Source organism: Nocardiopsis flavescens, from assembly GCF_900141985.1.
Classification (GTDB): domain Bacteria; phylum Actinomycetota; class Actinomycetes; order Streptosporangiales; family Streptosporangiaceae; genus Nocardiopsis; species Nocardiopsis flavescens.
In genome coordinates, this window is record NZ_FQZK01000013.1 from 56,272 (window position 1) to 224,078 (window position 167,807).

139 protein-coding genes and 1 pseudogene (1 of these 140 running past the window's edge) are annotated in these 167,807 nt (G+C 74.3%); 82 read left to right on the top strand and 58 right to left on the bottom strand.

The features are described 5' to 3' along the window. From BUE45_RS20275 to BUE45_RS20285, 3 genes are all read left to right on the top strand, one after another. On the top strand, window positions 1-532 hold the 3' portion of the coding sequence (locus BUE45_RS20275) for a response regulator transcription factor (protein WP_073380954.1). The gene continues 122 nt to the left of window position 1, outside the view; only the last 532 of its 654 coding nucleotides appear in the window; the start codon falls outside the window, past its left edge; its stop codon occupies window positions 530-532. A 107-nt stretch (window positions 533-639) separates the two neighbouring features. Next, on the top strand, window positions 640-1,815 hold the full coding sequence (locus BUE45_RS20280) for a sensor histidine kinase (protein WP_245833388.1): 1,176 nt from the start codon (window positions 640-642) through the stop codon (window positions 1,813-1,815). Window positions 1,816-2,320: 505 nt separating this feature from the next. After that, the gene (locus tag BUE45_RS20285) at window positions 2,321-2,617 is read left to right on the top strand and encodes a DUF4193 domain-containing protein (protein WP_073380956.1); all 297 of its coding nucleotides are present in this window, start codon (window positions 2,321-2,323) and stop codon (window positions 2,615-2,617) included. 179 nt (window positions 2,618-2,796) lie between these two features. On the opposite strand, the gene BUE45_RS20290 is transcribed toward BUE45_RS20285, so the two are convergent. Beyond that, window positions 2,797-3,075, bottom strand: a complete 279-nt coding sequence (locus BUE45_RS20290) for a DUF4235 domain-containing protein (RefSeq protein WP_073380957.1) — start codon at window positions 3,073-3,075, stop codon at window positions 2,797-2,799. Window positions 3,076-3,302: 227 nt separating this feature from the next. On the opposite strand from BUE45_RS20290, the gene valS reads away from it, so the two are divergent. The 4 genes from valS to BUE45_RS20310 all read left to right on the top strand — a co-directional run bounded on the left by valS (window position 3,303) and on the right by BUE45_RS20310 (window position 8,654). Beyond that, on the top strand, window positions 3,303-5,891 hold the full coding sequence (gene valS / locus BUE45_RS20295) for a valine--tRNA ligase (protein ID WP_073380958.1): 2,589 nt from the start codon (window positions 3,303-3,305) through the stop codon (window positions 5,889-5,891). A 212-nt stretch (window positions 5,892-6,103) separates the two neighbouring features. Next, on the top strand, window positions 6,104-6,580 hold the full coding sequence (gene dut, locus BUE45_RS20300; RefSeq protein WP_073380959.1) for a dUTP diphosphatase: 477 nt from the start codon (window positions 6,104-6,106) through the stop codon (window positions 6,578-6,580). A gap of 56 nt (window positions 6,581-6,636) precedes the next feature. Then, window positions 6,637-7,494 (top strand): DUF3710 domain-containing protein, encoded by an 858-nt coding sequence (locus BUE45_RS20305; RefSeq protein ID WP_073380960.1) that lies wholly within the window; start codon window positions 6,637-6,639, stop codon window positions 7,492-7,494. Between the two features lie 428 nt (window positions 7,495-7,922). After that, window positions 7,923-8,654 carry a PIG-L deacetylase family protein gene (locus BUE45_RS20310; RefSeq protein ID WP_073380961.1) on the top strand — a complete coding sequence of 244 codons (732 nt, stop codon included), beginning with the start codon at window positions 7,923-7,925 and terminating at the stop codon, window positions 8,652-8,654. A gap of 40 nt (window positions 8,655-8,694) precedes the next feature. Here BUE45_RS20310 and BUE45_RS20315 read toward each other — a convergent pair whose 3' ends face one another. Both BUE45_RS20315 and BUE45_RS20320 read right to left on the bottom strand, forming a co-directional pair. After that, entirely contained in the window at window positions 8,695-9,849 is a 1,155-nt protein-coding gene (locus tag BUE45_RS20315) for a serpin family protein (RefSeq protein WP_073380962.1), read from the bottom strand. A gap of 42 nt (window positions 9,850-9,891) precedes the next feature. Further along, window positions 9,892-10,992: a serpin family protein gene (locus BUE45_RS20320; protein WP_073380963.1), complete on the bottom strand. Its 1,101-nt coding sequence runs from the start codon at window positions 10,990-10,992 to the stop codon at window positions 9,892-9,894. Between the two features lie 351 nt (window positions 10,993-11,343). Between BUE45_RS20320 and BUE45_RS20325 the strand changes: the two genes are divergently transcribed. After that, window positions 11,344-12,078 carry a DUF3159 domain-containing protein gene (locus BUE45_RS20325; protein WP_073380964.1) on the top strand — a complete coding sequence of 245 codons (735 nt, stop codon included), beginning with the start codon at window positions 11,344-11,346 and terminating at the stop codon, window positions 12,076-12,078. 51 nt (window positions 12,079-12,129) lie between these two features. Here BUE45_RS20325 and BUE45_RS20330 read toward each other — a convergent pair whose 3' ends face one another. After that, the gene (locus tag BUE45_RS20330; protein ID WP_073381075.1) at window positions 12,130-12,813 is read right to left on the bottom strand and encodes a potassium channel family protein; all 684 of its coding nucleotides are present in this window, start codon (window positions 12,811-12,813) and stop codon (window positions 12,130-12,132) included. Window positions 12,814-12,815: 2 nt separating this feature from the next. Further along, on the bottom strand, window positions 12,816-13,487 hold the full coding sequence (locus BUE45_RS20335) for a potassium channel family protein (protein ID WP_073380965.1): 672 nt from the start codon (window positions 13,485-13,487) through the stop codon (window positions 12,816-12,818). Between the two features lie 336 nt (window positions 13,488-13,823). On the opposite strand from BUE45_RS20335, the gene BUE45_RS20340 reads away from it, so the two are divergent. Both BUE45_RS20340 and BUE45_RS20345 read left to right on the top strand, forming a co-directional pair. Further along, on the top strand, window positions 13,824-15,116 hold the full coding sequence (locus tag BUE45_RS20340) for a class I SAM-dependent RNA methyltransferase (protein WP_073380966.1): 1,293 nt from the start codon (window positions 13,824-13,826) through the stop codon (window positions 15,114-15,116). A 517-nt stretch (window positions 15,117-15,633) separates the two neighbouring features. After that, the gene (locus tag BUE45_RS20345) at window positions 15,634-16,008 is read left to right on the top strand and encodes a DUF427 domain-containing protein (RefSeq protein ID WP_073380967.1); all 375 of its coding nucleotides are present in this window, start codon (window positions 15,634-15,636) and stop codon (window positions 16,006-16,008) included. A gap of 78 nt (window positions 16,009-16,086) precedes the next feature. Here BUE45_RS20345 and BUE45_RS20350 read toward each other — a convergent pair whose 3' ends face one another. Then, window positions 16,087-17,004, bottom strand: a complete 918-nt coding sequence (locus BUE45_RS20350) for a DMT family transporter (protein WP_073380968.1) — start codon at window positions 17,002-17,004, stop codon at window positions 16,087-16,089. A gap of 238 nt (window positions 17,005-17,242) precedes the next feature. On the opposite strand from BUE45_RS20350, the gene BUE45_RS20355 reads away from it, so the two are divergent. Then, window positions 17,243-17,674 carry a protein-tyrosine phosphatase family protein gene (locus tag BUE45_RS20355; protein WP_073380969.1) on the top strand — a complete coding sequence of 144 codons (432 nt, stop codon included), beginning with the start codon at window positions 17,243-17,245 and terminating at the stop codon, window positions 17,672-17,674. A gap of 43 nt (window positions 17,675-17,717) precedes the next feature. On the opposite strand, the gene BUE45_RS31390 is transcribed toward BUE45_RS20355, so the two are convergent. The 5 genes from BUE45_RS31390 to BUE45_RS20380 all read right to left on the bottom strand — a co-directional run bounded on the left by BUE45_RS31390 (window position 17,718) and on the right by BUE45_RS20380 (window position 22,724). Beyond that, the gene (locus BUE45_RS31390) at window positions 17,718-18,752 is read right to left on the bottom strand and encodes a hypothetical protein (RefSeq protein ID WP_084737551.1); all 1,035 of its coding nucleotides are present in this window, start codon (window positions 18,750-18,752) and stop codon (window positions 17,718-17,720) included. Between the two features lie 132 nt (window positions 18,753-18,884). Further along, window positions 18,885-20,450, bottom strand: coding sequence for a hypothetical protein (locus BUE45_RS20365; protein WP_073380970.1), 1,566 nt, complete (start codon window positions 20,448-20,450; stop codon window positions 18,885-18,887). Further along, a complete protein-coding gene (locus BUE45_RS20370; protein ID WP_073380971.1) occupies window positions 20,447-21,337 on the bottom strand; it encodes an ATP-binding cassette domain-containing protein in 891 nt (296 codons plus the stop codon). The genes BUE45_RS20365 and BUE45_RS20370 overlap by 4 nt, the downstream gene beginning before the upstream one ends. Beyond that, a complete protein-coding gene (locus BUE45_RS20375) occupies window positions 21,334-22,137 on the bottom strand; it encodes a zf-HC2 domain-containing protein (protein ID WP_073380972.1) in 804 nt (267 codons plus the stop codon). Before BUE45_RS20375 ends, BUE45_RS20370 begins: the two co-directional genes overlap by 4 nt. Further along, window positions 22,134-22,724: an RNA polymerase sigma factor gene (locus BUE45_RS20380; protein WP_073380973.1), complete on the bottom strand. Its 591-nt coding sequence runs from the start codon at window positions 22,722-22,724 to the stop codon at window positions 22,134-22,136. Before BUE45_RS20380 ends, BUE45_RS20375 begins: the two co-directional genes overlap by 4 nt. 109 nt (window positions 22,725-22,833) lie before the next feature. Here BUE45_RS20380 and BUE45_RS20385 point away from each other — a divergent pair, with 109 nt between their 5' ends. The 5 genes from BUE45_RS20385 (at window position 22,834) to BUE45_RS20405 (ending at window position 32,910) form a co-directional block, all read left to right on the top strand. Then, window positions 22,834-23,769 carry an LLM class F420-dependent oxidoreductase gene (locus BUE45_RS20385; protein ID WP_073380974.1) on the top strand — a complete coding sequence of 312 codons (936 nt, stop codon included), beginning with the start codon at window positions 22,834-22,836 and terminating at the stop codon, window positions 23,767-23,769. 429 nt (window positions 23,770-24,198) lie between these two features. Continuing rightward, window positions 24,199-26,922: an aconitate hydratase AcnA gene (gene acnA, locus BUE45_RS20390; protein WP_073380975.1), complete on the top strand. Its 2,724-nt coding sequence runs from the start codon at window positions 24,199-24,201 to the stop codon at window positions 26,920-26,922. Between the two features lie 172 nt (window positions 26,923-27,094). Further along, complete coding sequence (locus BUE45_RS20395; RefSeq protein ID WP_084737556.1) at window positions 27,095-29,044, top strand: hypothetical protein; 1,950 nt, start codon at window positions 27,095-27,097, stop codon at window positions 29,042-29,044. Beyond that, window positions 29,034-30,377, top strand: coding sequence for a hypothetical protein (locus tag BUE45_RS20400; RefSeq protein WP_084737559.1), 1,344 nt, complete (start codon window positions 29,034-29,036; stop codon window positions 30,375-30,377). The genes BUE45_RS20395 and BUE45_RS20400 overlap by 11 nt, the downstream gene beginning before the upstream one ends. Window positions 30,378-30,627: 250 nt before the next feature. After that, window positions 30,628-32,910 (top strand): serine/threonine protein kinase, encoded by a 2,283-nt coding sequence (locus BUE45_RS20405; RefSeq protein ID WP_245833375.1) that lies wholly within the window; start codon window positions 30,628-30,630, stop codon window positions 32,908-32,910. A 24-nt stretch (window positions 32,911-32,934) separates the two neighbouring features. Here BUE45_RS20405 and BUE45_RS20410 read toward each other — a convergent pair whose 3' ends face one another. Next, window positions 32,935-33,651 carry a TetR/AcrR family transcriptional regulator gene (locus tag BUE45_RS20410; protein WP_245833376.1) on the bottom strand — a complete coding sequence of 239 codons (717 nt, stop codon included), beginning with the start codon at window positions 33,649-33,651 and terminating at the stop codon, window positions 32,935-32,937. Between the two features lie 87 nt (window positions 33,652-33,738). Here BUE45_RS20410 and BUE45_RS20415 point away from each other — a divergent pair, with 87 nt between their 5' ends. Next, entirely contained in the window at window positions 33,739-34,635 is an 897-nt protein-coding gene (locus BUE45_RS20415; RefSeq protein ID WP_073380977.1) for an alpha/beta hydrolase, read from the top strand. Between the two features lie 58 nt (window positions 34,636-34,693). Continuing rightward, window positions 34,694-35,542, top strand: a complete 849-nt coding sequence (locus BUE45_RS20420) for an alpha/beta hydrolase (RefSeq protein ID WP_073380978.1) — start codon at window positions 34,694-34,696, stop codon at window positions 35,540-35,542. On the opposite strand, the gene BUE45_RS20425 is transcribed toward BUE45_RS20420, so the two are convergent. Then, the gene (locus BUE45_RS20425; protein WP_394328533.1) at window positions 35,508-36,134 is read right to left on the bottom strand and encodes a uridine kinase family protein; all 627 of its coding nucleotides are present in this window, start codon (window positions 36,132-36,134) and stop codon (window positions 35,508-35,510) included. The two genes, BUE45_RS20420 and BUE45_RS20425, sit on opposite strands and share 35 nt — an antisense overlap. Window positions 36,135-36,252: 118 nt before the next feature. On the opposite strand from BUE45_RS20425, the gene BUE45_RS20430 reads away from it, so the two are divergent. The 8 genes from BUE45_RS20430 to BUE45_RS20465 all read left to right on the top strand — a co-directional run bounded on the left by BUE45_RS20430 (window position 36,253) and on the right by BUE45_RS20465 (window position 47,407). Next, a complete protein-coding gene (locus tag BUE45_RS20430; RefSeq protein WP_073380979.1) occupies window positions 36,253-37,428 on the top strand; it encodes an ROK family transcriptional regulator in 1,176 nt (391 codons plus the stop codon). 307 nt (window positions 37,429-37,735) lie between these two features. Then, complete coding sequence (locus tag BUE45_RS20435) at window positions 37,736-38,851, top strand: ABC transporter substrate-binding protein (protein WP_073380980.1); 1,116 nt, start codon at window positions 37,736-37,738, stop codon at window positions 38,849-38,851. A gap of 84 nt (window positions 38,852-38,935) precedes the next feature. Next, window positions 38,936-39,733, top strand: a complete 798-nt coding sequence (locus BUE45_RS20440) for an ATP-binding cassette domain-containing protein (RefSeq protein ID WP_073380981.1) — start codon at window positions 38,936-38,938, stop codon at window positions 39,731-39,733. Continuing rightward, window positions 39,733-41,013: a sugar ABC transporter permease gene (locus tag BUE45_RS20445; RefSeq protein WP_073380982.1), complete on the top strand. Its 1,281-nt coding sequence runs from the start codon at window positions 39,733-39,735 to the stop codon at window positions 41,011-41,013. The genes BUE45_RS20440 and BUE45_RS20445 overlap by 1 nt, the downstream gene beginning before the upstream one ends. 631 nt (window positions 41,014-41,644) lie before the next feature. Further along, on the top strand, window positions 41,645-42,901 hold the full coding sequence (locus tag BUE45_RS20450) for a styrene monooxygenase/indole monooxygenase family protein (RefSeq protein ID WP_073380983.1): 1,257 nt from the start codon (window positions 41,645-41,647) through the stop codon (window positions 42,899-42,901). Between the two features lie 121 nt (window positions 42,902-43,022). Beyond that, window positions 43,023-43,793: a sulfite exporter TauE/SafE family protein gene (locus BUE45_RS20455; RefSeq protein ID WP_073380984.1), complete on the top strand. Its 771-nt coding sequence runs from the start codon at window positions 43,023-43,025 to the stop codon at window positions 43,791-43,793. 283 nt (window positions 43,794-44,076) lie between these two features. Next, the gene (gene dxs, locus BUE45_RS20460; protein ID WP_073380985.1) at window positions 44,077-46,002 is read left to right on the top strand and encodes a 1-deoxy-D-xylulose-5-phosphate synthase; all 1,926 of its coding nucleotides are present in this window, start codon (window positions 44,077-44,079) and stop codon (window positions 46,000-46,002) included. A 40-nt stretch (window positions 46,003-46,042) separates the two neighbouring features. Beyond that, window positions 46,043-47,407 (top strand): FAD-dependent oxidoreductase, encoded by a 1,365-nt coding sequence (locus tag BUE45_RS20465; RefSeq protein ID WP_073380986.1) that lies wholly within the window; start codon window positions 46,043-46,045, stop codon window positions 47,405-47,407. Here BUE45_RS20465 and BUE45_RS20470 read toward each other — a convergent pair. Then, window positions 47,400-48,245, bottom strand: a complete 846-nt coding sequence (locus BUE45_RS20470) for a neutral zinc metallopeptidase (RefSeq protein ID WP_073381080.1) — start codon at window positions 48,243-48,245, stop codon at window positions 47,400-47,402. The two genes, BUE45_RS20465 and BUE45_RS20470, sit on opposite strands and share 8 nt — an antisense overlap. Window positions 48,246-49,298: 1,053 nt before the next feature. Next, window positions 49,299-50,081: a TetR/AcrR family transcriptional regulator gene (locus tag BUE45_RS20475; RefSeq protein ID WP_073380987.1), complete on the bottom strand. Its 783-nt coding sequence runs from the start codon at window positions 50,079-50,081 to the stop codon at window positions 49,299-49,301. A 117-nt stretch (window positions 50,082-50,198) separates the two neighbouring features. On the opposite strand from BUE45_RS20475, the gene BUE45_RS20480 reads away from it, so the two are divergent. Beyond that, window positions 50,199-52,406, top strand: coding sequence for an MMPL family transporter (locus BUE45_RS20480; protein WP_073380988.1), 2,208 nt, complete (start codon window positions 50,199-50,201; stop codon window positions 52,404-52,406). A 54-nt stretch (window positions 52,407-52,460) separates the two neighbouring features. Here BUE45_RS20480 and BUE45_RS20485 read toward each other — a convergent pair whose 3' ends face one another. Together BUE45_RS20485 and BUE45_RS32635 are read right to left on the bottom strand one after the other, a co-directional pair. Next, window positions 52,461-53,246, bottom strand: a complete 786-nt coding sequence (locus BUE45_RS20485; RefSeq protein WP_073380989.1) for an AfsR/SARP family transcriptional regulator — start codon at window positions 53,244-53,246, stop codon at window positions 52,461-52,463. 185 nt (window positions 53,247-53,431) lie between these two features. Beyond that, the gene (locus BUE45_RS32635; protein WP_178378595.1) at window positions 53,432-53,596 is read right to left on the bottom strand and encodes a hypothetical protein; all 165 of its coding nucleotides are present in this window, start codon (window positions 53,594-53,596) and stop codon (window positions 53,432-53,434) included. A gap of 228 nt (window positions 53,597-53,824) precedes the next feature. Here BUE45_RS32635 and BUE45_RS33895 point away from each other — a divergent pair, with 228 nt between their 5' ends. The 7 genes from BUE45_RS33895 to BUE45_RS20520 all read left to right on the top strand — a co-directional run bounded on the left by BUE45_RS33895 (window position 53,825) and on the right by BUE45_RS20520 (window position 64,217). After that, complete coding sequence (locus BUE45_RS33895; RefSeq protein WP_073380990.1) at window positions 53,825-54,868, top strand: ScbA/BarX family gamma-butyrolactone biosynthesis protein; 1,044 nt, start codon at window positions 53,825-53,827, stop codon at window positions 54,866-54,868. Continuing rightward, entirely contained in the window at window positions 54,865-55,533 is a 669-nt protein-coding gene (locus BUE45_RS20495; RefSeq protein WP_073381081.1) for an HAD family hydrolase, read from the top strand. The genes BUE45_RS33895 and BUE45_RS20495 overlap by 4 nt, the downstream gene beginning before the upstream one ends. Then, window positions 55,530-57,164 carry an FAD-dependent monooxygenase gene (locus BUE45_RS20500; protein WP_073380991.1) on the top strand — a complete coding sequence of 545 codons (1,635 nt, stop codon included), beginning with the start codon at window positions 55,530-55,532 and terminating at the stop codon, window positions 57,162-57,164. The genes BUE45_RS20495 and BUE45_RS20500 overlap by 4 nt, the downstream gene beginning before the upstream one ends. A 144-nt stretch (window positions 57,165-57,308) precedes the next feature. Further along, entirely contained in the window at window positions 57,309-59,639 is a 2,331-nt protein-coding gene (locus BUE45_RS20505) for an MMPL family transporter (RefSeq protein ID WP_073380992.1), read from the top strand. Beyond that, window positions 59,626-60,795, top strand: coding sequence for an alpha/beta fold hydrolase (locus tag BUE45_RS20510; RefSeq protein ID WP_073380993.1), 1,170 nt, complete (start codon window positions 59,626-59,628; stop codon window positions 60,793-60,795). Before BUE45_RS20505 ends, BUE45_RS20510 begins: the two co-directional genes overlap by 14 nt. Then, entirely contained in the window at window positions 60,792-61,967 is a 1,176-nt protein-coding gene (locus BUE45_RS20515; RefSeq protein ID WP_143173425.1) for an alpha/beta fold hydrolase, read from the top strand. Before BUE45_RS20510 ends, BUE45_RS20515 begins: the two co-directional genes overlap by 4 nt. Before the next feature lie 21 nt (window positions 61,968-61,988). After that, window positions 61,989-64,217 (top strand): MMPL family transporter, encoded by a 2,229-nt coding sequence (locus BUE45_RS20520; RefSeq protein WP_073380995.1) that lies wholly within the window; start codon window positions 61,989-61,991, stop codon window positions 64,215-64,217. Between the two features lie 70 nt (window positions 64,218-64,287). Here BUE45_RS20520 and BUE45_RS20525 read toward each other — a convergent pair whose 3' ends face one another. Next, window positions 64,288-64,749 carry a MarR family winged helix-turn-helix transcriptional regulator gene (locus BUE45_RS20525; protein WP_073380996.1) on the bottom strand — a complete coding sequence of 154 codons (462 nt, stop codon included), beginning with the start codon at window positions 64,747-64,749 and terminating at the stop codon, window positions 64,288-64,290. A 69-nt stretch (window positions 64,750-64,818) separates the two neighbouring features. Here BUE45_RS20525 and BUE45_RS20530 point away from each other — a divergent pair, with 69 nt between their 5' ends. Further along, window positions 64,819-65,910 (top strand): NAD-dependent epimerase/dehydratase family protein, encoded by a 1,092-nt coding sequence (locus BUE45_RS20530; RefSeq protein ID WP_073380997.1) that lies wholly within the window; start codon window positions 64,819-64,821, stop codon window positions 65,908-65,910. A 76-nt stretch (window positions 65,911-65,986) separates the two neighbouring features. On the opposite strand, the gene BUE45_RS20535 is transcribed toward BUE45_RS20530, so the two are convergent. After that, on the bottom strand, window positions 65,987-68,080 hold the full coding sequence (locus tag BUE45_RS20535; protein ID WP_073380998.1) for a 3-hydroxyacyl-CoA dehydrogenase NAD-binding domain-containing protein: 2,094 nt from the start codon (window positions 68,078-68,080) through the stop codon (window positions 65,987-65,989). Next, a complete protein-coding gene (locus BUE45_RS20540) occupies window positions 68,077-69,276 on the bottom strand; it encodes a thiolase family protein (protein ID WP_073380999.1) in 1,200 nt (399 codons plus the stop codon). Before BUE45_RS20540 ends, BUE45_RS20535 begins: the two co-directional genes overlap by 4 nt. 287 nt (window positions 69,277-69,563) lie before the next feature. Between BUE45_RS20540 and BUE45_RS20545 the strand changes: the two genes are divergently transcribed. Beyond that, the gene (locus BUE45_RS20545; protein WP_073381082.1) at window positions 69,564-71,309 is read left to right on the top strand and encodes an ABC transporter ATP-binding protein; all 1,746 of its coding nucleotides are present in this window, start codon (window positions 69,564-69,566) and stop codon (window positions 71,307-71,309) included. A 28-nt stretch (window positions 71,310-71,337) separates the two neighbouring features. Here BUE45_RS20545 and BUE45_RS20550 read toward each other — a convergent pair whose 3' ends face one another. From BUE45_RS20550 to BUE45_RS20560, 3 genes are all read right to left on the bottom strand, one after another. Continuing rightward, on the bottom strand, window positions 71,338-72,354 hold the full coding sequence (locus BUE45_RS20550; RefSeq protein ID WP_073381083.1) for a tetratricopeptide repeat protein: 1,017 nt from the start codon (window positions 72,352-72,354) through the stop codon (window positions 71,338-71,340). Window positions 72,355-72,610: 256 nt separating this feature from the next. After that, window positions 72,611-73,873 (bottom strand): HRDC domain-containing protein, encoded by a 1,263-nt coding sequence (locus BUE45_RS20555; protein WP_245833377.1) that lies wholly within the window; start codon window positions 73,871-73,873, stop codon window positions 72,611-72,613. An 84-nt stretch (window positions 73,874-73,957) separates the two neighbouring features. Further along, on the bottom strand, window positions 73,958-74,533 hold the full coding sequence (locus tag BUE45_RS20560; protein ID WP_073381001.1) for a DUF3000 domain-containing protein: 576 nt from the start codon (window positions 74,531-74,533) through the stop codon (window positions 73,958-73,960). A 311-nt stretch (window positions 74,534-74,844) separates the two neighbouring features. Here BUE45_RS20560 and hemE point away from each other — a divergent pair, with 311 nt between their 5' ends. After that, a complete protein-coding gene (hemE, locus tag BUE45_RS20565) occupies window positions 74,845-75,870 on the top strand; it encodes a uroporphyrinogen decarboxylase (RefSeq protein WP_073381084.1) in 1,026 nt (341 codons plus the stop codon). 75 nt (window positions 75,871-75,945) lie between these two features. Here the strand turns inward: hemE and BUE45_RS20570 are convergent, their stop codons facing one another. Next, entirely contained in the window at window positions 75,946-77,046 is a 1,101-nt protein-coding gene (locus BUE45_RS20570) for a DUF4349 domain-containing protein (protein WP_073381002.1), read from the bottom strand. A 260-nt stretch (window positions 77,047-77,306) separates the two neighbouring features. On the opposite strand from BUE45_RS20570, the gene hemG reads away from it, so the two are divergent. Both hemG and hemQ read left to right on the top strand, forming a co-directional pair. Continuing rightward, window positions 77,307-78,764 (top strand): protoporphyrinogen oxidase, encoded by a 1,458-nt coding sequence (gene hemG / locus BUE45_RS20575; protein ID WP_073381003.1) that lies wholly within the window; start codon window positions 77,307-77,309, stop codon window positions 78,762-78,764. After that, window positions 78,761-79,474 (top strand): hydrogen peroxide-dependent heme synthase, encoded by a 714-nt coding sequence (hemQ, locus tag BUE45_RS20580; RefSeq protein ID WP_073381004.1) that lies wholly within the window; start codon window positions 78,761-78,763, stop codon window positions 79,472-79,474. Before hemG ends, hemQ begins: the two co-directional genes overlap by 4 nt. A 202-nt stretch (window positions 79,475-79,676) precedes the next feature. Here the strand turns inward: hemQ and pssA are convergent, their stop codons facing one another. The 3 genes from pssA to msrB all read right to left on the bottom strand — a co-directional run bounded on the left by pssA (window position 79,677) and on the right by msrB (window position 81,756). Continuing rightward, window positions 79,677-80,498: a CDP-diacylglycerol--serine O-phosphatidyltransferase gene (gene pssA / locus BUE45_RS20585; RefSeq protein WP_073381005.1), complete on the bottom strand. Its 822-nt coding sequence runs from the start codon at window positions 80,496-80,498 to the stop codon at window positions 79,677-79,679. Continuing rightward, window positions 80,485-81,153: a phosphatidylserine decarboxylase gene (locus BUE45_RS20590; RefSeq protein WP_073381006.1), complete on the bottom strand. Its 669-nt coding sequence runs from the start codon at window positions 81,151-81,153 to the stop codon at window positions 80,485-80,487. Before BUE45_RS20590 ends, pssA begins: the two co-directional genes overlap by 14 nt. A 165-nt stretch (window positions 81,154-81,318) precedes the next feature. Then, window positions 81,319-81,756 carry a peptide-methionine (R)-S-oxide reductase MsrB gene (gene msrB / locus BUE45_RS20595; protein WP_073381007.1) on the bottom strand — a complete coding sequence of 146 codons (438 nt, stop codon included), beginning with the start codon at window positions 81,754-81,756 and terminating at the stop codon, window positions 81,319-81,321. A 211-nt stretch (window positions 81,757-81,967) separates the two neighbouring features. Here msrB and BUE45_RS20600 point away from each other — a divergent pair, with 211 nt between their 5' ends. Beyond that, the gene (locus BUE45_RS20600; RefSeq protein WP_245833378.1) at window positions 81,968-82,381 is read left to right on the top strand and encodes a hypothetical protein; all 414 of its coding nucleotides are present in this window, start codon (window positions 81,968-81,970) and stop codon (window positions 82,379-82,381) included. 48 nt (window positions 82,382-82,429) lie between these two features. Here the strand turns inward: BUE45_RS20600 and BUE45_RS20605 are convergent, their stop codons facing one another. From BUE45_RS20605 to BUE45_RS20630, 6 genes are all read right to left on the bottom strand, one after another. Next, a complete protein-coding gene (locus BUE45_RS20605) occupies window positions 82,430-83,194 on the bottom strand; it encodes a GntR family transcriptional regulator (RefSeq protein ID WP_073381085.1) in 765 nt (254 codons plus the stop codon). A gap of 163 nt (window positions 83,195-83,357) precedes the next feature. Beyond that, complete coding sequence (locus BUE45_RS20610) at window positions 83,358-84,137, bottom strand: dihydrofolate reductase family protein (RefSeq protein WP_073381009.1); 780 nt, start codon at window positions 84,135-84,137, stop codon at window positions 83,358-83,360. Between the two features lie 127 nt (window positions 84,138-84,264). Further along, window positions 84,265-86,430: a glycogen debranching protein GlgX gene (gene glgX / locus BUE45_RS20615; RefSeq protein WP_073381010.1), complete on the bottom strand. Its 2,166-nt coding sequence runs from the start codon at window positions 86,428-86,430 to the stop codon at window positions 84,265-84,267. A gap of 355 nt (window positions 86,431-86,785) precedes the next feature. Continuing rightward, complete coding sequence (locus tag BUE45_RS20620) at window positions 86,786-88,417, bottom strand: acyl-CoA dehydrogenase family protein (RefSeq protein ID WP_073381011.1); 1,632 nt, start codon at window positions 88,415-88,417, stop codon at window positions 86,786-86,788. A gap of 96 nt (window positions 88,418-88,513) precedes the next feature. Continuing rightward, the gene (locus BUE45_RS20625) at window positions 88,514-89,404 is read right to left on the bottom strand and encodes an SDR family oxidoreductase (protein WP_073381012.1); all 891 of its coding nucleotides are present in this window, start codon (window positions 89,402-89,404) and stop codon (window positions 88,514-88,516) included. A gap of 42 nt (window positions 89,405-89,446) precedes the next feature. Then, window positions 89,447-90,598, bottom strand: a complete 1,152-nt coding sequence (locus BUE45_RS20630; protein ID WP_073381013.1) for an alpha/beta hydrolase — start codon at window positions 90,596-90,598, stop codon at window positions 89,447-89,449. 71 nt (window positions 90,599-90,669) lie between these two features. Here BUE45_RS20630 and BUE45_RS20635 point away from each other — a divergent pair, with 71 nt between their 5' ends. The 3 genes from BUE45_RS20635 to BUE45_RS20645 all read left to right on the top strand — a co-directional run bounded on the left by BUE45_RS20635 (window position 90,670) and on the right by BUE45_RS20645 (window position 93,413). Continuing rightward, window positions 90,670-91,293, top strand: a complete 624-nt coding sequence (locus BUE45_RS20635; RefSeq protein WP_073381014.1) for a TetR/AcrR family transcriptional regulator — start codon at window positions 90,670-90,672, stop codon at window positions 91,291-91,293. Between the two features lie 284 nt (window positions 91,294-91,577). Then, window positions 91,578-92,549, top strand: a complete 972-nt coding sequence (locus BUE45_RS20640) for a TIGR03557 family F420-dependent LLM class oxidoreductase (protein WP_073381015.1) — start codon at window positions 91,578-91,580, stop codon at window positions 92,547-92,549. Between the two features lie 12 nt (window positions 92,550-92,561). Next, window positions 92,562-93,413, top strand: a complete 852-nt coding sequence (locus BUE45_RS20645; RefSeq protein ID WP_218619573.1) for an alpha/beta hydrolase — start codon at window positions 92,562-92,564, stop codon at window positions 93,411-93,413. On the opposite strand, the gene BUE45_RS20650 is transcribed toward BUE45_RS20645, so the two are convergent. Further along, complete coding sequence (locus tag BUE45_RS20650; protein WP_073381016.1) at window positions 93,358-94,101, bottom strand: MerR family transcriptional regulator; 744 nt, start codon at window positions 94,099-94,101, stop codon at window positions 93,358-93,360. The two genes, BUE45_RS20645 and BUE45_RS20650, sit on opposite strands and share 56 nt — an antisense overlap. A gap of 149 nt (window positions 94,102-94,250) precedes the next feature. Between BUE45_RS20650 and BUE45_RS20655 the strand changes: the two genes are divergently transcribed. From BUE45_RS20655 to BUE45_RS20670, 4 genes are all read left to right on the top strand, one after another. Then, entirely contained in the window at window positions 94,251-94,850 is a 600-nt protein-coding gene (locus tag BUE45_RS20655) for a hypothetical protein (protein WP_073381017.1), read from the top strand. A gap of 10 nt (window positions 94,851-94,860) precedes the next feature. Continuing rightward, entirely contained in the window at window positions 94,861-95,340 is a 480-nt protein-coding gene (locus BUE45_RS20660; RefSeq protein WP_143173426.1) for a VOC family protein, read from the top strand. Between the two features lie 843 nt (window positions 95,341-96,183). Continuing rightward, on the top strand, window positions 96,184-97,317 hold the full coding sequence (locus BUE45_RS20665) for an MFS transporter (protein WP_245833379.1): 1,134 nt from the start codon (window positions 96,184-96,186) through the stop codon (window positions 97,315-97,317). Between the two features lie 55 nt (window positions 97,318-97,372). Further along, window positions 97,373-97,759 (top strand): DUF5713 family protein, encoded by a 387-nt coding sequence (locus tag BUE45_RS20670; protein WP_342746030.1) that lies wholly within the window; start codon window positions 97,373-97,375, stop codon window positions 97,757-97,759. Window positions 97,760-97,810: 51 nt separating this feature from the next. Here the strand turns inward: BUE45_RS20670 and BUE45_RS20675 are convergent, their stop codons facing one another. The 6 genes from BUE45_RS20675 to BUE45_RS20700 form a co-directional block, all read right to left on the bottom strand. Further along, complete coding sequence (locus BUE45_RS20675) at window positions 97,811-98,038, bottom strand: hypothetical protein (protein WP_143173427.1); 228 nt, start codon at window positions 98,036-98,038, stop codon at window positions 97,811-97,813. A 166-nt stretch (window positions 98,039-98,204) separates the two neighbouring features. Beyond that, the gene (locus BUE45_RS20680) at window positions 98,205-98,630 is read right to left on the bottom strand and encodes an Hsp20/alpha crystallin family protein (RefSeq protein WP_073381020.1); all 426 of its coding nucleotides are present in this window, start codon (window positions 98,628-98,630) and stop codon (window positions 98,205-98,207) included. Between the two features lie 172 nt (window positions 98,631-98,802). Further along, window positions 98,803-99,561: a sirohydrochlorin chelatase gene (locus BUE45_RS20685; RefSeq protein WP_073381088.1), complete on the bottom strand. Its 759-nt coding sequence runs from the start codon at window positions 99,559-99,561 to the stop codon at window positions 98,803-98,805. A 279-nt stretch (window positions 99,562-99,840) separates the two neighbouring features. Further along, window positions 99,841-100,542, bottom strand: a complete 702-nt coding sequence (locus BUE45_RS20690) for a phosphoadenylyl-sulfate reductase (RefSeq protein ID WP_073381021.1) — start codon at window positions 100,540-100,542, stop codon at window positions 99,841-99,843. Between the two features lie 2 nt (window positions 100,543-100,544). Continuing rightward, window positions 100,545-100,739: a hypothetical protein gene (locus BUE45_RS20695; RefSeq protein WP_073381022.1), complete on the bottom strand. Its 195-nt coding sequence runs from the start codon at window positions 100,737-100,739 to the stop codon at window positions 100,545-100,547. Between the two features lie 96 nt (window positions 100,740-100,835). Continuing rightward, window positions 100,836-102,536 (bottom strand): nitrite/sulfite reductase, encoded by a 1,701-nt coding sequence (locus BUE45_RS20700; protein ID WP_073381023.1) that lies wholly within the window; start codon window positions 102,534-102,536, stop codon window positions 100,836-100,838. 481 nt (window positions 102,537-103,017) lie between these two features. On the opposite strand from BUE45_RS20700, the gene BUE45_RS20705 reads away from it, so the two are divergent. From BUE45_RS20705 to BUE45_RS20715, 3 genes are all read left to right on the top strand, one after another. Beyond that, window positions 103,018-104,028 (top strand): YihY/virulence factor BrkB family protein, encoded by a 1,011-nt coding sequence (locus tag BUE45_RS20705; RefSeq protein ID WP_073381024.1) that lies wholly within the window; start codon window positions 103,018-103,020, stop codon window positions 104,026-104,028. Between the two features lie 806 nt (window positions 104,029-104,834). Then, window positions 104,835-106,277: a hypothetical protein gene (locus BUE45_RS20710; RefSeq protein ID WP_073381025.1), complete on the top strand. Its 1,443-nt coding sequence runs from the start codon at window positions 104,835-104,837 to the stop codon at window positions 106,275-106,277. A gap of 29 nt (window positions 106,278-106,306) precedes the next feature. Continuing rightward, entirely contained in the window at window positions 106,307-107,065 is a 759-nt protein-coding gene (locus BUE45_RS20715) for a hypothetical protein (RefSeq protein ID WP_073381026.1), read from the top strand. A 160-nt stretch (window positions 107,066-107,225) separates the two neighbouring features. Here the strand turns inward: BUE45_RS20715 and BUE45_RS20720 are convergent, their stop codons facing one another. Further along, a complete protein-coding gene (locus tag BUE45_RS20720; protein ID WP_073381027.1) occupies window positions 107,226-108,419 on the bottom strand; it encodes an MFS transporter in 1,194 nt (397 codons plus the stop codon). Between the two features lie 307 nt (window positions 108,420-108,726). On the opposite strand from BUE45_RS20720, the gene BUE45_RS20725 reads away from it, so the two are divergent. After that, window positions 108,727-109,287, top strand: coding sequence for a GNAT family N-acetyltransferase (locus BUE45_RS20725; RefSeq protein WP_073381028.1), 561 nt, complete (start codon window positions 108,727-108,729; stop codon window positions 109,285-109,287). Window positions 109,288-109,422: 135 nt separating this feature from the next. After that, window positions 109,423-110,730: a phosphoribosyltransferase family protein gene (locus tag BUE45_RS20730; RefSeq protein WP_073381029.1), complete on the top strand. Its 1,308-nt coding sequence runs from the start codon at window positions 109,423-109,425 to the stop codon at window positions 110,728-110,730. 133 nt (window positions 110,731-110,863) lie between these two features. On the opposite strand, the gene BUE45_RS20735 is transcribed toward BUE45_RS20730, so the two are convergent. Beyond that, window positions 110,864-111,163 (bottom strand): WhiB family transcriptional regulator, encoded by a 300-nt coding sequence (locus BUE45_RS20735; protein ID WP_017588640.1) that lies wholly within the window; start codon window positions 111,161-111,163, stop codon window positions 110,864-110,866. Between the two features lie 717 nt (window positions 111,164-111,880). Here BUE45_RS20735 and BUE45_RS20740 point away from each other — a divergent pair. The 11 genes from BUE45_RS20740 (at window position 111,881) to BUE45_RS20800 (ending at window position 126,557) form a co-directional block, all read left to right on the top strand. Continuing rightward, window positions 111,881-112,288, top strand: a complete 408-nt coding sequence (locus tag BUE45_RS20740; RefSeq protein WP_073381030.1) for a YccF domain-containing protein — start codon at window positions 111,881-111,883, stop codon at window positions 112,286-112,288. Window positions 112,289-112,411: 123 nt separating this feature from the next. Further along, window positions 112,412-113,779: an AI-2E family transporter gene (locus BUE45_RS20745; RefSeq protein WP_073381031.1), complete on the top strand. Its 1,368-nt coding sequence runs from the start codon at window positions 112,412-112,414 to the stop codon at window positions 113,777-113,779. A gap of 213 nt (window positions 113,780-113,992) precedes the next feature. Beyond that, window positions 113,993-115,591 carry an ABC-F family ATP-binding cassette domain-containing protein gene (locus BUE45_RS20750; protein ID WP_073381032.1) on the top strand — a complete coding sequence of 533 codons (1,599 nt, stop codon included), beginning with the start codon at window positions 113,993-113,995 and terminating at the stop codon, window positions 115,589-115,591. 212 nt (window positions 115,592-115,803) lie between these two features. After that, the gene (locus BUE45_RS20755) at window positions 115,804-116,010 is read left to right on the top strand and encodes a helix-turn-helix domain-containing protein (protein WP_073381033.1); all 207 of its coding nucleotides are present in this window, start codon (window positions 115,804-115,806) and stop codon (window positions 116,008-116,010) included. 67 nt (window positions 116,011-116,077) lie between these two features. Next, the gene (locus BUE45_RS20760) at window positions 116,078-116,914 is read left to right on the top strand and encodes an enoyl-CoA hydratase/isomerase family protein (RefSeq protein WP_073381034.1); all 837 of its coding nucleotides are present in this window, start codon (window positions 116,078-116,080) and stop codon (window positions 116,912-116,914) included. A 323-nt stretch (window positions 116,915-117,237) separates the two neighbouring features. Next, window positions 117,238-118,974 carry a DEAD/DEAH box helicase gene (locus BUE45_RS20765; RefSeq protein ID WP_073381035.1) on the top strand — a complete coding sequence of 579 codons (1,737 nt, stop codon included), beginning with the start codon at window positions 117,238-117,240 and terminating at the stop codon, window positions 118,972-118,974. 745 nt (window positions 118,975-119,719) lie between these two features. Beyond that, window positions 119,720-121,267 (top strand): alanine/glycine:cation symporter family protein, encoded by a 1,548-nt coding sequence (locus BUE45_RS20770; protein ID WP_073381036.1) that lies wholly within the window; start codon window positions 119,720-119,722, stop codon window positions 121,265-121,267. Window positions 121,268-121,394: 127 nt separating this feature from the next. Then, window positions 121,395-122,462 (top strand): permease, encoded by a 1,068-nt coding sequence (locus BUE45_RS20775; RefSeq protein ID WP_073381037.1) that lies wholly within the window; start codon window positions 121,395-121,397, stop codon window positions 122,460-122,462. Next, on the top strand, window positions 122,459-123,250 hold the full coding sequence (locus BUE45_RS20780) for a TIGR03943 family putative permease subunit (protein ID WP_073381038.1): 792 nt from the start codon (window positions 122,459-122,461) through the stop codon (window positions 123,248-123,250). Before BUE45_RS20775 ends, BUE45_RS20780 begins: the two co-directional genes overlap by 4 nt. Window positions 123,251-123,369: 119 nt before the next feature. After that, window positions 123,370-125,883, top strand: coding sequence for an AI-2E family transporter (locus BUE45_RS34140; RefSeq protein ID WP_449406660.1), 2,514 nt, complete (start codon window positions 123,370-123,372; stop codon window positions 125,881-125,883). Window positions 125,884-125,912: 29 nt separating this feature from the next. Beyond that, entirely contained in the window at window positions 125,913-126,557 is a 645-nt protein-coding gene (locus BUE45_RS20800; protein ID WP_245833383.1) for a TVP38/TMEM64 family protein, read from the top strand. A gap of 56 nt (window positions 126,558-126,613) precedes the next feature. Here BUE45_RS20800 and BUE45_RS20805 read toward each other — a convergent pair whose 3' ends face one another. Then, a complete protein-coding gene (locus BUE45_RS20805; protein ID WP_073381040.1) occupies window positions 126,614-127,939 on the bottom strand; it encodes an ABC transporter substrate-binding protein in 1,326 nt (441 codons plus the stop codon). A 423-nt stretch (window positions 127,940-128,362) separates the two neighbouring features. On the opposite strand from BUE45_RS20805, the gene BUE45_RS20810 reads away from it, so the two are divergent. The 3 genes and pseudogenes from BUE45_RS20810 to BUE45_RS20820 all read left to right on the top strand — a co-directional run. Further along, window positions 128,363-134,107, top strand: a complete 5,745-nt coding sequence (locus tag BUE45_RS20810) for a type I polyketide synthase (protein WP_073381041.1) — start codon at window positions 128,363-128,365, stop codon at window positions 134,105-134,107. Further along, window positions 134,104-134,547 (top strand): acyl-CoA thioesterase, encoded by a 444-nt coding sequence (locus BUE45_RS20815; protein ID WP_073381042.1) that lies wholly within the window; start codon window positions 134,104-134,106, stop codon window positions 134,545-134,547. The genes BUE45_RS20810 and BUE45_RS20815 overlap by 4 nt, the downstream gene beginning before the upstream one ends. A gap of 80 nt (window positions 134,548-134,627) precedes the next feature. Beyond that, window positions 134,628-134,945, top strand: a pseudogene (locus tag BUE45_RS20820) (flavin reductase family protein); the annotation flags it as partial. Here the strand turns inward: BUE45_RS20820 and BUE45_RS20825 are convergent. Genes BUE45_RS20825 through BUE45_RS20835 form a run of 3 tightly spaced genes read right to left on the bottom strand, consistent with a single transcriptional unit; the run spans window position 134,924 to window position 137,435 of the window. Continuing rightward, window positions 134,924-135,664, bottom strand: a complete 741-nt coding sequence (locus BUE45_RS20825) for a TetR/AcrR family transcriptional regulator (protein ID WP_084737587.1) — start codon at window positions 135,662-135,664, stop codon at window positions 134,924-134,926. The pseudogene BUE45_RS20820 and the gene BUE45_RS20825 sit on opposite strands and share 22 nt — an antisense overlap. Further along, entirely contained in the window at window positions 135,661-136,617 is a 957-nt protein-coding gene (locus BUE45_RS20830; protein ID WP_073381045.1) for a DUF1702 family protein, read from the bottom strand. The genes BUE45_RS20825 and BUE45_RS20830 overlap by 4 nt, the downstream gene beginning before the upstream one ends. A 20-nt stretch (window positions 136,618-136,637) precedes the next feature. Beyond that, window positions 136,638-137,435 (bottom strand): helix-turn-helix transcriptional regulator, encoded by a 798-nt coding sequence (locus tag BUE45_RS20835; RefSeq protein ID WP_073381046.1) that lies wholly within the window; start codon window positions 137,433-137,435, stop codon window positions 136,638-136,640. A gap of 523 nt (window positions 137,436-137,958) precedes the next feature. Between BUE45_RS20835 and BUE45_RS20840 the strand changes: the two genes are divergently transcribed. From BUE45_RS20840 to BUE45_RS20855, 4 genes are all read left to right on the top strand, one after another. Beyond that, on the top strand, window positions 137,959-139,266 hold the full coding sequence (locus tag BUE45_RS20840; RefSeq protein WP_073381047.1) for a HEAT repeat domain-containing protein: 1,308 nt from the start codon (window positions 137,959-137,961) through the stop codon (window positions 139,264-139,266). A gap of 64 nt (window positions 139,267-139,330) precedes the next feature. Then, window positions 139,331-139,966 carry a DUF6073 family protein gene (locus tag BUE45_RS20845; protein WP_073381048.1) on the top strand — a complete coding sequence of 212 codons (636 nt, stop codon included), beginning with the start codon at window positions 139,331-139,333 and terminating at the stop codon, window positions 139,964-139,966. An 84-nt stretch (window positions 139,967-140,050) separates the two neighbouring features. Beyond that, on the top strand, window positions 140,051-141,121 hold the full coding sequence (locus BUE45_RS20850) for an SRPBCC domain-containing protein (protein WP_073381049.1): 1,071 nt from the start codon (window positions 140,051-140,053) through the stop codon (window positions 141,119-141,121). Then, window positions 141,118-142,347, top strand: coding sequence for an AarF/UbiB family protein (locus BUE45_RS20855; protein WP_143173428.1), 1,230 nt, complete (start codon window positions 141,118-141,120; stop codon window positions 142,345-142,347). Before BUE45_RS20850 ends, BUE45_RS20855 begins: the two co-directional genes overlap by 4 nt. A gap of 13 nt (window positions 142,348-142,360) precedes the next feature. Here the strand turns inward: BUE45_RS20855 and BUE45_RS20860 are convergent, their stop codons facing one another. Genes BUE45_RS20860 through BUE45_RS20890 form a run of 7 tightly spaced genes read right to left on the bottom strand, consistent with a single transcriptional unit; the run spans window position 142,361 to window position 149,845 of the window. Then, entirely contained in the window at window positions 142,361-143,182 is an 822-nt protein-coding gene (locus BUE45_RS20860; RefSeq protein ID WP_084737574.1) for a helix-turn-helix transcriptional regulator, read from the bottom strand. Next, window positions 143,172-144,011 (bottom strand): SRPBCC family protein, encoded by an 840-nt coding sequence (locus BUE45_RS20865; protein ID WP_073381052.1) that lies wholly within the window; start codon window positions 144,009-144,011, stop codon window positions 143,172-143,174. Before BUE45_RS20865 ends, BUE45_RS20860 begins: the two co-directional genes overlap by 11 nt. Before the next feature lie 40 nt (window positions 144,012-144,051). After that, a complete protein-coding gene (locus tag BUE45_RS20870) occupies window positions 144,052-145,404 on the bottom strand; it encodes a KR domain-containing protein (protein WP_073381053.1) in 1,353 nt (450 codons plus the stop codon). A gap of 16 nt (window positions 145,405-145,420) precedes the next feature. After that, window positions 145,421-146,626 carry an AarF/UbiB family protein gene (locus tag BUE45_RS20875; RefSeq protein ID WP_073381054.1) on the bottom strand — a complete coding sequence of 402 codons (1,206 nt, stop codon included), beginning with the start codon at window positions 146,624-146,626 and terminating at the stop codon, window positions 145,421-145,423. Beyond that, a complete protein-coding gene (locus tag BUE45_RS20880; RefSeq protein WP_073381055.1) occupies window positions 146,623-147,069 on the bottom strand; it encodes an SRPBCC family protein in 447 nt (148 codons plus the stop codon). The genes BUE45_RS20875 and BUE45_RS20880 overlap by 4 nt, the downstream gene beginning before the upstream one ends. Further along, entirely contained in the window at window positions 147,066-148,583 is a 1,518-nt protein-coding gene (locus BUE45_RS20885; protein WP_084737575.1) for a Dyp-type peroxidase, read from the bottom strand. Before BUE45_RS20885 ends, BUE45_RS20880 begins: the two co-directional genes overlap by 4 nt. Beyond that, window positions 148,580-149,845: an ester cyclase gene (locus tag BUE45_RS20890; protein WP_084737576.1), complete on the bottom strand. Its 1,266-nt coding sequence runs from the start codon at window positions 149,843-149,845 to the stop codon at window positions 148,580-148,582. The genes BUE45_RS20885 and BUE45_RS20890 overlap by 4 nt, the downstream gene beginning before the upstream one ends. A gap of 269 nt (window positions 149,846-150,114) precedes the next feature. On the opposite strand from BUE45_RS20890, the gene BUE45_RS20895 reads away from it, so the two are divergent. Genes BUE45_RS20895 through BUE45_RS20905 form a run of 3 tightly spaced genes read left to right on the top strand, consistent with a single transcriptional unit; the run spans window position 150,115 to window position 152,322 of the window. Further along, window positions 150,115-150,492 carry a DUF3052 family protein gene (locus BUE45_RS20895; RefSeq protein WP_073381058.1) on the top strand — a complete coding sequence of 126 codons (378 nt, stop codon included), beginning with the start codon at window positions 150,115-150,117 and terminating at the stop codon, window positions 150,490-150,492. 52 nt (window positions 150,493-150,544) lie between these two features. Further along, window positions 150,545-151,531: an ATP-binding cassette domain-containing protein gene (locus BUE45_RS20900; protein WP_073381059.1), complete on the top strand. Its 987-nt coding sequence runs from the start codon at window positions 150,545-150,547 to the stop codon at window positions 151,529-151,531. Beyond that, window positions 151,528-152,322: an ABC transporter permease gene (locus BUE45_RS20905; RefSeq protein ID WP_084737577.1), complete on the top strand. Its 795-nt coding sequence runs from the start codon at window positions 151,528-151,530 to the stop codon at window positions 152,320-152,322. Before BUE45_RS20900 ends, BUE45_RS20905 begins: the two co-directional genes overlap by 4 nt. Before the next feature lie 46 nt (window positions 152,323-152,368). On the opposite strand, the gene BUE45_RS33900 is transcribed toward BUE45_RS20905, so the two are convergent. Beyond that, window positions 152,369-154,804, bottom strand: a complete 2,436-nt coding sequence (locus BUE45_RS33900) for an excinuclease ABC subunit UvrA (protein ID WP_073381060.1) — start codon at window positions 154,802-154,804, stop codon at window positions 152,369-152,371. A 179-nt stretch (window positions 154,805-154,983) separates the two neighbouring features. Between BUE45_RS33900 and BUE45_RS20915 the strand changes: the two genes are divergently transcribed. From BUE45_RS20915 to BUE45_RS20930, 4 genes are read left to right on the top strand one after another with little or no spacing between them, the layout of a single operon-like run. After that, window positions 154,984-156,891, top strand: coding sequence for an FG-GAP repeat domain-containing protein (locus tag BUE45_RS20915; RefSeq protein ID WP_073381061.1), 1,908 nt, complete (start codon window positions 154,984-154,986; stop codon window positions 156,889-156,891). Then, window positions 156,888-157,853, top strand: a complete 966-nt coding sequence (locus tag BUE45_RS20920; protein ID WP_245833385.1) for an enediyne biosynthesis protein UnbU — start codon at window positions 156,888-156,890, stop codon at window positions 157,851-157,853. The genes BUE45_RS20915 and BUE45_RS20920 overlap by 4 nt, the downstream gene beginning before the upstream one ends. Next, complete coding sequence (locus BUE45_RS20925) at window positions 157,850-158,413, top strand: hypothetical protein (RefSeq protein WP_073381062.1); 564 nt, start codon at window positions 157,850-157,852, stop codon at window positions 158,411-158,413. The genes BUE45_RS20920 and BUE45_RS20925 overlap by 4 nt, the downstream gene beginning before the upstream one ends. Next, entirely contained in the window at window positions 158,410-158,841 is a 432-nt protein-coding gene (locus tag BUE45_RS20930) for a hypothetical protein (protein WP_073381063.1), read from the top strand. Before BUE45_RS20925 ends, BUE45_RS20930 begins: the two co-directional genes overlap by 4 nt. A gap of 7 nt (window positions 158,842-158,848) precedes the next feature. Here BUE45_RS20930 and BUE45_RS20935 read toward each other — a convergent pair whose 3' ends face one another. Then, window positions 158,849-159,763, bottom strand: coding sequence for a LysR family transcriptional regulator (locus BUE45_RS20935; RefSeq protein ID WP_073381064.1), 915 nt, complete (start codon window positions 159,761-159,763; stop codon window positions 158,849-158,851). A 517-nt stretch (window positions 159,764-160,280) separates the two neighbouring features. Here BUE45_RS20935 and BUE45_RS20940 point away from each other — a divergent pair. Further along, window positions 160,281-161,435 (top strand): acyl-CoA dehydrogenase family protein, encoded by a 1,155-nt coding sequence (locus tag BUE45_RS20940; RefSeq protein ID WP_073381065.1) that lies wholly within the window; start codon window positions 160,281-160,283, stop codon window positions 161,433-161,435. Between the two features lie 37 nt (window positions 161,436-161,472). Here the strand turns inward: BUE45_RS20940 and BUE45_RS20945 are convergent, their stop codons facing one another. Continuing rightward, window positions 161,473-162,243 (bottom strand): 4'-phosphopantetheinyl transferase family protein, encoded by a 771-nt coding sequence (locus BUE45_RS20945; RefSeq protein WP_073381066.1) that lies wholly within the window; start codon window positions 162,241-162,243, stop codon window positions 161,473-161,475. A gap of 95 nt (window positions 162,244-162,338) precedes the next feature. Here BUE45_RS20945 and BUE45_RS32640 point away from each other — a divergent pair, with 95 nt between their 5' ends. The 4 genes from BUE45_RS32640 to BUE45_RS20960 all read left to right on the top strand — a co-directional run bounded on the left by BUE45_RS32640 (window position 162,339) and on the right by BUE45_RS20960 (window position 164,889). Beyond that, window positions 162,339-162,503: a hypothetical protein gene (locus BUE45_RS32640; RefSeq protein WP_178378597.1), complete on the top strand. Its 165-nt coding sequence runs from the start codon at window positions 162,339-162,341 to the stop codon at window positions 162,501-162,503. Between the two features lie 46 nt (window positions 162,504-162,549). Beyond that, on the top strand, window positions 162,550-163,356 hold the full coding sequence (locus BUE45_RS20950) for a DeoR/GlpR family DNA-binding transcription regulator (protein WP_073381067.1): 807 nt from the start codon (window positions 162,550-162,552) through the stop codon (window positions 163,354-163,356). A 115-nt stretch (window positions 163,357-163,471) separates the two neighbouring features. Continuing rightward, entirely contained in the window at window positions 163,472-164,290 is an 819-nt protein-coding gene (locus tag BUE45_RS20955; RefSeq protein ID WP_073381068.1) for a polyprenol monophosphomannose synthase, read from the top strand. A gap of 179 nt (window positions 164,291-164,469) precedes the next feature. Beyond that, window positions 164,470-164,889: a hypothetical protein gene (locus BUE45_RS20960; RefSeq protein WP_178378604.1), complete on the top strand. Its 420-nt coding sequence runs from the start codon at window positions 164,470-164,472 to the stop codon at window positions 164,887-164,889. 33 nt (window positions 164,890-164,922) lie between these two features. Here the strand turns inward: BUE45_RS20960 and BUE45_RS20965 are convergent, their stop codons facing one another. Continuing rightward, window positions 164,923-166,527 carry an MFS transporter gene (locus BUE45_RS20965; RefSeq protein ID WP_073381069.1) on the bottom strand — a complete coding sequence of 535 codons (1,605 nt, stop codon included), beginning with the start codon at window positions 166,525-166,527 and terminating at the stop codon, window positions 164,923-164,925. A 91-nt stretch (window positions 166,528-166,618) separates the two neighbouring features. Next, window positions 166,619-167,807: ABC transporter permease (locus tag BUE45_RS20970; protein WP_143173429.1), on the bottom strand; the 1,189-nt coding region annotated here is incomplete at its 5' end.

Sequence of the window (167,807 nt, forward strand, 5' to 3'; positions counted from 1 at the left end):
GGTCAACGACTACGACGTCGTCGTACTGGACCGCGACCTGCCCGGCACCCACGGCGACGACGTCGCCCGCACCCTGGTCGGCGCGAGCTACAACGGGCGCATCCTGATGCTCACGGCCTCCGACGCCGTGCAGGACAAGGTCGAGGGCCTGCGCCTGGGCGCCGACGACTACCTGGCCAAGCCCTTCGCCTTCCCCGAGCTGGTGGCCCGTGTGCAGGCGCTGGCGCGGCGCTCCACCCCGCCGCTGCCCCCGGTCCTGGAGCGGCACGGCATCTCCCTGGACCCGGCCAACCACCGCGTCCACCGGGACGGCCGGGAGATCACCGTGACGCCCAAGGAGTTCGCGGTGCTCCAGGTCCTCATGCGCGCCCAGGGCACCGTGGTCAGCGCCGAGGGCCTGCTGGAGAAGGCCTGGGACGAGAACGCCGACCCCTTCACCAACGTCGTCCGCGTCACCGTCATGACCCTGCGCAAGAAGCTCGGCGCGCCGCCGGTCATCCAGACCGTGCCCGGCGCGGGGTACCGGCTGTGAGAACCCCCGGTCCGGGCGGCCCCCCGTCTCCCGGGGGGTTCGAGGGCCAGGCCCGCGGCGGCGGGGCCGACCCCGCCCGCCCCGGCGACACGGGCACCTGGCGCACCCTGAGCACCGCCGACCCGGCACGCGCGGGGGCCGGGCGTTCGGCCGCCTCCGAGCGGGTCCACCGGTTCGCCGACAACCTCAGCCTGCGCGCCCGGCTCACGCTCATCTACGGGATGCTGTTCTTCGCCGCGGGGTCGGTCCTGGTCCTGGTCAACTACCTGATCGTCGCGGTGCTCCTCAACGCCCTGCTCAGCGAGGACAGCGCGGCGGAGCTCGCGGCGCACGGGTACCTCATCGAGGAGGTCCTCACCCACGTCACCCGGTTCTCGCTGCTGGCGCTGTTCCTGGTGGGGCTGCTCGCGGTGGCCCTGGGCTACGCGGTGGCGGGGCGGGCCCTGTCCCCGCTCCAGAAGATCACCCGCATCGCCCGCCGGCTGTCCGAACGCGACCTGCACGAGCGCATCGCCCTGTCCGGCCCCGACGACGAGATCCGCGAGCTGGCCGACACCTTCGACGGCATGCTCGAACGCCTGGACCGGGCCTTCGACGGCCAGCGCCGGTTCGTCGCCAACGCCTCCCACGAGCTGCGCACGCCGCTGGCGATCAACCGCACCCTGCTGGAGGTGGCGCTCACCGCCCCCGACGTCTCGTCCGACCTGAAGTCGGTCGGCCGGACCCTGCTGGAGACCAACGCCCGCCACGAGCGCCTCATCGACGGCCTGCTCTTCCTCGCCAAGAGCGACCGCGAGCTGGAGGTGCGCGCCCGCGTCGACCTGGGCGAGGTGGCCGGTACGGTACTGAGCCAGCTGGCCGCCGAGGTCGCCGAGTCCGGGCTCGCGCTGCGCAAGGACCTGCGCCCCGCCGCGGTCGTCGGCGACCCGGTCCTGCTGGAGCGGCTGGTGGCCAACCTCGTGGAGAACGCCCTCAAGTACAACGTCCCCGACGGCGAGATCACCGTCCGCAGCGGCCTGTACGAGGGGCGCCCGGCCGTGCAGGTGGAGAACTCCGGCAAGATGATCCCCGCGTACGAGATCGAGGGGCTCTTCGAGCCGTTCCGCCGCGGCTCGGGCGACCGGGTGGGGTCGGGCCGCAGCGCCGGTCTGGGCCTGTCCATCGTCCGTTCGGTGGTGCGCGCCCACGAGGGCGTGGTGACCGCGTGGCCCCGTGCGGGCGGCGGACTCGTCATCACCGTCTGCCTTCCGGTGCCCTCGGGGGAGTCGCCCGAACGGCGCTGAACCGGTGCCTTTCGCCCGGACGAACATATCCCCTGAGGCGAGGTAATAGGGCCCAAGCTGCGTCACGCCACACTTCGTGGTATCTATACGTGTCCGAAGACACGCCCATCCGGGTCACGTGCGCCGACCTCGGGTGGGTATGCTGCCTCCGGCGTGAACACGGAGGGAATCCCTCCTGACGTGGGCATGTCTTCGGTTTTCGCCCGCGGTGAGGGAGTGATCCGCGCTTTGTCCGGGGTGGGCGGAAACGGCTTTTCCAGGTCTACGGGGTACCCGATGCCGGGTAGTACTCCAGGGGAAACCGGCCCGAAAGCGGTGACTCTTCTGGCCGCCTTCGGACACGGTCCCGCAAAAAGTGCTGCTGACCTGTGAGCGGTGGCCCGGGAGGGGGCACGGTTCACCGGTATCGGGAAAACCCATCGGCCGAACCGGGCACAACCGAGGTCTCTCAAGCGTTACAACCCGCGCGACGAGGCACTGAACGAGGGGGATGGAGTTAGCAGAGATGGCCACCGACTACGACAGCCCGCGCAAGACTGACGAGGACATCAACGAGGACAGCCTTCAGGAGCTCCAGGCTCGGCGCGTGGACAAGGGCACCGGCACGATCGACATCGACCCCGACGAGGTCGCCGAGGGCATGGAACTGCCCGGTGCCGACCTGTCGGGCGAGGAGCTCGCCGTCCGGGTGCTGCCGCGTCAGGCCGACGAGTTCACCTGCTCGCGCTGCTTCCTGGTGCACCACCGCAGCCAGCTCGCCCAGCAGCGGGCCGGGCAGCTGGTCTGCAAGGAATGCGCCTGACCGGCCGGGACGGTCGAGGCACCGTCCCGTCCAGGGGCGCCCGGCGCGCCACCGCCTGACGGGACGCGCGCACAACGGGGGTTACGAACACCGACGACGGTGGACGGCCGACCGCACGGAACATCAGGTGCGGTGGACCGCCCACCGTCGTCGTTTCCGGCGGGTGGGACCCGGCGGGGTCAGGACTCCAGCACCTCGGGCGCGGTCCGGATGAGGCCCTGGCGCGCGGCGCGCACCGCCAGGACCCGGGCCACCTCGACGCCGACACCGGCGACGACGGCCCAGCCCAGGGCGCGGCCCAGGCTCACGTCGGGGGACTCCAGGTCCGTGGGCGGCTCCTCGCCGGTCGCACGGGTCCACGCGAAGGTCAGCGCCTTGCGCATGACGAACTCGGCCGCGAACCCGGCCACGAAGCCCATCAGGACCGGTCCGACCTCACCGCCGTCCTTCTTAGCCATGTGAATCGTTCACCGTTCTTGTCGAGTGCACGGGCACGGGCGGGGCCGCCCGTCCCCCCATGGTCTACCGGAACGATCCTTTCACGCGCACGCCCCCGTGTCCGGGCAGCGCCCCGGCCCCGCGGGCGCACCCCCCCCCGGGGGGGTGTCGCGGACGTGGCGGGCCAGGGCGTACCGTGCCGCGAAACCAGGAGCGATCACGCTCCGGAGCGCACTACCATTGCCCCATGACCAACGGCTCTCCTTCCTTCCGCATGCCCGACAAGCCCTCGCTGGACGGTATCGAGGCGAAGTGGGTCGATGTATGGGACGAGTCCGGCGTCTACCACTTCGACCGCACGGCCGAGCGCGCGGACGTCTACTCCATCGACACCCCGCCGCCCACCGTCTCGGGCTCGCTGCACATCGGCCACGTCTTCTCGTACACGCACACCGACACCGTCGCGCGGTTCCAGCGCATGAACGGCAAGTCCGTCTTCTACCCGATGGGCTGGGACGACAACGGCCTGCCCACCGAGCGCCGGGTCCAGAACTACTACGGTGTCCGCTGCGACCCGTCGGTCCCCTACGACGCGGACTTCGAGCCCCCGGCCAAGCCCGACCCCAAGCGGCAGGTCCCCGTCTCCCGCCGCAACTTCATCGAGCTGTGCGACAGGCTGACGGCCGAGGACGAGAAGGTCTTCGAGTCGATCTGGCGCCGCCTCGGGCTCAGCGTCGACTGGCGGCACACCTACGCCACCATCGACGCCGACTCCCGCGCCGCCGCCCAGCGCGCCTTCCTGCGCAACCTGGCCCGCGGCGAGGCCTACATGGCCGAGGCGCCCACCCTGTGGGACGTCACCTTCCGCACCGCGGTCGCCCAGGCCGAGCTGGAGGACCGGGAGCGGCCCAGCGCCTACCACAAGGTCGCGTTCCACCGGCCCGACGGCTCCCCGGTCCACATCGAGACCACGCGCCCCGAGCTGCTGCCCGCCTGCGTGGCCCTGGTCGCCCACCCCGACGACGAGCGGTACCGGGACCTGTTCGGGACCACCGTCACCACGCCGGTCTTCGGTGTCGAGGTCCCCGTCGAGGCGCACCGGCTCGCCGACCCCGAGAAGGGGTCCGGCATCGCCATGATCTGCACCTTCGGCGACACCACCGACGTCACCTGGTGGCGCGAGCTGCAGCTGCGGACCCGCCCCATCATCGGCTGGGACGGGCGCGTCATCGCCGACCCGCCCGCCGGCCTGGAGTCCGGCGCCGCCCGCGAGGCCTACGACCGCCTGGTCGGCGCCACCGTCCACACCGCCCGCGAGCGCGTCGTCGAGATGCTGCGCGAGAGCGGCGACCTGGTCGGCGACCCCAAGCCCATCACCCACCCGGTCAAGTTCTACGAGAAGGGCGACAAGCCCCTCGAAATCGTCACCACCCGCCAGTGGTACATCCGCAACGGCGGGCGCGACGAGGACCTGCGCCGCCGCCTCGTCGGGCGCGGACGCGAGCTCACCTGGCACCCCGAGCACATGCGGTCCCGCTACGAGAACTGGGTGGAGGGGCTCAACGGCGACTGGCTCATCAGCCGCCAGCGCTTCTTCGGCGTCCCCTTCCCCGTCTGGTATCCGCTCGACGCCGACGGCAACCCGCGCTACGACGAGCCGCTGCTGCCCGCCGAGGACCGGCTGCCCGTCGACCCCAGCTCCGAGGCGCCCGAGGGCTACACCGAGGACCGGCGCGGCGTCCCGGGCGGCTTCACCGGCGACCCCGACGTCATGGACACCTGGGCCACCTCCTCGCTGTCCCCGCAGATCGCCTCCGGCTGGGAGCGCGACGAGGACCTCTTCCGCCGCGTCTTCCCGATGGACTTCCGCCCCCAGGGCCAGGACATCATCCGCACCTGGCTGTTCTCCACGGTCGTGCGCGCCGACTTCGAGAACGGCACGCTGCCCTGGCACACCACCGGCATCTCCGGCTGGATCCTGGACCCGGACCGCAAGAAGATGTCCAAGTCCAAGGGCAACGTCGTCACCCCGCTGGCGCTGCTGGAGAAGTACAGCTCCGACGCGGTCCGGTACTGGGCGGCCAGCGGCCGCCTGGGCACCGACACCGCCATGGACGAGGGGCAGATGAAGGTCGGCCGCAGGCTGGCCATCAAGATCCTCAACGCCAGCAAGTTCGTGATGTCGGTCGCGGGCGAGGACGCATCCGCCGACCCGGCGCGCGTCACCGAGCCGCTGGACCGCGCGATGCTCGCCACCCTGGCCGAGGTCGTGGAGGACGCCACCGCGGCGTTCACCGCCTACGACCACACCCGGGCCCTGGAGCGCACCGAGCGGTTCTTCTGGGACTTCTGCGACGACTACCTGGAGCTGGTCAAGGCCCGCGCCTACGACACCGGGTCGGCCGAGGGCGCGTCCGCGCGCGCCGCGCTGCTCATCGCCCTGGGTGCCCTGCACAAGCTCTTCGCCCCCTTCGTCCCGTTCGTGGCCGAAGAGGTCTGGAGCTGGTGGCAGGAGGGCTCCCTGCACGCCCAGTCCTGGCCGGACGCCGCCGGCTACCGGGCCGCCGCGGCCGACGGCGACCCCGTCGTCCTGACCGCCACCGCCGAGGTGCTGCGGGCGGTCCGCAAGGCCAAGTCGGAGGCCAAGCTGTCCATGCGGGCCGAGGTCGAGCGGGTCCGGGTCACCGGCAAGCGGGTGGAGGCCGCCCGGGCCGCCGCCGCCGACATCGCCGCCGCCGGCCGGGCCGCGGGGATCGACTTCCAGGCCGCGGACGACGCCGAGCTCACCGTCGAGGTCGTCCTCCCGGAGACCGCCGGGGAGGCCGGCGACCGGTAGCCGGGTGCACGCCGCGGCCGGGTCGGAGCACCGACCCGGCCGCGGCGTGTCCGGGACCGCCGGGGCGGCCTGCTGCCCCCGCGCCGTGCGGGGCCCGCGGGCGTCCGGGCCGCAGGCCGGGGGCCCGCGGGGAGCCGGGCTCCGCGGCCCGGCGGCGCCGGGGGCCGGTCGGAAGCCGAGTCAGCGTGCCGGGGGCGATAGGCTCGGCGAATGTGAGTAGCGCATCCCCGGAAGGCGGCCGGATCCCGATCACGGTCCACCGCCTGGACCCCGGTCTCCCCCTGCCCGAGTACGCGCATCCCGGAGACGCGGGAGCGGACCTGTACACCGCCGTCGACGTCGTCCTCGCACCCGGAGAGCGGTCGACCGTTCCCACCGGGCTGTCGATCGCCCTGCCGGACGGGTACGCGGCCTTCGTGCACCCCCGGTCGGGGCTCGCGGCGCGCTGCGGGCTGACGGTCGTCAACGCCCCGGGCACGGTGGACGCCGGGTACCGGGGCGAGATCAAGGTGACGCTGCTCAACACCGACTCCGCGGACCCCGTGAAGCTCAGCCGGGGCGACCGGATCGCGCAACTGGTGATCCAGCGCGTGGAGCGGGCGGTGTTCGTCGAGGCGGACACCCTGCCCGGGTCGGTGCGCGGAGCGGGCGGTTTCGGTTCGACCGGGGGCCACGCCGCGCAGCGGTGACCACGTCCCCGACCCGGTGCGATCCCGGGACCAACGGAGAGCGAAGAGGTGAGGGCGTGTTTGGACGCCGCCGCAAGAAGCGTAAAGAAGACGGGGCCGGCAGAGCCGAGGCTCCCCGGGAGGGCGCGGCCGGTGCCGTCTCCTTCGGCAACGAGGTGCACCCCGGGGCCGACGCGGGCCCCGGTGCCGACCTCGACAAGGAGGCCGACCGGTACCGGACCGGCGGCCCCTGGGACGCCGCCGAGGACGCACCCGAGATGAAGCGCATGGACCTGGGCGGCATCCGGGTCCCCCAGGAGCAGGGCACCGAGATCCAGGTCAACGTGGCCCAGGACGCCCAGGGCAAGCAGAAGGCCCTCGGCGTGACCCTGGTCCGGGGCAAGAGCGCCGTCCAGGTGCAGCCCTTCGCCGCGCCCAAGACCTCGGGCCTGTGGGACGAGATGCGCCAGGAGCTGCGCGAGCAGGTCGAGAAGCAGGGCGGCAAGGTCGAGGACCACGACGGGACCTTCGGGCCCGAGCTCAAGGCCCTGGTACCGGTGCCCGGACGGACCACCGAGGACGGCCGCCAGCTCGCCCAGCGGGTCCGGTTCATCGGCGTGGACGGCCCCCGGTGGGTGCTGCGCGGGGTCATCCGCGGCGAGGGCGCCTCGAAGCCGGAGGTGATGGCCGAGGTGGAGAAGCTGTTCGCCGACGTCGTCGTGGTCCGCGGCGACCAGCCCGTCCCGCCCGGGGAGCTGCTGCCGATCGTCGTGCCCAAGCAGGTCCAGGAGCAGCTGGCCAAGGCCGCCCAGGCCCGCGCCGCCCAGGCCCGGATGGCCGCCCAGCAGGGCGTGCCCGGGGCCTCGCCCAACGGTGCCCCGCCCCGCCCCCCCGGCACCTCGCCCAACGGCTCCCCGGGCTCCCCGGAGTCCTGAGCCCCGTCGTGCGGGCGCCCTCCCGCGCCGTGGGGGCGGACCGGCGCCGACGGGGCCGGTCCGCCCCGGCGGCGCCGGGGCGCCGGGAGGGACCGCGGCCGCGGTGCGCCCGCTGCGGGCGGTGGCGGGCGGGGGTGCCCCCGCCCGGCCGCCGTGGCCCCGCCGACCCGGTTCCCGCCCCCGGGGCACGGGGAGGGCCGCCCGCCGGAGCGGTGCTTTCCTTCGCGTGGTCGGTGTGCCCTCGACCGGTCCGCCGCCGGGTGCGCCGGGAGGGCCGTCCACCGGAGGGCCGCGGGTCGGCGGGGTTTCGCGGGCCGCGTCCCGGGACGCCCGCGACCGCTCCTGCACCGGTCCCGCCCGGAGCCGTGTTCCCCGGTGTCCGCGCGCGGGAACACCGGGTTCCGCCGTCCTTCCCTAGGGTGGGTCCCATGACGAACGACAGCGCACCCGCGCCCCTGCCGGAGGACTGGACCCGGGCCCTGGCCGTGGTCGCCCATCCCGACGACCTGGAGTTCGGCGCCTCCTCGGCGATCGCACGCTGGACCGGCCAGGGCAAGGAGGTGACCGAGCTGCTCGTCACCCGGGGCGAGGCCGGTATCGACTCCCTCGGACCCGGGGAGTGCGCCCCGCTGCGCATGGCCGAGCAGCGGGCCTCCGCGGCGGCGGTGGGCGCCGCGGGGGTGGAGTTCCTCGACTTCCCCGACGGCACGCTGGAGTACGGTCTGCCGCTGCGCCGCGCCCTGGCCGAGGCGATCCGCAGGCACCGCCCCGAGGTGGTCGTCTCCATCAACTTCCGCGAGCACTTCGCCGGGGGGAGCGGGTTCAACCACGCCGACCACCGGGCGCTGGGCCCCGCGCTGCTGGACGCGGTCCGCGACGCGGCCAACCGGTGGGTCTTCACCGAGCAGCTCGCCGAGGGACGGGAGCCCTGGTCCGGGGTGCGCTTCGTCGCGTTCGGCGCCTCGCCGCTGGCCGGCCACTACGTGGAGCTGAGCGGGGACGACCTGGCGGCGGGGGTGGCGTCCCTGGAAGCCCACGAGGTCTACCTCGCCGGCCTGGACGGGTTCGACCAGAAGTCGTTCCTGCCGCGGGCCGCCGCCGCGGCGGGGGAGTGGGCGGGCGTCCCGCTGGCCACCGGGTTCGAGGTGTTCCAGGTCTGACGGGGGCGGCCCGCGCCGCACGGGCGCGGGCCGCCGGCGCTCACCGCGCGCTCCCGGCGGGCCCGGGGTCCTGCGGGTCGGTGACCCGGCCCAGGAACAGGGCCGCCGGGCCGCGGCGCAGGACGAACGCGAACGGCCGGTCCACGTGGAACTCCCGGGGCCGCTGCGGTACCGCCCCCGCCAGCAGCATCATCACGGCGGTCGCCGCCGCCCCCTCCGCACCGACCTCGTCGACGCTCAGCACCGCCCGGTGGATGATCGCGTCCACCCGCAGCGGCACGCCGGTGATCCCCGTCAATCCGTCGGTGGGGCCGCCCGCGGCGGCGGCGAACTCCGGCAGCAGCGGCAGCAGCTCGAACCCGCTCTCCACGCGAAAGCGTGGCAGTGCGACGTCCACCAGCTCCGTGCGCAGCGAGCCCAGCAGCGCCCGGTACCGCTCCTCGGTCGGCACCGGCGGCTCGGTCCCGCCCCCCGCGGACATGATGACGTCCAGGTGCAGGCCGTGGTGCCCGGCCAGGGTGAGCATGCGCAGCCCGTCCGCCTCGGCCACCGGGACCCGCCCGGTCCGGCGCATGGTGGGCACCGCGCGGTCGCCGCCGGGGGCGTGGAACACCCGGTCCCGGGTGAGCGCCGGGTCGAACGGCGAGGTCCACGCCAGCCGCACCCACAGGGCGTTGAGCAGGATCGACTCCGTGTCGGAGGTGACGGTGCCGGGTGAGAGCAGGTCGGGGATCATCCCCCGGGTGACCTCCGAGACGGAGGCGTTGACCTCCCGGCGCACCTTCTCCGGGTCGGCGGCGAAGTCAGCCGGGCGCACGGCGGAGGACGGGCGCCCGGCCAGCGCCTCGGCGAACCCGGGCAGGACCCCGCGGTCGGCGCGCACGTACAGGTCGTTGACCGACGCCAGCTCCAGCGGCGGGGCGTCCGCGCCGCCGGGCGGGCCGCCCCCGTCCGCGTCCGCGTCGGGCGCCACCGCCGCGTCCAGCGCGGACGTGTGCGGTTCCAGGGAGCCGCCGGTCGCCGCCAGCAGGCGGGTCAGCGCCGAGAGAACCTCTCCCGAGGCGCCGGGGGCGAGCAGGGACAGCGCCGTCGCCGCCGAGTGCGGCGACCACACGTGCGAGGTCTCCGGCTCGGCCAGGGACCCCTCCAGGGACAGGGCGAAGCGGGCGTGGTCGGGGTCGAGTGCCGGTGCCATGGCGGGCCTTCCGTAGGGAGGGGCGGGACGCGGGGGACGGTGTCAGGCGGCGGGGCCGGGGTCGACCGGGTCGGTCACCCGCCCCATGAAGAGGATCGAGGCGCCGCGGCGCAGGGCGAAGACGAAGGGCCGGTCCACGGTGAACTCCACCGCCCGGGAGGGCAGGCCCGCGCGCAGCATCAGCACGCCGGTGGCGGCGGCCCCCTCGGCGCCCTTCTCGTCCACGCGCAGCACCGCCTGGTGCAGGATCTCGCTCACCGCCAGCGGCTGCGGGCTGATGGCGTCGAACCGGGCCCCGGCGGTGACCATGTCCTTCAGGCCCAGCCGGGACAGCGGCCCCAGCAGGGACACGCTGGTGCGCACCGCGAACCGGGGCAGGGCCAGCCTCGTCATCGTCGCGGACCGCGCCCGGTACAGCGCGCCGACCAGTTCCGGGGACAGCGGCGGCGGGGTGGGGGCGGCGGTGTCCGGGAGCAGGACGTCCAGGTACAGGCCCTGCCCCCCGGCGAGGGTCACCAGGCCCCACCCGTGCGCGCGGGCCAGCGGCAGCCGCGCGGTGCGGTGCATGGTGGGCACCGGCCTGGGGCCGCCCGGCGCCCGGAACGGCAGCGGGCGGGTCTGGGAGGGCTTGAAGGGCTCCTGCCAGGCCATCCGGACCCACAGGGCGTTGACCAGCAGCAGGCGGACGTCGGGCGGCGGCAGCCCCGGGGGCAGCAGCTGGCCGATGAGCCCGCGGGTGGTCTCGGCGACCCGGCCGTTGATGTACCCGCGCACCCCCTCGGCGTCGCCGCGGAAGTCGACGTTGGCGATCTCCGAGCCGCCCCGGGAGCGCACGTGCTCCACGAACGTCCGGCGCAGCGGCAGGTCCGAGGGCACGTACAGGCCGTTGAGCACGGCCAGGTCCAGTCCGGGCTCGGGGGCGGCCGACAGGTCCAGGTCGAGTAACTGGCCGGCGAAGTCGCGGCCGATCAGGGAGACGATCTGGGCCAGCGTCCGGTGGGACGCCCCCGAGGCCAGCAGGGCCAGGACGGTGCCGACGGAGTGGGGGGACCACACGTGGGAGACCCCGGGGTGGATCAGCTCGCGGTCCAGCGCCGTGGTGAACTCCAGGTGGTCCCTCCGGGGGAGGGGGATGGTCGACATCGGGCTCCTCGGATCGGTGGTTCTCCGGGGCCAGAGTACGGAGTGGCGACGACGCGGGCCAGGGTCGCCCCGCCGGTCCCGGGGGTCCGCGGCACGCGATTCCCGCGGGGCGGGGCGTCGCGGTCCCGGACGCGCGGCGGGCGCCGCCCGGGTCCGCGGTGCCCCGGTGCCGCCGGTGAGAAGTCGGTGAGATCCCGCACGGACCATCCGCCGCGCACCCGGGCGAACCGCCCGATAGCGTCCCGGCCGCGGCCGGGAGGGCGGACCCCGGTCGCGTAGGGTGGGGCATCATGACCGTGCGCCCCCCGCCCGGGGGGCGGCACCGACGAACGCGGAGCGGACCGGGAGCAGATGACTGAGCAGCAGCGCGCCGAGGAGGGGCCCGGCCCGGAGCCCGGGGAGACCGGGCGCCCGGAGGTGACCGAGGAGACCGTCGAGGCGCTCGTCCGCTCCCAGCTCGCCAAGGCCCTGGGCGGGAAGCGGGGCATGGTCGAGGCGGCCGTCCCCACGCTGACCTTCACCGTCTCCTACATCATCGCCTCCGACCTGCGCCTGTCCATCGTCCTGGGCGTGGTCGCAGCCGTGCTGCTGGGCGTGCTCCGGCTGGTCCAGCGCTCCTCGGTGCAGTACGTCGTCACCAGCCTCTTCGGCATCGGCATCGCCGCGGTCTTCGCGATGCGCAGCGGCAACGCCGCCGACGCCTTCCTGCCCGGCATCATCTACAACGCCGTCTACGCGGTGGTGCTCGGCCTCTCGGTACTGGTGCGCTGGCCCGCGATCGGCCTGATGATCGGCCCGTTCATCGGGCACCGGGAGGACTTCACCTCCTGGCGGGAGAACCCCGCCGTGGTCTCGCTGGCCTCCAAGCTCACCTGGCTGCTGGTGCTGCCCTGCGTCATCCGCGTGGCCGTGCAGTACCCCCTGTGGGCCGCCGCCACCTACGGAGAGGCCGACACCTTCGCCGCGCTGGGCCTGTCCAAGGTCGCCATGGGCTGGCCGCTCCAGGTCGCCGCGTTCGCCGCGATGGTGTGGGTGCTGGCCCGCGGCCGCACCCCGCTCGCGGAGCGGCCGGCCGACCGGGACTGAGCCCGGTCCCCGGATCCGACGGGGGCGCGCCCGTCCGGGCGCGCCCCCCGCTCATGCCCCGGACCCCTCGCCGACCGGTCCCAGGACCTCCTCCAGCGGGCCCAGCGACTCCGGCTCCGCCAGGAACACCACGGTGTCGCCCACCGACAGCAGCCGGTCCGGCTCGGGCGGGCGCACCCCGCCCGGGCCCACCACCGCCACCAGGGCGGCCCCCTCCGGGAGCGCGGCGGACAGCTCGCTCTCGGGCCGCCCCGCGAACGCGCTGCCCGCGTGCAGGACCGACTCGGCGATCTCCGCGCCCGGCAGCGGCGGCAGGGCGTCCTCGTCGGGGGCCTCCTCCTCCGGGCCGTCCTCCACCAGGTCCGCGATCAGCCGCGGCGGGGAGACCGCCAGGTCCACCCCCCACGAGTCGTTGAACAGCCACTCGTTGGCGGGGTCGTTGATCCGGGCGATCACCCGGCCCACGGAGAACTCCGTCTTGGCCAGCAGGGACACGACCAGGTTCACCTTGTCGTCGCTGCTGGCCGCGACCACGACGTCGAAGTCGCCCAGCCGGGCGTCCTCCAGGGTGGACAGCTCGCAGGCGTCGGCCAGCAGCCACTCCACCTCCGGCAGGTCGTCCACCCCGATCGCCCGGGTGTCCCGGTCGATGAGCAGGACGTCGTGCCCGTTCCCGGCCAGCTCCGTGGCTATGGAGCGGCCCACGCTCCCGGCACCCGCGATGGCGACGCGCACCACTACACCCCCCCGTCCCCGTGCAGGCGACCGGACAGGCCGTCCAGGTCGCGGCTGTCGGCCACCGCGTGCAGCACGTCGCCCTCCTCCAGGACCACGTCCGCGCGGGCCAGGACGATCCGCCCGCCGCGGGTCAGGTACACCACCCGCAGGGGCGCGCCCTCCTCCACCCCGGCGACGGTCCGCCCCGACCACCCCGCGGGCAGCGGCAGCTCCGTCATCGCCAGCGTCCCCGAGGCGTCCTGCCACTCGGGGCCCGCGGTCGGGCGGTCGTCCCCCGGCACCAGCCGGCGCAGGATCGCGTCCGCGGTCCACCGCACCGTCGCCACCGTCGGGATGCCCAGCCGCTGGTACACCTCCGCGCGGCGCGGGTCGTAGATCCGCGCCACCACGTGCTCGACCCCGAACGTCTCCCGCGCCACCCGGGCCGCGATGATGTTGGAGTTGTCCCCGTTGCTCACCGCGGCGAACGCCCGCGCCCGGTCGATCCCGGCGGCCAGCAGCACCTCCCGGTCGTGGCCGATCCCGCGGACCGCGTGTTTGGCGGTGTCCCCCCGCAGCCTCCGGAACGCCTCGGGGTCCTGGTCGATCACCGCCACCGTGTGTCCCAGGTCCACCAGTGTGTGCGCCAGCGTGGACCCCACGCGGCCGCACCCCATGATCACGATGTGCACCTCGCCCGCACTCCCGTCGAAACAGCGCCTCCCGGGCGCGGGGCGTCACCCCGTGCCCTCTCAGTGACACCTTGGCACATCGCCCCCCGCTCCCGTGCGCGCGGGCCGACACCGGCAGGGCGGCCCGGGGCCGCACTCGCCGAGTGTGACCGGACCCGGGTCCGAAGGACGGTAGATTGGGACGGTCGGTGACCGTGCGTGCAGGTCACCCGCGGGACGTGCGCCGACGCGCACCCCGGGGCGCCCCGCAGCGCCCAGCCGAGGACCCCTCCCGCGACGGGCGACGCCCCGTGGACGCCGCCGCACCACATCCGCGATCCCCGGAGGAACTCCGCCATGACCCGTGCCGGTACCGAATTCGAGCTGACCGTCGACGACGTCGCCCACGGCGGGTGGTGCGTGGGGCGCCACAACGGGCAGGTGGTGTTCGTCCGCCACGCCCTGCCCGGCGAGCGGGTGCGGGTGCGGGTCACCGAGAGCACCAGCAACCTGCTGCGCGCCGACGCCGTCGAGGTCCTCACCGCCTCCCCCGACCGCGTCGAGGCCCCGTGCCGCTTCGCGGGGCCGGGCGCCTGCGGCGGCTGCGACTGGCAGCACGCGGCCCCCGAGGCCCAGCGGCGGCTCAAGGCGAAGGTGGTCGCCGACCAGCTGCGCCGGATCGCCGGGATCGAGCGCGAGGTCGTCGTCGAGGAGCTGCCCGGGACCCCCGGCGGCCTCGGCTGGCGCACCCGGGTGCGCTTCGCGGTGGACGCGGACGGCACGCCGGGCCTGCGCCGCCACCGCTCCCACGACATCGAGCCGGTGGACCGCTGCCTCATCGCCCACCCGGGCGTCACCGAGCTGGGCGTCACCGAGCTCCCCTGGCCGGGGGTGCGCGAGGTCGAGGCGGTGGCCGCCGCCGAGCGCGCCGACCGGGCCGTCGTGGTCACCCCCACCGGGGCCAAGCTGGGCACCCTGCCCGAGCTGAAGGCCTCCAGCGCCGTGCTGCGCCGCTTCAAGGGCGGCCGCGTCCAGCAGGTGCGGGGCCGGCGCGGGGTGCGCGAGATCGTCGGCGAGCGCGAGTTCCGGGTGGGCGCGGGCGGGTTCTGGCAGGTCCACCCGGCCGCCGCCCGGGTCTTCACCGAGGCGATCCTGGCGTCGCTGGCCCCCAAGCCGGGGGAGACCGCCCTGGACCTGTACTGCGGGTCGGGGCTGTTCACCGCGGCCCTGGCCGAGGCGGTCGGCCCCGAGGGGCGCGCGATGGGGGTGGAGAGCGGCAACGACGCCGTCCGGGACGCCCGCTACAACCTGCGCGACCTGGAGCACGTGCGGATCGAGCGGCACGACGTGGCCGCCCAGATGCGCGAGTGGGCCGACGTGCGCGCCGACGTGGTCGCCCTGGACCCGCCGCGCGCCGGTGCCGGCGCCGAGGTGGTCCGCTCGATCGCCGGAACCCGGCCGCGGGCCGTGGCCTACCTGTCGTGCGACCCGGCCACCCTGGCCCGCGACCTCGCAGAGTTCGACCGCGTCGGGTACCGGCTGGTGGACTTCCGGGCGTTCGACGCCTTCCCGATGACCCACCACGTGGAGATGCTGGCGACGCTGGAGCCGGTCAACCCGGCCCGCCGCCACCGCGAGGCGCGCGACTAGCCGTACTGACGATGGAGGTCGGTAACGCCCACCCCGCCTGACACAGGCGAAGAGGGCCTCCGGTTACCGGTGTGGATCGCGACATCCACCACCGGACCGGCAGGCCCTCGATGCTCCACAGCACCCACGCCGAGGCCCGCCTCTCACCCGCGGGCCGCCGAACGCTTCCGGGCCGGCCCCACCACCGCCCGACGCCGGGCCGACCGCTACCGCGCCCCGGACGAGGCCGGGACGCGTTCCGGGCGGGCCCGGGGACGGGGCGGGACCGGCGCGGTCCCGCCCCGCCGGTGTCACAGGCCGGCGCACCGCCCCGCGGCCGCCGGCAGGGAGAGGGCGGTCAGGACCGCCGTGGTACTGCGCAGGGGGAAGGGCCCTTCCGGGTCGGGGGACCGGGGTGCCCGGAAGCGTACCGACGTCCGTACCGGGCGAACCAGGGGTCGGACCATAGGTGCCCCCGATAACGCCCGGCGCGCGGGGCGGGCGGCGGGTAGTCTCGGCGGCGAGAGGGAGGACCACCATGACCGGACAGGGCAGGGTCCCCGGACCCGACCACCCCATCACCATCGAACCCACCGGCGCGCGCGTGGTCGCGCGGGTCGGCGGACGCGTCGTCGCCGACACCGGCGCCGCGCTCACCCTGCGGGAGGCGTCCTACCCGCCGGTGCAGTACGTCCCGCTGTCCGACGTGGACCCGGCTCTGCTGAGCCCCACGCCGACCACCACGTACTGCCCGTACAAGGGCACCGCCACCTACCGCACGCTCACCGTCGACGGCGCCGAGCTGGTCGACGCCCTGTGGGTCTACGAGGACCCCTACCCGGCGGTCGCGCGGATCGCGGGCCACGCGGCCTTCTATCCCGACAAGGTCGAGGTCGCCGTCGAGCCCTCCTGACCCGCCGGGGCGGCGGGGCGCTGCCGACGCGCCGCACGGCGGGGTGCCGGGCACCCCGCCGTACGTGCGCCCGCCGGGTCAGCGGCTGCGGGGGGAGGGGGCGCGCAGCACCGCCAGGCCCAGGACCAGCACCGCCAGGCCCGTCCAGGAGGCCGGGCCCAGGCGCTCGTGCAGGACCAGCACGCCCAGCAGGGCGGCGACCGCCGGCTCGGCCAGGGTGAGGGTTGTGGCCGCGACGGCCGGGGTGTGCCGCAGGCCCTGCCCGAACAGGCGGTAGGCGAGGAAGACGGTGAACACCGCCAGGTACAGGGCCACCGCGGCCCCGCCCGGGGTGGCCAGCCAGCCCGCGCCCAGCGCGGCGACCACCGGCAGCGCGAGCAGCCCGCCGCCCAGGAACAGGGCGCCCATCACCGCGGACGACGGGTGGCCGCGCCGGATGAGGCGCTCGGCGACCAGCGCGTAGGCGGAGTAGGAGAACCCCGCGGCGAGCGCGGCCAGCACCCCCAGCGGGCGCACCGGGTCGGTGCCCCCGTCCTCCGAGCCCAGGACCAGCACCGCGCAGCCGGTGACGGCGGCGGCGGTGGCGAGGGCCCAGCGCGGGTCGGGCCGCCTCCGGTCCGTCCACCAGGCCAGCAGCCCGGAGAACACCGGTGCGGAGCCCAGGGTGATCACGGTGGCCACGGCCACCCCGGCCTCGGCGACGGCCGGGTAGAAGGCCAGCGGGTACCCGGCCACCGCCACGGCGCCCAGGGCGAGGGTCCGGCGGGTGGCGCGGTCGCCGCGGGCGATGAGCGCGCGGGCCCCGCGGCCGGTCAGGAACAGCAGGAACCCGCCCAGGACGAGCCCGGCGGCGCCCACCGCGGCGGCGGGCGCGTGGGAGGCGCCCAGGGTGGCGGCGGTCCCGGTGGTGCCCCACAGGACGGCCGCGGCCAGGATCGGCAGCGGGCCTCGGAGCAGGGCGAGGGCGGGCGCGGCGGGGGAAAGGTCGTGCGACACGGTCGTGTTCTCTCCGTCATCGTGCGTCGGGGACGTCCGGTGCGGGCGCACGACGGCGGCCGACCGCCCGCTCGCGCGGCGGTCGGGGCTCGCCCGGCTCGGGAGTGCGGTGCGCCCGGTCAGGCGCGCGGAGGCGGCAGCACGACGTGCCAGTGCGTGTTCTTCACACGGCGCAGCCTAGTGCAGCAGGGCCGGAGGGCCTCTTCCGGGGCGGGGGCACGCGGGCTAGTCTCGCGGGATGACCACAGCCTGGAACCCCGACGCCGCGGGCGTCCTGCGCCTGCCCTCGGGCCGCCTGGTCCGGGGCCGCCCGCTCGCCCGGCCCGTCCCGGAGGGACCCGGGCCGGACCTGGGCGTGTACCTGCTGGGCAGGACCCCGCCACCGGTCCCCTGGGAGTCCCGCTGGGTGCGCTGGTCCGACTTCCGGCTGCCGGCCGACCCCGCGGCCATGGCCCGGGAACTGGCCGGGGCGCTGGAGCGCGCGGGGCAGGAGCGGGTGGAGTTCGCCTGCCTGGGCGGCCGGGGCCGCACCGGGACCGCGCTGTCCTGCCTCGCCGTCCTGGACGGGGTGCCCGCCGCCGAGGCCGTCGCCTACGTGCGCGAGCACTACTCCCCGCACGCCGTCGAGACCCGGCGCCAGGAGCGCTTCGTCGCGGACTTCGCCCCGTAGGGCGGGCGGTCCCCGGCCGGTGCCGGAGCGCCGGGCCGGCCGGTCAGGCCGGGCCGTCGGGGCCGTTTCCACCGCCGCCGCGGGAGCGGTGCCGGGCCAGGTGGAGGGCGACCGCGCCGCCGCCGACCGCCACCAGGCCCGCGGTGACCAGCCCGGCCAGCGCCGCGCCGGTCACGGGCAGCCCGCCCGTGCCCCCGTCCCCGCCGTCGTCGGCGGCCGGGGCGGCGGTCGGCGAGGGCTCCTCCGACCGCGCGGGCGGTTCGGTCCCCGGCCGCGGCGACTCCTCCCCGGGCGCCGGCGTCCCGGCTCCGGGGGATTCCTCCCGCGTCGGGCTCGGGCCGTCCGTCGGCCCGCCCCGCTCCCCGGGTTCCGCGGTGGCCGGGGCGTTCCCGCCGCCGTCGGAGGGGCACTCCACCGACACCGCCGCCACCGTCAGGTCGAACAGCTCGGCGCCGTCGGCGGTCGCGGTGACGGAGGTGTACATCCGCCCCTGCCCGGTGTCGTCCTCCCCGGGGGCGTGATCGGTCACCTCGACCTCGGCGGTGCGCCCGTCGGGCAGCCCGACCTCGGTCTCGGCCGTGCCGCCGGACGGGGTCAGCGGGGTCCCGAACACGGTGACGACCCGTTCCTCGTCCGGCCCGGCCTCCCAGTCGAGGTTCCCGGAGAAGTCGCAGGTGAGGGAGTTGCGCAGCGGTCCGATCTCCACGGCGGGAGTGTCGGTCCCGGGCAGTTCCAGGGTGAGGCCGCCCAGCTCGGCGACGGCCTCGGCCCGCCCGCCGTCCCGGGCGGTGGTGTTGACCGTCGCCTCGGTCGGGCCCACCGCGGAGACGGGTTCGAGCAGCCCGCCCGGGTCGCTGGCGGTGTCGGCCCGGAGCCGTTCGCCGCCCACCTCGGAGCTGACGTAGACGGTGCCCCACAGCCCCTCGGTCCCCCCTGCGTCGGGGGCCACGGCCAGGCCGACCAGGGTGGCGCCGGCGGTCGCCGGGAACACCGGCGCGGCGAGGGCGGGTACGGTCGGCGCGGGCCCGGCGGCCAGCCCCAGGGCGGCCGCGCAGGCGGCGGTACGGCGAAGACTCAACGGATGCCCACCTCGCGAGAGACCCGGCGCGCGGCCGGGGAAGCACGGATGACCGCGAGTCTAGATTTCGCCCGGCAAAGCCAGGGGAAAGCGCGCCCCGGCCCGGGGGGCGGCGTCCCCCGGGCGCGGGCGTCAGGGGGACACCGGGCACAGCGGCAGGGAGGGGTTCCAGGTCTCGTACATGCCCGCGTTCATGTCGGAGAACACCGAGTCCCACTCGGGGGCGCCGGCGATCCGCGTCTGGTCCGCGGGCACCCGCACGTCCAGCAGCGCGGCCAGCTCCAGGGTGTCCATCCGGCCGGACGAGATCTCCTCCCAGTGCTCCTCCAGGACCGCGCGCACCCGGTCCGGGGGCACGGCGACGATCTCCCGGCCCAGGGCCAGGTCGGCGGGGGAGGGAGCCATGTCCGTCATGGCGGTCGCCACGGCGTCGGTCCGCATGAAGCGGTCGTGGGGGATGTGGGAGGACACGACGCGGTCCACCACCCACACGACCGCGGCGGACCGCGCCTGGCCGGTGCCGCGGCAGTCGTCCATCCCGTGGGGCGAGGGCGCCCCGGCGGACATCCCCAGCGTCTTGCGGGCGAACGTCGCGTAGAGGTAGGACTGCCAGGGCTGCAGCGACGGGTCCATGTAGTCGCTGACGACGACGGCGGGTCCGGACACCTCGAAGGCGCGGGAGAACCAGGACGCGTCCTGCCACACCACCGGAGCGTTCGCCCGCGCCCGCCCGGGCAGCTCCTCCAGGACCGGGGACAGGGTGGCGTGCCAGGAGGGCACCCACGAGTCGTAGCCGGGCAGCGGACAGTAGTCCACCCCCTCGATCTCCCGGCAGGGCCAGGGGCCGTCCACCCCGTGGATCTCGTCGTCGCCGTACGTCCTGGGCCGGCCCGCCGCGTCGGGCCACACGGTCCTGTTGCCGTGGACGGCGACCCCCACCGCCCCCGAGGCCAGTACGGCCGCGGTGACCGCCGAGGCGATCAGGACACGTCGCACGCGGTGCCGCGCGCCCACGACGAGCGCCACGAGCGCGGCCAGCGCCAGCGAGGTGTACACCAGCGAGTACACGCCCACCCCGGCCAGCGACACCGAGAAGTCGGGGAAGGGGCTGACCGCCTGCTGGAGAGCCGTGCTCGCCCGCGACACGGCGCTGTTGAGCCGCTCCGACAACAGGATGCCGTTGTAGACCAGGTACAGGGGCAGGCAGAGCGCGAGCATGACCAGCGGCAGGTACGACCGGGTCCACAGGACCAGGAGCATCGCCCCGAACGGCCCGGCCGCCGCCACCAGGAAGGGCACCGGGAGCGCGTACGGGTTGACGATACCGGCGGGCGGCAGCGGTCCGGCGGTCAGCCACAGCCACGCCGCCAGCCCGCCCAGGACCGCCCAGAGCAGCGGCACCGCGGCCAGGGCCAGGGCCAGGACCCTGCCGGTCCGGCCCAGCGGGGTCGTGGAGACCACCGGGTGGCGGGCCTCGCGCACGGCGGAGGGGGTGACGGCCCCGAACCCGATCGCGGCGATGAGCAGGCCCGCCGAGGTCAGGTCGGCGTACCAGGTGTCCACCGACTGCCCGGGGAAGGGCCCCGCCCACCCGAAGTACGCCATGAACAGCGCCGTGCCGGGCAGCAGGAACGGCCCGCGCAGCAACCGGAGCATGTTGAACAGGGTCAGCCGGGCGAAGGTGGCGGTGCGTCTCACCGCGCCGCCTCCGACTCCCCGGACAGGCCGACGAGCAGCAGGTAGGCGTCCTCCAGGGTGGGCTCCACCGGGACGAACCCCGCTCCGGGGGCCGACGCCGCCTCCGGGGTCAGGACCCGGTGGCGCCCGTCGGGCAGCCGCCAGGAGGTCAGGCCGGTGCCCGGGTCGCCCGGGCCCTCCCACACCCGCCCGCGGGCGCGCGCCAGCAGGGCGCCGGGCGGGCCGTCGAACACGACCCGGCCCCGGTCCAGGCAGACGATCTGCCCGCACAGCGCGGCCACGTCCTCGATCTGGTGGGTGGACAGCACCACGGTGCTCTCCACGGCCAGCCGGGAGACCAGGTTGCGGAACCGGATGCGCTGCTCGGGGTCCAGCCCCACCGTCGGCTCGTCCAGCAGCAGCAGCGCCGGGTCGCCCATGAGCGCCGAGGCCAGCGCTAGGCGCTGGCGCATGCCGCCCGACAGGCGGCGCACCCGGCTGTGCCTGCGGTCGTAGAGCCCGACCTGGAGCAGCACGCGGCGCACCTCGTCGTGCCGGGCCCGGCGCCCGCCCAGCTCCTTGAGCACGGCCATGTAGTCGAGCAGGGCGAACGCCGTGAAGTACGGGTAGAAGTCGGGGTTCTGCGGCAGGTAGCCCAGCCGCCGCCGGATGTCGGTGCGCTCGGCCGCCCGGGAGGGGTCCAGCCCGAGCAGGCGCACCTCGCCGCCGGTGGCGTCCAGGTCGGTGGCCAGGCAGCGCATCAGGGTGGTCTTCCCGGCGCCGTTGCGGCCCAGCAGGCCGGTCACCCCCGGGCCCAGGTCCAGGTCCACCCCGTCCAGGGCGGTCCGGGTGCCGTACCTGCGGGTGACGCCGCGCAGGCGCACGCGGCCGGTGAGGACGGCGGTCATGCCGTCCTCGCCCGGAGCAGCAGCAGTCCGAGCAGGGCGGACAGGAGCACGCCCCACCACAGCTGGGCCGCGGGGGCGAACACCCCGACGGGGACGGTCTGCCCGGACAGGGACACCAGTCCCAGCACCGCGAGCCACAGGGCGCCCACGATCCCCGAGGCCGCGCTGAGGTGGATCCAGCGGCCCAGCAGGAGCGAGCCCGCGACCAGGGCCAGGGAGGGCAGCAGCCAGAACACGGCGTCCCAGGCGCTGGTGGTGTACGGCAGCAGCAGCGCCGCCCCGGTGCACAGCAGCAGCGCGGGGACCAGGACCGAGCACGTGCGCAGGAAGAGCAGCCGCTGCCCGGCCATGGGCGTCACCGAGGCCAGGGTGTGCGCGGGGTCGACCCCGCGCCCGTAGGCCAGGGCCACGCCGACGAGCGGCACCACCGGGGCCAGGAAGACGAACATCAGGGAGCCGCGCGGCATCACGTGCGCGGCGACCAGGGCGGCGGCCAGGACCACCACGGTGGAGCCGAGCCAGGCCTGGTAGAGGCGGGGGGTGGCGGCGAGGAGCTTGGCGGTCTCCGCGCGCAGGCCCGCGAGGGACAGCAGGGTCTCGACCGGGCCGCGCCGGGGGCGGTCGACGACGTCGCGCAGCGACGCCCACCCGTCGGCCAGCCACTGCTCGTCGGCGGGCATCAGGGTCCGGCAGGGCGCGCAGTGCATCAGGTGGGCCTCCACCGACATCGCGGTGATCTCGTCGCTTCTCCGGGCCGCGTAGTCGTGGGCCTGGGCCGGGGTCAGGTGCCAACCGCTCATGACGTCAATGCCTCCCTCAAACGTGCCTTGGCGCGCATCACCCGTGTCTTCACGGTGCCTTCGGGGATCTGGAGGATCCGTGCGGCCTCCCGCACGGTGAGGCCGTCCAGCACGGTGGCCTGTATGGCGGCCCGCAGCTCCGGGGACAGGGAGTGCAGGGCGGTGCCCAGGGGGCCGTGCTCGATGTTGAGCAGCACGGTTTCCTCGGCGGACGCGTCGCCGATGGTCTCGTAGGGCTCGGCCTCGATGTCGGATATCCACCGGTTGGCCCGCCTGCGCAGCTGGGAGATGAGCTGGCGGATGGCGATGGTCCACAGCCAGGCCCCGGCGTCGGTGTCGCCGGGGCGGGGGGTGAAGGAACCGGCGTTCTTCCACACGGCCAGGAAGGTCTCCTGGAGGGCGGCGTCGACCTGGTCGGGGTCGGAGCAGCGGTAGTTCAGGCGTGCCCGCAGCCAGGGGGCGTGCCTGCGGTGGAGGATCTCCAGCGCCTCGGCCTCGCCCGCCGCGATGGCGGTGAGCAGCGCCGGGTCGGCGCTGTCGGGGCCGTAGGAGGGTGCGCGCCGGTGCGCGCGTCGGAACAGCTTCACGGTCGTGTTATCGCTCGGGGTCCGGAGGTCGGTTCACGGGGGCGGGCTTTTCGACGCTACCCGCGCGCCGGGAGGGGATCGCCCCCGCGGGTGGGAGAAAATGGGGTTTATGCGCCTGAGGATCTTCCTTGAGCCCCAGCAGGGGGCCACCTACGAGGACCAGCTCGCCGTGGCCAAGGCCACGGAGGAGCTGGGGTTCGACGCACTTTTCCGCTCGGACCACTATTTGCACATGGGAGACGGTGTCAGCGGCCTGCCCGGGCCGACGGACGCCTGGATAACACTGGCCGGCCTGGCCCGGGAGACCTCGCGGATCCGGCTCGGCACGCTGATGACGGCCGCGACGTTCCGCTACCCGGGGCCGCTGGCGATCGCGGTCGCGCAGGTGGACCGCATGAGCGGCGGACGCGTGGAGTTCGGGTTCGGCGCGGGCTGGTTCGAGGAGGAGCACGCCGTCTACGGGATCCCCTTCCCGACGACGGCCCGCGAGCGGTTCGACCGCTACGAGGAGCAGCTCGACATCATCACCGGCCTGTGGTCCACCCCCGTCGGCGGCACGTTCCGCTACGAGGGCAAGTACTACCGGCTGGCGGAGGGCCCCGCGCTGCCCGAGCCGGAGCAGGGGCCGCGGCCCCCGGTGCTGATCGGCGGCACCGGACCGCGCCGCACGCCGCGTCTGGCCGCGACGTTCGCCGACGAGTACAACGTGCCGTTCTCCTCGGCGGCCGACACCGGCGCGGCCTTCGACCGGACGCGCGAGGCCGCGGCCTCGGTGGGGCGCACCGACCCCATCGTGTACTCGGCGGCGCAGGTGCTGTGCGTGGGCCGCGACGAGGCCGAGATCGCCCGGCGGGCCGCCCGTATCGGCCGCGAGGTGGACGAGCTGCGGCTGAACGGCCTGGCCGGGACGCCCGCCGAGGTGGTCGACAAGATCGGCCGGTTCGCGGAGCTGGGCGCCGAGCGCATGTACCTCCAGCTGCTCGACATGGCGGACCTGGAGCAGCTGGCGCTGGTGGCCTCCGAGGTCGTCCCGCAGCTGGACTAGGCTTCCGCGGCCCGTCCGCGTCCCGGCGGGGGCACGGCCGGGGACCGGGGAGGACGCGGCGGCGGGGGCGCCCGCGGGGCCCCGCCGGGGCCGCGATAACTTGATATCGAGATACAAGTGGGATAACTTGATATCAAGATAAAAGAGGGTTCCCCCCGACCCGGGCCGGGCCCGGGCGTGTGACGTCGACCTCTCGGCGTCTCCCGGCCCCGAGCATCACGGGCGTCCGCGCACAGCGGGCCGCCCGGCCTGTGGCGAGTGGTGTCGTCGCAGGCCATGGCCGCTTCCGGGAGGTCGGATACGGTCGGAGGACACCCCCGCGGCCCTCCGGCCACCCGGCGACCGGTTAGGGCGGCCTCAGTGGGTCCCGCATCCGCCCGATGGGGCAGGATGCCAGGGACAAAGTGGCGAGATCAGGAGGCAGACACCGTGTCCGCGAACAGCTTCGGCGCCCGTGACACGTTGCGCGTTGGCGACGAGTCGTACGAGATCTTCCGGTTGGACTCCGTGGAGGGCTCCAACCGGCTTCCCTACAGCCTGAAGGTCCTCCTGGAGAACCTTCTGCGCACCGAGGACGGTGCGAACGTCACCGCCGACCACATCCGCGCCCTGGCCGGCTGGGACGCCAAGGCCCAGCCCAGCCAGGAGATCCAGTTCACCCCGGCCCGGGTGATCATGCAGGACTTCACCGGCGTCCCCTGCGTCGTCGACCTCGCCACCATGCGCGAGGCCGTCCGCGACATGGGCGGCGACCCGGACAGGATCAACCCGCTCGCCCCCGCCGAGCTGGTGATCGACCACTCCGTCATCGTCGACCTCTTCGGCAGCCCCGACGCCTTCGAGCGCAACGTCGAGATCGAGTACGAGCGCAACCAGGAGCGCTACAAGTTCCTGCGCTGGGGCCAGACCGCGTTCGACGAGTTCAAGGTCGTCCCGCCCGGCACCGGCATCGTGCACCAGGCCAACATCGAGCACCTGGCCCGCGTCACCATGAGCCGCAACGGCCAGGCCTACCCCGACACCTGCGTCGGCACCGACTCGCACACCACCATGCAGAACGGCCTGGGCATCCTGGGCTGGGGCGTCGGCGGCATCGAGGCGGAGGCCGCCATGCTCGGCCAGCCGATCTCCATGCTCATCCCGCGCGTGGTCGGCTTCAAGCTCACCGGCCAGCTCAAGCCCGGCACCACCGCCACCGACCTGGTGCTCACCATCACCGAGCAGCTGCGCCGGCACGGCGTGGTCGGCAAGTTCGTCGAGTTCTACGGCGAGGGCGTCACCTCCGTGCCGCTGGCCAACCGCGCCACCATCGGCAACATGAGCCCGGAGTTCGGCTCCACCGCCGCGATCTTCCCGATCGACGACGAGACCATCCGCTACATGCGCCTGACCGGCCGCTCCGAGCAGCAGGTCGCCCTGACCGAGGCCTACGCCAAGGCCAACGGCTTCTGGCACGACCCGTCCGACGAGCCCGAGTTCTCCGAGTACCTGGAGCTCGACCTGGGCGACGTCGTCCCGTCGATCGCCGGCCCCAAGCGCCCGCAGGACCGCATCGTCCTGGCCGAGGCCAAGCAGACCTGGCGCCACGACGTGCGCGACTACGTCTCCGACGACGTCGACGAGGCCGGCGAGGAGTCCTTCCCGGCCTCCGACGCCCCGGCGCAGGCCGCCAACGGCGCGCGCCCGCACAAGCCCGTCAAGGTCACCATGGCCGACGGCACCGAGACCGAGATCGACCACGGCGCCGTGGTGATCGCCGCGATCACCTCCTGCACCAACACCTCCAACCCCTCGGTCATGCTGGGCGCCGCCCTGCTGGCCAAGAAGGCGGTGGAGAAGGGCCTGTCCCGCAAGCCGTGGGTCAAGACCTCGATGGCCCCGGGCTCCAAGGTCGTCACCGACTACTACGAGCGCTCCGGCCTGACCCCGTACCTGGACAAGCTGGGCTTCAACCTGGTCGGCTACGGCTGCACCACCTGCATCGGCAACTCCGGCCCGCTGCCGGAGGAGGTCTCCAAGGCCGTCCAGGACAACGACCTGGCCGTCACCGCGGTGCTGTCCGGCAACCGCAACTTCGAGGGCCGGATCAACCCGGACGTCAAGATGAACTACCTGGCCTCGCCGCCGCTGGTGGTCGCCTACGCCCTGGCCGGGTCCCTCGACGTGGACATCACCACCGAGCCCCTGGGCACCGGCGACGACGGACGGCCGGTCTACCTGGCCGACATCTGGCCGACCGCCGAGGAGATCCAGGAGGTCATGGACTCCGCGATCGCCGCCGACATGTACGAGTCGGCCTACGCGGACGTCTTCGCCGGCGACGAGCGCTGGCGCTCGCTGCCGACCCCGACCGGCAACACCTTCGAGTGGGAGGCCGAGTCGACCTACGTCCGCAAGCCCCCGTACTTCGAGGGCATGGCGGAGAACCCGGCCCCGGTCACCGACATCGTCGGCGCCCGCGTCCTGGCCAAGCTGGGCGACTCGGTCACCACCGACCACATCTCCCCGGCCGGCGCGATCAAGCCGGGCACCCCGGCCGCCGAGTACCTCAAGGCCCACGGCGTGGAGCGCCGCGACTTCAACTCCTACGGTTCCCGCCGCGGCAACCACGAGGTGATGATCCGCGGGACGTTCGCCAACATCCGCCTGCGCAACCAGATCGCGCCGGGCACCGAGGGCGGCTACACCCGCGACTTCACCCAGGCCGACGGCCCGGTGTCGTTCATCTACGACGCCGCGCAGAACTACGCGGCGCAGGGCACCCCGCTGGTGGTCCTGGGCGGCAAGGAGTACGGCTCCGGCTCGTCCCGCGACTGGGCGGCCAAGGGCACCAGCCTGCTGGGCGTGCGCGCGGTCATCACCGAGTCCTACGAGCGCATCCACCGCTCCAACCTCATCGGCATGGGCGTGCTGCCCCTGCAGTTCCCCGAGGGGCAGAGCGCGGACTCCCTCGGCCTGACCGGCGAGGAGGCCTTCTCCATCACCGGCGTGACCGGGCTGAACGAGGGCCGCGTCCCCGCCACGGTGAAGGTGACCACCGACTCCGGCGTCGAGTTCGACGCCGTGGTGCGCATCGACACCCCCGGTGAGGCCGACTACTACCGCAACGGCGGCATCCTGCAGTACGTGCTGCGCCAGCTGATCGCCGGCTAGCCGAACGGACCCCGCCGCCGCGCCCGACCGGCGCGGCGCGCGGTTCGCGGGCCGCCACCGTCCGACCGACGGCGGCGGCCCCCCTTTTTTCCCGCCCGCGAGGGCCGTCACCTGCGCATGCACAGGTGATACCGGATAAAAGCCGTCCGTAAAGGGCGGCTATGCTCTGCCCATGCCCTTCCCTCACCGTGCCCGCGGCCGGCTCCGCGCCCTGCTCCTCACGGTGGCGCCGGCCCTGCTCCTGCTCTCCGCGCCCGCCGCGGCCGACACCCCCGACGACGCCGCACCCGCCGTCGCCCCGCAGCCGACCTACGCCGAGCACTTCGCCGGCCTGCTCGCCCAGGAGCCCGAGGGCGCCGCGGTCGTGGTGGACGGCGCGATCGGCGGCCCCGTCCCGCCCGAGGAGGTCGAGCGCGGGATCCACGAGGCCTTCGCCCCCCTGGGGGCGCCGTACCACATCGTGGTCACCCCCTACCTCGGCGCGGGCACCGACGGGGGCATGGACGATATCCTGCCCGCCGTGCGCGACCGGCTCGGCACCGACGGCTTCTACGCCGTCCTGCCGCCGTCGGGCGGGTTCACCGAACTGGCCGTCTACGGCACCGACCTGTCGCTGGAGGGCGGTCGCGACGCCGTATACGACGCCGAGGTCTACGGCGAACCCGCACACGAGGTGGCCCGGGTCCTGGCCGCCGGGCTGTCCGGCTCCGAGGTCCCGGAGGGCTTCGAGGAGGAGGACGAGGGCGGGTTCCTCGCCGAGTTCCGCGCCGACACCGACCCCACGCGCCACAACGGCCCGGAGAACCTCGGCTTCCTCGTGGGCATCGTGGCCGGGGCCCTGCTGTCCGGCGCCGGCTGGATCACCTGGCGGTCCCTGCGGCGCGGCCGGATCGTCGTCCCCGTCGCCGCGGTCCTGGCGGCGCTGTCCGCGACCGGCGTGCTCGTGGCCACCACCTACGCGTACACGGTGGACGCCCCCGTCGGCGGCCACGAGATCGCCGACCCCGAGAAGCTGGTGCGGCTGGAGCCGCCGTACGTGGTCTCCACCGCCCGGGTCGAGCGGATCGCCGAGGCCCTGGCCGAGGACCCGCTGTACGTCGACCCGATCATGCCCCTGACCCGTGAGGGCCTGGAGGACGTCCCCGCCGCGCTCGCCGCGGCCCCGGTGCCCGTCTTCGCCGCCGCGGTGCCGCTGAACCACGAGGACGAGGCCGAGGGGGACCCCGAGGTCCTGGCGGCGGCGCTGGCCTCGGTGGCCGAGGAGGACGGCGTCTACCTGGTCGTCGGCCCCAGGCACGACGGCGTCGCCGTCGGCGCCGCCGCCCACGGGCTGGAGGCCGACGCCTACGCGCTCTGGTCGCCCATGGCGTTCAATGAGGAGAGGACCCCGGCCGCCGCGCTGGAGTCCGCCGCGGAGGCGCTGGCCGAGGTCGAGTTCACCGCCGGGGACGGGTACCGCCCGGGGTTCGCCGACCGCGAGGTCTCCCTGCCCGGACCCCGCGGCGAGCGCTACTGGGCGGGCGGGTTCTTCGGCGGCCTGCTGCTGGTGGGACCCCTGCTGGCCGTCGCCGTGATCGGCCTCTTCTACCTCGCCGTCCACCTGCCCCGGCTCGCGCGGAGCCGGCCCTCCCGCACCGCCCTGGGCGAGCGGGCCCTGCGGCGCCTCGCCGTCCGGGAGACCGGCCGGGTGCGCGCCCTGGTGGACCGGGAGCCGGACCGGATCCCCGCAGGGTCCATGGTCCAGGCCGAGGCGGCGCTCATGCTCATGGACCGCTCGCCGCGGGAGCTCGACCTGCTCGGCATCACGGTGCTGTCCCGCCGGGTCCTGGCCGCGGTGGAGGACCCCGACGCCGATACCGTCCCCTGCATCGTCGACCCGCTGCACCCCTTCGCCGCCGAGCGCGCGCAGTCGCGGACGATGGGCGGCCGGGTCCCCCTGTGCGAGGAGTGCGCGCGGCTCGACGACCGCACCCGGTCCCGGCGCGTCCTGCGGCTGCGCGGCGGCGCCACGTCGCACTCCTACCGGGTGAAACCGCAGGACCCGTGGATCCGTCATTCCTTCGGGGCGAAGGAGCCCCGGCGTATGGTCGACCTGCTGCTCAAGGAGAACCGTGTCCACTGACCCCCGCCCACTCGCGCGCACGTGGGCCCCGGCGGCGGTCGCGGCCCTGGCCCTGTCCGCCGCCCTGAGCGGCGCCCCGGCCCTGGCCGACGCCGCCGACCCGTCCCCGACCCCGGCCCCGGCCCCGGCGGGGACCGCCGGGGAGGCCGCCAGCCCGGCCCAGGTGATCGCCGACGCCCTCGCAGAGTCCCCCGTCCACGTCGACCCCGCCTACGACGGCGCCTACGCGCCCGAGGCCCGCGAGCGCGTCGAGACCGTGCTCGCGGCACAGGACGACCTGGACCTCTACATCATCGTCGTCCCGCTGGCCGAGGGCGACACGTGGGGCGGCGAGAGCGAGGCGCTGGCCTCGGCCGTGCACGACCGCATGGGCGGCGGCGAGCGCCACTTCCTGGTCTACGACCGCCGCGGCGACCTGGAGGGCCACGACCTGGGCCTGGCCTCCGGCGACTACTCCAACCCCGCCTTCTACGGGTCCATGGCCGCCACCTACAAGACCATGGACGGGCAGAAGACGCTGCCCGTCCTGGTGGAGGCGGCCGTCGAGGCGGCCCTGTCCGACGACCCGGAGGGCGCCTACGAGGACGCCCAGCAGGCCTACTACGACAGGGTGGGCGAGCCCCCGTCCGGGGTGCTCATGCCCGCGCGGTGGCTGAACCCGTGGATCGTGGGCGCGGTGGCGCTCGCCCTCCTGCTCGCCGCCGCCGTCCCGCTGTACCGCCTCGCCGCCCGGTCCCGCCCGGGGCTGCTCGGCCGGCGCCGGTCCGTGCCGATCGCCCAGCACGCGGCGTTCGACAACGCCGACCGCGCCCAGCTGGAGTCGCTGGTCGAGCGCGGCGAGCGCGACCTCATCGAGATGGGGGAGCGGCTCAGCGAGGACTCCCGCGTGGCGCCCCAGCACCTGTCCCGCGCCCTGGACGCGCGCGACGCCGCCGCCCGCGTCCACGACCGCATGGTCCGGGACGGCGCCACCCTGCCCGACGCGGTCGGCGTGCTCGTCCTGCTGGACCTGGCCGAGGACGCCCTGGCCGGGCTGCGCACCCCGCGCCGCCCCTGCTACGCCAACCCGCTGCACGGCAACGACACCCGGCAGACCCAGTGGCGCGAGTTCGGCGGGCTGCGCACCATCCGGGTGCCGCTGTGCCAGGACTGCGCCCGCGCCGTGCGCGACCGCCTCCGGCCCACGGTGCTGCCCGCCGACCACGAGGGACGCTCCGTCCCCTACTACGAGGTGCCCGCCGAGCGCAGCGTCTGGGCGGCCACCGGCTACGGGACCCTGGCCGACGACCTGGTCGAGCGGATCCTGCGCGGGGGGCTGCGGGCCGACCGCTGACCGGGCGCGCGGGGCGGGAGCCGGATCACGCGTCCGCCGTTGCGGCCGGGGCGGTGATCCGTCGTAAGGTGGGGCTGCAAGAGCGGCCCCCGGGGGACGGGTCCCACCCCGGCCCGGTCGGCCCCGGGTCGTCACCGCCCCGCGGTGACCGGCACCCGCGTGCGCCCACGCCCTGCCCCGCGCATCCCGGACGCGGCCCCCGGCCGCCGCCCCGGCGCACCTCCGCCGACCCGTGAGTTCCGTGAAAGGCATGATGTTGGACGACCCCGCAGAAGACTCCGCCCCGCGCACCGTGGGCGGCTACCGCCTGGTGCGCTCGCTCGGCCGCGGCGGTTTCGGCGAGGTGTTCCTCGGCGAGGCCGAGGACGGGACCCGGGCCGCGGTGAAGGTGCTGCACGCCTCCTGGGCGGGCGACGCGGACATGCGCCGCCGGTTCGCGGCGGAGGTGGAGCAGGCCCGCCGGGTGAGCGGGTTCTGCATCGCGGCGATCCTGGACGCCGACCCCGGGGCGGCACAGCCGTGGATCGCGACCGAGTACATCGACGGGCCCACCCTCCAGCGCGCGGTGGCCGAGGAGGGGCCGCGCCGCGGGGTGGAGCTGCACCGGCTGGCTGTCAACACCGCGACGGCGCTGGCGGCGATCCACGCGGCCGGGGTGGTGCACCGGGACCTGAAGCCGGACAACATCATGCTGGCCGCGGACGGGCCGCGGGTGATCGACTTCGGCATCGCCCGGGCGGTCGAGACCACCTCGGTGACCGCCAGCGGTGTCGTGGGCACCATCGGGTACATGGCGCCCGAGCAGCTGGAGGGCGCCCGGCTCACCTCCGCGGTGGACGTGTTCTCCTGGGGCGCGGTCATGGTCTACGCCGCCACCGGCCGGGAGGCGTTCCACGCCCCCACCCAGGCCTCGCGCATCGCCCGCATCCTGGGCGGCGGACCCGACCTGGGCGACCTCCCCGAGCCGCTGCGCGGGATCGTCCTGCTGTGCCTGGACAAGGACCAGGACCGGCGTCCGGACGCCCCGGCCCTGCTCAACCTGCTCATCGCCGGGCCCCAGGGCCCGGCCCCCTCCGCCGCGCACCCGGCGGCGCCCCAGGGCTCCGGCGTCGGCGCCACCCTGGTCGCCCCCGTCCCGGGGACGGATCCGACACGGGTGGCGCCGCCGTCCGGCGCGGACCCCACCCGGGTGGCGCCGGCCTCCGGTGTCGACCCGACGCGGGTGGCGCCGGCCCACGGTGCGGACCCCACCCGCGCCTACACTCGGTCGGTCCCGGCCGGACCCCCGTCCGCGGGGCACGCCTTCGCCGGCCCCGCGGCGGCCGGACCCCCGTCCGCGGGGCACGCCTTCGCCGGCCCCGCGGCGGCCGGGCCCGCGCTCCCCCCGCCCGTTCCGGGCGGCACCGGAGCCTCCGCCCGGTACACCGGTGCAGGCGGGGTCCCGCCGTACCACTTCGCGGGCGTGCGCTTCACCGACCCCGGGGCCCTGGCCGAGGCCATGCAGGGCAACTGGGCGGCGGCCGTCCGCGTGTTCGGCGACACGACCGAGCGCGCCGCCCTGGGCGCCTGGCTCATGGACGACCTGGGCGACACCGTGGTGGACCGCGCGCTGTTCCGCCGCCACACCGACGACGCCAACCTGGCCCTGGCCTCCTTCATCGGCCAGACCCGCCCCGACCTGCCCCCGGTCTTTCGCGGGCGGGGCGCCACCCTGGCGGAGCTGGGCGCGCTGTTCTCGGACCCGCGCCCCGTCATCACCGGGGCGCCGCTGTCCAACGAGATGGCCCTGCTCGCCCGCCCCGAGGTCCTGCGGACCATGGGGCTGCACCACGGGCCGGACCCGGCGGCGTACCAGCGGCTGGCCGACGACCTCGACGCCGCCGAGCACGCCGGGAACACCTTCCACCAGGAGCTGACCGGCCGCCTCGCCGGCTGGCGGTCTGCCGGTCCCAACGTCAGCCCGGCGCTCATCCTGACCTTCCTGCTGCACCCCGAGCGGACGGTCCCGCCCTCGGACGGCGGCGACGCCGGCGTGGGGGAGTGGGTCGACATCCTGTGGCGCCGGGTGGACGCGTTCCCCGGACCGGCCGGGGTGGGCCACGCCGCCGCCATCTACGGCGCCATGCCGACCCTGCAGGCGCTCTCCCGCCAGCGGCGGTACTGGGAGGAGCGCTACACCAAGGTCTCCACCGAGCACGGGGCGCTGCGCGACAAGGTCGAGCAGCAGCAGCGCTTCTTCCGGATCCGCCGGTACTGCAACTACGCGCTCTTCGCCTTCCCCGTGGGGATCGTCATCGGCATCTCCGGCGACGCCGAGTGGCTGGGCGACCTGCTGGTGACGCTGTCGGTCCTGGCCCTGGCCGCCTCGGTCGTGCTCTCGGTGGTCCTGCGGGTGGGCTACGGCGACCCGGTGCGCCGCGGGCAGCGGGTGATGGAGCTCAACAACGCCGCCGCCCAGCTGCCCGAGCTGACCTCGGGCGTGGAGCGCATCCGCGCCGACCTCGTCCACGCCCGCGGGATCACCGGCGCCTGAGCCCCGCCCCTGGCGCGGGTCCGCTCAGGCGTCCGGGGCCCGCGCCTCCCACGGGCGCGGGGCGTCCGCCGTGGCCAGGGCCGACAGGCGCGAGGCCACGGCGGCGCGCGCCAGGGCGTAGGGGCGCTCCAGGTCGTCCTCCAGCAGGGAGTCGGAGTTGGCGGCCTCCAGGAACGACGCCAGCTCGAACACCAGCAGGTCCACGTCGGTGTCCGCGGCCAGCTCGCCCAGCTGCACGGCGTCGGCGGCGCTGCGGGCGAGCAGGTCGCGCCACTCCCGGCGGGCCCGGACCAGGGAGTCGCGCACCCGGCCCGGGCGGGACTCGAACTCGGCGTTGACCGTGTAGAAGAAGCAGCCGCCCGGGAAGACCCGCCCCCGCGAGTACGCGGACCAGTCCTCGAACAGCCGCCAGAGGCGGCAGACCCCGGGCCGCGCCTCCAGGGCACCGCTCACCACGTGGTCGGCGAAGATGCGGCGCCCGGCGCGGACGGCGGCGAGCTGCAACTCCTCCTTGGAGCCGAAGTGGGCGAACACCCCGCTCTTGCTCACCGAGAGCTCCTTGGCCAGGCGGCCCAGGGAGAGCCCCTCCAGCCCCTCCACCGAGGCGATGTCCACCGCGCGGCGCAGCACGGCGCGCCGCGTCTGGTCGCCGCGCTGCACGCGGCCGTCGGTCCGGCTCGTCATGTGCGCGCCTCCCGAGCCGCCCCGCGGCGGCCGTTGTTCGGACGACAGGTCGGTCACCGGGCCACGATAGCCGCTACTTGACGTCCGACCCCTGCCGAACAAATAATACGATCGTTCGTATACTTTGTGAAGCAGAGGAGCCCCATGGGCGCGTTCACGTCCCTTCCCCTCGTCGGCGCCGCCGTCAACGCCGTCGCGCTCCCCGCCCCGCGCCTGGCCGGATCGCTGTCCCGCAGGATGTGGGCGCTCCCCGGCCCGCCCCGGGCCGTCCGCGACGCGGACCGGGAACTGCACGAGGCCGCGGACACCGCCACGGTCCGCCTGGACGGCTGGGAGGTGGCCACCTACGCCTGGGGCGACACCTCGCGCCCGGTGCTGCTCGTCCACGGGTGGCGCTCGCGCGCCCTGCGCTTCGCCCCGCTCGTCCGCCGCCTGGTCGACCTCGGATACGGCCCGGTCTCCTGGGACGCCCCGGGACACGGCGCGACGCCCGGGCCGGTGGGGACCATCCTCGACGCGCTCCGGATCCAGCGCCTCCTCCAGGAGCGCCACGGCCGCTTCCACGCCGTCGTCGCCCACTCCCTGGGCGCCCCCTTCGCCGTCCACGCCCTGCGCGAGGGCCTGGAGGCCGACCGGGCCGTCCTCCTCGCCGGGGTGTCGGACTTCGACTACCTCATCACCGCCTTCTCCGACGCCCTGCGCCTGGGCCCCCGCGCCCGGGCGGCGCTGCGCACCGCCGTGGAGCGCCACTACTTCGACGCGGACCCCGCGGTGTGGGAGCGCTTCTCCGCCACCCACCGCATCGACACCCTCGAACAGCCCTTCCTCCTGCTGCACGACGACACCGACGAGGTCGTGCCCTTCGCGCACTCCCTGCGCACCCTCGAACACCTCGGCGGCCGGGGGCGGATGATCGCCACCACCGGCCTGGGCCACAGCGGCGCCCTCTTCGAACGCGAGCACCTGGACGCCATCGCCGCCTTCGTCCGGGGCGCCGACCTGCCCGCGCCCGCCGCCCCGGACGGGCTCCGGACCGCGTGAACCCGGGCGGCGCGGGCACCGGGCCCGCCGCCGCCTCCCCGACCGAGGAGGAGACCCCATGACCACCGCCCCGCACCCGATCGACCTGGAGGCCCTGGCCGTCACCGCCCCGCGCGTGGCGGGCGAGCGTGCCATGCGCCTGTGGAGCGACCCGGGCGACACCCCGGCGACCGACCGCGACCGCGACGTGCACGAGAGCGCCCGCGTCGACCACCTCGGGCACCGGCACTGGCGGGTCGCCGCGTACACCTGGGGCACGGGCGGCCGCCCCGTCCTCCTGGTCCACGGCTGGGGCTCGCGCGCCTCCCGCCTGGCGCCGCTCGTGCGGGCGCTCACCGCGGCGGGCCACACCGTCGTCTCCTGGGACGCCCCGGGGCACGGCGCCACCGGCGGCCCCGCGGGGTCGGTCCTGGACGCGCTGGCCGTCGCCCGCGCGCTCCAGGAGCGGCACGGTGACTTCGCGGCCGTGGTCGGCCACTCCCTGGGGGCGCTGTTCGCCACCCACCTGGTGCGCGGGGGCGTCCGGGCCGACCGCCTGGTCCTGCTGTCGGCGATGGCCGACTTCGAGGGCACCGTCGACGGCTTCGTCGCCGCCCACGGCTGGGGGCCGCGGGTGAACCGGGCCCTGCGCCGGGCGGTCGAGGACGCCTGGTTCGACGGGGACCGGGAGGTGTGGCGGCGCTACGCCACCGTGCGCGACGCCGACGCCCTGGGGGTGCCCGCGCTGCTCTTCCACGACGTCGACGACACGCGGGTCCCCCACTCCGAGTCCGTGCGCGTCCTCGCCGCCATGGGCCCGGGGGCGAGCATGGTCGACACGGCGGGCCTCGGACACAACCGCATCCTCGCCGACCCCGGCGTCCTGGAGCGGATCACCGCGTTCCTCGGCCCGGCCGCCGCCCGGTGAGGCCCGGCCCCCCGTTGCCCACGACGGCGTCCGCGTGCTCCCGGGGGCGCTCGGCGGCGTAGAACCGCGCCTCCTGCTCGGCCCAGACCCGCCGGTAGGGGGCGTACACCGCGGCGTCCGCGCGGGAGTCCAGCCGCCGGTCCCGCACCGCCCGGGGTGCCTCCACCCACACCATCAGATCGAGGTAGGGGCGCACCGCGCGGGCGCCGGACCCGCACCCCTCCACCACCAGGACCCCTCCCGACGCCACCGGCCCCGGCGGCTCCGCCTCGCGCGCGCCGAACCCGCCGCGCTCCCAGTCGTAGCGCCGCCAGCGCGCCCGGCCCCCGGACCGCAGCGGTTCCAGCACCCACTCCACGAGCAGGCGCGGGGCCCGCTCCAGTCCGTGCCACCCCGGGTACAGGTCCTCCATCGGCAGGACGGCCGCGGCCTCGCCCCGTGCGACCAGCGCCGCGCGCAGCCGCTCCGCCACCGTGCTCTTGCCCGAACCCGAGCGTCCCTCCACGGCGACGACGCGCACGCGGGGGCCGCGGGGCACGGCCCCGGCCAGCCTGGTGTCCCAGTCGTCATGGTCGGTCGCCACGTGGAGCACGGTCACCTTCGGACCCTAACGTGTTCAGGTGGGCGGTTTCCGCTTGCGTTCAATCCTTGTAGCATTCGACACGGAAGGCACGGCGCCTCGTGCCGCGACCGATCGAAGGGGACTCCCGGTGACCGACACCGCAGTGACGCCGGGATCCCAGTCCGCCCTGCGGCAGGCCAACGAGCGCCGCGTGGTCGAGGTCCTGCGCCGCGACGGCACGCGCACCCAGGCGGAACTGGCCCGGGCCACCGGGCTGTCGGCGGCCAGCGTCTCCAACATCGTGCGGGGCCTGCGCGCCGCGGGCACCGTCGCCGTCCACGACACCTCCTCCAACGGCCGCCGGGCCCGCGCCGTCACCCTGGTGCGCCCGCCCGGGACCGTGGTGGCGATCGACTTCGCCCCCGAGCGGGTCACGGTCGCCCTCGGGGACAGCGAGGGCAACATGCTGGCCCGCGAGGAGATCGAGTACGACGTGGCGGCCGACGCCGACCGCGGGGTGCGCCGGGCCTCCTGGCTGGCCGAGACCGCCCTGCTGCGGGCGCGCATCGACCTGTCCACGGTGGCCTCGGTGGTGGCGTCGGTCCCCGGCCCCATCGACCCGCACAGCGGTGAGGTCGGCGGGATCTCCTGCCTGCCCAGGTGGGCGGGCTTCCGGCCGGCCGCGGCGCTGGGCGAGCGGCTGGGCGTGCCGGTCATCGCCGAGAACGACGCCAACCTCGCGGTCCTGGCCGAGCTGCACAAGGGGGCGGGGCAGGGCGCCGACCACCTCATCCACCTGGTCATCAGCGACGGGGTGGGCGCGGGCATCATCATCGCGGGGACGCTCTTTCGCGGGGCGGGCGGAACCGCGGGCGAGGTCGGGCACATCGCGCTGGACCAGCGCGGGCAGGTGTGCCGCTGCGGCAACCGCGGCTGCCTGGAGACCTTCGTGGGCGCGGGGTACCTGATGGACATGCTCCCGCAGAACTCCTACGTCTCCCACGGGCCCGGCCCGGCCGGGGTGGAGGACCTGGTGGGAGCGGCCCGCTCGGGCGACCCCGGGTGCCGCCGCATCATCGCGGAGGCGGGCACGGCCCTGGGGCAGGGCCTGGCGATCATGGCCAACCTGTTCAACCCCGACCGGGTGATCGTCGGCGGCGAGCTGTCCGAGGCCGGCGAGCTGCTGCTCGACCCGATGCGCCGGGCGATGGAGCTGGGGGCGCTGGGCAGCGCCCTGTCCCGGCTCGAACTCGTCCGCGGCGAACTGGGACGCGATGCCTCCCTGTACGGGGCCCTGCGCATGGCGGCGCAGAGCACCCGCTGAGCGACGCAGCGTCGCCGTTTCCCCCTTCTTGGTGTTCTCCTGGTGAAGCTTTGTGCTGACCATGTGTGGTCATTTGCGTTCTTTGCGTGCATGCTGGCTCGGGGGTCTCGTTCAAGGATGTGCTGTGACCTGCGCTTTCTTTGTTTTTAGTGCCTGAACGCAATATCCGTGATGTTTCGGTTATGTGTTCAGGAGTTGACGACAAGGCCGCAGAGAGGTCTACTTCACAACATCACTCGCGAGTTCACATCCGTCCCCCGCACGTAAGAAAGGTGCAGCGTTGAGTACACGCACCGCACACCGACGCATGGTCGCCGCGGGCTTCGCCGCCGCAGGCGCCGCCCTCACCCTTCTCGTCTCCGGTTGTGGTTCGCTCACCACCTCGGGCGAGGACGCCGAGAGGGAGACCCACAGCGTCGAAGAGGGCTTCCACGTCGGCCTCCTCCTGCCCGAGCTCCAGACCGCCCGCTACGAGGCGTTCGACAAGCCCTTCTTCGAGGAGGCGCTGAACGAGCTCTGCCCCGCCTGCGAGCTCTCCTACGCCAACGCCGACCAGGACGTCGACGAGCAGCAGACCCAGGCCCAGGCCATGCTCACCGACGGGGTGGACGTCCTGGTCCTGGACGCGGTCGACTCCGCCGCCGCCGCCGGAACCGTCAGCGAGGCCCAGTCCCAGGGCGTCCCCGTGGTCGCCTACGACCGCCTCGCGCAGGGCGGCGTCGACATGTACGTCTCCTTCGACAACCACCGCGTCGGCCAGGTCCAGGCCGAGGCCCTGATCGCGGCCCTGGAGGAGGAGGGCACCGCCGGAGACGGCCAGATCGTCATGATCAACGGCTCGCCCACCGACCCCAACGCCGCCGACTTCAAGGCCGGCGCCCACGAGATCTTCGACGGCCAGGTCGAGATCGGCCAGGAGTTCGACACCCCGGACTGGTCCCCGGACCAGGCCAACAGCCAGATGGAGGGCGCCATCACCGCCCTGGGCGTCGACGAGATCGTCGGCGTCTACTCCGCCAACGACGGCATGGCCTCGGGTATCATCTCGGCGCTGCGCAGCGCCGGCGTCGAGGTCGGCGACCTCCCGCCGGTCACCGGCCAGGACGCCGAACTCGCCGGCATCCAGCGCATCATCGCGGGCGAGCAGTACATGACCGTGTACAAGGCCATCCAGCCGGAGGCGCAGATCGCCGCCGCCATGGCCGTGGCGCTGGCCACCGACACCGACCCCGAGCTCGGCGAGTACAGCCTCACCGACGTCGAGGACGCCAACGGCGAGGCCGTCCCCTCCGTCCTGCTGGAGCCGGTCGCGGTCACCGAGGAGAACGTCGGCGACACCGTCGTGTCGGACGGGATCTACACGATCGAGGAGATCTGCACCGACGACTACGCCGACACCGAGTTCTGCCAGGAAGCCCTCTAGGCACGGTGCGACGCCCCGACGGGGCGGGCGGGCCCCCGCCGCCCGCCCGCCCCGCCCAGGGACGAGAGAAGAGATAACGAACGCATGAGTACACCAGTCCTGGAACTGTCCGGGATCTCCAAGACCTTCGGGGCCGTCCGCGCGCTCAGCGACGTCGACTTCCACGTCGCCGAAGGAGAGGTCGTCGCCCTCCTGGGGGACAACGGCGCAGGTAAGTCCACGCTGGTCAAGGTCATCTCCGGAGCCCACCCCGCCGACAGCGGCGGCGTGATCCGCTGGGCCGGACAGCCGGTCTCCATCGGTGCCCCCTCCGACGCCCAGCGCCTGGGCATCGCCACCATCTACCAGGACCTCGCCCTGTGCGACAACCTGGACATCGTCGCCAACCTCTTCCTGGGCAACGAGAAGCTGCACTTCCCCGGCACCCTCGACGAGGTCGAGATGGAGGGCCGCGCCGTGGAGCTCCTCGACTCCCTCTCGGTGCGCATCCCCAGCCTGCGCGTGCCGGTGGCCTCCCTCTCCGGCGGCCAGCGCCAGATCATCGCCATCGCCCGCTCCCTGCTGGGCCAGCCCCGCGTGGTGATGCTGGACGAGCCGACCGCCGCCCTGGGCGTCGCCCAGACCGCCCAGGTCCTCGACCTCATCGAGCGGCTGCGCGACCAGGGCCACGGCGTCGTCCTGATCAGCCACAACATGGCCGACGTCCGTGCGGTGGCCGACCGCGCGGTGGTGCTGCGGCTGGGCCGCAACGCCGGCGACTTCCCCATCGCGGAGACCAGCTACGAAGAGATCGTGGCCGCCATCACCGGCGCCGCCGACAACCCGGTGAGCCGCCGCACCCAGCGCACCGGTTCCTCGGCCCTGGCCACGGAGGACAAGTGATGACCCAGCAGACCCCGGTTTCCAAGGCGTCCGGAGAAGGCGGGGCCGCACCGGCCGAACCCGTGCGCGACCCCCGGCTCCTGACCACGGCCGCCTCTCCCAGGGGCTGGCTCCAGGCCCTGCGGCGCAACCTGCGCAGCGGGGAGCTGGGCCCCATCCCCGTCATCGTGGGACTGCTGCTGATCGCCGTCGTCTTCCAGTCGATGAACGATCGCTTCCTGTCGCCGCAGAACCTGTCCAACCTGACCGTGCAGATCGCCGCCATCGGCCTGATGACCACCGGCGTCATCATGGTGCTGCTGCTGGGCGAGATCGACCTGTCCATCGGGTCGGTCGCCGGCCTGTCCGCGGCCGTGCTGGCCGTCCTGGCGGTCAAGCAGGGCGTCCCCGAATGGGGCGCCATCGCCGCCGCCATCGGCGTCGGCCTGGTCATCGGCCTCCTGCACGGCACGGTCTTCGCCAAACTCGGGGTGCCCGCGTTCGTGGTCACCCTGGCGGGCCTGCTGGGCTGGCAGGGCGTGCACCTGTACCTGATGGGCGCCGACGGCACCATCAACACCAGCCCCAACGGCGCCATCGCCATGCTCACCCAGACCTACTTCGTGCCGTTCATGGGCTGGATCCTGGCGGCGGTCGCGGTGCTCCTGTACGTCCTGTCGGTGTTCCTGGTCGAGCGGCGCCGCCGCCTGGCCCGCCTGCCGTACAAGCCGCTGAGCGAGATCGCGTTCCGGGCCGCGCTGCTGGCCCTGCCGATCCTGGGCGGGGTGTGGGTGCTCAACCAGTACAAGGGCGTGCCGCTGGCCTTCCTGATCTTCGTGGGCTTCGTGGTCGTCCTGGACCTGGTCCTGCGCAAGACCCGCTACGGCCGCATGGTGTACGCGGTCGGCGGCAACGCCGAGGCGGCCCGCCGGGCCGGCGTCAACGTGGACCTCATCCGCATCTCGGTGTTCGGCATCGCCTCCACCCTGGCGGCCCTGGGCGGCATCATGCTCGTCTCGCGCAACTTCGCGGCGAGCGTGTCCACCGGCGGCGGCGCCGAACTCATGATGGCCATCGCGGCCGCGGTGATCGGCGGCACCAGCCTCTTCGGAGGCCGGGGCAACGCCTACTCCGCGCTGCTGGGCGGCCTGGTCCTGGGCGCCATCACCTCCGGCCTGCTGCTGCTCCAGATGGACACCTCGGTGCGCTTCATGATCACCGCGGCCGTCCTGCTCATCGCGGTCATCATCGACGCCGTCTCCCGGAACGGTCGCAAGACCAACGCCAGGGGAGGCGGCTGACACCGCACCACCCGACTCCTCCCGGAAGAGAAGGGGGCGGCGCTCACTCCCCGCCGCCCCCGCGCCCCGGTCCGACCCGGTTGTCGGACCGGGGCCTCGCCTTTCCCGCCCCCGGGCCCCCGGGCACCCGGGCCGCCCCGGGGCGGCGGCACGGCCTCCGTCCCGGGGCGGCGGCGCTCCGGACACGGCGCGGAAGGGGACGACGGGAGCGCCGCCGCGGTCCGGACGCCTGTGATGTGGGTCGCTTCCCGCGCGGGCGCGCCGGTGCCCGGCGGCGGCCGTCCGGCCGGGCCGGACGCGCGCGGCGCCGTCGGAGCGCGCCGTCCGCGCGGGGGAGCGCCCGCCCCCCGGTGAGCTGCGGGAACCCCGGCCGCGGACGGTCGCGGACCCGCGACGCCGCCGTCCCCGGACCCCGCGGACCCGCGGGGGCCGCAGGTCCCGGCGCCGGAGGGGCGAAGGTCCCGGTCGCCGGGGGTGCCCGGGGAGCCCGCGGGGGCGCTGCTAGGTTCGCCGCGAAACCACCGTCCGCGCAGGGGCCGGACACGGGCCCGCCCGTGGCCGTCCCCCTCCTCGCCGTGCCCCGGAACGCCCGGGACCCCGAGCGCGGGCACGAGCCACGGGAGAAACGGGCATGCGCACGATCCTCATCGTCGGAGCCGGGCAGTCCGGCCTGCAACTCGCCCTCGGGCTGCTGGCCGAGGACTACGACGTCACCCTGGTCAACCCGGACGGGCCGGAGGAGATCCGCGCGGGCCGCGTCACCTCCACCCAGTGCCTGTTCGGCCCGGCCCTGCGCCGCGAGCGGCGGCACGGCCTCTCCTTCTGGGAGGACCGCGCCCCCGAGATCCGCGGCGTCGGCCTGCGCGCCGCGCACCGCGACGGCGGCGCCGAACCGGTCCTGTCCTGGCTCGGGCGCCTGGACGAGCCCGCCGCCTCCGTGGACCAGCGGCTCAAGCTCTCGGCCTGGCTGGAGCTGTTCGTCCGGGGAGGCGGGCGCCTGGTCCGCCACCGGGTGCACCCGGGGGAGCTGGCGGGACTGGCCCGGGAGTACGACCTGGTCGTGGTGGCCGCCGGCCGCCGCGGCCTGGCCGAGGTCTTCCCCCGCGACACCGCGCGCTCCCCGCACGACGCACCCCAGCGGACCCTGGCGCTGGTCTACGCGTCGGGGGCCGCACCGCATCCCGACGGCCCCGCGCTCTCCCGCACCGCCGTCCCGGGTGCGGGCGAGGTGTTCAGCCTGCCCGTGCTGTCCCTCGACGGCCCCTGCGACGCGCTCATGGCCGAGGCGGTGCCGGGCGGACCCCTGGACCGCCCGCTGCCCGCCGACGCGGGTGCCGGGGACGTCCTGGAGCACCTGCTGCGGGTGGTGCGCCGCCACGCCCCGTGGGAGTACGAGCGGTTCGCCGGCGCCCGCCCGGCCGACCCCCTGGCGTCCCTCACCGGCGGGTACGCGCCCGTGGTCCGCGAACCCGTGGCCCGCCCCGGCGGCGGCGCCCCCGTCCTGGGCATGGCCGACGCCGTCGTCGCCAACGACCCCATCACCGCGCAGGGCGCCAACATGGCGTCGCTGGCCGCCGACGTCTACCGGCGCGCCATCGTCGACCAGGGGACCCGCCCCTTCGACGAGGCCTTCATGCGCGCGGCGTTCGCCGAGTACTGGCGGCGGGCCCGCCAGGTCACCGCTTGGAGCCGGGTCATGCTCTCCGGGCCGCCGCACGTGTGGGAGCTGTACCGCCTGGCGGCCCGCCACCAGGCGACCGCCGACCGGTTCGCCGACTCCTTCGCCGACCCCTCCGGGCTGATCCAGTGGTTCCTCCACCCGGAGCGCGCCCTGGAGTACGTCGACGGGGTGGTGCGGTCCGAGCCCGCCGGCGGCCGGATCCGCTGACCCGGACGGCCCCGCGGCCCCGACCTGCGCCGTCGCGCCGGCCCCGGGCCGGGGACGATCACATCCCATGGCCCTACCTCCCGATCCCGATCGGGTAGGTGAACATGTAGCGTCGCACTCCGTGCTCTCGGAATACTTCTCACCCACCGGCCACGGCGTGCTCGCCGCGGGCGACGTCTGGCCCTTCGTCGTCGCCGCCGCGCTGGCCGTCGTGGCCGGCGCCGCGGTGCAGAGCACCGTGGGCCTGGGCCTGGGGCTGGTCGGCGCCCCCGTCCTGTCCCTGCTCGACCCCACCCTGATGCCGGGCGCGCTCATGGTCGCCGTCATCGTCCTCCCGGTGCTCACGCTGGTCCAGGAGCGCCGCCACATCGACTGGCGGGCCGTCGCCTGGGGCCTGCCCGCCCGGCTGCCGGGGACGGTCCTGGGCGTGTGGGTGGTCGCGGTCCTGCCGCCCCGGGCGCTGGCCGGGGCGGTCGGCGCCATGGTGCTGGTCGCCGTCCTGCTGTCCCTGCGCTCGTTCCGGGTGCGCATCACGCCGGCCTCCCTGGTGGCCGCGGGCGCCCTGTCGGGGTTCGCGGGCACCGCCACGTCCATCGGCGGACCGCCCATGGCCCTGCTCTACCAGTACGAGGAGCCGGCCCGGGTGCGTGCCACCCTCGCCGCGTTCTTCCTGTTCGGAGGGCTGCTGTCCCTGACGGCGCTGGGCGTCGGGGGACAGCTCGACACCCGCACCCTGGTGGTCGGGGCGGCGGGCCTGCCGCTGGTCGCGCTGGGCTTCGCGGTGGGCGTCGTCCTGCGCGACCGGGTCAGGGCCGGGCCCCTGCGCCTGGGCATGCTCGCGGTGGTGGCCGCTTCCGCGATCGCCCTGCTGGTCCAGGCGGTTCTCGGATAACCTCGGGCGAGGTGACGGAACGGCGAAGTCGCTTTCGGGAACGGGTAATCTACCCCGAAAACCGTGCCGTGGGTCGGCGTTCCCGCGGTTCGGAGCCCATCCGGCGCGGGATGCGCAACGCGCGCTCCCCCGCGGCGCCGGCACGACCGGAGCCGGGCGGGACCCGTGGACGCAGCACCATAAACTCGGGTATGTATACCTGCCGGTAGCCGAACCAGGTCCACGTCAGGGGCCCGGTGGGGCGAACTCAACCGACACGCTGGACGAGGGGACTGACGAGACAGTGACACTGTTCGAGTCGATGCACAATCCGGAAGCGCTCAAGAGGCTTCCGGCCGATCAGCTCCCGGTCCTGGCCCAGGAGATCCGGGACTTCCTGGTCGAGTCCTGCTCGCAGACCGGCGGGCACCTCGGCCCGAGCCTGGGCGTCGTCGAACTCACGATCGCGCTGCACCGCGTCTTCGAGTCCCCCGGGGACCCCATCCTCTTCGACACGGGCCACCAGGCCTACGCGCACAAGGTCCTCACCGGCCGCCACGACTTCACCGACCTGAAGTCCGAGGGCGGCCTGTCCGGCTACCCCTCCCGCGCCGAGTCCGAGCACGACTTCATCGAGAACTCCCACGCCTCCACCGCGCTGTCCTACGCGGACGGCATGGCCAAGGCCAACGAGGTCCGCGGCGTGCGCGACCGCACCGTCGTCGCCGTCATCGGCGACGGGGCCCTCACCGGCGGCATGGCCTGGGAGGCGCTCAACAACATCGCGGAGAGGAAGGACCGCCGCCTCGTCATCGTCGTCAACGACAACGGGCGCTCCTACTCGCCGACCAAGGGCGGCCTCGCCGACCACCTCGCCTCGCTGCGCATGGCCCCCGGCTACGAGCAGGCCCTGGACCTGGCCAAGAGCACCCTCAACCGCACCCCCGTGGTCGGCCAGCCCCTCTACGAGGCCCTGCACGGCCTCAAGAAGGGCATCAAGGACGCCATCCAGCCCCAGATGATGTTCGAGGACCTGGGGCTGAAGTACCTGGGCCCCATCGACGGGCACGACGAGCCCGCGCTGGAGAAGGCGCTGCGCCGCGCCCGCGACTTCGGCGGACCGGCCATCGTCCACGTCATCACCCAGAAGGGCAAGGGGTACGCCCCGGCCGAGAACCACGACGAGGACCAGTTCCACGCCCCCGGCCCCTTCGACGTCGCCACCGGCGAGGCCAAGCCCGGCTCCAAGGCCCTCAAGTGGACGTCGGTGTTCGCCGACACCATGGTCGAGATCGGCGCCGAGCGCGAGGACGTGGTGGCCATCACCGCGGCCATGCTCCACCCCACCGGCCTCAACAAGTTCGCCGACGCCCACCCCGACCGCATCTTCGACGTCGGCATCGCCGAGCAGCACGCCGCCACCGCCGCCACCGGCATGGCCATGAACGGGCTGCACCCGGTCGTCGCCGTCTACGCGACCTTCCTCAACCGCTGCTTCGACCAGGTGCTCATGGACGCCGCCCTGCACCGCCAGGGCGTCACCTTCTGCCTGGACCGGGCCGGCGTCACCGGCAACGACGGCGCCAGCCACAACGGCATGTGGGACATGTCCATCCTCCAGGTGGTCCCGGGCCTGCGCCTGGCCGCGCCGCGCGACGCCGCCCGCCTGCGCTCGCTGCTGCGCGAGGCCGTCGCGGTCGAGGACGCCCCCACCGTCGTGCGCTACCCCAAGGGCGCCGTCGCCGAGGACCTGCCCGCCCTGGGCAAGGTCGGCTCCATGGACCTGCTGCGCCGCGCCGCCGACGGAGGCCACTCCGAGGACCTGCTCATCGTGGGCGCGGGCACCATGGCCCACGTGGCGTGCGAGGTGGCCGACCGGATGGCCGACCAGGGCATCGGCGTCACCGTCGTCGACCCGCTGTGGGTCAAGCCGCTGGACGAGGCGCTGGTCGCCGAGGCCGCCCGGCACAGCGTCGTCGCCGTGGTCGAGGACAACGGCCGCAACGGCGGCGTCGGCGACGCCGTGGCCCGCCTGCTGCGCGACCACGACGTGGACGTGCCGGTGCGCACCTTCGGCATCGCCCAGGAGTTCCTGGACCACGCCAAGCGCGACACCATCCTCCAGGCGCAGGGCCTGACCCCGCAGGAGCTCTCGCGCAAGCTCACCGAGACGGTCTCGCGCCGCACCGAGGGCGCGGCCGACCCGGCCCTGGCCGACGAGACGGCCTGACACGCCCGGACGGGAGGGGTCCTGCTGCCAGAATGGTGGCATGACCTCTCCCGACGAGCCCCGCGCCGAGGAAACCGCACCGCTCAGAGTGGCCGTCATCGGCTCCGGCCCGGCCGGGCTGTACACCGCCGACGCCCTGACCCGCCAGCGCCGGGTGCCGGTCCGGGTCGACGTCATCGACCGCCTGCACACCCCCTACGGGCTGGTGCGGTACGGCGTGGCCCCCGACCACACCAAGATCAAAGGGGTGGCCCGCGCGCTGCGGCACATCCTGGAGCACCCCGACGTGCGGTTCGTGGGCGGTGTGGAGTTCGGCGCGGACCTGACCCGGGACGACCTGGCCCGCACCCACCACGCCGTCGTGTACGCCACCGGGGCCGCCGCGGACCGCCGCATGGGCGTCCCGGGGGAGGACCTGCCCGGCAGCGTCGCCGCCACCGACTTCGTCAACTGGTACTGCGGGCACCCCGACAGCGAGATGCGCCGGTACGTCCTGGACAGCGAGGAGGTCGTGGTGGTGGGCGCGGGGAACGTCGCCCTGGACGTGGCCCGCATCCTCGCCAAGACCGCCGGCGAGCTGCGGCGCACCGACATCCCCGAGCCCGTGCTGGACGCCCTGGCGCGCAGCCGGGTGCGCACCGTCCACCTGCTGGCCCGGCGCGGCCCGCTCCAGGCCAAGTTCACCGCCCCCGAGCTGCGCGACCTGCTCGACCTGCCCGACGTCGACCTCGTGGTCGACCCCGCACAGGTCGACATCGACCCCGCCTCCGTGGGCCGGGACCGGGACGGCGTCGCCCGCGCGGCGCGCACCAACCTGCGCCTGCTGCGCGAGCACGCCGCCCGCCCGCCCCGGGGACGGCCGCGGTCCGTGCACCTGCACTTCTGGTGCCGGCCGCGCGAGGTGCTGGGCGGGGACCGCGTCACCGGTGTGCGGGTGGAGGGCACCCGCCTGGAGGACGGGCGCCTGGTGGGCACGGGCGAGACCGCCGACCTGCCCGCGGGCATGGTGCTGCGCTCCGTGGGCTACGCGGGCCGTCCGCTGCCGGGGGTCCCGTTCGACGAGGCGGCGCGCACGGTGCCCCAGCGGGAGGGCCGGGTGCTCGGCCCCCAGGGGAGCCCAGTGCCGGGGGACTACGTGGCGGGGTGGGCCAAGCGGGGCGCCACGGGGGTGATCGGCACCAACAAGTCCGACGCCGCGGCGACCGTGCGCTCCCTGCTCGACGACGCCCCCGCCCTCCTGGCGGCCCTCCCGGAGCCGGTGGACCTCGCCGAAGTGGTGAAGGGCAGCGACTACGGGGCCTGGCTGCGCATCGACGCCGCCGAGGCCCGCCGCGCGGCGGAGCTGGACCGCGGCGAGCGGGTCAAGCTCCACGGCTGGAAGGCCCACCGGGACGCCTTCAGGTGACCTCGCCGGGGGAGGCGCCGTAGGTGTTGCAGCCGCCGACGGTGGTCTCGCTCCAGCCCTCCTCCAGCCAGTGGGCCCGGTTGGTGGCGGTGCCGTGGGTGGGCAGGTCGCCGCCGCCGTTGAAGTTCTCGTTGACCCACTGCAGGGCGAGCTCGTCGTCGCCGGCGATGGCGCGCAGCCCGATCCCGGCCATGCACTCGGCCTGGAGCTCGGTGCGGCGCAGCGTGTCCAGCTCCTCCTCGTCGGTCTTGGACGTGCGGCGCAGCTCGTGGGAGATGTCGAGGATGCCGGTCACGTACTGCACGTGGTGGCCGTACTCGTGGCCCATGAGCGCGATCCACACGTCCTCCCGGGCCCGTGCGGGGATCTGGCCGCCGAGGGTGCGCACGTTGGGCAGGACCACGGTGATGCGCTCGAAGTCGCTCTCGTAGTAGGCGAGGGTGTACCCCTCCTCGTCGCCGGAGTCGGGGGACTCCCGGGTGACGGTGATCTCGGGGGTGGCCGCGCTCAGTCCGAGGTCCTCGAACACGGGGGCCCACAGCTCGTCCAGGCAGTCGCCGGTGGCGGTGGCGAACTCCTCCCACGAGTCGTCGGAGCCCATGTCCAGCTCCGGGACGTCGCAGGCGATGTCCCGGGGGGTGGCGGTGTCGTAGAGGGGGTGGTCGGCGATGTCGACGACGACCTCCGCCGGGGGCTCGGCGAGCCGGTCGTCGTAGTGGGAGGCCAGGTTCTCGCCGGTGGGCACCGGCTGGGGCGGCGGTGTGGTGGCCACGATGACCACGCTGGCGGCCAGCGCGGCCAGGGCGACGGTCGCCGCCACGGCGGACGCCGCCAGCACGCCGCGTCCCCGCCGGCGGGGCGGGGGCGGCGGGGCCCAGCGCTGCGGGGGCGGCCAGCCCCCGTACCCCGGGGCGCCGTACGGCGCGCCCGGGTACGGTGCCGCGGCGGCCCCGGGGATCCACTGCCCGGCCGCCACCGCGTACGGCGGCGCGTCCGGCGCGAAGGCCTGCGGCCACCCCGGCGCCGCCGGGGCCCCGCCGTACGGCCGTGTCCCCGCGGGGCCCGCCGTGTGCGGCCACCCGTGCGGGGCGTGCGCGCCGCCCGGAGCCGCGGTGTGGGGCCGTCCCTCCCAGGCGTGCGTGCCCTGCGCGTCCGGGGTGTGCTGACGCTCGTGGGGGTCCGGCGCCGTTCCCGGCAGGGGCGTGCCGGGCGCACCGGTGTACGGCGGCACGCCGGCACCCGCGCCGCCGCTCGGGGCGCGGTCGTGCGGGGCCCCCGCCGTGTGCGGGCCGTGCGCGTCCGCGGCCCCGGCCGTGCGCGGCCGCCCGTCGGGTACTGCTGCTTCCCCGTCGGGCGTGTGCGGCCGTTCGTGCGGGGCGTGTGCGCCCGGCGTGTCCGGAGCGTGCGTGTCCGCGAAGGTGTGTGCGTGCGGTGCCGGTGCTTCCGCTTGTGTCGGGGTCTGCGGACCCGCGGGGCCGGGCGTGTGCGGCCGTCCGTCCGGGGCGTGCGGCCCTCCGTGCGGTGCGGGTGCTTCTCCCGGCGCCGGGGCGTGCACCCGCCCGTGGGGGCCGGGCGTGCCCGTGGTAGGGCCGGGCGTGTGCGTGCCGCCCGCGGGAGCGCCGGGGGGCGGTGCCGGGTCCCCGTGCGGCGCGGTGTGCGGCTCCCGGGCGTCCGGTGCGCCGTCGGCGTCCGGGGCCGGGCCGTCGGACCGGGCGCAGGAGTGGACGGTGGTCCCGGGGACCCACGGGGTGCCGGAGGACGGCCGCGAACGCTCGTCGCCGGGTCTGTTCTCCACGGGGTGGGTCCTCGCTCTCATGCCATGGCGCGCCGGCCAGGGCCGGATCCGCCTGGGGCGAATCCGGCAAGTGCCACAGACCTCTAAGTATGGGGCTTATTCGGACTTACCCATAGTAACCGTGGAGCTGCTTTGTGGTGATTCGTACCGAACGCCCAGGCCTGTCAGTACGTTCTGAAGCTCGGACTCGAAAAGTGGTTCCATGTCCCGCATCACGAAATCCAGGTGCTGGAAGATCTCCATGCACACCACCCCGTACAGCCGCACCCAGCACGAGGTCAGGACCATCACCGCCTCGACCGGGGTGTCCTCGTCCCCGAACCCGCACATCCGGGCGAAGGCCCGCAGCTCCCGCTCCAGGTCGGCGCCGACCGCCCTGCCGTCCGGCAGCTCGAACCGCTCCTCCCGGATCAGCTGCTCGAACAGCGTGAAGAAGGTCGCCCCGAACCGCCGGGCCGCCTCCACCGCCGGCCCCGGGTCCGCCCCGGGCTCCAGCCGGGTCCGCGGCCCGAACATGGCGGCGAACTCCGCCGGGTGCTCCAGCGCCCACCGCCGGAAGGCCCGCAGCGAGGTGAGGATGCGCCGGTCGGTGTCCCGGGCGGGCACGCTCGCGTCCGCCGCGGCCACCGCGGCGCCCAGCTCGTCGAACATGTCCGCGGTGATGAGCACCAGCAGGGAGTCGATGCCCGAGACGTACCGGTACAGTCCCGGTGCGGTCATCCCCATCTCGCGGGCGATGGCCCGCAGGGACACCCCCGACGCCCCCTGGCCGACGAGGTGCCTGCGGGCGATGGACTTGATCTCGGCGAGTGTGGCCTCGCGCACACGCTCCCGCCGGCTCGGCGCCCGCCCGGCCTCTTCCAGCTGCGGTTTCGTCATCTGATGCGGTACACCCCGGTTCGCGGTCGATCGTCGGTGATATTGACATCGTAATGCCTGCACGCTTTAGTGAACGCCGTTAACAGACACGAAGGCCGTTCGCCGAAAGGGCTGCTCATGCCAACGCACACGGGGCTTTTCGGCCGCCTCGGGCTCGGTGCCCACCGCTTCCGGTGGGCGGTGCTCACCGCCACGGCGCTCTTCGCTGTGTTCGCAGCGGTCTGGGGCTCCGGAGTCTTCTCCGACGTCAGCGAGAGCGGTTTCGAGGACCCCGGCGCCGAGTCCTCCCGCGCGACGGACCTCCTCGAAAGCGAGCTGGGCCACGACGACGTCGACATCGTCGCCGTCTACCGCAGCGACGAGATCAAGGTCGACAACCCCACCTTCGCCGCGGCGGTCCAGCGCATCGCGGACGGCATGCCGCGGGACGCCGTCGCCGACTTCGACGTCTACCTCGACGAGGACCTGTCCGAGACCGAGCGCGGCATGCTCGTCTCCGAGGACATGCACGCCACCTACATCCCCCTCACCCTCACCGGGGAGGGCCACACCGACCGCCTGCACCAGTACGAGGCGGTCGCCGAGCACCTGGAGTCGGGTCCGCTGGAGACCCACCTGGGCGGCCCCATCGCGGTCGAGCACGAACTCTCGGCGACCGCCGAGTCCGACATCGTCCGCGCCGAGCTCATCACCATGCCCCTCCTGCTGTTCCTGCTGGTGCTGATCTTCGGCGGCCTCATCGCCGGCGTCGTCCCGCTCGCCGTGGGCGGCCTGGCCATCCTGGGCTCCCTGACCGTGCTGCGCGCCCTCACCTACGCCACCGACGTCTCGGTGTTCGCGGTCAACGTCGCCACCATCCTGGGCCTGGGCCTGGCCATCGACTACGGCCTGTTCATGGTCAGCCGGTTCCGCGAGGAGCTGGAGCGGGGCCGCGGGGTGGCCGCCGCGGTCGGCCGCACCGTCGACACGGCCGGGCGCACCGTCGCCTTCTCGGGGATCACCGTCGGCATCGCCTTCGCCGGCCTGCTGTTCTTCCCCCAGCCCATCCTCAAGTCCATCGGCTTCGGCGGCATCGCCGTGGTCCTGTTCGACCTGCTGGCCGCGCTGGTGTTCCTCCCCGCGCTGCTGTCGGTGGTGGGACGGCGCATCGACCGGCTGCGGCTGCCGCTGCCCCGGCGCACCGCCACCGCGGCGGGCGAGGGCGGCTGGTCCCGGCTGGCCCGCACCGTGATGCGCGGCCCGGCGGTGTCGCTGGTGGCCGTGCTCGGCGTCCTGCTGGTCTTCAGCTCCGGCCTGGCCTCCACCCGGCTGGGCACCACCGACCAGCGCTACCTGCCCGAGGACGCCGGCAGCCGGATCGCCACCGAGGCGGTCGCCGAGGACTTCCCGGCGGGCGGCCTGGGCCGCATGCACGTGGCGGTGTCCGGAGACCCCTCCGAGGACTCCCTCGACGCCTACGTCGAGCGCCTGGAGGAGCTGCCCGGCGTCGTCCGGGCCGGTGTGGAGCGCGGCGGCGGTGACGTCACCCACGTCCTGGTCGCCTACCGGGGGGCCAGCGACTCCGCGGAGGTCGAGGACCTGGTCGCGGCCGTGCGCGCCGAGCCCGCCCCGGAGGGGGCACGGGAGACCCTGGTGGGCGGCGTCGCGGCCATGCAGCAGGACAACGTGGACGCCATCGTGGCGGCGGCTCCGGTCACCGTCGCGTTCATCGCGGGCGCCACCCTGGTCCTGCTGTTCCTGGCCTTCGGCTCGGTCGTGCTGCCGGTCAAGGCGGTCCTCATGGGCACGCTGTCCCTGGGCGCCTCCCTGGGGGTGGTCGTCTGGGGCTTCCAGGAGGGCACCTTCGCCGGGCCGCTGGGCTTCGAGGCGGTCGGCACGATCGACCCCACGTACCTGGTGCTCATCACGATCGTGGCGTTCGGCCTGGCGATGGACTACGAGCTGTTCCTGCTCAGCCGGGTCCGCGAGGAGTTCCTGCGCACCGGGGACAACACCCGATCGGTGGCGGCGGGCCTACAGCACACGGGCCGGATCATCACGAGCGCGGCGGTCCTGCTCATGGTGGTGCTGCTGGCGATGGGCACCTCGGGCCTGCTCTTCCTGAAGATCATCGGCATCGGCCTGGCCATCGCGGTCTTCGTCGACGCCACCCTGGTCCGCGCGATCATGGTCCCGGCCACCATGCGGCTGCTGGGCGGCGCCAACTGGTGGCTGCCGCGGCCGCTGCGGTGGCTGCACGACCGCGTCGGCATCTCCGAGGGCGGCGGCGAGGAGCCCCCGGCCCGGGAGCCGTCCGGGGACGAGCGCGTGCCCGCGGGCGTGTAGGGGGCGCCGGCCCCGCCCGGGGATCCCTCCCCGGGCGGGGCCGGCGCGTCCGGCTCAGGGCGCGTTCTGCAACCGTCGCGCGCCGGGGATCGGGGCGTGGCGGCGGATGGCCTGGTACAGGTCGTGCAGCTCGGGGCGGGGCGGAACGTTGAGCTCGCCCAGCATCCGCGCGGCCAGCATCTGGTAGACGCGGACCGCCTCGGCCGTACGGCCCGCCTCGTACAGGGCGAGGATCAGGTGCCGGGCCAGGTTCTCCTCCAGCGGGTGCCGGCGCAGTGCTTCGCGCAGCGGCTCCAGCAGTTCGGTCCCGCGGCCGACCCGGAGGGCGACGGCGGCGTACTCTTCGAGCACCACCAGCCGCACGGTCTCCATGAACTCCCGTTCGTCGTCGAACGCGGGTCCCGAGAGCTCTCCCAGGAAGGGGCCCCGCCACAGGGTCAGGGCGCGGCCGAACAGGTCGGCCGCCTGTGCGCTCTCACCGCGGTCGCGCAGCTCGCGGGCGGTGTCGATCCAGGCGTGGAACAGGGTCAGGTCCATCTGGCCGGCCGGGGGGACGAGCCGGTAGCCCGAGGGGCCGCTCTCGATGTCGACCCTCCGGTCCGGGGGCAGGGGGGCGAGGGCGCGGCGCAGGCCGGAGACGTACTTGTGGACCAGGTTGACGGCGTGGGTCGGGTGGCTCGGACCCCAGACCATCGTGATGACGCGCTGCGTGGTCACGGCGCGCTCGGCGTTGAGCGCCAGTGCCGCGAGCACGGCGCGTTGTCGGGGGGCGCCCAGGGGCAGGGGACCGTTCTCACCGATGACCTCCAGCTCCCCGAGGACTGAAACGGTCGTCTTCATCGCCCGCTGTGTTCTGATCATTCCGGAGCCTTTCCGGCGATTTTTGCGTTATCCGTCTCCTGCTTCTCGTGCGCTCCGGACCGCGGTCGGCCTCCCCGGCGCCGGTGGAGCAGATCCTCGGCCGGGCCGGCCCGGAGCACCGCTCTGTCACGGCGTCTGCACGCCGCCGGTGCGCGGTGAGCCGATCATAAACACGCGACCAGTGCCTGTAAGTAATGGATAAATCTCTCTGGGCCATCAAGGTGCGGGCCTTCGCAGGCGGGGATGCGGACCACGGATTCCAGGCCGTCTTCTGTGTCGATGGTCACAAAACCGGGATGATCAAGGCCGATGATCAATTGCACGCGCATCGTCCCATGTGAACGCCCCGTGCACGGTCAGAAGTGAGTTTTTTTCACGACCGGCCTTCAGGCCGTGCTCCAGGCCGCCTTCAGGTCCCCTCCCGATACTCGGTGCCATGGCGGGGGCCGGACCCCTCCCCGTCCGGCCCCGCCACGGGGATCGCCCTCCTCACCGTTCCGAACCCCGTGTCCTCTCCGCGGAGCCCCGCCGAGGGGGACGTGAACGAAAGGGAAGACATGAACCGCACGACCACCGAGCCCCAGCCCGTCGCGACCGCCGCCGCCGGCCCCGGAGACGGGGAGCTGGTGCACCTGGACCCCGACTACGGGGAACCCCGGGAACTCGGCTACGACGCGACCGTCCCCCGGGGCCTGGTGCACCGCAACGCCGTCTCGGAGGTGTTCGCCACCGACTCGCGGCAGACCGCCGAGAACACCTTCGAGGTCGCGGCCCAGCTGCCCCGGGGCCACGTGATGCTGGAGACGCCCGCCTACGACCTCCCGCTGCTCCTGGAGGCCTGCCGGCAGACCGGGGTGCTCATCTCCCACCGGCACCTGGACGTCCCCATGGACCGGGCGTTCATCATGCGCGGCATGTCGCTGCACGTCGGCGACCTCGACGGCCTGCGCCAGGGCCCCGAGCCCGCACGGGCCATGGTCCGCACCGAGGCCGACCTGTACCGCAACCGGGCCGGCAGGCTGCGCGGCTACGACTTCCGCGGCGACGTGTTCATCAACGGGGCCGAGGTGGCCAAGGCCACCGGCGCGCTCATCTTCGTGAGCCGCCCCGCCTACCAGGCGCTGCGCACCAAGGGCCGCGACGCCCTGGACTGGAGCGCGGCGGCGGCGCCCCGCCCGGTCCCGGCCCCGCCCGCCGTGGTGGGCCGCCGCGACCCGCGCAACGTCGTCATCACCGACCCGGTCCAGCGCGGGGACCACGGCTGGCGGGCCACCGTGGTCCCCGACCACGGCCACCCGCACCTGTTCGACCACCCGCTGGACCACCTGCCCGGCAACCTGCTCATCGAGGCCGCCCGCCAGGTGGCGGTGGCCGCCGCGGCCCGCTCCGCGGGCCTGGACCCGGCCACCCTGGTCCCGGTGTCGGTGGAGGCGTCCTTCTCGTCCTTCTGCGAGAACGACCTGCCCTCCACCGTCGAGGCGGACCTGGCCCCCTTCCGCTCCGACGAGCGGTTCGGCCCGGTCGTCGGCGTGGACGTCCGGGTCAACCAGCAGGGCACGACCAACAGCACTTTCCGAATCGAGGTGGCCCAGTGGGCGTGAACCGCATCGAGGCCGTCGTCTGCGACTACGGCGGCGTCCTGACCAACCCGCTCCACGAGACCCTGGAGCACTTCGCCGGAAGCGTCGGCCTGAGCGCCGACGCGATCCTGACGGCGATCGGGGCCGCCGCGGCCAGGGGCGGCGCCGACCCCATGGCGCTGCTGGAGGTCGGGGCCGTCACGGAGGAGGACATGGTCGCCTCCATCGCCGCGGAGCTGCCCGGGGGCACGTGGACCCTGCCCGGGGGCCGCACGTTCGGCGAGCTGTGGTTCGCCGGGCGCACCGGCAACGACGCGTTCGCCGACTTCCTGCGCGGCCTGGGCGGGGACGGCTACCGGCTGGCCCTGCTCACCAACAACGTCCAGGAGTGGGAGTCCCTGTGGCGGGCCACGGTGCCCGCCGACGAGCTGTTCGAGGTCGTGGTGAACTCCGCGCACGAGGGCGTGCGCAAGCCCGACCCCGAGATCTACACGCGCCTCCTGAAGCGGCTGGACCTGGCCCCCGAACGCTGCCTGTTCGTGGACGACCTGGAGGCCAACCTCGCCCCCGCCGCCGCGCTGGGGATGGCCACCGTCCGGTTCCGCGACACCGCACAGGCGGTCGCGGACGTCACGGCGCTCCTGGAGGGGCCGGGCGCGCCCCTGCGGACGGAGGGGGTCCGGTGAGCTCCCCGTCGCAGCACCCCCCGGTGCTCGTCGTCGGCGCCGGCCCCACGGGGCTGGCCGCCGCCTGCACCCTGCTCCAGAACGGCGTGCCCTGCCGCGTGGTCGAGCGCCGCGCGGGGGTGGCCGAGGAGCCCAAGGCGCTCATCCTGTGGAGCGGGGCCCTGGAGGTCCTGCGCAGGCTGGGCGTGGACCGCGAGGTGGTCGGCCGCTCCCTGCCCCTGGAGTCGGCGTCCTACTTCTCGGCGGGCCGCCGCATCGGCGGCGTCCGCTTCGGCGGGCTCCGCGACACCGCCTTCCCCGGCCCGGTCTGCCTGCCCCAGCCGGGAACGGAGCAGGCCCTCTACGACCGCCTTCTCTCCCTGGGCGGGTCCGTCGAGTGGTCCACCCGCGTCCACTCGGCCGAGCCGGTGCCGGACGGGGTCCGCGTCACCCTGGGGCCCGAGGACGGGTCCGGTGCGCCGGAGGAGGCCGTCGTCCCCTGGGCGGTGGCCGCCGACGGCAGCCGCAGCACCGTCCGCGAGTCGCTGGGCGTGGCCTTCGAGGGCGACACCTACGACCGGGTGTTCCTGCTGGCGGACGGCGTCCTGAGCGGACCGGCTCCGGCCCGGGAGGCGCAGTACCACCTGACCCCCGACGGGGTGCTCGTGGTCGTGCCGCTGCCCGGCGGCGGGCACCGGGTGTTCTTCGACGTCGCCCCGGACGGGGAGACCGCGCCGCCCGACGACGCGCTCATCGCCCGGCTGCTCGCCGAGCGCGGCCCCGCGGGCCTGCGCGTGGACACCGTGTGGTGGCGCAGCCGGTTCCGGGTCCACGCCCGGGTCGCGCGCGAGTTCCGGCGCGGCCGGGTGCTCATCGCCGGGGACGCCGCCCACCTGCACAGCCCGGCCGGCGGCCAGGGCCTCAACACCGGTATCCAGGACGGGTACGACCTGGCCTGGAAGCTCGCCGCGGTGCTGCGGGGAGCCCCGGAGGGGCTGCTGGACAGCTACCCGCTGGAGCGCCGCCCGACCGCCCGGGCGGTGGTGCGCAGCGCGGACCAGCAGACCCGGACGTGGATGGCGCGGTCCCCGCTGGCCCGGCTGGCGCGCGACACCCTGATGCGCACCCTGTCGGCCTCGGGTTTGCTGGAGAAGCGCCTGGTCCCGCAGCTGGCGCAGATCTCCCCCGAGCTGCCCGCCGGCCCCGCCGTGACGGCGGCCCCCGCCGGGTGGCGGGCCCGCGACGCGGTGGGCGGCGCCCTGCCGGGGCGGCGGATCGGCGACACCCCCCTGACCCCGGTGCGGGGCACCGGGGCCCGGACGCTGCACGCCTACCTCGCCTCCGGGCGCCACGTGCTGCTCGTGGGAGGGGGCCCCGCGGAGCGCGTCCGGGAGGCGGCCGCCGCCCTGCGCGAGCGCGTCCCCGACGACGTGGACGTGCTCCTGCTGGCCGCGGCCGGGTCGGGCTCCGAGCCGGAGGGCGCCCACGACGTCGCCCGGACCACCGGGGGAGCCCGGGGCGGGACGGGGTGGGCGGTCCACGTCCGCCCGGACGCGGTGGTCTCCGCGGTCGCCCCGCTGGACGCGCACTGGCGGCCGGAGGCCTTCCTGGGCGGGCTTCCGCTGCCCGGGGCCGAGCGGTCCCTCAGGTAAATGATATGTGAATCCTATCGTTTAGGTTGATGATCGTCGCATGTTTATACAGTACTGTGGCGGCGACGGCTCCCGCGGTGGCGGCCGGAGGACTCCGGCCGCCACCGGCGGTCCCGTCCGCACACGACGAACGGGGGTGACACGATGCTCGACGCGCTGACCCGGCTCACCACGCGCAGGCCCCGGTGGGTCCTGGCGATCGCCCTCCTGGCGGTCATCGGCGCGGTGGTGCTGGGCTCCGGTGTCGCCGACCGCCTCCGGGCGGGCCAGGGCACCGAGGACCCCTCCTCGGAGTCGGCCCTGGCCGCCGAGGTCCTGGAGGACCACTTCCCCGACAGCAGGCCCAACCTGATCCTCCTGGTGACCGCCGAGGACGGGGTGGACGACCGCGCGGCGGCCGCCCGCGGCCTGGGCCTGGCCGAGGGGCTGGCCTACGAGGACGGCGTCGCCGGGGTCACCTCCTACTGGCAGACCGGCTCCGACGAGCTCAAGTCCGACGACGGCACCCGCGCGCTCATCGCCGCGCACGTCTCGGGCGACGAGGCCGAGGCGGGGGAGGCCGTGGCCCGCCTCGCCGACCGCTACGGCGGCGACCACGGGCCCCTGAGCGTCGGCGTCGGCGGACAGACCGCCGTCCTCAACGACATCGAGACCACCATCGCCGAGGACCTGGTCCGCTCGGAGGTGATCGCCCTGCCCCTCACCCTGCTCATCCTGGTATGGGTCTTCGGCAGTGTCGTCTCCGCGTCCCTGCCCCTGCTGGTCGGGGTGGTGTCCATCATCGGCACCAACGCGGTGCTGTGGGCGATCGCCGGGTTCACCGACGTGTCGGTCTTCGCCCAGAACCTCACCATCGCGCTCGGCCTGGGCCTGTCCATCGACTACGCCCTGCTCATGGTCCGCCGCTTCCGGGCCGAACTCGCCGCCGGGTCCGACCCGGCCGGGGCCGCGCTCACCACCGTCCGCACGGCGGGCCGCACCGTCGTCTTCTCCGCCCTCGCCATCTCGGCCGCCTTGGCCGCGATGCTCTTCTTCCCCCTGTACTTCCTGCGCTCCTTCGCCTACTCCGGCGTCGCGGTGGTCCTGCTGGCGGCCCTGACCTCCCTGGTCGTCCTGCCCGCGGTGCTCACCCTGCTGGGCCCGCGCGTCAACGCGCTGGACCCGCGCCGCCTGCTGCGCCGGGGCGCGGCGGACTCCCCGGAGGAGGCCGCCGACCGCCGCTGGGCCCGGCTGACCCGGACCGTGATGGGGCGGGCCCCCGTGTTCGCCCTCGCCGCCCTGGCCCTGCTGATCGCGGTCGGGCTGCCCTTCCTGCGGGTCGAGTTCGGCATGGCCGACGACCGCCAGCTGCCCGCCGGGGTCGAGTCCCGCGAGGTCATGGACACCATCCGGACCGACTTCGGCGCCACCGCCACCGGCGCCCTCGACGTGCTCGTCCACGAGGCCCCGCGGGACACCGACGCCGGCCTGCTGGACGACTACGCCGCGGCGCTTTCGCGCCTGGACCACGTCGGGGAGGTCCGCTCCCCGCTGGGCGTGCACGCCGATGGCGAGCACCTGCGCGAGCGCACCCCCGTGGACGCCCTGCGCGAATCCGAGGACCTCGCCTACATCCAGGTCCTGCCCGAGGACGGGGTCGAGGACATCTCCCTGGAGAGCCAGAACCTCGTCCGCGACATCCGCGCCGTCGACACCCCCCTGGAGGTCTCGGTCACCGGCCAGGCGGCCGCGGTCGTGGACGCCCAGGCGGCCATCGCCGAACGCGTCCCCGCCACCCTGGCGGCGGTCGTGGCCGGGATGCTCCTCCTCGTCTACCTGCTGACCGGCAGCGTCCTGCTGCCCCTGCTGTCGGTGCTGTTCAACGCGCTCAGCCTGACCGCCATGTTCGGGGCCGTCGTCTGGGTCTTCCAGGACGGCAACCTCTCCGGGGCGCTCGGGTTCACCCCCACCGGCTTCATCGACACCGCCCTGCCGGTGCTCATGTTCTGCATCGCCTTCGGGCTGTCCATGGACTACGGGGTCTTCCTGCTGTCACGGATGCGCGAGGAGTACGACCGCACCGGGGACCACCGCGCCGCCGTCGAACTCGGGCTCCGGCGCACCGGCGGCATCATCACCGCCGCGGCCGTGGCCCTGGCGGTCGTCCTCATCGTCATCGGGGCCTCGCGGGTGACCAACACGATGATGCTCGGCTGGGGCGTGGCGCTGGCCGTCATCGCCGACGCCACCGTCGTGCGCTGCCTCCTGGTGCCCTCGGTCCTGCGCCTGACCGGACGCGCCACCTGGTGGGCGCCCGGGCCGCTGCGCCGGTTCCACCGGGCCTTCGACGCGGTCCTGGGGGAGAACGCGGCCGAGCCCGGCCGCGCCCGCGCGGCCACCGCCCCGCAGGGGCCGCCCGCCCCCGCGCCGGCGCCGGCCCCCGCGGTGCCCGAACCCCTACGAGAGAACGCGGAGGCGACCCGTGCCCGGGACTAGGAACACCCTGATCGCCGGCGGCGCCGCCGCCGTGCTGGCCGCCGCCGCGCTGCTCCTGCTCCCCTCCGGCGGGGAGGGGCCCGCCGCCGCGCCCGCGCCCACCCCCCGGGAGCGGGCCGAGGCGACCGCCGCGCGCCTGGCCGCCGCGGACGTCGTCGACGTCCCGGTGAGCTTCACCGTCGTCAACCGCAACGACTCGCGGCTGCCCTGCAACAGCGACGGTGAGGAGTACACCCTGCGGGGCCACCTCACCGGCCCGGCCCGGGCACTGGAGGGCCCGGACCCAGCCGTCACCGTCTACCAGCACGGGCAGGCGGCGGGGGAGTGGTTCTGGCGCCTGGACGAACCCGGGCTCCACCACACCGAGGAGATGGCGCTGCTGGGCGAGGTCTCCCTGACCCTGGACCGCCTGGGCTACGGCGCCGAGCGGCCGGACGGCCTGGGCATGTGCCTGGGCTCGCAGGCGGACATGACCGCGCAGGTCATCGAGCGGGTCCGCGAGGGCGACTACACCGTCGAGGGCGCCGGGGACGGCCCCGCCGACCCTCCCGCCTTCGCGCACGTCACCCTGGCCGGGCACCACAGCGGCGCCCAGATCGCCCAGATCGCCGCCTACTCGTTCGACGGCCCCGCCGCCCCCGACGCCCTGGCCCTGCTGGGCTGGAGCGGCACCGGGGTCACCGACCGCGCCAACGCCCGGTTCTTCGGCGGGCTCGCCTCCTGTATGCAGGGCGGGGTCCCCGCCGACGCCGGCGCGGGACCGCCCGGACCCGGGGCGGCGGACCCGGCCGGCTACACCTACGTCGACGTCGGCCGCACCTCCTATACCCGGGCCAACTTCGCCGACCCCGGCTCCCCGGCCGCCGACCTGGCGGCCGGCCTCCAGGACCGCACGCCCTGCGGCGACCTGGGCACCCAGGTCGAGGCGCTGGCCACCGACACGCGCAACCTGCACCGCATCGGGGTGCCCGTGCTGTTCGCCTTCGCCGACGCCGACACCCGCGTGGCCGACGGCGCGGACCACGCCGCGCTCTTCACCGGGGCCCCCGACACCCGGACCGTCACCGTGCCCGACGCGGGACACTACCTCGTCCTCGAACCCGGGGCGGCCGACCTGCGCGCGGCCCTGGCCGACTGGCTGGAGGAACAGCGGTGAAACCCACCCGAGCACCCGTGCCCCGCGCCCCGCGCCGCCGCCTGCGCGCCGCGGCCCTGGCGGCCGCCCTGCTGCTCACCGCGGCGACCGCCACGGGAGCCGCCTCGGCCGCCCCGGCCCCCGCGGAGCCCCCGGCCCCCGCCGCCCCGGCGGACCGGGGAGCACCGGACCGGGGAGCGCCGGCCCGGCCCCCGTCCGGAGTCGTGGACCTGGCCGTCGAGTTCACCGTCGACAACGTCAACCGCACCCGGGGCCGCTGCTCGGCCGACGGCGAGGAGTACACGGTCCGCGGGCACCTGACCGCGCCCGAGGAGGTCCTGGCCGCCGACGCCCCCGCCGTCGCGCTGCTCGTCCACGGCACCAACACGGGCGAGTGGATCTGGCGCCTGGACGTCGAGGGCCGCAACTACGTCCACGAACTCGCCGCGCGCGGGCACGCCTCGGTCACCATCGACCGGCTCGGCTACGGCTCCAGCGACATCCCCGAGGGGTTCGCCAGCTGTAGCGGGGCCCACGCCGACATCGCCCACCAGGTGGTCGAGCGGCTGCGCGCGGGCGACTACACGGTGGAGGGCGGGGACCCGCCGTCCTTCGACACCGTCGTCCTGGGCGGCCACTCCAGCGGCGCCCTGGTCGCCGAGAGCGTGGCCGCCTCCTTCGGCGGCGTGGACGGCCTGCTCCTCACCGGCTGGGCGGCGGTCGGCATCACCGACGACACCAACCGCCGGTTCCTCACCGCCTACCGCACCTGCCTGGAGGGGGGAGAGGAGCACGAGGCCCCGGGCGACCCCCGCGGCTACGTGCACTTCGACCCCACCCTGGAGGACTTCACCGAGGGCGGGCTCGGGCCGCACGCCGACCCCGCCGTCGTCGCCGAGGTCGAGGGGCTGTGGGGCCGCAACCCCTGCGGGGTCATGGTCTCCGAGCCCATGGCGATCCTCTACGACCTCGACCTGGTCGGGGAGATCGACGTCCCCGTCCACCTGGTCTTCGGAGCCCACGACGTGCTGCGCCAGGGGGTCGAGGGCTACCCCGGCCTGTTCACCTCCAGCCCCGAGGTCACCGAGACCACGCTCACCGACGCCGGGCACTTCGTCACCGTCGACGCCGGCGCGGAACTCCTGTACGACACGGCGGCCGGGTGGATGGACCGGCACGCCCCCACGTCCTGACCCTGGAAGGCGAGAAGCACCATGGCAACCTCATCGACCACCGCGTCACCCCCGGGCGCCGGGAGCCCCGGCGGCCCGCCCGGGCGCCCGCCCCTGCTGGCCCGCCTGGGCGGGGCCCTGGCCCGTCGCCCGGGGCGGTTCCTCGTCCTGGCGATCGTCCTGGCGCTGCTCGGGGTGTTCCTGGCCGCGGGCACCATGGACCGGCTGCTGCTCAGCCGCTTCGAGAGCCCGGGCTCGGAGTCCGCGCTGGTGGAACAGCGGCTGGAGGAGGGCTTCGGCACCGGCAAGCACCACTTCCTGCTCCTGGTGACGGCGCAGGGCGGCGACGTGGACGACCCGGCGGTGGTCGAGGCCGCGACCGCCCTGGAGACGGAGCTGGCCTCCCGGGAGGGCGTCGCCGAGACGGCCTCCTACTGGGGCCGGGCCGACTCCCCGGCGATGCGCTCCGAGGACGGCTCCCAGGCGCTCATCACCGTGCGCATGGAGGGGACCGTCACCGAGGCGCGCACCGCCCTGGGCGAGATCTCGCCGGACTTCACCCGCGAGGACGACACCCTGCGGGTGGAGGTCGGCGGAGGCGACGAGATCTTCCGCCAGGCCGCCCAGCAGGCCCAGGCCGACTTCCTGCTGGCCGAGGCGATCATCTTCCCGCTGGTGTTCGTGCTGCTGTTCCTCCTGTACCGCCGGTTCTCGGTCGCGGCGCTCACCCTGGGCATGGGCCTGTTCTCGGTGATCACGACCCTGGCCCTGCTGCGCGGGGTCACCTACGTGACCGACGTGTCCACGTTCGCCGCCAACCTCACCCTGGTCATGGGCGTGGGCCTGGGCGTCGACTACAGCCTGTTCGTCATCAACCGGTTCCGGGAGGAGCTGGCCCGCGGCCGGGATGTCCCCGACGCGGTCGCGGCCGCGGTGGCCAGGGCCGGGCGCACCGTCGCGTTCAGCGGCCTGACCGTGGCCGTCGCGCTGTCCTGCCTGATGCTCTTTCCGTTCCCGTTCCTACAGTCCTTCGCCTACGCCGGCATGGGCACGGTGCTGACCTCGGTGTTCGCCTCCCTGGTCATCCTGCCCGCCGCGCTGGCCAAGGTGGGGCACCGGGTCCGCCCCAAGCGCGAGCCCGATCCCGACCGCGGCTGGTGGCACGACACCGCCCTGCGGATGATGCGCCGCCCCGTGCTGTGGGGGCTGCCCGCGCTGGCCGTCGTCCTGGTGCTGGCCGCCCCGGCGGCGGGGCTGGACTTCGGCCTGCCCGACGCCCGCGTGCTGCCCCAGGGCAACTCCAGCCGCGACGTGCAGGACCAGATCGAGACCGGGTTCGCCCAGGAGGAGATGGACGCCGTCCAGGTGGTCGTCGACGTGCCGGGCACCGGGGCCGGGTCCGGTGCCGTGAGCGACTACGCCGCCGAGCTGTCCCGGGTGGAGGGCGTCTACCAGGTGGACGCGCTCACCGGCCGCTTCGTCGACGGCGAGCCGGTGGCCGGGCCGGAGCCGGGGGCGCAGGACAGGTTCGGGTCGGCGGAGGCCACGTGGTTCTCCGCGGTGCCCGAGGCCGGGGCGCTGGACGACGTGGAGGAGCTGATCGAGCGGATCCGGGACGTGCCGGCCCCGGCCGAAGCGGAGATCGGCGGCTACCCGGCCGACCTCACCGACTTCCGCGAGGCCCTGCTGGGGCAGGTGCCCCTGGTGTTCGGGCTGATCCTGGCCATCACGTTCGTCCTGCTGTTCTTCATGACCGGGAGCCTGCTGCTGCCCGCCAAGGCGATCCTGCTCAACGTGCTGAGCCTCGCGGTGATGTTCGGCGTCCTGGTGTGGATCTTCCAGGAGGGCAACCTGTCCGGCCCGCTCGGCTTCACCGCCAACGGGACCCTGGAGACGACCTTCCCGATCCTGATGTTCTGCATCGCGTTCGGGCTCTCCATGGACTACGAGGTCTTCATGATGTCCCGGATCAAGGAGGAGTACGACCTGACCGGGGACAACACCCGGGCGGTCGCGGCCGGGCTCCAGCGGAGCGGGCCGCTGGTGACGGCGGCGGCGGTCATCCTGGCCGCCTCGTTCGCCACCTACGCGGTCTCCGACGTGCTCTACCTCAAGATGCTGGCGATCGGGATGGCCGTGGTGATCCTCGTGGACGCCACGCTCATCCGCGGGGTGCTGGTCCCGGTGTTCATGCGCCTGGCGGGCGACGCCAACTGGTGGGCGCCCGCCCCGCTCAAGCGCCTGCACGCCCGGTTCGGCATCGCGGACTAGGACCCGCCGCGGCCGGGGCGGACGGCCCGCCGCCGGGGGCCGTCCGTCCCGGCCCCCGGCGGGCCCCGGGTCACTCGTGCTTGGTGACCCGGGGGTGGGCGTCCAGCAGTCGCCCGGACAGCTCGTGCAGGACCTCGCGCTCGCCCCCCGACAGGGGCGCGAAGAACTGCTCCTCGGCCGAGGTCACCGCGTCACGCGCCTTCTGGAGCAGCAGCGCGGCATCGGGGGTGGGCGTCACGATGTAGCGCCTGCGGTCCCTCGGGTTGCGCTTGCGCTCGGCCAGCCCGCGGGACTCCAGCTCGTCGACCAGGCCGACCATCACGTTGGGGTCGACCCCCAGGGCGCGGCTCAGCTCCTTCTGGGAGGGGTCGGGCATGGCCTCCGCCGCGGCCAGCACGTGGAACTGGCGGGAGCTGATCTCCTGCGGGCCGAAGATCTCCGCCGTGACCGCCTGTACCAGTTCGCCCAGCTTGATCAGCCGGAACCCGGTGGTGTGCCACAGGGGCGTCTCCCAGCCCGACGCGTTCTCCATTCCGGACCGCCTTCGAAATTCATCAGCAGAAAATATTATCTACTCGAATGATAGTTGGGATGTGACACCATGGCGGACACGGAAACGCCACGACCGCCCGCGCGCGACCGCTCCCTGGTGACCGGGGCGACCGGCCTGCTCGGCGGCAACCTCGTCCGGCTCCTCCTCTCCCTGGACCAGGAGGTCGTCGCCCTGGTCAGGGACCTCGAACGGGCCCGGCGCCTGCTGCCCGAGGACCCCCGCCTGCACCTGGTCCCCGGGGACGTCACCGACCCCTCCACCTACCGGGCGCACATGACCGGGGTGGACGAGGTCTTCCACACCGCCGCGTACTTCCGCGAATACTTCCAGGACCCCTCCCGCACCGGCCCCCTGGAGCGGATCAACGTCCAGGGGACCGAGCAGGTCCTCACGGCCGCCGCCGCCTCGGGCGTCCCCGTCTTCCTGCACACCGGGTCCATCAACACCCTGGCCCTGCGCGGCCCCGAGAGCCCCGCCGACGAGTCCACCCCGCCCCCGGAGAAGTACGCGCGGCCCGAGGTGTCGGACACCTACCCCACCAGCAAGGTCCGGGCGGACCGGGCGGTCGCGGCGATGGTCCGCTCCGGCCGGGCCGGCCGCACCCGGGTGGCCACCGTCCTGCCCGGCTGGATGTGGGGCCCCGGCGACGCCGGTCCCACCTCCGCGGGCCGCCTCTTCCTCGACGTTGCCCGGGGCTCGGTCCGGGCCGTCCCCCGCCTGTCCAACTACGTGGTCGACGCCCGCGACGTGGCCTTCGCCTGTGTCGCCGCGGCCCGTACCGGGACGGCCGACCGCTACGTGGTGGCCGGGGAGAAGCGCTCGCTCCCCGCGCTGACCGACAGCGTCGCCGCGGAGTCGGGCGTGCGCGCGCCCCGGGCGGTCCCCGCCCGCCTGGCCACCGCTGCCGCCGCCCTCATGGAGCTGAGCGCCGGACTGCGCGGCGGGGAGCCCACCGCCACCCGCGAGGGCGTCCGGGTCCTGCGCGAGGGGGACACCCGCAACATCAGCTCCGACCTGGCGCGGAGCGAACTCGGTGTGCGGTTCCGCCCCGCCGCCGAAACGATCACCGCCATGGGCGCCTGGTACCGGACCCACGGCATGCTGCCCGCCGGTCCCGCGCGCGCCGGGGCGCCGCGCTGACCCCGCACGCGCGGCGGGCCCGGCCCCCGTGGGGACCGGGCCCGCCCGCCGCCCGCGCGGATACGGGCGGCCGGGCTCAGAGGGCCTTGGGGTCGCCCTCGTGGAACCGCTTGCCGTTGACGGCCTCGGACACCCCGGCCTCGTCCAGGTAGGGGGTGATGCCGCCGGTGTGGAACGGCCAGCCCGCCCCCGTGATCAGGCACAGGTCGATGTCGGCGGCCTCGGCCACGACGCCCTCGTCCAGCATGATCCCGATCTCCCGGGCCAGCGCGCGCAGCGCGCGGTCCAGGATCTCCGGCTCGGCGGAGGGGGAGTCGCCCCCCGAGAGCAGCTTCCTGACCTCGGGGTCGATGCTGAGGTCGGGGGCGAAGATCGCGGTCCTGCCCTCCTTGACGACCTCGCGCAGCTCCGGGGAGACCGCGAAGCGGTCCGGGAAGGCCTCGTGCAGGGTCTCCGACACGTGCAGCGCCACGGCCGGGCCGACCAGCTGCAGCAGCATCAGCGGCGACATCGGCAGGCCCAGCGGCGCCACCGCGCGGTCGGCCGCCTCGGGCTCGGTGCCCTCGGACACCGCTCCCAGGACCTCGCCCATGAACAGGGTGAGCAGGCGGTTGACCACGAACGCCGGGGCGTCCTTGCACAGGACCGCGGTCTTCTTCAGCTTCTTGGCGGTGGCGAACGCCGTGGCCAGGGCCGCGTCATCGGTCTTCTCGCCGCGGACGACCTCCAGCAGCGGCAGCACGGCGACGGGGTTGAAGAAGTGGAAGCCGACGACCCGCTCGGGGTGCTCCAGCTTCGAGGCCATCTCGGTGATGGACAGCGAGGAGGTGTTGGTGGCGAGCACGGCCTCGGGGGAGACCACGGCCTCCACCTCGGCGAACACCTGCTGCTTGACCTCCATCTTCTCGAACACGGCCTCGATGACGAAGTCGGCGTCCGCGAAGGCGTCCTTGGTCAGCGAACCCGTGACCAGGGCCTTGAGGTGGTTGGCCTTGTCCTGGTTGACGCGCCCCTTGGCCAGGAGCCTGTCGACCTCGCCGTGGACGTAGGCGACGCCCTTGTCCAGGCGCTCCCGGTCCAGGTCGGTCATGACCACCGGCACGTCCAGGCGGCGGGCGAACAGCAGCGCCAGCTGGCCGGCCATCAGGCCGGCGCCGACGACGCCGACCTTGGTGACCTTGCGGGCCAGCGACTTGTCCGGGGCGCCCGCGGGCCGCTTGGCGCGCTTCTGCACGAGGTCGAAGGCGTACAGGCCGGCCTTGAGCTCGGGGCTCAGGATGAGGTCGGCCAGCGCCTCGTCCTCGGCGGCGAAGCCCTCGTCGCGGGTGCGGTTCCGGGCCTCGGCGACCAGCTCGACGGCGCGGGCCGGGGCCGGGGCGGCGCCGTGCAGCTTGCCCTCGACCACGAACCGGGCCATGCCGACCGCGTTGTCCCAGGCCTCTCCCCTGTCGACCTCGGGGCGCTCGACGGTGACCTCGCCCTTGACGACCCCGGCCGCCCAGCGCAGGGACTCCTCGACGAAGTCCGCCGGCTCGAAGAGGGCGTCGGCGATGCCCAGCTCGAACGCCTGCGCGCCCTTGAGCATCTTGTTCTGGGCCAGCGGGTTGTCGATGATGACCTTGAGGGCCTTCTCCGCGCCGATCAGGTTCGGCAGCAGGTAGGTGCCGCCCCAGCCGGGCACCAGGCCCAGGAAGGTCTCGGGCAGGGCGACCGCCGGGACGCCCGAGGAGATGGTGCGGTAGGTGCAGTGCAGGCCCACCTCGACACCGCCGCCCATGGCCGCGCCGTTGATCAGCGCGAAGGTCGGGACGTCCAGTTCGCCGAGCTTGCGGAACACGTCGTGGCCCAGCCGGCCGATCGCCAGGGCCTGCTCGCGGTTCCGGATCGCGGGCACGCCGCTGAGGTCGGCGCCGACGGCGAAGATGAACGGCTTGCCGGTGACGGCCACCGCCACGATGTCCTTGCGGGCGCGGGCGGCCTCGATCGCGGTGTCCAGGCTCAGCAGGCCGCCGGGGCCGAAGGTGTTGGGCCGGGTGTGGTCGTGGCCGTTGTCCAGGGTGATCAGGACGGCGGTCCCGGCGCCGTAGGGGAGCTCGATGTCGCGGGAGATCGCCCTGGTGACGACCTCGTCCTTGAAAAGCTCCCTGGCCTCGTCGAGCGCGCTGCTCACTTGCCCCCCTCGTGGTTCGTGTTCTCCCAGAGCACGGTGCCGCCCATGCCCATGCCGACGCACATGGTGGTGATGCCGTAGCGGACGTCGGGGCGCTCGGCGAACTGGCGGGCGAGCTGCATCATCAGCCGCACGCCGGAGGAGGCCAGCGGGTGGCCCAGCGCGATCGCGCCGCCCCACGGGTTGACGCGGGCGTCGTCGTCGGCGATGCCGAAGTGCTCCAGGAAGGCGAGCACCTGGACGGCGAAGGCCTCGTTGATCTCGATGAGGCCGACCTCGTCCATCGAGATGCCCTGGCGGGCCAGCAGCTTCTCGGTGGCCGGGACCGGGCCGACGCCCATGACCTCGGGCTCGACGCCGGCGAAGGAGAAGTCGACCAGGCGCATCGGGGCGCTCAGTCCCAGCTCCCGGGCGACCTCCTCGGCGGCCAGGATGGCGCCGGTGGCCCCGTCGTTGAGGCCCGCCGCGTTGCCGGGGGTCACGTTGCCGTGCGCGCGGAAGGGGGTCTTGAGGCCGGCCAGGGACTCCATGGTGGTGCCCGGGCGCGGCGGCTCGTCCTTGGTGGCCAGGCCGTAGCCCTGCTCCAGGGAGCGGACGACGACCTCGACCAGGTCGGGCTGGATCCTGCCGTCGGCGTAGGCCTTGGCGACCTTCTCCTGGCTGCGCACCGCGTAGGCGTCGGCGCGCTCCTTGGTGATGGAGGGGTACCGGTCGTGCAGGTTCTCGGCGGTGTTGCCCATGACCAGCGCGGCCGGGTCGACCAGCTTCTCGGAGAGGAAGCGCGGGTTGGGGTCGACGCCCTCGCCCATGGGGTGGCGCCCCATGTGCTCGACGCCGCCCGCGATGACCACGTCGTAGGCGCCGAAGGCGATGCCCGCGCCGGAGGTGGTGACGGCGGTGAGGGCGCCGGCGCACATGCGGTCGATGGCGTAGCCGGGGACGCTGCGCGGCAGCCCGGCCAGGATCGCGGCGGTACGCCCGATGGTCAGGCCCTGGTCGCCGATCTGGGTGGTGGCGGCGATGGCCACCTCGTCGATGCGCTCCGGGGGCAGGCCCGGGTTGCGGCGCATCAGTTCGCGAATGACGCGGACGATCATGTCGTCGGCACGCGTCTCGGCGTAGAGGCCCTTGCCTGACTTGCCGAACGGGGTGCGGACCCCGTCGACGAATACGACATCGCGGGCGGTTCGCGGCACGATGGCCCCTCCTTCTCCAAGGTGTGGGTGGACTTTCACCGTCATGCTACTCGCCAGTAACAAAATGCGCGAGTGGCGGGTCCCCGGTGTTCGCCCGGCACCTCCGCACCGACGATGGAAGGTCCCGGTCTCTGACTTTCGACCGATGCGCACGCGCGCGTGAACCGGTTGACTGGTACGGCCCGCGATGCCCCGGCGTGCCTACTTTCGCACGGATCCGCGGCTGCGGCGGGAAACCCACACGGACGGGGAGAAGACCTTTGGCGGACCACCGCGACCACCGGCGGATGCTGCGCTCGGCACCGCGCGCACCCCTGCGCCGGCTCCTGTCCTACACCCGGCCCCACCTGCGGATCCTGCTCGTGGGCGGAGGACTGACCCTCCTGGGCGGCGCCGTCGGCCTGGCGCAGCCGCTGGTGGCCAAGTACGTCATCGACGCCCTGGGCGCGGGCGACCCGCTGCTGGCGCCGGTGCTGCTGCTGGCCGCGGCGGTCGCGGGCGGCGCCGTGATCGGCGCGGTGGGCTCCTTCCTGCTGGAGCGCATCGGCCAGGGGATCGTGCTCGACGTGCGGCGCGGCCTGGTGGGCACCCTGGTCCGGCTGCGGGTGTCCGAGGTCGACCGGCTCACCCCCGGCGACCTGGTGGCCCGGCTGACCGCCGACACCACCCTGCTGCGCACCGTCACCACCAGCGGCGTCACCGACCTGGTCACCGGGGCGGTGCTGCTGGCCGGCGGGATCGTCGTCATGGCGGTGCTCGACCTCGCCCTGTTCCTGGTCACCCTGGGCATGCTCCTCGTGGTCGGGGTGCTCATGGGCGCGGTCCTGCCCCGCATCGGCCGGGCCACCCGGGAGGCGCAGGCCGCCCTGGGCACGATGGGCGGCCGCCTGGAGCGGGTCTTCGGGGCCTTCCGCACCGTCAAGGCGTCCTCCGCCGAGGACACCGAGCTGGCCCGCTTGGACGAGGCCGCGGTGGAGTCCTGGCGCAAGGGGGTGGCGGTCGCCGGCTGGAGCGCGGTGTCGGGTACCTTCACCGGGCTGGTCGTCAACTGCGCCTTCCTGGTGGTGCTCGCGCTGGGCGGCGGCCGGGTGGCGGCGGGGGACATGGAGATCTCCACCCTCATCGCGTTCCTGCTGCTGCTCTTCTACCTCATGCAGCCGATCGGGATGCTGGTCGCCTCGCTCACCGACCTCCAGACCGGGCTGGCCGCGGTCCGGCGCATCGACGAGGTCGCCGAACTCGACCGGGAGGAGGCCGGACCGGCCGTGCCGCGGGAGGCCGGGGAGCCCGCGTCCGTGGTGTTCGAGGACGTGACCTTCGGCTACCGGCCCGACCTCCCCCCGGTGCACCGCGGGGTCTCCTTCACCGCTTCCGGGGCCGGGCTCACCGCGCTGGTCGGCCCCTCCGGGGCGGGCAAGACCACCGTCTTCTCCCTCATCGAGCGGTTCTACGACGCCACCTCGGGGCGCGTCCTGCTGGACGGGACCGACGTCCGCGACAGGCCGCTGCGGGAGCTGCGCGCCGGGATCGGGTACGTGGAGCAGGACGCGCCGGTGCTGGAGGGCACCCTGCGGGAGAACCTGGCCCTGGCCGCGCCCGGCGCCACCGGCGCCGACCTGGACCGGGTGGTCGCGCTGGCCCGCCTCACCGACCTGGTCTCCCGGCTGCCCGGCGGCCTCGACGGGGTCATCGGCCACCGCGGGACGACGCTCTCCGGGGGAGAGCGCCAGAGGGTGGCGATCGCCCGCGCCCTGCTGCGCCGGCCCCGGCTGCTGCTCATGGACGAGGCCACCTCGCAGCTCGACGCCGCCAACGAGGGGGCGCTCAAGGAGGTGATGACGGAGGCCGCCCGCACGACCAACGTCATCGTGGTCGCCCACCGGCTCTCCACCGTGACCGGGGCCGACCGCATCGTCGTGATGGACGCCGGACGGGTCCGGGCGGTGGGGACCCACGCCGAGCTCCTGGAGGCCGACGGCCTCTACCGCGACCTCGCCGCCGGACAGCTGCTGGCCCCCGCCCCCGGGCGGTGACCCGGGAGCGGGGGCCGCGGGGCCGGGCTCAGAACAGGGCGTCGGCCTCGCGGTGGCGGCCCGCCGCGCTGTAGGCGCCCGCCAGGTCGCGGCGCAGCCGCAGCGTCAGCCGGCGCACCTCCGGGTCGCCGGAGGAGTTGAGCGCCACCCGGTAGGCGTCGCGCAGGGTCTCCACCGCCTCGTCGGTACGCCCGGCCTGGGTGTAGGCGCGGCCCAGCCGGTGGTGAACGGTGAGCGTGTCCAGGTGGCCCTTGCCCAGCCGGCGGCGCCGTCCGGCCAGCACCATGCGCAGCTGGCGGACGGCCTCGTCGTGGCGGCCCGCCATGTTCTGCGCCGCGCTCATCCCCAGCCGCAGGTCCTCGATGCGCTCGGCGTCCTTGACGTCCGTCAGCGCCCGCTCGTAGTGCGCCATGGCGGCGTCCAGCCGCCCGATGCGCCGGTAGCACACGGCCAGCCGGGTGCGGGCCTCCACGGTGTCCTCGTCACTGGGCCCGAAGGCGCTCTCGCGGTCCCGCAGCAGCTCCTCCCACTGGGCGGCGGCGTCGGCGGGCCGCCCCGCGTCCTCGAAGGCCCAGGCGAGGTTCTCCCGGATGATCTCGGTGCGCGGGTGCTCGGTGCCGAAGACCGCCACGGCCTCGGCCAGCGCCAGCTCGAACTGCTGCACCGCGGCCTGGCGGCGGCCCATCTGCGCGTACTTGGTCGCCAGGTTGTTGCGGGCGGTGATGGTGTCGGGGTGCTCGGTGCCCAGGCGCTCGACCAGCGAGCGCAGGGTGCGCTCCAGCGAGGCCGCGCGCATCCCGGCGGTGGGCGCGGGCTGCTCCTGGGCGGCGCGCCCGGCGAGCGGTGCGGCCGCCGCGGGAACGGTCTCGGCCATCACGGCCGCGGGCGCGGTGATCCGGGAGGGGAGCGTGTCGGAGGGTTCTTCGACGCGGACCTCCGCCCGGGTCGGGGGACCTTCCTGAACGGGCACGTCCTCACCGACGGAGCGCGCCCGACCGGCGCGCGTACGTCCGGACCCACCGAGCAGCGAACGCCAGAACGACAGCGGACTCACCTCTTTTCCCTGACCGCATCCTCTGGAAGCACACACCGGGCCGGACCGCCGGTGCTCTCAGCGCGATGTGCACTGACACCGTCGCAACGTTCCCTCTTCACCGTCAAGAGGTCACGATGCCTTGAAATTCCAAGGCACAGTTCCATAACTTAAACGGACAGCGGGTGATGGAACAGGCGGACCGGGCCCCTGATGTGCAGTGACTTCGGACACATTGAGGTTGGGGACGTTAGAGGTGGGTAAAGGTTTACCCTTCTTCGGCGTTTTTGAGGGCTGTGGCAAGGGATTCGGCGGTCAGTCCGATCTGCCACTCCCGTGCTCCGCGCTCGCGCAGGAACGCCCCGACGGAGTCGGGGTCCACCGCCTGCGGCGGCGCCCAGGCCAGCCGCCGGACGGTGTCGGGCAGCAGCAGGTTCTCGGTCGGCATCACCACGTCCTCGGCGATGCCCGTCACCGTCGCCCGCGCCGCCTCCAGCCGCCGCGCGGCCTCGGGGGCCCGGTCGGACCACCGGTTGACCGGCGGCGGGCCGTCGCCCTGCGCGTTGGGCCGGGGCAGCTCGGCCTGCGCCATCTCCCTGGCCCGGTCCAGCGCCTTCATCCAGACTCCGGGGTAGCGGCGCGCCAGCTTGATCCCGAACTGGCGGATGCGGTTCAGCTCCGCCGGGTTCTTGGGCATGGTGGCCGCGGCCTCCACGATCGCCGCGTCCGGCAGCACCCTGCCGGGGGAGATGTCGCGCTCCTGCGCGATCCGGTCGCGCTCGTACCAGAGCTCGCGCACGGCGGCCAGGGACCGCTGGTTGCGCACCCGGTGGATGCCCGAGGTCCGGCGCCAGGGGTCGGGCCGGGGCTCCTTGGGCGGGGCGGCCAGCACGGAGGCGAACTCCTCGCGGGCCCACTCCAGCTTTCCGGCCTCCTCCAGCTCCGTCTCCAGCGCGTCGCGGAGCTCGATGAGGATCTCCACGTCCAGCGCCGCGTACCGCAGCCAGTCCTCCGGCAGCGGGCGCTGCGACCAGTCGACCGCGGAGTGCTCCTTGGCCAGGCGCACGTGGAGCATCCGCTCCACCATGAACCCCAGCCCCACCCGCTGGTACCCGAGCAGGCGCCCGGCCAGCTCGGTGTCGAACAGCCGCCGCGGGCGCAGGTTGAGCTCGCCCAGGCACGGCAGGTCCTGGTGCGCGGCGTGCAGCACCACCTCGGAGTCCCCGACGACCTCGTCCAGGGCGCTCAGGTCGGGGCAGCCGACCGGGTCGATCAGGGCCGACCCCGAGCCCTCCCTGCGCAGCTGGACCAGGTAGGCGCGCTGGCCGTACCGGTAGCCCGACGCGCGCTCGGCGTCGACCGCGACGGGTCCGCTGCCTGCGGCGACGGCGGCGACCACTCCGGCGAGGGCGTCGGCGTCGGAGGTGACCTCCGGAAGGCCTTCGCGCGGTTCCCGCAGCAGCGGCGCCGCCTCGGCGTCGTCGTCACCTGGTTCGCGGGGTTCTGTCTTCGAGTTCAACGCGTTCGCCACACCACTACGGTATGCGCTGCGGACACCTTGCGCGGATCCGGACCCGGCCCCCGCGGTGTCCGCCGGCCCCGCGGGCGGGGGACCTCAGGGCCGGGAGCGCTGCCGCGCTATGTCCGCGACGTCCGCCGGGGGCAGCCCGGCGGCCGACGCCAGCAGGGTCTGCCAGGCCGCCGTGTGCGCGGACAGGTCGTCCTCCTCAGGCGTCCAGGAGGCGCGCATCTCCACCTCCGTGGTGGACCCCTCACCGGACTTGGTCCCGAACCCCTCGGTCGTGGCACGGGTGACCGTGCCGCTCAGCGTGTGGTGGGAGGCCCCGCACGCGTCCAGGGCGTCGGTCAGCCAGCTCCAGGCGACCGGCCCCAGCAGGGGGTCGGTGGCGATGTCCGACTCCAGTTCGGAGTTGACCTGGCAGACGACCCGGAAGGGGCCGGGCCACTCCCGGGTCCCCTCGGGGTCGTACAGGACGATCAGCCGCCCCCAGGCGACCTCCTCGCCGTGCACGGCTACCTCCGCCGACACCGCGGCGGTGTGGGGGGCCAGGCGACCCGGGGCGGGGATCTCCCGTACGGTGATCTCGGACCTGAGCGAGGGGCCGGCGAGGGCCTCGACCGCTCGCCGGAACGTCTCGCCGGCGTCCGCGGCGCTACCGACATCGGGCATGGTGGAAACGTCAGCCTTCATTGAGTGTGATCGCGTGCTGGCGGGGTGTCGCTCCGCTGGGGGCGGCTCCCCCCGTCGCAGGAGGGTGGGCACGCCAACGACCGTGGCACGAGTCGCCGCCCCGAAGGCGTAGATCCCCCGGCGTGTCGGGGTTTTGTGATGATCTTGGGACCGCTCCGCCACCGTACGGCGCCTTACGGAGGGTTCCGGCGCTTCCGCCGCCCGCGAGGGGCGGGCGTGGCACCGCGTCACCGTTCGGGGCGATCCGCGTGAGAGCACCGGCCGGGGCATGGCACGATCGAGGGGTGACGCTGCAAGATTCTCCTTTCCTTCGCGCCTGCCGGCGCCTGCCCGTGGACCACACCCCGGTGTGGTTCATGCGCCAGGCCGGGCGCTCCCTGCCCGAGTACCGACGGGTCCGCGCCGACGTGCCGATGCTGGAGGCCTGCGCCCGTCCCGACATGATCACCGAGATCACGATGCAGCCGGTCCGCCGGTACGACGTCGACGCCGCGATCTTCTTCAGCGACATCGTCGTCCCGCTCAAGGCGATCGGCATCGACCTCGACATCAAGCCCGGGGTGGGGCCGGTGGTGGCCGACCCCATCCGCGACGCCGACGGCGTCAAGAGGCTGCGCGACATCGAGCCCGGCGACCTGGCGTACGTGACCGAGGCCGTGGGCATGCTCACCGGCGAGCTCGGCGACAAGCCGCTCATCGGCTTCGCGGGGGCCCCGTTCACGCTGGCCTCGTACCTCATCGAGGGCGGGCCGTCCAAGAACCACGAGCACACCAAGGCGCTCATGTACGGCGAGCCGGAGCTGTGGGACGAGCTCATGCGCCGCCTGTCCGCCATCACGCTCGGCTTCCTGCGCACCCAGATCGACGCGGGCGCCAGCGCGGTCCAGCTGTTCGACTCCTGGGTGGGCGCGCTGAGCGCCGAGGACTACCGCGCCTCCGTACTGCCCTACACGTCGTGGATCTTCGGCCAGCTCAGCGAGTACGACGTGCCGCGCATCCACTTCGGCGTGGCCACCGGCGAGCTGTTGGGCCTGCTCAGCGAGGCCGGGGCCGACGTCGTGGGCGTCGACTGGCGCGTCCCGCTGGACAAGGCCGTGCAGCGGGTCCAGCCGGGCACCGCGCTCCAGGGCAACCTGGACCCGGCGACCCTGTTCGCCCCGTGGGAGGTCGTCGCCGAGCGCACCCGCGACATCCTGTCCCGCGGCCGTACCGCCGACGGGCACATCTTCAACCTCGGCCACGGCGTGCTCCCGGACACCGATCCGGACATGCTCCAGCGCCTGACCGAGTTCGTCCACGAGGAGACCTCGGCCTGAGCCGGCCCTCCGCACGCCGACGGCGCCCGCCCCGCACGGGGACGGGCGCCGTCGGCGCTCCGCGGGGACCGGGGGCTACCGGTCCCCGGCGCCGTCCCCGGGCGCGTCCTGCGGGCCGTGGGCCGCGTGGCCTCCGCCGGTGTCCCCGGTCCGGGGGCCGTCGGCGGTGTCCCGTGTCCCGGTGCCCTCGGGCGTGTCCCGCGCGTCGCGGTCCGCGGGGCTCCCGCCGGCCGGGGGCTCCTGCCCGGCCCCGGCACCGGCCGCCGCGGGCCCGCCCGGGGCCCCGGCGCGCGCCGGCACCCGGGAGGCGGTCCCCGGCGCCGTGCGGCGCCGGCGCAGCCACCACACCAGGACCGCGGCCGGCACCGCCAGCACGGCCAGGAACGGCAGCAGCCAGCCCACCGCGACGGCGATCCCGCCGAACACCGTCAGCAGCGACCGCCAGCCGCGCTCCAGCCCGCCCAGGAAGCCGAGGCCGTCCTCCGCGGGCTCCTCGACGTAGGTCCGGGGCGGCAGCAGCGTGAGGTTCACCGTCGAGAGCGCCGTCCGGTCCTCCAGGGTCTCCAGGCGCGCCTGGAACGCCTCCAGCTCGGCCTGGCGGTCCTGGATCTCCCGCTCGACCCGCAGCAGCTCGTCGACGTTCTCGGCCTCCTCCAGGTACCCGCGCAGGGTGTCCAGGGCGGTCTCCGCCGACTCGATGCGGCTCTCGGTGTCGGCCACCTCCCCGGTGACGTCCTCCACCGACCGGTCGAGGTCGGAGCGGTCGCCCAGGGCGGCCAGTTCCTCCAGGGCCTCCTCGTAGTCCTGCGCGGGGATGCGCAGTGTGAGGTACGCCTGGGGCGACCCGCCGGAGGGCGTGGACAGCGACTCGGACGCGACGTGGCCCCCGGAGCCGGCGGCCAGCTCCTTGGCGGCCAGCGCCGCCGCGGCCACGTCCTCCACCCGCACGGTGAGGTCGGCGGTGTGCACGATCCGGCGGTCGGACACCTCCACGTCGGCGTCCACCCCCGAGGTCCCGCCGCCCTCGACGGGGGCGCCGTCCCCGGCCGCGCCCTCGGAGTACTCCTCCCGGGCCGCCGACTCGGGCGCGGGCGCGCCGGCGGCCCCGGAGTCCTGGGAGTTCATGGGCGCGGCACAGGAGGTCGCCAGGAGGGCGGCCAAGCCCGCGGAGAGCACGATTCCGACGGCACGCGGCGCCGGAGATGAAACCGAAGTAGCCATGGCCCTTGGACGTGGTGCCCGTCACCCCCGGTTTCGGCCCGTGGGTAACGAGCGGACAACGGTCCGAATCGGGCGCAAAGACCCTGCCGACACGGGACGTTCCCGGGGGCGCACACGCCCCGCGTCGACGATCCTGGAGGGGGAGGGCCACGGTGCGCCGGACGCGAGGGGGACGGCGGGACGCTGTGACCCACGGCATCTGGGAAGCTGGGAGCATGCCTGAAGCACCGCACGTCGTCGTGGTCGGGGGCGGGATCTCCGGACTCGCCGCGGCGCACCGCCTCACCGGGCTCGGGGCCTCCGTGACCGTGGTCGAGGCCGCCGACGAGCCCGGCGGCAAGCTGCGGGCCTCGCCCGTGGCGGGCGTGTCCGTCGACGCCGGGGCCGAGTCCGTGCTGGCGCGCCGCCCCGAGGCGCTCGCCCTCATCGAGGAGCTGGGCCTGGGCGACCGAATCGTGCACCCGGGCCCGGGCGCCGCCTCCGTCTACAGCCGCGGCCGTGTCCGCCCGCTGCCCCGCGGCCAGCTCATGGGCGTGCCCGGCGACCTGGCGGCACTGGCCCGCAGCGGGGTGCTGTCCCCCTGGGGGACGGCCCGCGCCGCCCTGGACCTGGTGCGCCCGCGCACCCCGGTGCGCGGCGACCTCCCCGTCGCCTCCTACGTCGGCGTGCGCCTGGGGCGCGAGGTCGTCGAACGCCTGGTGGAACCGCTGCTGGGAGGCGTCTACGCGGGCCGCGCGGACCTCCTGTCGCTGGAGGCCGCCCTGCCGCAGATCGCGCCGATGGCCCGCGACGGGGGCTCGCTGATCCGCGGCGTCCGCGCCGCCGCGGCCGAGCGCGGCCCGTCCGCCGGACCGGTGTTCGCCTCCCTGCGCGGCGGCATCGCCGGCCTCGCCGCGGAGCTGGCCGAGCGCCACGGCAAGGACCTGCGCACCGGCACCCGCGTGCGCTCCCTGGAGCGCACGCCCGCCGGATGGCGCGTGCACCTGGACACCGGCGACCGGATCGAGGCCGCCGGGGTCCTGCTCGCCTGCCCCGCCCCCGAGGCGGCCCGGCTGCTGGCCGACCACGACCCGGCGGCGGCCCGCGACCTGGGCGGCATCGAGTACGCGAGCATGGCCCTGGTCACCCTGGCGCTGCCCGCCTCGGCGTTCCCCGCCCCGCTGGAGGGCACCGGCTTCCTCGTCCCGGCGGGGGAGGGGGGCCTCACGGTCAAGGCGGCCACCTTCTCCGCCAACAAGTGGCCCTGGATGGCCCAGGAGCTGGCCGCGGCGGGCGGGGGCCTGGTCGTGGTGCGCTGCTCCATCGGCCGGTTCGGCGAGGCCGGGGTGCTGGACCGCTCCGACGAGGAGCTGGCCGCGACCGCCCTGGCCGACCTGTCCCGCGTCACCGGGCTGGCGGGGCGCCCCGCCCAGACCCGGGTGACCCGCTGGGACGACGGCCTGCCCCAGTACGCGGTCGGGCACAACGCGCGCGTCTCCCGCGTCCGCGACGCCCTGGCCCGCCACCGCGGGCTGGCGGTGTGCGGGGCGGCCTTCGGCGGCGTGGGGATCCCGGCGTGCATCGCCGACGCGGACCGCCAGGCCCGCGGCCTGGCCGCCGCCCTCCAGACCGACAGTCCCACCAGCCGCGGCGACGGAGCCGACGGCACGAACCAGCAAGGAGTCAACCCGTGACGGGCCAGCACAGCGGAGCCAGCACCGAGGACGGCACCGACCCCAACTCCCTCATCCGCTACACCATGTGGTCGGTGTTCAAGGTCGGGAGCCTGGAGGGCGCCGACCGCCCCGCCGCGGCGGAGGAGCTCCAGGGCCTGCTCGACAAGGCGGCCGGGCAGGGTGTCACCACCCGCGGCGCCTACGACGTGCAGGGCTTTCGCGCCGACGCCGACATCATGTTCTGGTGGGTGGCCGACACCCACGAGCAGCTCCAGGACGTCTACAGCGCCTTCCGCCGCACCGCGGTAGGACGGGCGTCCGAACCCGTGTGGTCGGTGGTGGGCCTGCACCGCCCGGCCGAGTTCAACCGCGGCCACGTGCCCGCGTTCATGGCGGGCGAGGAGCCGCGCGACAACATCTGCGTGTACCCCTTCGTGCGCTCCTACGAGTGGTACCTGCTGCCCGACGACGAGCGCCGGGCGATGCTGGCCGAGCACGGCCGGATGGCCGGCCCCTACCCGGACGTGCGCGCCAACACCGTCTCGACCTTCGGGCTGAGCGACTACGAGTGGATGCTGGCCTTCGAGGCCGACGAGCTGCACCGCATCGTCGACCTCATGCGCCACCTGCGCGGCGCCAGGGCCCGCCTGCACACCCGTGAGGAGATCCCCTTCTACACGGGCCGCCGCAAGAGCGCCGCGGCGCTGGTGGAGTCCCTGCCCCTGTGACACCCGGCCCCCGTCCGGACCCGCCCGCGGCCCGGCGGGGGCAGGCGTCCCCGGCACGCGAACGGGCCGGAACGGGTGCGTGGAGGGTCCGGGAGGCGGGGGTCCCGCACCGGTCCCCGGGGCCCGGTGCGGGGGGTCCGGGCACACGTGAGGGCGCCCCGGCGGATCTCCGCCGGGGCGCCCTCCTCTGTACCGCTCCGTGTCACTCCTCGACGGGCTCGGCCGGGGCGGGCACTGCCTCGGCCGGCGCGCGCCGGGTGGCCAGCACGTGGAAGGGCACGGTCACGATAAACACCAGCACCAGGACGCTCACGAGGTAGACCAGCCACTGCCCGGCGGGCAGGCCCATGCCCCAGGACACCACCAGCGCCACGCCCGCGACGAGCATGCCCAGCACCATGTACGCCTTGCGTCCGCGCGGCTTGGGGTACTCGATCCGGCTCACCATCAGCCAGGAGATGAAGAGCACCGCGACCGCCGCCACGGTCGGCGGGGGGTCCAGCAGCACGACCGTCACCACGGCCATCGCGCCGAACGGGCAGGGCAGACCGGTGAAGTAGCCGGTGCCCGGCGTCTGGAGCGAGAACCGCGCCAGGCGCACGATCACCGCCAGCAGCACCGCGCCGCCCGCCGCCACCGCCAGCGTGCCGCCGCCCCCCTGGGTGCCCCAGACGACGAAGAGGAACCCGGGGGTGAACCCGAAGCTGATGACGTCCGCGAGGTTGTCCAGTTCGGCGCCCATGCCGCTGCCGCCCAGCTTGCGGGCCACCCGCCCGTCGAGCAGGTCCAGCGCGGCCGCCACCAGCATCAGCCCCACGACCGTGGCCATGGCGCTGCGCGGCAGCGGCCCCTCCGCCCCGGCGGCCAGGTGCGCCGACAGCGCGGCCACCAGCGCGCACACGGCGAGGAAGCCGCACAGGGCGTTGCCCAGGGTCAGGTAGTCGGCCAGGGAGAGGCGGATGCGCCCGGTGTCGGGGACGGGGGAGGCGAGGGGGCCGGCGAGGGGGCCGTCAGTCGGCGTCAAGGCGGGTTTCCCCGGCGCGGACCCGCTGGCCGACCTCCACCGCCGGGGCGACCCCGGCCGGAAGATGGACGTCGACCCGCGACCCGAACCGGATGAGCCCGATCCTCTCGCCTTGCTCGACCTTCTGCCCCGCAGCGAGATACGGGATGATACGCCGGACCATCGCGCCGGCGATTTGAACGACCGTGATCTCACCGATCTCGGTTTCAAGGGTCCAGATGACGCGTTCATTACGCTCGCTGTCCTTGTCGAAGGCGGGGCGGAAGCCCCCCGGGCGGTGCTCGACACGGGTCACCACGCCGGCGAGGGGGGCACGGTTCACGTGCACGTTCAGGGGGTTCATGAACACCGCGACCCGGGTCCGGCCGTCGGGCCGGAGGTCGATGCTCTGGACGACGCCGTCGGCCGCGGACAGCACCCGACCGGTCGCGGGACCCCGTTCGGGGTCGCGGAAGAACCACGCCATCCCGGCGGCCAGGGCCACCACCGGCACGGCCAGCGCCGTGCGCGTCCGGGAGCCGCGGGCCGCGAGTGCGGCGACGCCGGCGGCGCCGAGCGCGGGGAGCAGCCAGGGCGCCGAGCCCTGGGCCATGCCCAGGCGCGGCCGGGCCGGGGGCCGGTGGGAGACGGAGGTGGAAGGTGAGTCGTCGGTCATCGAGCGCTTTCGTCGCGGGTGGTCCGACGCCGGGGGCGGTGGGGCCGCCCGTCGGCGCGTTGCATGCGATTATCCCTGATCCACCGGGGGCGGTGATCGGATGAACACCGGGCCGCCCTCGGGCGGCCCGCAGGCGTACGCCCGGAACCAGGATGGTACGCCAACCTACTCCGTAGGCTCCAGGGTCAGCGCCACGGAATTGATGCAGTACCGGTCGTCGGTCGGCGTGGCGTATCCCTCACCGTGGAACACGTGGCCCAGGTGCGAGTCGCAGGTGGCGCACCGGACCTCGGTCCGCACCATGCCCATCGAGTGGTCCTCGACCAGGGTCACGGCGTCGGAGTCGGCCGGGTCGAAGAAGCTGGGCCACCCGCAGTGGGAGTCGAACTTCTCGGTGGACCGGAACAGTTCGGTGCCGCAGCCGCGGCACCGGTAGACGCCCTCGGTCTTGGTGTCGACGTACTCCCCGGTCCAGGGGCGCTCGGTGGCGCCCAGGCGCAGGACCGAGTACGCCTGCCCGTCGAGCCGCTCGCGCCACTCCCGGTCGGTCTGCGGGATGCCGTCGGTCCCGCCGTGCGGGGCGTTGTCCGCTGTGTCAGCCATGTCCTCGACGTTATCCGGAATCGGACACCGGTGTCTCCTCGCGGTGCCGGGGCGTTCCCTCGGTAAACCGTCCTTAGCCGTGACATACACCTAACTTCACCCTTGGTCGCGTTCGGTGCCGATTCGTGCGGGTAGGGCAATGGGCAGGGTTCAGTGGTCGAAGCGCAACAAGGCAGGTGACATGGCCGCTACAGCGCAACAGTCACTCAAAGTGATCAGACGACCCCGGCGCGTGGGGAGATTGCGGTACGGACTGTGGTGGTTCGAACGGACCACCGCGGGCGCGCGCGACGGGATCCGCTCCCTCACCGCAGGGGTGGGCAAGGAGATGAAGTGGGCCGCCGGACTGACGGTGAAGGCCCTCCCGATCGATCTGGACAAGGCCGAGGCCGAGCCCTGGGACGACCGCAGGCTCTTCACGGGACTGCTGGCGTTCTCGGTGGCGGCCGTCGCCCTCTCCCTGCTGCTGGGGGTGGGCGTGGCCCAGTGGATGCGGACGGACTCGGGCGCGATGCTCATCGTCTGCGCGGGCGCCGTGCTGGTCGGGGCGGTGCTGCTGCCCCTGGCCCACGTGGTGTTCGCGTCCCGGCGGCGGAGCCGCCCGCAGGCGCCGGAGCGGGAGTGAGCACCCCGGTGGGGCGCCCCCGCGGGCGCCCCGCCGCCGGGGCCGGCCTCAGGCCTCGAAGTCGTACTGCAGCACGTAGGCCGAGCCGTCCATGGTGATCGCGTTGAACTCCACGGGGCGGTGCTCGGCGGTCAGCGCGGTGCGCGCCACCTCCAGCACCGGTGTGCCGGGCGCCAGGGCCAGGGCGCCGGTCTCCTCGGGGGTGGGCATGCGGACGCGGATCTCCTCGGTGAAGCGCGCCGGGGCCAGCCCCCGTTCGGCCAGCCGCGCGTAGATCCCGCCGGGGCCGGTGTCGTGCCCGCGGAACCGCGGCTCCGCGCCCACCACCGCCAGCGGCAGGTGGGAGACGGCCGTCTGCACGGGCCGCCCGTCCACGAGGTAGCGCCGCGACCGCACCAGCACCGGGTCCCCCTCGGCCAGTTCCAGGGTCCGGGCCACGTGGTCGCGGGCGGCGGCCTCCTCCACCCGCAGGCTGTCCACCTCGTACCCGCGGTCGTCGCTGTCGGTCTGCCAGATGGCCCGCCCGTTGCCCCACAGCTCGCGGGACAGGCGTCGGGCCCCGTGTCTTCGCACCGGGCGGAACAGGCGCACGTAGACGCCCGACCCCCGGACGGCCACGGCCAGGCCCTCGTTGATGAGTACGGAGAGCGCCTGGCGCGCGGTCGCCCGCGCGACGCCGTGGCGCTCCATGAGGACGTTCTCCCCGGGGAGGCGGTCGCCGTCGGCGAACCGTCCGGAGCGGATCTGCTCGCGTAGTTCCTCGGCTATCTCCCTGTAGACCGGTGGAGGGGGTCCGTTTTCGGACGTCGGCACCACGTTCTTCCTCTCGGCCGGGGGCCAGGCCCGGTCAGCCCCGTTGATGCGTTGTGACCACTGGGTGGCACATCTCGGGTATGTCCGGTTGCGGGAAGGTTCATGCGTGATTGCGTGGTGGCCGAAACCGACCGGTTATGGACACGGCCCCCGACGGCGGGTGTCAGCGCACGTAACGTGCGAACAGCGTGTCGTCGGCGGTGAGCAGGTGCGCGATCCGCACGGGTGTGCTCTGCACGGAGGCGTGCCCGGGCGCGCCGGGGGTGCCCGGCCCGCCGGAGACGATGCGCGGGGCCCCGGCGCCCAGCAGGCGCGGGCTCAGCGCCAGGCACAGCTCGTCCAGCAGACCGGCGGCGGTGAACTCGGCGAGCAGGTGCGGGCCGCCCTCGGTGAGGACGCGGTACAGGCCCCGGGCCGCGAGGGCGTTGACGATGTGCGCGGGGGTGACCGACGCCCCGTCGACGACCACCAGGTCGGCGTGGCGGGCGACGTGCGCGCGGCGGGCGGCGGGCGCGGACGCGACGGTGAACACGATGGTGCGCGCGTGGCCGGGGGCGTCCGTGAGCAGGCGCCCGGGCAGGTCCAGGCTGCGCGAGACCACGGCGACGGGCGGGGTCGCCGGGCGGCCCCCGCGCAGCTCCGCCCAGGAGGCCCGGTCCTTGACGGGGCCGTAGTCCTCCACCCGCGCGGTGTTGGCGCCCACCAGCACCACGTCGCACAGGCCGCGCAGGACGCCCATCACCCGGCGGTCGGCGGGGGAGGAGAGGTCGCGGCTGCGGCCCGAGGGGCCGATGGCCCCGCCGTCCGCGCTGGAGACCATGTTGGCCCGAACCCACGGGCGGTCCAGGCCGACCGGGTGGGCGTAGGCGGCGGCCAGGTCCACCTCGCCGCCGGGGGTGGGGAGGAGCTCGCGGAACACCGGGTGCGCATCGTTGCCGACCATGGTCCACCAGCGTAGGGCCCCGGGGGGACGGGACCCGCACCCTCCCGGGCCCGTGTCGCCCTCCGGGGCGGGAGGCGCCTCCCCGCGGACGCGGCCGGCCCCGGCGCGGGCCGGGGCCGGCCGCCGCCTAGCGGGTCCCGCCGGTGCGGTGGGACACCCGGCGCAGCAGGACCAGCGCCCGGTCGATGACCCGCACCGGGCCCCCGGCCGTGACGAACGGCCGGTCCGCCACGTCGGGCTCGGCGGTGTCCAGCACCGTCTCCCACGCCGCCCCGTACCCGGTGCCCGGCACGGTGAAGTCCACGGCGTCCGGGCCGCTGTTGAGCAGCAGCAGGAACGAGCTGTCCCGGATGAGCCGCCCGCGCGGGTCGGGCTCGGTGATGGCGTCCCCGTTGAGGAACACCCCCAGGGCGCGCCCCGGGCCGTTCCAGTCGCCCCCGTTCATCGGCCGCCCGTCCGGGCGCAGCCACGCGATGTCCGGCAGCCCCTCCCGGTCGTCCGCCGCCGCGCCGGCGCCCTCCACCGGGCCGCCCCGGAAGAAGCGCCGGCGCCGGAACACCGGGTGCTCCCTGCGCAGGCGCGCCAGCTCCCGGACGTAGTCGAGCAGGTCGTTCTCGGGTTCCTCCCCCTCCCCGAGGCCGGCCGCCTTCCAGTCGATCCAGGCGATCTCGTTGTCCTGGCAGTAGGCGTTGTTGTTGCCCCCCTGGCTGCGCCCCACCTCGTCGCCGTGGGACAGCATCACCACCCCCTGGGACAGGTACAGGGTGGTGAGGAAGTTGCGCACCTGCCTGCGGCGCAGCGTGACGATCCCCGGGTCCTCGGTGGCGCCCTCCACCCCGTGGTTCCAGGACCTGTTGTCGTCGGTGCCGTCCCGGTTGTCCTCGCCGTTGGCCTCGTTGTGCTTGTGGTCGTAGGAGACCAGGTCGGCCATGGTGAAGCCGTCGTGGCACGTGATGAAGTTGATCGACGCCACCGGTCGGCGGCCGTCGTCCTGGTAGAGGTCGCTGGAGCCCGACAGCCGCGAGGCCAGCTCGCCCAGCACCGGCTCGCCCCGCCAGTAGTCGCGCACGGTGTCGCGGTACTTGCCGTTCCACTCGGTCCACAGCGGCGGGAAGTTGCCCACCTGGTAGCCGCCCGGACCCACATCCCAGGGCTCGGCGATCAGCTTGACCTGCGAGATCACCGGGTCCTGCTGGACGATGTCGAAGAACGTGCTCAGCCGGTCCACGTCGTGGAACTCCCGGGCCAGCGCCGACGCCAGGTCGAACCGGAACCCGTCCACGTGCATCTCCAGGACCCAGTACCGCAGCGAGTCCATGATGAGCTGGAGCGAGTGCGGGTGCCGCACGTTGAGGCTGTTGCCGCACCCCGTGTAGTCCAGGTAGTAGCGCTGGTCCTGGTCGCCCACCCGGTAGTAGCTGAGGTTGTCGATGCCCCGCAGCGACAGGGTGGGCCCCATGTGGTCGCCCTCGGCGGTGTGGTTGTACACCACGTCGAGCAGGACCTCGATGCCCGCCTCGTGCAGCGACTTCACCATCGCCTTGAACTCCTGGACCTGCTGTCCGCGCGAGCCGCGCGCCGCGTACCCGCTGTGCGGGGCCAGGAAGGCGAGGGTGTTGTACCCCCAGTAGTTGGTCAGCCCGCGCGCCACCATGGCGTGCTCGGGCACGAAGTGGTGCACCGGCATGAGCTCGACCGCCGTCACCCCCAGGGAGGTGAGGTAGTCGATCATCGCCGGGTGCGCCAGCCCCGAGTAGGTCCCGCGCTGGTGCTCGGGGATGCCGGGGTGGCGCATGGTGAGGCCGCGCACGTGCGCCTCGTAGATCACCGTCCGGTGGTACGGGGTGCGCGGTCTGGACTCGTTGCCCCAGTCGAAGAACGGGCTCACCACCACGCACTTGGGCACGTAGGGCGCGCTGTCGGCGGTGTTCTTGCGGCCGGGGTCGGCGAAGTGGTAGCTGAACAGCGATTCGTGCCAGGTGAGATTGCCGTTCAGGGCCTTGGCGTAGGGATCGGTGAGCAGTTTGTTGGGATTGCAGCGCAGTCCGCGCTCTGGTGCGTAGGGACCGTGGACGCGGTACCCGTACTGCTGACCCGGGCCGATACCGGGAAGGTATCCGTGCCAGACGAATCCGTCGTATTCGGTCAGGGGTATACGGGTCTCCTCGCCGTCGTCGTCGAACAGGCACAGCTCGACCTGTTCGGCGGCCTCGGAGAAGAGGGAGAAATTGGTACCGGACCCGTCGTAGGTCGCACCCAGAGGATAGGAGCTACCTGGCCAGACTTCCACCATAGGCGTTATCGGTCTCTTGAACTCGGGCTTTCGTCCGGTATCGGCGGGCCCGTCCGTGGGTGCTCCCGTCCATGGTCGGGTGCACGGACGATCCGGCGATGGTCCGAAAGCGGATGGTCTTGTTCGTGACGACTTCTTTCTTCCGCTCCGGCCGCAGAAGTATGCCGAACTGGACCGATGATCATTGAACGGGTGCCCCGGAACCGGTCTGGTGCCGTTGGAGATCGTGATTTGCAGTGATATTTCGGTCGCCTTACGAGAAGAATTCTTCGGCGCGTCCGCACCATTCGGTCCTCGAAAAGGCACCGGGGGCCGCGCCTCCCCCTCCCGCGGCGGGGAGGGGGAGGCGCCGCGCTCAGGCCCCCGGCCGGGCCCGGTCCAGGATCAGGTCGGTGTCGGTGCCCCGGGGCAGGGTGCCGAAGACGTGCCCCCACTCGCCGCCCAGCCGCGACGCGGTGAAGGCCTCGGCCACGGGGGTCGGGGCGTGGCGCAGCAGCACCGACGCCTGGAGCGCGAGGGCCATCAGCTCCACCACCGACCGCGCCCGGTACTGGAGGTCCTCCGGGTCGCCCAGCACCTGCTCCAGCCGCTTGAGGGCCGTGTCGTAGTGGTCGTCCACGCCGCGCGCCGCGTCCAGCTCGGCGAAGAACGCCTCCGACGCCTCGGGGCCGCGGCCCAGGGCGCGCAGCACGTCCAGGGCGGCCACGTTGCCCGAGCCCTCCCAGATGGAGTTGAGCGGGGAGTCCCGGAACAGCCGCGGCATGCCCGACTCCTCGACGTACCCGTTGCCGCCCAGGCACTCCAGCGCCTCGGCGGCGTGCGCGGGCTGGCGCTTGGTCACCCAGAACTTGCCCACGGCCACGGCCAGCCTGCGGAACGCGGTCTCGGACGCGTCCCCGTGCACCGACCGGTCCACGGCGCCGGCCAGGCGCATCATCAGCGCCGTGGCCGCCTCCGACTCCAGGGCCAGGTCCGCGAGCACGTTGCGCATCAGCGGCTGCTCCACCAGCGGGGAGCCGAACGCCGACCGGTGCTCCGCGTGGTGCAGGGCGTGGGTGAGCGCCGCCCGCATCCCCGCCGCCGAGCCGATGACGCAGTCCAGCCGGGTGCTGTTGACCATCTCGATGATGGTCGCCACCCCGCGGCCGGCCTCGCCCACCAGGTGGGCGACCGCGCCGTCGTACTCCAGCTCCGCCGAGGCGTTGGACCTGTTGCCGAGCTTGTCCTTGAGCCGCTGGATGTGCAGCCGGTTGCGGGTGCCGTCCTCCAGCACCCGCGGCACCAGGAAGCAGCTCAACCCCTCGGGCGCCTGCGCCAGGGTGAGGAAGAAGTCGCTCATCGGCGCGGACGTGAACCACTTGTGCCCGGTGATCAGGTGGTGGCCCGACGAGGAGGGCACCGCGCGGGTGGTGTTGGCGCGCACGTCCGAGCCGCCCTGCTTCTCGGTCATGGACATGCCCGCGATGAGGCCGCGCTTGGTGTGCGGGGCGCGCAGCCCGAAGTCGTAGGTCCGTGAGGTCAGCAGCGGCTCGTACCGCCGCGCCAGCTCCGGCGCGCGGCGCAGCGCGGGGACGACCGCGTAGGTCATCGACACGGGACAGCCGTGGCCCGCCTCGGGCTGGGACCACAGGTAGAACTTGGCGGCCCGCGCCACGTGGGCGCCGGGCCGCTCGTCGGCCCAGGGGGCGGCGTGCAGGCCGAACTCGACGGCCTGGTCCATGAGCACGTGGTACGCGGGCTGGTAGTCGACCTCGTCGATGCGGTGCCCGTAGCGGTCGTGGGTGCGCAGCACGGGCGGGTAGGCGTTGGCGGCCTCGCCCCAGGAGCGCACGCGCTCCGTTCCGGCTGCGTCACCGACCTCGCGGACCTCGGACTCGGCCCACGCGGCTCCCTCGCGCCGCACCCCCTCCAGCAGGGCGGGGTCGTCGGCGGCGTTGTGGTCGCCGAGCGGGGCGGCCTGGTTGAACACCTCGTGTGTCGGGGGCATGGCGTACTTTCCGTTCCTGTTCGCAGGCGGCCGGGTGCCGCGCATCCTATCCCCTGGCGACCTGCGGTAACAGAATCGTGTTCGGTCCCGCCCGGGTCAGCCGCCCGTCCCCAGGGAGAACCCCCCGTCCGACGTGATGACCTGGCCGACGATCCAGCGGCCCCCGTCGGAGGCGAGCCAGCCCACCAGGCGCGCGGGGTCCGCGGGCTCCCCGAAGCGGCCGAAGGGCGTGGCCGCCAGGACGCGCCCGATCACCTCCGGGTCGCGGTCGGTGGACTCCGGGTCCAGGTAGCCGGTGTTCACCGGGCCCGGGTCGACCGTGTTGAGCACGATGCCGTGCGGCAGCAGCTCGGCCGCCGCGGTCGCGGTCAGCCCGGCCAGCGCGGCCTTGCTCGCCGCGTAGGCCACCTCGCCGACCATGGGGCCGTGGATCTGCCCGGAGGTCGTCCAGAACACCCGTCCGGTCGCGTGCTCGTCCAGCGGGCCGGAGGCCTCCTGCCGGTCCCCGGGGCGGGCCGGCGGCGTGCCCCGCAGACCCGTGAACGCCCTGGCGAAGTGCGAGGTGAGCAGCAGGGTGGAGCGGGTGTTGACCGCCCAGTGGCCGTCCAGCCTCTCCGCGGTCATGTCCAGGATGGAGCCGTCGCCGCCCGAGCGCGCGTGGTTGCACACCAGCACGTGCAGGGAGCCGGTCAGGTCCCGGGCGGCGGCGACGAGGCGCTCGGGCGCGTCCGGGTCGGCCAGGTCGGCGCCCAGGTCGCCCAGGACGGCGCCGGGGCGCAGCGCGGCCCGGACGCCCTCGCGCACCCCGTCCAGGTCGTCGGCGCCCCAGGGCTGCCCGCTGTCGTGCGCCCGGTGGTGGTGGAGGAACAGGTCGGCCCCGAGCCCGGCGAGGCGCACGGCGATCGCGTACCCGATGCCCCTGCGCCGCGAGACGCCGGTGACCAGGGCCGTCCGCCCCCGGAGCGGCAGGTGTGCGGAGTTCGTCATCCGGCGATCCTAGGCACCGGGTGTGCCGTCCGCACGGGGTTTTCAGCCGGTGTGCCGGTCCAGGAAACCGCCCAGCTCGTGGCGGGCCCACTGGGAGGCGAGGCCGCCCCAGTTGAGGTCGAACATGTGCTCCGCCCAGGGGATCTCCACCAGCTGGTGCTCCACCCCGGCCCGAGCCAGCCGGGCGGCCAGGCGGCGGTTGTCCTCGGGCGCCAGGAACAGGTCGTGCCCGGCGGTGATGAGGAGGGTGGGCGGGGAGTCGGGGGAGACGTGGAGCAGCGGCGACATGGCCGCGTACTGCGCGGTGTCGCCGCCGACCATCCGCTCGCTCTCGCCGTCCAGCTCGGCCGCCAGCGGCGAGCGGCGCAGCCGCCAGGGGTAGGGCGGGGCGTCGGCGGTGCCGTCGGCCACCGAGTACCAGGCCGCGACGGCGTCCACCGGCACGTGCTCCACGGGGCAGCTCGGCTCGATGTCGCCGGCGGGGGAGTAGGCGGCCAGCAGGGCGAGCAGCCCTCCGGCGGACTGGCCGGTGAGGACGATGCGGCCGGGGTCGCCGCCGTGGTCGGCGGCGGTCTCCCGGATCCGGCCCAGCGCGCAGCGCACGTCGGCGACGGGGGCCCTCCAGTCGCCGTCGGGGAAGAACCGGTAGTCGACCTCGAAGACCACGTGGCCCCGGTCGGCCAGCCAGGTGTCCCAGCGCGGCAGCAGGCTCTGCGGGAGGTCCTCGGCGCCGCCGTGCACGTTGACCACCACGGGCAGGGGTTCGCCGCCGGACTCGCGAGGGCGCCAGACGTCCATCTCCAGGTCCTCGCCGCCGGGTGAGGCGTAGACCAGGGTGCGCGGTTCCCGGTCGGCGGAGGTGGCCAGGCCGTCGGCGTAGCCGCCGAGCGAGACCGGCGCCCCGGCCTGCCGGGCGGCCCACCACGTGGAGGCCGGCGGGACCAGGGCGGCGGCCAGCGCGACCGCGTTGGCGGCGGCCAGCACCGCGGCCGCGCGGGGGTGAGCCGCGCGCCCGGCCAGGGCCAGGAGCACGCCGAGCGCGGCCGCGGCGGCGGGGAGCAGCGCGAACTCCAGGACCAGCAGGCCGTACTGCCAGAACTCCCAGGAGGGCGGGGGCAGCAGCACCACCGCGACGGCCGCCGCGCACAGCAGCGCGGTCAGGGCGGAGAGCAGGAGGGCGAGGGGGCGGAGCATGGCGGGTCCTTATCCGATACTTGTGTATTGATACGACTGTATCGGAAGCGGTCGCGTGCCACAATGGGCCGGTGCCCAAGTACGTCGACAAGGACGCCCGCCGCCGCGGGGTGGCCGCGGCCCTGCGGCGCATCGCCGCCCGCGAAGGGCTCGAAGGCGTGAGCATCCGGACCGTCGCCGCCGAGGCCGGGATCTCCGCGGGCGCGGTCCAGCGCGACTTCCCCACCAAGGACGAGCTCCTGGCGTTCGCCTTCCACGACGCGGTCGACGCGGTCGCGGAGCGGTTCTCCCGCATCCGCATCGGGCCGGGCCGCGCGGGCTTCGCCGAGGGGCTGCGCGCGGTCCTGCTCGACCTGCTGCCCGTCGACGACGAGCGGCGCGCCCAGGCCCGGGTGTGGGCGGCGTTCTACGCCCGGGCGGCCGTCGTCCCCGACTTCGCCCGCACCCTCGCCGACCTGGACGGCCTCTCCCGCACGGCGCTGCGCGCCGCCGTGGGCTACGCCGTCGAGCAGGGCGAGCTGGCCCCCGGCCTGGACCCCGAGGAGGCCGTCGAGCTTTTGCTCGTCCTCGTCGACGGGATGTGGCTCACCGCCGCCCGCCGCCCCCCGGGGGCGTCCGTGGACCCCCAGCGCGCGGCGGTCGACGCCGCCGTCGCCGCGGTCACCGGCGCGTCCTCCCGGGAGCCGCGCCGCTAGGGCGTGTTCGGCGGATCATTCCGGCTCGCGACCACCAGGCGGCCTCTCGCCGCGCCGCCTGCGCTTGGACGGCCGACCGGCCGACCCGCGCTCGGCGTCTTGCGAGAGATTGCCCGGAGGCCGCTCCCCTCACTCGGCGCAAGCGCCGAACCGAACGAAAGCATCCGCCGAACACGCCCTAGCGCGCCCGGCCCCAAAAAACCACCAAGGTCCCTCCCCGCACGTGTTCCCCGCCCGCTCCGGGGCAGTGGCACCCACGCGGTACCCGACGGAGAGGAGCGATCGTGGAGATCGGGTTCAAACTCATGGCCGAGCGCTACGGCCCCGCCGAGCTGGTGCGCCAGGCGGTGCGCGCCGAGGAGCTCGGGTTCGGCTTCGTGGAGATCAGCGACCACTACCACCCCTGGCTGTTCGAGCACGGGCACTCGCCCTTCGCCTGGTCGGTGATGGCGGCCATCGCGCAGGCCACCGAGCGGATCCGCATCGGCCCGGGGGTGACCTGCCCGTCGATGCGCTACCACCCGGCGGTCGTCGCCCAGATGTCGGCCACCACGGCGCTGCTCTCGCGGGGGCGGCACTTCCTGGGCGTGGGCTCGGGGGAGCGGCTCAACGAGCACGTGGTCGGCGACGCCTGGCCGTCGGTCACCGCGCGGCAGGCCATGCTCCGCGAGTCCCTGCGGATCATCCGCATGCTCTGGACCGGGGGGTACCACTCCTTCGAGGGGGAGTACCTGACCCTGGACGACGCCCGGGTCTACGACCTGCCCGAGACCCCGCCCGAGATCATCGTCGCCGCTGGCGGCGAGCAGGCCGCGGCCCTGGCGGCGGAGCACGGCGACGGCCTCTTCGCCACCGAGCCCCGGCCCGAGCTGGTGGAGGCCTACACCGCCGCGGGGGGCGACGGGCCCCGGTACGTGGAGGTGCCGCTCGCCGTCGCCGACGACGAGGAGACCGCGCTGCGCAACGCCTGGGAGGGGTTCCGGTTCGGCCTCAGCGGCTGGAAGGTGATGTCGGAGCTGCCCAACCCGGTCAACTTCGAGGCCGCCACCTCCCTCGCGACCCCGGAGGACATGCGGCAGATGGCGTCCGCGGGCCCGGACCCGCAGAACCACCTCGACCAGGTCCGCACCTTCTCCGAGGCCGGTTTCGACCACCTGGTCCTCATGAACGCGGGCGGCGACGTGGACGACTTCTTCGCCTACGCCGAACGGCACCTGCTCCCGGAGCTCGGGATCGCCCGACCGGCCGGCGTGTGATACCCAGGGGGCGTGACACGTGGGAAGAGGGGCCGCCGGGCCGCGATCGCGCTGACGGCCGTCGTCGCGCCGGTCCTGCTGCTGGCCGGGTTGGTGTGGGCGGGGCAGCGGTCGGTGGTCTACCTGCCCTCGGACGCCGTCCCGCCACCCGCCGCCGGCGCCGAGGACGTGCGCCTGGCCACCGACGACGGCCTCGTGCTCGACGCCTGGCTCCTGCCTCCCCGGGGCGGGGACCGCGGGGCGGCCGTGCTGCTCGCCCACGGCAACGCCGGGAACCGGGAGAGCCGCCTGCCGCTGGCCCGCGCCCTGGCCGCCGAGGGCTTCTCGGTGCTGCTGTTCGACTACCGCGGCTACGGCGGCAACGAGGGCTCGCCCTCCGAAGAGGGCCTGGCGGCCGACGCCCGCGCCGCCGCCGACCACCTGGCCGAGCGGGGGTTCGCCGCCGACCGCACGCTCTACTTCGGGGAGAGCCTGGGCGCCGCCGTGGCGGCCGGCCTGGCCGCCGAGCGCCCGCCCGCGGGGCTGTTCCTGCGCTCCCCGTTCAGCTCCCTGGCGGACATGGGGGAGCGGTACCACCCGTTCCTGTCCGTCCGCCCGCTCCTGCGCGACCACTACCCGGTGACCGGCCACGTGGCGGAGGCCGGCGTCCCCACCACCGTCGTGCTCGGCGACGCCGACGGCGTCGTGCCCCCGGAGCAGAGCCGCGCGGTGGCCCGGGCCTGCCCCCGCCTGGTCGAACAGGTGGTCCTGGCGGGCGCCGACCACAACGACGCCGAACTCGCCCACGGCCCCGAGGTGATCGCCGCCTTCACCCGCCTCGCCGACCACGCCCTCCCCGCGGAGCCTCCCCGCCCTCCGCGGTGACGAGCTCGACCGCCCGCTCCAGCACCCGCAGCTGCGCGGGGTTGTGCAGCTGCTCCACGACCTCGCCCATGGCCTGCTCCGCCCGGCGCGCCCCGCGCCCCGACCCCGTCGCCCACGCCCGCGTCTCGCGGACCTCGCGCATCACCGGCAGCAACCGCAGCGCCATGCGCTCGACCTCGGCGTCGTCCGCGTCCGCGGGCAGGGCCTCGAACTCCGCACCGGTGTCCCCGGCCGAGCCCAGTAGCTCATGCAGCCCCTCCCCGGACGTCTCGCCCAGCACGTTCGAGTAGACCATCAGCAGCGACCGCTGCCGCTCCGACAGATCCCGGGAGACCGGCGCGTACGCGGAGGGGACGTACGCCGGCGCCCGGTGGCGCAGGATGAGCGCCAGCTCCGCCCGCACCCGCCGGAGCCGCTCGATCGTGGCCCCCAGCTCCGCGTCGAGCACCCGGATCGCCTCCTCCGGCTCCTCCTGCGCGTGCCCCATCGCCGCCACGTCCGACAGCGGCACCCCCAGGTCGGACAGCCGCCTGATCTGCAACAGCCGGATCAGGTGCGCGACCTCGTAGTGCTTGTACCCGTTCGCCCCGCGCTCGGGCATCTCCAGCAGGCCGACCCCGTGGTAGTACCGGACGGCCTTGACGGTCGTCCCGGCGAGTTCGGCGAGCTGCCGAGTGCTCCACGCCATGCGCCCCTCCTCTCGCGACCTCCCCAGTCCACACCCTGCCCCCGGGGCAGGGTCAAGGCCGCGGCCCGATTTGACCCTGCCCCGGGGGCAGGGCCTGGAGTGGTGCCGAGCGGCCGCCCGGCCGCACCGACAACGGGAGTCAGGACACCATGCGCCACCTCCGTACGCCCTTCCGCATCATCCGCGAGAACCTCCGCGCCTACCTGGTGATGAACGCCCTCGTCTACGCCGCCCTCCTCCTGGGCATCGCGGCGGGGCTCGCCTTCCCCGACCTGTACGCCGCCCAGCACGCCGTCCTGGAGGAGACGGGCACGGAGGACCTGATCAGGCCGCTCCTGGCGACGCCGTGGCTGTTCGGCCTGACCATCCTCGCCAACAACGTGTTCCGGGCCGCGCTGCTGTCGATCGTGCTGCCCTCGATGATCGTCCCCTTCTCCGGGATCGCCCTCTTCCTCTACAGCACCTTCACCATTGGCGTGATCGTGGCTCCGGTGGACGCGGACACCGCGGCCGTCCTGGTCCCGCACTCGGTGACCCTCCTGGTCGAGTTCCAGGCCTACGTGCTCCTCATGCTCGGCGTGTACCTCCTGGGCCAGGGCTGGCTGAGCCCCGCGTCCGCGGGCGCCGACACCCGCCGCCGGGCCTACCTGCTCGGACTGCGCCGGACGGCGTGGCTGAGCCTGCCGGCGCTGGCGCTGCTCGTGGCCGGCGCGGTCTACGAGGCCCTGTCCGTCATCCACCTCATGTGAGGATCGGGGGATGCTGAACATCGGATCGGTCGTGCTTGGCGTCTCCGACATGGCCCGCGCGAGGGCCTTCTGGACCGCGGCCCTGGACTACACCCCCCGCGAGCCCGGCACCGACCGCTGGACCGTCCTCGTCCCGACGCACAGCCCGGGTGTGCAGGTCGCCCTCGGCCTCAGCGGCGTCCCCGCGCAGGAGCACCCCCGCGTCCACCTCGACCTCTACGCCGAGAACACCGCCGACCAGGCGGCCGAGGTGGACCGCCTGCTCGCCCTGGGCGCCGAACGCGTCGCCTGGGACCTCTACCCCGAGGACCCCGACTTCGTCGTCCTCGCCGACCCCGAGGGCAACCGCTTCTGCGTCATCGACCCCACCCACCCGCAGGCGCCCCCGGGAGACGCTCCCGGAACCTCCGCCCCGGGGGGTCGCCCACCCTCTCGGAGCCCCCGACCACACTCGGAGGGCACCGCTCCCACCCCAGGCCGCGCGGGGTGAGGCCGCGGACACCCGCCCGGCCGTACTGCCGGGGGTTGTCCACCCGCCTGGAGCGCCCAGCCGCAGCCGGAGGGCACCGCTCCCACCCCAGGCCGCGCGGGGTGAGGCCGCGGGTACCTGCCCGGCCCGCCCCAGGGGGTGTCGGGGCACGCTCCCGCCTCCTCCGCTCCAGGGGGTGAGACGAACTCCGAGGTCTCCAAAAGGGCCACCCCGTGGAAACGGCGGTCTGTGGTCGCGCCCGACCAGGACCTTTGGTCTCCAAAACGCCCGCCGCTTGGAAAGGCACAGACCGGCGGAGCCGGATCCGCCCCCACGATGCAACGGGCGGCAGACCGCCGGGCAGGCGCGTGGGGCTCACATCCGCAGTGGTGGGGGTGCGCTTTCCGGGGGCGGGTCCGGGCGAGGCCTGCCCCGCCCAGCCCCTTGGGAACGGAGGAAGGGTCCGACCAGGAGCGCACGGTCGCTCACAGCCTCGCTTGGAACACCAGCCCCAGACGCGGTAACCAGCACCCGACCACCCTCCCGCACCCGACGCGGCCCACCCCACCTCTCCCACCCCACCCCCTCCCACCTCCACACTTCCCACCCCGCCTCCCGCTACGATGCAAGTAGTTTGATATCAACAGACCTGACACCGCGATCGCCCCTGTGATCCCGTGATCGGACCACTCCGACCACCACGACAGACCCGAACCCGGCGCACCCGCCTCCACCCATCCACCGCACCACCCACCGATCTCCCCCACCCACCAACCTCACCCACCCCACCCCACGGCGCGAAAGGGGACCATGACGGACCCGGCGGAACCTCCAGAACGCACACGCCGATGGATCTGGGCCCTCATGGGCAGCGTGTTCCTCACCCACACCGCCCTCAACCTCACCCGCCCCCTCATCTCCTACCGCACCATCGCCGTCGGCGGCGACGCCGTGGAAGTCGGCCTCATCACCGCCGCCTACGCCCTCCTCCCCCTCGTCATCGCCGTCCCGCTGGGACGCTCCACCGACCGGTCGGCGCGCATCGCCTGGATCGTCGGCCTGGGCTCCCTCATCCTCGCCGCGGGCGGCCTCCTCCTCTCCCTCGTCGACGGACTGGCGGGCCTGGCCCTGGCCAGCACCGTCGTCGGTGTCGGCCACCTCCTCTGCATGGTGGCGGGGCAGGGCATCATCGCCCGCTACTCCCTCCCGGGGAACCTCGACCGCGACTTCGGCTGGTTCACCGCCGCCGCCTCGCTCGGCCAGCTCGCGGGCCCCCTGATCTCCGGCGCCATCCTGGCCGACGCCTCCGGGGACGCCCTGCTCTCGGCCACCTCCACCGCCCTGGTCATCGCGGGCGGTGTCGCGGCGCTGGGGGTCCTGCCGGTCCTGCCGCTCCTGCGCCTGGCCCCGATCCGGCGCACCGCCGAACAGCGCTCCGCGCCCCCGGTGCCCACCAAGGACCTGCTGCGCCGACCCCGGATGCCCTCCGCCCTGCTCAGCAGCCTCGCCCTGCTGTCGGCGGTCGACATCCTCACCGCCTACCTCCCCCTCATCGCCGAGAGCAGGGGCATCCCCCCGGTGCTCGTCGGCGTCCTGCTCAGCCTGCGGGCGGGCTCCTCCCTGCTCTCCCGGCTGGCCCTGCCCTGGATGCTGCGCCGCTGGTCGCGCAAGACCCTCATCATCGCCAGCACCGCCGTGGCCGGCCTCTCCCTCGCCCTCGTGGCGCTGCCGTTCGCCGACTTCGTCGTCCTGGCCGTCGTCCTGGGGCTGGGCGGGTTCCTGCTCGGGCTGGGACAACCGCTCACCATGGCGGAAGTGACCACCCTGGCCCCGGAGGGCGCCCGCGGCTCCGCCCTGGCGCTGCGCATCTGGGGCAACCGGCTGGGACAGGTCGCCATCCCGGCGGCAGCGTCCGCCGTCGCCGGGGCGGTGGGCTCACCGGGGGCGCTGCTGTTCTCCGCCGCCGTCCTCCTCGCGGCGGCCGTCACCGCTCGCTGACCTGCCTCCTCGGCATCGCCCGCGGACGACCGGCCCCTTCGGCACCGCCCGCCCCTTGTCCGGTTCCGTCGGCACCGTCCGCCAGGATGGCGGCCACCCCATCGACGAGGAGGACCCCGTGACCGACGAGCGCACCTACCTGGAGGGCATGGTTCGGGACACCTACTTCCCACCCGACCTGGTGGAGAAGGGCCAGGCGATCCTGCGCGCCCTCGACACCCGCCTCGCCGCGGACCGGCCCGCCGACCTGGAAGCCCTCTACACGGTCACCCACGCGGCGACCGAGGAGTTCAACGCCTTGAACGAGGAGTTCTGGGAACGGGGCAGCGAGATCGAGACCGTGGCCCGCGACGTGATCGCGACGGACTTCCTCCACATCGCCCGCGCGCACGGCTTCACCGACGCCGACATCGAGGAACTCGTCGCCCCGCGCGACTGGTGACACACGCCGGGGCGGGGCCCCTCCGGACCCCGCCCCGCCCCGCCTCGCGTGTCAGACCGGTACGCGCCGCGCCGCCGGCGCCGCCCCGTACCTCTCCCACACGATCTCCGCCGGCTCCGGAGCGAGGGCCGGGCCCTCCGACACCGCGGTCGCCCCCTCGGCCTCCGCCTGCTCGCGGAGCCGGCCGGCGAAGAACCCCGGAGCCGGCAGGTACGTGGAGACCAGCGCCGACACGTCATCCGCCGACGGGCCGCCGCTCGACACTTCGTCCCGCGGCACACGGGAGGGGCCACGCTACGCGGTCCGGGTCGCGGAAGGTCCACGCCACAGGCGGGTACGCGGACACCCGGCCGGACCCCAGCCGCCCCCGGCACACAGGCCCCCGGCACACAGGAAGGGGGCCGTGACCACACGGCCCCCACCGGAGAGGAACGGCGTCCGCCCGCTACGCCTTGATCGCGGTCCGTCCGGTCTCGGCGTCGTGGCCGACCGAGATCTTGCGGGCCTTGGACCGCTCGGCCACCGGGATCCGCAGGGTGAGCACACCGTCGGCGTAGTTCGCGCTGATCCGGTCGGTGTCCAGGGTGTCCCCGAGGAAGACCTGGCGGCTGAACGTGCCGCTCGGCCGCTCGTTGACGATCGGTTCCAGCTCCTCGCGGCGCAGGCCGGGGCGCTCCGCCTTGACGGTGAGGACGTTGCGCTCGACTTCGAGGTCGATGCTCTCGGGGGAGACCCCGGGCAGGTCGAAGTGGACCACGAAGTCGTCGTCCTCACGGTAGGCGTCCATCTGCATGGTGGACGGCCGGCCGTTCTCCAGGAGCCGCTGGGTGATCCGGTCGAACTCCCGGAACGGGTCGGTGCGCATCAGCATCGCTCGTCACCTCCACGTGTTCTCGACTCATCGTCGATGACTTGATGCGAACAAGCTCAACTTTATTGATCGTCTCGTGCGTGTCAAGTCCTCGGGCACAAAGAAGCGGGCGGGGTCCGTGAGGATCCCGCCCGCCCGGCGCACCGGTGTCCCAGACCGGTACACGCGCGCCTCAGACCGGCACGCGCCGCGCCGCCAGCGCCGCCCCGTACCTCTCCCACACGATCTCCGCCAGCTCCGGAGCGGCACCCAGGGCCTCCGACACCGCGGTCGCCCCCTCGGCCTCCGCCTGCTCGCGGACCCGGTCGGCGAAGAACCCCGGAGCCAGCAGGTACGTGGAGACCACCACCCGCCGAGCCCCCCGTGCGTACGCCGCGGCGACCGCCTCGGCGGGGGTGGGACGCGCCGCCGACGCGAACGCCGCCACCGCCTCCCGCCACGGTCCGCGTGCCGCCAGCTCCGCGGCCACGGACTCCACCGTCGCGTTGGCCGAGGGGTCGCTCGACCCGGCCGACGCCACCACCAGCACCGTGTCCGGATCGGCGGTGGCGCCGGCCTCGGCCAGCCGGCGCTCCGCCGCGGCCACCAGGCCGGAGTGGGGGCCGAGCGTGTCCGCGTAGCGGATCCGCACCCACGGCTCGGCCTCGCCCGCCCGCTCCAGCACCCGCGGCAGGTCCACCTTGCTGTGGTAGGCCGCCGTCAGCAGCGCGGGCAGCACGACCGCCTCGCCGGCGCCCTCGGCCGCTAGCGCGGCGAGGGCGTCCCCGGCCGAGGGGGACGTGTGGTCCAGGTAGGAGACCCGGACGTCGGCCCGGGGGCGCAGCGCGCGCACCCGGTCGAACAGCGCCTCCACGGCCGCCGCGGACCGGGGATCACGGCTGCCGTGGGCGACCGCCAGCAGCGGCACGCGCCTCCGTTCATCCCGCACCATGCACCACCCCTCCCGCGACACGCCGCCTTCCCGCCGCACCCTCTCCTCCGGGAGGACGCCGCCCTCCCGCAGGACGCCTGCTTCCCGCACCGTCCTTTCCTCCCGCGCCCGACACCGACCCCCACGGACCCCACCCCGGTGCCCGCCGCGCTTCCCGCGCTTCCCGTGCCTCTTGCGCTTCCCGCACTTCCCGCGTCTCTTGCGCTATCCGCACTTCCCGCGCTTCCCACACCTTCCGCACCATCCACACCACCCCCGCCACTCCCACCCCTCCCGGGATCACACGTGGATCCCGCACTCGGTCTTCCCACTGCCGGCCCAGCGCCCGCTGCGCGGGTCCTCGCCGGGTGCGACCCGGCGGGTGCACGGCTCGCAGCCGATGGAGGGGTACCCGTCGTACTGGAGCGGGTTGATGATCACCCCGTTCTCTTCGATGTAGGAGTCCACCTGCTCCTGGCTCCACGCGGCGATCGGGTTCACCTTGGTCATCCGCCTGCGCCGGTCCCACTGCACGATCGGGGTCTCGCGCCGGGTCGCGGAGTCACCGCGGCGCAGCCCGGTCAGCCACGCGCTGTAGGGCTCCAGCGCCTTGCGCAGCGGCTCCACCTTGCGCAGGTGGCAGCAGATGCCGGGGTCGCGCCCGTGCAGCCGGGGGCCCAGCGCCAGGTCCTGCTCGGCGACGGTCCGGGTCGGTTCGACGTTGACGAGAGTGATGTCGTAGATCGAGGCCACGGCGTCGCGGGTACCGATGGTCTCGGGGAAGTGGTACCCCGTGTCCAGAAAGACCACGTCGATACCGGGGACCACGCGCGATGCCAGGTCGACCATGAGCGCGTCGGCCATGGACGAGGTCATGCACAGGCCGTCGCCGAACGTCTCGGCGGCCCAGGCGATGATCTCCTGCGCGGTGGCCTCCTCCAGCTCGCGCGAGGCGCGCGCGGCCAGCTCGGAACCGCCCAGGGGGGTGATGGTGGCGTTCATTCCTACCCTTCCGTCGGTCTGGAGGGCGCGCCGCCGAACGAGGCGGAGCGAAGGCCCACGTACTTCACGCGGAAGACCCGGGCGCAGGACAGGCAGGCCCAGGGGTAGCCCTCGCCCTTGACGGCGGCTCCCTCCTCGGGCACCAGGTCCTCGTCCCCGCAGTAGGGGCAGTAGTAGGGTGCGGCCCTCTCGGACACGGCGCACCTCCTCGAATCGGGGATGTCACGGATCGGTGGATCGGTGGGTCGGGGCCGGGCGGGCCGGGCACACGGACCCGGCCCGCCCGGCCGCCGCTACTTCAGGTCCTCGTCCGCGGCCCGGCCCACCCAGCCCGCGAACGACTCCCCGTCCTTCTTCTGGTCCTGGAACCGGCGCAGCACCCGCTCCACGTAGTCCGGCAGCTCGTCGGCGGTGGACTTGAGGCCGCGGATCTTCTTGCCGAAGGCCGCGTCCAGGCCCATCCCGCCGCCCAGGTGGATCTGGTAGCCCTCCACCTGCTCGCCGCGCTCGTCCATCACCAGCTGGCCCTTGAGGCCGATGTCGGCGACCTGGATGCGCGCGCACGAGTTCGGGCACCCGTTGACGTTGATCGTCAGCGGCTCGGCGAACCCGGGGAGCCGCTTCTCCAGCTCGTCGATGAGCGTCGACGCCCGGTCCTTGGTCTCCACGATCGCCAGCTTGCAGAACTCGATGCCGGTGCAGGCCATCGTCTGGCGGCGGAACGTGCTGGGCCGCACCTGGAGGTCCTGCGCCTCCAGTGCCGCGACGACGGACTCCACCCGGTCCTCCTCGATGTCGAGGATGACGAGCTTCTGGTCGGCGGTGGTGCGGATGCGGTCGGAGCCGTGCTCCTCGGCGATGTCCGCGATCCGGGCCAGCGAGGTGCCCGAGACCCGGCCCACCCGGGGGGCGAACCCCACGTAGAACCTGCCGTCGCGCTGGCGGTGCACCCCCACGTGGTCGCGGCGCAGGCCCTCGTCCAGCACGGGTGCGGGGCCGTCGGGCAGCGCGTACCCCAGGTACTCCTCCTCCAGTACCTGCCGGAACCGCTCCGCGCCCCAGTCCTTGATGAGGAACTTGATGCGCGCGCGGGTGCGCAGCCGCCGGTACCCGTAGTCGCGGAAGATCCCGCAGACCCCCGCCCACACCTCGCTCACCTGGTCGGGGCGGACGAACGCCCCCAGCCGCAGCGCGAACATCGGGTTGGTGGACAGGCCCCCGCCGACGAACAGGTCGTACCCGGCCCGCCCCTCCGCGTCGTGCACGCCCACGAAGGCGACGTCGTTGATCTCGTGGTTGGTGCAGTACACCGAGCAGCCCGCGATGGACGTCTTGAACTTGCGGGGCAGGTTGGAGTACAGCGGGCTGCCGATGTGGTCCTCGTAGACCTGGAAGATCTCCGGCGACGCGTCCAGCACCTCGTCGTCGGCCACCCCGGCGACCGGACAGCCCATGATCACGCGGGGGGTGTCGCCGCAGGCCTCGGTGGTGGACAGGCCCGCCGCCTCCAGCCGCTCCCAGATCTCCGGCACGTCCTCGACCCGGATCCAGTGGTACTGGACGTTCTGCCGGTCGGTGATGTCGGCGGTGTCGCGGCCGAAGTCGCGGGAGATCCCGGCGACGGCGCGCAGCTGGGCCACCGACAGCTGGCCGCCGTCGATGCGCACCCGCAGCATGAAGTAGCTGTCGTCCAGCTCCTCCGGCTCCAGGACCGCGGTCTTGCCCCCGTCGATGCCGGGGGCGCGCTGGGTGTAGAGGCCGAACCACCGGAAACGGCCGCGAAGGTCAGCGGGGTCGATCGAGTCGAAACCGCGCTTGGAGTAGATGTTGATGATCCGATCGCGGACGTTGAGCCCGTCGTCGTTCTTCTTGTTCTCCTCGTTCTTGTTCAGCGGTTCGCGGTAGCCGAGGGCCCACTGGCCCTCACCGCGGCGTCGACGCGGCGGCTTGGCCGCGGTCGGCGTCCGACCGTTCTGCGCGGAAGAGGGAGGCATCGCGGGTGTCTCCGATGGGGTCACGGGGTCCGTGCGACCCCGGCGCCCGCACCACGACCACCCGTGGGCGCCGCACTTCGTCGTGCAGGTGCCACGGGTCGGAATCCGCGTGTGGGGAATGCGAAGAAAAAGGGGAGAGCGCCGGTGCCGCGCGCACCCCTGGGGTGCGACTGAAAGGCGGCGAGATTAACCGACGCTGCAACAGATGGCACTGCGGACCCGAAGGAAGTCCACGTGGCGACGCACGCAGAGCATGGGGTCCAGGGCAGCGATCATGAAATGAGAATGTCACGTGTCCGCGGTTCTTGTCCAGGCGCCCGCGGACGGCCCCGAAGTGAGTCACATCACTCGAAGGCGCGCTCCGCAGGCCGCCCGCCACGGCCGCCCGGCCGCGCCCCACCGCCCCCGCGGGCGCCCCGTCGCCCGTCCGCGGATACTCCGAGGTCCCGGCCCCCGCCCCCGTACCGCTAACGTTCTCCCCGTGGTGGGTTTCTGGGAGGGGCTGTGGCGTATCACCGACGCCTGGCTGAGACGGCGCCCCGTGCTGCGCGGCGGACTGCTCCTCGTGCTGCGCACGATGCGCGCCTTCTCCCGCAACCGCGTGGTCGGGCTCGCGGCCGAGTCGGCCTTCTTCACCCTGATCTCCCTGCCCGCGCTGCTCCTCGGCCTGCTGGGCGCCCTGGTCCCGCTGGCGTCGGTGCTCGGCCACGACACGGTGGGGGAGATCCGGGAGCTGATCCTGGACACCGCCTACCAGGTGCTCACCCCGGTCGCCGTCGAGTCCGTCGTCGAACCGCTGATGGACGACTTCCTCCAGGGCGTCCAGGGCGGACTGCTGTCGGTGACCTTCCTGGTGTCGCTGTGGTCGGGGTCCCGGGCCATGGACGTGTTCATCCGCTCCATCACCATCTCCTACGGCCTCGACGAGCTGCGCCCCTGGCTGGTCCAGCGCGGCCTGGCGTTCCTCGCCTACCTGGGCGGCCTGACGTTCGCGCTGCTGGTGCTGCCGGTCCTGGTGGCGGGGCCCGACCTCGTCCACGGCCTGCTGCCGATCACGGTGGGGCGGCTCAACCTGCTGTACTGGCCGACCGTCGCGGTCCTGGCCACCACCGCCGTGACGATGCTCTACAACCTGAGCGTCCCGGTGCGCACCCCGCTGTGGCGGCACCTGCCGGGGGCGCTGCTGGCGACGACGGTGCTCGTCACCGGGTCCATCGGGCTGCGCGCCTACCTGGACGCCTCGCTGGGGCAGGTCAGCCTCTACGGCTCGCTGGCCGCGCCCATCGCCATCCTGGCCTGGCTGTTCGTGATGGCGGTCGCCGTGCTGGTGGGGTCGTCGTTCAACGCCGAGATCGACGCCATGTGGCCGACGGTGCGCACCGCCGCGGCCCGCGCCGAGATCGCCAACCGCCACCTGGAGCGCGCCGACCGCATCATGCGCCGCAGGGAGCAGGCCGTCATCGACACGATCGTCGAGGGCAACGGCCGCTGACCGGTTCCGGCCGGAGCGTACGCCGTGTACCGGAACGCGGCGGTACGCCGACGGGTTCGAGGAGTCCCCGGCGGGCGGACCGCCTTCCCCCGCCCCTGCGGCCGGACGGCCGGCAAGGGACATCCCCGCGCCCCTGCCGCGACCCCGCGCCCCTTCCGCGACCCCGCGCCCCCTCCGGGACGGGGCCGCGATCGCGCCCCCTCCGCGACCGGGGTGCACCACGGCGTCCCGCGGCTCTTTTCCGCGCTCCTACCGCCGGGCCGCCACGCGGTCCGGGCCCGCTGCGGCCGAGCCCCGCCGTGCGCCTTTTCGGTCGTACCTGGCGGTATCGTGCACTTCACGGTCCAAACCCGGCCGGCCCTCACCTCCTCCGGGTACGCCCACCCGCCGGCTCCGCACGTCACGGGGGACGTGGGAGGCCAGGGTCGGACGTGAACGATGAGGGCCCGGTGGCCGGATTCGGCCAATTACGGTGTGAACTCATCGACACATCCGCGTGTCCACATGAACGGGGTTCCGGAAGGGCGGTCGAGCGCCCCCTCCGGGGTTTCGAAGACATGCCAGGTCAGGGGAAGGGGAGCGGGAACACCGTTGACCGCACAGCGCGCCGTGTCCGCCGCCCACCGCCCGTACCCGGGTGGGCCGCGACCGTCACGATCAGTATCATCGCGTTCAGCGTCGACTTCGCGTACGTCGGCACCGCCGCCCGGTGACAGCCCGGGCCGCGTCCCGCCGCGGTCCCCGACCACTGTTCACCGCCACCCGAACACGAACAGGCCCACCCTTCCCATGCCTTCGGAGGCACCATGAGCCGGGCGTCCCGTCCGGGGCATCCCCGGCCCACCGCCGTCATCGCCATCGCCCCGGACGAACGCAGCGCCGAGATCGTCATCGAGGGGCAGCGCCAGGTCGTCACCGGCAGTGTCCCCAAGGAGACCCGGCGCGCCGCGCTGGACGTCGCCACCGGCTACGCCGCCAGGATCGGCCAGCCGGTGCTCATCGACGCCCGCGACAGCAACGGCTACTGGAACCTGGTCGCCACCCCCGACGGCGTCGTGCAGGCCGCCGACCGGATCCCGCCGACCTCCGCCCCCGCCCCGGCCGCGGCACAGCCCCCGGTCCCCACCGGCCGGTCCGACCGCGGCAGGCGCGGCCTGCTCATCGCGGGCGCGGCCGTGCTCGCCGTGGTGCTCCTGGGCGGAGCCGGGATCACCGTCTGGAACCTGCTCCCGGGTGACGACCCCGCCGCGCAGACCACTACGACCGAGGCGCAGGTGCTGGGCCACCCGGCCCCGCCCGGGTACGCCGACACCGTGGAGTTCGCCGAGGCGCTCGCCCCCGGCAGCCAGCCCGGCGTCTCCCGGGACGGCGAACTCCTGGCCTTCATGGGCCCCGACGAGCGTCTCACCCTGTTCGACGCCTCGGGTGAGCGCCTGTGGTCGGCCGCCCTCCCGGCCGCCGCCGCCGAGTTCCTGGGCCCGCCCCGCTTCGTCGACTACGACGGCGCGCGGGCCGTGGTCATGGAGACCACCGGCACCCTCTGGTTCTGGCCGGTCGAGGGGGGCGAGCACACCAGCATCACCCTGCCCGAGGACGCCTCCACCCAGTACGTGGGCTCCTCCGCGCTGGTCCGCAGCGGTGACGACGCCCTCGTCCCGACCGGCGGCGAACTGGAGCCGGTCGAGGTCGACGGCGGGGCCGCCCCGATGCTGGCCGAGGGCACGGAGGTCCTCACCGCGGTCCGCACCGGCGCGTGGACCTGGGTCGACACCGCCGGTGAGGCCACCGAGGTCAGCGCCGTCCGGCCGGACAACGCCGGCGACATGGACTCCGTGGTCACCGCCCTGCGCGAGTACGTGGTCATCCGCTGGGAGCCGCTGCGCGGCGAGGGGGCCGTGCTGGCCTTCCACGACAGCCGCGACGGCACCGTCGTGGGCGCCGCCGAGATCGACCCGGACGACCTGGAGGACGTGCGCCACCGCTCCGGGCCCATCGGCACCGGGATCGTCTCCTACGGTCCGGTCGTGCTGGACCCCGAGACCGGCGGCACCGCCGTCGTCCCCGGCTTCGAACCCCAGATGGCGGTGGGCTCCACCGTGTTCGGCCAGCTCGGCGGTGCGTCGGCGGCGGTCGACGCCGCCGGCGAGGTCCGCCGGCCGGATCCCGCATCGGCCCAGCCCGCCGGCCTCCTCGGCGCCAACGCCATCGTGGTCCACGAGGACCACCTCTATGCCATCCCCTCTCAGTAGTACCCCCGAGAAAAGAAGAAAGGAGTGGGATGTCCCCCAAGAAGCGGGCACTGACCGTGACTGCGGCCGGTCTGTTCATGGCCGGGTTCTCCGTCGGTCCGGCGTACGCCGAGACCGTCGAGGAGACCGCCCCCGAGGCCGCGACTGACGTGGCTCAGGAGGTCCCCCAGCTCGAAGTTGAGCTTCCTATCGACCTTGGCCTCACCGTCGAGACCCCGATCGTTCACGTGGAAGTTCAGCCCAGCGACAACCCGCCGGCTCCGGACCCCGGTGACGACGGGGGCGACCCCGGTGACGGTGGCGGTGACGACGGCGGCGACCCCGGTGACGGCGGCGGCGACGACGGCGGCGACCCCGGTGACCCGGGCGGCGAGGACCCGGGCGGTGAAGACCCCGGTGGCGAGGACCCGGGCGGTGAAGACCCCGGTGGTGAAGACCCCGGTGGCGAGGACCCGGGTGGCGAGGACCCGGGCGGTGAAGACCCCGGTGGCGAGGACCCGGGCGGCGAGGACCCGGGTGGCGAGAACCCCGGCGGGGAGAACCCCGACCCGGGTGAGGGCGGCGAGCCCGGTGGCGACGGTGACGAGAGCCAGGCTCCCGGCACCTCCGTCCCCGGCGGCAGCACCCCCGTGACCGCCGGAACCTCCGGTACCAGCGGGACCACGCCGACCCTGCCGACCACCGGTGTCGACATGGAGGGCTTCGTCCTCGGCGGTGCCATCGTCACGGGCATCGGCGCCCTCGCCCTCTGGGCGGGCGCGCGTCGTCCGTCCCCGGTGATGGAGTAACGAAGCGGGACACCGCGGCGGGACGGCACACCCCGCCGGTCGCGGCCTCCGGGCCGCGGGCCGTGTGCAAGGGCCCCCGAACGCTCCGGCGTCCGGGGGCCCGCCCCTTGTGCCGCGGCCCCGCTCCCGCCCGGCCCGCGGACACGGGGCCGCCGCCCTGTCAGGCGCGCGGGCGCAGCGCGGGCGCCAGCAGGAAGGCACCCACCCCGGCCGCGGCGATCACCCACAGCGCGGTTCCCAGCGCCGTCGCGTCCGCGATCAGCCCCACCGCCGGCGGGAACGCCAGGAAGCCCGCGCGTCCCAGCCACCCCACGACGGTCACCCCGTCGCCGGTGCGCACCCCGGGCACGTTCCCGGCGGCCGCCAGGGTCAGCGGGAACAGCGTGGAGACCCCCAGGCCCATCACGCCGAACCCGATGACGGTCGTGGCCTGGTGCGGCACCGCCAGCGCCAGCGCGACCCCGCCCGCCGCCAGCAGGCCGCAGGCCCGCCCGACGCCGACGGCGCCGAACCGGTCGGTCACCCGGTCGCCGAGCAGTCGGCCGACCACCATCATCGCCTGGCAGGCCACGAACGGCATCGCCGCCAGGAACAGCGCCGCGTCCAGCTCGTCGGCCATGTACACGGCGCCCCACGACGCCGCGGAGTCCTCGATACCCCCGGCCAGCATCAGCAGCACGCCCAGCAGGACCAGCAGCAGCACCGCCCGCCCGGGCATGCGCGGGCGCCGCCCGTCCTCCTCGTGGGCGCCGTCGGCCCGCTCGCTGTCCTCCGGACCGGGCAGGAGCATCCGGGCCACCGTCAGGTTCACCGCCACCAGCACCAGGGCCGTGCCGCCCAGGTGCCACAGGATCGGCACCCCGGCCCCGGCCATGACCGCGCCGAGCAGGCCGCCGGAGACCGCCGCCAGACTCCAGACCGCGTGGAACGTGTTGATGATGGTCCGCCCGTACCGGCGCTGGACCCGCAGACCGTGCGAGTTCTGCGCCGAGTCCGTCCAGGCGTCGGCGCAGCCCATGACGAACAGGGCGCCCGCCAGCGCCCACCAGTTCTGCGCCAGCGCGATGAAGGGGAGCGCTCCCAGCGACAGCAGGCTGGTCCCCACCGCGGTGGGCCCGCTGCCGAACCTGTGAATCAGCGGCCCGGCGAGCATCCCCGTGAGGATCGCGCCGGTCGGCATCGCCGCGATCGCCAGTCCCAGCTCCGCGTTGCTCAGCCCCAGGCCGGTCTTGATCGCCGGGAGCCAGGGGACCGCGTTGGTGTACGTGAACCCGTTGACGAAGAAGAGGGTGGAGACCGCGATCCGGGCCCGGCGGGCCTGCGCGGGGGGAGCTGTGGTCTTCGGACTGTTCATGGGTCTCCCACGGACGGCTGTTCGGTGCCTGCGGATGGTACCGACTCCGGTCCGTGCCCGGCCATGCGATTCCCGGCTCCCGCGATCGCCGGTCCGCCGGGCTTGCCATTCGCCGCCGTCCGGATTTACATAGGGGTTCCGCTCTGTGACCGCGACGCCCCCCGACGACCGCCCACGACCCCACCCGGTCACCGCCGAACCCGGCCCCGCCCCCGGCGACCCGCTCGCGCGCGGGGCACGGCGCCCCGCGCCGCCTCCCTCGCCCCGGCCCCCGCACCCGCGGCGGCCGGGCGGAACGGAAGAGCCCATGATCGATAAGCGCGCGCTGCGAGACGAGCCCACCCTCACCGGAAAGCACGTGCGCCTGGTGCCCCTGGGCCCCGAGCACACGGACGCGTACTTCGCGGCGGGTCTGGACGAGGAGATCCGAAGACTCACCGGGACCCACCACCACCTCACCTACGCCGAGGCCAGGGACTGGTGCGCGCGCCGCCCGCGGCGCCCCGACCGGCTGGACCTGGCCATCACCGACCCCCGCGACGGCCGCTTCCTGGGCGAGCTGTCGCTGTACTCGGTGGTCCCCGAGAACGAGAGCGCCGGGTACCGGATCGCCCTGTCCGCCCTGGCGTTCACCGGGCGCGGCCTGGGCCGGGAGGCCACACGGATGGTGCTGGAGTACGCCTTCGAGCAGGTGGGGCTGCACCGGGTGTGGCTGTACGTCTACGCCTTCAACATGAGGGCCATCGCGGTGTACCGCTCCTGCGGATTCTCGGTCGAGGGGCGGCTGCGCGACTCCCTGCTCTGGGAGGGGCGCCGCCACGACGCGCTGCTCATGGCGGTGCTGAGGAACGGCGCCCGCAGGTCCTGAGCCGGGGGTTTTGACCGCGGCCGGGGTTGCAACCTCCGCCTCCCGGGGTATGTCCGGTACCACTTTTCCATCGGCTCCCTTCGGGACGGCGAGAGGCGAGAGGAGCGGCGCCCCAGCCCGGCGCCGGTACTGCCCATGAATCCGGTACCCGTGTCCCTGCCCTTCACCGACCGCTCCGAGGCGGGCCGCCGCCTCGCGGAGCGGGTCCGTCCCCACGCCGTCGACGACCCCCTGGTGCTGGCCCTGCCGCGGGGCGGTGTCCCGGTCGGGGCGGAGCTGGCCCGCCGCCTCGACGCCGACTTCGACGTCCTGGTCGTCCGCAAGATCGGCCTGCCGGGCCGGCCCGAACTCGGGGTCGGCGCGATCGCCGAGGACGGCCGCGTCCTCTTCGACGACCTCGCGCTGGCCCGGATGCGGGTGCCCCGCCAGGCCCTGTCCGGGACCGTGGACGCCGAGCGCGCCGAACTCGACCGCCGCCGGCGGGTGTACCGGGGGGAGCGCCCGCCCCCGCGGATCGCCGGGCGCGACTGCGTGGTCGTCGACGACGGGGTGGCCACCGGCGGCACCGCCCGCGCCGCCCTGCGCATGGTCCGCCAGGCCGGTCCGGCCCAGCTGGTGCTGGCCGTCCCGGTGGCCTCCAGGGAGGCGATCGCGATGCTCGGGGAGGAGGCCGACGCCGTGGTGGTGCTGGGCGTCCCCGACAACTTCCGCGCGGTGGGGGAGTGGTACCGCGACTTCGACCAGCTCTCCGACGGCCACGTCACCGCCATCATGTCGGAGGTGGGGCGCAGCCACAGCAGGCCGGGCACGGCCCGGGGCGTGCGGGTGCGTGCGGGCGACGTCTACCTCGACGGGGACCTCACCCTCCCGGCGGTCCTGCGCGGCGCCGCGGTGCTGGCGTTCGGGGAGGCGCGCGGGGATCCGCGCTGGCGGGCGATCGCCTCGGTGCTGCAGAGGTCGGGGTACGCGACCCTCATGCTGGACCTGCTGGTGGGCGACGAGCGCTCCTCGGTGGGCGGCGGCGCCGCCACGGAGGTGCTGGGCGAACGGCTGAGTTCGGCCGTCACCTGGCTGCGCCGGGCCACCGATGCCGCGAGCGAGCCGGTGGGCGTGCTGGGCTCGGGGGCGGCCGCCCCGGCGGCGCTGGTGACCGCCGCGCGGCGGCCCGGCGACGTGGCCGGGGTGGTGGTGCACGGCGGCCGGATCGACCTGGCCGAGCCGGCCCTGCCCGAGGTCCGGGCCCCGGTCCTGGTGCTCCTGGAGAGCCGGGACTCGTTCGTGCGCGAACTGGGGGAGTGGGCGCGGGGGCGGATGGGCGGGCCCACCGACCTCAAGGTGATGTCGGGCGCGGAGGAACTGCTGCGGGGCGCCAAGGAGTGGCGCCGGGTGGCGGTGGAGACCCAGGACTGGTTCGACCGGTACCTGCCGCGCCGCGGAGGCTGAGCCCCCGCGGGGGCCGTCTCCGGTCCGGGAAACGAAGAACCCGCGTCGCCGCCGGCTTCGTGCCGGGGCGACGCGGGTTTCGCACGGGGCCGGGGCCGCCGAGGAGAGGAGAGTCGACCGGGGGTGCCCGGAATCAGGCGGCGTTGGCGCGACGCATACGACGACGGCGCTCAGAGGCGCGCTCGTCCTCGTTCAGGCCGCCCCAGGTCCCGTACTTCTCCGGACGCGAGATCGCGTAGTCCAGGCAGTCGGTTCGAACCGGGCAGGCCGCACAGATCTCCTTGGCCTTGCGCTCGCGGATCTCCCGCTCCGGCTGGCGCTCGCCATCCGGGCCGAAGAAGAGCACAAGGTCCTCGCCCCGGCACGCGGCGGCATCCTGCCACCCCCAGCTCGGGCGGGGGCGCAGCGCGGCCTGCCGACGTACCTGAGACATGCTTGAACCACCTCTACTGAAATCACTAGTAAGCTGTCGTAAAAAGCTTCAGTCACCTAAAAGTCGGTCATGCGGCGTGAGCGACCCCGCACGACGCAAACGCCGAACGGTACAGGCGATGTTCCCCGGTGTGGCTGAGACCACGAGGAGCACGCGACCATCGGCGATACGCCGACTGCGGGTGTGCTCTCACGCGAACGGCTCTCGGAGGCGGTGACAGGCCATCCGTCCGAGCCGGTACGTAATCATGCCATCCCCACTCCCGATCGTGCACGGGGGGTGGGGAAATTACTCGCCCAACCGTTACCGAAAACTGGTGCCTAGCGGCTGGTCTCCGGTCGTTTGTCCGAGTTCGTCGCTTATTGCAAGAACAGGCGTCTTGTGAAGGACACAGCACATCGTATGGGGCGATGTCCCTCCTGCCTAGGGGCTTCCCTTGATACGCCGATCACATTGCGGACACGACACGTCACCGCGATTGGGTGCGACCGTATGTCCTCACCGTGCGTCGCCGCCACCGCCGGGACGGCCGCCCGCGGGGCGGGTGCCGCCCCGCGATGACCCGCCGCCCCACCGTCCGGCGCCCCTAGGGGAAGGACCAGGGGCGCGCAGGGGGAACCGGGTCGTGGTGCGCGGGCGTCACACGCGATAGAAATCGAGGTACGCCCCGACGCGGGGCGCCCCTCCCCGCACCACCACCAAGGAGTTCGACTGGCCGTGGCCCTCCTACGGTTCATCCTCAACATCATCTGGCTCTTCGTCGCGGGCTTCTGGCTCGCGGTGGGCTACGCCTTCGCCGGGATCATCTGCTTCATCCTCATCGTGACGATCCCCTTCGGCGTCGCCTCCTTCCGGATGGCCGGATACGCCCTGTGGCCCTTCGGCCGCGAACTCGTGCGCAGGCCCGGTGCGGGAACGGGCAGCACCGTCCTCAACGTGATCTGGGTGATCATCGCCGGCTGGTGGCTCACCCTCGGGCACATCGCCACCGCCATCGGCCTCGCCGTCACCATCATCGGCATCCCCATGGCCTGGGCGTCGATCAAGATGATCCCGGTCGCGCTCGCCCCCTTCGGCAATGAGATCGTCGAAAGCGGCCGTCCGCGGGAACCCTGGCAGTTCTGACGCCGTTCTCACGCCGACGGGTGCGAACCCCCCATCCCCCGGACGCATCATCTTCAACAGAACTTCCGCGTACCCCTTCCACCCCGGGAAGGGGGCGCGCCCAGCAGTGAGAATGGAGTCGATGTGCAAGCCCAACGGCCGGGAGTGTGGGCGCTCCTGAACAAGTGGCTCGCCGCGCGCAGAGCCCGCGAGGAGCGCCGCGCCAGGCTGGAGGCCGAGGAGCGCGAGATCTTCGAGGCCCGCCGACGGGCGGAGGAGGAGGCCGCGCAGGCCGCGGCCGCCGCCGCCAAGCCCGACCTGCTGCGCACGGTGAGCGACGTCGCCTGGCGGATGCTGCTCATCGGCGTGGTCGCGGGCCTCCTCGTCTACGCCCTGGTGTACCTGTCGGTCGTCACCCTCCCGGTGGTCCTCGCCGTCTTCATCACCGCACTGCTGATGCCGCTGGCCAACTGGCTGCGCCGCAAGGGGCTGGGGCGGGGGCCCTCGACCGCGATCTCCATCGCGGTCGCGCTCGTCGTCTTCGGCGGCGTCCTGACGCTGATCATCATGCCCGCGGCCCAGGGGTCGCAGGCCCTGGTGGACAGCGTCACCGACGGTCTGGAGGCCATCCAGGACCTCCAGCTGCCCTTCGGGCTGAGCCCGGAGCTGTTCGACCTCGACGAGATCATCGTCGACGCCACCCAGCAGATCACCGCCCTGATCGAGCAGAACAGCAGCCAGCTCATCAGCGGCGCCTGGACCGCCGGCGCCGCCGTGGTGTCCGTCCTGGTCGGCGTCGTCCTGATCATCGCCCTGACGGTGTACTTCGTGCACTCCGGCGACCTGCTCATGGACTGGCTGCTCACGCTGATCCCGGCGGGCTCGCGCGCGAGCCTGCACCACGGCGGCACCGTCGCCTACCGGGTGATGGGCAACTACGTGCGCGGGGTGGCCGCCGTCGGCGCCATCGACGCCATCGGCATCGGCATCCTGCTGCTGTTCGTCCTGGACCCCAGCCTGGCGATCCCGTTGATCGTGCTGACCTTCATCGGCGCCTTCCTGCCGATCATCGGCGCCTTCCTCAGCGGACTCATCGCCGTCCTGGTCACCTTCGTGACCGTGGACTGGATCTGGGCCCTCATCGTGCTCGGCTGGGTGCTGCTCATCCAGCAGCTGGAGAGCAACGTCTTCGCGCCCCGCATCTACGGACAGGCCCTGGAGCTCCCCTCGCCGATCGTGCTCATCGCGATCTCCATCGGCGCGGTCCTGGGCAGCGTGCCGGGCATGTTCCTGGCCACCCCGGTCGCGGCCGTGCTCGCCGCGCTGCTCCGGGAGCGGCCCCCGGCGCCGGAGGAGCACGGGGCGTCGGTGCCCGACGACCCGGGGCCGCCGCCGACCGACAAGGCGAAGAAGAAGCAGGCCGCCCTGGCCACCACCCCCTCCCCGGGGGAGCCGGCCGCCAAGCCCGCCAGGGCGGAGGAGCCGGCACCGGAGGCCCCCTCCGAGGAGTGATCCGGACCGCCTCCGGGAATGTCCGGCGTCCCCGTTCCTGTTCGACAGGACGGGGACGCCGTCGTCCGGGGGCGAAAACCCCTGGCGGCGCCCCCGAGCACTGCCGTTAGGCTGGATCGGTCGGCCCCCGAGCCGCCCGTCCCCGCGCGCAACCGCCGCCGGACCGGTGCGTCCGACCTCCCCGCCCGTCTCCACCTCGTAGGAAGCCCCATCATGCTGATCGCCACCGACCTCGAACTGCGCGTCGGTCCTCGCCTCCTGTTGGAGCCGACCACCTTCCGCGTCGCCGCCGGGGACCGTATCGGGCTGGTGGGTCGCAACGGCGCGGGCAAGACCACAATGACCAAGGTGCTGGCGGGCGAGGGCCCGCCCACCGGCGGTACGGTCACCTCCTCCGGGAGCATCGGCTACCTGCCCCAGGACCCGCGCACCGGGGACCTGGAGGTGCTGGCCCGCGACCGCATCCTGTCGGCCCGCGGCATCGACGAGGCCCTGCGCGGCATGCGCGAGGCCGAGAAGAAGATGGCGAGCGCCGACACCAAGACCCGCAACAAGGGCGTGCGCGCCTACGCGCGGTGGGAGGAGCGCCTGCACGTGCTCGGCGGGTACGCCGCCGAGTCCGAGGCTGCGTCCATCTCCTCCAGCCTGGGCCTGCCCGACAAGGTGCTGGGCCAGCCGCTGCGCACCCTCTCCGGCGGGCAGCGGCGCCGGATCGAGCTGGCGCGCATCCTGTTCAGCGGGGCCGACACCCTGCTCCTGGACGAGCCCACCAACCACCTGGACGCCGACTCCATCGTCTGGCTCCGCGACTTCCTCAAGTCGCACCAGGGCGGCCTCATCGTGATCAGCCACGACGTGGACCTGGTCGAGCACGTGGTGAACAAGGTGTTCTACCTCGACGCCAACCGCAGCGTCATCGACGTCTACAACATGGGCTGGAAGCTGTACCTGGAGCAGCGCGAGGCCGACGAGCGCCGCCGCAGGCGCGAGCTGGCCAACGCCGAGAAGCAGGCCGACACCCTGCGCAAGCAGGCCGACCGGTTCCGGGCCAAAGCGTCCAAGGCGCGCGCCGCGCAGCAGATGCTCAACCGGGCCGACCGGATCCTGGACGGCGTGCAGGGCGTGCGCAAGTCCGACAAGGTCGCCAAGCTGCGCTTCCCGGACCCGGCGCCCAGCGGCCGCACGCCGCTCATGGCCGAGGGCCTGTCCAAGTCCTACGGGTCCCTGGAGATCTTCGCCGGGGTGGACCTGGCGATCGACCGGGGCAGCCGGGTCGTCATCCTGGGCCTCAACGGCGCGGGCAAGACCACCCTGCTGCGGCTGCTGGCGGGGGTCGAGACCCCCGACACCGGGCGCGTGGTCCCCGGGCACGGGCTCAAGATGGGCTACTACGCCCAGGAGCACGAGACGCTGGACGTGGGGCGCAGCGTCCTGGAGAACATGATGAGCGCCGCCCCGGACCTGCCCGAGGTCGAGGCGCGGCGCACCCTGGGCTCGTTCCTGTTCACCGGTGACGACGTCGACAAGCCCGCCGGGGTGCTCTCCGGCGGCGAGAAGACCCGGCTGGCGCTGGCGACGCTGGTGGTCTCCAGCGCCAACGTGCTGCTGCTGGACGAGCCGACCAACAACCTGGACCCGGCCAGCCGCGAGGAGATCCTGGCGGCGCTGCGCAACTACAAGGGCGCGATCGTGCTGGTCACGCACGACGAGGGCGCGGTGGACGCGCTCCAGCCCGAGCGGGTCATCCTGCTCCCGGACGGCGTCGAGGACGTCTGGAACGCCGAGTTCGAGGACCTCGTCTCCCTGGCCTGAGCCGGCGGCGCGGCGCCCGGGGGACCGGGCGGGGGTGGACGCCCGGGAGACCGGGGCGGTTCACCCCTCCTTTTTTCGGTCGGCGTTTGCGGCTTTCCGAAACCGGGGGCTCCGGCGGCGCCCCCGGCGTGGCGGCGGTTCAATGTGGCGGCGGGTGATCCCCATGTCCCATCATGAGGGTCCCTGACCGTCGACCCTGGAGGAGTGGACCCGTGAACGACGCACAGAGAAAGGGCGCGCGGCTGGCCGGCGAGGACCGCTCGGAGCTGTCCCTCGAACTCAAGCGCCGCTACGACGGGGGCGAGAGCATCCGCCAGCTGGCGGCGGCCACCGGGCGCTCGTACGGATTCGTGCACCGCCTGCTGGCCGAGGCCGGGGTGGAGCTGCGCGGCCGCGGCGGGGCGACACGCAGGGCCTGACCGCCGCCCTCGGGTTACCCGTGAGTAATATTCGGGGTGACACGGCACACCCACGGAAGGAACCCCCATGGCACAGGCGTCCAACGGACCCGGCGAGCCCCCCGCCGCGGACGAGCTCTCCCGGGCCGGGCTGCGGCTGGAGGTGGACGGGCACACCGCCCGCATCACCATCAGCCGTCCCGAGCGCCGCAACGCGATGACCGGGCGCACCTGGACGACCCTGGCCCACATCGGCCAGACCCTTCCCGAGGACGTCCGAATCGTCGTGATCGCGGGCGAGGGCGACATCTTCTCCGCCGGGATCGACCTCGCCATGTTCACGCCCGAGGGCGTCGACGGCGAGCGCTCCCTGGTGGCGGGCGTCCTCGACGGCAGCGCCGACGCCGACGACATCGAGGGCCACATCGCCGAGCTCCAGGAGGGCTTCCTGTGGCTGCGCCGCCCCGACATCGTCAGCATCGCCGCGGTCCGCGGCCACGCCATCGGCGCCGGGTTCCAGCTGGCCCTGTCGTGCGACATCCGCATCCTGGCCGAGGACGCGAAGTTCACGATGAAGGAGCCCGCCCTGGGCCTGGTCCCGGACCTCACCGGTACCAAGCCGCTGGTCGACATCGTCGGCGTCCACCGCGCCGTGGAGATCTGCCTGACCGCCCGCCGGGTCGAGGCCGCCGAGGCCCGCGAGCTGGGCCTGGCCGAACTCGTCGTCCCCGTGGAGGAGCTGGACGGGGCCGTCGACGACGTCGTCGCGGCGCTGCTGGCCACCAACCCGGAGGCGGCCACCGCCACCAAGGCGCTGCTCCAGCAGGCCGCGGGCAACACGCTCCAGGAGCAGGCGCTCGCCGAGCGCCGCGCCCAGGTCGACCGGCTGACCTCGCTGGCCAAGGCCATGGGCGCCGGGGCCTGAAGTCCCTTCCGCGACCGTGAGGGCGGGGCGGGGGAGACCCGGATCACCGGTGGAAAACGCCCGTCCCGTCCCCACCCCCGAGTGATCTCTAGTACGCTGCATCAAGCGGTCGTTCGCAATGCCGCGCGCATCAGGGCGCGCCGAGACCGCTCAAGACGCGGATCTCGTACGCCGATCGCTCGGCGCGACTCTTCCCGAAGAGACCAAGCCCCATGTTCCACGTAGGGGCCCACATCCGCGTGTGATCAGGCGCGTTTGTGTGATTTCTTCGCCGGGACCGCGATGCCGTCCGTGCGGAGCCTTCCTCGAAACGCCGCCAACCGATGAGGAAGGTACACGTCACCTTGACGGACACTGCCGTAGAGCCTGCCTTCGACAGCCTCGGGCTTCCCCAGGACATCGTCGAAGAGCTGGCCAAGAACGGTGTGACCACCCCGTTCCCGATCCAGGCGGCCACGATCCCCGACGCGCTCGAAGGACTCGACGTCCTCGGCTGCGGCCGCACCGGATCGGGCAAGACCCTGGCCTTCGGCCTGCCGGTCCTGGTCCGCGCCGCCGAGCGCCGGGCCGCCGCCAACCGCCCGCGGGCACTGATCCTCGTGCCCACCCGCGAACTCGCCCACCAGGTCCGCGACGCCCTGCGCACCTACGCCCGCATCGTCGGCGCGCGCGTCGGCGACGTCGTGGGGGGCAGCTCCTACACCCGCCAGATCAACGAGCTGCGCCGCGGTGTCGAGGTCCTGGTCGCCACCCCCGGCCGCCTCACCGACCTCATCGAGCAGGGCGCCTGCGACCTCGGCGACGTCGAGGTCTCGGTGCTGGACGAGGCCGACCAGATGTGCGACATGGGCTTCATGCCGCAGGTCAGCGAGCTGCTCGACCAGGTCAAGCCCGAGGGTCAGACCCTGCTCTTCTCCGCCACGCTCGACGGCGACGTCGACAAGCTGGTGCGCAAGTACATGAACGAGCCGCGCACCCACTCGGTGGACCCGCCGGTCTCGCAGGTCACCACCATGGAGCACCACCTGCTCAAGGTGCTGCCCCGCGACAAGAACAAGATCATCGCCCAGATCGCCGCGCGCGAGGGCCGCACCATCCTGTTCGTGCGCAGCAAGTACCGCGCCGACACGATCAGCGAGCAGCTGGCCGAGGCCGGCGTCGCCTGCGCGTCCCTGCACGGCGGCAAGACCCAGAGCGTGCGCACCCGCACGCTGGCCAAGTTCCGCGAGGGCCGCATCCAGGCCCTGGTCGCCACCGACGTCGCCGCGCGCGGCATCCACGTCGACGGCATCGACCTGGTCGTCAACATCGACCTGCCCACCGGGCACAAGGACTACCTGCACCGCGGCGGCCGCACCGCCCGCGCCGGCTCCTCCGGCTCCGTGGTGTCCCTGGTGGCGCCCAACCAGCGCCGCATGGCCCGGCGCCTGCTCAGCGACGCCGGCGTCGACGCGCAGCAGCACCTGGTCAACCCCGGTGACGAGCTGCTCACCGAGGTGACCGGCGCCCGCGAGCCCTCCTGGGAGCCGTGGATCGAGCCGCCGGAGCCGGTGCGCGAGCGCCGCGGCCGCGGCGGCCCGCGCGGCGGCGGCTACCGCGGTGGCTACCGCGGCGACCGCCGTGAGGGCGGCTTCCGCGGCGGTGAGCGTCGCGAGGGCGGTTACCGGGGCGACCGCGAGGGTGGCGGTTTCCGCGGCGGTGAGCGCCGTGAGGGCGGTTACCGGGGCGACCGTGAAGGTGGCGGTTTCCGCGGTGGCGAGCGCCGTGAGGGCGGTTACCGGGGCGACCGTGAAGGTGGCGGTTTCCGCGGTGACCGCGAGGGTGGCGGTTTCCGCGGCGGTGAGCGCCGTGAGGGCGGTTACCGGGGCGACCGCGAGGGTGGCGGTTTCCGCGGTGGCGAGCGTCGCGAGGGCGGCTTCCGGGGCGGCGACCGTCCGCGCGGCGAGGGCGGCGGCTTCCGCGGCGGCGAGCGCCGCGGCGGCTACCGCGACGACTCCCGCGGGGGCCCGCGCGGCCCCCGCCGCAGCGGCGACCGCTTCGACTCCGCTCGCCAGTACTGAGCGGACGCACGACACGACCCGGGCCCGGCAGGATCACCTGCCGGGCCCGGGCCCTTTACCGGGGTGGGGACTCCTCTCGGACACCGCCCCGGACCGCTCCGGGGCACGGTCGCCCATCCCCGCCGCCACCGGCGCGAGCGCGCCCGCCACGTGCACCGGGACGGGCGGGACCGCCCCGAACCCGGCCGGAACCGCCGCCGTGATCGGCGGGACCGCCCCGGCCGCCGCGATCGACGCCGGCCGGAACCCCGCCGGAGCAGCGCCCGCGTGCCGGACGGCTCCGAGGGAAGGACGCCGCGGCGGGCCGTGCTCGGCACCGGGCCGCCGGGCGGGCCCGCCCGGCGGGCCGCACGACCCGGACGGACACCGCCGCGGCGTGGTGGGAGACGCTCCCGGCCGTCTGCACGACCCGCCACGGGTGCTTCGCACCGGTGGTGGCGCGGCGCCCCGGCGAAGGTGACCGCCCCCGCCTCCCCGGTTCACCGGCACGGTCGCGTGCCTCCCGCAGCGCGCCCGACCCGCGGCGGCTTCGCGGCGGCGGGGCCCGGGGCCGTCGTGCCCACGCGCGCGACGGCGGGCGGCCGTGGTCCCCGGCCGCGGGCGACCACCCCGTGCAGCGCGCACATTACGGTCCTTTACCGCTCTTTCGCGTGTCCGCGCCCTCCCCGGGCGGAGCGGCGGTGGACAGTGGCGGCCAGACCCCGGTGCCGTCAACGGGGCCGCCCGGCCGCCGGAAGGGAAACGCGTGCCCGTCCTCAACACCTTTCTCGTCGCCGTCAACGACGTCTTCTGGACCTACTTCCTCATCCCCCTGCTGGTCCTGCTGGCCGTCTACTTCACGGTGCGCTCCGGCGTGGTGCAGCTGAGGCTGGTCCCCGAGATGTTCCGGGTCCTGCGCAGCAGCCCCGGCACGGCGCCCGACGGCGGCCGGGAGATCTCCTCCTTCCAGGCCTTCGCCATCTCGGCCGCCTCCCGGGTCGGCACCGGCAACATCGTGGGCGTGGCCACCGCCATCATGCTCGGCGGCCCGGGCGCGGTGTTCTGGATGTGGGCGATGTCCTGCGTGCTGGGTGCCGCGGCGTTCGTGGAGTCCACCCTGGCCCAGCTGTACAAGGTGCGCACCGACACGGGCTTTCGGGGCGGGCCCGCCTACTACATCCGCCACGGCCTGGAGAACCGGTGGATGAGCGTGCTGTTCGCCGTCGTCATCACCGTGACCTTCAGCCTGATCTTCAACTCGGTCCAGGCCAACAGCATCACGGCGGCCGTCTCCACCTCCGCCGCGGACCTGGGCCTGCCCGGCGGCGCGGTGCTGAACGTCCTCGTCGGCCTGGGGCTGGTGGGCCTGACCGCCGCCGTCATCTTCGGCGGGGTGCGCCGCATCGCCACCGTGGCCCAGGCGCTGGTCCCGCTGATGGCGATCCTCTACATCCTGCTCGGCGTGGCCGTCGTCGCCCTCAACGCCGACCAGCTGCCCCGCGTCGTCGGCGACATCTTCGCCGGGGCGTTCGGGCTGCGCGAGTTCGTGGCGGGCGGCGCCGGTGCGGCGATCCTCCAGGGCATGCGCCGGGGCATGTTCTCCAACGAGGCGGGCCTGGGCTCGGCCCCCAACGCCGGTGCCACCGCCTCGGTGTCCCACCCGGCCAAGCAGGGGCTGGTCCAGACCCTGGGCGTGTACTTCGACACCTGGCTGGTGTGCTCGGTGACCGCGTTCATCGTGCTGGTCTACGGACCCGACTTCGACAAGGAGGCCGGGGCGGAGGTCACCCAGCGGGCCCTGGAGAGCACCCTGGGCGGCTGGTCCCTGCACGCGCTGACGGTCATCCTGTTCCTGCTGGCGTTCACCTCGGTGCTGGGCAACTACTATTACGGCGAGTCCAACCTGGGCTTCCTGGACGCCGACCCCGAGCACATGAAGTACTTCCGCTACGCGGTGCTGGCGGCGGTCTTCCTGGGCAGCGTCGCCCCGCTCACCGTCGTGTGGAACCTCGCCGACATCGCCATGGGCCTGATGGCCACCGTCAACCTCCTCGCGCTGGCACCGCTGTCGGGCATCGCCTTCCGGCTGCTGGGCGACTACAGCCGTCAGCTGCGCAACGGGCTCGACCCGCAGTTCACCCTGTCCAAGATGCCTGACCTGCGCAACGTCCAGTGCTGGGGCGAGCCCGGGGGCGCCCTGCCCGACGACGTGGACCGCGCCGAGGGCGCGGCACCGGCCGACCCGGCCGAGGCCCTGGCCGAGCACGACGAGCCGTCGGGCGAGGAGTCCGACGGGGGGCGCCGCGAGGACTGACGCCCCCGGGGCCCGGCCGCCCCGGGGCCGGGAGACGTTGTCCACAGGACCGCCCGGATCGGCCCGGGACGAAAACGGTTTTCGGTACTATGCCGAAGACCCACCCGACCCATCACGGAGTGCCGCCGTGTCCGAACGGACCACACCCCACCACACCCACGGGAGCGAGCCACCGCCCGGCGACCCGTTCGTCCCCGAGCGGGAGGGTGAGCTCCCGCCCGACGACTGGGGGCGCCGCCGGAGCGGGCGCCGCACCGGCACCGTCTGGCTGTTCGCGGCGCTCATCACCGCCATGGCCGTCACCCACGCGTGGTTCTCCGACCAGTTCACCGGTCCGGCTTTCCTGACCTGGGCGACGATCTTCACCGCCATCTGCTTCCAGGCCCTGCCCTTCCTCGTCTTCGGGGTCGCGCTGTCGGCGGCGCTCACCGCGTTCGTGCCCGCCTCGGCCTACCAGCGGTTCATCCCGCGCAAGGCGAGCCGGGCGGTCCCGGTGGCCGGACTGTCCGGGGCGCTGCTGCCGGGGTGCGAGTGCGCGTCGGTGCCCATCGCCGGAAGCCTCATCCGCCGCGGGGTCGCCCCCGCCGCGGCGCTCACCTTCCTGCTCGCGGCCCCCTCCATCAACCCGATCGTCATGATCGCCACCGCCGTGGCCTTCGCCGGCCAGCCCGAGATGGTGCTGGCCCGGTTCGTCGCCTCGCTGCTGGCCGCGGTCGTCATCGGCTGGATCTGGGTGCGCTTCGGCCGCACCGAGTGGCTGCGGCTGCCCTCGCGGCAGCCGGTCCCGGGCGAGTCCAAGTGGCGGGTCTTCCGCGAGTCGATGGTGCACGACATGATGCACGCCGGCGGCTACCTGGTGGTCGGCGGGCTGGCGGCCGCCACCATCAACGTCATGGTCCCCCGGGAGTGGCTGCTCACCGTGGCCGGCATGCCGATCGTCTCGGTGCTCGTGCTGGCGCTGCTCGCGATCCTGCTGTCGATCTGCTCCGAGGCCGACGCGTTCGTCGCGCTCAGCCTCACCGACTTCTCGCCCACCGCCAAGCTGGCCTTCATGGTCGTGGGGCCCGTCGTCGACCTCAAGCTCATCGCCATGCAGGCCGGCGTGTTCGGCTGGCGGTTCACGGTGCGCTTCGTCCCCCTGTGCCTCGTCGTCGCCCTGGCGGCCACCTTCCTGATCGGAGGACTCCTCCTGTGAACCGCATCGCGCAAGGCCTCACCCTGGTGCTGCTGGGCGCCGCGGCGCTCACCGCCACCGTCCCCACGGACCTGTACCTCAACTGGGTCAAGCCCGCCTTCCAGCCCTTCCTCATCGCCGCCGGCCTCGTCATGGTGGTGCTGGGCGTGTGGCTGGTCGTGGCCGAGCTCCGCGGGGAGGCCGCGGAGGCGGACCACGACCACGGCGGACACGCCGGGAACGACGCCGCCGTCGCCGAGGCCTACGGGCACGGCGGCGACCACGGGCACGACCACTCCACCGCCCCGCGGGTGGCCTGGCTGCTCCTGCTGCCGGTCCTGGCCGTGTTCGTGGTGGCCCCGCCCGCGCTGGGCTCCTACACCGTGCAGAACACCGCCACGGAGTCCGCCGCACCGCCGGAGCGGGAGCGGTCCGGGCAGTTCGACGACGGCCTGGTGGAGGCCTCCGAGGGCGAGGTCGTCCCCCTGGAACTGCGCCAGTTCGTCATGCGGGCCTGGATCGACGAGGACCGCCTGCTGGCCGAGCGCACCGTCGAGCTCACCGGGTTCGCCGTTCCCGCCGACGACGGCGGCTGGTACCTGGCCCGCCTGCAGATGGCCTGCTGCGCCGCGGACGCCGTGGTCAACAAGGTGCTCATCGACGACGTCCCCGCCCCCGAGGCGGACAGCTGGTGGACCGTCCGGGGCACCTGGGTGGAGCCCGAGGGCGAGCTCTACGACGTCAACGAGCACCGGTTCTCCGTCACCGAGCTGGAGGAGGTCACCGACCCGCCGGACCCCTACGAGTGACCCGCCGACCCCGCCGGACCGGCCCCCCGCACGGGTGAACGGGTAACGGTCCGTGCCACCCTTGCGCCACACCGGGCCGAATTCGGCGGTTCGCGGTCACGAAGGGTGACAATGAGCGGGTGTCGGACAGGAGCGGTGGCCTCGTAGGGATCTGGAACCGCGTGCGTCCCCGGTCGATCAGAGGCCGGGTCACCGCCGGGACCATGGTCGTGCTCGTGGTCGTCACCGCCGTCGGGCTGAGCCTGGCCATCCTCGTCCTGCGCGACCTCATCGTCACCCAGGCCAGGGACCGGGCCGCCGAGGCCGCCCGCCACGTGGCCGAGCAGATCACCACCGAGCGCTATCCCGACGGGGAGATCCCCGCCTCCGAGCCGATCCCGCGGCTGCAGATCGTCGACGGGGAGACCGGCGAGGTGCTCGCCGCCAGCCACGTCCTCCAGGGCGTGCCCGCGCTGAGCCGGGAGGAGCCCCGGCGCGGGGACTTCCGGACCGACTCCACCACCTGCGCGGACTACGTCGGGGAGAGCCCGGCCGACTGCTACCTCGTGGTCGGCTACTCCATCGTCGACTCCGCGTACGGCGACGTCATGGTGCTGGCCGCGGCACGCTCCCCCTACGTGCTCGGCAGCGGGGCCCTGGAGACGGTGCTGATCGGGTCCGCCGCGGGCGTGCTCACGGCGACCGGGCTGATCATCTGGGTCGGCGTGGGCCGGGCGCTGCGCCCCGTGGAGCAGATCAGCGACCAGATGGAGGCCATCTCCGTCACCGACCTCCAGCGCCGGCTCCGCGTCCCGGGCACCCACGACGAGATCGCCCACCTGGCCCGCACCGCCAACGCCAGCCTGGACCGGCTGGAGGAGGCGGTCACCCGCCAGCGGCGGTTCGTCTCCGATGCCTCCCACGAGCTGCGCAACCCCATCGCCGGCATGCGCGCCAAGCTGGAGGTCGAGCTGTCCGAGCCCGAGCCCGACCCCCGCACGCGCGACCGGCTGCTCACCGCCCTGCTCGCGGACACCGAGCGCCTGGAGAACATCGTCACCGACCTGCTCGAACTCGCCCGGCTCGACTCGGACCTGGCGTCCTCCCGCGAGCCGCTCGACCTCGCCGCCCTGGTGCGGCAGGAGTTCGGGGCCCGCACCGACGTGGCCGACCTGCACATCCACACCCGGGGCGAGGTCCCGGTGCGCATGGACCGGCTCCGGACGGCGCGGGTGCTCACCAACCTCGTTGCCAACGCCGAGCGCCACGCCCACGAGCGGATCGACATCGTCGTCGACCTCGACGAGCGGGGGGACGCCGTGGTGGAGGTCCACGACGACGGGTCGGGCGTCCCCGAGGCCGACCGGGAGCGCATCTTCGAGCGGTTCTCCCGGCTGCGGGAGTCGCGCGACCTGGACCCCGGCGGCAGCGGCCTGGGCCTGGCCATCTCACGGGAGATCGTCAAGGCCTACGGGGGCACCCTCACGGCCGGCCACAGCGAACTGCTCGGCGGGGCGCTGTTCACACTGCGCATCCCCCCCGGGTGCGGAGACGGAGGCGCCATGTCCGACGGAGGAGAACTGAGCGCGGCGGGGGAGGGGGCCGGCGCGGTACCGCTGCCGGCGGGCCGGCGCCCGGGGTACTTCCGGATCGGGTTCGTGGGCGCCCTGGGGGTGCTGGTCGCCTGGCTGCTGGTCCAGTCCCTGGTGGGCGTGCGCGGAGTCCTCGTCTACATCCTCGTGGCGCTCTTCCTCGCCGTCGGTCTCAACCCGGTCATCGAGTTCCTGCGCGACCGGGCCCGCCTGCCGCGGTGGGCGGCCATCCTGGCGGTGTGCGCGGCGCTGGTCGCGTTCGTCGCCGTGTTCGTCTGGGCGATCGTCCCCCCGCTGGGCGAGCAGGTGACCGGCCTGGTCTCGGGGCTGCCGACGATGATCGGGGACCTCCAGGGGAACGCGTTCTTCGCCGATCTGGACCGGCGCTACGACGTGCTGGACAAGCTCCAGGGCGCGGTCACCGACCCCGACGTGGGACGGCAGGTGTTCGGCGGCCTGGTCGGGGTGGGCCAGGTGGTGGTCGACTCCCTGGTGGCCTCCTTCACCGTGTTCATCCTCACCCTGTTCTTCATGGCGTCCCTGCACGGCATCCTCGACGCCTGCTACCGGCTGGTGCCCCGGTCGCGGCGTGCCGGGGTGCGGGAGATCGGCGACGAGATCGTGCAGCGCATCGGCGCGTTCATCGCCGGACAGCTGGTGGTGGCGGCGTTCAGCGGGCTGGTGGCGTTCCTGTTCCTGTGGGCGATCGGTTCCGCCTACGCGCTGACCCTGGCCCTGGTGGTGGCGGTGACGGCCCTCATCCCGCTGGTGGGCACCACCATCGGCGCCCTGGCCGCGTCGCTGGCGGTGGCCGTCTCCGACCCCTGGCTCGGGCTGCTCACCCTGGTCTTCTTCCTCGTCTACCAGCAGATCGAGAGCTATGTGATCTCCCCGCGGGTCATGAGCCGGGCCGTGCACGTCTCGCCGACCGCCAACATCACCGCGGCGCTGGTGGGCGGCGCCATGCTGGGGCTGGTGGGGGCGCTGCTGGCGATCCCGGTCGCCGCTTCGCTGACGATCATCCTCCACAAGGTCGTGTTCCCCCGGCTGGAGGAGGCCTGACCGCCCCGGGCGGAGCATAGGCTGCCCTGGTGGACCGGCGCGGGAGGCGAGCACGGGCGGCGCTCGCGGCGGTGTGGGCGGCGGCGCTGGTCGCCGCCCTGCTGTACGGCCCCGAACCGGAGCAGGTGCGCGCGTGGATCGGCCGGACCGGTCCGGCGGCGCCCGCCGCCTACCTGGTCCTGTACGCGGTCGCGGTGTTCGCCCTGGTCCCGCGGCCGGCGCTGAACCTGGCCGCGGGGGCGCTCTTCGGCCTCACCGCCGGGCTGGCACTGGCCCTGGCCGGGGGCGTGTCGGCCGCGCTGGCGCAGTTCGCGGTCGCCCGGTACGCGGCGGGCGACGCGGTGGCCGGGCTGCTGCCCGCGGGGGCGCGGGCCCGGCTGGACGCGGCGGCGGAGGGGCACGCGTTCACGGCCGTCCTGGGGCTGCGGCTGCTGCCGGTGATCCCCTACCAGGCGGTCAACTACGGGTGCGGACTCACCCGGATGCGGACCGGCCCCTTCGCGCTGGCGACGCTGGCGGGGGGAGTGCCGGCCACGGCGGCGATGGTGCTGCTCGGGTCCGGCGGGGCGGACCTGGGCCTGCCCGCGGCGGCCGCCGGGGTGGTCTTGGCGGCGCTGGCGGCGTCGGCGTGGTGGGTGCGCACCCGCCGCGGCCGGCGGGCCGGGGCCGACTGACCGGGACCGGCCGACCGGGCGCACCCGGCGCCCGTACCCCGCGCCGGCGCCGCGGGTCAGGAGCCCGCGCCGCCGAAGAGCGCCACCTCGTCGGGGGCCGGGCGCTCCATCTCGAACGGCAGGATCTCCCCGCCGTCGCTGTCGGTGACCATCGGCTCCTGGAGGATCTCGGGCTCCTCGCCGGCGTTGTGCCGGACCACCATGACGCCGCCGTAGCCGCTGTGGTCGGACTCGGTGGCGGCGAAGGGCACCAGTCCCGGCCCGGTCCACTCGCGCGAGTGGAGGGTTTCGATCAGAGACGAGCGGGTCAGGTCGGGCCCGGTTTCCATGAGGACACGGGCCATCAGGACCGCCTGCACCATGCCGTAGACCGTGGTGTCGGTGAACGGGGTGCCGGCGTTGTACTCCTCGTGGACCTCCAGGAAGAACGCGGTCCACGGGTCCTCCCGCTGGGCCGCCATCGGCAGGAACGCGGTGATGATGAGGCCGTCCAGGAACTCCTCCGGCGGGACGTCCTCGGCTGGGGTGCCCTGCGCGTACTCCTCGATGAGGGCGGTCACGATCTCCACGTCGCCGCCGAAGCTGGGCGCGATCCACTGCGGGTCGTAGCCGATGGCGGTGGCCTCCAGGATCGCCAGGCCCAGGAAGGCCGGGATGCAGTGGCACACGACCACCTCGGCGCCGCCGGCCTTCATCTCGGCGATCTGTCCGGCCAGCTCGGGGACCCCGGGGTCGTAGGACTCCCAGGTGACGATCTCGTCGGTCAGGTACTGCTCCAGGCCGGCCTGGGAGGAGGGGCCGACGTCGTCGTTCTGGTAGAGCAGGCCGACCCGCTGGCCGGGGAAGTTCTCGGCGATGAACCGCCCCTGGATCTTGGCCTCCCTGGAGTAGTCCACCTGGAAGCCGTAGCTGTAGGGGTACACGTCCGGCTGGTCCCAGGCCAGGGCGCCGGAGGAGACGAAGAGGTCGGGCACGCCCGCCTCGTTGAGCTCCTCCAGGACGGCCTCGTGGGTGGGGGTGCCCAGCCCGCCGAGCATCGCGAAGATCTCCTCGTCCTCGATCAGGGCGCGGGTGGCCTCCAGGGTCCGGGACGGGTCGAAGGCGTCGTCCTGGACCTGGTACTCGATGCGGCGGCCGTGGATCCCGCCGTTGTCGTTGATGTAGTTGAACATGGCGCGGGCCCCGGTGGACACGTCCCGGAAACCGGGGGAGGCGGGCCCGGTGAGCGGCTGGTGCGTGCCGATGACGACGGCGTCGTCGGTGACCCCCCGGGTCTGGGCGGCGAGTTCCTCCGCCGCCCCGTCCGTGGCGCCCCCCTCCGAGCAGGAGGTGACGAGTACCGCCGCGGCCAGTGCCGGGGCGAGCAGTCTCAGTGGTCGCATGGTGCCGTCCTGGACTTCGGTAGTGACCTTCACGGAGCGGGCGTGCGCGGCCCGGTGGGGGAACGAGGCCGTGACCGGGCCGGGCGGCGGATACCTACTGGCCGGTACGTTACTCGCGAGTAAACACCATATGCGCGCATGAGACCACCGGTAACACCCGGGCGTGGTGCGGGTGTTGTGCGAGTGAACCCCTGGTGTCCGCGCTGGCCACAGTCGGCCGCCGCCGACCGGCCCGTCCCCGGCGCCCCCCCGCCCCGGCCCGGAGGTGCCGGGGGCGTGATCCGGTGTGCGGCGACGGCGCGCCATTCTCGAATGGAAATTCGATATCGGTGTTATCGAATTCCCCCTGAGCAAAAACAGAGAAGAATGTCCCAACGATTCCGTGCACCCTGGGGGCAGTCGTCCCGACGCCTCGGAGGCAGCATGGACAGGATCGCCATCACCGGCATGGCATGCCGTTTTCCCGACGCCGACACCCCGGAGCAGCTCTGGGAGAATGTCCTGGCCGGACGCCGGGCCTTTCGCCGAATTCCTGCCGAGCGCCTGTCCCTGGACGATTACTGGTCCGCCGATCCGACCGACACCGACAGGTTCCATTCCGACCGCGCGGCCGTCCTGCGCGGGTTCGAGTTCGACCGCGCGGCCTACCGCGTCGCGGGCAGCACCTACCGCTCCACCGACACGACCCACTGGCTCGCCCTGGACACCGCCGCCCGTGCCCTGGCCGACGCCGGGTTCCCCGACGGCGAGGGCCTGCCCCGGGCCACCACGGGTGTGGTCCTGGGGAACACCCTCACCGGGGAGTTCTCCCGCGCCAACTCCCTGCGCCTGCGGTGGCCCTACGTCCGGCGCACCCTCGCCGACACACTCCGGCGCCGCGGCTGGGACGACTCCGAGATCGCGCCCCTGCTGTCCGAGGCGGAGCACACCTACAAGCAGCCCCTGGCCGCGCCCGACGAGGACACCCTCGCCGGAGGGCTCTCCAACACCATCGCGGGCCGCGTGTGCAACCACTTCGACCTCCGGGGAGGCGGGCACACCGTCGACGGGGCCTGCGCCTCCTCGCTGCTGTCGGTCGTCACCGCGGCCCGCGCGCTGGCCGCCGGGGACCTGGACGTGGCCCTGGCCGGCGGGGTCGACCTCTCCCTCGACCCCTTCGAACTCGTGGGCTTCGCCCGGACCGGCGCGCTCACCACCGGCGAGATGCGTGTCTACGACCGCGACTCCAGCGGCTTCTGGCCGGGGGAGGGCGCCGGAGTCGTCGTCCTCATGCGGGAGCGGGACGCGCTGGCCGCCGGCGCGCGGGTGTACGCCCTCGTCACCGGCTGGGCGGTCTCCTCCGACGGCGCCGGCGGCATCACCCGGCCCGAGCGGGAGGGCCACCGCGTCGCCGTCGAGCGCGCCTACGCCCGGGCCGGCCACTCCGCGGCGGAGGTCGGCTACTTCGAGGGCCACGGCACCGGGACGGCCCTGGGCGACGCGACGGAGATCGCCGCCCTGTCCGCCGCACGCGGCCCCGGGGCTCCGGCCGCCCTGGGCAGCGTCAAGGCCAACATCGGGCACACCAAGGCGGCGGCCGGTGCGGCGGGCCTGATCAAGGCGGCCCTGGCCGTCCACCACCGGACCATCCCCCCGGGGACCGCCCAGCACGTCCCCCACCCCCTGCTCACCCGGCCGGACGCCGTCCTGCGCGTGCCCTCCCGGGCCGAGCCCTGGCCGTGGGAGGGGCCCGCCCGAGCCGGGGTGTCCGCCATGGGGTTCGGCGGGATCAACACCCACATCGCCCTCCAGGAGTGCGGGTCCGCGCCCCGCTCCGGCGTGGACGCGCGGACCCGCCGCCTGGTGGCCGGGCGCCAGGACGCCGAACTCCTCATCGCCCGGGCCCCGGACACCGACGCGCTGCGCTCGGTCCTCCACTCCTGGGCCGCCCTGCTGCCGGGGCTCTCCTACGCCGAGCTGACCGACTTCGCCGCCGAGGCGGCCGCGTCCCCGGGCACCGGTCCGGTCCGCTGCGCCGTCGTCGCGGCCGACCCGCGCGCCGCCGAGCGCGCCGTCCGCGCCCTGCTCTCCCGTGTCGACGCCGGCGACACGGAGGTGCTCTCCCCGGAACAGGGGATCTTCCTGTCCCGCCGCCCCGGCTCCCCCCGCGTCACCCTCCTCCTGCCGGGCCAGGGCACCGGGGCGGGGACGGACGGCGCCCTGCGCCGCCGCTTCCCCGCCTCCTTCGCCGCCCCCGGCGACGGTGGAGGAGACCCGGTGGCCACGGAGAACGCCCAGCCCCGGATCGTCGCGGGCTCGCTGGCCGCCCTCCGGATCCTGGAGGACGTGGGCGTGACCGCCCGGACGGCCGTGGGCCACAGCCTCGGCGAGCTCACCGCCCTGCACTGGGCCGGGGCCCTGGACGAGGACTCCCTCCTGGCAGTGGTACGCGCCCGGGGCGCGATCATGGCGGAGGCCGGCCACACCGGGGGCGCGATGCTCCACATCGCCGCCGACGCCGCGCACGCCGCCCGGCTCGCCGAGGCCGACCCCGAACCCCGGATCGTGGTCGCCGCCCACAACGGCCCCGGGCAGACGGTGGTCTCGGGACCGGCACAGGCCGTGGCCCGGGTGCGGGACCGGGCCCGCGCCCAGGGCCTGGACACCGTTCCGCTCCCCGTCTCCCACGCCTTCCACTCGCCCCTGGTGGCCCCCGCCGTCCCCGCGCTCCGCCGCGTCCTCGACGGGGTCGCCTTCGCACCGCCCGCCCGCCGCGTGGTCTCCACGGTCTCCGGGCGCCACCTGGACCCGGGGACCCGCCTGCCCGACCTGCTCTGCGAGCAGGTCGTCCGCCCGGTCCTGTTCCTGGAGGCGGTCGCCGCCGCCGCGGCGGACACCGACCTGTTCCTGGAGGCCGGACCCGGGGGCGTGCTGGCCCGGGCCGCGTCCCGGATCGCCCCGGACGTCCCGGCCCTGTCGGTGGACACCGACACCCCCACCCTGGCGCCCTTCCTGAAGGCCCTGGGCGCGGCCTTCGCGCTGGGCGCCCCCGTGGACGCGCGCGGGCTCTTCGAGGGGCGGCTGACCCGCCCCCTGCCCGCGGCCGGCGGCTTCCTGGCCAACCCCTGCGAGGCGGTCCCCGCCGGACCGCCCGGCACGGGACGCGAACGCGCCGCGCCCACCGCGGAGGCCGGGGGACCCGCCGCGCCCCCGACCGGCGCCCAGGGCGAGGACACCCTCGCCCTGCTCCGGCGCCGCGTCGCGGAACGGGTGGAACTGCCGCAGGAGACCGTCACCGAGCACACCCGGCCCCTGGACGAACTGCACCTGAGCTCCATCACCGTCGGCCAGATCGCCAACGAGGTGGCCCGGGCCGTCGGGCGGCCCCCACTGGAGGCGACCAGCGGCCACGCCACCTCCAGCCTGGCCGAACTGGCGGCCCTCATCGACGATCCGGCCCGCGGCGCCGCCGCCGGGGAGGCCGGGCCCGAGGCCGCAGGGGTGGGGCCCTGGGTGCGCGCGTTCGGGCTGGTGCACCGCCCCGCCCCGGCGCCCTCACCGGCACCCGGGGCCGCGACCGCCGCGCACTGGTCGGTGCACGCGTCCGCCGGGAACGGCTTCGCCGAACGGGTGGGCGCCGAACTGGCCGCCGCGGGCGCGGGGGAGGGGGTCCTGCTCGTGGCCGACCCCGCCGCGCCGGCGGTCTCCCTGGCCGCCGCCCAGGAGGCGGCAGACCGCGGGGTCCGGCTGGTGGTCCTCCAGTCCTCGCCGCTCGTCTCCGGCCTGGCCCGCACCCTCCACCTGGAGGCGGGCGTGCCGGTCACGGTGATCGAGGCCGACCCTGGCGGGGACGGGCCGACCGCTGCCGAGGTCGCGGCCGAGGCGGCCGCCACCACCGCCTACACCGAGGCGGTGTACACGGCACGGGGCCGGACCGTGCCCGCGCTCACCCCCCTGCTCCCGGGGCGGCCCCTGGAGCGGGGCCCCGCCCCCCTGGGGCCCGGCGACGTCCTCCTGGTCACCGGCGGCGGCAAGGGGATCACCGCCGAATGCGCGCGCGACCTGGCCCTGCGCCACGGAGCGGGGCTGCTCCTGCTGGGCCGCTCCGACCCCGCGCGGGACCCCGAACTGGCCGCCAACCTGGAGCGCATGGCCGCCTCCGGGGTCCGGTACCGGTACGAGGCGGCGGACGCCGCCGACCCCGCCCGGGTCCGCGCAGCCGTCGGGCGCGCCGCGGACCTGGGCCCGGTCACCGCGGTGCTCCACGGCGCCGGGTACAACCGGCCCGCGCCCCTGGGCTCGCTCACCGGCGCCGACCTGGCCGCGGCCGCGGCGCCCAAGGTCGACGGCCTGTACGCGGTCCTGGCGGCGGTGGACCCCGCGCGCCTGCGCCTGCTGATCACCTTCGGGAGCGTCATCGGACGGGCGGGCCTGCGGGGCGAGGCCCACTACGCAGCCGCCAACGACCGGATGACCGCCCTGGCCGTGGAATACGGCCGAGACCACCCGCACACCAGGGTCCTGGCCCTCGAATGGTCCGTCTGGTCGGGGGCGGGCATGGGCGAGCGCATGGGCGTCGTCGAGAGCCTGATGGCCGCGGGGGTCACCCCGATCTCCGTCGACGAGGGACTGGAGGTCCTGCACGACCTGCTCGCCGACCCGTCCGCCGGGCCGGTCGCGGTGGTGTGCGGGCGCATGGGCGACCCGCCGACACTGCCCGCCCCCGACCCCCTCCCGCTGGGCAGGTTCCTGGACCGGGTCCGGGTCCACTGCGCCGGGACGGAGCTGGTCACCGAGACGGAGCTGTCCGCCGTCGGGGACCCCTACCTGGAGGACCACCTCCTCGACGGCGACATGCTGGTTCCCGCGGTCATCGGGATGGAGGCCATGGCCCAGGTCGGCGGCGCGATCGCCGGCTTCACCGACGCCCCCCTCTTCGAGGACGTGGAGTTCCTCCGGCCCATCTCCGTCTCCCCCGGGGGGACCTGTGTGATCCGGGTGGCGGCCCTGGTCCGCGACGCCGACACGGTGGACGTGGTCGTGCGCACCGCGGAGACCGGGTTCGCCGCGGACCACTTCCGCGCGGTGCTGCGGCGCCGCCCCGCCGGCCCCGCCGCCCGACCCGAGGTGCCCGCGGCGGAGGCGCCGCGGATCCCCCTGGACCCCACCTCTGAGCTCTACGGGGGCCTGTTCTTCCAGGGGAAGCGGTTCCAGCGGCTGGCGGGCTACCGGAGGGTGAGCGCCCGCCACACCGTCGCCGAGGTCTGCGCCGACACGGGCGGGGCCCTGTGGTTCGCCCCCTACCTGCCCCAGTCCCTGGTGCTCGGCGACCCCGGCGTCCGCGACACCGCCATGCACGCGCTCCAGGCCGGGGTGCCGGACGCGGTCCTGCTGCCGGAGCGGGTCGACCGGCTGCTGACCGCCCGGCCCGGGCACGCGGGCCCGTTCCTGCTGGCGGCGCGGGAGCGCTTCCGCGACGGCGACGCGCACGTCTACGACGTGGAGCTGACCGGTCCCGACGGCCTCGTCGCCGAGCGCTGGGAGGGCCTGCGCCTGCGGGCGGTGCGCTCCCGGGGCACCGCCTCCCCCTGGCCCGCCCCGCTGCTGGGACCCCACCTGGAGCGGTCGCTGCCCCGGTTCCTGGGGGAGGGGGCCGCGGTGGCGGTCGAGCCCGAGGCGGACCGGGACCGCGAGCGGGCGTCCGCCGCCGCCCTGCGGCGCTGCCTCGGCCGGGACGCGACCGTGCGCCGCCGGCCGGACGGCCGGCCCGAGGCGGACGGCGCCCACGTCTCCGTCGCGCACGGTGCCGGGGCGGTCCTGGCGGTCTCCGGTGACGCTCCGGTCGGCTGCGACGTCGAGGAGGCGGTCCACCGGTCCCGCGACGCCTGGGCCGACCTCCTGGGCCCCCAGGCGCTCGCCGCCGCGGACCTCGCCGCCCGGGAGTCGGGTGAGGACGCCGACACCTCGGCCACCCGGGTCTGGACCGTGCTGGAGTGCCTGCGCAAACTCGGCACCGCCGCCCGCGGTGTGGTGCTGGAGCGGGTCCACCCCGGCGGCTGGGCCGTGTTCACGTCGGGGGCGGTCACCGTCGCCACCCTCGCCGTGGCCCTCGCGGGCCGCGACGCACCCGCGGTCGTCGCGGTCGGCCGCGTCCCGGCGACCGCCCCACGGAAGGAGCAGGAGCGATGACCGGTCACTACGAGATCCGCCACACGGTCGGCCTGGAGGAGACCAACCTGGTCGGCAACGTCTACTACGCGCACTACCTGCGCTGGCAGGGGCGCTGCCGGGAGATGTTCCTGCGCGACCGCGCCCCCTCGGTCCTGGACGACCTGCGCGGGGACCTCAAGCTCTTCACACTCCGCGTGGACTGCGACTACCTGGCCGAGACCACCGCCTTCGACGTGCTGTCCATCAGGATGCGGCTGGAGGACCTCACCCAGACCCAGATCGGCTTCTCCTTCGACTACGTGCGGCTGGAGGAGGACGGGAGGGAGACGCGCGTCGCGCGCGGGACCCAGCGGGTCGTGTGCATGCGCGGCCACGGCCGGGACGTGGTCCCGGCCAGGGTGCCCGAGGCGCTGCGGGCGGCCCTGGCACCGTTCTCCCCGGTCCGGGCGGTGGTCTGATGGCCGACCTGCGCTCGGTGATGGCGCGCTTCCCCACCGGGGTGGCCGTGCTCACGACGGGGGGACCGAGCCCCCACGGGATGACCGCGAACTCCTTCACCTCCGTGTCCCTGGCGCCCCCGCTGGTCCTGTGCTGTGTGGCGCTGACCGCGCGGCTGCACGCCGCGGTGGGAGCCGCGGGCGCCTTCGGGGTCTCCCTGCTCGGGGCCGAGCAGGCGGTCCTGGCCGCCCACTTCGCCGACCGGTCCCGCCCCTCGGGCGCACCCCAGTTCGCCCCGTGCGACTGGAGTCCGGGTCCCCGGACGGGAGCGCCCCTGCTGGCCGGGGCCCGGGGCTGGCTGGAGTGCGCGGTCCGGGACGTCCACCGAGCCGGGGATCACTCCATCGTGGTCGGCGAGGTGCTCAGCGCGGTCCCGGGCGGGGACGGCGCCCCCCTCGTCTTCGTGGACGGGGCCTTCTCCGTCCCGGGGACGGTCTCCGGGAGCCGTGCGCGCGAGAGCTCCACCGACGCCCCGGCGCGCTCCGGCGAGTCCCCGGCACCCACCATCAGGGCGGGCAGCACCGATTCGAAGCAGTCGTCCGCGTCGTACGGGGCCACCAGGTAGGCGCCCAGCTCCAGGGACACCACCCCGTGCACCCCCGTCCACATGCGGTGGGCGACTGCGACCGGGTCCCCGGAGGTGAAGCGCCCGGCGCGCATGCACCGCTCGGTGCAGGCGACGACCGGCGCCAGGGTGTACCGCCCGTGCTGGCGGTCCTCCTCGGTCAGGGAGAAGCCCGCCAGGCCGGAGGAGCCGAACATCACCGCGTAGACGTGCGGTGCGGCCACGGCCCCCGCCCGGTAGGCCCGGCCGTACAGGGCCAGGTCCGCCACCGGGTCGGGGGAGGGGACCACCCGGGAGAACCGCGTGTGCAGCCGTGCGAAGCCCTCGTGCACCAGCGCCCGCACCAGGCCGGTCATACCGCCGAAGTTCGTGTAGACCGCCATGGTGGAGCAGCCCGTCTCCCGGGCCAGCCTCCGGGTGGTCAGAGCGGCGGGGCCCTCGGTGGAGAGGACGCGCGCGGCGGCTTCGAGCAGTGAGGGGCCGGTCCGGGGCGCGGCCCTGCGGGGGCTCACGCGCCCCACCGTTCCGCCAGCCGGCTCCGCCACACCTCGTACGCGGGAACCCGCCCGGCCTCGGCCGGGGAGGGCCGCGTCTCCCGAGCGGCGCGGGCGGCCTCCGCGGCGGTCCCGCCGAACAGCACGCCGGCGGCCTCCTCCACGTGCGGTACCAGAAGGCCCGCGCGCAGCCGGGCCTCGGCGGCGAACGCGGCGCCCTGGGCCAGCCGCGGGCGGTGGGCCCCGGCGCGCCCGCACAGGCGCTCCAGCCCGGACCGGTCGCAGCCCCCGGCGTAGACCGCGGCCAGGCCCACCCCGCCGTACAGGTCGGCGCGGCGCTCCTCGGGGAAGGAGTCGACGAGGTCCGCGACCAGGTCGCCGTCGGCGCAGGCGACGAACCACAGGGCGCGCCCCACCCCCTGGTCCACGGCGCGGGGCGCGTACCCGGGGTCGCCCGACCACCGCGACGGACGGCCGTCCAGGGCCCGGCGCCGGACGAAGCGCTCCGTCCGGAAGTACGCCTGGTGGAAGCCGTAGCCGTCGAGGACCAGCCACCGCAGCAGGGGGTCGAGGGTGTGGACGGCCGGCCACAGCGGTCGCGGCAGGCGGGCCAGGGCCCAGCCCACGCCGACGTGCGCCATGTACAGGTGCGGCTCGCCCGGCCCGGCCATGTACGCCCGGACCAGCCCGCCGCGCGGGCTCAGGCCGTCCAGCACGGTGAACGCCATGGCCGCGCCCTCGTGGGCGAACCCGCGGAAGCGCGCGGGGGCCGCGTCCAGCAGCGGGCCGGTGCGCTCCGGGCTCGCGGTCTGGGCCGCGTGCCCGTACCCCGCGAGGAAGTAGTGGCCGACGGTCTCGATGAGCGTGCGGGCCCGCGGGTCCCCGGAGTGGAAACCGCGTGTCTCGACGAGGGTCTGTTCCGTGCCGGGGGTGAGGATCCGGCGGCGCAGCGTCGCGAGGGACGTGGACACGATGACTCCCTGAGTGAGGGTCAGCCGCAGGCCAAGGAGGCGCGGGCGGCGGCGGGTGCGGGGGCGAGGGTGACGGCGAGCGGCACGTCGGTCGCCTTCATACGGCGCATGGACAGCCGTGTCCACGTGTTCGTGTCCCGCCTGACCGTCACCCGCCGGGGCAGGGAGCCGATCATCGCCTCGCCGCCGGTCACCGTGCCGTTCCGCACGGCCAGGGCGACCAGGCTCCACTCGCCCGGCGGTGTCCCGTCGACGGCGAAGGGCATGCGCTCGGCGGTCGGGAGTACGCGGTAGGCGACCGGCCGGCCCTGGGGGACGTCCGCCGCGTAGACGCCGACCAGGACCTGGCCGTCGGGGACCGGCCGGGGGAACTCGATCAGGCCGCGCACGCACCCGGTGCCGGGGGCCGTCGTGCGGGGGGCCGACGCGTGCAGGCCGGCCAGCTCCACCGGCCGGGGCATGCGTGTGAAGTCCTTGGAGGCGGCGACCATCAGGCGGCCCACCTGCGGCTTGCGGTACTCCCGGGGCGACATGCCCACCAGCCGGGTGAACCTGCTGGTGAAGGTGCCCACGCTGCTGTACCCCACGCTGTGGACGATGTCGCAGATGTTCATCGAGGACTCGACCAGGAGGCGTTTGGCCTCGAACATGCGCACCGCGCCCAGATATCTGCCCGGCGAGATGCCGATGTCCTGGGCGAAGAGCCTGGAGAAGTGGAAAGGGCTTACAAACACTTCGGATGAGATATCGCTCAGCGTGATCGGTTCCGTGTAGTTCCGGTGTATGAAAGAAACCGCCTGACGGACCGATTCGCGCATGTTCGCTCCTAGGGACTCTACGGCAGGGGGATGTCGTTGTGTTCGCCGGTGCGCCGCATGTTCTCGTGTACCCGCTCATCCTGCACGACGATTCAACTTTGGACGTCTCCTGTATTGCTGTTCGCAGATGAGCAAATGATGAGAGCAGGGGCCGGGAATGTTCGGTTCTCGACGCTGTCCGAGTACTCCCCGCGGCCTGTGCCGCAAGGCTTCCGGTTCCGGAAAAAGGGGGCTCGGGGTCCTGTCGTCCGTGGTCCGAGGCCCTTCCGTGTGAGGGTTCTCCGGCTTTTGTGAAACCAGGGGCGCCAGTGACTCTCCTGTGCTTTCGCGCCGTCACTCCTCGTTGCTCTCCATTTTGCTCCGGTTCTTGGGGGCCGTTCGGGGCATCGGGGTTGCGCGGAAAAGGCGGATATGTTATCGGGGGCGTGTGGGCCAGCAATGCACGAGAAGGAATTCGTTGGGGTCTCGCCCTAAGGTGGTGCTCATAATCCCGGTGCCCATTACCTGGTTAAGGAGAGATCAGATGGCGATCGACCTGGCGCACAAACAGCCGCCGCCGGACCCCGCGGACGCCGAACACCGGGCGGGACCGGCCGGCCTGCCTCCCCTGACCGAGCTGGCCAGCGAGCAGCGCGACGCGCTCAACTTCTCCTACCGCACGACCCTGAGCATGGACCCCCGCCTGGTGGCCGGCGACCCGGCGGCCTGGCAGAGCGACTTCGGCTACGCGCTCAACAAGGCGGCCGTCCGCCTGGACACGCGCACCGACGAGGAACTCGCCCGCGACGCCCTGTCCCACCCCGACCCGGTGGCCAGGGAGCAGGCGGTCTTCGAGTACGCCGACCGGGACCCCGCCGACGTGTTCGAGGTGCTCGAGCGGGTCGTGCGCACAGAGAAGGACCGGGAGATCCGCTGGGACACCCTGTGGGCCATCGAGAAGCTGGGCGGCCCCCACGCGATGAGCACCCTGTCCCGCTTCCTGGACGACCCCGACCCCGAGATCGCCGAGTGGTCGAAGCTGTTCCTGAGCGAGCTGCGCACCGGCGACCCCGCCTTCGACTCCCGGGAGGCCGTCTTCACCGAGGGGCGCACCTTCGACGAGACGATCTACCTCCTCATCCACTGCGACCTGTACATCCGCCTGGACGACACCAACCGCCACTGGGGCAAGCTCTCCCTGGGGCCCCGCGGCCTGGCCCGGGTGTACGGCCAGGCCCACGCCTGCCCCAACGTCGCCACCCGGGAGCGGCAGCTGCTGATGGCCAAGACCATCGACGGGCTGTACGAGGACGGCACCCGGCACATGGACAACTACCTGTTCCGCGGGTTCACCGACCGCACCCGTGCCGACCGGGGCAACTTCTACTTCGAGTCGAACGTCCCCCGGACCTTCTACCACTCCGGCCGTGCCGCCGACCCGTCGCGGGGCACCCGGCAGACCGACATCGGCTTCGCCCGCTTCGGCACCTGGTTCCTGGACCCCGACATCCAGGTCCGCGGCGAGGCCGCCATCCGCTACGTCCGCGGGCGCTTCCAGGGCTGGGGCTACACCGACGTCGAGAACATGGTCGGCAAGGACATCACCGAGATGCTCGCCTCCGGCAACGGAATCCTGTCCACCCTCCACGACCCCGAGGTCGGGCCCAAGACCAACGTGTTCATTCTCGGCACCTTCAAGGGCAAGCTCAACGACTGGGACGGCGACGGCCGGATCGACCTCAACTCCCGCGACGTGTACAGCACGGTGGACGGTGAGCTCGACAGCGACCAGGACGGCGTCCCCGACGAGCCCGGCCGCACCTGCTCCGACCACCGCCCCGGCCGTGTCTGACGGTCTCCGCGGGCCCGGAGGCCCGGGCCGCCGCGTACTCCCAGAGGAAAGGTGAGGAAAGCCCATGTCCGAAAAGAAGACCCTGCTCGGCCGCCCGGTCGAGACCGAGGGGGTGCCGAACCTGTACGAGGGGTCCCCCGTCGTCAAGTGGAAGGCCCCCGAGCCCGGTATCGACAACCTGGGCCTGCACTCCTGGGACACCTTCGCGATCCCCGGCGTCGGCGAGTTCGACGTCGAGTTCGACGGCTACGTCCGCGTCGTGCGCTCCCCGGCCACCGACGAGGAGTGGGCGGGCGCCGAGGTCTACACCAACCTCATCGAGATGCACATGACGGGTGCCTCCGAGGAGCTGGGCACCATCACCGTCACCCTCAACCCGGAGTACCTCTCCGCCGGCCAGATCCGCACCCCCTTCGACCCGTACGCGGGCGAGGGCCCCGCGGCCAAGGCCTGTCGGATGGCGGTCGGCTGCATGTTCGACATCCCCAAGCTGGGCACCCGGCTCTTCAACCGGGAGCCGGTGATCCTGACCATCGACGACGTCCGGTCCATCCCGCCGGCCGGGGCTCCCGGCAAGGGGCAGATCTACCGGATGCTCCCGCTGTACGACGTCCGCACCCCCTGGGACCAGCCGACGGCGTACCTGACCAGCCTGAAGTTCAACATGGGAGGCTACCTCCCCCCTGAGCGCTTCCAGTGACCGACAGCGGTGGGCGGACGCGGCCCGGCCCGTCCGCCCGCCGCCGTGCGCTCGGCCCCCTCCCGCCGCCAGAATGGAGCACCCGTGTCCGCCGAACCCCTGGCCACCGACCGCACCGACCCGGAGTCCGGACCGCCCGCAGGGCCGGCGTTCGCCCACGAGACCGTCGCGTTCCCGCCCCTGGGGTCGTCCGGCGGGCACCCCGTCGCGCACCGGCGCTGGGAGGAGCTGGTCAGCGACGTGCACATCGCCGGCCACGCCCTGGACGACGTGTGGAACGCCCTCACCGACCCCTACTCCGTCTCCCAGTGGTTCGCCGACGCCGACGAGTCGTGGGCGGTCCCCGGCCGCGAGAGCACCCTGGACTTCAACGACGGCGAGTTCTTCTGGTGCCGCACCGTCGCGGCCGAGTCCCCCTACGAGGGCCGGGCGGCCCTGGAGTACCTGTGGCGCTGGGTGGGGGTGGGGCCCGCCACCACGGTCCGCTGGGAACTCACGGAATCACCCGGACAGGTCGTGACCGTCCGCGCCGTCGAACGCGCCACCAACCCGCCCTCGGACTGGCGCTCCTGGAACGGCATGGGGTGGCCCGGCATCCTCGACCAGCTCGCCGAGCACCTGCGCACCGGCCGGCGCCAGCGGTGGCCGTGGCGGCGGATGGGCCCCTACGTCCAGACGGAACTGCCCGTGGGCACCTTCGAGGCGTGGTCGGCGCTGACCTCCGTCCCGGCCCTCCAGTTCTGGCTCGGGCGAAGCTCCGGCGACCTCGGCGAAGGGGGCCGCGTCGACTTCACCCTCGGGGACGCCAGCGGCACCGCCGCGCTGTCGGTCGTCCGGCATGTGGAGGCCAACCAGAGCTTCCCGTCCTTCCAGCCCCGGCTGGAGTTCGAGCTGCACCGCCCGGGGTGGCCCGGCCCCCTGTCCGGGCACCTGTGGGTGGAGCCCGCGGGCCTGGGCCGCAGCGTCCTCCAGGTGTTCCACTCCGGCTGGGAGTCCTTCGGCCAGCTCGCCGAGGCCCCGGTGGACCGGGCGCTGCTGGCCTCCTTCTGGGCGTCGGCCTTCGGCCGCCTGGCCATGCTCCTGTCCGGCCCGCCCGGCGGCGGGGGAGGGGACGGGGCGCCGGACGGGCCGGGGCCGCACGCGTGGAGCCGGTGAGCCCCGCCCCGACCCGCGCCGAGACGGCCCGCCGCCTGGCCGCCCTGGGCCTGGTCGGGGCCGGGACGGCGGCCGCGACCGCGGTCGCGGCCGCCGTCGGGCTGCTGGGGTCGGGCCCCCGGGGGGCGCGGCGCGCCGCGGCGGCGTCGGTGGTCGCCGGGGTGCAGCGCATGGGACCCACCGCGGGGAAGGCGGGACAGCTCGTCGGCTCCCGGCCCGACATGATCGGCCCGGTCTGGGCAGGGGCGCTGGGCGTGCTCCACGACCGGGCCCGCCCCATGACCGAGCGGCACCGGGCCTCCGCCCTGGCCGCCGCCAGGGCGGAGATCCCCGGGCTGGCCGGGGTCGAGGTCACTCGGGAACTGCTCGGGGCGGGCACCGTCGGCTGCGTCTACCTCGGCAGGGCCGGCGGGGAACGGCTGGCCGTGAAGCTGCGCCGCCCCGGGGTGGAGCGCGTGATGGCCGCCGACCTGCGGCTGCTCCGCGCCGCCGCGGCCCTGGCCGTCCGGCGCGACCGCGCGGGCGGCCGCCCCCTGGCCGACCTGGTCGACTTCGTGTCCGGCGTCGTGATGGCGCAGACGGACTACCTCGCCGAGGCGGAGAACCACCGCCGCCTCGCGGAAGGACTGGCCCGGCTCCCGGGTGTGGAGGTCCCCGCGCTGTACCCGGACCTGTGCGGGCGCAACGCCCTGGTCACCCGTTACGTCCCCGGCCTCGGGGAACCGATGCCGCGCACCGCCCAGGCGGTCGCGGCCCGCCGCGCGCTGCGGGCCGTGCGCCGCATGGTCTTCGAGGACGGCTTCGTCCACTGCGACCTGCACCCGGGCAACCTCTACGTCCACGGCAACGGCGGGGTGGTGCTCCTGGACGCCGGATACGCCGTGCGCGTCTCGGAGTCCACGCGCGCCCACCTGGACCGCTTCTTCCGCGCGATCGCCCTCGGCGACGGGCGCACCTGCGGGGAGATCGTCTTCGACACCGCGCTGGAGCCCGACGAGCGGCGGCGCAGCGCGTTCGTCGCGGCGATGGAGAGCCACGTGCGGGAGCACACCGGGCCGGGGAGGGTGTTCACGATGGCCGAGTTCGGCAACGGGATCTTCGCGCTCCAGACCCGTTTCGGCGTCCACTCCCGGGCGGAGTTCGTGTTCCCGCTGTCGGCGCTGATGATCGCCGAGGGCACCCTGCGGGCCCTCATGCCCTCCGTCGAGATCCAGAACGGCTTCTGACCGGCCGCCGGCCTCAGCGGGGGCGCGCCCCTTCCAGGAACCGACGCAGGTGGACCGCCGGTGCGGCCGAGACCACCGGGGGGTCCAGCGGGTCGGGTGCGCGCAGGTGCAGGGCGGCCGGCCCGCCGCCCGGCCCGGCGGCCCCGCCCCGGCCCACCAGGGTGTCCTCCACCCCGCCGACGGCCAGCCCCACGAGGGGGGCGTCGGCGGGCAGGGAGACCAGGAAGATCTCCGACCGGCCGGACGAGGGCCGCTGCTCCACCAGCGTCCCGGACGCCCCCTGGACGATGCCGAACCCCGAGAGGCCGCCCTGGGGCAGGTCGGCGTTGAACAGGCCCACGAAGGAGACCCGGCCGTCGAGCGCCGACGGCGCCCCGGTGAGGGCGGGCAGGAGCAGCTCGCAGTCCAGGTGGCGGCTCTCCGCGGCCCGCGCCCGCTCCAGGTCGGGCTCGGCGACGCGGTGTCCCGCCAGGTCGTCGACCAGCTCCCGGAACCGGCCCGGGGAGGTCCCGACGAGGCGGGTGAACTGCGTCGTGAACGAGCCCAGGCTCTGGTAGCCGACCCGGTCGCTGACGCTCATCACCGTTTCGGAGGTGTGGGCCAGCAGCCGCTTCGCCTCCTGCATCCGCAGCGCCGTGAGGAAGCGCCCCGGAGTGGTCCCGGTGTGCCGGGCGAAGATGCGGTGGAAGTGGAACTGGCTGTAGAAGCCCGAGGCGGCCAGGTCGGCGAGCAGGTGCGGGGCCGCGGGGTCCTCGCGGATCGCCGCGACCGCGGCCAGGACCGCGTCGCGCTGGGCCGGGTTGTCGTTGTCCCTGACGGGCACTTCAGCGGCCATGCCGTTCCTCCCCGGGACCCGCCGCCCTCACGGCCCGGTCCAGACTCGCTCGCCAGGTGATCTCGAAGACATCGCGCAGTCGGGTCATCCTACTCTCGCCCCCCGACACCAGCGGCCACTGTGAGTGATGCACCGACAGCGTCACGCCGCCCTCCTCGTGGGCCGTCCGCACCACCGCCCGGGTCACCCCGTCGCCGACGTCCACGAAGAGGCTGATCCGCTCGTCGAAGTAGTCCTCGACCCGGCGGACGGGGAAGCGGCGCGGCCCGGCGTCGTCGACCACGTAGAACGACGTCGGCGGGTACCCCGGGCCGCTCACCGGCAGCCACCGGAAGAGGTTCCCCCGGTGCAGCGGCAGCCACGTCCCCACGGGGATGCGCACCCCCAGGGCGATGGACCGGATCCCGGGCGGGGCGCCGCTCTGGTCGCCCTCGGACAGGTGGAAGCGGAGCCGTTCGACACAGTCGTCCCAGAAGACCTCACGCGCCGCACGCGGCACAGAGCGCCGGTGGGGGAACTCCTCCCTGACCCGCAGGAGCGCCCCCGCGGGGCCCGCCTCCACGGCGACCCGGATCAGGCTCGGGGCCTCCACCCCGAACTCCGACCACTCCACGCTGAGGCTGCGGCCCGGGCCGATCCGAGCCGCGCCCAGCCGCACGTACTCCAGCGCGGGCGTGCTGAGGATCCAGGTGTCGAGGCCGCCGCCGGTCCTCTCGCCGTAGGGGCCCAGCCCGCCCAGCCAGCGCCCGATCTCGGCCGGGACGCTCAGCGCCCGCCACACCCGGTCCGGCGACGCGGGCAGCGGTACCGCCCGTTCGATGGCCTTCACACCGTCTCCTCCTCCGCTCCGCCCCGCCGGGCCCGTCCGTTCAGAACGGGACCAGGGCCTCGTACGCGCCGTCGGGCCGCCAGTCCCCGGGCGCCGACGACCACAGCCGCAGTCCCGAGGACCCCACCAGGGCGCGGACCGTGCGCCCGCGCCCGGCGGGCGGGCGGGGCTGTGCCCCCGCCCCCTGTGAGCCGGGCAGGCAGCCCCGGACCATCCGGCCCAGGGTCGCCGCGGCCCCGGCGCCGTCAAGGACCGCCGTCCCCCCGACGCCGCCCATCACCGCGACCGTTCCCGCGGCCGTCGGCGGCCGGGCGCCGCCCAGCGCGTACACCTCGGCCCCGCCCCGGCCCCCCGACCCGCCGAGCAGGCCCGCCGCGGCGCGCGCCCCCCAGGCCGGCGCGACGGTGGCGAAGCCCGCGGCGCGCAGGCCCGGACCCGCCACGCCCGCCGCCATGCCGACCCTGCTCCACAGCGTCCACTCCGCCACGGTGAACCCCACGTGCGGGTACTCGTCCGCCAGTTCCCGGGCGGCGGCCCGTGCGCAGGCGTGCGACAGCGCGTACGCGCCGAACCCGCGGTGCGCGGCCCTGCTCTCCGAGGAGCCCATGAGCAGGACCGACGACAGCGGGCCGGCCGCCGCCGCCCGCACCCACCGCCGCAACTGCCCCGCGCGCCGCCGGGCCGCCCGGTCCAGCACGGCTCCCGAGAGCCGCGACCAGCGCTCCAGCCCCAACTCGCCCGCCGCGTGCACGAGGTGCGCGACCGGGAACGGCAGGGACCGCAGCAGCGGTCCGGGAGCGGTCCGGTCCAGGTCCGCCTCCACCACCGTCGTCGGACCGCTCGCCCGCACCAGGGCCAGGGCCCGGACCCGTTCCGGCGGCAGGTCCCGCTCCCGCACCCGGTCCACCAGCACCAGCCGGTGGCCGGCCGGACCCAGCTCCCTGGCCAGGCACAGGCCGATGCCCCCCAGCCCCCCGGTGATGAGCACCGCGCCCCGGGCCCGGTCGCGCCGGGGTACCGCGGCGGGCCGCCACGACACGGCGTCCACCGGCCCGTGCGGCCGTCCGCCGGGTCCGCGGACCCTCACCCGCAGCAGGGGGAGCTCCGCGGCGGCCGCCGCCAGCACCCCCGCCAGCGGCAGGCCGCCGCCGACCAGTTCGACCGGGACGCGCCGCTCCTGCGCCCGGGCCAGGGCCGCCAGCAGGGCGGCCCCGTCGCCGGGCGACCAGCGCCTGCCGGGGCGCACCCGCACGCGCTCGGGCCCCCGGTCGAACACCGTGCGCGCCGGGGCGTCGCGAAAGCGCGCGCCCTCGCCCTCGTCCTCGCGGAACACCAGGTCCGCGCCGTGCGGTGCGCCGCCGAGGAGGACGGGTCCCGCGGGTGGTATCGGCATCCGCTCGCTCCGTCGCTCACCAGGTGGGTTTGCGGTTGCGCGCCAGCAGGCCCCGCAGGATGACGGGGTGGGCCACCGCCTGGAAGTTCAGCTCCGGGCACATCCGCTTGACCTGGCCCTCCACCGCCAGCAGGGCGACCAGGGGAAAGACGAAGGAGGTGCGGGAGTAGGCGTTGTACCGCCGCTGGATCATGAAGAAGTCGGCGATGAAGGCGGTGAGGCTGAACGCCCCGGCCGTCATGCCGTGCACCTCGGTGATGAGCCGCTCCAGGTCCCGGCGGAACCCCTGCTCCGCCTCCGGCCCCACCGGGTTCATGCTCACGGCCAGCGCGTGGTCGGCGCAGATCCCCGCGTTGCCCGCCGCCATGCCCAGGAAGAACTCCGTGAAGTGCTCCTGGGTCGACCGGTCCAGGCTGAACGTGAACCCGCCGTCCACGACGGCCAGGCGGCCGTCGTCCAGGAACCACCAGTTGCCGGGGTGCAGGTCGCAGTGGACCTCGCCCGTCGTGAACAGCATCTCGAACACCAGGGTGAGCAGCAGCCTGCCGCCGCGCGGGCCGGGGTGGTTGCGCTCCGCGCCCTCCTGGCCGGGTATCCAGTCCATGACCAGCGTGTCCCGGTCGGGGGCCTCGCCGACCGGCCGCGGGAACACCACGGGATACCGGTCCTCCAGGGAGGCGAAGCGCTCCAGCGCGGCCCGCTCGGCGGCCAGGTCCGTCTGCCGCCGCACCACCGCGCAGAAGTCCTCCGCCAGGGCCGCCACGGGTACACCGCGGCAGAAGGGGAGGCGCGCCGCCGCGCGGGCCGTCGCCTCCACCACGGCCAGGTCGGCCTCCAGCCTCTCGCGGATCCGCGGGTGGCAGGTCTTCACCGCCACGTCGCCCGAGGGCGTCGCCCGCCGCTCCACCGCGGCGATGCTCCCCGACCGGGCGCGGGGGCCGCCCGACGCCTCCAGGCCGCGGCCCAGGGCGAGCCGGTCCCGCATCGTCCGGCACACCCCGCGTGGGAGCAGGTCCTCGCGGGTCGAGACCAGCTGCCCCAGCTTCACGAACGCCGGGCCCAGCCCCGCGCACAGCTCCGAGGCCAGGACGCCCACCCGCTCGGCCGAGCGCTCGGCCCGGTGGGGCGGTGCCGAGCGCATCCGCGCCAGGTGGGGCAGGGCGCGCGCCCCGGCCCACAGCGACCGCCCGGCGATCACGCCGGCCCGCAGCGCGGTCCTCACTCCGGGGTCCCCGGGGGCGCCGGGGCGTCCTGCTCCAGGGCGGCCGCCAGCCGTCCGAGGTAGAAGGGCCACCCCGCGCGGTAGCCCTCGTCGAGTTCGGCGGGCACGTCGGAATGCACGAGGGCCAGGCCCCGCGGTCCGATCTCGGCGCTCAGCCGGGAGTCGGGGAACCCCGGGTCGTGCAGGACGCCGCTCAGGGAGCGGCCGGGCACGCACTCGACGACCTCGAAGACCTTGTCGTGGCGGTGCCCCTCGTGGTCGAAGGTCAGGACGTACCGGCCGCCCCCCGCGGCGGCCGCGGGGGTCAGCCAGGCGCTCACCGAGCCGAGGTCGGTCAGGGCCGCCCACACGGCCCGGCGCGGTGCGCCGGTGGGGAAGGAGACGGTGAGGGTGCGGGCCGCGGCGTCGGCCCGGAGGGTGACGGGCGGGGCGGGAAGGGTCATCGGGTTCTCCCGGGAACGGAGGGTCGGGCCAGGGTGCGCAGCGCGGAGAGCGCGGGGGTGAAGAAGTAGCCGCCGCCGCGCGGGACGGTGAAGGGTGCGGGCATCGGCAGCCGGACCAGGGTCCCCCCGGGCTCGCCGGAGGGGAGCCGCAGGGCGAACTCGCGGGGGACGAGGTCGCCCAGGGCCCGGTGGGGGCGGCCCACGATGGGGTCGTGGTTGTCGCCCTCGTGCTGCTGGTAGGGGTTGTTCAGCCAGGAGCGGACGACGAACTCGAACTGCCGCTCCAGCGAGGTCTGGTAGCAGGCGAACACCATGCCGCGCTCCCCGTGGTCCTCGTAGGGCATGCCCCGCCGCAGCAGCCGGTGCGTCTCGATGGCGGCGCGGGTCTCCAGGTCGGTCTCGTGGTCGCGGGGGTAGGCCTTGCGGATGTGCGCGCCGACCGGGACGCGCCACCCCCGGGTGTCGTCCACCGGGCCGAGGTCGGCGGTGAACCCGAAGGCGTTCCGGCTCAGGGGGCAGGAGGACAGGGCCGGATCGGGGGCGTCGGGCCGCAGGCTCACCGGTGTGCCGTCGCGCCACCGGCCGAACAGCCGTGCCGAGAGCGCGTCCGGCGTCCAGCCCGTGAAACCGCGGCGGGCCAGCTCCTCGCACGCGTGCTCGGTGAACGCCTGGAAGGCGCCCACCTCCTGCCGGTAGCGGCGCACCGCCAGCAGTGAGCCGTTGACGGTCCAGTCCGGCCCGCCGGAGGCCACCGCGCCCGGGGGGTCGGCCGCCACCGGGTCCTGTCCGGGGTGCCCGAACACGAACTCCCCGGGCCACAGCCGCCGCTGCCCCGGCGCGGCCTCGTGCGGGCGGTCCGGCGCGGCGGGCGGGCACAGGGGCGCGCCGGTGCCGCGGGCCGCGCCGCGCACCGCGGGCTGCGACACGGGGTCCCGGTACCCGAAGTGCTCGCGCTCGTAGCCGGAGTCGTCCAGGGAGGCGCACCGGTCCCGGTGCAGCACCTCGGGGCCGCCGCGCCCGCCGGCCAGCCGGTCCGCGGCGGCCCGCGCCGCGGCGTGGTCCGCGGCGCGCACCACCAGCAGGGCGTCGGCCGTCGTTCCCCGGCCGCCGACCGGCCAGTTGTCCGGGTGGCCCCGGTCGGCGGGGTCCGCCGGGTCGCCCAGCAGCGGCGAGCGCGCCGCGAGGCCGTCCTGGAAGGGGACGTCCAGCAGGGTGTCGGGCCGGCGTCCCAGGGCCCGCAGGCCCCGCGCCGAGAACGACAGGCCGACCACCGTCCCCCCGCCGCCCCTGGCACGGTCGGCCAGGAGGGCGCGGGTCGAGGTGACCGCCGCCGCCGCGCGTCCCACCCACGGCCGGGGGTCCGAGGTCCACCGCAGGTAGAGGTGGTGCTGGACGGGGCCGCCGAACGGCACCAGGATGTTCCCCTGGATCTCGTCGAGGTCCAGGAGGGGTTCCCCGGCCGCTCCGCGGCCCCGCGCGAACTCCGCGTCCACGTGCTCTCCCGGTCGGGTCACCCGGCCGAGACGCCCGGGTAGCGGCCCTTCTCGGGGAAGATCTCCAGGCGTGTCAGCAGGGAGTACATGTCGAACCCGTAGATGATGTCCGACAGCAGTCCGTCGGTCACCGTGAAGATGTCGATGGACCGGGTGATGGCGGCCGTGCCGGTCGCCGGGTGGCCCATCAGGGGGCGCCGGTGCGTGCCCGCGAACGCGGCCAGCAGCGACACCCGGGTGCCGTCGACGACGACCCGCTCCACGCTGAAGCGGTAGTCGGGGAAGGCGTGCAGGAACGCCGCCGTGGTGACGGTCTCCTGGTGCAGGTCGGTGGCGCCCGGGGCGACCAGGCGGGACACCGCCGAGACGTCGCGGCCGTTGAGCACCTCGTTGACGAACGCCCGCAGCACGAACTTGCCGTCGCCGGCCGTCCCGGTGGGGGTCGTGGGCTCTCCGGCGGCCTCCCCGGCGGGGGCGCCAAGTGCGGCGGCCATCGCCTCCAGGTCGTAGGACAGCGCCACGGACGTGAGGGTGGCGCCCGCGCCCCGCAGCGTCACCGTCAAAGGCAGTTCCACCCCGGCGCCGCTGGGGGCGGTACGCCACAGGGTGCGCGCGAACGTGCCGCGCACGGTCGCCTCGGCCGTCGCGGTGTCGCCGTCGAACCGGACACCGGTCACCTCGACCGCGTAGTCGTCCAGCGCGCCGACCACGCACAGGTGCACGAGGGAGCCCGCCGCGTCGGACACCGCGTCGATGTCCACCAGCGCGTCCACCGCGGCCAGGTCGAACCGGCCCAGCACGGCGTCCAGGTAGCCGTGCACGGCGTCCTCGAAGGTCGCCGCGCCCCGGACCTCCTCACCGGTGGCCGCCACGCCCAGGAAGCGCAGCATCCGCAGCTCGTTGCCCACACCCCAGCGCTCGGTCATCTTGTCGCCGTGGAACCGCACCGCGTCGGTGCGCCGGGCCGTGACGGGCGCCCCCGACGCCGGCAGTCCCATGAAATCGTTCTGCATGGTGCCGTACCACTTGCCGACGCACACCACGCTGTCGCCTTCGAACAGTTCCTCGTCGACGTCGTACCGGAAATCCGGGAACGACTCCAGGAACTCCTCCAGAACGCCCTTGAACCCGTTCAGTGCGACGTCCTGCCCGGGGTACGGGTTCCAGTCGACGTAATCGGCGACCTTCAACGTCTCCACGCGGTCCACGCGGTGCTCGTTGAAGACCTCCTTCACCCAGCGTCGGATGCCGTCCACGACTTCCGGTCTGGTCGTCTCGCTCATGGTGCTCCTTTCCCTGCCTCGTAGGGGCAAGCCGGGATTCTCTTCGACATTAAGCCCGGCCCGCGACGCGCTCCTTCTCTCAACTTGCGGGGAGCGGTGCCGGGCGCCGAGAAGGGAGGAATGGCCTGTTCACAGCGTTTCGAAGAAGACAGCAATCCACGAGAAAGCGTGCGCTGCGTGACCGAGTCGGCACCGGGTACTGTTCTGTGCAAACCACTTCATGCGCATACGTGCGCGCATATAACAGCGAACGTGCAGTGGAGGAATTCATGTCGGAGAAAAGCGGTTCCGCGAAACTCGGTGTCAAACCCGGATTCGTCGTCGTCGCGCGCAACGCCCCCGACGACTACGACGCCCTCCTCGGCGACCTGCCCGCCGCGGCGACGGTCACCGACGAGCCGGGCGCGGCGCCCGACCTGCTCCACCTCTTCTCGACCACGCTGGAGGAGCTGCGCAAGAACCTCACCGAGCACCTGGCGGACGTCCCCGACACCACGGTGGTCTGGCTCTCCTACCCCAAGGGCGGCGGCAAACGCGAGCTCAACCGCACCATCGTCATGGAGGAGGCGGTCGGCGTCGGCTGGAAGGCCGTCTACGGGGTGTCGCTCAGCGACGACTGGTCGGCCAACCGCATCAAGCGCGCCTGACCGCCCCGTCCCGCGGCGCCCGGCGCCGCGCCCCCGAGTGAAGGAATGAACCATGATCAGCGTTGAAGAGCTGGGATGCCGCTTCCGCGTCCGCCGCAAGGAATTCGTCGACGCCCTGAAGGACGTCTCGTTCGTGGTGGGCGAGGGCGAGCTCGTGGCCCTTCTCGGCCCCAACGGCGCGGGCAAGTCCACCACGCTGCGCGTTCTCACCGGCCTGGTGCCCCCCAGCTCGGGCCGGGCGTCCGTCGCCGGGACCGACGTCGTCGCGGACCCGACCGGGGTCCGCCGGCGTATCGGCTTCGTCGGGCAGGGCAACGGCGCGGCCCACGAGCAGCGGGTGGACGACGAGCTCCACGCGCAGGGCCGGGCCTACGGGCTGCCGCGGTCCGACGTGCGCGCCACCGTCGCCGAACTGGTCGGGCTCCTCGACCTCGGAGACCTCCTCACCCGGCCGGTCCGCTCCCTGTCCGGGGGCCAGCGCCGCCGTGTCGACATCGCCCTGGGCCTGGTGCCCCGGCCGCCCGTGCTCTTCCTGGACGAGCCCACCACCGGCCTGGACCCCCACCACCGGGCCCGGCTCTGGGAGCACATCGACGGGCTGCGCCGAACGTTCAACACGACGATCCTGCTCACCACCCACTACCTGGAGGAGGCCGACGAGCACGCCGAGCGGGTGCTGGTCATCGACCACGGCCGCGTCATCGCCGACGACACCTCCGCGCGCCTCAAGCGCGAACACGTCGGCCACCGCGTGTCGATGGACTTCGACGGGCCCGAGCAGGCGGCCCTGGCGGCCAAGGCGGTCGAGGAGGCCGCGGGCACCCGCGAGGTCACCGTCGTGGGCCGGACGGTGAACCTGCGCGCCGACGGCGGCGACACCGTCGTGCCCCCGCTGCTCGCCGCCCTGGAGGCGCAGGGGACCGGCGCGCGGCGCCTGGTCCTGGCCGAGCCCACGCTCAACGACGTGTTCCTCGAACTCACCGGCCGCTCCCTGCGCGAGGGCGACCAGTACCACCGCGAACGGGAGGCGGCGGCATGACCTCCCCGACCAAGGAGCCCCGACCCGTGAAGCCGCTCTCCGACATTGCGACCATCACCGTCCGCGAACTCCGCCCCATCCTGCGGGGGCCGCTGTTCCTGGTGGTCAGCCTCATCCAGCCGCTGGTGTTCCTGGGCCTGTTCGGCCCGCTGCTGCTGGGCTCCGTCGACGAGGCGGTCTTCGGCCCCGGCGGCGCCCTCCAGTGGTTCGTGCCCGGGATCATGGTGATGATCAGCCTCGTCGGCACCTCGACCATGGGCTCCAACCTGCTCACCGAGGTGCAGACCGGCGCCCACGAGCGTCTCCTGGTCACCCCGCTGACCCGCGGGTCCCTGATCATCGGGCGGGCCCTGAAGGAGTTCGCGCCCCTCGTGGTGCAGGCCCTCGTGATCATCCTCGTCGCGATGCCGTTCGGGTTCTCCCCCGATCCGCTCGGCTCCGTGCTCGGGGTCCTGCTGCTCGGCGTGCTCGGCATCGGCCTGGGCGCGCTCTCCTACGCGCTGGCCATCGCGGTGCGCCACCAGGAGTGGGCGTTCTGGGGGATCCAGCAGACACTGCTCTTCCCCGTGCTCATCCTGTCGGGCATCCTGCTGCCGGTCGACTCCGGTCCCGACTGGCTGGCCGCGGTCGCCGCGTTCAACCCGCTCACCTACGTCGTGGAGGCCGAGCGCGCCCTGTTCGCCGGCGAGGTCCTGACCGCCCGGGTCGGCTGGGGGGCCCTCGCGGCGCTCCTGGTCGCGGCCCTGGGGCTGTACGTCGGGGTGCGCTCCGTGCGCAGGTCGCCGGTGTGAGGCCCGGTCGCCCCGCCGGGCCGGCGGGGCGACCGCGGGACCCGCCCTACGCCCACCGGGCCAGGACCCGCCCGGTGTGCGTGTCCTGGCGGGCGACCGCGGCGGGCACGTCCTGGGCGACGACCTTGCCGCCCCCGGAGCCGCCCTCCTCGCCCAGCTCCACGAGCCAGTCGGCCGCGGCCATGACCGCCGGGTGGTGGGTGACCGCCACCACGGTCCCCCCGCGCTCCACCAATCTGCGCAGCACGGAGTTCAGCCGCGCCACGTCCGCCGCGTGCAGACCGTGGGTGGGCTCGTCCAGCAGGTAGGCCGTACCGGGAACCGCGTCCCCGGACAGCTCCCGGGCCAGCTTGAGCCGCTGCGCCTCGCCGCCCGACAGGGTGGTCGCCGACTGCCCGAGCAGCAGGTAGCCCAGCCCCACGTCCACCAGCGCGCGCATCGGGGCGCCCACCCCCCTGACGTCCGCGAACACCTCGGCGGCGCGTTCGGCCGTCAACCCCAGGACCTGGGCGATGTTCAGCCCGCGCACCCGCGGTACCAGCGTCCTCTCGGAGAACCGCGCCCCCGCGCAGGTCTCGCAGGCCAGCTCCACGTCGGGCAGGAAGAACATCTCGACCTGGACGACGCCCGTGCCCTCGCAGGCCGCGCACCGCCCGCCCGCGTTGTTGAACGAGAAGTCCCCCGCGCCGAGCCCCGCCCCGGCGGACTCCGGCGCCGCCGCGAACATCTTGCGGAGGCGGTCGAACACCCCCATGTAGGTGGCCGCGTTGGACCGCGGTGTGCGGCCGATGGGCGATTGGCCCACGGCCACCAGGCCGGTCACCCCGTCCAGCCCGGACACCGACGCGCACCGCGGGGCGGGACGGTCGACCCGGCCGGCCGCCGCCGCCAGCGCCGGCTCCAGCACATGGGTCACCAGCGAGCTCTTCCCCGACCCCGATACCCCGGTCACGCAGGTCATCGCCCCCAGGGGGAAGCGGACCGACACCGAGCGCAGGTTGTTGCCCTCGGCCCCGGTGAACTCGGCGAACTCCCACTCCGGGTCCGGGGCGCCGCGCGGCGGGCGGGACCCGGCGGCCGGGGAGGCCAGGAACGGCGCCGTGACCGAGCCCTCGGCCGAGGCCAGGCCCGACACCGGCCCCGCGTGGATCAGGGATCCCCCGTGCGTCCCCGGTCCGGGGCCCACCTCCACCACCCAGTCCGCCGCGGCGATCACGTCCAGGTCGTGCTCCACCACCAGCACGCTGTTGCCCTGGTCCCTCAGGGCGCGCAGGGCGTCGAGCAGCAGTCCCGTGTCGCGCGGGTGCAGGCCCGTGGAGGGTTCGTCGAACACGTACATGAGCCCGAACATCCCCATCCCCAGGTGGGTCGCCAGGCGCACCCGCTGCGCCTCCCCGCCCGAGAGGGTCGGCACCGGCCGGTCCAGGGTCAGGTACCCCACGCCCACCCGGACGAGGTTCTCCAGCCGCCCGCGGATCTCGGCGGCCCCCGCCGCCGCGCGCGGGTCCCCCGCGGACGCCAGCTCCCCGGACCAGGCCAGGGCGTCGGTGATCTCCATACGGCACACGTCCGCGATGCCCTGGCCGGCCACCCGGACCGACGCCTGGGCGGGGGAGAGCCGCCCGCCCCGGCAGCCCGGGCACGTCGACACGCTCATGAAGGCGCTCGCCCGGGACCTGGCGGACTCGCCCGGGGCATCGCGCAGTGACGCCTCCAGCCACGGGAGCACGCCCACGAACCGCGTGTCCCGCACGGTCTCCCGGCCCCGGATGGTCAGCGTCGCCCGCAGCGGTGCCCCGGTCTCGTGCAGCAGCCGGTGCCGTACCGCGGCGTCCAGTTCCGACCAGGGCAGGTCCGGGTCCGCGCCCAGGGACTCGGCGAAGCGCAGGGACAGCTCGTGCTCCACCTCGGCCCTGCGGTCCCGCCACGGGCGCAGCACCCCTTCCCGCAGGGAGCGCGACGGGGCGTCCAGCACCAGGCCGGCGTCACCCCGCAGGGTCGTGCCGAGCCCGCCGCAGTCCGTACAGGCGTGCGCCGAGGAGTTGAAGGAGAACGCGCGGGCGGTCATCTCGGGCGTCCCCGCCGAGCCGTCCCAGGTCCCCAGCACCGCGAACAGCGACCTCAGGTAGTCGTGCACGTCGGTGGCGGTCCCCACCGTCGAGCGCGGGTTGGTGGCCGCCCGCGCCTGCCCCACCGCGACCGACGCGCACACCCCGGTGACCGCGTCGACGTCCGGCCGCAGCGAGCCCCCCACCAGCTGGCGGGTGAACGCCGACAGCGGCTGGAGGTGGCGCCTCTGGGCCTCGGCGTGCACCGTCCCGTGGACCAGCGAGCTCTTGCCCGACCCCGACACCCCCGTCACCACCACCAGCGCGCGGTGCGGCAGGTCCACGTCCAGGTCGCGCAGGTTGTGCACCCGCGCACCCCGGACCCTGAGGAAGTCCGGTGACAGGCTCACGGGTCGGTCGGTCGGTTCCGCCATGGGCGCTCTTCCCCCTCGTTCCGGGTGTCCCGACCAGCCTAGGACCGGCGCCCTTCTCCCGGGTTGCGCTTCTCCATTCGTGCGATCCCCGGCCGAACAGCAAAACGGAAGAGGTCCGGGGCCCCGTCCCGGACCGACGATGAGGCGGTGCACGGACCACACTCCGGAAAGGAGCACCGATGCGGCCGATGTTCCACGTCCTGAGGGTCGCCCTCGCCCTCGTCCTCGTGGGCGCCCTCGCCCTCCTCACCCAGCGCCCCGCGGTCACGGGGGCCGACGCCGCCGAAGCGGCCTCGGACTTCTCCTTCACCCGCCTGTCCCTGAACGGGGCGCCGCCCGCCGCCGCCGGGCACCGCGAGGTCGCCCCCGCCCTGGAGCACTTCGGCGGGTGGATCTCGGCGGTCGGCGCCGCGGTCGCGCTGGCCGACGTGCGCGGCACCGGCCGCCCGGCCGACGCCTGCCTGGTCGACCCGCGCGACGACGGCGTCACCCTGCGGGCCGTGCCCGGGTCGGAGACCGAGGACTACCCCCCGGTCCCGCTCGTTCCCGAGGGCCTGCCCTACGACCGGACCATGGCGCCCATGGGCTGTGTGCCGGCCGACCTCGACGCCGACGGGGACACGGACTTCCTCGTCTACTACTGGGGCAGGTCGCCGGTGCTCTTCCTGGACACGGCCGGGCCCGGGGACGGCGGGGCCCCGACCGCCGAGCGGTTCACCGCCCACGAACTCGTCGAGCCCATGCAGGTCTGGAACACGACCACCGTCAACGTGGCCGACATCGACGGCTCCGGGCACCCGGACCTGTTCATCGGCAACTACTTCCCCGACGGCGCCCGCGTGCTCGACCCCGGGGCCGACGACGAGACCCGCATGCAGATGCAGGACGGGATGGGACTGGCGAACAACGCGGGCCGCAACCGCCTCCTGCTCACCGAGCCCACCGGGACCCCCGACACGCCCCCGGTGGTCACCGACGCCGGTACCGCCCTGCCCGAGCCCGCCGTCACGGGCTGGACCCTGGCCACCGGCGCCCAGGACCTCACCGGCGACGGCCTGCCCGAGCTGTACATCGCCAACGACTTCGGCAACGACCGGCTCCTGGTCAACCGCTCCACGCCCGGCGACGTGTCGCTGGAGATCGTCCGCGGGGACCGGGACATGGTCACGCCCAAGTCCGGGGTGATGGGCAACGACTCCTACAAGGGCATGGGCGTCACCTTCACCTACGGCGCCGGGGACGACCTGCCCACCATCGTCGTCAGCAACATCACCACCCCCTTCGCCCTGCACGAGAGCAACTTCGCGTTCGTTCCCGACGGGGAGGGCGCCGACCTCCTGGAGGGCCGGGTCCCCTACCGCCAGGAGAGCGAGGCGCTCGGGCTCTCCCGCGGGGGGTGGGCCTGGGACGTCAAGGCCGGGGACTTCGACAACGACGGCACCGACGAGCTGATGCAGGCCACCGGGTTCCTCAAGGGCGACACCGACCGCTGGCCCCAGCTCCAGGAACTGGCCATGGGCAACGACGAGCTGCTGCGCCACCCCTGGGCGTGGCCGGTCTTCGCGGAGGGGGACGACCTCTCCGGCCACGAGCACAACCCCTTCTGGGTGCGCGGGGCCGACGGCCGCTACTCCGACCTGGCCGAGCCCCTGGGCCTGGACGGCACCGAGGTCTCCCGCGCCATCGCCCTCGGGGACGTCAACGGGGACGGGCTGCTGGACGCGGTGGTCGCCAACCAGTGGGAGGACTCCCTGGTCCTGCTCAACGACGCCGACGCCCCCGCCGCCGCCGTGCTGCGCCCCCTGGTCCCGGCCGTCGCCGCGGACGGCACGGGCTGGCGCCCGGCGGTCGGCGCGACGGTGACCGTCCGCGAGGGCGGGTCCCCGGACCAGACCCGGCAGCTCTACCCGGCCAACGGCCACACCGGGGTCTCCTCCGACGAGGTGCTCCTGGCCCTTCCGGAGACCGGCACCCTCCCGGTGACGGTCACCTGGCGGGCCACCACCGGGACCGTCCACTCCGTCGACCTGGAGCTGTCGCCCGGCGCACGCACCCTCCACCTCCACGACGACGGGACGGCGAGATGACGACGACCAGACCCCAGGCTCCCCCCGACCGGACCGCGGACCCCGGCGCCGCGGCACCCGAAACCGCACAGCCCCGGGCCGGCACCCGGGTCACGGCCCTGCGCATGTTCGCCACCAGCATCACCGTGTTCACCGTCCTGGGGCACCTGCTCCTGGGCTTCGAGCAGGCCCCGGTGATCCCGGTCGTCGCCCTGCTGACCGGCTACGCCGTGGACCTGCTCATGGAGACCCTCGGCGCCCGCGCCGAGGGGCGCGCGCCCGGCTACGCCGGGGGCGCGGGCGCCCTGGTTACCTACCTGCTGCCCACGCACATCGCCGGCCTGGCCTGCGCGATGCTCCTGTGGGGCAACGAGTCCCCGTGGCCCTACATGTTCGCCGTCACCGTCGCCGTCGCCGCCAAGCACCTCATCCGCCTCCCGGTCGGCGGGCGCAGGCGCCACGTGCTCAACCCGTCGAACTTCGGGATCGCCGTCACACTGGTCCTCTTCCCCTGGGTGGGGATCGCCCCGCCTTACCACTTCACCAACAACACCTCCGGGACGCTGGACTGGCTGCTGCCGCTCGGCGTCCTGATGGCCGGGACCATGATCAACGTCCGCCTGACCGGGAGGTGGCCGCTCATCCTCGGCTGGGTCGGCGGCTTCGCCGCGCAGGCGGTGGTGCGCTGGCTGGTGCTCGACCACGCGCTGGTCGCGGCCCTGCTGCCGATGACCGGACTCGCGTTCATCCTGTTCACCAACTACATGATCACCGACCCCGGGACGACCCCCTCGCGCCCGCGCAACCAGGTGGTGTTCGGTGTCGCGGTGGCCGCCGTCTACGGCCTGCTGGTCACCTGGAACATCGTCTTCGGCCTGTTCTTCGCGCTGGTCATCGTCTGCGCGCTGCGCGGAGCGGTCCTCCTGCTCACCCCGCGCCCCGGTCCCCCCGCCCCCCGTGAAGCAGAGGAAGCCCGCACATGACCCGCACCGACACCGCACGCCCCCTGCACCTGCTCAACACCTCCGGCCACCGCGTCGGACTGGCGCTGTTCCTCGTCGTGGTGGTGGCCCATTGGGCGGAGCACCTCGTGCAGGCCGCGCAGATCTACATCCTCAACTGGCCGATACCCGAGGCCCTGGGGCTCCTGGGCCTGCCTTTCCCCTGGCTGGTCACGTCGGAGTGGATGCACTACGGCTACGCGCTGGTGATGCTCGTGGGGCTGTTCCTCCTGCTCCCGGGGTTCACCGGCCGGGCGCGCACCTGGTGGAAGATCTCCCTGGGGATCCAGGTCTGGCACCACTTCGAGCACCTGCTCCTGCTCGTCCAGGCGCTGGCGGGGGCCAACCTCGGCGGCGGTGCGGCGCCCACCAGCCTGGTCCAGCTCCTCATCCCGCGGGTGGAGCTGCACCTCCTCTACAACGCCCTCGTGTTCGCGCCCATGGTGGTGGCCATGCTGCTCCACCGCAGCCCCTCGGACGCCGAACGCCCGGCCATGGCCTGCGGGTGCGCCGACCGCGACCGGGTGGAGGAGCGGGGATGAGGCGGCGCCGGGTCGGCCCCTTCGAGATCGTCGTCCTGCTCGCCGCGCTGGCCCTGGTCGCCGTCGGGGCGGGCGGGGTCGACCAGGCGGTGCGCGCGGCGCGGGCGGACGGCAGGCCGGGCGACTTCGCCGTCACCGGCGCCTCGTGCGTCAGCCACCTGGGGCACCGGTCGTGCTCCTGCGTGGGGGACTACACCTCCGACGACGGCACGGTGGACCTCACCGGTGTCTCGCTCGCGGGCGGGGACGGCGCGTGCGCCGAAGGGTCCGTCGCGGCCGCGGTGGACATCGGCGCCCGGACCCGGGTGGTGCACCCGGACGGCTCCGCGGAATGGGTGGTCACCGCCCTGGTGCTCCTGGCCGGGACCGGGCTGGCCCTGTGGGCGGTCGCCCCCCTGCTGCGCCGCCGGGGCGCACGGGCCGGCTGATCCCGGCTCAGGCGTCCTGGCGCCGGGGCCGCGGTGCCTGGCCCAGGATCTCCCGGGTCAGCCGCGCGATGTCGTCGGAGGCGCCGTTGACCGCGCCGTCGCGCCGCCAGACCAGCAGGTGCCGCAGCTGGATCGGCTCGCCCTCCAGCCTGCGGACCACCACGTCCCCGCCGGTGTCGAAGTCCGACTGGCAGGGCGCGATCGCCCGGCGCTGCGCGATGAGGTCGCGGATCTCCGAGCGCTCGTAGAGCCGGTAGGGCACCTGCGGGGTGAACCCCGCGCGCTGGCAGGCCAGGTAGAAGCACTCCGGCCACCCCGTGCCGTCCGGCGGGGTCAGCGCCCAGGGGCAGTCCGCGAGGTCCCCCAGGGACACCGTCGGCTTGTCCGCCAGCGGGTGGTCGGCCCACAGGGCCACGTGCAGCGGCTCCACCGCCAGCATCGCCCACGACAGCGGCCCGTCCGTGGACAGGTCCCGGTCGACGTAGTCGATGGTGGTGCCCAGGTCCAGCCGCCCGGCCCGGACCAGGTCGGTGACCAGCTTGGGGGAGTACTCGGTGCGCACGTGGACCGGCACGTTCGGGAAGAGCTCCGGCAGCCGGGCGGAGAGGTCTATCGCCAGCGGCCCCACCCCGCCCACGCGCAGCGTGGTGGGGGAGGCCCCGCGCGCGGTGATGTCGTGCAGCAGGTCGTCCATGGACAGCAGGACGGCGCGGGCGCGCACCAGCACGAACTCGCCCAGCTCCGTCGGGCGCACCCCCGAGCGGCCCCGGTGGAACAGCGGGCCGCCCACCTCGCGCTCGATCCGCTGGAGCTGGGTGGTCAGCGCGGGCTGGGAGGTGGAGAGCGCCGCGGCGGCCCGGGTGACGCTCCCGGTGTCGGCCAGGAGGCAGATGGTGCGCAGATGGCGGAGTTCGAGATCCATCGGGTCCTCCTGGTTCGGCCGTCGGACGGTGGGCGGGATACCGCTCCGGGCCGCGCGGGGACGTGCCGGGCGCATCCGCCTCGTGCGGGCGGGGGCGCGCCCGCCGGACTCCTCCGGGGCGTCCCGGTGCGGCCTGCCGTGCCGCCCGCTCCGCCCGTCGGCCACTGTCGACTGTACATCGCGGCCCCGCGGGGCGGGCGGGGACCGGGCGGGCGCCGGGGGACACGCGTGTTCCGGCCGCGCGCGGGCCGGCGTCCTCTTCCTCCGGAACCCTGCAAGGGGGCACGGCGTGGAACCCGGGCGTTCGGAGCCCCGCTGTACAGATGCCCTCCGTGGGCCGCCGGGACCGGACACCGCGTTCAGCCGTACCGGGCCCGCTGGGCTCCGACGTCCAGGGGGCGCGCGCCGCGGGCGCGTCGCGATGGGATAGGGTGCCGTGCGTCACCTTATAGTTGGACGTCCTACTACATTCCCGCGGAAGACCCCGGGGGATGGCGCGGAACCGGTGGGAGAACTCATGGCGGTCGAACGCATGCTGCGCACACCCGAGGCGGAGCAGCTCCTGGAACTGACCCGGGAGCTGGTGGACAAGGAACTCGCCCCGCGCGCGGCCCGGGACGAGGAGGAGGGGGTCTTCCCCCGCGACCTGTTCCGCACCCTCGGCGCCGCCGGGCTGCTCGGCCTGCCCTACGGCGAGGAGCACGGGGGCGGGGGCCAGCCCTACGAGGTCTACCTCCAGGTCGTGGAGGAGCTGGCCCGCGGCTGGCTCGCCGTCGGCCTGGGCGTCAGCGTCCACACCCTGTCCTGCTACCCCCTGGCCGCCTTCGGCACCGACGCCCAGCGGGCCGAGCACCTGCCCGCCATGCTCGGCGGCGACCGCCTGGGCGCCTACTGCCTGTCCGAGGCCTCCTCCGGCTCCGACGCCGCGGCCCTGACCACCCGCGCCGGCCGCGACGGCGACGGCTACACCGTCAACGGCGCCAAGGCGTGGATCACCCACGGCGGCGAGGCCGACCACTACACCCTGTTCGCCCGCACCGGCGGCCCCGGCGCCGACGGCATCAGCTGCTTCCACGTCCCGGCGGGCGTCCCCGGCCTGTCGGCGTCCGCGCCCGAACGCAAGATGGGCATGAACTCCTCCACCACGGCCGGAGTCCTGTTCGACGGCGTCCGGCTCGGCGCCGACGCCCGCATCGGCGAGGAGGGCAAGGGGTTCGGCATCGCGCTGGCCTCGCTGGACTCCGGCCGGCTGGGCATCGCCGCCTGTGCCGTCGGCGTCGCCCAGGCCGCGCTCGACACCGCCCTGGCCTACTCCCGCGAGCGCCACCAGTTCGGCTCCGCCATCGGCGACTTCCAGGGCGTCGGCTTCATGCTCGCCGACATGGCCACCATGATCGCCGCCTCCCGCGAGCTGTACCTGGCCGCCGCCCGCCGCCGCGACGCCGGACGGGACTTCACCGAGCAGGCGGCGATGGCCAAGCTCATGGCCACCGACACCGCCATGCGGGTCACCACCGATGCCGTCCAGGTGCTCGGCGGCTACGGCTACACCCGCGACTTCCCGGTCGAGCGCCACATGCGCGAGGCCAAGGTCCTGCAGATCGTCGAGGGCACCAACCAGGTCCAGCGCCTGGTGATCAGCCGACACCTGGCCCGCCGCTCCCGCGCCTGACCCGCCGGCGCCGCCGCGGTACGTCCGCGGCGGCCCCTCAGCGGCGCAGCAGCTCCCGGACGGCCGACGCGGGGTGCAGCACCGGCTCCACCGGGCGGTCCGTCAGCACCGCCAGCGCCGCCCGGTACTCCTCGCCCCGGTCCAGGTCGGCCAGCCACGAGGACGCCGGGTCGCCGCCCCCGGTCCACTCCAGCAGTCGCGCACCGGTGTGCGGCGGGCTCACCGTCACCCGGCGCAGCCCCCCGGCCAGCCCCAGCCCGGTGGCCTTGAGCAGGGCCTCCTTGCGCGCCCAGTAGCCGAAGAACGCCCCCCGGCGCTCCTCCCCGGACAGCGCCTCCCACACCTCGCGCTCGGTGTCGGACAGGGTGTAGGCCGCCAGGCCCTCCAGGTCGCGCGCGGGCGCCACCCGCTCCACGTCCACACCCACCGGGACGCCGTCGGAGACCACCAGCACCACCCATTCTCCCGAGTGGCTCACCGAGATCTCCCACCCCCGGGCCGGGCCCGCCGGGTGCGGCTTGCCGTGCGGCTCGGCATCGCGCTCGGCACCGGCGCGCTCCTTCTCGTCGCACGAGCGGCAGCGCAGCTCGAACTCCACCTCCCGCGGGCCGCACCCCGCCCGCTCGGCCAGCACGAGCCGGGACATCGCCCGCGCCAGCAGGTGGCGGTCGCGGTCGGCGCGGTGCAGGAACCGGTCGCCCCGGGCCCGCTCGCGCGCGTCCAGCAGGTCCGACAGCCGCTCGGTGGCCCACGACGTGTGCGCCCACCAGATCTCGGGCGCCAGGGGAGGGAGAGTCATGCCTCCCATTGTGAACCCCGTGGCGAGGGGATCGGGGATTGAGCGGGGCCGGAAGGGGGAATCGGGTAAAGGACAGGTCAGCCCGTCCCCTGGGGAGGCCGGAAATGTCCGTTGTGATGTTGTTCGGAGCCGGAGCGCTCGTCGGGCTGGTGGCCCTCACCGCCGTCATCATCGTGACCCTCCTGACCGAGAGACCCGACCGCGTCGAGACCGTCGAGGCGGAGGAGTCCGAGGAGGAGCGCCCGGTCGCCGACCGGTCCGTACTCTAGACCGGGCACGGGCACCTCCGTGTCCCTGAGCACGGAAGGTCGGTCCATGGTCGAGGAGAACCGTCCGGCGTTCGCCGCCGAACGCCGGGAGCGCATTCTCGAACTCGTGCGCGCCAACGGCACCATGTCCCTGCGCGACATCGCCGTCAAGGTGCACGCCTCCGAGGTCACCGTCCGCCGGGACGTGCGCGCCCTGGAGGCGGAGGGGCTGGTGGACCGCCGCCGCGGCGGCGTCGCCCTGCCCGGACGGGTCGGCCACGAGCAGAGCTACGCGGGGCGCAGCGGCCGGTGCGCCGCGGAGAAGGCGGCCATCGCCGCGTCCGCCGCCCGCCTGGTCCGCCCCGGCGACGCTGTCACCATCGGCCCGGGCACCACCACCGAGGCCCTGGCCCGCGAACTGGCCTCGCGCACCGACATCACCGTCGTCACCAACTCGCTGCGGGTCGCCGAGGCCCTGGCCGGAGCGTCCGGGGTCGAGGTGGTGGTCACCGGGGGCACCGTGTACGGCCCCGCCCGCGCCCTGGTCGGGGCCGCCGCCGAGCAGAGCCTCAAGGGCCTGCGCGTCACCCGCGCGTTCCTGTCGGGCAACGGCGTCAGCGCCGAACGCGGCCTGAGCACCCCCAACCCCGCGGTCGCCGGGGTGGACGCGGCCCTGGCCGCCTGCGCCGAGGAGACCGTGGTGCTGGCCGACCACACCAAGGTCGGCGCCGACACCATGGTCGCCACCGTCCCGCCCGAGGGGATCGCCCACCTGGTCACCGACAGCAGTGCCGACCCCGAGGTGCTCATGACCCTGGAGGAGACCGGGGCCCTGGTCCACGTCGCCGTCGTGGCACGTGAACGGGGCCAGTGAGCCCCGGTTCCACCCGCAAAGGACGTACCCTTCCGTTCACGCCCGTTGTGCGGTCCGTGTCCGATGAGTGATCCTGGACGCGTCCGTCCCCGCCCACCCTCAGGAGCCCTCCCCGATGCCCTCTTCTTCGACGCCCCCGGAGCAGCCGCCCTCGGTGCCGGTGCCCGTCACCCCCGCGCCGGTGGCCCTGCCCGAGCCGTGGTCGCGGGCCGCGCTGACGGTGGTCGTCCCCACCTACGAGGAGGCCGGCAACCTGCCGGTGCTGGTGCGGCGGCTCATGTCCCTGGACCTGCCCGGCCTGCGGGTCGTGGTGGTGGACGACAACTCGCCCGACGGCACCGGCGAGGTGGCCGACAAGCTCGCGGTGGAGTTCCCCGGGCGGGTGTCGGTGGTGCACCGCACCGCCAAGGACGGGCTGGGCCGCGCCTACGTCGCCGGGATGACGCGCGCCCTGGAGGACGGCGCCGAGTACGTCGCCCAGATGGACGCCGACCTCAGCCACCCCGTCGGCTACGTGCCCCAGCTGCTGGGCACCCTGCTGGCGACCAACGCGGGCGTCGTCATCGGCAGCCGCTACGTGCCCGGGGGCAGCCTGTCCGAGCAGTGGGGGCTGCGCCGCCGCCTGCTCAGCGGCTGGGCCAACGCCTACGTCAAGACGGTACTGGCGATCCCGGTGCGCGACGTCACCGCCGGCTTCAAGGTGTGGCGGGCCTCCTCCCTGCGGACCCTGGACCTGCCGGGCATCGAGAGCACCGGCTACGCCTTCCAGGTGGAGATGCACTACCGGGCCTTCCGCCGCGGACAGAAGATCGTCGAGATCCCCATCCACTTCGAGGACCGCGTCGCGGGGGAGAGCAAGCTGGACGGCGCCGTGGCCCTGGAGGCCGCCCTGCGGCCGCTGCGCCTGCGCAGGGCCGAGAACTCCCGCCGCTGACCCGCGGCGCTTTCGCCCCCCGCGAAACCCGACCCGATCCGTGGTCGCCCCGGGGACCACGGGGTAGGGGAGGGGTGCCGTGACGGATCGGCCGCACGGCGGCGGGACCGGCCCCCTCCGGGGACGGGCACCGCGTCGCGGCCGGTCCACGAGGACGACCAGGACGGGCGGTGGACGACATGACCGAGCCGTACGACGTGGACACCGACATGGGGGACGACCCCGAGCGCAGCCTGATCGAGGAGCGCGAACGGCGCATCGACAACGACCACGACATCCAGGGCTACGAGTTCGAGGACGACGACAGCCGGGGTGAACGGGGGATCGGCCGCGCCGTTGCCGACGAGCGCAGCGACGTCCTCCCGCGCCAGAGCTGGGACGCGGAGGCGCCCTCCGCGGAGGAGGCGGCCGTGCGGGTGGAGGACGACGGCTCCGCGGTCGAGGACGCCCCCGGGGCGGCGGTCCGCGACCCGGGCGGCGACCGGGACGGGGGCCACCGGGCGGACACGCCCGCGGGCCGCGCCGACCGTACCGAGGACCCGGACTCCTACGTCCCCGACGCCGAGGACCCCCGGGACACCGGGGCGCCGGACGTCTGACCCGGGCGCCGCGGTCCGGACGGGGTCCGGCCGTCAGCGGCCGGACCCCCCGGAGGGGCCGTCGCCGGTCAGCCCGGCGCTGGAGCCGGGGCAGGAGCGCATCGGCGGCCCCGACACCCCGCAGAACCGCAGCGCCGTATCCTCCGCGTCCGGGGGCACCGCGCCGGCCCCCTCGGGCGGCGAGCCGCGCCGGTCCTCCCCGGGGGCCCGCGGCACCCGCCCGCGCGGCAGCAGCAGCGCGCACAGCGCCGCCGCCGCGCACAGCCCCACCAGGATCAGCATCGCGGGGCCGAACCCCGCCACCAGGGACCCGGAGTCGGCCGTGCCCCCGGTCTCCCCGCCCCCGGAGATCCCCGCCAGGGCCGGGACCGCGGCCACACCGATCAGCTGGGCGCCGCGGGCGAACGTGTTGTTCACCCCCGAGGCCAGTCCCGCGTGCCGCTCCGGCACCGATGCCAGCACGGTCGCGGTCAGCGGTGCCACGGTGGTGGACAGCCCCAGCGCCACCAGCAGCACCCCGGGCAGGACGTCGGTGAGGTAGGGCGCGTCCGGCCCGATCCGCGACAGCAGCCACAGCCCGGCGCCGACCAGCAGCGGACCGGCGACGAGCTGGGGGCGCGGGCCGATCCGCGAGGCCAGCTTCCCCGACCGGGCGGACAGGGCCAGCATCAGCACGGTGATGGGCAGCGACGCAGCCCCGGCCGCGACCGGGGAGTAGCCTGCCACCTCCTGGAGGTAGATCACCAGCAGGAAGAACAGCGGCCCGAGGGAGCCGTAGACGAGCACGGTGGCGGCGTTGGTCGCGCTGAACCCCCGCGAGGAGAACATCCCCAGCGGGAGCATCGGATCGGGGACCCGCGCCTCCGCCACCAGGAACAGCGCCAGCGCGAGCACGCCGACGCCCGCCCCCGCCCACACCGCCGGGGTGGCGCCCACCGCGCCCCACTGGATGAGAGCGTAGGTGGTGCCGCCCAGGGCCAGGACCCCCAGCAGCGCCCCCGGGTAGTCCAACCGCCGCGCGGCCTCGGGGTCGCGCGACTCGGGGACCTTGAACCAGGCGATGGCCAGCACGGCCGCCGCCAGCGGAAGGTTGATGAGGAAGATCAGCCGCCAGTCGCCGATCTGCACCAGCCACCCGCCCACGAACGGGCCGATGGCGGAGGCCACCCCGGTCAGGCCGGACCAGGCGCCGATCGCCCGCGCCCGGTCCTGCTCCCGGAACCCCGCCTGGAGGATGGCCAGGCTGCCCGGGGTCAGCAGCGCACCGCCCACCCCCTGGGCGATCCGGCCGGCCACCAGCCACTCCAGCGTCGGGGCGAAGGTGCACAGCGCCGACGCCAGCGCGAACACCGTCACGCCCCACATGAACAGGCGCACCCGGCCGAACCGGTCCGACAGCGACCCGCTGAGCAGGATGAGCGCGGACAGCGTCACCATGTACCCGTTGACGATCCACTGGAGCCCGGACAGCCCGGTGTCCAGTTCGCCCTGGATCGCGGGCAGTGCCACCGTCACCACGGTCGAGTCCAGGAACGCCATCCCCGAACCGAGCACCGTGGCGGTCAGCATCCACCGGGCCTCGGGCGAACCCCAGGCCACACCGCCCGCCGCGCCCGGCCGCGTCGTCGAACCGCCCATCGGCCCCACCCCCTGGCCCCCACGGTACGCCGGGGACCCCCGCCGGCGGCGGAGGTCCCCGTGTCCGTTCCCGGTCCGGCCCGGCCGGTGCTCACTCGCTGGCGAGCGCCCCGGTGATCGAGGTCCCGGCGGCCCGGCGGGCGGGCAGCACCGCGGCGACCAGCCCCGCCAGCACCGACAGGGCGATGAACACCGAGATCTGGCCGACGGGGACGGCGAACACCAGGCCCGGCAGGGCGGAGTCGGCGGCGGCCCAGCCGAACAGCACACCGAACAGGATGCCGATCCCGGCGCCGATGAGGCACAGCAGCACCGCCTCGACGCTGAGCATCCGCCGCAGCTGCGCCCTGGTCAGCCCCAGCGCCCGCAGCAGCGCCGACTCCCGGGTGCGCTCCAGCACCGACAGGGCCATGGTGTTGGAGATGCCGAACACCGCGATGACGATCGCCAGCCCCAGCATCGCGGCCACCGTGTAGAAGGCGATGTCGAGGATGCCGGAGAACTGCTCCTTCATCTCGGCGGTCGACATGACCTGCAGGGTCGGGTGGTCCTCGATGGAGTCGTAGACGGACTCGCGCACCTGCGCCTGCTCGGCGTCGGGGTCGGCGATCACGTACAGGCTCCGGTCCTCGGAGACCCGCGGGAAGGCGGCGTTGAAGTCGTGCGGGTCGACGGTGGCGCCCGACAGCCGCTGGGCGTCCTCCGTGACCGCCACGACCTCCAGGTCGCGGTCGGCGGCGCCCCACAGGCCCGGGAGGGTGAAGGTGTCGCCCACCCGCGCGCCGTCGGCGTAGCCCTCGGACAGCACGACCTTGCCCGGCCCCAGGTCGGTGAGGTCGCCCTCGACGGTGTCCGCGGTGAGGTCGACGCCCAGCCTGCCGTTCACGTACGTGGTGACCGGCAGGCTCTGCCCGCCGTCGACCTCCACGTACACGCTGCGGTCGGCGATGACGCGCTCCAGCGCCTCCTGTGCGGACAGCACGTCGAACACCCCGGCGGGGATGCCCTGGTCGAGCGGGACGGTCGGGCCGTCCTCGTCCGCGGCCGGCGCCGCGTCCGCGGCACCCTCCGCGGCACCGTCCCCGGCGCCTTCCGCGGCACCCTCCGTGCCACCGTCCCCGGCACCCTCTGCGGGGACGCCCTCCGCGGCACCGTCCCCGGCTTCCTCCGCCGGGTCCTGTCCGTCGGTGTCCTCCTGCGCGCCCCCCTCAGGGCCGTACTGGGTGGAGATCTGGTAGTCGACCGGGAACTGCTCCTCCAGCGTCCTGGTGAGGGTGGTC

Excerpts from the sequence above, each read along its gene's own strand:
- BUE45_RS20750 (WP_073381032.1), top strand. The coding sequence starts at position 113,993 with ATGCTGATCGCCACCGACCTCGAACTGCGCGTCGGTCCTCGCCTCCTG.
- BUE45_RS32635 (WP_178378595.1), bottom strand. The coding sequence starts at position 53,596 with ATGCGCGTGCAATTGATCATCGGCCTTGATCATCCCGGTTTTGTGACC.
- BUE45_RS20560 (WP_073381001.1), bottom strand. The coding sequence starts at position 74,533 with ATGCCCGATGTCGGTAGCGCCGCGGACGCCGGCGAGACGTTCCGGCGA.
- glgX (WP_073381010.1), bottom strand. The coding sequence starts at position 86,430 with ATGGTGGAAGTCTGGCCAGGTAGCTCCTATCCTCTGGGTGCGACCTAC.
- BUE45_RS20290 (WP_073380957.1), bottom strand. The coding sequence starts at position 3,075 with ATGGCTAAGAAGGACGGCGGTGAGGTCGGACCGGTCCTGATGGGCTTC.
- BUE45_RS20805 (WP_073381040.1), bottom strand. The coding sequence starts at position 127,939 with ATGCGACCACTGAGACTGCTCGCCCCGGCACTGGCCGCGGCGGTACTC.
- BUE45_RS33895 (WP_073380990.1), top strand. The coding sequence starts at position 53,825 with ATGAACCGCACGACCACCGAGCCCCAGCCCGTCGCGACCGCCGCCGCC.
- BUE45_RS20315 (WP_073380962.1), bottom strand. The coding sequence starts at position 9,849 with ATGGCACCGGCACTCGACCCCGACCACGCCCGCTTCGCCCTGTCCCTG.
- BUE45_RS20395 (WP_084737556.1), top strand. The coding sequence starts at position 27,095 with ATGCCCTTCCCTCACCGTGCCCGCGGCCGGCTCCGCGCCCTGCTCCTC.
- BUE45_RS20690 (WP_073381021.1), bottom strand. The coding sequence starts at position 100,542 with ATGAACGCCACCATCACCCCCCTGGGCGGTTCCGAGCTGGCCGCGCGC.
- BUE45_RS20900 (WP_073381059.1), top strand. The coding sequence starts at position 150,545 with ATGATCAGCGTTGAAGAGCTGGGATGCCGCTTCCGCGTCCGCCGCAAG.
- BUE45_RS20420 (WP_073380978.1), top strand. The coding sequence starts at position 34,694 with ATGACCACCGCCCCGCACCCGATCGACCTGGAGGCCCTGGCCGTCACC.
- BUE45_RS20375 (WP_073380972.1), bottom strand. The coding sequence starts at position 22,137 with ATGAGCGGTTGGCACCTGACCCCGGCCCAGGCCCACGACTACGCGGCC.
- BUE45_RS20505 (WP_073380992.1), top strand. The coding sequence starts at position 57,309 with ATGCTCGACGCGCTGACCCGGCTCACCACGCGCAGGCCCCGGTGGGTC.
- BUE45_RS20810 (WP_073381041.1), top strand. The coding sequence starts at position 128,363 with ATGGACAGGATCGCCATCACCGGCATGGCATGCCGTTTTCCCGACGCC.
- BUE45_RS20915 (WP_073381061.1), top strand. The coding sequence starts at position 154,984 with ATGCGGCCGATGTTCCACGTCCTGAGGGTCGCCCTCGCCCTCGTCCTC.
- BUE45_RS20815 (WP_073381042.1), top strand. The coding sequence starts at position 134,104 with ATGACCGGTCACTACGAGATCCGCCACACGGTCGGCCTGGAGGAGACC.
- BUE45_RS20765 (WP_073381035.1), top strand. The coding sequence starts at position 117,238 with ATGAGGAAGGTACACGTCACCTTGACGGACACTGCCGTAGAGCCTGCC.
- BUE45_RS20385 (WP_073380974.1), top strand. The coding sequence starts at position 22,834 with ATGCGCCTGAGGATCTTCCTTGAGCCCCAGCAGGGGGCCACCTACGAG.
- BUE45_RS20680 (WP_073381020.1), bottom strand. The coding sequence starts at position 98,630 with ATGCTGATGCGCACCGACCCGTTCCGGGAGTTCGACCGGATCACCCAG.
- BUE45_RS20655 (WP_073381017.1), top strand. The coding sequence starts at position 94,251 with ATGCGCCACCTCCGTACGCCCTTCCGCATCATCCGCGAGAACCTCCGC.
- BUE45_RS20960 (WP_178378604.1), top strand. The coding sequence starts at position 164,470 with ATGACCGAGCCGTACGACGTGGACACCGACATGGGGGACGACCCCGAG.
- BUE45_RS20715 (WP_073381026.1), top strand. The coding sequence starts at position 106,307 with ATGTCCCCCAAGAAGCGGGCACTGACCGTGACTGCGGCCGGTCTGTTC.
- BUE45_RS20945 (WP_073381066.1), bottom strand. The coding sequence starts at position 162,243 with ATGGGAGGCATGACTCTCCCTCCCCTGGCGCCCGAGATCTGGTGGGCG.
- BUE45_RS20925 (WP_073381062.1), top strand. The coding sequence starts at position 157,850 with ATGACCCGCACCGACACCGCACGCCCCCTGCACCTGCTCAACACCTCC.
- BUE45_RS33900 (WP_073381060.1), bottom strand. The coding sequence starts at position 154,804 with ATGGCGGAACCGACCGACCGACCCGTGAGCCTGTCACCGGACTTCCTC.
- BUE45_RS20630 (WP_073381013.1), bottom strand. The coding sequence starts at position 90,598 with ATGCTCCGCCCCCTCGCCCTCCTGCTCTCCGCCCTGACCGCGCTGCTG.
- BUE45_RS20370 (WP_073380971.1), bottom strand. The coding sequence starts at position 21,337 with ATGACCGCCGTCCTCACCGGCCGCGTGCGCCTGCGCGGCGTCACCCGC.
- BUE45_RS20590 (WP_073381006.1), bottom strand. The coding sequence starts at position 81,153 with ATGACCGACGACTCACCTTCCACCTCCGTCTCCCACCGGCCCCCGGCC.
- BUE45_RS20725 (WP_073381028.1), top strand. The coding sequence starts at position 108,727 with ATGATCGATAAGCGCGCGCTGCGAGACGAGCCCACCCTCACCGGAAAG.
- BUE45_RS20450 (WP_073380983.1), top strand. The coding sequence starts at position 41,645 with ATGCGCACGATCCTCATCGTCGGAGCCGGGCAGTCCGGCCTGCAACTC.
- msrB (WP_073381007.1), bottom strand. The coding sequence starts at position 81,756 with ATGGCTGACACAGCGGACAACGCCCCGCACGGCGGGACCGACGGCATC.
- BUE45_RS20650 (WP_073381016.1), bottom strand. The coding sequence starts at position 94,101 with ATGGCGTGGAGCACTCGGCAGCTCGCCGAACTCGCCGGGACGACCGTC.
- BUE45_RS20730 (WP_073381029.1), top strand. The coding sequence starts at position 109,423 with ATGAATCCGGTACCCGTGTCCCTGCCCTTCACCGACCGCTCCGAGGCG.
- BUE45_RS20355 (WP_073380969.1), top strand. The coding sequence starts at position 17,243 with ATGACCACAGCCTGGAACCCCGACGCCGCGGGCGTCCTGCGCCTGCCC.
- BUE45_RS20660 (WP_143173426.1), top strand. The coding sequence starts at position 94,861 with ATGCTGAACATCGGATCGGTCGTGCTTGGCGTCTCCGACATGGCCCGC.
- BUE45_RS20735 (WP_017588640.1), bottom strand. The coding sequence starts at position 111,163 with ATGTCTCAGGTACGTCGGCAGGCCGCGCTGCGCCCCCGCCCGAGCTGG.
- BUE45_RS20930 (WP_073381063.1), top strand. The coding sequence starts at position 158,410 with ATGAGGCGGCGCCGGGTCGGCCCCTTCGAGATCGTCGTCCTGCTCGCC.
- BUE45_RS20480 (WP_073380988.1), top strand. The coding sequence starts at position 50,199 with ATGCCAACGCACACGGGGCTTTTCGGCCGCCTCGGGCTCGGTGCCCAC.
- BUE45_RS20525 (WP_073380996.1), bottom strand. The coding sequence starts at position 64,749 with ATGGAGAACGCGTCGGGCTGGGAGACGCCCCTGTGGCACACCACCGGG.
- BUE45_RS20475 (WP_073380987.1), bottom strand. The coding sequence starts at position 50,081 with ATGACGAAACCGCAGCTGGAAGAGGCCGGGCGGGCGCCGAGCCGGCGG.
- BUE45_RS20700 (WP_073381023.1), bottom strand. The coding sequence starts at position 102,536 with ATGCCTCCCTCTTCCGCGCAGAACGGTCGGACGCCGACCGCGGCCAAG.
- BUE45_RS20950 (WP_073381067.1), top strand. The coding sequence starts at position 162,550 with ATGGTCGAGGAGAACCGTCCGGCGTTCGCCGCCGAACGCCGGGAGCGC.
- BUE45_RS20530 (WP_073380997.1), top strand. The coding sequence starts at position 64,819 with ATGGCGGACACGGAAACGCCACGACCGCCCGCGCGCGACCGCTCCCTG.
- BUE45_RS20880 (WP_073381055.1), bottom strand. The coding sequence starts at position 147,069 with ATGACCCTTCCCGCCCCGCCCGTCACCCTCCGGGCCGACGCCGCGGCC.
- BUE45_RS20685 (WP_073381088.1), bottom strand. The coding sequence starts at position 99,561 with ATGGTGCGGGATGAACGGAGGCGCGTGCCGCTGCTGGCGGTCGCCCAC.
- BUE45_RS20440 (WP_073380981.1), top strand. The coding sequence starts at position 38,936 with ATGAGTACACCAGTCCTGGAACTGTCCGGGATCTCCAAGACCTTCGGG.
- BUE45_RS20760 (WP_073381034.1), top strand. The coding sequence starts at position 116,078 with ATGGCACAGGCGTCCAACGGACCCGGCGAGCCCCCCGCCGCGGACGAG.
- BUE45_RS20405 (WP_245833375.1), top strand. The coding sequence starts at position 30,628 with ATGATGTTGGACGACCCCGCAGAAGACTCCGCCCCGCGCACCGTGGGC.
- BUE45_RS20325 (WP_073380964.1), top strand. The coding sequence starts at position 11,344 with ATGACTGAGCAGCAGCGCGCCGAGGAGGGGCCCGGCCCGGAGCCCGGG.
- BUE45_RS20285 (WP_073380956.1), top strand. The coding sequence starts at position 2,321 with ATGGCCACCGACTACGACAGCCCGCGCAAGACTGACGAGGACATCAAC.
- BUE45_RS20665 (WP_245833379.1), top strand. The coding sequence starts at position 96,184 with ATGGGCAGCGTGTTCCTCACCCACACCGCCCTCAACCTCACCCGCCCC.
- BUE45_RS20845 (WP_073381048.1), top strand. The coding sequence starts at position 139,331 with ATGTCCGAAAAGAAGACCCTGCTCGGCCGCCCGGTCGAGACCGAGGGG.
- BUE45_RS20445 (WP_073380982.1), top strand. The coding sequence starts at position 39,733 with ATGACCCAGCAGACCCCGGTTTCCAAGGCGTCCGGAGAAGGCGGGGCC.
- BUE45_RS20485 (WP_073380989.1), bottom strand. The coding sequence starts at position 53,246 with ATGAAGACGACCGTTTCAGTCCTCGGGGAGCTGGAGGTCATCGGTGAG.
- hemG (WP_073381003.1), top strand. The coding sequence starts at position 77,307 with ATGCCTGAAGCACCGCACGTCGTCGTGGTCGGGGGCGGGATCTCCGGA.
- BUE45_RS20890 (WP_084737576.1), bottom strand. The coding sequence starts at position 149,845 with ATGAGCGAGACGACCAGACCGGAAGTCGTGGACGGCATCCGACGCTGG.
- BUE45_RS20435 (WP_073380980.1), top strand. The coding sequence starts at position 37,736 with ATGGTCGCCGCGGGCTTCGCCGCCGCAGGCGCCGCCCTCACCCTTCTC.
- BUE45_RS20620 (WP_073381011.1), bottom strand. The coding sequence starts at position 88,417 with ATGCCCCCGACACACGAGGTGTTCAACCAGGCCGCCCCGCTCGGCGAC.
- BUE45_RS20955 (WP_073381068.1), top strand. The coding sequence starts at position 163,472 with ATGCCCTCTTCTTCGACGCCCCCGGAGCAGCCGCCCTCGGTGCCGGTG.
- BUE45_RS20520 (WP_073380995.1), top strand. The coding sequence starts at position 61,989 with ATGGCAACCTCATCGACCACCGCGTCACCCCCGGGCGCCGGGAGCCCC.
- BUE45_RS20415 (WP_073380977.1), top strand. The coding sequence starts at position 33,739 with ATGGGCGCGTTCACGTCCCTTCCCCTCGTCGGCGCCGCCGTCAACGCC.
- BUE45_RS20465 (WP_073380986.1), top strand. The coding sequence starts at position 46,043 with ATGACCTCTCCCGACGAGCCCCGCGCCGAGGAAACCGCACCGCTCAGA.
- BUE45_RS32640 (WP_178378597.1), top strand. The coding sequence starts at position 162,339 with ATGTCCGTTGTGATGTTGTTCGGAGCCGGAGCGCTCGTCGGGCTGGTG.
- BUE45_RS20965 (WP_073381069.1), bottom strand. The coding sequence starts at position 166,527 with ATGGGCGGTTCGACGACGCGGCCGGGCGCGGCGGGCGGTGTGGCCTGG.
- BUE45_RS20940 (WP_073381065.1), top strand. The coding sequence starts at position 160,281 with ATGGCGGTCGAACGCATGCTGCGCACACCCGAGGCGGAGCAGCTCCTG.
- BUE45_RS20610 (WP_073381009.1), bottom strand. The coding sequence starts at position 84,137 with ATGGTCGGCAACGATGCGCACCCGGTGTTCCGCGAGCTCCTCCCCACC.
- BUE45_RS20935 (WP_073381064.1), bottom strand. The coding sequence starts at position 159,763 with ATGGATCTCGAACTCCGCCATCTGCGCACCATCTGCCTCCTGGCCGAC.
- BUE45_RS20835 (WP_073381046.1), bottom strand. The coding sequence starts at position 137,435 with ATGCGCGAATCGGTCCGTCAGGCGGTTTCTTTCATACACCGGAACTAC.
- valS (WP_073380958.1), top strand. The coding sequence starts at position 3,303 with ATGACCAACGGCTCTCCTTCCTTCCGCATGCCCGACAAGCCCTCGCTG.
- BUE45_RS20625 (WP_073381012.1), bottom strand. The coding sequence starts at position 89,404 with ATGACGAACTCCGCACACCTGCCGCTCCGGGGGCGGACGGCCCTGGTC.
- BUE45_RS20320 (WP_073380963.1), bottom strand. The coding sequence starts at position 10,992 with ATGTCGACCATCCCCCTCCCCCGGAGGGACCACCTGGAGTTCACCACG.
- BUE45_RS20345 (WP_073380967.1), top strand. The coding sequence starts at position 15,634 with ATGACCGGACAGGGCAGGGTCCCCGGACCCGACCACCCCATCACCATC.
- BUE45_RS20340 (WP_073380966.1), top strand. The coding sequence starts at position 13,824 with ATGACCCGTGCCGGTACCGAATTCGAGCTGACCGTCGACGACGTCGCC.
- BUE45_RS20840 (WP_073381047.1), top strand. The coding sequence starts at position 137,959 with ATGGCGATCGACCTGGCGCACAAACAGCCGCCGCCGGACCCCGCGGAC.
- BUE45_RS20905 (WP_084737577.1), top strand. The coding sequence starts at position 151,528 with ATGACCTCCCCGACCAAGGAGCCCCGACCCGTGAAGCCGCTCTCCGAC.
- BUE45_RS20545 (WP_073381082.1), top strand. The coding sequence starts at position 69,564 with ATGCTGCGCTCGGCACCGCGCGCACCCCTGCGCCGGCTCCTGTCCTAC.
- BUE45_RS20870 (WP_073381053.1), bottom strand. The coding sequence starts at position 145,404 with ATGCCGATACCACCCGCGGGACCCGTCCTCCTCGGCGGCGCACCGCAC.
- BUE45_RS20310 (WP_073380961.1), top strand. The coding sequence starts at position 7,923 with ATGACGAACGACAGCGCACCCGCGCCCCTGCCGGAGGACTGGACCCGG.
- BUE45_RS20860 (WP_084737574.1), bottom strand. The coding sequence starts at position 143,182 with ATGGCCGCTGAAGTGCCCGTCAGGGACAACGACAACCCGGCCCAGCGC.
- BUE45_RS20920 (WP_245833385.1), top strand. The coding sequence starts at position 156,888 with ATGACGACGACCAGACCCCAGGCTCCCCCCGACCGGACCGCGGACCCC.
- BUE45_RS20720 (WP_073381027.1), bottom strand. The coding sequence starts at position 108,419 with ATGAACAGTCCGAAGACCACAGCTCCCCCCGCGCAGGCCCGCCGGGCC.
- BUE45_RS20710 (WP_073381025.1), top strand. The coding sequence starts at position 104,835 with ATGAGCCGGGCGTCCCGTCCGGGGCATCCCCGGCCCACCGCCGTCATC.
- BUE45_RS20895 (WP_073381058.1), top strand. The coding sequence starts at position 150,115 with ATGTCGGAGAAAAGCGGTTCCGCGAAACTCGGTGTCAAACCCGGATTC.